The 230,686-nt window shown below is 39.2% G+C and carries 216 protein-coding genes and 1 tRNA gene (2 of these 217 cut by a window edge); 103 read left to right on the top strand and 114 right to left on the bottom strand.

Annotated elements, in window-relative coordinates:
- Positions 1-1,489, bottom strand: the 5' portion of a protein-coding gene (locus HQN86_RS05255; protein ID WP_172659950.1) for a sugar-binding domain-containing protein. 1,397 nt of this gene lie to the left of the window's left edge; the window shows 1,489 of its 2,886 coding nt (coding positions 1-1,489); it begins with the start codon at positions 1,487-1,489; the stop codon falls past the left edge of the window.
- Between the two features lie 2,019 nt (positions 1,490-3,508).
- Here HQN86_RS05255 and HQN86_RS05245 point away from each other — a divergent pair.
- Complete coding sequence (locus tag HQN86_RS05245) at positions 3,509-5,164, top strand: DUF4932 domain-containing protein (protein WP_172659949.1); 1,656 nt, start codon at positions 3,509-3,511, stop codon at positions 5,162-5,164.
- A 756-nt stretch (positions 5,165-5,920) separates the two neighbouring features.
- On the opposite strand, the gene HQN86_RS05235 is transcribed toward HQN86_RS05245, so the two are convergent.
- Positions 5,921-6,664, bottom strand: coding sequence for a DUF2625 domain-containing protein (locus HQN86_RS05235; protein ID WP_216854323.1), 744 nt, complete (start codon positions 6,662-6,664; stop codon positions 5,921-5,923).
- Between the two features lie 467 nt (positions 6,665-7,131).
- Here HQN86_RS05235 and HQN86_RS05230 point away from each other — a divergent pair, with 467 nt between their 5' ends.
- Positions 7,132-8,688, top strand: a complete 1,557-nt coding sequence (locus tag HQN86_RS05230) for a Fic family protein (RefSeq protein WP_172659947.1) — start codon at positions 7,132-7,134, stop codon at positions 8,686-8,688.
- A gap of 662 nt (positions 8,689-9,350) precedes the next feature.
- Here HQN86_RS05230 and HQN86_RS05220 read toward each other — a convergent pair.
- The 8 genes from HQN86_RS05220 to HQN86_RS27135 all read right to left on the bottom strand — a co-directional run bounded on the left by HQN86_RS05220 (position 9,351) and on the right by HQN86_RS27135 (position 18,107).
- The gene (locus HQN86_RS05220) at positions 9,351-9,665 is read right to left on the bottom strand and encodes a hypothetical protein (protein WP_172659946.1); all 315 of its coding nucleotides are present in this window, start codon (positions 9,663-9,665) and stop codon (positions 9,351-9,353) included.
- Between the two features lie 641 nt (positions 9,666-10,306).
- A complete protein-coding gene (locus tag HQN86_RS05215; RefSeq protein WP_172659945.1) occupies positions 10,307-12,859 on the bottom strand; it encodes a heavy metal translocating P-type ATPase in 2,553 nt (850 codons plus the stop codon).
- An 18-nt stretch (positions 12,860-12,877) separates the two neighbouring features.
- Positions 12,878-15,667 carry a multicopper oxidase domain-containing protein gene (locus HQN86_RS05210; RefSeq protein ID WP_172659944.1) on the bottom strand — a complete coding sequence of 930 codons (2,790 nt, stop codon included), beginning with the start codon at positions 15,665-15,667 and terminating at the stop codon, positions 12,878-12,880.
- A gap of 18 nt (positions 15,668-15,685) precedes the next feature.
- Entirely contained in the window at positions 15,686-16,156 is a 471-nt protein-coding gene (locus HQN86_RS05205; RefSeq protein WP_172659943.1) for a heme-binding domain-containing protein, read from the bottom strand.
- Positions 16,157-16,162: 6 nt separating this feature from the next.
- A complete protein-coding gene (locus tag HQN86_RS05200) occupies positions 16,163-16,735 on the bottom strand; it encodes a DUF3347 domain-containing protein (protein ID WP_172659942.1) in 573 nt (190 codons plus the stop codon).
- 158 nt (positions 16,736-16,893) lie between these two features.
- Positions 16,894-17,382: a DUF3347 domain-containing protein gene (locus HQN86_RS05195; protein WP_099437547.1), complete on the bottom strand. Its 489-nt coding sequence runs from the start codon at positions 17,380-17,382 to the stop codon at positions 16,894-16,896.
- 109 nt (positions 17,383-17,491) lie between these two features.
- Entirely contained in the window at positions 17,492-17,932 is a 441-nt protein-coding gene (locus tag HQN86_RS05190; protein WP_172659941.1) for a hypothetical protein, read from the bottom strand.
- A complete protein-coding gene (locus HQN86_RS27135) occupies positions 17,922-18,107 on the bottom strand; it encodes a YnfA family protein (protein WP_172659940.1) in 186 nt (61 codons plus the stop codon). Before HQN86_RS27135 ends, HQN86_RS05190 begins: the two co-directional genes overlap by 11 nt.
- Before the next feature lie 386 nt (positions 18,108-18,493).
- Between HQN86_RS27135 and HQN86_RS05180 the strand changes: the two genes are divergently transcribed.
- From HQN86_RS05180 to HQN86_RS05135, 9 genes are all read left to right on the top strand, one after another.
- Positions 18,494-19,135 carry a Crp/Fnr family transcriptional regulator gene (locus tag HQN86_RS05180; protein ID WP_172659939.1) on the top strand — a complete coding sequence of 214 codons (642 nt, stop codon included), beginning with the start codon at positions 18,494-18,496 and terminating at the stop codon, positions 19,133-19,135.
- A 68-nt stretch (positions 19,136-19,203) separates the two neighbouring features.
- Complete coding sequence (locus HQN86_RS05175; protein ID WP_172659938.1) at positions 19,204-19,998, top strand: sulfite exporter TauE/SafE family protein; 795 nt, start codon at positions 19,204-19,206, stop codon at positions 19,996-19,998.
- Positions 19,999-20,081: 83 nt separating this feature from the next.
- Positions 20,082-21,506, top strand: a complete 1,425-nt coding sequence (locus HQN86_RS05170) for an MBL fold metallo-hydrolase (protein ID WP_172659937.1) — start codon at positions 20,082-20,084, stop codon at positions 21,504-21,506.
- 6 nt (positions 21,507-21,512) lie between these two features.
- On the top strand, positions 21,513-22,070 hold the full coding sequence (locus HQN86_RS05165; RefSeq protein ID WP_172659936.1) for a YeeE/YedE family protein: 558 nt from the start codon (positions 21,513-21,515) through the stop codon (positions 22,068-22,070).
- Positions 22,071-22,074: 4 nt separating this feature from the next.
- A complete protein-coding gene (locus HQN86_RS05160; protein WP_172659935.1) occupies positions 22,075-22,488 on the top strand; it encodes a YeeE/YedE family protein in 414 nt (137 codons plus the stop codon).
- Positions 22,489-23,490: 1,002 nt separating this feature from the next.
- The gene (locus HQN86_RS05150) at positions 23,491-24,210 is read left to right on the top strand and encodes a YoaK family protein (RefSeq protein WP_172659933.1); all 720 of its coding nucleotides are present in this window, start codon (positions 23,491-23,493) and stop codon (positions 24,208-24,210) included.
- A 159-nt stretch (positions 24,211-24,369) separates the two neighbouring features.
- Complete coding sequence (locus HQN86_RS05145) at positions 24,370-25,665, top strand: NRAMP family divalent metal transporter (protein ID WP_172659932.1); 1,296 nt, start codon at positions 24,370-24,372, stop codon at positions 25,663-25,665.
- Positions 25,666-25,809: 144 nt separating this feature from the next.
- Positions 25,810-26,667, top strand: coding sequence for a universal stress protein (locus HQN86_RS05140; RefSeq protein ID WP_172659931.1), 858 nt, complete (start codon positions 25,810-25,812; stop codon positions 26,665-26,667).
- 18 nt (positions 26,668-26,685) lie between these two features.
- On the top strand, positions 26,686-27,756 hold the full coding sequence (locus HQN86_RS05135) for a class I fructose-bisphosphate aldolase (protein WP_172659930.1): 1,071 nt from the start codon (positions 26,686-26,688) through the stop codon (positions 27,754-27,756).
- Positions 27,757-27,829: 73 nt separating this feature from the next.
- Here HQN86_RS05135 and HQN86_RS05130 read toward each other — a convergent pair whose 3' ends face one another.
- Entirely contained in the window at positions 27,830-29,248 is a 1,419-nt protein-coding gene (locus HQN86_RS05130) for an MBL fold metallo-hydrolase RNA specificity domain-containing protein (protein WP_172659929.1), read from the bottom strand.
- A gap of 93 nt (positions 29,249-29,341) precedes the next feature.
- Here HQN86_RS05130 and HQN86_RS05125 point away from each other — a divergent pair, with 93 nt between their 5' ends.
- Both HQN86_RS05125 and HQN86_RS05120 read left to right on the top strand, forming a co-directional pair.
- A complete protein-coding gene (locus tag HQN86_RS05125; protein ID WP_172659928.1) occupies positions 29,342-29,938 on the top strand; it encodes an RNA polymerase sigma factor in 597 nt (198 codons plus the stop codon).
- Positions 29,931-30,887 (top strand): 1-phosphofructokinase family hexose kinase, encoded by a 957-nt coding sequence (locus tag HQN86_RS05120; protein WP_172659927.1) that lies wholly within the window; start codon positions 29,931-29,933, stop codon positions 30,885-30,887. Before HQN86_RS05125 ends, HQN86_RS05120 begins: the two co-directional genes overlap by 8 nt.
- Positions 30,888-30,987: 100 nt before the next feature.
- Here the strand turns inward: HQN86_RS05120 and ppsA are convergent, their stop codons facing one another.
- From ppsA to HQN86_RS05090, 6 genes are all read right to left on the bottom strand, one after another.
- Positions 30,988-33,384: a phosphoenolpyruvate synthase gene (ppsA, locus tag HQN86_RS05115; RefSeq protein ID WP_172659926.1), complete on the bottom strand. Its 2,397-nt coding sequence runs from the start codon at positions 33,382-33,384 to the stop codon at positions 30,988-30,990.
- Between the two features lie 152 nt (positions 33,385-33,536).
- Positions 33,537-33,956: a hypothetical protein gene (locus HQN86_RS05110; RefSeq protein ID WP_172659925.1), complete on the bottom strand. Its 420-nt coding sequence runs from the start codon at positions 33,954-33,956 to the stop codon at positions 33,537-33,539.
- 117 nt (positions 33,957-34,073) lie between these two features.
- Positions 34,074-34,937 carry a universal stress protein gene (locus tag HQN86_RS05105; protein WP_172659924.1) on the bottom strand — a complete coding sequence of 288 codons (864 nt, stop codon included), beginning with the start codon at positions 34,935-34,937 and terminating at the stop codon, positions 34,074-34,076.
- A 36-nt stretch (positions 34,938-34,973) separates the two neighbouring features.
- The gene (locus tag HQN86_RS05100; protein ID WP_172659923.1) at positions 34,974-35,858 is read right to left on the bottom strand and encodes a universal stress protein; all 885 of its coding nucleotides are present in this window, start codon (positions 35,856-35,858) and stop codon (positions 34,974-34,976) included.
- Positions 35,859-35,975: 117 nt separating this feature from the next.
- Complete coding sequence (locus HQN86_RS05095; RefSeq protein ID WP_172659922.1) at positions 35,976-36,695, bottom strand: LOG family protein; 720 nt, start codon at positions 36,693-36,695, stop codon at positions 35,976-35,978.
- Positions 36,696-36,750: 55 nt separating this feature from the next.
- Entirely contained in the window at positions 36,751-37,314 is a 564-nt protein-coding gene (locus tag HQN86_RS05090; RefSeq protein WP_172659921.1) for an HdeD family acid-resistance protein, read from the bottom strand.
- Positions 37,315-37,468: 154 nt separating this feature from the next.
- Between HQN86_RS05090 and HQN86_RS05085 the strand changes: the two genes are divergently transcribed.
- From HQN86_RS05085 to HQN86_RS05075, 3 genes are all read left to right on the top strand, one after another.
- A complete protein-coding gene (locus tag HQN86_RS05085; RefSeq protein WP_216854321.1) occupies positions 37,469-38,308 on the top strand; it encodes a universal stress protein in 840 nt (279 codons plus the stop codon).
- A 55-nt stretch (positions 38,309-38,363) separates the two neighbouring features.
- Positions 38,364-39,317: an NAD(P)-dependent oxidoreductase gene (locus tag HQN86_RS05080; RefSeq protein WP_172659919.1), complete on the top strand. Its 954-nt coding sequence runs from the start codon at positions 38,364-38,366 to the stop codon at positions 39,315-39,317.
- 339 nt (positions 39,318-39,656) lie between these two features.
- Entirely contained in the window at positions 39,657-40,706 is a 1,050-nt protein-coding gene (locus tag HQN86_RS05075) for a response regulator (RefSeq protein ID WP_172659918.1), read from the top strand.
- 181 nt (positions 40,707-40,887) lie between these two features.
- Here the strand turns inward: HQN86_RS05075 and HQN86_RS05070 are convergent, their stop codons facing one another.
- Together HQN86_RS05070 and HQN86_RS05065 are read right to left on the bottom strand one after the other, a co-directional pair.
- On the bottom strand, positions 40,888-41,262 hold the full coding sequence (locus HQN86_RS05070) for a helix-turn-helix domain-containing protein (protein WP_172659917.1): 375 nt from the start codon (positions 41,260-41,262) through the stop codon (positions 40,888-40,890).
- Position 41,263: 1 nt separating this feature from the next.
- A complete protein-coding gene (locus tag HQN86_RS05065; RefSeq protein ID WP_172659916.1) occupies positions 41,264-42,670 on the bottom strand; it encodes a L,D-transpeptidase scaffold domain-containing protein in 1,407 nt (468 codons plus the stop codon).
- 241 nt (positions 42,671-42,911) lie between these two features.
- On the opposite strand from HQN86_RS05065, the gene HQN86_RS05060 reads away from it, so the two are divergent.
- The 10 genes from HQN86_RS05060 (at position 42,912) to HQN86_RS05015 (ending at position 52,316) form a co-directional block, all read left to right on the top strand.
- Entirely contained in the window at positions 42,912-43,397 is a 486-nt protein-coding gene (locus tag HQN86_RS05060; protein WP_216854320.1) for a hypothetical protein, read from the top strand.
- Positions 43,398-43,476: 79 nt separating this feature from the next.
- Positions 43,477-44,154 (top strand): response regulator transcription factor, encoded by a 678-nt coding sequence (locus tag HQN86_RS05055; protein ID WP_172659914.1) that lies wholly within the window; start codon positions 43,477-43,479, stop codon positions 44,152-44,154.
- Entirely contained in the window at positions 44,151-45,425 is a 1,275-nt protein-coding gene (locus HQN86_RS05050) for a sensor histidine kinase (RefSeq protein ID WP_216854319.1), read from the top strand. The genes HQN86_RS05055 and HQN86_RS05050 overlap by 4 nt, the downstream gene beginning before the upstream one ends.
- 87 nt (positions 45,426-45,512) lie before the next feature.
- On the top strand, positions 45,513-45,947 hold the full coding sequence (locus tag HQN86_RS05045; protein WP_172659913.1) for a thioredoxin family protein: 435 nt from the start codon (positions 45,513-45,515) through the stop codon (positions 45,945-45,947).
- A gap of 6 nt (positions 45,948-45,953) precedes the next feature.
- Entirely contained in the window at positions 45,954-46,889 is a 936-nt protein-coding gene (locus HQN86_RS05040) for an FAD:protein FMN transferase (protein WP_172659912.1), read from the top strand.
- Between the two features lie 79 nt (positions 46,890-46,968).
- Positions 46,969-47,121 (top strand): DUF4266 domain-containing protein, encoded by a 153-nt coding sequence (locus HQN86_RS26965; RefSeq protein ID WP_288879068.1) that lies wholly within the window; start codon positions 46,969-46,971, stop codon positions 47,119-47,121.
- 8 nt (positions 47,122-47,129) lie between these two features.
- Entirely contained in the window at positions 47,130-48,350 is a 1,221-nt protein-coding gene (locus tag HQN86_RS05030; RefSeq protein WP_172659911.1) for a DUF3570 domain-containing protein, read from the top strand.
- A 16-nt stretch (positions 48,351-48,366) separates the two neighbouring features.
- Positions 48,367-49,050: a cytochrome b/b6 domain-containing protein gene (locus HQN86_RS05025; RefSeq protein ID WP_172659910.1), complete on the top strand. Its 684-nt coding sequence runs from the start codon at positions 48,367-48,369 to the stop codon at positions 49,048-49,050.
- Complete coding sequence (locus tag HQN86_RS05020; protein ID WP_099437513.1) at positions 49,040-49,729, top strand: VIT1/CCC1 transporter family protein; 690 nt, start codon at positions 49,040-49,042, stop codon at positions 49,727-49,729. Before HQN86_RS05025 ends, HQN86_RS05020 begins: the two co-directional genes overlap by 11 nt.
- A gap of 82 nt (positions 49,730-49,811) precedes the next feature.
- On the top strand, positions 49,812-52,316 hold the full coding sequence (locus HQN86_RS05015; protein WP_172659909.1) for a cation-translocating P-type ATPase: 2,505 nt from the start codon (positions 49,812-49,814) through the stop codon (positions 52,314-52,316).
- A 780-nt stretch (positions 52,317-53,096) separates the two neighbouring features.
- Here the strand turns inward: HQN86_RS05015 and HQN86_RS05010 are convergent.
- Together HQN86_RS05010 and HQN86_RS05005 are read right to left on the bottom strand one after the other, a co-directional pair.
- Positions 53,097-53,183: transfer RNA gene (locus HQN86_RS05010), tRNA-Ser, on the bottom strand.
- Positions 53,184-53,248: 65 nt separating this feature from the next.
- Complete coding sequence (locus HQN86_RS05005) at positions 53,249-55,327, bottom strand: HD family phosphohydrolase (protein ID WP_172659908.1); 2,079 nt, start codon at positions 55,325-55,327, stop codon at positions 53,249-53,251.
- Positions 55,328-55,520: 193 nt separating this feature from the next.
- Between HQN86_RS05005 and HQN86_RS05000 the strand changes: the two genes are divergently transcribed.
- From HQN86_RS05000 to HQN86_RS04970, 7 genes are all read left to right on the top strand, one after another.
- The gene (locus tag HQN86_RS05000; RefSeq protein ID WP_172659907.1) at positions 55,521-56,381 is read left to right on the top strand and encodes an SPFH domain-containing protein; all 861 of its coding nucleotides are present in this window, start codon (positions 55,521-55,523) and stop codon (positions 56,379-56,381) included.
- Between the two features lie 9 nt (positions 56,382-56,390).
- Positions 56,391-56,570 carry a hypothetical protein gene (locus HQN86_RS04995; protein ID WP_048906559.1) on the top strand — a complete coding sequence of 60 codons (180 nt, stop codon included), beginning with the start codon at positions 56,391-56,393 and terminating at the stop codon, positions 56,568-56,570.
- A 78-nt stretch (positions 56,571-56,648) separates the two neighbouring features.
- On the top strand, positions 56,649-57,827 hold the full coding sequence (locus HQN86_RS04990; protein WP_172659906.1) for an acetyl-CoA C-acyltransferase: 1,179 nt from the start codon (positions 56,649-56,651) through the stop codon (positions 57,825-57,827).
- A 33-nt stretch (positions 57,828-57,860) separates the two neighbouring features.
- Positions 57,861-58,754 carry a hypothetical protein gene (locus HQN86_RS04985; protein WP_246269434.1) on the top strand — a complete coding sequence of 298 codons (894 nt, stop codon included), beginning with the start codon at positions 57,861-57,863 and terminating at the stop codon, positions 58,752-58,754.
- Between the two features lie 234 nt (positions 58,755-58,988).
- The gene (locus HQN86_RS04980) at positions 58,989-60,815 is read left to right on the top strand and encodes a peptide MFS transporter (protein WP_172659904.1); all 1,827 of its coding nucleotides are present in this window, start codon (positions 58,989-58,991) and stop codon (positions 60,813-60,815) included.
- A 16-nt stretch (positions 60,816-60,831) separates the two neighbouring features.
- Positions 60,832-62,325: a peptide MFS transporter gene (locus HQN86_RS04975; RefSeq protein ID WP_172659903.1), complete on the top strand. Its 1,494-nt coding sequence runs from the start codon at positions 60,832-60,834 to the stop codon at positions 62,323-62,325.
- 96 nt (positions 62,326-62,421) lie between these two features.
- A complete protein-coding gene (locus tag HQN86_RS04970) occupies positions 62,422-63,153 on the top strand; it encodes a polyprenol monophosphomannose synthase (RefSeq protein ID WP_172659902.1) in 732 nt (243 codons plus the stop codon).
- 1 nt (position 63,154) lies between these two features.
- On the opposite strand, the gene HQN86_RS04965 is transcribed toward HQN86_RS04970, so the two are convergent.
- The 5 genes from HQN86_RS04965 to proS form a co-directional block, all read right to left on the bottom strand.
- A complete protein-coding gene (locus tag HQN86_RS04965; protein ID WP_172659901.1) occupies positions 63,155-63,670 on the bottom strand; it encodes a YdeI/OmpD-associated family protein in 516 nt (171 codons plus the stop codon).
- Positions 63,671-63,677: 7 nt separating this feature from the next.
- Complete coding sequence (locus HQN86_RS04960; RefSeq protein WP_172659900.1) at positions 63,678-64,538, bottom strand: TIGR02757 family protein; 861 nt, start codon at positions 64,536-64,538, stop codon at positions 63,678-63,680.
- Positions 64,539-64,700: 162 nt separating this feature from the next.
- Positions 64,701-65,840 carry a cystathionine gamma-synthase gene (locus tag HQN86_RS04955; RefSeq protein WP_172659899.1) on the bottom strand — a complete coding sequence of 380 codons (1,140 nt, stop codon included), beginning with the start codon at positions 65,838-65,840 and terminating at the stop codon, positions 64,701-64,703.
- The gene (locus HQN86_RS04950; RefSeq protein WP_172659898.1) at positions 65,837-66,532 is read right to left on the bottom strand and encodes a hypothetical protein; all 696 of its coding nucleotides are present in this window, start codon (positions 66,530-66,532) and stop codon (positions 65,837-65,839) included. The genes HQN86_RS04955 and HQN86_RS04950 overlap by 4 nt, the downstream gene beginning before the upstream one ends.
- An 11-nt stretch (positions 66,533-66,543) precedes the next feature.
- Positions 66,544-68,016: a proline--tRNA ligase gene (gene proS, locus HQN86_RS04945; RefSeq protein ID WP_172659897.1), complete on the bottom strand. Its 1,473-nt coding sequence runs from the start codon at positions 68,014-68,016 to the stop codon at positions 66,544-66,546.
- A 105-nt stretch (positions 68,017-68,121) separates the two neighbouring features.
- On the opposite strand from proS, the gene HQN86_RS04940 reads away from it, so the two are divergent.
- Positions 68,122-69,081, top strand: coding sequence for a hypothetical protein (locus HQN86_RS04940; protein WP_172659896.1), 960 nt, complete (start codon positions 68,122-68,124; stop codon positions 69,079-69,081).
- Positions 69,082-69,134: 53 nt separating this feature from the next.
- On the top strand, positions 69,135-70,619 hold the full coding sequence (locus tag HQN86_RS04935) for an OmpP1/FadL family transporter (RefSeq protein WP_172659895.1): 1,485 nt from the start codon (positions 69,135-69,137) through the stop codon (positions 70,617-70,619).
- Positions 70,620-70,843: 224 nt separating this feature from the next.
- Here HQN86_RS04935 and HQN86_RS04930 read toward each other — a convergent pair whose 3' ends face one another.
- Together HQN86_RS04930 and HQN86_RS04925 are read right to left on the bottom strand one after the other, a co-directional pair.
- A complete protein-coding gene (locus HQN86_RS04930; protein ID WP_172659894.1) occupies positions 70,844-72,679 on the bottom strand; it encodes a UbiD family decarboxylase in 1,836 nt (611 codons plus the stop codon).
- A gap of 184 nt (positions 72,680-72,863) precedes the next feature.
- The gene (locus HQN86_RS04925) at positions 72,864-73,343 is read right to left on the bottom strand and encodes a Dps family protein (protein WP_172659893.1); all 480 of its coding nucleotides are present in this window, start codon (positions 73,341-73,343) and stop codon (positions 72,864-72,866) included.
- Positions 73,344-73,525: 182 nt separating this feature from the next.
- Between HQN86_RS04925 and HQN86_RS04920 the strand changes: the two genes are divergently transcribed.
- The gene (locus HQN86_RS04920) at positions 73,526-74,758 is read left to right on the top strand and encodes a LysM peptidoglycan-binding domain-containing protein (protein ID WP_172659892.1); all 1,233 of its coding nucleotides are present in this window, start codon (positions 73,526-73,528) and stop codon (positions 74,756-74,758) included.
- Positions 74,748-75,401 carry a uridine kinase family protein gene (locus HQN86_RS04915; protein WP_172659891.1) on the top strand — a complete coding sequence of 218 codons (654 nt, stop codon included), beginning with the start codon at positions 74,748-74,750 and terminating at the stop codon, positions 75,399-75,401. The genes HQN86_RS04920 and HQN86_RS04915 overlap by 11 nt, the downstream gene beginning before the upstream one ends.
- Before the next feature lie 16 nt (positions 75,402-75,417).
- On the opposite strand, the gene HQN86_RS04910 is transcribed toward HQN86_RS04915, so the two are convergent.
- The 5 genes from HQN86_RS04910 to HQN86_RS04890 are packed head-to-tail and all read right to left on the bottom strand — an operon-like array spanning position 75,418 to position 80,981.
- Positions 75,418-76,077: a 3-oxoacid CoA-transferase subunit B gene (locus HQN86_RS04910; RefSeq protein WP_172659890.1), complete on the bottom strand. Its 660-nt coding sequence runs from the start codon at positions 76,075-76,077 to the stop codon at positions 75,418-75,420.
- Between the two features lie 17 nt (positions 76,078-76,094).
- On the bottom strand, positions 76,095-76,796 hold the full coding sequence (locus HQN86_RS04905; protein WP_068889605.1) for a CoA transferase subunit A: 702 nt from the start codon (positions 76,794-76,796) through the stop codon (positions 76,095-76,097).
- A 49-nt stretch (positions 76,797-76,845) separates the two neighbouring features.
- Positions 76,846-77,934, bottom strand: a complete 1,089-nt coding sequence (locus tag HQN86_RS04900) for a PQQ-dependent sugar dehydrogenase (protein WP_172659889.1) — start codon at positions 77,932-77,934, stop codon at positions 76,846-76,848.
- A 46-nt stretch (positions 77,935-77,980) separates the two neighbouring features.
- Positions 77,981-80,353: an endonuclease MutS2 gene (locus tag HQN86_RS04895; RefSeq protein WP_172659888.1), complete on the bottom strand. Its 2,373-nt coding sequence runs from the start codon at positions 80,351-80,353 to the stop codon at positions 77,981-77,983.
- Positions 80,354-80,366: 13 nt separating this feature from the next.
- Positions 80,367-80,981 (bottom strand): DUF4296 domain-containing protein, encoded by a 615-nt coding sequence (locus HQN86_RS04890; protein ID WP_172659887.1) that lies wholly within the window; start codon positions 80,979-80,981, stop codon positions 80,367-80,369.
- 72 nt (positions 80,982-81,053) lie between these two features.
- On the opposite strand from HQN86_RS04890, the gene HQN86_RS04885 reads away from it, so the two are divergent.
- From HQN86_RS04885 to HQN86_RS04860, 6 genes are all read left to right on the top strand, one after another.
- Positions 81,054-81,743 carry a YggS family pyridoxal phosphate-dependent enzyme gene (locus tag HQN86_RS04885; protein WP_172659886.1) on the top strand — a complete coding sequence of 230 codons (690 nt, stop codon included), beginning with the start codon at positions 81,054-81,056 and terminating at the stop codon, positions 81,741-81,743.
- Positions 81,740-82,204: a GNAT family N-acetyltransferase gene (locus HQN86_RS04880; RefSeq protein WP_172659885.1), complete on the top strand. Its 465-nt coding sequence runs from the start codon at positions 81,740-81,742 to the stop codon at positions 82,202-82,204. Before HQN86_RS04885 ends, HQN86_RS04880 begins: the two co-directional genes overlap by 4 nt.
- 1 nt (position 82,205) lies before the next feature.
- Positions 82,206-83,015, top strand: coding sequence for a DUF3298 and DUF4163 domain-containing protein (locus HQN86_RS04875; RefSeq protein WP_172659884.1), 810 nt, complete (start codon positions 82,206-82,208; stop codon positions 83,013-83,015).
- Positions 83,015-84,292: an aspartate kinase gene (locus HQN86_RS04870; RefSeq protein WP_172659883.1), complete on the top strand. Its 1,278-nt coding sequence runs from the start codon at positions 83,015-83,017 to the stop codon at positions 84,290-84,292. Before HQN86_RS04875 ends, HQN86_RS04870 begins: the two co-directional genes overlap by 1 nt.
- Positions 84,285-85,469, top strand: coding sequence for a class I SAM-dependent methyltransferase (locus tag HQN86_RS04865; RefSeq protein ID WP_172659882.1), 1,185 nt, complete (start codon positions 84,285-84,287; stop codon positions 85,467-85,469). The genes HQN86_RS04870 and HQN86_RS04865 overlap by 8 nt, the downstream gene beginning before the upstream one ends.
- A gap of 99 nt (positions 85,470-85,568) precedes the next feature.
- Complete coding sequence (locus HQN86_RS04860; RefSeq protein ID WP_172659881.1) at positions 85,569-86,597, top strand: tetratricopeptide repeat protein; 1,029 nt, start codon at positions 85,569-85,571, stop codon at positions 86,595-86,597.
- Between the two features lie 196 nt (positions 86,598-86,793).
- On the opposite strand, the gene HQN86_RS04855 is transcribed toward HQN86_RS04860, so the two are convergent.
- The gene (locus tag HQN86_RS04855) at positions 86,794-87,459 is read right to left on the bottom strand and encodes an NAD-dependent epimerase/dehydratase family protein (RefSeq protein WP_172659880.1); all 666 of its coding nucleotides are present in this window, start codon (positions 87,457-87,459) and stop codon (positions 86,794-86,796) included.
- Between the two features lie 189 nt (positions 87,460-87,648).
- Between HQN86_RS04855 and HQN86_RS04850 the strand changes: the two genes are divergently transcribed.
- The gene (locus HQN86_RS04850; RefSeq protein ID WP_172659879.1) at positions 87,649-90,642 is read left to right on the top strand and encodes a DUF2723 domain-containing protein; all 2,994 of its coding nucleotides are present in this window, start codon (positions 87,649-87,651) and stop codon (positions 90,640-90,642) included.
- Positions 90,643-90,747: 105 nt separating this feature from the next.
- On the opposite strand, the gene HQN86_RS04845 is transcribed toward HQN86_RS04850, so the two are convergent.
- The 4 genes from HQN86_RS04845 to HQN86_RS04830 all read right to left on the bottom strand — a co-directional run bounded on the left by HQN86_RS04845 (position 90,748) and on the right by HQN86_RS04830 (position 94,112).
- Positions 90,748-91,383, bottom strand: coding sequence for a peroxiredoxin (locus HQN86_RS04845; protein WP_172659878.1), 636 nt, complete (start codon positions 91,381-91,383; stop codon positions 90,748-90,750).
- A 71-nt stretch (positions 91,384-91,454) separates the two neighbouring features.
- Complete coding sequence (locus HQN86_RS04840; RefSeq protein ID WP_172659877.1) at positions 91,455-92,381, bottom strand: DUF72 domain-containing protein; 927 nt, start codon at positions 92,379-92,381, stop codon at positions 91,455-91,457.
- A 74-nt stretch (positions 92,382-92,455) separates the two neighbouring features.
- Positions 92,456-93,544 (bottom strand): S1C family serine protease, encoded by a 1,089-nt coding sequence (locus HQN86_RS04835; protein ID WP_172659876.1) that lies wholly within the window; start codon positions 93,542-93,544, stop codon positions 92,456-92,458.
- A 1-nt stretch (position 93,545) separates the two neighbouring features.
- Positions 93,546-94,112 carry an RNA polymerase sigma factor gene (locus HQN86_RS04830; RefSeq protein ID WP_172659875.1) on the bottom strand — a complete coding sequence of 189 codons (567 nt, stop codon included), beginning with the start codon at positions 94,110-94,112 and terminating at the stop codon, positions 93,546-93,548.
- Between the two features lie 210 nt (positions 94,113-94,322).
- Between HQN86_RS04830 and HQN86_RS04825 the strand changes: the two genes are divergently transcribed.
- The 3 genes from HQN86_RS04825 (at position 94,323) to HQN86_RS04815 (ending at position 96,640) form a co-directional block, all read left to right on the top strand.
- Positions 94,323-94,526: a hypothetical protein gene (locus HQN86_RS04825; RefSeq protein ID WP_048906591.1), complete on the top strand. Its 204-nt coding sequence runs from the start codon at positions 94,323-94,325 to the stop codon at positions 94,524-94,526.
- Positions 94,527-94,663: 137 nt separating this feature from the next.
- Positions 94,664-96,010 (top strand): adenylosuccinate lyase, encoded by a 1,347-nt coding sequence (gene purB, locus HQN86_RS04820; protein WP_172659874.1) that lies wholly within the window; start codon positions 94,664-94,666, stop codon positions 96,008-96,010.
- Between the two features lie 78 nt (positions 96,011-96,088).
- Positions 96,089-96,640 carry a NifU family protein gene (locus HQN86_RS04815; RefSeq protein WP_048906593.1) on the top strand — a complete coding sequence of 184 codons (552 nt, stop codon included), beginning with the start codon at positions 96,089-96,091 and terminating at the stop codon, positions 96,638-96,640.
- Positions 96,641-96,772: 132 nt separating this feature from the next.
- Here HQN86_RS04815 and HQN86_RS04810 read toward each other — a convergent pair whose 3' ends face one another.
- The 5 genes from HQN86_RS04810 to HQN86_RS04790 all read right to left on the bottom strand — a co-directional run bounded on the left by HQN86_RS04810 (position 96,773) and on the right by HQN86_RS04790 (position 103,122).
- Positions 96,773-97,567, bottom strand: a complete 795-nt coding sequence (locus HQN86_RS04810) for an inositol monophosphatase family protein (protein WP_172659873.1) — start codon at positions 97,565-97,567, stop codon at positions 96,773-96,775.
- Between the two features lie 14 nt (positions 97,568-97,581).
- Positions 97,582-98,736, bottom strand: a complete 1,155-nt coding sequence (locus tag HQN86_RS04805) for a prolipoprotein diacylglyceryl transferase (RefSeq protein ID WP_172659872.1) — start codon at positions 98,734-98,736, stop codon at positions 97,582-97,584.
- Between the two features lie 31 nt (positions 98,737-98,767).
- Positions 98,768-100,087 (bottom strand): tRNA (N(6)-L-threonylcarbamoyladenosine(37)-C(2))-methylthiotransferase MtaB, encoded by a 1,320-nt coding sequence (mtaB, locus tag HQN86_RS04800; protein WP_172659871.1) that lies wholly within the window; start codon positions 100,085-100,087, stop codon positions 98,768-98,770.
- A 166-nt stretch (positions 100,088-100,253) separates the two neighbouring features.
- Positions 100,254-100,820, bottom strand: coding sequence for a UbiX family flavin prenyltransferase (locus HQN86_RS04795; RefSeq protein ID WP_172659870.1), 567 nt, complete (start codon positions 100,818-100,820; stop codon positions 100,254-100,256).
- Between the two features lie 202 nt (positions 100,821-101,022).
- Complete coding sequence (locus tag HQN86_RS04790; protein WP_216854317.1) at positions 101,023-103,122, bottom strand: sulfatase-like hydrolase/transferase; 2,100 nt, start codon at positions 103,120-103,122, stop codon at positions 101,023-101,025.
- Between the two features lie 201 nt (positions 103,123-103,323).
- On the opposite strand from HQN86_RS04790, the gene HQN86_RS04785 reads away from it, so the two are divergent.
- On the top strand, positions 103,324-103,566 hold the full coding sequence (locus HQN86_RS04785) for a hypothetical protein (protein WP_172659869.1): 243 nt from the start codon (positions 103,324-103,326) through the stop codon (positions 103,564-103,566).
- Here HQN86_RS04785 and HQN86_RS04780 read toward each other — a convergent pair.
- Both HQN86_RS04780 and HQN86_RS04775 read right to left on the bottom strand, forming a co-directional pair.
- Positions 103,561-103,875, bottom strand: coding sequence for a recombinase family protein (locus HQN86_RS04780; RefSeq protein ID WP_172659868.1), 315 nt, complete (start codon positions 103,873-103,875; stop codon positions 103,561-103,563). The genes HQN86_RS04785 and HQN86_RS04780 overlap by 6 nt on opposite strands.
- 35 nt (positions 103,876-103,910) lie before the next feature.
- A complete protein-coding gene (locus tag HQN86_RS04775) occupies positions 103,911-104,369 on the bottom strand; it encodes a response regulator (RefSeq protein WP_172659867.1) in 459 nt (152 codons plus the stop codon).
- Positions 104,370-104,716: 347 nt separating this feature from the next.
- On the opposite strand from HQN86_RS04775, the gene HQN86_RS04770 reads away from it, so the two are divergent.
- Both HQN86_RS04770 and HQN86_RS04765 read left to right on the top strand, forming a co-directional pair.
- The gene (locus HQN86_RS04770) at positions 104,717-105,583 is read left to right on the top strand and encodes an AraC family transcriptional regulator (protein WP_172659866.1); all 867 of its coding nucleotides are present in this window, start codon (positions 104,717-104,719) and stop codon (positions 105,581-105,583) included.
- Positions 105,584-105,607: 24 nt separating this feature from the next.
- The gene (locus tag HQN86_RS04765; protein ID WP_172659865.1) at positions 105,608-107,458 is read left to right on the top strand and encodes an alpha-L-fucosidase; all 1,851 of its coding nucleotides are present in this window, start codon (positions 105,608-105,610) and stop codon (positions 107,456-107,458) included.
- A 70-nt stretch (positions 107,459-107,528) separates the two neighbouring features.
- On the opposite strand, the gene HQN86_RS04760 is transcribed toward HQN86_RS04765, so the two are convergent.
- Positions 107,529-108,956, bottom strand: a complete 1,428-nt coding sequence (locus tag HQN86_RS04760) for a Gfo/Idh/MocA family protein (protein ID WP_172659864.1) — start codon at positions 108,954-108,956, stop codon at positions 107,529-107,531.
- A gap of 150 nt (positions 108,957-109,106) precedes the next feature.
- Entirely contained in the window at positions 109,107-110,867 is a 1,761-nt protein-coding gene (locus HQN86_RS04755) for an SGNH/GDSL hydrolase family protein (RefSeq protein ID WP_172659863.1), read from the bottom strand.
- A gap of 97 nt (positions 110,868-110,964) precedes the next feature.
- Between HQN86_RS04755 and HQN86_RS04750 the strand changes: the two genes are divergently transcribed.
- Positions 110,965-112,968, top strand: coding sequence for a DUF3857 domain-containing protein (locus HQN86_RS04750; RefSeq protein ID WP_172659862.1), 2,004 nt, complete (start codon positions 110,965-110,967; stop codon positions 112,966-112,968).
- Positions 112,969-112,970: 2 nt separating this feature from the next.
- The gene (locus tag HQN86_RS04745) at positions 112,971-114,866 is read left to right on the top strand and encodes a DUF3857 domain-containing protein (protein ID WP_172659861.1); all 1,896 of its coding nucleotides are present in this window, start codon (positions 112,971-112,973) and stop codon (positions 114,864-114,866) included.
- 31 nt (positions 114,867-114,897) lie between these two features.
- Here HQN86_RS04745 and HQN86_RS04740 read toward each other — a convergent pair whose 3' ends face one another.
- The gene (locus HQN86_RS04740) at positions 114,898-116,172 is read right to left on the bottom strand and encodes a M16 family metallopeptidase (RefSeq protein WP_172659860.1); all 1,275 of its coding nucleotides are present in this window, start codon (positions 116,170-116,172) and stop codon (positions 114,898-114,900) included.
- On the bottom strand, positions 116,165-117,409 hold the full coding sequence (locus tag HQN86_RS04735) for a M16 family metallopeptidase (protein WP_172659859.1): 1,245 nt from the start codon (positions 117,407-117,409) through the stop codon (positions 116,165-116,167). Before HQN86_RS04735 ends, HQN86_RS04740 begins: the two co-directional genes overlap by 8 nt.
- A 113-nt stretch (positions 117,410-117,522) precedes the next feature.
- On the opposite strand from HQN86_RS04735, the gene mqnC reads away from it, so the two are divergent.
- Positions 117,523-118,647, top strand: coding sequence for a cyclic dehypoxanthinyl futalosine synthase (mqnC, locus tag HQN86_RS04730; protein WP_068889664.1), 1,125 nt, complete (start codon positions 117,523-117,525; stop codon positions 118,645-118,647).
- Positions 118,648-118,742: 95 nt separating this feature from the next.
- Here the strand turns inward: mqnC and HQN86_RS04725 are convergent, their stop codons facing one another.
- Positions 118,743-119,588 (bottom strand): ferritin-like domain-containing protein, encoded by an 846-nt coding sequence (locus HQN86_RS04725; protein WP_172659858.1) that lies wholly within the window; start codon positions 119,586-119,588, stop codon positions 118,743-118,745.
- An 18-nt stretch (positions 119,589-119,606) separates the two neighbouring features.
- Positions 119,607-120,317 carry a ferritin-like domain-containing protein gene (locus HQN86_RS04720; protein ID WP_172659857.1) on the bottom strand — a complete coding sequence of 237 codons (711 nt, stop codon included), beginning with the start codon at positions 120,315-120,317 and terminating at the stop codon, positions 119,607-119,609.
- A gap of 192 nt (positions 120,318-120,509) precedes the next feature.
- Between HQN86_RS04720 and HQN86_RS04715 the strand changes: the two genes are divergently transcribed.
- The 4 genes from HQN86_RS04715 (at position 120,510) to HQN86_RS04700 (ending at position 125,987) form a co-directional block, all read left to right on the top strand.
- Positions 120,510-121,289 carry a LytR/AlgR family response regulator transcription factor gene (locus HQN86_RS04715; RefSeq protein WP_172659856.1) on the top strand — a complete coding sequence of 260 codons (780 nt, stop codon included), beginning with the start codon at positions 120,510-120,512 and terminating at the stop codon, positions 121,287-121,289.
- Positions 121,279-124,227, top strand: coding sequence for a ligand-binding sensor domain-containing protein (locus HQN86_RS04710; protein ID WP_317171665.1), 2,949 nt, complete (start codon positions 121,279-121,281; stop codon positions 124,225-124,227). The genes HQN86_RS04715 and HQN86_RS04710 overlap by 11 nt, the downstream gene beginning before the upstream one ends.
- A 438-nt stretch (positions 124,228-124,665) precedes the next feature.
- The gene (locus tag HQN86_RS26960; RefSeq protein ID WP_255327457.1) at positions 124,666-124,797 is read left to right on the top strand and encodes a hypothetical protein; all 132 of its coding nucleotides are present in this window, start codon (positions 124,666-124,668) and stop codon (positions 124,795-124,797) included.
- 68 nt (positions 124,798-124,865) lie between these two features.
- Positions 124,866-125,987, top strand: coding sequence for a GNAT family N-acetyltransferase (locus HQN86_RS04700; protein WP_172659854.1), 1,122 nt, complete (start codon positions 124,866-124,868; stop codon positions 125,985-125,987).
- Positions 125,988-125,991: 4 nt separating this feature from the next.
- On the opposite strand, the gene HQN86_RS04695 is transcribed toward HQN86_RS04700, so the two are convergent.
- The 8 genes from HQN86_RS04695 to mce all read right to left on the bottom strand — a co-directional run bounded on the left by HQN86_RS04695 (position 125,992) and on the right by mce (position 131,597).
- Positions 125,992-126,321 carry a helix-turn-helix domain-containing protein gene (locus HQN86_RS04695; protein WP_048906616.1) on the bottom strand — a complete coding sequence of 110 codons (330 nt, stop codon included), beginning with the start codon at positions 126,319-126,321 and terminating at the stop codon, positions 125,992-125,994.
- 38 nt (positions 126,322-126,359) lie between these two features.
- Positions 126,360-127,718 carry a UDP-N-acetylmuramate--L-alanine ligase gene (locus HQN86_RS04690; protein WP_172659853.1) on the bottom strand — a complete coding sequence of 453 codons (1,359 nt, stop codon included), beginning with the start codon at positions 127,716-127,718 and terminating at the stop codon, positions 126,360-126,362.
- Between the two features lie 5 nt (positions 127,719-127,723).
- Positions 127,724-128,560 (bottom strand): 50S ribosomal protein L11 methyltransferase, encoded by an 837-nt coding sequence (gene prmA / locus HQN86_RS04685; protein WP_172659852.1) that lies wholly within the window; start codon positions 128,558-128,560, stop codon positions 127,724-127,726.
- Entirely contained in the window at positions 128,560-129,321 is a 762-nt protein-coding gene (tpiA, locus tag HQN86_RS04680; RefSeq protein ID WP_172659851.1) for a triose-phosphate isomerase, read from the bottom strand. The genes prmA and tpiA overlap by 1 nt, the downstream gene beginning before the upstream one ends.
- 9 nt (positions 129,322-129,330) lie before the next feature.
- Positions 129,331-130,503 carry a GlmU family protein gene (locus HQN86_RS04675; RefSeq protein WP_172659850.1) on the bottom strand — a complete coding sequence of 391 codons (1,173 nt, stop codon included), beginning with the start codon at positions 130,501-130,503 and terminating at the stop codon, positions 129,331-129,333.
- Between the two features lie 72 nt (positions 130,504-130,575).
- Positions 130,576-130,824: a type B 50S ribosomal protein L31 gene (locus HQN86_RS04670; protein ID WP_048906621.1), complete on the bottom strand. Its 249-nt coding sequence runs from the start codon at positions 130,822-130,824 to the stop codon at positions 130,576-130,578.
- 84 nt (positions 130,825-130,908) lie between these two features.
- Positions 130,909-131,214, bottom strand: a complete 306-nt coding sequence (locus HQN86_RS04665) for a hypothetical protein (RefSeq protein ID WP_246269429.1) — start codon at positions 131,212-131,214, stop codon at positions 130,909-130,911.
- Positions 131,196-131,597, bottom strand: a complete 402-nt coding sequence (mce, locus tag HQN86_RS04660) for a methylmalonyl-CoA epimerase (RefSeq protein ID WP_172659849.1) — start codon at positions 131,595-131,597, stop codon at positions 131,196-131,198. Before mce ends, HQN86_RS04665 begins: the two co-directional genes overlap by 19 nt.
- 125 nt (positions 131,598-131,722) lie before the next feature.
- Between mce and HQN86_RS04655 the strand changes: the two genes are divergently transcribed.
- From HQN86_RS04655 to HQN86_RS04630, 6 genes are all read left to right on the top strand, one after another.
- Complete coding sequence (locus HQN86_RS04655; protein ID WP_172659848.1) at positions 131,723-132,934, top strand: IscS subfamily cysteine desulfurase; 1,212 nt, start codon at positions 131,723-131,725, stop codon at positions 132,932-132,934.
- A gap of 65 nt (positions 132,935-132,999) precedes the next feature.
- Entirely contained in the window at positions 133,000-133,413 is a 414-nt protein-coding gene (gene iscU / locus HQN86_RS04650) for a Fe-S cluster assembly scaffold IscU (RefSeq protein WP_048906625.1), read from the top strand.
- Positions 133,414-133,517: 104 nt separating this feature from the next.
- Positions 133,518-133,844, top strand: coding sequence for a HesB/IscA family protein (locus tag HQN86_RS04645; RefSeq protein WP_068892349.1), 327 nt, complete (start codon positions 133,518-133,520; stop codon positions 133,842-133,844).
- Positions 133,845-133,924: 80 nt separating this feature from the next.
- Entirely contained in the window at positions 133,925-135,838 is a 1,914-nt protein-coding gene (locus HQN86_RS04640) for an AMP-dependent synthetase/ligase (RefSeq protein WP_172659847.1), read from the top strand.
- A 132-nt stretch (positions 135,839-135,970) separates the two neighbouring features.
- Positions 135,971-137,692 carry a lysine--tRNA ligase gene (lysS, locus tag HQN86_RS04635; RefSeq protein WP_172659846.1) on the top strand — a complete coding sequence of 574 codons (1,722 nt, stop codon included), beginning with the start codon at positions 135,971-135,973 and terminating at the stop codon, positions 137,690-137,692.
- Between the two features lie 87 nt (positions 137,693-137,779).
- On the top strand, positions 137,780-137,998 hold the full coding sequence (locus tag HQN86_RS04630; protein WP_172659845.1) for a hypothetical protein: 219 nt from the start codon (positions 137,780-137,782) through the stop codon (positions 137,996-137,998).
- A 35-nt stretch (positions 137,999-138,033) separates the two neighbouring features.
- On the opposite strand, the gene HQN86_RS04625 is transcribed toward HQN86_RS04630, so the two are convergent.
- A complete protein-coding gene (locus HQN86_RS04625; protein WP_172659844.1) occupies positions 138,034-138,573 on the bottom strand; it encodes a DUF2892 domain-containing protein in 540 nt (179 codons plus the stop codon).
- A gap of 146 nt (positions 138,574-138,719) precedes the next feature.
- Here HQN86_RS04625 and HQN86_RS04620 point away from each other — a divergent pair, with 146 nt between their 5' ends.
- Together HQN86_RS04620 and ung are read left to right on the top strand one after the other, a co-directional pair.
- Positions 138,720-139,193 (top strand): thioredoxin family protein, encoded by a 474-nt coding sequence (locus HQN86_RS04620; protein ID WP_172659843.1) that lies wholly within the window; start codon positions 138,720-138,722, stop codon positions 139,191-139,193.
- Positions 139,194-139,195: 2 nt separating this feature from the next.
- Complete coding sequence (gene ung / locus HQN86_RS04615) at positions 139,196-139,873, top strand: uracil-DNA glycosylase (protein ID WP_172659842.1); 678 nt, start codon at positions 139,196-139,198, stop codon at positions 139,871-139,873.
- A gap of 6 nt (positions 139,874-139,879) precedes the next feature.
- Here ung and HQN86_RS04610 read toward each other — a convergent pair whose 3' ends face one another.
- Positions 139,880-140,350 (bottom strand): Lrp/AsnC family transcriptional regulator, encoded by a 471-nt coding sequence (locus HQN86_RS04610; protein ID WP_048906633.1) that lies wholly within the window; start codon positions 140,348-140,350, stop codon positions 139,880-139,882.
- 139 nt (positions 140,351-140,489) lie between these two features.
- On the opposite strand from HQN86_RS04610, the gene HQN86_RS04605 reads away from it, so the two are divergent.
- From HQN86_RS04605 to smpB, 3 genes are read left to right on the top strand one after another with little or no spacing between them, the layout of a single operon-like run.
- On the top strand, positions 140,490-141,143 hold the full coding sequence (locus HQN86_RS04605; protein WP_172659841.1) for a metal-dependent transcriptional regulator: 654 nt from the start codon (positions 140,490-140,492) through the stop codon (positions 141,141-141,143).
- A 1-nt stretch (position 141,144) separates the two neighbouring features.
- On the top strand, positions 141,145-143,025 hold the full coding sequence (locus tag HQN86_RS04600) for an Nramp family divalent metal transporter (protein WP_172659840.1): 1,881 nt from the start codon (positions 141,145-141,147) through the stop codon (positions 143,023-143,025).
- A gap of 23 nt (positions 143,026-143,048) precedes the next feature.
- Positions 143,049-143,498: an SsrA-binding protein SmpB gene (smpB, locus tag HQN86_RS04595; RefSeq protein ID WP_172659839.1), complete on the top strand. Its 450-nt coding sequence runs from the start codon at positions 143,049-143,051 to the stop codon at positions 143,496-143,498.
- 16 nt (positions 143,499-143,514) lie between these two features.
- Here the strand turns inward: smpB and HQN86_RS04590 are convergent, their stop codons facing one another.
- From HQN86_RS04590 to HQN86_RS04580, 3 genes are all read right to left on the bottom strand, one after another.
- Positions 143,515-144,171: a protein-L-isoaspartate(D-aspartate) O-methyltransferase gene (locus HQN86_RS04590; protein ID WP_172659838.1), complete on the bottom strand. Its 657-nt coding sequence runs from the start codon at positions 144,169-144,171 to the stop codon at positions 143,515-143,517.
- A 99-nt stretch (positions 144,172-144,270) separates the two neighbouring features.
- Entirely contained in the window at positions 144,271-146,772 is a 2,502-nt protein-coding gene (gene priA / locus HQN86_RS04585; protein WP_172659837.1) for a replication restart helicase PriA, read from the bottom strand.
- The gene (locus tag HQN86_RS04580) at positions 146,772-147,167 is read right to left on the bottom strand and encodes a DUF423 domain-containing protein (RefSeq protein WP_172659836.1); all 396 of its coding nucleotides are present in this window, start codon (positions 147,165-147,167) and stop codon (positions 146,772-146,774) included. The genes priA and HQN86_RS04580 overlap by 1 nt, the downstream gene beginning before the upstream one ends.
- Positions 147,168-147,264: 97 nt before the next feature.
- Here HQN86_RS04580 and HQN86_RS04575 point away from each other — a divergent pair, with 97 nt between their 5' ends.
- Together HQN86_RS04575 and HQN86_RS04570 are read left to right on the top strand one after the other, a co-directional pair.
- Complete coding sequence (locus HQN86_RS04575; RefSeq protein ID WP_172659835.1) at positions 147,265-148,848, top strand: hypothetical protein; 1,584 nt, start codon at positions 147,265-147,267, stop codon at positions 148,846-148,848.
- Positions 148,845-150,293 carry a DUF5723 family protein gene (locus HQN86_RS04570; protein ID WP_172659834.1) on the top strand — a complete coding sequence of 483 codons (1,449 nt, stop codon included), beginning with the start codon at positions 148,845-148,847 and terminating at the stop codon, positions 150,291-150,293. Before HQN86_RS04575 ends, HQN86_RS04570 begins: the two co-directional genes overlap by 4 nt.
- A gap of 129 nt (positions 150,294-150,422) precedes the next feature.
- Here the strand turns inward: HQN86_RS04570 and tsaB are convergent, their stop codons facing one another.
- The 8 genes from tsaB to HQN86_RS04530 all read right to left on the bottom strand — a co-directional run bounded on the left by tsaB (position 150,423) and on the right by HQN86_RS04530 (position 154,995).
- Positions 150,423-151,106, bottom strand: coding sequence for a tRNA (adenosine(37)-N6)-threonylcarbamoyltransferase complex dimerization subunit type 1 TsaB (gene tsaB, locus HQN86_RS04565; protein ID WP_172659833.1), 684 nt, complete (start codon positions 151,104-151,106; stop codon positions 150,423-150,425).
- A 21-nt stretch (positions 151,107-151,127) separates the two neighbouring features.
- A complete protein-coding gene (gene yidD / locus HQN86_RS04560) occupies positions 151,128-151,358 on the bottom strand; it encodes a membrane protein insertion efficiency factor YidD (protein ID WP_172659832.1) in 231 nt (76 codons plus the stop codon).
- Entirely contained in the window at positions 151,345-151,758 is a 414-nt protein-coding gene (gene rnpA / locus HQN86_RS04555; protein WP_172659831.1) for a ribonuclease P protein component, read from the bottom strand. Before rnpA ends, yidD begins: the two co-directional genes overlap by 14 nt.
- 64 nt (positions 151,759-151,822) lie before the next feature.
- Positions 151,823-151,981, bottom strand: a complete 159-nt coding sequence (rpmH, locus tag HQN86_RS04550) for a 50S ribosomal protein L34 (RefSeq protein WP_055133745.1) — start codon at positions 151,979-151,981, stop codon at positions 151,823-151,825.
- An 88-nt stretch (positions 151,982-152,069) separates the two neighbouring features.
- Positions 152,070-152,810, bottom strand: coding sequence for a LytR/AlgR family response regulator transcription factor (locus tag HQN86_RS04545; protein ID WP_172659830.1), 741 nt, complete (start codon positions 152,808-152,810; stop codon positions 152,070-152,072).
- Positions 152,788-153,849 carry a sensor histidine kinase gene (locus HQN86_RS04540; protein ID WP_246269427.1) on the bottom strand — a complete coding sequence of 354 codons (1,062 nt, stop codon included), beginning with the start codon at positions 153,847-153,849 and terminating at the stop codon, positions 152,788-152,790. The genes HQN86_RS04545 and HQN86_RS04540 overlap by 23 nt, the downstream gene beginning before the upstream one ends.
- The gene (locus HQN86_RS04535) at positions 153,839-154,210 is read right to left on the bottom strand and encodes a DUF4288 domain-containing protein (protein ID WP_172659829.1); all 372 of its coding nucleotides are present in this window, start codon (positions 154,208-154,210) and stop codon (positions 153,839-153,841) included. Before HQN86_RS04535 ends, HQN86_RS04540 begins: the two co-directional genes overlap by 11 nt.
- Positions 154,211-154,221: 11 nt before the next feature.
- The gene (locus tag HQN86_RS04530; protein WP_172659828.1) at positions 154,222-154,995 is read right to left on the bottom strand and encodes a LiaF transmembrane domain-containing protein; all 774 of its coding nucleotides are present in this window, start codon (positions 154,993-154,995) and stop codon (positions 154,222-154,224) included.
- Positions 154,996-155,192: 197 nt separating this feature from the next.
- Here HQN86_RS04530 and HQN86_RS04525 point away from each other — a divergent pair, with 197 nt between their 5' ends.
- Positions 155,193-156,059, top strand: a complete 867-nt coding sequence (locus HQN86_RS04525; protein WP_172659827.1) for a ChaN family lipoprotein — start codon at positions 155,193-155,195, stop codon at positions 156,057-156,059.
- A 1-nt stretch (position 156,060) separates the two neighbouring features.
- On the opposite strand, the gene mscL is transcribed toward HQN86_RS04525, so the two are convergent.
- Positions 156,061-156,489: a large conductance mechanosensitive channel protein MscL gene (gene mscL / locus HQN86_RS04520; protein WP_172659826.1), complete on the bottom strand. Its 429-nt coding sequence runs from the start codon at positions 156,487-156,489 to the stop codon at positions 156,061-156,063.
- Between the two features lie 270 nt (positions 156,490-156,759).
- Between mscL and HQN86_RS27130 the strand changes: the two genes are divergently transcribed.
- Positions 156,760-157,059: an Lrp/AsnC family transcriptional regulator gene (locus HQN86_RS27130; RefSeq protein ID WP_353935603.1), complete on the top strand. Its 300-nt coding sequence runs from the start codon at positions 156,760-156,762 to the stop codon at positions 157,057-157,059.
- Positions 157,060-157,658: 599 nt separating this feature from the next.
- Complete coding sequence (rpoN, locus tag HQN86_RS04510) at positions 157,659-159,131, top strand: RNA polymerase factor sigma-54 (RefSeq protein WP_172660307.1); 1,473 nt, start codon at positions 157,659-157,661, stop codon at positions 159,129-159,131.
- An 8-nt stretch (positions 159,132-159,139) separates the two neighbouring features.
- Here the strand turns inward: rpoN and HQN86_RS04505 are convergent, their stop codons facing one another.
- The 4 genes from HQN86_RS04505 to HQN86_RS04490 form a co-directional block, all read right to left on the bottom strand.
- Positions 159,140-160,156 carry a PorP/SprF family type IX secretion system membrane protein gene (locus tag HQN86_RS04505; protein ID WP_172659824.1) on the bottom strand — a complete coding sequence of 339 codons (1,017 nt, stop codon included), beginning with the start codon at positions 160,154-160,156 and terminating at the stop codon, positions 159,140-159,142.
- Between the two features lies 1 nt (position 160,157).
- Positions 160,158-162,377, bottom strand: coding sequence for a T9SS type B sorting domain-containing protein (locus HQN86_RS04500; protein WP_172659823.1), 2,220 nt, complete (start codon positions 162,375-162,377; stop codon positions 160,158-160,160).
- A 19-nt stretch (positions 162,378-162,396) separates the two neighbouring features.
- The gene (locus tag HQN86_RS04495) at positions 162,397-162,867 is read right to left on the bottom strand and encodes a response regulator (protein WP_172659822.1); all 471 of its coding nucleotides are present in this window, start codon (positions 162,865-162,867) and stop codon (positions 162,397-162,399) included.
- A gap of 193 nt (positions 162,868-163,060) precedes the next feature.
- Complete coding sequence (locus tag HQN86_RS04490) at positions 163,061-163,525, bottom strand: response regulator (RefSeq protein WP_172659821.1); 465 nt, start codon at positions 163,523-163,525, stop codon at positions 163,061-163,063.
- Positions 163,526-163,650: 125 nt separating this feature from the next.
- Between HQN86_RS04490 and HQN86_RS04485 the strand changes: the two genes are divergently transcribed.
- The 5 genes from HQN86_RS04485 to HQN86_RS04465 are packed head-to-tail and all read left to right on the top strand — an operon-like array spanning position 163,651 to position 170,290.
- Positions 163,651-165,948 carry an Rv1355c family protein gene (locus HQN86_RS04485; protein ID WP_172659820.1) on the top strand — a complete coding sequence of 766 codons (2,298 nt, stop codon included), beginning with the start codon at positions 163,651-163,653 and terminating at the stop codon, positions 165,946-165,948.
- Between the two features lie 7 nt (positions 165,949-165,955).
- Positions 165,956-166,651 (top strand): hypothetical protein, encoded by a 696-nt coding sequence (locus HQN86_RS04480; protein ID WP_048906766.1) that lies wholly within the window; start codon positions 165,956-165,958, stop codon positions 166,649-166,651.
- Positions 166,644-168,797, top strand: a complete 2,154-nt coding sequence (locus tag HQN86_RS04475; RefSeq protein WP_172659819.1) for a sensor histidine kinase — start codon at positions 166,644-166,646, stop codon at positions 168,795-168,797. Before HQN86_RS04480 ends, HQN86_RS04475 begins: the two co-directional genes overlap by 8 nt.
- A gap of 16 nt (positions 168,798-168,813) precedes the next feature.
- A complete protein-coding gene (locus tag HQN86_RS04470; RefSeq protein WP_172659818.1) occupies positions 168,814-169,893 on the top strand; it encodes a hybrid sensor histidine kinase/response regulator in 1,080 nt (359 codons plus the stop codon).
- Positions 169,883-170,290, top strand: a complete 408-nt coding sequence (locus tag HQN86_RS04465; protein ID WP_172659817.1) for a response regulator — start codon at positions 169,883-169,885, stop codon at positions 170,288-170,290. The genes HQN86_RS04470 and HQN86_RS04465 overlap by 11 nt, the downstream gene beginning before the upstream one ends.
- 42 nt (positions 170,291-170,332) lie before the next feature.
- Here HQN86_RS04465 and HQN86_RS04460 read toward each other — a convergent pair whose 3' ends face one another.
- The 3 genes from HQN86_RS04460 to HQN86_RS04450 all read right to left on the bottom strand — a co-directional run bounded on the left by HQN86_RS04460 (position 170,333) and on the right by HQN86_RS04450 (position 175,428).
- Positions 170,333-172,342, bottom strand: coding sequence for a beta-L-arabinofuranosidase domain-containing protein (locus HQN86_RS04460; RefSeq protein WP_172659816.1), 2,010 nt, complete (start codon positions 172,340-172,342; stop codon positions 170,333-170,335).
- Between the two features lie 21 nt (positions 172,343-172,363).
- Positions 172,364-174,457 (bottom strand): CehA/McbA family metallohydrolase domain-containing protein, encoded by a 2,094-nt coding sequence (locus HQN86_RS04455; protein ID WP_172659815.1) that lies wholly within the window; start codon positions 174,455-174,457, stop codon positions 172,364-172,366.
- Between the two features lie 95 nt (positions 174,458-174,552).
- Positions 174,553-175,428: a LysR substrate-binding domain-containing protein gene (locus HQN86_RS04450; RefSeq protein WP_172659814.1), complete on the bottom strand. Its 876-nt coding sequence runs from the start codon at positions 175,426-175,428 to the stop codon at positions 174,553-174,555.
- A 99-nt stretch (positions 175,429-175,527) separates the two neighbouring features.
- Between HQN86_RS04450 and HQN86_RS04445 the strand changes: the two genes are divergently transcribed.
- The gene (locus tag HQN86_RS04445; RefSeq protein WP_172659813.1) at positions 175,528-176,766 is read left to right on the top strand and encodes an MFS transporter; all 1,239 of its coding nucleotides are present in this window, start codon (positions 175,528-175,530) and stop codon (positions 176,764-176,766) included.
- Positions 176,767-176,897: 131 nt separating this feature from the next.
- On the opposite strand, the gene HQN86_RS04440 is transcribed toward HQN86_RS04445, so the two are convergent.
- Both HQN86_RS04440 and HQN86_RS04435 read right to left on the bottom strand, forming a co-directional pair.
- A complete protein-coding gene (locus tag HQN86_RS04440) occupies positions 176,898-178,337 on the bottom strand; it encodes an amino acid permease (RefSeq protein WP_172659812.1) in 1,440 nt (479 codons plus the stop codon).
- Between the two features lie 214 nt (positions 178,338-178,551).
- A complete protein-coding gene (locus HQN86_RS04435; RefSeq protein ID WP_172659811.1) occupies positions 178,552-179,133 on the bottom strand; it encodes a YdeI/OmpD-associated family protein in 582 nt (193 codons plus the stop codon).
- A 125-nt stretch (positions 179,134-179,258) separates the two neighbouring features.
- On the opposite strand from HQN86_RS04435, the gene HQN86_RS04430 reads away from it, so the two are divergent.
- The 5 genes from HQN86_RS04430 to HQN86_RS04410 are packed head-to-tail and all read left to right on the top strand — an operon-like array spanning position 179,259 to position 181,620.
- Entirely contained in the window at positions 179,259-179,582 is a 324-nt protein-coding gene (locus HQN86_RS04430; protein ID WP_172659810.1) for an ArsR/SmtB family transcription factor, read from the top strand.
- A gap of 6 nt (positions 179,583-179,588) precedes the next feature.
- Positions 179,589-180,056, top strand: a complete 468-nt coding sequence (locus HQN86_RS04425) for an SRPBCC family protein (RefSeq protein ID WP_172659809.1) — start codon at positions 179,589-179,591, stop codon at positions 180,054-180,056.
- Between the two features lie 6 nt (positions 180,057-180,062).
- A complete protein-coding gene (locus tag HQN86_RS04420; RefSeq protein ID WP_172659808.1) occupies positions 180,063-180,446 on the top strand; it encodes a DoxX family protein in 384 nt (127 codons plus the stop codon).
- Positions 180,447-180,450: 4 nt separating this feature from the next.
- Positions 180,451-181,017 (top strand): DUF4256 domain-containing protein, encoded by a 567-nt coding sequence (locus HQN86_RS04415; protein ID WP_172659807.1) that lies wholly within the window; start codon positions 180,451-180,453, stop codon positions 181,015-181,017.
- Between the two features lie 24 nt (positions 181,018-181,041).
- On the top strand, positions 181,042-181,620 hold the full coding sequence (locus tag HQN86_RS04410) for a YdeI/OmpD-associated family protein (protein ID WP_172659806.1): 579 nt from the start codon (positions 181,042-181,044) through the stop codon (positions 181,618-181,620).
- On the opposite strand, the gene HQN86_RS04405 is transcribed toward HQN86_RS04410, so the two are convergent.
- Positions 181,617-182,411, bottom strand: a complete 795-nt coding sequence (locus HQN86_RS04405; protein ID WP_172659805.1) for a helix-turn-helix domain-containing protein — start codon at positions 182,409-182,411, stop codon at positions 181,617-181,619. The two genes, HQN86_RS04410 and HQN86_RS04405, sit on opposite strands and share 4 nt — an antisense overlap.
- A 20-nt stretch (positions 182,412-182,431) precedes the next feature.
- Entirely contained in the window at positions 182,432-183,322 is an 891-nt protein-coding gene (locus tag HQN86_RS04400) for an SDR family NAD(P)-dependent oxidoreductase (protein WP_172659804.1), read from the bottom strand.
- Between the two features lie 110 nt (positions 183,323-183,432).
- Here HQN86_RS04400 and HQN86_RS04395 point away from each other — a divergent pair, with 110 nt between their 5' ends.
- The gene (locus tag HQN86_RS04395; RefSeq protein WP_172659803.1) at positions 183,433-184,518 is read left to right on the top strand and encodes a metallophosphoesterase; all 1,086 of its coding nucleotides are present in this window, start codon (positions 183,433-183,435) and stop codon (positions 184,516-184,518) included.
- A 19-nt stretch (positions 184,519-184,537) separates the two neighbouring features.
- On the opposite strand, the gene HQN86_RS04390 is transcribed toward HQN86_RS04395, so the two are convergent.
- Entirely contained in the window at positions 184,538-185,413 is an 876-nt protein-coding gene (locus tag HQN86_RS04390; protein WP_172659802.1) for an alpha/beta fold hydrolase, read from the bottom strand.
- Between the two features lie 122 nt (positions 185,414-185,535).
- On the opposite strand from HQN86_RS04390, the gene HQN86_RS04385 reads away from it, so the two are divergent.
- Together HQN86_RS04385 and HQN86_RS04380 are read left to right on the top strand one after the other, a co-directional pair.
- Positions 185,536-185,958: a MerR family transcriptional regulator gene (locus HQN86_RS04385; protein ID WP_172659801.1), complete on the top strand. Its 423-nt coding sequence runs from the start codon at positions 185,536-185,538 to the stop codon at positions 185,956-185,958.
- A gap of 129 nt (positions 185,959-186,087) precedes the next feature.
- Positions 186,088-186,633, top strand: coding sequence for a GNAT family N-acetyltransferase (locus tag HQN86_RS04380; protein ID WP_172659800.1), 546 nt, complete (start codon positions 186,088-186,090; stop codon positions 186,631-186,633).
- Between the two features lie 4 nt (positions 186,634-186,637).
- On the opposite strand, the gene HQN86_RS04375 is transcribed toward HQN86_RS04380, so the two are convergent.
- Both HQN86_RS04375 and HQN86_RS04370 read right to left on the bottom strand, forming a co-directional pair.
- Positions 186,638-188,104, bottom strand: a complete 1,467-nt coding sequence (locus HQN86_RS04375; protein WP_172659799.1) for a WG repeat-containing protein — start codon at positions 188,102-188,104, stop codon at positions 186,638-186,640.
- Between the two features lie 35 nt (positions 188,105-188,139).
- The gene (locus tag HQN86_RS04370) at positions 188,140-188,583 is read right to left on the bottom strand and encodes a GNAT family N-acetyltransferase (RefSeq protein WP_172659798.1); all 444 of its coding nucleotides are present in this window, start codon (positions 188,581-188,583) and stop codon (positions 188,140-188,142) included.
- A gap of 92 nt (positions 188,584-188,675) precedes the next feature.
- Here HQN86_RS04370 and HQN86_RS04365 point away from each other — a divergent pair, with 92 nt between their 5' ends.
- Positions 188,676-190,085 carry an aminotransferase-like domain-containing protein gene (locus tag HQN86_RS04365; protein WP_172659797.1) on the top strand — a complete coding sequence of 470 codons (1,410 nt, stop codon included), beginning with the start codon at positions 188,676-188,678 and terminating at the stop codon, positions 190,083-190,085.
- Here HQN86_RS04365 and HQN86_RS04360 read toward each other — a convergent pair.
- The 6 genes from HQN86_RS04360 to HQN86_RS04335 are packed head-to-tail and all read right to left on the bottom strand — an operon-like array spanning position 190,080 to position 193,704.
- Positions 190,080-191,162 (bottom strand): NAD(P)H-dependent flavin oxidoreductase, encoded by a 1,083-nt coding sequence (locus HQN86_RS04360; protein ID WP_246269425.1) that lies wholly within the window; start codon positions 191,160-191,162, stop codon positions 190,080-190,082. The genes HQN86_RS04365 and HQN86_RS04360 overlap by 6 nt on opposite strands.
- Positions 191,163-191,173: 11 nt before the next feature.
- Entirely contained in the window at positions 191,174-191,752 is a 579-nt protein-coding gene (locus tag HQN86_RS04355) for a Crp/Fnr family transcriptional regulator (protein ID WP_172659796.1), read from the bottom strand.
- Between the two features lie 44 nt (positions 191,753-191,796).
- Entirely contained in the window at positions 191,797-192,177 is a 381-nt protein-coding gene (locus HQN86_RS04350) for a nuclear transport factor 2 family protein (RefSeq protein WP_172659795.1), read from the bottom strand.
- Positions 192,178-192,201: 24 nt separating this feature from the next.
- Positions 192,202-192,936 carry an SDR family NAD(P)-dependent oxidoreductase gene (locus HQN86_RS04345; RefSeq protein ID WP_172659794.1) on the bottom strand — a complete coding sequence of 245 codons (735 nt, stop codon included), beginning with the start codon at positions 192,934-192,936 and terminating at the stop codon, positions 192,202-192,204.
- Between the two features lie 4 nt (positions 192,937-192,940).
- Positions 192,941-193,159 carry a tautomerase family protein gene (locus HQN86_RS04340; RefSeq protein ID WP_172659793.1) on the bottom strand — a complete coding sequence of 73 codons (219 nt, stop codon included), beginning with the start codon at positions 193,157-193,159 and terminating at the stop codon, positions 192,941-192,943.
- Between the two features lie 11 nt (positions 193,160-193,170).
- Positions 193,171-193,704, bottom strand: a complete 534-nt coding sequence (locus HQN86_RS04335) for a YceI family protein (RefSeq protein WP_172659792.1) — start codon at positions 193,702-193,704, stop codon at positions 193,171-193,173.
- A gap of 322 nt (positions 193,705-194,026) precedes the next feature.
- On the opposite strand from HQN86_RS04335, the gene HQN86_RS04330 reads away from it, so the two are divergent.
- A complete protein-coding gene (locus tag HQN86_RS04330; protein WP_172659791.1) occupies positions 194,027-194,287 on the top strand; it encodes a hypothetical protein in 261 nt (86 codons plus the stop codon).
- Here HQN86_RS04330 and HQN86_RS04325 read toward each other — a convergent pair.
- The 3 genes from HQN86_RS04325 to HQN86_RS26955 all read right to left on the bottom strand — a co-directional run bounded on the left by HQN86_RS04325 (position 194,262) and on the right by HQN86_RS26955 (position 195,382).
- A complete protein-coding gene (locus tag HQN86_RS04325) occupies positions 194,262-194,684 on the bottom strand; it encodes a DUF1016 N-terminal domain-containing protein (protein WP_172659790.1) in 423 nt (140 codons plus the stop codon). The two genes, HQN86_RS04330 and HQN86_RS04325, sit on opposite strands and share 26 nt — an antisense overlap.
- 118 nt (positions 194,685-194,802) lie before the next feature.
- Positions 194,803-195,150 carry a hypothetical protein gene (locus tag HQN86_RS04320; RefSeq protein WP_172659789.1) on the bottom strand — a complete coding sequence of 116 codons (348 nt, stop codon included), beginning with the start codon at positions 195,148-195,150 and terminating at the stop codon, positions 194,803-194,805.
- A gap of 97 nt (positions 195,151-195,247) precedes the next feature.
- A complete protein-coding gene (locus tag HQN86_RS26955) occupies positions 195,248-195,382 on the bottom strand; it encodes a hypothetical protein (protein WP_262889283.1) in 135 nt (44 codons plus the stop codon).
- Between the two features lie 413 nt (positions 195,383-195,795).
- Here HQN86_RS26955 and HQN86_RS04310 point away from each other — a divergent pair, with 413 nt between their 5' ends.
- The 6 genes from HQN86_RS04310 to HQN86_RS04285 all read left to right on the top strand — a co-directional run bounded on the left by HQN86_RS04310 (position 195,796) and on the right by HQN86_RS04285 (position 200,403).
- Positions 195,796-195,999: a hypothetical protein gene (locus tag HQN86_RS04310; protein WP_216854316.1), complete on the top strand. Its 204-nt coding sequence runs from the start codon at positions 195,796-195,798 to the stop codon at positions 195,997-195,999.
- Positions 196,000-196,075: 76 nt separating this feature from the next.
- Positions 196,076-196,297, top strand: a complete 222-nt coding sequence (locus tag HQN86_RS27125) for a putative toxin-antitoxin system toxin component, PIN family (protein ID WP_394367887.1) — start codon at positions 196,076-196,078, stop codon at positions 196,295-196,297.
- 141 nt (positions 196,298-196,438) lie between these two features.
- On the top strand, positions 196,439-197,008 hold the full coding sequence (locus tag HQN86_RS04300; protein ID WP_172659787.1) for a Crp/Fnr family transcriptional regulator: 570 nt from the start codon (positions 196,439-196,441) through the stop codon (positions 197,006-197,008).
- Positions 197,009-197,087: 79 nt separating this feature from the next.
- Positions 197,088-198,059, top strand: a complete 972-nt coding sequence (locus HQN86_RS04295; RefSeq protein ID WP_172659786.1) for an aldo/keto reductase — start codon at positions 197,088-197,090, stop codon at positions 198,057-198,059.
- 321 nt (positions 198,060-198,380) lie between these two features.
- Positions 198,381-199,229: an alpha/beta fold hydrolase gene (locus HQN86_RS04290; RefSeq protein ID WP_172659785.1), complete on the top strand. Its 849-nt coding sequence runs from the start codon at positions 198,381-198,383 to the stop codon at positions 199,227-199,229.
- A gap of 97 nt (positions 199,230-199,326) precedes the next feature.
- A complete protein-coding gene (locus HQN86_RS04285) occupies positions 199,327-200,403 on the top strand; it encodes a serine hydrolase domain-containing protein (protein ID WP_172659784.1) in 1,077 nt (358 codons plus the stop codon).
- Between the two features lie 261 nt (positions 200,404-200,664).
- On the opposite strand, the gene HQN86_RS04280 is transcribed toward HQN86_RS04285, so the two are convergent.
- The gene (locus HQN86_RS04280) at positions 200,665-201,567 is read right to left on the bottom strand and encodes a DUF6268 family outer membrane beta-barrel protein (RefSeq protein WP_172659783.1); all 903 of its coding nucleotides are present in this window, start codon (positions 201,565-201,567) and stop codon (positions 200,665-200,667) included.
- A gap of 145 nt (positions 201,568-201,712) precedes the next feature.
- Between HQN86_RS04280 and HQN86_RS04275 the strand changes: the two genes are divergently transcribed.
- Together HQN86_RS04275 and HQN86_RS04270 are read left to right on the top strand one after the other, a co-directional pair.
- Positions 201,713-202,726 (top strand): sensor histidine kinase, encoded by a 1,014-nt coding sequence (locus HQN86_RS04275; RefSeq protein WP_172659782.1) that lies wholly within the window; start codon positions 201,713-201,715, stop codon positions 202,724-202,726.
- Between the two features lie 4 nt (positions 202,727-202,730).
- Positions 202,731-203,483 carry a LytR/AlgR family response regulator transcription factor gene (locus HQN86_RS04270; RefSeq protein WP_172659781.1) on the top strand — a complete coding sequence of 251 codons (753 nt, stop codon included), beginning with the start codon at positions 202,731-202,733 and terminating at the stop codon, positions 203,481-203,483.
- Positions 203,484-203,504: 21 nt separating this feature from the next.
- On the opposite strand, the gene HQN86_RS04265 is transcribed toward HQN86_RS04270, so the two are convergent.
- Positions 203,505-205,889, bottom strand: a complete 2,385-nt coding sequence (locus HQN86_RS04265; protein ID WP_172659780.1) for an ABC transporter permease — start codon at positions 205,887-205,889, stop codon at positions 203,505-203,507.
- 107 nt (positions 205,890-205,996) lie between these two features.
- On the opposite strand from HQN86_RS04265, the gene HQN86_RS04260 reads away from it, so the two are divergent.
- The 3 genes from HQN86_RS04260 to HQN86_RS04250 are packed head-to-tail and all read left to right on the top strand — an operon-like array spanning position 205,997 to position 208,212.
- A complete protein-coding gene (locus HQN86_RS04260) occupies positions 205,997-206,956 on the top strand; it encodes an SDR family oxidoreductase (protein ID WP_317171648.1) in 960 nt (319 codons plus the stop codon).
- Entirely contained in the window at positions 206,953-207,870 is a 918-nt protein-coding gene (locus HQN86_RS04255) for a helix-turn-helix domain-containing protein (RefSeq protein WP_172659779.1), read from the top strand. Before HQN86_RS04260 ends, HQN86_RS04255 begins: the two co-directional genes overlap by 4 nt.
- Before the next feature lie 9 nt (positions 207,871-207,879).
- Positions 207,880-208,212, top strand: coding sequence for a nuclear transport factor 2 family protein (locus HQN86_RS04250; protein ID WP_172659778.1), 333 nt, complete (start codon positions 207,880-207,882; stop codon positions 208,210-208,212).
- An 11-nt stretch (positions 208,213-208,223) separates the two neighbouring features.
- Here HQN86_RS04250 and HQN86_RS04245 read toward each other — a convergent pair whose 3' ends face one another.
- Positions 208,224-208,754, bottom strand: coding sequence for an NAD(P)H-dependent oxidoreductase (locus HQN86_RS04245; protein ID WP_172659777.1), 531 nt, complete (start codon positions 208,752-208,754; stop codon positions 208,224-208,226).
- A gap of 158 nt (positions 208,755-208,912) precedes the next feature.
- Here HQN86_RS04245 and HQN86_RS04240 point away from each other — a divergent pair, with 158 nt between their 5' ends.
- The gene (locus tag HQN86_RS04240; RefSeq protein WP_172659776.1) at positions 208,913-209,272 is read left to right on the top strand and encodes a winged helix-turn-helix transcriptional regulator; all 360 of its coding nucleotides are present in this window, start codon (positions 208,913-208,915) and stop codon (positions 209,270-209,272) included.
- A gap of 63 nt (positions 209,273-209,335) precedes the next feature.
- Here HQN86_RS04240 and HQN86_RS04235 read toward each other — a convergent pair whose 3' ends face one another.
- The 5 genes from HQN86_RS04235 to HQN86_RS04215 form a co-directional block, all read right to left on the bottom strand.
- Positions 209,336-210,538 carry an alpha/beta hydrolase-fold protein gene (locus tag HQN86_RS04235; RefSeq protein ID WP_172659775.1) on the bottom strand — a complete coding sequence of 401 codons (1,203 nt, stop codon included), beginning with the start codon at positions 210,536-210,538 and terminating at the stop codon, positions 209,336-209,338.
- Between the two features lie 198 nt (positions 210,539-210,736).
- A complete protein-coding gene (locus HQN86_RS04230) occupies positions 210,737-213,160 on the bottom strand; it encodes a TonB-dependent receptor domain-containing protein (protein ID WP_172659774.1) in 2,424 nt (807 codons plus the stop codon).
- The gene (locus HQN86_RS04225; protein ID WP_172659773.1) at positions 213,150-214,496 is read right to left on the bottom strand and encodes an HTTM domain-containing protein; all 1,347 of its coding nucleotides are present in this window, start codon (positions 214,494-214,496) and stop codon (positions 213,150-213,152) included. Before HQN86_RS04225 ends, HQN86_RS04230 begins: the two co-directional genes overlap by 11 nt.
- A complete protein-coding gene (locus HQN86_RS04220) occupies positions 214,486-215,574 on the bottom strand; it encodes an imelysin family protein (protein ID WP_172659772.1) in 1,089 nt (362 codons plus the stop codon). The genes HQN86_RS04225 and HQN86_RS04220 overlap by 11 nt, the downstream gene beginning before the upstream one ends.
- Positions 215,575-215,652: 78 nt before the next feature.
- Positions 215,653-216,753, bottom strand: coding sequence for a DUF4856 domain-containing protein (locus HQN86_RS04215; RefSeq protein WP_172659771.1), 1,101 nt, complete (start codon positions 216,751-216,753; stop codon positions 215,653-215,655).
- Positions 216,754-216,894: 141 nt separating this feature from the next.
- Here HQN86_RS04215 and HQN86_RS04210 point away from each other — a divergent pair, with 141 nt between their 5' ends.
- Both HQN86_RS04210 and HQN86_RS27055 read left to right on the top strand, forming a co-directional pair.
- On the top strand, positions 216,895-217,569 hold the full coding sequence (locus tag HQN86_RS04210; RefSeq protein ID WP_172659770.1) for a response regulator transcription factor: 675 nt from the start codon (positions 216,895-216,897) through the stop codon (positions 217,567-217,569).
- On the top strand, positions 217,569-218,807 hold the full coding sequence (locus HQN86_RS27055) for a sensor histidine kinase (RefSeq protein WP_172659769.1): 1,239 nt from the start codon (positions 217,569-217,571) through the stop codon (positions 218,805-218,807). The genes HQN86_RS04210 and HQN86_RS27055 overlap by 1 nt, the downstream gene beginning before the upstream one ends.
- Here the strand turns inward: HQN86_RS27055 and HQN86_RS26810 are convergent.
- From HQN86_RS26810 to HQN86_RS04155, 10 genes are all read right to left on the bottom strand, one after another.
- The gene (locus HQN86_RS26810; protein WP_246269423.1) at positions 218,804-219,187 is read right to left on the bottom strand and encodes a sigma-70 family RNA polymerase sigma factor; all 384 of its coding nucleotides are present in this window, start codon (positions 219,185-219,187) and stop codon (positions 218,804-218,806) included. The genes HQN86_RS27055 and HQN86_RS26810 overlap by 4 nt on opposite strands.
- A gap of 275 nt (positions 219,188-219,462) precedes the next feature.
- Positions 219,463-221,676 carry an outer membrane protein assembly factor BamB family protein gene (locus tag HQN86_RS04195; RefSeq protein ID WP_172659768.1) on the bottom strand — a complete coding sequence of 738 codons (2,214 nt, stop codon included), beginning with the start codon at positions 221,674-221,676 and terminating at the stop codon, positions 219,463-219,465.
- Positions 221,677-221,768: 92 nt separating this feature from the next.
- Positions 221,769-222,494, bottom strand: coding sequence for a hypothetical protein (locus tag HQN86_RS04190; protein ID WP_172659767.1), 726 nt, complete (start codon positions 222,492-222,494; stop codon positions 221,769-221,771).
- A gap of 2 nt (positions 222,495-222,496) precedes the next feature.
- A complete protein-coding gene (locus HQN86_RS04185; protein ID WP_172659766.1) occupies positions 222,497-222,874 on the bottom strand; it encodes a GntR family transcriptional regulator in 378 nt (125 codons plus the stop codon).
- 1 nt (position 222,875) lies between these two features.
- Positions 222,876-223,655, bottom strand: a complete 780-nt coding sequence (locus HQN86_RS04180) for a hypothetical protein (protein WP_172659765.1) — start codon at positions 223,653-223,655, stop codon at positions 222,876-222,878.
- 7 nt (positions 223,656-223,662) lie between these two features.
- Positions 223,663-224,493 carry an ABC transporter ATP-binding protein gene (locus HQN86_RS04175; protein WP_172659764.1) on the bottom strand — a complete coding sequence of 277 codons (831 nt, stop codon included), beginning with the start codon at positions 224,491-224,493 and terminating at the stop codon, positions 223,663-223,665.
- A gap of 139 nt (positions 224,494-224,632) precedes the next feature.
- The gene (locus HQN86_RS04170) at positions 224,633-225,874 is read right to left on the bottom strand and encodes an MFS transporter (protein WP_172659763.1); all 1,242 of its coding nucleotides are present in this window, start codon (positions 225,872-225,874) and stop codon (positions 224,633-224,635) included.
- A 4-nt stretch (positions 225,875-225,878) separates the two neighbouring features.
- The gene (locus HQN86_RS04165; protein ID WP_172659762.1) at positions 225,879-228,278 is read right to left on the bottom strand and encodes a hypothetical protein; all 2,400 of its coding nucleotides are present in this window, start codon (positions 228,276-228,278) and stop codon (positions 225,879-225,881) included.
- Between the two features lie 16 nt (positions 228,279-228,294).
- The gene (locus HQN86_RS04160) at positions 228,295-229,977 is read right to left on the bottom strand and encodes a RagB/SusD family nutrient uptake outer membrane protein (RefSeq protein ID WP_172659761.1); all 1,683 of its coding nucleotides are present in this window, start codon (positions 229,975-229,977) and stop codon (positions 228,295-228,297) included.
- 2 nt (positions 229,978-229,979) lie between these two features.
- Positions 229,980-230,686, bottom strand: partial view of a SusC/RagA family TonB-linked outer membrane protein gene (locus tag HQN86_RS04155; protein WP_172659760.1) — the 3' end only. Its footprint extends 2,344 nt past the window's final position; the window shows 707 of its 3,051 coding nt (coding positions 2,345-3,051); its start codon lies off the right edge, out of view; the stop codon is at positions 229,980-229,982.

The raw sequence follows: 230,686 nt of genomic DNA, 5'->3' as shown, positions 1-230,686 counted from the left end.
CAGTGGTGTATAGCCTCCTTGTGTCTTTGACTTTCCAGAAGTTGACAAACTTTGTAAGGTAAGTCACATGATTTTTACCGCTAGGCTCGTTGCCGTAAGTCATCATCACAAATGAAGGATGGTTCCCGTAAGTTTTTACCATTCTTTCACTTTCCTTGTAGATATATTCATCTAATGGCCTTCCATCACCTATTACTGCATCTGTGCTGGCCCAAGAGGAACATTCTATCTGCAGATATATTCCCAGTTGATCAGCTGCCGCAAAAGCTGCTTCCGGCGGGCACCAAGAATGAAACCTGACGTGATTTAAACCATAATGTTTAATGGCACTAAAACTTTTGAGCCATGAGGCCAAATCCGTAGGCGGATAACCAGTTCTTGGAAACGAAGCGCAGTCGAGGGTGCCTCGTAAAAATGTAAGCTGGTCATTCATGATAAACTGTGTGCCCCTGGCTTTAAACTCACGCATACCAAATAGGAGCTCCTGTTGATCCGGCAGATTGTTAAGGGTGGTTTTTAGATTGACGGCAAAACGATAGAGATCGGGATGAAATTCATTCCAAAGTAAAGGACGACTACCCATTGCGTATACTAGACTGAGATCAACGCTTTTTCCATTCAGCACCACGTCCTTAACTAAGGTCTTTAACCGTCGAGCGTTTGCCCTAGAAGAAATTGCCGATAAGTTCAGCTGTGCCATGCCTTTAGCTCCTGTCGGGTTGTTAACTTTGAGTTTCACTCTTACCAGTCCGGCGTGAATATCTGGGTATAATTGCAGGTCTGAAACATATATTTTCGGCCTGACCCTGAGCTGTAATGTTCCAACCATACCATTCCAGTTCGTTTGGGTATGATCAGTGATACTATGTGAGTTCATTCCCACGTTAAAGTCCTTTACCCGGTTATCTATCCTCACGGTGATCACGTGTTTACCAGGTGTTAGCAGGTCTTTCAACTGGAATACATGGGCTGTACCCAGACTATTCTCCATTCCTATTCTGACGTCATCTACCCAAACTATTGTTTCCCAGTGGCTTCTCTCAATAAAAAGCTCTGACCATTCGCCCTTCCAGGATGCAGGTATAGTAACGCTTTTCTGATACCAGGCTGCCCCCTTATAGTATTTCTCCGGCTGCAGCCAGAAAGGAATCTTTATGTTTCCCTGCCTCCTGTAATTTGCGTACTGAGGCTGCGAAAACCAGGATGAATCTACGATTTCGCCAGTCCAAGGTGTATGTACAGTGATGTCGTTGCCTTTACCATTGGTCGTCATTGATCCCGGAAGCTTTACTTTTTCCTTGAGTTTGGTACTGTACCATTTCTCAGCAATGCCCCGATCTAGGGAGTCAGTCTGAAACTGCCAGGTGCCTGCCAGATCTATTGCGGCACTCTTCTCAGCTTTTATCTGAGCAAAAGCATCGCATGCTGTAATGATGACCACTGACAGCGCTGCCAGAATATAATTTAAACGTTTTCTAATCTTGTCCATTTGTATTTGAAAGTGGGCTACGCGTATGCTATCAAGCCGGATTCTGGGTAATTAACTGATTACTCTTGATTTCATTCTGGGGTATACTATAATAAATTAGGGTAGTAATTTTCTTGTTCATAGGTTTGTTTTAAAATTTGGTTAGGACACGGGAATTACAGCCCAAAATTTTTATGAAGCTTATCCTGTTTGGGTATATGTTTTAAAATCTGTTCAGGATGAGTTCAGAGTCATATCATTGATATTTGGCGCTCTAAATTAGGGCACAAGATGTACAATATAAATGGACAAACAAACGGTTTTGATGGACAATATCACCATAATATAGCATTATAAACTAAACTAGATTTAAATTATGAGCCTCGAACAGAAATCAAAAAAGTTAAAACAGCTATTGTCCGGATATGACACCGAATGGTTTTTAGGAAACCTAACAGATTTAATGTGTGCAATTGGCGGGAATGGTGCTGACTGTATATTTCCTTCTATTTGAACTGTTGCCTTTTTTGCAACAGTTGCTTCTTGATCCAATTCTTCTTCCTTGTATATGTTACTAAGGTGCCTTGAAATTGTTGATTTATTTTTACCAAACAGTTCAGCCATCTGACTTAATGCTAGCCAGACAGTATTCTACTCAACTTTTACATCAATTGCAGTTTCACCGCTTGGTGTTTGATAAATAACAATTTGTTCAGGACCAACAGCACATTTTCCAGGCCAATAATATTGTAATTGTATTTCCAACAAACAGAAACAAGAAAGCAAAAATCTTCAATTTTGTACAAAAGTTGAATCGAAAAACTGGCGTTGAACTTTGCAGTTTCGCCCCACTATTGCAAAATCCTTGCTATGAGCAGCAATTGTCTTCAGCTAATTCCAATAAATACGTCTATGATTGGATTTCTAAATATATACAAAACTGAAATTACCGCCGCCGTTATTAGATATGATTTCGAATGCCTGATGTCACGCTTATTAAGATTATATATCATTGCTATTGCACAAGCCAATAAAATAATGATTAATGCACCCCAGTTTTCAATGAAAATATGTATGGGCATTTCATAGGTTCTATCAGATGATGCGCCTTCCCCAAATGTCGCCCAATATATTAGCGGAATACCAAGCATATATAGAAAAACACAAATAAATAGTATAAGAATGAAGACAATTGATAGGTGTCCCAAAGCAGTTTTTACGTTTAGGATTTCCTTCATATTGTGTTTTGGGTTAAACATTTTGTAGTTGCTTATAGCAGATTAATGTGGACTTTATTTTGTTTAATAAATCATTTGCTTGAGCTATTGTCAACCAATCTACTATTCTGTCTTGCCTGTTTACGTTTGTCATCACGACGATTGATTGGTTGGAGTTTGAGAATAAGTAATTTGGTCTAATAAGAAAACGTGTCCTCTCATACTTAAGTCAAGGATATAAACTTCTTGTATTTCTGATTTCAGATAAGTTTTAGTCTTGCTAAATAATTTGTTTTTCTGTCTTACGCACATTTTGTTCGGTGAGATTTCTAAAACAGTTTTTCCAAATGTATTCCATAGCCATACATAAAGTAAAAATGTAAAAAATGCAAAAGGTATAACAGCGGAAATCAAATAGGTAAATATTTATGTTAGTGGATCCTACGGCTTTAATCATCAGCAAGCCTTAATGAACACTTAATTCATTGATTTTACATTACTCGCCTCATTTTAAAAACCGCCAAAATTGTGGAAGAACCATTTTCAACGGAACATACACCCAGACGTCACCCCGGTTTTTAATCCAGCTTTTATCTACTCATCACATTTTATTGGGGTTTCGTCACATTTTTTCATAGCGCCTCCTGGATGATGCTACTTTCACTCCAGCAAGGGGACGGTGGAGCAAAAAAAATTAGAAATACCATAATCGTTTATAATCCTTATGAATTATTAATGAAAAAGGTGCAACATGGAAGGAGCTATCAGCGTCCTATCGCTTGAGCTCGGCCCTGAACAAACACGAACGCTAAATACATAACATATGAAAAAAATAACCTTTCCCCTCTTTGCTGTTATATTGCTTGCTGTTTTTACCACTGAAGCATTCAGCGGGACATCCGGAGCCAAATTCAGGAAAAACACGATCGTTTTAAATGAGGTGAATTTCTCGGTTGATCCGAGAATCGAACTGTTTCATACGATGGAGGTATTGGCTGGCGTTCCGGTAACCAATTTTATAGACCTGGATTATAAGCAAAAAATGGCAGCGGCATTTACGCTGTACAAAGACCATCAGCTCTTTGCCTATCTTTCAAAAAATCCATTGTACGGAAAACTCTTTACCACAATTGACGGGCCGATCTGGTTTATGCTGCACATGACACAGGAGCTGGATTGGCGCAAGGATATTGAAGTATCAGAAAAGAAAAATCCTGCACTGGATTCATTGCGTATCCTGATGAAGGATTTTTGCCGGAAATCAAATTACGCCGCTTTTTTTAACAGCAATTCGGATCTCTATCAGATATCGCTAGCTACCCTGGCGTATAACCTGCCTGATTTTGATGAAAAGAACAGACTGATGGACTATTGCGGGGCGAAGGATAAAAAGCAGGTTCAGTTTAACGTGATCCTGAACTTTTTAGGCTGGGGGAATTTTGGACCAAGAATATTCAAAAGGGACGGCGCGGAACTGTATGCGGTGATCTCCCCGGAAAAAACAGCGATCAGGGTGCCGACTTTTGACGTCCGAGGGCTCTATAAGTTGCTTTGGCATGAGTTCGCGCATTCCTTCGCTAATCCTGCTGTGGAGAAAATCCAGGATCAGTTTGAGCCCATGGGGCATTTACTAGAACCAATCCGCGAGTCCATGAAGGCGCAGGCTTATCACTCCTGGCCGGTAGTTTTCAAAGAACACCTCACAGAGGCAATTGCCTGCCGGATGGCGGCCCTGAAATTCGGAGAAGAGGCTGCAGATTTGAACTATTTCAGGTTCCAGAAAGGAATGCGCTGGATCTACTTAAATCCGTTGATTGCGGCTTTAAAGCACTATGAGTCCAACCGGTCGAAATATCCAACGCTCGACAATTTTATGCCGGAGATCGTGAAGGCTATGAAGTCTATTCAGCAGAGCGACATTGACCGGTGGATGGCGGAAACGGAGCAGATCAGAAAGCCTGACCTTGCTGCTATTCCGCAGATCGGGGACATCTATGATAAGAAAAACATCCTGTTTATTTATTCAACAGCCGAAACCGACCAGGTTGCAGACCGGAAGCTGAAAGACTTCATGAACGGTTTTAAAAACAGGATTGGCTCGCTCAAAGAAGCAAAAATGGTAGCCGATACCGCTGCGCTGAAAATGGATTTAACGGGCTACAACCTATCTGTCTGGGGAAGCGTCAAGGGGAATAAGTTTCTGGAAAAGTACATGCCGCAAATCCCGCTGCATGTCGGAGATGAAAAGGTAATCGCTGAAAATATTTATGCAGGAAAAGGCTACGGAATCTTGATCGGCTGGGTAAATCCGGTCAACCCGCAAAACATGATGGCGGTGTACACTGGTCAGAGCCCGGCGGATGTGGTAGACTTTAACCAGATCATAAATGGAAGTGGCAACTACCATATTTTCCAGAACTTTACTACACTCCGGCAGGGGAATTTCAGTAGGCAGGCACAGGTTTGGGTAGCAAAGTAGATGGGTTTCATCAGCTAAAGTCGTGATATATGCGTATTTCGGGGAAAGTGGTTCTTCGCCTATTTTCGTAATTCTTGAAATAAACTGGCATTTTATCGTTAGTAGGTCTTGAAGGCCAACAAAGCAATCTTCAATAAAACCAATCAATTTAAGGGTGTTTCAGTAGATAACGAAACAGACAGCTTCATCATCTATGTTTTTAAGCAAGAATATTCGTCTGCGCAAGGCCCACAGTAAAAGGCAGGCAAAAAAAGCAAGGTGACAGTGGCTTTCCTGATAGTTAGGTTCATCGTTTTATTGCATTTAGTTTCCTGTTAATATTGGCAATGCTGTCCAGCAACGCAATATTCTGCCGCTTCATACTGTCAATCTGTAATTGTATCGCCGCATCTCTTAAACGTGACCTGCCATCGGGTGAAGATTGTTGTCCGCAGGAAAATAGGCAGAACAACAACATAATGCACATAAATTTCATCATCATTTGATTGTTTACATTATAGGTTGCGAAAATTCGAAAATACTTACATCATCACCGAAATAATTCCTCTAAGTAAGCAGGATCAACAAGCGCTGCTAATGCATGAAAATGTGGTATCAGTTTTGTTGGCTTCCTAGCTAAACACGCATTCAAACCCATAGCTCAGCCGGAAAGCACCATTGTACCTGATGTCGGGTTGGCATCCATTAGTCCCTCCACAACTTAACACAAATTCAGCCTTTTTGAAATATATGCCTTTTTTAATGAAGCGGCTGTTTTTATTTATCAAGCCCAAGTTGTTTCCGCATATCAAGGTTTAAACTGTATTGCTCTTCAACCGAAACTGCTTTTCGTGTATTTTTATTTATGTCTTTACCCTCCTTTGTCCAAAGAAATGGATAAAAACTAAAAACTTTGTCGCCGTCTAACTTTGAAACTTCGTCTCTCCATTTTGTCCACCGGTTGCCTTTATAAAATTTGTCTAAGTCGTTGTTAAAACAAAATTGTAGAAATTCTGTATATGTAATGTCAAGCGATTCATACTCTAAATTGTCAGGCGAAAAATAATAGATTTTTCCAAAGTCCTTGCCAAGCCCACCGCCGTTCAAAAGGTAAAGTCCGCCAACAGCGTCGTCAGCGATAAGCAAAAATGATGGTATTTCTCCAAATTCTTTAAATGATTTTCCTTTGTTCCAATCTGGAAGTGTCCGACCAAGTTTTGCATTGCCCGAACCAAGAATTCTAATCCAACCATCATCAATTAAAAGCCCACCTGTCATATAAACAACTGCACCCATTGGCGAACGTGTTGTCACTTGGATTTTATACAAAGCGTCTTTTGCTTTTACTGTATCAACCGCCAAAATTTCAACTTTGTTTTTGGCAGATTTAATCCAATCTTTTACAAGTGTCCAACCTGAGTCGGTCTTATTTATTAGTTCGTCAACTGGTCGCATTTTGTTTTGTGCTGTCGTTGTCAAAGTTATTAGGGTCAGTATTGTTGCAATAAAATGTCGTGTCATAATAGGGGTCTGTAAAATAGCCGCTTACTCTTAAATATACGCAAGTCTTCTAGATGGTAAAATAATTAAAATATACGCTAAGCATTATTAATTTGCAATTTCTTATACGTTTTTTGGCTACTCTTTTCACAAAGTGTAAAGCTCAAATGCAGGACATATTTAACTAAACAGAACACAGACAGGCAATACAATTAGGACTATTAAAGGAGAGGTAAACAGATAATAATCATATATTTGCAATAAGCAATAGAACTAACACAACGACAAGCAATAGAAATAACGCAACAACAAACAATAGAAACAACACAACAATAAACAATAGAAATAACACAACTATAAAATATGAATAGATATTATTGAATCTATTAAGAAACGACGTAACAAAAAAGAACTCTAAGGAGGAAGTGTTAATTCAGCAGGAGTTAACAGACTGATAAGAAACACCAGCAGAACAAAATCAAAAGGCTATGGCAACACCAAAGGAAAAATTTGCAGAAGCATTAGTAACGCTAAAAGAACTTCAGGAAAAAGGATCTGCAGGAATCCATACAGATGAAATCCCAAGCCGTTCCCAACGGGAGATCCTTTTGAAGAATGGCTTTATAAAAGAAGTCTCTAAAGGCTGGTATATCTCATCTAACCCTTCTGAAGTCCCAGGAGATACAACATCCTGGTACAGCTGTTATTGGGATTTCTGCACCAAATTTATTCGGCACAAGTATGAAGGAAACTGGTGCCTTTCGGCAGACCAATCGCTCGTGCTACATGCGGGTAATTGGACAGTACCCACACAACTTCATCTGCGCTCACCAAAAGCAAATAACAGCCCCATTTCCTTCCCCCATAACACCTCTCTGTTCAATTATAGGGCTGAAATTCCTGCGAAGGAATTGATGACTACCATCAATAACCTCCAGGTGTACAACCTGCAAGCAGCACTGATATATAGCACCGAAGGGATCTATCGATCAAAACCACTGGATTGCCGCATCACCTTAGCCAGTATTAGCGATGCTTCAGAACTATTACCTATTTTGCTTGACAATGGTCACTCTACCATTAGCGGTAGGTTGAGCGGTGCGTTCCGGAACATTGGAAGGGATAGGATTGCTGACCAAATCATTGATACGATGAGACAAGCGGGATATGACATCAGAGAATATGACCCCTTTCAGGAAAAATTACAAATAGCGATCAGCCCACGTGAGCGATCCCCTTTTGTCAATCGCATACGGTTGATGTGGCAGCAAATGAGTGAAATCATTATAAAAGATTTCCCGAAAGCTCCTGGTGTACCGGCAGATCAGGAAGCTTATATTAAAATAGTAGATGAAGTGTATCTAACAGATGCTTACCACTCTCTTTCCATTGAACGTTACAAAGTTACCCCTGAGCTCATTGCTAAAGTGAGCAGCGGTGAATGGGACAAAGATAGCTCCCAACAAGACCGTAAACAGAAAGATGCTATGGCTGCAAGAGGTTATTTCCAAGCCTTTCAGGAAGTAAAAAAAACATTGGAAAAAATCCTACAGGGAGAGAACGCTGGATTGCAAGCAGATAAAGACCATCAGAAATGGTACCGGGAACTTTTTGATCCGAGTGTACAAGCTGGAATACTAAAAGCTTCAGATCTGGCTGGCTACCGGAGTCACCAAGTCTATATCAGTTCATCAAAGCACGTACCACTGAGTGTTGAAGCTATGCGTGATGCCATGCCTGAATTATTTGAACTCTTGCAAAAGGAACAGCATCCTGCAGTAAGGGCAGTCCTGGGCCACTATATTTTTGTCTTCATCCATCCTTACATGGATGGCAATGGTAGAATAGGCAGATTTTTAATGAATACAATGCTCGCCTCAGGGGGATATCCATGGACAGTGATACCAGTGGAGAAAAGGGATGAGTACATGAAATCACTGGAAACTGCCAGCGTCACTGGTGACATCAGTGTCTTCTCAAAATTTATTGCCTATCTGGTTGCTGAAAATATGAAAGGGAAACCAGTCGCTCACTTGCCAAGTTAACCGACAGCGTCATAAACCTCAACAGCAGATAAAGACATGGATCAGAAAGATGTACTTTACATATATACGGACCGTCAATCTTGAAATTACTTGTCGTTTATAAAGTTATAGACGGATAAGACCTACTGAAATGATCAGGTCCAAATTATAATGTTCCAGATCTCTGGATACTTTTCTTTCGCCTTCCTGCCGAACTATTCGCAAATACCGACCAGTTGAATCTTTATCTAATCCCTTAGACTCAAAATGTTTTTGATATGCTCGCTGATGTTAGCTTTGCTAGATTTAAATAAGTCGACAATCTGGTTTTGGTAAGTCAATTTGTTTCATACTCAATTTTAATGTCAATTCCAGTTTCACCGTCAGGTGTTTGATAAATATTTACTGGCTTTGAGTAAGGTTTACAGATTTATATGCTCTGGTCATATCATAACTATTAAGAATAGGATAAGGGGCAAATAATACCCCTTATCCTATTCTTAATTCGAATGGTCAAAAGTAAATAATTTGTTTCTAAACATCATTCAACAACTTTCACAGATTATGTTGTGCAGTTACAAGCTCTTTTATATCCTCACTCGTAGCAATAGCACAGGCAGGAAAGGTGGCTCGTATCATCTTAACTAATGCCTGTTCATTTACACCCTCATTTACACCTTCATTTACACCTTCACCTTCCCTCCTGCTTTGTCTTCAGCATTAACCTTACCATTTACACCTTCATATAATACTTCTACTTCAATTCTTGCCGGCAGTTTAGTCAGAAAACAGGTGCAATCCCGACCTGTATCATAGGTTGGCTCTGGCGATCCGTTGCTTACCATCGCATGATAAATTGTAGGGAAACCAGTACCCCCGGCCTTCGGATAGCCGAAGTTCCTTAAGAAAGCTAAATAAGCATCAAACATTCCTTTAGGCTCCCTGATATAATTGATATTATTTACAACAATTTCCTCTGTTAATACAGAATCTGTCATGGTTTGATTTTTAATAGTTAGCATATTCAACTAGGCGTACAACCTGATAATCTTCGGTTCGGGTTTGTCTTCTGGCTCACTGCTGGGCTCTGGCGAGGTGACCAAATCCGCTGGCTTGTCATTTTCCTGATCCCCCACATTAGCTTCCACATTAATCAGTCCCTTGTCACGCAATTTTTCATCCAGGCCGGCCATATCCGCTGCGACTTTAATGTCTAAGATTTTAGCATAATGTTGGGTGGTCTTGATATTTGTATATTTCGCAGATAGTGGTTCTTCCCCAATTTTGGTGGTTCTTCAAAATGAAGTGAGTAATGTAAAATCAATGAATTAAGTGTTCATTAAAGCTTGCTGGTGATTAAAGCCGTAGGGTTCTCTAACATATGAGAATCATGATCAATGTTAGTTCCCGCAAAAAATAATACAAAGGAACCACCGAGCTAATAATCTTGTATCAACTTGAAAAACAGTTATTTACAAAAAGGAATTGCTTGTCTGTTATATTTTTCACCACCAAAATTGGGGAAGAACCATTTTGGACCGTAATATGAGGCCACGTTCCGCGAAAGAGGTGGCCACATATGGAATAATCCCCACTTTATCTTCCATAATTAATGTGATTAAATGTATTTAATTAAAAATTAGTCAATTCTTGCACTCTTAAGGCGCAGTGAGTTCAGAATAACGGATACTGAACTGAAGCTCATGGCAAGCGCAGCTATCATCGGTGACAGTAAAATTCCAAAAAACGGATATAAAAGTCCCGCAGCCACGGGTATTCCCAATACATTATATCCAAGGGCAAAGAATAAGTTACCTTTAATATTGCCCATTACCTTGTGGCTTAACAAACGGGCTTTTGCAATACCATTCAAATCGCCCTTTACAAGGGTAATTGCTGCACTTTCAATAGCAACATCTGTCCCAGTACCCATCGCAATGCCAATATCAGCCTGTGATAATGCCGGGGCATCATTAATACCATCGCCTGCCATCGCCACTTTTTTTCCTTCGGCTTGCAATTTTTTCACTTCGTTCAATTTATCCTCCGGTAACATCCCGGCTTTGAAACCATCTAAATTTAAGGTTTGACTAACTGCCCTTGCTGTATCTTCATTGTCCCCTGTAAACATGATTACCTTTAAACCTTCTTCCTGAAGTTTTTTGATAGCGGCAGCACTTGAGGGCTTGATTTTATCAGAAATAACCACAAAGCCAACAGCTTTATGCCCAACAGCTAAATAAGAAACTGTCTTACCTTGTTTTTGTGCGGTCATAACCTGCTCTTCTAATTCAGGATCAATTTCAGCTTTAACGTGTTCCATTAATTTCTGGTTGCCTAAAGCAAGTTTTTCCTGTTTCAATGTACCCATTACACCTTTACCAGTTACAGCTTCAAAGTTTGTGATAGGCTGAATACTGATCTTTTTCTCTTCCCCGTAACGAAGCGTTGCCTGTGCTAAAGGATGCTCACTGCTGCTGTTCAATGCTACGATTCTTTCAAGGACTTTCTTTTCATCAAAATCTGGGTTTACACTAATGACCTTTTCAACCGATGGTTTCCCTTCGGTTACTGTTCCAGTTTTATCAATAATCACGACATCAATTGCATTCATTTTTTCCAACGATTCTGCATTCTTAATCAACACCCCAGACTGTGCGCCTTTTCCTACGCCCACCATTACAGACATCGGCGTCGCCAAACCAAGCGCACACGGACAGGCTATAATCAATACAGCGATAGCATTTACAAAAGCGTAAACATATGCAGGATCAGGCCCATACATTGCCCATGCTACGAAGGTAGCTATGGCAATCAACACCACTACAGGGACGAAATAACCTGAAATCTTATCGGCCATTTTTTGGATAGGTGCTTTTGAACGACTTGCAGAATTCACCATTTCAATGATTTGGGACAACAGTGTTTCCGAGCCTACTTTCTCCGCAAGCATGACAAAGGTTTTATTACCATTGATTGTTCCAGAGCTAACTTTGTCCCCAGGTTTCTTTTCCACCGGAACAGGTTCACCTGAAATCATAGATTCGTCAATCGTCACTTCTCCAACTTTAATACTGCCGTCAACAGGTATCTTCTCTCCCGGCTTCACCCGTAACATGTCCCCCTTCTGAATGTCATCTATGGAAACTGTGGTTTCTTTTTCGCCTACAATCCTGGTAGCGGTATTGGGTGCCAGTTTCAACAGTTCTTTAATAGCACTGTTTGTTTTCCCATGCGCTCTGGCCTCTAAAAGCTGACCAAGCAAGACTAAAGTCAGGATAACAGTTGCTGCTTCGAAATAAACATAGACCGTACCGTGATGGGTTTTAAACTGGTTTGGAAAAACATCAGGAAAAAGCAGGGCGACAAGACTAAATAGCCAAGCCACCCCCGCACCAATACCAATCAAAGTAAACATATTTAATTTCCATGTAATTATGGATTGCCATGCGCGCTGAAAGAACATCCATGTTGCATAAAACACCACAGGGATAGAAAATGCAAACTGAACCCAGTTCCAATATTTCAATTCCATCAATTTGAAAATCGGATTACCTGGTATCATCTCAGACATTGCAATCAAAAAGACAGGTATGGTAAAAACCGTTGCGACCTTAAACTTACGCAAAAGCGTTTCATAAGTTTTATCCTCCTCTTCCAAATTTACACCCAATGGAACCAAATCCATTCCACATATCGGACATGAACCAGGCTGATCTCTGATAATTTCGGGGTGCATAGGACAAGTAAATTGAGTGGCTTGCTTTAATACCGGCTGCTTCAGCAAGTCCATTCCACAAACCGGGCAATGACCTGGTTTACCATAAGTTTTATCTCCTTCACAATGCATCGGACAATAATATACCTCTCCGGTTTCTTCCTTGTTAACCTTAACCGGAGCAGCGCCATGACCCTGAGGGGCTGAAACATGATGTTGGTGACCAGAATGATCTGGACTGTGTTTATCTGCGGCAATCTTTTGAAAGCCGGACATTTCAATCCTGTAATTTCCAGCAGCAGAAAGCGTTTCCTGCAATTTTTCAGTAGTAATATGCTTATCCATCGTAATCGTTGCCTCAGCTGGTTCCAAGGTAACCTTAGCAGAAATCCCGTCAATACTATTCAAGGCATCTTCAACTTTACTACGACAGCCCTGACAGGTCATTCCGATTATTTTATAGGTATGCTTCATGATGTAAAGATTAATTGGTTAATAATTTAATGTTAGTCCGGCGCCATAACCCATATCACTGTCATAGTGGGTGGACAGGCCAAAATATTTGGTGACGATGTATCTAAACCCCGCCATATACTCTTTATCGGTATTGACCATAAATTGAAAGCGCAATCTTTTGGATATAGGTACATCTTCTCTCATCAATTGAAATCTCACGTTTCCTTTATGATCGACAGAAGCATCTGCAACAATTAACATTGGCAAAGTGTATTGTACCCCCAAATGAAATACCTGTCTAAAGTTTTTGGTATTGCCCTGTCCGAAAAGATTATCCCCGGGTGCTGTAGATTGCCCAAAAATATTCTTTTCCATCGGATCAACCGTTCGTTTACGGAAATCCCAACCAACATAGGGAAAGAGCCATTGATTTCTTCCAAGGTATCTCCCAAAATGACTTTCGTTTTCATAACCATGATGGGATTGAAAACCCACTCTCCATTCGGTAGTAAAACGGTATCGGGTATTGGCCAGCATGATTTCACCGTCACTTCCATTGCTTTCAATTCCAACTCTCGCCATGGGATGAAATTCCCTGTCATCACTAAACAACTTACGCTGCGCTAATTTAGGGTTAGGAATTTCTGGATTAGGCGGAGAGTTTTCATAACTGAACACTCTGCCCATTCCGCTCATCATGTGGTACAGAATATGGCAATGGAAAAACCAATCACCACCTGGTTCTGATGCTGCAAATTCAAGAGTATCCCTTTCCATGGGCATAATGTCGATGATGTTCTTCATGGGAGCATATTCGCCTTGTCCATTGACAACCCTGAAATCATGACCATGCAGGTGCATAGGGTGGCGCATCATACTGTTGTTAAACAAAATGATCCGAACGTTTTCTCCTTTCTTAATCAGGATTTTATCACTTTCTGAAACCGTTTCATTATCCAAAGTCCAGACATATCGGTTCATATTCCCTGTTAGATCAAACTTTAGCTCTTTCCACGGGCCACTAGGTAAAGTCGTTTTCTTTGGATCACGAAGCATATTATAGTTCAACGTAACGATGTCAGGACTTTCCGCTGTCATATCCATACCTGCCATGTTTTTTTCGTTAGACATTTGCATCCCCGGCATAGCTGCTTTTTTGTTTTCTTTTTTCGGGGTCTCTTCACCCGTTACTTCGGGATACATTACCGTGTTCATGTCCATAACCTGGTTCTGCATTTTCATGCCTTCCATTTCGATCATGTTGCCGTTCATATCCATCATGTCATTCATCATCTTCATTCCGGCAAAATATTTCAGCTTAGGCAGTTTTTGAGCAGGAACTTTTTCTCCCTTACCCAACCAAAGGGAAGCAGATTTGGTGCGGTCTTCGGGCGTAACCAAAAATTCGTAGCTTTTATTTTCGGGAATGGTGACCACCACATCATACGTTTCGGATACAGCTATAATTAGCCTGTCAACTTCTACAGGCTCGACATCATTTCCATCGGTAGCTACCACGGTTATTTTACCACCGGAATAAGTTAACCAGAAATAATCAGATGCCCCGCCATTGGCAATACGAAGTCTTACCTTATCTCCGGCTTTAAATTGTGGCTGCTCATTTTGGTTCTTACCATTGATCAGAAAAGTATCATAGTACACATCACTTACATCCATTGCATTCATACGCTTCCACTCATTGGCCACTTTGGTTTTAAAATGACCTGTTCTAATGGCTTCGGCATAACTTTGGGTCGTTCCTTTTTTAATGGCAAACCAATCGTTGGCATTTTTCAGGCTTCGGTGTACTTCTTCTGGTTTCATATCTGTCCATTCACTAAGTACCACCGGAACGGTTGGAATGTCCCATTCTTTTCTTTTGTTCATGATAAAAGCACCATACATACCAATCTGCTCTTGCAATTCGCTATGGCTATGGTACCAATGAGTGCCATGCTGAACAATTGGAAATTTATAGATGTAAGTAGAATGCGGCTTAATGGGCATTTGGGTTAGAAATGGCACACCATCCATTTTATTCGGCAAAAACAGGCCATGCCAATGCAGAGAGGTTTCTTCATCGAGTTTATTATGTACATATATCAATGCTGTATCGCCTTGGGTAAAAGTGAGTGTTGGCATTGGTATCTGTCCGTTTACAGCTATTGCCCTTTTTGTTTTTTTTCCAAAGGTTACTGTAGTATCGGCAATATAAAGATCATAGCGAACAGTACGGGGTGGTTGAGTAAAAGCAATGGTTTTGATGGGGCCCAAATTCGATTTGGCTTTTTTAATGTTTTCCATTGTAGCACTATTGTCTCCCATCTGCATACCTTCCATGTTCTCCATTCCATCCTTTGGAGCATCTTTCATAGGCATCTGCATTTCGTCATGTTTGGTGGGAGCTGCTTTAGCTTTTTCAGGTACCAATTTCATTCCACACTTAGGACAATTGCCTGGCTTGGGTGCATGAATTTCGGGATGCATTGGACAGGTGTAAGTTACCTTCTGCGCTGACTCATCGCTGTCTTGCTTTTTATCAGGCATTTTCATATTTTCCATGCCTTCTTTTTTTGATGGAGCCGTCTTTTTCTCTTTTGCCCCAGGTTTCGGTTTAGCAGCCTTTACCTTTTGAACAACGAGTTTCATGCCACATTTAGGACAATTACCAAGCTTGTTGGATTGTATTTCCGGGTGCATTGGGCAAGTGTAAATAACCCGCGACTGCTTCGTACTTTCATTGTCAGGCATTTTCATTTTCTTCATATCCTGGGCAGAAACCGCAGAATAGAAGATCAATAAGAAAACCGTTAGTATATTTTTCATTTCTTTGATGATTAATGGTTAGTTAAAATTCTTTTTGTTTAAACTATCCTTTGAATTTTGTACCCAGTTCATTAGCAACAATTTTTCCGTTTTAGTCAAAATGGCATTTCTATGGATCAGGGTATAGGAGTTCAGGGGCATACTGCCATCCTTTAAACTATTTTCTATTGAGCGCAGTTTACTTTGCTGTCTTCTTGAGGTATAAGAACCAAATTCGCTAAAATTTAATTCAGCTTTCCCGGATTGAATATGATTGTTCATAAACCAGTGCATGGGCTGCATATTAGCATACCAGGGATACTCAGTATTATTACTATGGCAGTCATAACAGGCTTTTTTTAGAATACCCTGTACATCTGAGGGTACAGAAACTATTTTAGAAATATCATTTGGCATAACCTGCCTGCTTTTATTGCGGGCAGGTTGTACAAATTGAATAAGTATAAAGATCACCAATAGTCCAAGAAGTATTTTCTTTATGCCTTTCATGGCCTATTATTTTAATTCTTCTTTAACAGTACCGCAAGTTGGCATGGCTTTTCCCAGATAAGGGTTTTTAATATCCTTTACTTCGCTCAACCAGATTGCTCCCTTATTGTTATTGTACATCGGGCAGTGATCCACATACAGCGATTGATTAGCGCCAAGTAGTTTAACGAGGTCGTACATATCCTTACTCAACATATCAAAATGTTCACGCTGGTGTGCAATATTTCCAACATTAGCTCCAATATGCTCGGCATGTTCTTTAGCATCATCGTATATATCGGTATAAGCTTTATCCTGTTCTGGAGTTAAAGATTTTTTGTCGAAACTGGCAAAGGCAGTTACCATTTCATTTCCTGCTGCTGCCGCGTCTTTATCATTGTCATTTGTAAAGGCATTTTTTAATTTGAGGTATGAGGCTAATACTGCGGCAGTAGAAGTACCTTTTTCTGAAGATCCAGATGCAACGGCCGTTGTTACTGTAGCATCTTCGGAAGTGGTTGATTTAGTTTTATTACTACCATTAGAGCAGGCTGCTAAAAATAATAAGGAAAAAACTGAACTATAAATTAATGTTTTCATCGTGTTTAAATTAAAATCGTTTTAAATGTTTGATTACCTGCTTAGCGGAACAAAGTGTATTTATGTGATCCTATGGCAGAATTGTTCAATAAAATCCACATGTCAATTGCATACCAGAACACCCAATAAAGGTGAAGCTGAGGAATTAACAAACAGAATTACTTTAGAGTTTCTTTAACTGCCCCGCAGGTTAGCATTTGTTTACCGAAGTAGGGATTTTTGATCGCCTCATTCTCAGAAAGCCAATAACTCTTTTTCATTGGGCAATAGTCATAATAAACCGGGTCTTTAGTAAGTTTTACTGCCTTAGCCAGTTTAAAAAGATTTGTTGAAAAATTAGCGAAATGCTCCCTTTGGTGGGCAATGTCTTTTGTTTCTGAGATATGTTTGGCATCAAATGCAAGTTTATCCTGAAACCCCATGAAGGCTGTCATTTCTGCTTTGGGCATAGACTTCATGTCAACACTTGCCAATGCTTTAGAAAATTCGCTTGCTTTTGATGCTGCCACTGCCGCATCAGAGTTTACTAAGGCATTTTTGATGTCATAGTAAGAAGTTAACAATGATTGTGTCTGAGTACTTTGAGCGAAACTCGGGTTGATCCATGCAGTTGCAATTACAGCAACTACTAAAAATATCTTTTTCATGATGTAATAATTTAATGTTTATACTAATTCTTGGCCATAGCAATAGCTATGCGAAGTGTATCATATGCCGATACCCTATTTTACCGGGTCCAACATCTCACATTAAATCTTATATCTGAAAACTTTGAATGTCTATGCGAATGTCCCTGTTAGGCGGTCTTTCTCTGTGATCTGCATAGGCGCCCCGACCAAGTTCAACATCGGTTACGGGAATTAATAAAGAGTAAGAATGATCAGTAAGCCACAATACAGGTAAAACTACCTGCACTTTGCTCATTTCAGGAACTAATTTGCTTTGAGTAGCCAAATCATTCACTAAAGTTTTACAGCAAGGATCTTCTTTTGTAAAATTCTGCCCAGATATTGGGGTAGTTTTGTGTTCATGTCCACCTGCATGATGGTGACCATGATCTTTGTGTCCATGATGAGTAGGTTTAGCATGGGAATGATTTTCATCATGATGATCCACCTCCATTGCTAAAGCACAGCCAAAACCCACAACGGTATTGAGCAAAAATATCACTAACAGAAAGATAGCTTTACTTTTCATGATTAAACAAACCTATATAATTATGCAAATATAAATTTACATAATTCCGCATTTTTTTTACATCTAAATAGCGCCTATACGCTAACAACCCACCGTATGCAGCATAGATTCTTCCAAAATTTGCTGTCTGCCAATGTAAAACGAAACCATAAGCATCTGGTACTGAATGCTCCAATTAAAAAATTTATGCATTTTTCCCTCGGAATATCTACCTTTTGCAATACTCTATTTTTAAACCTTCTATCGAAAATTTCGGCATAAATCTCTAAATAAGGAAGCTCCAACATAATTTAATAAAAAACCTGATAATCGTTCAACTAAAGATACATTGCGCTCAAGCATTCTGTTCTAGTTTTAGCATTGATCTAAATCAAATATAGTTCAGTATGAATGGCTCACAGTTAATTGAAACATTTCGCACAACTTTTTGTAATTTCATTAGATTCGTGTTACTAAAATCCAGCAAATAACGCATGGTGATGACCTTGGATTCTCAATTAGGCAGTTCATCTGCATATTTAGTGAATTAGTAATTTTGCAAACAATAACACTCCATGAAAAATGAAAACTGAAACCATACAAAGCTATATAGATTCCCATTTTTCTTTTTTTGAGCCTGACTTAAAAAAAGTTTTAATTGAAAACGGCACACTAAAAACATTTGTTGCAGACGAAATGCTCATGCAAACTGGGCAAAATATGCGGTCCACGACGCTAATTGTTGAGGGATTGGTGAAGCTGTATCGTGAGGGAGACGACGGCAATGAGTTTTTTATGTACTACCTGCAACCGGGCAATGCCTGTGCCTTGTCTATGATCTGTGCAACCAAGCAAGAAACCAGCGAGGTGATGGCTAAGGCTGTTGAGCCAACAATTGGCTTGATGATTCCAATATCGCTAATGGATACCTTAATGAAGGAATACAAGACCTGGTATTACTTTGTACTGGAAACCTACAGAAATCGTTTTGAAGAATTATTGACCGTTATCGACAACATTGCTTTTAAGAGTATGGATGAACGATTGGCATTTTATCTGGAAAAACAATTCAAGGATTTAAAAACCAGATCATTATCCGTCACGCACGGGGATATCGCCAACGACCTGAATTCTTCACGAGAGGTGATCTCCAGATTATTAAAAAAAATGGAGCAGCGTGGCGAAGTCGCCTTACACAGAAATTACATTCAATACCTCAAATAACTCATCGGTGACCTAAGTCACCTTTATTGTCCGTCCGAACTTCCAACTTTGTCTAAACTATTTAGAAAATGGAAGTTATTGCGTATTTAGCGTCGGCATTTATCGGCGTCTCATTGGGTCTGATTGGCGGAGGTGGCTCTATCCTAACCGTACCAGTATTGGTTTATCTTTTTGGGATCGCTCCTCTTCTGGCCACTTCTTACTCACTTTTTATAGTTGGCTCAACCAGTCTAATCGGGGCAGTCAATAACTATCGCAAAGGTCAGGTGAACCTGAAAGCAGCCCTCTTCTTTGGCGCAGCATCAATTGTCACTGTCTTTGCGACCAGAAAACTCATTATTCCTGCTATTCCAGAGAAATTATTCACTATAGCTGGTCATACCATTACCAGCGCGTTAGCCACCATGGTACTTTTCGGCGTACTGATGTTAACGGCCTCGATAAGCATGATTCGAAGTAAACATGATGATGCACAGGAACAGGATTGCAAAGACTGCATTAAATTCTTTAAACTTCTAGGCTACGGGATTGCTATTGGACTGGTAACCGGACTGTTAGGAGCAGGAGGAGGTTTCTTACTAATCCCTGCCCTGGTCTTGTTATTAAAATTACCCATGAAAAAAGCAGTCGGAACCTCTTTACTTATCATTGCACTGAATTCCCTGATCGGTTTTGCGGGAGACCTGGGGCATTTTCAAATCCACTGGAAATTCTTACTCAGCGTCAGCGCAATTGCCATAACCGGCCTGCTTGCTGGAAACCTCATCAGTAAAAGAATTCCCGGATCAGGACTCAAAAAAGCGTTCGGCTGGTTTGTCCTGTTCATGGGCATTTATATCATTTTAAAAGAATTTTTAAAATAACAAGAGTTGGGTGATTTTAGTCACCGTTTGGTGTTCACTTTCTGCCGAAATTTGATGTATACAAAAGAATTAAAAAAAAGAACATGATTATTGAACAGATTTATACCGGATGTTTGGCACAAGGCGCCTATTACATTCAATCAGGTAATGAGGCTGCCATTATCGATCCTTTAAGAGAAGTCGCTCCTTATATCGAAAAAGCCGCAGGTAATAATGCCACCATTAAATATGTATTTGAAACACATTTTCACGCTGATTTTGTTTCGGGCCATGTAGATCTGTCTAAACAAACCGGGGCACTGATTATTTATGGCCCGAATGCCAATCCGACTTTCGAGGCGCATATTGCAAAAGACGGCGAGCTTTTTAAGCTGGGAAAACTCACGATTAAAGTTTTGCATACTCCAGGCCATACCATGGAGTCCACCTCCTACCTGCTTATAGATGAACACGGAAAGGAAATCGCATTATTTTCAGGCGATACGCTATTTATAGGCGATGTCGGCCGTCCTGACCTTGCACAAAAAGCAGCACACATGACCCAGGAAGAGCTTGCAGGGATATTATTTGATTCACTGCGTCAAAAGGTAATGCCTTTGAACGATGATCTTATTGTTTATCCTGCCCATGGCGCCGGCTCTGCCTGTGGTAAAAATATGAGCAAAGAAACTACTGATACCTTAGGACACCAGAAATTGACAAATTATGCACTCAGGGCCGATATGACAAGGGAAGAATTCATTATAGAGGTAACAGAAGGGCTGACCCCACCCCCGGCTTACTTCCCATTGAATGTGAAAATGAACAGAGAAGGATACGACAGCTTTACTGCAGTACTGGAAAAAGGCACGCATGCATTAACACCCGATGCTTTCGAATTGATGGCAAATGAAACCGGCGCATTACTGCTGGATACCAGAGATGCCCAATTGTTCGCAAAAGCATTTATCCTCAATTCAATTAACATTGGTATCGATGGCAGTTTTGCCCCATGGGTGGGTGCATTGATACCGGATATACAGCAACCGATTCTGTTAATTGCGGATGAGGGACGAGAAGAAGAAGTGGTGACCAGGTTGTCAAGAGTGGGTTATGATCATGCCATCGGTTTCCTTAAAGGTGGAATTGATGCCTGGATTAAAAGTGGCAGAGAAACAGACGAAATCATCTCCATAACAGCAGAGCAATTGGCCGACCGAAGAGAAAAATCGGGGAATTTAAATATCCTGGATGTCCGCAAGGAATCGGAATACTTTTCTGAGCATTTACTGAATGCTATAAATGTACCATTAGACTACATCAATGAGCACATGCCAAAAATTGACAAGGATAGAATCTATTACGTGCATTGTGCCGGCGGATACCGATCAATGATTTTCAACTCCATTCTGCGTGCCCGTGGTTTTGAGAACCTTATCGATATCAAAGGTGGCTTTAAGGCCTTGAAAGAATCGGGCAAGCTTCAACTATCCGATTATGTTTGTCCAAGTAAAATGACCAATCCATAAACTGTTATGCTGGAACTATTAAGACAACCCTGGCCTTGGTATACCTCAGGGGCTGCCATTGCCTTTATTATGGTTTTGCTGCTTATTTTCGGAAAATCCTTCGGCTTTTCATCTAATTTAAGAACCCTGTGCACCCTTGCCGGTGCGGGCAAAAGACACCAGTTTTTTGACTTTGACTGGAAGACTCAAAAATGGAACCTGCTGTTTCTCCTTGGCGCTGTTCTTGGCGGTGTTATTGCAGCGACCTTACTCAAGAGCGAAATCCCCATGGCTTTATCACAATCCACAATTGATGATCTGGCAAAGCTGAACATTATTTTTGATGGACAATTGAATCCATCACAGCTGTTCGGATATCAGCTCATTAGTTCCTCTAAGGGAATAGTGATCTTGCTGGCCGGTGGAGCTTTAGTCGGCTTTGGGTCCCGCTATGCCGGCGGTTGTACCTCCGGACATGCGATCAGCGGTTTATCAAACTTACAACTTCCCTCCTTACTTGCCGTAATTGGCTTCTTTACCGGGGGCTTAGTGATGACACATTTTTTATTACCATTAATATTTTAGAAACATGAAAGGAGTAAAGTTTATACTGACAGGAATACTATTTGGTATCGTAATGGCAAAATCTGAGGCCATTTCCTGGTACAGAATTCAGGAGATGTTCCGTTTTCAGTCCTTCCATATGTACGGAATTATCGGAACGGCAGTAATTCTCGGTATGCTTGCCGTATACCTCATCAAAAAAACTAAACTCAGGAATATTCAGGGCCAACCGATCGTCTTGCATGACAAGGACAAAAGCTGGTCGCGTTACCTGATCGGAGGTTCAATTTTTGGGTTGGGCTGGGCGTTAACCGGTGCCTGCCCGGGACCAATGTTTGTAAATATCGGATATGGATACTGGGCTATGATCATTGTCGTATTGGGCGCCCTAAGTGGAACTTACCTTTACGGCATTATTAAAAATAAGTTACCTCACTAAGATAAAGATAAAATTCCTGAACCTGATTATATCAGAAGAGGAGACACACCTGATTCTGCAGCCTAAATTCGCCTTAACAAGAATGAACATCGTACTAATTCCGAAAAAACAATATTTCAACGAACTTTACTACAGCCATCTTTCCCTAAAAATATGAAAGCCCTCCCCAATGTATTAGATCAGAAAGGAAGTAATTACTTCTGCAGTTCTTTTAAGTGAAAAACCAGACAGTAAAATCACAGCCCAGCGATCTCCATGAGATTGCATTAATGTCCAATATTCTGCAAGATTATGCAACTATTATATCAATTACTTTTACGGGTCTCTGTAGAGAAAAACAAGCGGGAACTGGTAACCTAACATGGAAATGAAGTGAATATTCCCTCCAATTATCAGCTATTTAAGCAACTTCAGCAATTACCTTAAAATGAACATCAAAAAATGATTAGTTCCATTAATATGAAATTGACAATAAATGAAATGGTAGAGGCCTTGATTTACCAAATCTCGGGTATGCAAAATTATGCACAGATGGAGGCTTTGATACTGAATATTCCCAGGGCAGCAGCAGTACATGGTCTGCCTGTATCTGAATGCTTCAGCAAATTGGAAATCAGGATAGAGAAACTCTCCCCAATGGACTTGACAAGTACTCGATGGAGCTGTTTTCCCATTTTATGCTAACTTTGTAAGCATTATGTATTTGAATAATTTTTTCCTGCTAGAAAGATGATTATAGTTTTCAGGAAAAAATCGAAATCGGCCTTTTTTATGGAGAGCAAAATATAATCAATATATCCAGAAGAGATCTTGTGGGTTAGCAGGGATTGCCAAAGAAAACCTAATCAGGCTGTTGAAAGAATTTAAATCCTAGGGAATCATCAGCACTCAGGGTCGGAAAATCTGGATACAGGAGATTGAAAAACTCCTGAGATGCTCTAATAGGAAATAAGATGCTAAAAAGGTTATTAAGGCTATAAACGTTAATGAATTTCAAAAGAAATGCTGAGACATACAGGACAAAAGCGAAGTTTTAGACATAACCTCAGGCTTGCAGTATTGCTATGCATCAATGCAGGATTTATAAATGGTGCCGGCTTTCTTGCGTTCAATGTGTTAACAACAAATGTCACTGGGCATGCAGCATTATTTGCTGTTAATCTTGTGGAAACACATTTTAGACAGGCCGGGATTGTTGCCCTCTGGTTATTTTTATTTATAACAGGGGCATTTACATCCGGCATATGCATAGAAACTGTCGGAAAGGAAAAGCCATCGGCGTACTCACTCCCAATAGTCATCATTATACTGATATTAGCAACTGTTACCATCTCGGGGCATACTTATAATGGCTCAATGCACCAAAAAGAATATTTTGCCGGAAGTTTATTATTTGCTATGGGTATGCAGAACGCCCTGGTCTCGGTGATTTCGGGGTCAGTGGTCAGAACCACCCATCTCACCGGAATGTTCACAGATCTGGGAACAGACCTCGCAACGGCTGTAAGCCAGCGATTGAAACTAGCAATAAGATTAAAGCGGCGTATCTTCCTAAGAACAGTTATCATTACCGCTTTTCTCTTTGGCGGAATCATAGGCACCTTTTTATTCATGCGGCATCAATTTAATGCTTTTCTATTGCCTATTACACTCTTAACAATTAGCTTGTTTTATGACTATTTCCGATTTCATGTCATACGTATAATGCGCCGTTACAAATAAAAAACCACGGGATAAACAAATTAAAAGCATCATAAGTAAAATAAACACAGTTTTTTCCGGACAACATCATAAATAGAAATGATATTGGTCACGTTTCCCAAAACTAACAACAGGTATTTTTATCGCATAACTCGTGAGCAAGATTGTTACCAGAATGTAATGAGCGAATCGTATATGAATAAAAACAAATTAAAGAAAAGATGGAAATGGCTCAGCGTACTTGGTCCCGGGTTAACCACTGGTGCAGCGGATGACGACCCATCTGGCATTGCTACATATGCGCAGACAGGGGCGCAATTTGGTTACGGTCAGCTCTGGACAGCATTGTATATGCTGCCATTCATGACCGCTGTGCAGGAATCATGTGCCCGTATCGGACTGGTTACGGGTAAGGGAATAGCAGCTGTTGTCAGACAGCACTACAGCCGCCCGGTGCTTTATTTTATGGTGGGCCTGGTGGTGGTAGCCAATACCATTAACATCGGGGCGGATATCGGTGCAATGGCAGCCGCAGCACAACTGCTTATCCCCTTACCATTTGTCGTGCTCACCTTCACCTTTACAGGAACCATTCTACTACTTGAAATCTATACCAGTTACCATGTCTATTCCAGGATATTAAAATGGCTTGCGCTCACCCTGCTGGCCTACCCTGTTACCGTTTTTATCATTGATCAGCCATGGCAGACGGTACTCTGGGCCACAGTAATTCCACACTTTGAATTCAACTTTTCATTCCTGTTCATCATTACCGGCGTATTTGGTACAACAATTACCCCCTATATGTTCTTTTGGGAGGCTTCACAGGAAGTTGAGGAAGTGCATGAAAATGGAAGAATAAGAAATGAAAAACACAAAATAAGCTGGAACCTGATTCATGCGATGCGAAAGGACAATACCATAGGAATGATCATTTCTGAATTTACGACCTGGTGCATACTGCTGGTGGCTGCAACAGTTTTACACAACAGTGGTGTGAGAGACATTAAAAACGCCGCTGATGCTGCCAGGGCATTAGAACCACTGGTTGACTCCTTTCCAAATGCCGGTTATTTATCTAAATTAATATTTTCAGTGGGGATCATTGGCCTGGGATTATTGGCAGTTCCGGTGTTATCAGGTTCAGCTGCCTACGCAGTATCAGAAGCATTCAACTGGAAGGCCAGCCTGAATCTAAAAGTAAACAAGGCCCCCGGATTCTATGGCATTATCATCATCTCTACCCTGATCGGATTAACCATGAACTTCATCGGCATTGATCCTGTAAAAGCGCTTATTTACACTGCAGTTATAAACGGGATTGCAGCCGTTCCCCTGCTTTTTTTAATTATAAAAATTGCCGCCAGTGATGCAATCATGGGGGAATATAAAAGTGGCAGGTTGTCTAAAATCCTTTTATGGATGACCTTTATCATCATGGGAGCTGCGGCACTGGGGTTGATCATACTGATTTAAGCAAGTGATTACTGACAACATTAACAAAGAGCAAAAATATCATGTTTAATATCATCCTGCTTGATGACCATGATCACCTCCCGGGTGTTCCTTTTCCCTGAAATTTGCTTAACAGAATTGTCTTTGCTTATCAATATACCGATTATGAAAACATTATTATTGCTGACTGATTTTTCCGCTACGGCCAACCATGCGGTAGCATTTGGATATGACTTTGCAAAAATGCTGGAAGCTGAAGTGATCCTTTGCAATGTGGTTAACGTACCTGCCGAAATCCCTCAGTACGAATCTATACTACTTCCTATCGAACAATACAGCCGGATTGAAGAAGAAAGCATTGAGGGGCTCAAAAGATTAAAAAAGCAACTGGAGCACCAGGATCATAGTAAAGGATTTCATCCTCCTGTCAGTTACTTGTGTCAAACAGGTGTGCTTACCGAAGAGATTGACGATGTGATCTCGAAAAGACAGATAGACCTGATCATCATGGGAACCCATGCCAGCAGCGGCCTGAGGCACTTGTTGCTAGGCAATCACACCAGATACATGGTGGATGCTGGCTCAGTACCGCTGTTATTGGTATCACCCGAAGAAAATGTAGGTAAGATCAAATGGATCGCCTTTGCCACCGATTTAAATATTGCGGAAATTCCTGCACTTAACCGACTGGCAGAATTTGCGGCGAGTTTGCAGGCGGAAATCATTCTGATGAATGTTCGTAACGAAAGCCCATGTCTGGAAAAAGATCTTAAAAAGGAACAGTTCCGCACTGCACTTGTAAAAGAATGTCATTATCCCAAGATCTCCTTCCAATCGGTGGTCGACCATTCGATTGTAAAAGGTTTAGAAAAGCTTTGCAGGAAAAATGGCAAAAACGGACTGCTGAGTATTGTGCACCGGGACCGCAATTTCATTAATGAAATTCTAACCGGTAGTCAAACGCAAAAGTTAGCTAAAAAATTGGTTTTACCTTTAATGGTGCTGCCTTCAAAAATCAAATGAATCACAAACTATACCGCCATGAATTACCGTCAAATCACTGATCTGGTTGGAACCGATGAAAATCTTTTTACTTACCAGTGCCAAGCCGTTACTAAGCAAACCCTAAATCTTCCCGGGCCAGATTATATAGATCGGATTCTTCTCGCCTCGGCAAGGAGCAATCAGACACTACGAAGTCTTGAAACCATTTATAATTCAGGGAGGCTTTCCGGCACAGGGTACCTGTCCATATTACCGGTAGATCAGGGTATAGAGCACAGTGCTGGCGCCTCATTCAGTGCAAACCGGATGTATTTTGATCCGGAAAACATTGTCAGGCTGGCCATTGAAGGTGGCTGCAATGCAGTGGCAACTACCGTGGGTAACCTTGCCATTATAGGAAGGAAATACGCCCACAAAATCCCGATGATCGCAAAGATCAATCACAACGAATTGCTGAGCTGTCCCAATAAGCATGACCAGATCATGTATGCCTCCGTAAAAAACGCATGGAATACCGGGGCTGTTGGCATCGGAGCCACCATCTATTTTGGATCCAAAGAGTTTTCCCGGCAGCTTATCGCAGTGTCCAATGCTTTTGAGCAGGCTCATGAACTGGGTATGGCAACCATATTATGGTGTTACTTGCGAAACGAGAACTTCGTGGAGGATGAGGTGGATTACCATACTTCGGCTGATCTGACCGGACAGGCCAACTATCTTGGGGTCAGCCTGCAGGCTGATCTGATCAAACAGAAGCTGCCTGAAAACAACGGGGGCTATGAAGCCCTTAACCGTTATGGTAAGACTTTCGGTAAATATACCAAAGAAATGTACAGCCAGCTGTGTACAGCCCACCCAATTGATCTTTGCCGCTATCAGGTTTTGAATTGTTACTCAGGACGAATCGGATTGATCAACTCTGGAGGCCCCTCAAATGGCAAAGACGATTTCAAAGACGCACTTCGAACCGCAGTGATCAACAAGCGGGCAGGCGGAACCGGGGTTATTGCTGGCAGAAAAGCCTTTCAAAGACCATTCCCGGAAGGTGTTGAACTGCTGAATGCCATACAGGATGTCTACCTGGAAAAACAGATTGATATCGCCTGAGGAATTGCAAAAAACGACCCCAGTTAATTCCAATAAGATATCGGCAAATACTCCTTGAGCGATGCGTAAATCTTTAATTTTTGGAATCATGGGCAGCTGTAACCACAAAATGGTCACAGCTAAATAGCAATACATCTTCATTCGGGGTCATAACTTTCACCGGAATACTCAGTTCGGTCTGGATTTTAACCCTCAAGGCTTCCTGAGCACAAGGCTCCCCATGAACCAGCATAATCTGTGCAGGTGCTTTTTTGAATTTTCTGATCCAGGCCATCAGTTCGGATTGATCTGCGTGCGCGGATAATCCCTCCAGCTCCTGCACCCTGGCCTTAACAGGATAATACTTTCCATGAATTTTAACTTCATGCGTATGGTTCAACAAAGCACGCCCGCGTGTTCCTTCGGCCTGAAAACCAATGATCAGAATGGTATTTCTGTTGTCTTCAAGGTAATGTTCCAGATATTGCAGGACTCTTCCACCGGTTAACATGCCACTGGCAGCAATCACTATTTTACTGCTTTTATCCTTAATGAAGCCTACAGTATTGCTGTAATCCTGATTGATGGTGATGTGGTTGTTCATCTGTTGAAATTCTGCTCTGCCAATCTTCATGTAATCCTCTGCATAAGTTAATGAAATACCTGTGGCAGCTGCAGCCATCGGGCTATCCATGATTATGGGCAGGTTTAAAGGAATTTTTCCCTGTTTCTTTAAACTATTCAACAGGTAGATCAGTTCCTGTGCCCGGCCGACTGCAAAACTTGGGATCAGCACATTGCCTTTGCGGGCAATGGTATCGTTGATTATTGCCGCGAGCTCCTGGCAAGGGTCATTCGTTCCGTGAAGCCGGTCTCCGTATGTGGATTCCATAACAATATAGTCTGCCTCGGTAAAATAATCCGGTGGATTGAGGATCGCGCTTTGCGGGCGTCCGATATCACCCGAAAAGATGATTTTCTTTCCAAAGCAGTTCAATTCGACCGAACAGGCACCCAGAATATGACCGCAGGTTTTAAACTGAAAATGGATGTGGTCGCTTAAACGGACAAAAATATTGGGATCCCGAACCGTAAAAAATCTGAATGATGCTTTTGCATCTTCAACCGTATAAAGCGGTTTGGCCGGATGATGTTTTGTATAATGGTGCTTATTGGCATTTTCTGCATCCTCCTGCTGTATTTTGGCACTATCAAGGAGAATGAGCTGTGTCAGCTCGCTGGTAGGCGCTGTCATATAAATTTCTCCCTTAAAGCCCTGTCTTACCAGCAGTGGGATATATCCGCAATGATCAAGGTGCGCGTGGGTCAGAATGATCAGATCAATTTCCCAGGCTTCGATACCCAAGGCAGTCCAGTTTTGTTCACGTAATGATTTGACACCCTGGAACAGTCCGCAATCTACAAGTATTGTCAGCTCTGGAGTTTTCAGTAAATGTTTTGAGCCGGTGACTGTCTGGGCAGCCCCAAGCGATTGAAGGATTATTTCATTCATGACCATATCAATTAGACAAGGTAAAGATGGGTTGATTTTTTTTCAACACCCATGACTGCGGGCACCTGATCGGATGATTTAAATCACGATTTAATGTGCGTCAACTCATGGGATATAAAATTCCGGAACCTGAAATTTACATTCATTAAACCCAATCATACCATGCAGCCAATAGCCATTCAAAGCAGTTCAGCATTCAGCGGGCAACTGACTAAAGAAATTTCTTCACTACGGAAATTTGCCCGGCAGTTTACTTCAGACCACCAAACCATCAACGATCTGGTTCAGGATACTTTGATTAAAGCCCTGCGATATTATCAGCAATTTCAGAACGGGACCAGTCTGAAGGCATGGCTATTTGTAATCATGAGAAATACCTATCGTAACAACTACAAAAAAAACCTCCTGAAACAGGCAACATTCAATTTTATTGAAGAGATCAGCGCATCTGCTCTCCATCGGGCGTCCTCCCAAAATATGGGTGAGAGTAGATTCATCCAGCAGGACATTAGTCAGGCGATGAAAAAACTTTCGCAAAAACTCTATCTTCCAATTAAGCTCTTCAGCCTTGGCTACAAGTATTGTGAAATTGCCAGTCAGACAGGAGTTCCGATAGGAACCGTAAAAACAAGAATTCATCTGGGACGGATCCAGCTAAAGCAATTACTAAGCGATTACAATTATGCCTGATAATAAGATCATCACCCTGACCTTCTCTCCTGCCATTGATAAGAGCGCATCGGTAGCCACATTGATTCCGGAAAAGAAATTGAGCTGTTCTACTCCCGTTTATGAGCCAGGGGGAGGTGGAATAAATGTTGCCAGAGCAATCAAAAGACTTGGCGGAAATGCAACAGCCATCTATTTGGCAGGCGGTTATCCCGGGAGATTTTTCACCCAGATGCTGTGCAAGGAAAACATAACAACCGTTCCTATCCAAACGATCAGCCTGACGAGGGAAAATCTGGTGATCAAAGAAGAAAGCACCCAAAAGCAATACCGTTTTGGGATGCCCGGAGCCATGGTCAGCGCGGCCGAATGCAATCGTTGCCTGAAAGCAATTGAGCAATCAGCAGACTTCCAGTACCTGATTGTCAGTGGAAGCCTCCCTGCCGGCGTTCCGGCAACCATCTTCGGCAAACTCGCTGAAATCACCAGGGCAAAAAAAGCAAAACTTATTGTCGACACTTCCGGTCAGGCACTCAGGTATGCACTGCAGGCCGGTGTTTTTCTGATCAAGCCAAATCTGAAGGAACTGGCCTCATTGGTAAACGAAGAAACACTTAGTATAACGCAGGTGGAACAGGCATCTAAAACACTTATCGGCAAATATAAATGTGAAGTGATCATTACCTCCCTTGGCCCCGATGGCGCAATGCTGGTCACCGGTGATACCAAAGTTAGAATTTTTCCTCCGCAAGTTAAGGTGCAAAGCACCGTTGGTGCTGGTGACAGTATGCTGGCGGGAGTCATCATGGGACTTTATAAACAGAAAAACATGGTTGAATCCGCGCAATACGGTGTCGCCTGCGGGACGGCTGCTACATTAAACCCTGGAACTGAACTATGTCATTTGACAGACGTAGAACGTCTATATTGCATGATCAGGGATGCCGGCTGCAAGGCTGGCGTGTCTTAAATATGTTGAACCGGCACTTGCAAATCAGCTAGAAATCCTCGTCTGTCAGCCGGACTCAGCCGATCGGCAAATGAACATGCAGAACCCACCTACCTGGGCATCATGAAGGTGAAGGACTGAGCTGCGGGGAAAATACTCCATTTATATTGGCTATCCCGGCGATGAGTGCATCGGCATTAAACGAAATGCTGTCAATACCATGTCTGACCAGCAAACGCGCAAAAGACGCAGAATCACTGGGCGCCTGACCACAAATTCCTACTTTCCTGCCGCATATTTTACCCTGGTTAATCATCTGGGCAATTAGCAACTGAACTGCAGCATTTTGTTCATCGAACAGGTCAGCTACCAGAGCAGAATCCCTATCAATCCCTAAAGTCAATTGGGTTAAATCATTTGACCCAATGGAGAAACCATCAAATATTGCAGCAAATTCCTCGGCCATCAGCACATTGGCCGGTATCTCTGCCATTACAAAGACTTCAAGACCATGGTCTCCTTGTATCAGGCCAAATTCTTTCATCAGGTCGATCACTTTCCTCCCTTCTTCCACAGTACGGCAAAAAGGAATCATTAATTTCACATTGGTAAAACCCATTTCATTTCGTACCATCCGCATGGCTTCACATTCCAGTTGAAATCCTTCACGGTAACGCTCATGGTAATACCTGGAAGCACCGCGGAAGCCAATCATCGGATTCTCTTCAACCGGTTCAAAGTCCTGGCCGGCAATAAGACCTGCGTACTCATTGGACTTAAAGTCACTCATCCTCACAATGACTTCCTTCGGAAAAAAAGCAGCGGCAATTGTGGCCACTCCTTTGGAAAGCTTATCCACAAAAAATGCTTTTTTATCAGGGTGCTGCAGCGTAATCAGTTCCATATCTGCCCTATCCTTTTCATTGCTTATCTTTTCAGGATGCACAAGGGCCATCGGATGAATCTTTATCAGATTGCTGATGATAAACTCCATTCTAAGCAAACCCACACCATCATTGGGGTAAAAAGACAGCTCGAACGCCCGTTCCGGATCTGCGACAATCAACTGTACCTTTGGTGTTTGCGGAATTCGGATATCCTCAAGGTCAGTTACAGATTCGGTCCATTCTGCTTTACCCTGATAAACAAATCCTGTCTTGCCATCAGCACAATTCAGGGTAATAATCTCCCCGTCAGTAATCGTAGTAGTGGCATTTGTAGCGCCCACTATTGCAGCTGCTCCCAACTCCCTAGCAATAATTGCCGCATGACTGGTCCTTCCGCCCCTGTTGGTTACCATTCCTGCTACTTTCTTCAGGATCGGATCCCAGTCAGGACTAGTGGTATCTGTCACTAAAATATCTCCCGGATTAAGTTTTGCCGCCTGCAGGGGAGAACTCAGAATTCTCGCCGGGCCGGACACAATACGGCTACCAATTGCCTCTCCGGTGCACACAAGGATCCCCTTTTGAGCTAAATGGTAAGAGGTCAGCTGCAGTCTCTTTTTCTGTGAATGTACGGTCTCCGGGCGTGCCTGAATGATGTAAAGTTGCTGGCCGATACCATCTTTTGCCCATTCAAAATCCATAGCCTTCTGATAATGTCTTTCAATAATGATGGCCCATTTCGCTAACTTTTCGATTTCCTGATCCTCCAGGACAAACTTATTTTGCAGCTCCAGGGGAGTCAGCTTATTGATCGTTGCATTTACTTCATCCTCCTGATCCGCGTAAACCATCATCTGGTTCTTACTGCCCATGTTTTTTTGAATAATTGCCTTAAAACCCTGCTCAAGGGTAGGTTTAAAAACCAGGAACTCATCAGGTGTAACTGTTCCCTGAACGATATTTTCACCCAGACCCCAAACGCCTGCAATATGTACCACCTCTTTAAATCCGGATTCCGGCTCCAAAGTGAAACCAACACCTGAACACCCAATATCTGAGCGGATCATCTCCTGTATCCCAACAGAAAGAAATACTTTATGATGATCAAAGCCTTTATCCTCCCTGTATTTTATTGCCCTGTCGGTGTATAAAGATGCAAAACATTGCTTGACCGCATATAACAGGGCATAGCTTCCGCGAACGTTTAAATAGGACTCATGAAGACCTGCAAAGCTCGCCTCAGGTAAGTCTTCTGCCGTCGCGCTGCTGCGCACGGCAACCTCCTGTACACCATCATCAAACATCGCATCGTAAGCTCCGATTATCGACATTCCAAGGTCATTGGTCATTCTGCCGGACATCAACAGGTTCCTGGCCTGCTTTCCAATTTCTGCCAGGTTGGTATACCCCTGTCTGTCCAGTTCTTTCATCAGCGCAGCAAGTGGGAGTTCAAAACCATTGCAGCTGACAAAATATTTATAGGCAGCAGCAGTAACGGCAAACCCCTTAGGTATTAATATACCTTTTGGTGTTAAATGACTGAACATTTCTCCCAGAGAGGCGTTCTTTCCGCCAACCTCGGCAATATCATTAATGCCGATCTCACTAAATTTTTTGATGTAGTTCATCATGATAGAATTTAATTATGAATTTACTCACCGGTAGTTTTCCGGTAAACACTTAATAAGATATCTCTAAGGGCTAGGTGAAGGGAGAATACATGCTGATCAAAAAGCAATAATGTGCTCATGTGGCTATTATTTAATGTATGAAAGGTTAAGCATTACAATTCAAATAATTCATCATCTTTAACGACTTCTTCCACAAGCGCGAAAAGTACTCTTTTGGTATGGCGGAATTTATGGGTCAACTCGGTTATCAGCCGTCCCAGCCGGATGTGCATTGCTTCCAGGTCCTGAGGGTTTTCCAGGATCGCATCCTCTGAGATCAATTCTATCTGACTGAGGTGTTCACTAAGCAGTCTATCCAGTTCATAACGGTTATTTTCTATTTCCCCGAGTTCAGTTTCTAACGCACTGAGTTGTTGAGTAAATCGGGCTCCAGACAAGCGTACGAAATAGGCAGCCAGTAAACGGCGGAAGAAAACACCTTCAACCTTAAAAAACTCAAGGTCTTGAGCCCAGCTGTTAGCTGAAGAATGATAATTATTCAAGCGTGTAGCTAGTTTTACCGCGGTCTGCATAATTGAATGATTTGGTTATCAAATTTAAGCAGCTGAGACTGGAGCAAGTATGACGGTCGTCAGCTGATGCATTGATGCTGATCACAGATGAACTCAGTGGTAAGCCCCCCCTGTTAATTACTGTTTCTGTGAAAATACCAACAGTGGAATTTTAGTATGTCTGGAAAACTTCTGTGTATGGCTCCCCCTGAAGATTCGTTGAAGCAAGCTATGGCGGCGATGACATAGGGCGATCATATCCATATGCTCCTGTTCGGCAAGCCATTCCAGTCCATTGTCAATGTCTATGTTCCAGACATATTCAAACTTAATATGAGGATAATTTATAGTCAAGGCCGCACGATCCAGGAAGGCATCTATCTTATTTTGCAGTTTACCATCGGGAGTCACCTCCTTATCGGTAATATGAACAATGGTGATCTGCGCTTCAAATGCCTGTGCAAGTTCTGCGATAAATTGCAGTGAAACGATATCCTGTTCTCCGAAATCCGTCGCGAAAGCGATTTTGCGAAGCTTTTTAAAACTCGCCTCAAAAGGCACAAATAACACGGGGCTTTCCGCCTTTTCAATCATCTCCTTACTATTGCTCCCCAGCAGGAACTGGGTAAGCCCACCCGCACCAGCTATCCCCATCACCACCAGGTCTATTTTTCTGTGCTTAACCAGGGATGAGACCACTTCACAAACCGTTCCTGCACTTGCCTCATAGCTCAAGTCAGGGCAATGCTCCTCTTCAGGGGAGCAGGACAAATCGGTCAGCATTTTAACCATTTCATCCAGATCGCCGGTAACTTCCCTTTTTAAATCGGCATAGTCCATTAAAGGCCATGCGACCTGCGCGGCCATAGGTGCGTCCGCAGGTACTTTAATCGCATTGCAAAGCAATACATCTGCTTTGAGGCCTTTGGCAAGTTCCAGGCCGTAGCGCGCAGCGTTTTCGGCCGGAACCGAGAAATCTGTTGGAATTAAGATCTTTTTCATATTACAAAAAATAAATAGATACAGGATAGAAAACTGCTATAGCGGTTTGTTTCCGCAATCAGGGGGAAATACCATTAAGGGGATAGAGATTCTCTTTTTGAGTCTTTGGGTATAGCTGCCCCTGAACAGTTTATGAAGCACGTTGTGTTGACGATGGACCATGGCCAGCACCTGCATCTGGCCATATTCGGCCAGCCAGTCTAAACCATTGTCCACCTCCGAATCCAGCACGTGCTGATAATAAATCTTATGATAATTGACTTTGTTGGTCACCTCATTTAAGAATACATTTATTTTATTCGGCTGCTCAATACCCTCATCAGGAACTTTCTCGCTGATATGGACAATCAGAATTTCAGCATTAAACATCCGTGCAAAGCCGGCTAACGTGTGGATGATGCCGATATCGGTTTTACTCAGGTCTGTTGCAAAGGCAATCTTACGGATGCCCAAAAATCTGGCCTCATCGGGAATCAGCAGAAGAGGCGTTTTAGTGGCCTCAACCATCGCCCTGCTGCTGCTTCCTATTAGAAATTTCCCTATTCCTCCTGCCCCGGACATGCCCATGACCGTTAGACTTATTTCACGGTCGGCTGCAAAATTTGTTACCGCATCTGCCACGCTGCCTATGCCCACGGCATATTCAATCAAAGGGTGGAAGCTGTCGGGAGCTGTTTCCTGCTCATCTCTTTCCTTTAGTTTTTTGACATAACGTTTCAACTCCTGCTCAACTTCATACTCCAGACTCTCAAATGTGATTAACGGGGCTGAAACATGTGCTGCCAAGGGAACTTCCAGGGGAACCATGACCACGTTACACAATTTGACATTGGCTTTCATCTGTTTTGCAAGATGCATTGCATAATTGGCCGCATTTTTAGCTGAGCTGGAAAAATCAGTTGGGATTAAGATCTTTTTCATGGGATTACAATTTTGTGTTCAAATACCCGATTACGCTTCAAAGATGCTAAGTAACAGCAATTTAAATAGTGACAATCATCATCTTTAAGCATGATTATCGGCACTGGAGGAGGCCTGCTAGCTATGCTCAAAAAGCCATTGAAAAGGATGTGGTTTCTGTCTGGGTTTTAACCCATATTGTTTGATGCTTTTTTCCCGAATTAAATCAACAGCTTCCTCAATACTGTCGGTAACCAGAAACAGTTCTGTGTCTCCCCTTGTCACGGTTCCCTCCTTTTGCAAACGCAATATATAAGCGATCAGTTCCTGGTGAAATTCTTTGCCAAGGATGATGATCGGGAAATTACTGATCTTACGGGTCTGGATCAGGGTCAGCGCTTCAAAGAATTCATCCAGAGTGCCAAAGCCTCCCGGCATAACCACAAAAGCAAAGGAATATTTCACCAGCAAAACCTTCCTGATAAAAAAATGATTGATGTAAACCCATTTATCCAGATATTGATTTGGTTTCTGCTCGGAAGGAAGTTCGATATTGCAGCCCACTGAACGGCCGTTAACATCTTTGGCTCCTCTGTTTGCTGCCTCCATCAAACCCGGGCCGCCACCTGTAAGGATCGTAAAACCAAGTGACGCAAATGCTGCCCCAGCCTTTCTGGTCAGCTCATAATAAGGATGTCCTTCTTTGAAACGGGCAGATCCAAATACGGTAATACAGGGCCCCAGAAAATGAAGCTTCCTGAATCCGCGAATAAACTCCCTCATGGTTTTTAAGGTGAAGATAAACTCTTTCCACCTGGATTGCGGTCCGTCAAGAAAGACGATCTCGGATTTGCTCATGTCAGCTGTATTTTAATATTTACCGGTTGTCAATGATTCCTGGAGCAAGGAAGATTCAATAGAGATTTCTGGCCAGACTCCTGAGCTGCAGGGATAACAGTATTCTGAATATTCCCGACAATAAGAACGCGAAAGCGGTCCAAACGACAATGTTGATGGCGCCAAAAAGAGGATCTGCAATAATCAATACCGACAAAACGACAATCAGGATACCTGTCAGCAAAAGCCAGGCCCAGTCCAGTACTCCATAGGCACGAAGTTCAATAGAACTGCTTATGGCCATAAATCCCCTGAAGAGCATCCATAAGCCAATGATTACCGGCATGATCACCATGGTCAGTAACGGAAGATTTAAAAGATAGCCTCCAAGGAAAATGTCAATCAGCCCCCCACTCAAAGTCCAGCCCCAGCCATGAAGCCTTTTGTGGTTACTTACCGAAAAGGTCACTTCAAAAATCCCGGCAAAAATCATCCCGAAGGCAAACAACAGGCTTAGGGAAAGATAAGACGAGACTGGGGCGGCAAGCATCCAGATTCCCAGTCCTATAAATAATACTCCGGAACAAAACATCAGCCACCAGTATTGTGCAGCGTCATTATTGAGATAGGTAGTTTTCATGATATTTTATATTAAGATGAGGCTTATTTCCAGCTCAAAGTTTCATAATCCATAAAAAAAAATACATGACAAAGATCACCGGAACCGCTGATGGTGATCACCGGCTGATCCAGAAAATCAAGTTAGGTTTGAACTGCATACCACATAATTACAGATGATGAAAAAGATTCTTGTGACAACAGATTTCTCCACAAACTCAAAGGGGGCATTGCGTTTTGCCATGCAACTTGCCATGCAAAGTGACTGCCAGATCACATTTTTCCATTCCTACCTGGTCCCAAGACCAAGCAGATGGAGTGAGAGGGTTTTCAATTCCTTTGAAAACAGCGAATTTGCGAAAATCAACAAGAAACTGCGCAGGTTTATAGCCGGTGTATATAAATCGCTTAGGCTATCCTTCACAGAACCTTTGCATTGCGTTGCAAAACAGGGAGCAAATCCTGACCACAATATCATGACCTTCGCGAAGGAAAACAGTTTCGATTACATTTGCATCAGCAGGAATGGAAATGGCAAAACCAGTCGATTGCTTGGATCCAATACAGCCACCCTGATCAAAAAATCTGAAGTTCCAGTCATCGCTGTTCCTCCATTCTACAAAAGAACCGAAATCCTCAGTATCTGCTACGCATCAGATTTGTTTGATCTTGACGATGAGCTAAAGAAAGTAACAAGCTTCAGCACCTCGATCGATGCAAAAGTGACCCTGTTGCACCTTAAAACCCCACTGGATTACCTTGCCGACACCCGGACCTTCAACACTTTAACCCAAAAACTCAATAAACACCACATTAGTGCAGTTTTCGACACCCTCGATTATGAAAAAACATTGATCGCAAACATCAACAAAAATATAAAAAGCATCAAACCGTCAATATTAATTATGTTCAGCAATCAAAGGAGAACAATTTTTGAAAAAATCTTTTTATCCAGTATTTCTGCTGAATTTTCTTCCGTTTCCAAGCTTCCATTACTGGTTTTCAGGAAGAAATAGCGATACAATTCATTCACCTGAATTATCAAACTCAATACATTTAATTTTTCCAATCATGAAAGCAATTTTTTACAGCACAAAATCCGTTGAGAAATCCCTGATGCTACATGCCAATAACCAAAGGCATGACCTTGTTTTTACCACACGGACATTGAGTACGGAAACCACCTCATTTGCCGAGGGGGCAGATGCAGTGGTCGTCTTCACCAATGATAACGTCACCGCACCTGTTATTCACAAGCTGGCAGCTTTAGGGATAAGGTACATTGCCACCAGATCTGTTGGAATAGATCATATTGACAGGGTCACCGCAGAAAAATATGGAATAAAGATCGCAAACATACCGGCCTACTCACCCCAGGCGATTGCTGAACATGCTGCCGCCCTTGCCCTTGCATTAAGCCGTCATCTGGTGCAGGCAAGCCAACAATGTCAACATTTTAACTTTAGCCTGAATAACTTAATTGGCTTTAATTTCTACGGAAAAACAGTAGGCTTGATTGGCCTGGGACACATCGGCAAGGCGGCAATACCAATTTTCAAGGGACTTGGGTGCAAAATTATCGGATATGATATCCTCCCCGGGCAGAATTTACCCGACATTGAGATGGTTGACCTGGATGCTCTGTATAAAAATGCTGACGTCATTTCCCTCCATATCCCGTTAAATGAACAGACCAAACAAATTATTGACTGCACGAGCATTGAAAAAATGAAAACAGGAGTGATGATCATCAATACCGCACGCGGAGGTTTGATCAAAACAACAGACGCCCTGGATGCGCTGAAAAGAGGTAAAATCGGCTATTTAGGCCTTGACGTGTATGAAAATGAGCATGGCTTATTTTTTGAAGATCATGAAGCAGACCAGGTCAGGGATCCGCTATTGTCGGAACTGATGAGGATGCCTAATGTACTGATTACACCACATCAGGCATTTCTAACCACTGAAGCTTTGGAAGAAATAGCCCACGAAACGATAAATACCCTTAACAGCTGGGAAAATTGATTTTTATTAATGCCCCGGATTGATGAAGATAAAATGGGTGCGGTTTTAAGGTGTAATTTACAAGAGGCTTGCTCTTTTTTTTCTATTTGCGTCTCAACAGCAGGAAAAACCAGGAAATTTTTCGCACCTAAGATTCAATCAGAACATGACATAAATAACATAAGATATTGATAAACATTATTATAAACTCAAATAAATACTGTACTTACTTTATATCAATATATCCATTTAAGTGAAGTAGATTTCGGAACAAATTTTAATTTTTATCTGTGTTAATGGAAAATAATTGCCTAACTTACCATCTGTCACACTTTAAGTTTTTTACCTTCATCTGGAATCATGAAAACTGTATTGATCATCGAAGACGACAACGATATCAGGGAAGGCTGTGCGGAGATACTGGAACTATCCGGATACAAAGCACTTAAGGCTAATAACGGAAAAGCAGGAATCGAGCTTGCCAGCCAGCATAAGCCTGATATTATTTTGTGCGACATTATGATGCCCGAACTGGATGGATATGGAGTGTTGTATTTACTCGGCAAAAACAGTGCTACCTCTGAAATACCATTTATTTTCCTGACCGCCAAGACCGAACGGATTGATTTCAGAAAGGCCATGGAAATGGGTGCTGATGATTACCTGACCAAGCCTTTTGATGATATGGAATTAATCACTGCAATAGAAACCAGAATCAACAAATGGCAAAAACAGAAAGATGCCTACCGCAGTACATTAAATCACCTGGAGAGACTATCGCTGAACCCGGGAGATGGGATGAACGAGCTTAAAGCGCTTATTGCCGGCCGTAAAATCAAACGCATAAAAAAAAAACAGGTGCTGTTTTATGAAGGAGACAGCCCTCAGGGATTATACCTGCTTATGGAGGGCAGCATCAAAATGATCAAACGAGCCCTTGATGGTCGGCAATTGATCACCAGTTTATATAAACCAGACGACTACATCGGCCTGGACTCGCTATTGCTTGAAGAAGCGTACACTGAGACTGCTGAGGCAACGGAACATACTTCGGTTTGTTTATTGCCAAAGGAACTTATTGTAAACTTATTGAACAAATATCCGGAAGTAAGTCGTCAGTTTATCAAAATATTGTCCAAAGACATCCACCAAAAAGAAGAACAGCTATTAGAACTGGCCTACCTTTCGGTACGAAAACGCATCGCACAGGTGCTATTGCGTTTAAGTAAGACCTCAGCCTCTCCCATCCTGTTAAACATATCAAGAGACGAGCTAGCTGAACTGGCCGGAGTTGCCCTGGAAACAGTAAGCAGAACACTTTCAGATTTTAAGGAAGAGGGCCTGATAGAAAAGAATGGCAATCAGCTATGCCTGATCGACATTAGTCGCATCACCAAGTTGAAGAACTAATCTGCTGTAAAAGGGTCCTGCTGATGACAAGCGCATTTTCATCATTTCGCCAGGCAGTTCGTTTAATTGGCTGCATAAACTAATAATATAAAAACGAGAATTCTGATAAAATGAACCAACCCAGTTCAAAACTTCTAGCTGAACCACAGACTGGACTGAGGGATGAAGGATCGGTTTGACGCTAAAGTTCAATTTTATCGGTGAGCTGATTATATTCCTCGAGTAAAACAATGTACTTCCGCATCCAGTAATGCACATGCTCTTCTGGAAGAGAGGGGTCTGACAATTTAAGATGCGTTTTATCTACCTTACCAGGTTGATCATCACTGAAACTCAAATCCTCACCAAGCTCTTTGCTGAAATCATGGTTGATGATCCTTCCTATAGCTGATAAAAGACTTATATCTAATGTACGCTGTTCAAACCAGTTATACAAAGTCCTTCGAGAGACCTTCATTCTTCTGGATACCTCACTAATGCTTATTTCCTCACGCCGAACTGCACGTTCCAGGATTCCCAACACATACGCCCCATAATAATTCTTAACAAAATTCACTTCATAAATTATCGGCGAGGCTGGGCTCACTCATTCCATAAAGCTGGTTTTCCAGGGTTTCATCCAAATGATAAATATCCTTGTAAAAAACCGGCAGTCCTTCCTGGATCTCACAAGTGAGGTATGTGATCTTAACCGGAACCGGGTTCCTCAGTATGAAGTTCCTTTTCTGATAGGCATTTACCGACTTCTGCATCAAGGGAATTTTACTTTCTGAACCATCGTACTTTAGTAGCAATTCAGCCAGTCTCTCCGCCTGCTGAACCCGGATGCATCCATGACTTAGCGCCCTTAGATCTCGCTCAAAAAGTGCTTGATTGGGGCTGTCGTGTAAATAAATATTGAATTTATTTGAGAATTGAAATACCAGCGCGCCTAAAGAGTTGTCGCAAGCATTGGACTGCCGGGCAAAATAATGCGCCGGATTACTATTTATCTGTCTTATCCTGTAACTGTTTATTGCAATATGCTTTCCCTTGATATCGTATATCTCATAATGATTGTGCTCAAAAAAATCCGAGTTTTTAATAGCCTGTGGCAAGAGCGTTTGCGTAAAAACATGTTGTGGAACCTTGCGGTCCGGTCCGGTAGTAATTTGAGTTACACTACTGCTCAACACAGGCGTTTGTGTTTCAGCTTTGCCCACGATTGCCTTAAAATCATAAGTGGTATCTTTTTCGTGTAGCTTTACTGAATAGGACGGAATATTGATGTGGATATAATTAAATCCATTAATATTCGCCCATCTTAGTCTCTCCATATTAATGGCAATTTTTCTTGCCTCAGTTTCGGGCACTTCATAACAGTCGTCGACATACTGTCCCTTTATCAGTCTCATATAACTTTGTAGTTGCTCATATTCCTTAGTCTTTGGTTGTACGCTGAGCAGGGTCAACATGAAGTCCTTTCCTTTTAGCGCACCGATGAGCTCAGATTCGGCACTAAATCCCTTTAACCCTCCACCATCTATCTTTGCTGAGCTAACTTCAGGGTTGAGCTTTCCGTAATGCAAATGGTTCATAAAAGTAATCAGCGCATCAGTCAGCAACAGATCATACTGAGCTTTGGCTACCTCACTGACCTTTTCAGGCTCATTGATCATGGTTCTTAAGCTGTCATAGGACAGTTTTTCTGGATGGTAATCGTTATGATTAAGTCCAAATTGAAGCACACAGTCCAGCAAAAGCATCCCCGTCCAGGTTTGGCCCGCCTTGTCTTTAGGTTTGATCCATGCATAATTAAAGCCGTTTGCCTTATAAAACCTTTTGACAGAGTTTGGATAACACAATTCAATACCGAAGGTTGACTTTTTCATTTCAGCTAAGATTGCCTGCTGAGATTTGGCTTCCTGGCATTTTACTGCTGAAACAGCACCTAACAAAAATACCAAATTCACTAAAATCTTCATATCCATTAAATTAAACCCTAAATTTCCAGGTTATTACGCGACTATTTAATGATCCGCGTCACGGATTAACTTGATTTAACACAGCTTTTTAAACCAGGAAGATCTGTTAAAAGACTCCTTATCGATTAAATTCCATGAAAGCTGTTCAGTGGTCTTGTCATTAATAAATAAGCAAAACGATCTTTTCTGAAGACCCCAGTCTGAAACCAAGCCATTTTCCCCTCAAAACGTGATGAATATCATGTATAAAACTGAGCTCCATCAATTGAAAAACAGTGAATTAAGGGAACATTTACACATTATTAAACCTTATGTTATGACACCTGCAACAACAATTGAAAACAATGAACTCGAAACAGAGTTACAGGAACTATTCCTCATTGGCAAGCAATGGACCACTGACCTGTCGTTTATCGAATGCGAATTGACCACGCTTAATAAGCTCTTTAAAAAAGCTTCCTTTATGCTGATCAAAAGTGATTTTGACAGACTTTCAGGTCTAAACCGTATTTGCGCAGATTTGAAAAATAGACTACGCGAATATTTCGGGCAACTTAAACCACTGATTACAGATCCAAAACAAACTATTGACTTCAGTTTAATAGATCAATATACGTTGCTGGAACGGGAATTGGAAGAGGCTCTGCAGCGCCTGCAGATATTCAAAAACAAAATCTTTCAAACCAATAAGCATCAGCTAAAAAATCCCAGTTCGACTACATCGTAAATCTGCTGAAGCGGATTGCGATCGGGAAATATGGGGGCCAACTTCAAAGAGTCTTCAGATTTTAATATCATATTTACGTATGAAATTTCTAATTATTGAAGACGAAGAAGGCTTAAGGCAAAGTATTGACCAGTATTTGACGGCTGAAGGAAATATTTGTGACTGTGCTTCAAATTATGAACAGGGATATCAAAAATTGTCTATTTACGATTATGACTGCGTTTTATTGGATTTAACCCTTCCTGATGGAGAAGGGCTTCAGCTCTTAAAGTATCTTAAAAAGCTCAATAAGGCAGATGGCGTACTCATCATTTCAGCGCGCAATTCCCTGGATCAGAAAATTGAAGGATTAAGCCTCGGTGCTGACGACTACCTGATCAAACCTTTCCATTTATCCGAACTTTATGCCAGAACACTAGCGATTATAAGACGACGTAATTTCAATGGAAACAGCCTTTTGAGTTTCAATGAACTGGAAATTGACACCGCCTCAAAGGAAGTCAAAGTAAATGGCCAGCTTGTGTACCTAACCAGAAAAGAATTTGACCTTCTTTTATATTTCCTGGTCAACAAAAACAAGGTGATTTCCAAATCCGCGGCAGTGGTGCACATATGGGGTGATGAAGCGGACATGGCAGATAGTTTTGATTTCATTTATACACATATTAAAAATGTAAGGAAAAAACTGACAGATTCCGGCTGCAAAGACTATTTTCAATCGGTTTATGGAGTAGGTTATAAATTCACCGATGCATGAAATTATTTACCAGTTACAACAGCATTTTATCTGTCATTACCCTTACAGGCCTCTTGATTATAGGATTCTTATTTTATCAGACATTAGGTCAATACATCAACAGGCAGATCGAGGACCACTTATATGAGGAGCTCCTGGAAGTAAAAGACTTTGCTCATGTTAAAAATATTCTGCCATCCCCCGAAGGTTTCGATGATGTAATCGTGGAGTATAAAAAAATACATAAGCTGAGCAATAGCCGCAGATCGTTTGCTGACACAAATTTCTACAATCCTAAAAAAAAACATAAAGAGTCTGCAAGATACCTGAAAACACAATTGGTGCTGAACGGGCAACCTTACGAAATACTCATCATCGCCTCAAAATTTGAACGTCAGGAACAGATCAAAAGCATCATCCTGATCATTTTATTACCTGTCATAGCGTTGTTATTGATTTTGTGGCTGGTCAACAAAATCCTGATCAGAAGAATGTGGTCGCCATTCAGACAATTATTAACAAACATCAAGGCATTTAACATTAATCAGGAGAAGGTTTTTGAGCCAATCCAAACCAATATTGAAGAATTTAAAGAACTGAACAAAGCTGTTCTTGAAGTATCCTTAAAGGTAAAATCGGATTATAAAGAGATCAAGCTGTTTACTGAAAATGCAGCCCATGAAATGATGACGCCTCTTGCAGTGATCAACTCCAAACTTGACACCCTGCTGCAGTCCAATTCACTGGGGAAAGAAGAAAGTGAAATCCTGTCAGATCTGTATAAAGCCACCTCGAAACTAACAAAATTGAATCAGTCTCTTTTACTCCTGGTGAAAATTGACAACAATCAGCTCCAGGCAAGGGAAGAAATTAACCTTAAGACTTTAATTGAAGAGAAACTCGGTTACTTCCAGGAACTCATTCAAAAAAGGAATTTGAACATACAATCAGAACTCGCCGAATTTATCATTTATGCCAACCGCTCCTTAGTAGAGATTTTGGTGAATAATCTTTTCAGTAATGCCATAAGACATAATTACGACGGAGGGTCCATTCGGATTACATTGACCGAAGATAACCTTGATTTTTCCAACACCAGCACACAGATGGGCCTGGATCCTTTAAAAATCTTTGAACGATTTTATAAAGACAACGCCTCTGATGGTACGGGACTGGGACTGGCCATTTTGAAACAAGTATGTATAAGAAAGAATTATCAGTTGAGTTACTGCTATCAACGGGAACAACACCACTTTAAGATTGTCTTTAAGCATTCCGAAAATAAAAATTAGATGACAAAACCTTAACATATTTTAACACACAACTTCACAATGTCTTCAGAATTCCCATAGATATTAGATTCATCAAAAGGCATACTGATGAAAATATTACTAATTATACTATTATCATTTGTTCCAGCTTCCTTAATCTGGAATGGCAATTTCAATGAGGCACAGCAGCAGGCTAAAGCCGGTCATCAACAGATCTTAATCAATTTTTCAGGATCTGACTGGTGTGGTCCATGCATTCGTTTAAGAAAAGAGATCTTCGAATCCGAAACCTTTGAGAATTACGCCAAACCACATTTGGTACTGGTGCGCGCAGATTTCCCCCGTCAAAAAAAGAATCAGTTGTCTGCAGCACAAATTGAACAAAATGAGGCTCTGGCAGAAAAATATAACCCGGACGGTAAATTTCCTTATACCCTGCTGGTGAACGAAGATGGAAAAGTCTTAAAATCCTGGGATGGCTATCCAAATGAAAGTCCTGAAAAGTTTGTTCAGGAAATCAAAACCACAGTATCCGGTAATTAACAAGCAATGAGAATCAAAGAATCCTGTCAGCGTATATTGAAGCTAATGGGCAATCGGTTTGAGTTCACGGTGATTGCTGAGGATGAAGCTGCCGGCCGAAAGGCAATTGATGCAGCTATAGCAGAGGTGAGCCGGATTGAAGCGCTGTTCAGCACTTTCAGAGACAGCAGTCAGACTAGCCTGATCAATCAGCATGCGGGTATAAAACCCGTAAAGGTAGATAAAGAGGTGGTTTCCCTTATCCAGCGGGCCATAAAAATATCGGATATTACCCAGGGCGCTTTTGACATTACTTATGGTTCTATTGATAAAAGCCTGTGGAATTTTGACATCAACATGACCTCGCTTCCGGAGGTTGAAACTGCGCTTCAATCGGTAAGTCTGATCAACTATCAAAACGTAATAATAGACACAGAAAATTCGACAATAATGTTGAAAAACAAGGGTATGCGCATTGGATTTGGCGGTATTGGCAAAGGGTATGCCGCAGACCGGGCCAAGCTTGTTTTGCAAAATATCGGTATCAAAGCTGGAATTGTTAATGCCGCGGGTGACCTGGTGACCTGGGGCATGCAGTTAAACGATAGACCCTGGACCATAGGCATCGCTGACCCGAACCAAAGCAACCTTCCCTTCTCTTCATTAAACATCAGCAACATGGCCATTGCAACATCTGGCAATTATGAAAAATATGCTACCATTAATGGCAAAAAATATTCGCATACCATTGATCCTAAGACCGGTCTTCCGGTTAGCGGAATCAAAAGTGTAAGTATCCTTTGTCCGAGCGCTGAATTGGCTGATGCCCTGGCCACACCAGTAGTGGTAATGGGCGTTCAGGTAGGTCTTGATCTGATCAACCAGTTGCAACATGTCGCATGCATCATTATAGATGATTTTGACCGTTTGTATACTTCCAAAAATATTAATGTAAAACAATGATATGAAAACGTCAATTCCAATATCAGTACTTCTAGGTACGAGCCTTTTTGCCCTCAGTTTGCTGAGTGCGTGCGCAACAGTGAAACCCTATCAAAAAAACAAGCTCAACGACGCCGAAATGACCTTATCGTCGAGACCAGCTCAGAAATTTGAACAAAGTTTCCAGCTCTACCGGGAAGGCGGATCGGGTGCCAATGGCGGAAAAAGTGGTGGTGGTTGTGGTTGTAATTAGCGGAAATAATGAGAAAAATTTATCTGCATGTACTCATGCTGTTCCTCGGTGTATTAGGTGCCAACGGACAAATTAAAATTAAAGCCACTCCTTCCGACACGAGCAATTACCAAAGCAGAAAACTCAAAATTGATGAAATTAACCTGGTATCAGCATATTACCATCAGGATGGGAACAATTCGGCTGTAACGGGTGGTATAGGAACTGAAAAACTAACAGATTTTGCAAACACCTTCGATTTGCAGCTGTCTAAATTCAACAAAGCAGGGAATAAAAACACTTTTCTGTTTGAACTCGGTGTAGACCATTACACTTCTGCTTCATCGGATAAAATAGATCCAGGCACCATCTCTTCTGCCTCCAGGGCAGACACGCGTGTCTACCCTTCGCTAAACTGGACACACAGTAATGAAAAAACAGGGAATGCTATCGGCTTTATAGGATCCTTTTCAACAGAATATGACTACCAATCCTTAGGGGCAGGATTTAACCTTACTCGTTTATCAAAAGATAAAAATACGCAGTTTGAAATCAAACTGCAGGCATTTTTGGATACCTGGAAAGTCATCCTACCCGTTGAACTGAGATCTGAAACCAATCCAGGCAATGGCAGGGAATCAAAAAGTGAGGGATCAAGTCCAAGAAATTCATTCAGTGCCGCTTTCTCTCTTTCCCAGGTCATCAACCAAAAGCTGCAGGCACTGATCATGGTCGAGCCAGCTTACCAGAAAGGTTTACTGGCCACCAAATACCAGCGCGACTATTTTACGGATGGCTCTTTAAGAGCAGAAACCTTGCCCGACAAGCGTTATAAGCTACCTATTGCAGCCCGGTTAAATTACTTTGCGAGTGATCAGGTCATCATCCGAACTTATTACAGATATTTCATGGATAACTGGGGCATCAGGGCCCATACTGCCGAAATAGAAGTTCCTGTAAAACTAACCTCATTTATCTCTTTAAGTCCTTTTTATCGTTATAACAAGCAAACCGGATCACGCTATTTCGCTCCCTATGGCCAACATGATCCTTCCGCTGCCTATTTTACCAGTGATTATGACCTATCTACTCTGAACAGTGATTTCTATGGCGCAGGGATACGACTTGCCCCACCCCATGGTGTATTTGGCTGGCAACATCTTAACATGCTGGAACTGAGATACGGACATTACAGCAGATCTACAGGACTGGTTTCTAACATTATTACCTTAAATTTAAAAGTAAAATAAGATTAACACAATCGCCATGGCTATTATCGAACCGCTAAGAAAAGATATTGACAATCCATCTGATATCAAAAAACATAGTGCCTCTGTTAGGGTATGGCATTGGCTGAACCTGCTAATCATTAGCGGATCATTATTAACAGTCTTGTTAAATTCAACCTTGTTAGATGTAAAAGGCAATACAAGCTATGTACAACAACAATTGCAGAAATCCGGTGTTTCTGTAACCCCCGGGCAAGCTAAAAGCGTAGCCCATGGCCTTGAAGACAAGGTTTGGGGCATCCATATCTATTTTGGTTACGCCCTGGTCGCAATATTGTTGTTCAGGTTAATTGCTGAAATTTTTCAACCTCGTAAACAAAAATTTTTCAGCAGCTTGAACAGTGCATATCAGACTTATCGCAGGCACAGTAAAAAATCCAATCTGGCTTTGCACGATCTTACCGTTAAAGCACTATACCTTATTTTCTACCTGCTGTTAATTATTATGGGCGTTACAGGACTGTCTATGGCATTTGATCAGGAACTGGGTATCAGCAAGGGGACAAGCCACAGCATCAAAGAATTTCATGGTTTCTGTATGTATTTGATCCTGATCTTTATTGGAGTACACATTGCAGGGGTATTACTGGCTGAAAGAAAAGAAAACAAGGGCATCGTATCAGACATGATCAATGGAGGTAAAACATCGTATGGAAATTGAGGAACATTATACCAACAGAAGCGGCTGGTTAAGGGCTGCAGTTTTAGGGGCAAACGACGGCATCCTTTCTACTACAAGTCTGGCAATAGGGATTGCAGCAGCAAGTACCACACGGGAACCGATTGTTCTTGCTGCACTGGCAGGACTGGTAGCAGGAGCATTATCCATGGCTGCAGGGGAATATGTTTCAGTAAGCTCACAATCGGACATCGAGGTCGCTGACCTGACGAGAGAAAAAGGAGAGCTGGAGAATACACCGGATGCGGAACTACAGGAGCTGGCCAATATTTATCGCCAAAGAGGCCTGGATGAAAACCTGGCCAAGCAAGTGGCAGTCCAACTCACTGCCCATGATGCCCTGGGGGCGCATGCTAAGGATGAACTGGGTATTAACGAGATCACCCAGGCGAAACCGATGCAGGCAGCATTAGCCTCAGCAGCTTCCTTCATCATTGGTGGCTTGCTCCCGTTGCTGGTTTCGATATTTGCACCAATAAAACTGATGCTCATTTACCAATATGGCTTTTCTATAGTATTCCTGGGCTTGTCAGCATTGGTTGCGGCAAAAGCAGGTGGTTCTAGCCGGGGAAAGGCCGTCCTGAGAATTTGCTTTTGGGGAACGGCAGCCATGGTCATGACCGCATTGGTTGGCTATCTTTTTGGGGTAAAAACCACCTGAGCAGGAATCAAGCAAAACAATGATCTGAATCACTCCTATGCTCGGGAATATAACCGATTTTTAAAGTATCAATCTTAAACAGATGCCTGCAAACAACTTTAATATCCCCGGATTATCGAAGCAAGAAGTGATTGCCTCAAGATCAAAAAATGGTGATAACCGTTTAACCTCTAAAAAGGAGTATGCGCTTATAGATGCCATTAAAAACCTGGCAAAAGAACCAATGGTTATTTTACTGATGGCCGCCGCGGTTATTTACCTCATTAGCGATCAATCGTCAGATGCCATTTTTCTGGCATCAGCAGTTATTTTAGTAGCGGCTATTTCACTTTATCAGGACTCCAGAAGCAGAAATGCTTTGGATAAACTGAAAACCTACAGTCAGCCACATTGCAAGGTCATCAGGGATGGTCAGACCACCGAGATTAAAAGTGAAGAAATTGTAATCGGTGATTATCTGATCATTCAAGAAGGTACCTCTGTTACCGCCGATGGCAGTATTGTTCATTCTAATGACTTCTCTGTAAACGAGTCTATACTTACCGGGGAATCCTTTGCGGTATATAAAGACAAAGACAGTACCGATCACGAGGTTTTCCAGGGCACCACTGTAGCCAGCGGGCTGGCCATAGCAGTGGTTACAGCGATTGGAAATGGCACCAAATTGGGAAAAATTGGTAAAAGTCTGGAAGATATCAAAGAAGAAAAGACACCACTAGAAATTCAAATCAACAATTTTATCAAAAAAATGGTGGTTGCCGGAGCAGCCGTTTTTTGCATCGTATGGGGCATTAATTACTTTAATTCCCTCGATGTACTGGATAGCCTGTTAAAGGCACTTACCCTTGCCATGAGTATATTGCCAGAGGAAATACCGGTGGCCTTCGCTACTTTTATGGCACTGGGGGCATGGCGCATGATGCAAATGGGGGTCGTGGTCAAACAGATGAAAACCGTAGAAACACTGGGCAGTGCGACGGTAATCTGCACAGACAAAACCGGAACAATTACCGAAAACAAAATGAGTCTTGCCAGACTATATCTGTTGGCATCCGATAAAATAGCAGCTCCTGACCAGGGTCTTAATGATGCAGAAAAAGCCCTGATCCGAATGGGGATGTGGGCCAGTGAACCTATTCCATTCGATCCAATGGAAGTCGCCTTACACCATGGTTATGCTGAAACTACATTCTCCGATGAACGCCCGGACTATAAAATGGTTCACGAATATCCTTTAGGTGGAAAACCGCCCATGATGACCCACATATTTGAAAATAAAAGCGGGATACGGATCATCGCAGCTAAGGGCGCCCCTGAAGCCCTGATTGCGGTATCGGTACTTGAGGCTTTTGAAAAAGAAAAGATTACAATGGCTGTTAACTCACTTGCCTCACAGGGATACCGCGTCCTGGCAGTAGGCCAATCGGATTTTACGGGATCTCAGTTTCCGGATCAGCAGCAAAAATTTAAGTTTAAATTCATCGGTATGCTGGCCTTTTATGACCCGCCCAAACAACACATTGAGCAAGTATTAAAGGATTTCTACCAGGCTGGAATTGCCGTTAAAATCATCACCGGGGACAATGCGGCAACCACCACCGCTATCGCCAGACAAATCGGGTTCAAAGGGTACGAAAAAAGCATCAGCGGTGATGAGCTTATGAAAATGCCGGAAAAAGAACTTCAGCGCACTGTAATGCAAATGAACATATTTTCCAGGATGTTCCCGGATGCGAAGCTCAAGATCATTAACGCCTTAAAATCAAACAATGAAATCGTTGCCATGACCGGTGATGGAGTAAATGACGGTCCTGCCCTGAAAGCCGCACATATTGGGATTGCAATGGGAAAAAGAGGCACAGAAATCGCCAGGCAAGCCGCTTCATTGATCCTGCTGGAAGATGACCTGGCCAAAATGGTAACTGCTATAGCAATGGGCAGAAGAATCTACACCAACCTGAAAAAAGCAATTCAATACATCATCTCTATTCACATCCCCATCATATTAACCGTATTTATTCCCTTAGCCCTGGGTTGGATTTATCCCAATATTTTTTCTCCCATTCACATTATATTTTTAGAACTGGTGATGGGGCCAACCTGTTCCATTATTTATGAAAATGAACCGATAGAGCAAAACACCATGCTTCAGAAACCGCGCCCTTTTTCTAACACATTTTTCAGCGGGAAAGAATTGACCACAAGCATCCTGCAAGGATTAATGATTACCGCAGGAACTCTATTTATCTATCAATATGCCGTTCAACATGGTTATGGAGAACTCCTCACAAGATCCATGGTATTTACCTGTTTAATCGCGGCAAATGTATTGCTCACTCTGGTTAACAGATCTTTCTATTATTCTCTACTTACTACCATAAAGTACAAAAACAACCTGGTATTTCTCATAATTATGATCACTATACTTATTTCAGGTGCTATTCTCTACATCAAACCATTAACAGTATTCTTTGGATTTCAGTCACTGAGCTTAATCCAGCTGTCCCTCAGTATTGGCATCGGATTCTCATCCGTAATCTGGCATGAATTTGTTAAATGGAAAAAGAGGCTTCAGTCGGTAACATAATGTTGAGTCATCGTAAATGCCAATTTTCCTACTGAAGTTTATTAGGATTTTCCAAAAAAAATATTCATTCTAGAATTGCTTGTCAATCTATTATTAAGTTATTAAATAATATTGCATTGTGGGAACAACAATCAATTTTCATCCTTTTAGAAGGAATTGAGTAGCATACAAACTGTATATTTATATATCCGGGTAAGGCCATATGAACAGGCTACAAAAGGATACTCAAAACCAAAGAACTTATACAAAATGGAGAAATCGAAAATGAAGATTTCCTGATTATTAAGAAAGACTGTGAGCAGAGTATCATGAGTATCTACAAAGCAGTAGGAATACCATGTTTATCAAAGAAATGGTAGTTTTAGCATTAACAAGAGAAAGATATAAAACCCTAAAAAACAAAATGTTAAATCACAAGAAACACTAAGTTTTCTAGTAAACTTTGCTAAGTTGACTATAGAAAATACGAACTGTCGTTAATAGTACATACAAAAACCTTAGTATTTGGATCTATGAAGGTGTTCGAATCCCATGTCCCCTCTTACAATTTTCAGAATTTCAATGTTACGTCCTCATTCTTTCGTATCAGACAAAAACAAACAACATATTGAAATACAGTAAATTAACTTAAAAAATATTTTTAGACGCTTAAATGAGATTGCTGAGTAATTTTATCTCTTCTATTTTTAGAAACTCAAAAACAAACACAATTCATTCGTTTTCAAATAGATATAAAAAAGCCGGAAAAGTGTTCTAAAAACAGACACTTTTCCGGCTTTGCGGAGGAAGAGGGATTCGAACCCTCGGTACCGTTGCCAGTACGACAGTTTAGCAAACTGTTCCTTTCGGCCACTCAGGCATCCCTCCGTATCTCGAAATCTCCCTTTCGAGGTTGCAAATATAGCAATTCATTAATATTTGCAAAAGAAATTTTATAGAGTTTGTTGATAATCTATTCGAACATGATAGATACTCATAAGCATTGTCTTGAATATCAGCTTTATAGTTTCGAGATCTTTTAATGTAATATCGCAATTATCTAATTGATTTTGCTCCAGTTTATAGTCAATTATGCGTTCAACCAGGTCATTTATGCTCTGGGCGTCCGGATTTTTCAGACTTCTTGAGGCCGCTTCCACCGAATCTGCCAACATTAAAACACCAGTTTCTTTAGAAAAAGGTATAGGTCCCGGATAGCGGAAGATATTCTCATCAACAAACTTTTCAGGAGAATTCTTCAAAAACGACTGATAAAAATAATCTACACGGGTATTACCATGGTGAGTTCTTATAAAGTCTATCACACTTTCGGGTAATTGATGCTTACGTGTGATCTCTATGCCCTTGTGCACATGTTTAATGATGATCTGGGCACTTTGTTCATATGGCAGCTTATCATGCGGACTAAGTCCGGTATTTTGGTTTTCAATAAAATATTGAGGATTCTCTATTTTACCAATATCGTGGTACAATGCCCCCGCCCGAACAAGCAATGAGTTCCCTCCTATTTTGAATATTGCGGCCTCGGCCAGATTTGCTACCTGCAAAGAATGCTGAAACGTACCAGGAGCTTTAAAAGCCAGCTCCCTTAGCAGTTTATTATTAGTGTTAGTAAGCTCAATTAATGCAACATCAGAGGTGATTCCAAACAGCCTCTCAAAAGCATAAATCAAAGGATAAGCAAGCAAAGAAAGCAATACACTAACAATAAATGGAACAAAATTCATCCATTCTATCTGACCGATAGCCCCTTCCCTCAATAATGCAATGCCAATAAAAGAAATAAAATATGCCGACAATATAAATAAAGCCGACAATAGCAATTGCTCTCTTTTAACCAAATTCCGAATACTATAGATAGCCACCATACCGGCAGTTGTTTGATAAAATACAAACTCAAAGCTATTTGGCACAAAGAAACCGGCAATCAGGATCACCAATAAATGCAGATATAGTGCCAACCTGGTATCAAATAATATCCTTATAATAATGGGGACTATACAAAATGGAATGTAATATAAACTAGGGAGACTAAGCTTTATAGCCCAAGATAAGGCCAAAAGCATACTCGTCGTTACCAGTAATATCAAAGAAAGCTGACGGTTGTCGGCAAATATATCCTTGCGAAACAAGTGTAAAAACACCATTAGCAAACAAACATTAAAGCCTACAAGCAGGATCTGACCAAAATAAACCAGGCTGCTATCACCAATTGTTTTAGACTGCGCTTCATATATTTCCTTAAATGACTGCAGCTTTTGGTAAATCTCGTCGTCAATCACATTATTTTTAGCAATGATCAGCTCGCCTTTCTGAACCATTCCTCTGGTTGTAGAAAGACTATTTATTGCATTCTCTTGTACGATAGCCGTCAATTTCTCATTAAAAATAATGTTGGGCTGCAAATGATCTTCAACAAGATTAACAATTACCTCCTTAACTTTCAGATTTACAGACTGGAAATTATCTTTAAAATAATCAAGAGCAGTTTGTACGGTAAATACATCTTGAGTACTAACCGCTTTACTTATATTATTATCCAGCAAAGAGAAATCATAATTCTTACTTCCTTTTTGATGTTTGGCATTAATTGCAATAATCCCCTTATCGTAAATCGATTTTAAAAGTTTAAACGAGGCCTGTCTGTATTGTTCCTTTTCATTTTCTGGAAGGGCATTACTTCTCCACTTTACATCAAACTCATTTAAATAAGCCTCTTCAACATCATTAATCAGATACTTATTTATAGTATAAATAGGCAATACATTATTTAATGCATCCTTTTTATCTGTATCTACTTGTGGGTTTGTCTTTAATATTGCAAAATTAAATGGAGATATAAGGTCCTTATTTTTCCAGATCTCTCCCTTTTCAAATTCGTACCTGAAACGTGGCTGTTTTGGTAAAAAAGCAGTTATTATCAATACAGAAAGCACCATCATGATATACTTAATGTTTGATGTATACTTACGGTAAAGTACCCTGTGAGAATTCTTGTTGATTTTTGCCAAAGCGATTTATGTTGAATTTGATTCAAAAATAACATTAATTTTTCATTTGAATGTTTGTTTTATTGCCTTTAAAGCTATAATGGATTTTAACTATCGACTCTTCATATACAAAAAACAACCTGGATACCTGCTAATTAACTATTGTTTTAATGGAAAATTATTGCTTACTTTATGATATCAAATTAATATCATTATGTATCAGGAAAAAATTATTACTCCGCCTGCGGGCATTCGAATGATTGCTGTATTTATTGCGCTCATATTATTTTGCGGATTACTGGCAATGGCAGCTCAAAGTTTTGTAGTTGTAGAAGTTATTTTAGCCATTTGTGGTTTTTTAATACTGCCTGGCTTTATCATCAACAACCCAAATGAGGCTAAAGTACTCACCCTTTTTGGCGAGTATGTAGGCACAGTTAAAACCGATGGCTTCTTTTGGGTTAACCCTTTAACCATTAAAAGAAAGGTATCATTAAAAGCGAGAAACCTAAACGGGCATCAGATTAAAGTAAATGATAAGCTTGGAAATCCAATTGAAATTGCAGCTGTTGTAGTTTGGCAAATAAAGGAAACTGCAAAGGCAACATTTGCAGTTGAAGACTACCTGCAGTATGTAACAATACAAAGTGAAGCCGCCGTTAGGCATTTGGCCAATATTTTTCCATATGATAATTTTGAAGATGAAGAGGCCACAATTACCTTAAAAGACGGTGCAGAAAAAGTAAGCTCATTACTTGAAGCCGAATTAAGCGAAAGATTGTCGCGCGCAGGAATAGAGGTTGTTGAAGCCAGAATTTCTCACCTTGCCTATGCCCAGGAAATTGCAAGTGCGATGTTACAGCGCCAACAAGCTACAGCCGTAATTGCTGCAAGGAAACTTATTGTGGAAGGTGCAGTTGGAATGGTAGAAATGGCTTTGGATAGACTTTCTGAAAAAAATATCGTAGAATTGGATGAGGAACGCAAAGCGGCTATGGTTAGTAATCTTCTGGTAGTGCTATGCGGTGACCGTAATGTTCAACCCGTTGTTAATACCGGGACATTATATAATTAACAATTAGATATGTCTGAAAAAGATAAAAAAGCTTTTGTTCTCAGAATAAACCCTGAACTACTTAAAGAGATTGAGAAATGGGCCGGAGATGAGTTTAGGAGCACCAACGGACAGATAGAATTTTTGCTCAATCAGGCCGTAAAATCCAACAGGAGAAAACGGTTAAACAAAAATGATACAGATCAATAATGTTAAAAATGGTCAGTTATAACCACTGAATGACTGTAATTATATAACTTTGCTTTCAACTAACTTAAAACACAGTAAATGAGAGAAGTAGTAATTGTATCTGCTATCAGAACTCCAATTGGTAGCTTTGGAGGTGCATTATCAAGCTTTTCTGCTACCCAATTAGGCGCTTTGGCCATCAAAGCGGCAGTGGAAAAAGCAGGACTAAAGCCCTCAGATATTCAGGAAGTTTACATGGGCAACGTCTTATCAGCCAATATTGGTCAGGCGCCTGCAACACAGGCAGCTAAATTCGCTGGTCTGCCCGATCTTCCTGCCACCACAATTAATAAAGTGTGTGCATCCGGCACAAAAGCAATCATGCTTGCTGCTCAAAGTATTGCACTGGGAGAAATTGATATCATTGTTGCCGGAGGAATGGAAAGTATGAGCAATGTTCCTTACTATTTGGATAAAGCACGCACCGGTTACCGTTTAGGTCATGGTCAGATTACAGATGGTCTTCTTAAAGATGGCCTGTGGGATGTTTATAACGATTACCACATGGGTTCTGCCGCCGAATTATGTGCTTCAGAATGTGGAATCAGCAGAGAAGATCAGGATGCTTTTGCAATCACCTCTTATAAAAGAGCACAAACAGCACAAACTGAAGGAAAATTCGATTCAGAAATAATTCCGGTAGAAATAAAAGACCGCAAAGGCGAAATAACACTTGTTTCTAAAGATGAAGAACCCTTTGCTGTTAAATTTGATAAAATACCCGGTTTAAAACCGGTATTTAAAAAAGATGGAACCGTTACCGCGGCCAATGCTTCAACACTTAATGATGGCGCCGCAGCTCTTGTTTTAATGAGTGCTGATAAGGCAAAAGAACTTGGATTAAAGCCCTTGGCCAAAATCCTGGCTTATGCTGATGCACAACAGGCACCTGAATGGTTTACTACTGCTCCATCTAAAGCAATTCCATTAGCATTAAAAAGAGCTGGCAAAAGCATTGCCGATGTTGATTACTTCGAAATTAACGAAGCATTTTCTGTAGTTTCACTTGCAAACAATAAGGAACTTGGACTTAATGAAGAAAAAGTGAACATAAATGGCGGAGCAGTTTCCTTAGGTCACCCACTGGGGGCCTCGGGTGCACGAATTGTAGTTACACTACTTTCCGTTCTGGCACAAAACAATGGAAAAATAGGCGTAGCCGGAATATGTAATGGTGGCGGTGGTGCCAGTGCAATAGTTATAGAAAAGATTAAATAGATGCGAAAGAGGTTAAAACCTTTGATACTCATAATGATACTATGCTGCGCCACAGCAACGCTTAAGGCACAGCATAGTTTTGCTTTTAACAATGGTCCTGCAATGCATAAATTCCAGGATTCATTAAGCAAGCTTAGTGAAGAGACATTTAACGCGACCAGCAACTCTGAGCGGTATACTAAAAATGCGACTTTTATAAAAACATTGGTGAACTCCCTAAAAACTCAGGGATCTTTTCTTTATCCTTTCGATTCATTAAAAAAAATTACCATTCTTAAATCGCCTGATAACTCGTTCAGGATATTCTCATGGTATGTGCCTCTTGATGATGGTTCTTATCGTTTTTTTGGCACCATTCAAATGGCCACAAAAGATGGAAAATTAAAAATGTTTCCTCTTATTGATGATACTGCTAATATTAAGGATACCAATGGCATTAATGGCAATAAAAACTGGTATGGTGCCCGGTATTATGAAATCATACCGGTTATTATGAATGGTCAACAACCTTATTACGTATTAATAGGCTGGAAAGGAAATAGTTTAAAAACTTCTAAAAAGGTGATTGATGTGCTTTCTTTTAATAAGGAACAACAACCCATTTTTGGTAAGCCTGTATTTGAAGAAGCCAAAAGTAAAGCTACCAGGAACAGGATAGTTTTTGAATACAACAAACAAAATACAATGACGGTAACGCTCGATAAGAACGTTAATATGATTGTATTTGATCACCTGGCCCCTATTTCGGAAGAAATGACGGGAAATTTTGAATATTATGCATCCGATTTAAGTTTTGATGCGTATAAACTATTAAACGGACGATTAAAGCTAGTAGAAAACATAGAATTAAAGAATGAGCCGAACCAGATGGACGACCTTTTTTCAGATCCGAAAGACAAGAAAATTAAGGCTATAAAGAAGCTTTAAGTGTATTTAATACACCTTTGATGGAAATTAAAAATTTGGGAGTTTGCCATCATGTGCCTATCTTGCGCGATGCTTATTTTTACAAAAAGAGGGAAAAGCACAATCAACTAACATAAAAAACTCCGAAACAAAACATAAAATCCTGATATAAAACGCATGTCAGGTTGATATAGCATTAGATTAATATACTTGAACTAACTAAACTTACTATAAATAACACACAAGAAAACTAAAATGGATACAAAAAATTTGGATACGCCAAATAACTTTTTTGAAAGTAAAGTGCTGGGGCATCCCGCTGGACTGTTTGTTTTATTCTTCACAGAAATGTGGGAAAGATTTTCCTACTATGGTATGCGGGCCCTATTGGTCATGTTCTTTACAGCATCTGTTTTAGGAGATCATCCAGGCTGGGGCTGGCCACGGGAACATGCGATGTCGCTTTTCGGATCATATACCGCTCTGGTATATCTGTCCACTATGCTTGGCGGTTACTTTGCAGATAAATTAATTGGATTTAGATGGGCTGTAATTGTTGGGGCTTTATTGATGACTTTAGGTCACGGTTGCATGGCGGTAGAAACGCCATTTTTCATTTACCTTGGTCTTGGCCTATTGGTTTTTGGAACCGGTTTTTTCAAACCAAACATGACCTCAATAGTATCTTTAATGTACAAAGACCATCCTGAAAAGAAAGATGGTGCATACACCATTTTTTATATGGGTGTAAATGCAGGTGCATTTTTTGGAATATTATTATGTGGTTACCTGGGCGAAAAGGTTGGGTGGAGCATTGGTTTCGGATTGGCGGGAGTTTTCATGCTGTTCGGCTTATTACAGTTCTATTTCACTCAGAACATCTTTGGAGACATCGGCTTAAAACCACTTAAAACAAGAGATATTGTAATCGATAAAGATGATGTCGACAACAGGGTTCCATTTACATTATGGCAGGTTATCGTTGTTCTTCTTTGTTCCGCTTTAGGTTTAATCTGGGTTATTAACGATCCTATTTCCAAGATATCCCACGGAGCAAGCAACCTGCTAGACTTCAAAATAGCTGGAATGGAAGGAACCAATTTCACTATATTATTAGCACTGGGATTGTTTCTGTTCTTATTATTTTACAGGCTAACAAAATATTCAAAGGTAACTAAGGAAAAATTATACGCAGTTACCTTTTTTGCATTCTTAACCTTTTCATTTTTCGCTGTTTTTGAACAAGCACCGGGTACATTAACCATCTTTGCCAGAGATTATACCGACAGAATTTTGGTTGGTAATTCAAGTTTGATCTTCTTAATTGCCAACTCATTAATTGCTGTAGTTCCTTTAGGAATTATCACATGGGTTTTGTTTCTATTATTTAAGCAAACCTTCAAAAAATATGGCCTGGCTAATATTATCCTAAGCATCAGCTTTGTGATCATATGGATCATTACTATCTGGATGTTAGTGCGAGATTTTTATGGAGCAGGGTTTTTAAACCTCTCAGATTCTACTTTAGCTTCGCTTAAAATTGAGAAAGTAAAAGAAAGCCTTACCCAAATCCCGGCTTCATGGTTTAGTGTACTTAACTCATTGTTTATTATCACTCTTGCTCCATTGTTCTCTAAATGGTGGGAAAGCAGATTTAATCCTGGTGCAAACGTTAAGTTTGGTATAGGTATGATCCTATTAGGCCTGGGAATGGCATTTCTTGTTTTTGGTGCCAGAGACATTGTTCCTGGTGCAAAAACAGCCTCAGTAAGTATTTTTTGGCTGATCATGGTTTACCTTTTCCATACCATGGCTGAACTTTGCATCTCTCCTGTAGGTCTTTCTTACGTAAGTAAACTTGTTCCTGCCAGAATGATTGCCTTTATGTTTGGTGTATGGTACCTGGCTATTGCTATTGCCAATAAAGTTGCAGGTATACTTGGAGAAAACGCTGATAGAATTGCCTCAGAAAAAGGGATTAGCTATTTCTTCTTAATCATAACAGGTGTTGCCGTTGCTATTGGAGTAATGTCTATCCTGTTAACTCCAGTGATCAAAAAATTAATGCACGAAGTAAGATAAGCTAACTGAAATAACAATGCAACATAACATTACGCTGGAGGAGATCCAGGACTTTAAGGGGAAATACCCAAAACAGCTTTGGGCTTTGTTTTTAGTGGAAATGTGGGAACGCTTTTGCTTTTACGGTATGCGCGGTATGCTCACCATTTTCATGATCGACAAGATCGTAGGTCTTGCACTTACAGATAAAGATGCCAATCTGCAATACGCCGCTATTCAGGCATTCGTTTATGCATTCACATTCCTTGGTGGTATTTTTGCCGATAAAGTCTTAGGCTTTAGAAAATCACTTTTCTTTGGCGGAATGATCATGATCCTCGGCAATTTAATCATTGCGGTCTCCCCAAAAGAGTTCTTTTATATTGGTATTACCCTTTCTATTATCGGTACAGGTTTTTTCAAACCAAACGTATCGTCGATGGTAGGCGATTTATATAAAGAGGGTGATGCCCGCCGGGATGCAGGTTACGGAATGTTCTATGCAGGTATCAATATTGGTGGTCTACTTGGTGGCGCACTTTGTGTATACCTGGGTAAATATGTTTCATGGAATTATGCCTTCCTTGCTGCCGCAATTGTTATGGCTTTAGGATTGGTAACCTTCCTCTTTACACAGAGAACATTAGGCCCTATTGGCGATTCACCTTTAAAAAACATGACTGTCTCGAAGAAAAGAGCACGTGAAATTGGTGTTTACCTCTTTTCTCTGATCTCTGTTCCGTTGATTTTGATAATGGTTCAAAACACGCATTATACAGATTATTTCATGTATACCATTGCGCCATTATCAATTATTTATTTCCTGTATGAGACGTATAAAGTTAAAGACAGAAAATTTCAGATGAAATTGTTTGCCGCATTTATCTTTATCTTCTGCTACTTCTTGTTCAATGCCATTTACGAGCAAAGCGGTGGTTCACTGGCTCTTTTTGCAGAAAAAAACTTGTCGCACACCCTTTTATTCTTCAATATCGATCCTAACGTAGTAAACAACAGTTCTAATTCTTTATTCGTAATTATATTTAGTCCTTTAATTGGTTTACTGTGGTTATGGCTCGCTAAAAAGAAAATGGAACCAAACTCGATTATCAAATTTGGTGTAGGATTCTTGTTCCTGGCAGCATCCTTTTACATCTTCTTTTATACTCGTTTTTTTGCCGATGCAAATGGTGTAACTTCATTAAATCTTTTCACACTGGGCTATTTGGTAACCACCATTGGCGAACTTTGCTTAGGCCCGATCGGTATGTCGCTGGTTACGCAATTATCACCTAAAAAATTAACAGGTATGATGATGGGTATGTGGTTTTTAGCAAGTGCATTCGGACAGTTTGCCGCAGGAAAACTTGGAGCAGAAATGTCTGTAAGCGGAGACAATGTATCTTTGCTAACCAAACTGGAATCCTATACTTCAGGATATTATCAGCTGGCTGTTTATGCCGCTATTGCCGGAGTATTTTTAATCCTTTTCTCTCCTTTAATTAAGCGATTGATGCAAGGTGTAAGCTAAAATTTAGCTGTTTTAACATATTTTAACCCTTAGTATAATCTATATTAAGGGTTTTTTCATTTAGAATCCATAATTTCGCTACTTAATTTATTTTACGTGTCAGACAGTCTAGTAATAATACCTACCTACAACGAGAAAGAAAATATTGAGAGAATCATTAGAAAGGTTTTTTCGTTAAGCTATTTCTTCGAAATATTAGTTATTGATGATGGTTCCCCTGATGGCACAGCCGAAATAGTTAAGAACCTCCAGAAAGAATATCCGGCACTTCATTTAGAACAAAGAACAGGCAAACTAGGACTTGGAACGGCTTACATTCATGGTTTCAGATGGGCGCTGGCCAAACCTCAATATGAATATATATTTGAGATGGATGCAGATTTCTCGCACAATCCGGATGACCTGATACGTTTACGCGAAGCCTGTGTTAATGGTGCAGACGTTGCAGTGGGCTCCCGTTATGTTAGAGGAGTTAACGTAGTTAACTGGCCTATGAGCAGAGTGTTAATGTCTTATTTTGCCTCTATGTACGTGCGTTTAATTACACGGATCGACATACAGGATGCAACTGCCGGCTTTAAATGTTACCGCCGCAAAGTGCTTGCTACTATTCCGTTAGACAAAATTAAGTTTGTTGGCTATGCCTTCCAGATTGAAATGAAGTTTACAGCCATTAAATACGGATTTAAGGTAGAGGAAGTTCCCATTATATTTACAGATCGTACAGAGGGTACTTCAAAAATGAGTACACGGATTTTCAGGGAAGCTTTTATTGGAGTAATCCAAATGAAAGTATGGAGCTGGTTCAGGAAATACGACAGGATTTAATCTATTCCTCTTTTCTCGGCTTTCCATCACGCATCATCGTTCCAAAATCCCAATCCTTATCCATAGCTAAAACGATCTTCACAATTCTTTTGGTACGGGTAGCTTCTGTTTTAGCCGAGTTAAGCCAATTGATATACCAATTTTGATGTGATTTAGGTTGTTTTAAAAAGTTTTTAAGCAGATGAGGCTCATCAGAAAGGCAGACCTCCAGATCTTCTGGCACCTCTATTTTAAAAGTTGTATCCTCTTCTAAAGCCAGTTCTAAAACTCCACCCAGATCTTTCTTGAGCTGCTTGCGAATGCCCGCATTTAGCGCCATAATAAAGTTCCCCTCTCCCATGGGCACAAGTGCTATGCCTTCAATTTCAATGTGATCCAAACGACCCTTTACCCGATAACTCTTCCTGCAATCGGGCTTAATCATATTGGCAATAGCAAGTGGAATAAAAACATAAGTCCAGCCTGTTTTTTCCCCCATTTCGGCAAAACGCTCTATTTCTGCTTTAAAAGTAACCATAATAGCTTTAAAATTTCTCCTCTATACCTAAGCCAAACAATGCAAAATCATATTTAACCGGATCCATAGGATCAAATTTAAGCAGTTCATTTGTAAGTTCCACTGCAGTGCGCCAATCCGTCTGTTTTCTTTCAATTAAGCCAAGCTTACGCGCTACCCTATCCACATGCACATCACATGGACATATCAAATCTGAAGGCTTAATTGTGTTCCAGATCCCGAAATCAACACCCTTATTATCTTTCCTTACCATCCATCTTAAAAACATATTTAAACGCTTACAGGTTGATTTTTGCATTGGCGAAGAAACATGCTTTATCGTTCGTCTGGGATAGTCTGGAAGAGAAAAGAAATAAGACCTGAAATAATTAAGAGATCTTTCAGTTTTTGGCTCCTGCTGAGTTAACTCTGATAACATGCAGCTCGAAGAAGCATACTTTGTGTATCCATGTTGAAGCTCATCAGTTAAAAAATCAGTTCTAAAAACATCAGAAGGAGATAAAAATGCTGTCTCAAGGCTATCGAACTGTTGATAGTGCTGATTAAAAAATGCCACGAAATACAGAAGATCCGTATCGTTAAAAGTTCTGTGTTTAAAACCCAGCAATCGCTTTAAATCATCCTCGCCATGATGCAGCATAAAATTATGCGGATCATTATCCATCCGCTCAAACAGCTCAATACACTTGTTAATGATGGTCTTTCGTTGCCCCCAAGCTAAAATTGCCGCAAAAAAAGCAGCAATTTCAATATCTTGTTTCTTAGTATACTGGTGTGGAATACAGATTGGGTCATTTTGAATAAAGTTTGGTCGGTTATACTGATCAACCTTTACATCCAAAAATTCTTTAAGTTCTAAAAATTCCAAGGTGTAATGTTTAAGATAACTGTATTAATTAAATTATGTAATCTCGAGGTTTACAATACGTCATCTCGAAATGAGGAACGATTGAGAGATCTCTTGGTCAGGATATTCAAGGAGATCTCTCTCTTCTTTCGAGATGACGGAATGACGAGATGACTTGCTGAATTAACTTAATGCCTGTTCTAAATCGGCGAGCAAATCATCAATATCCTCCACACCAACACTTAAGCGCAACAGGTTATCTGTAACTCCTACTTTCTCACGTTCTGCTTTAGGGATAGAACCATGAGTCATTGTAGTTGGATGGTTAATTAAAGATTCTACTCCGCCAAGAGATTCTGCAAGTGTAAAAACCTTAAAAGAAGAAGCCACGCGGAATGTTTCCTGAAGATCAGCACCTTTTAATGTTATAGACACCATACCCCCAAAACCACGCATTTGTTTTTTTGCAATATCATGGTTAGGATGATCTTCGAAACCCGGCCAGTAGATCTTATCAATTTTTGGATGATTTTTAAGATAACGGGCCACTTTCTCTCCGTTCTCACAATGCGCTTTCATTCTTAAGTGAAGCGTTTTAATACCTCTCAGCACCAAAAATGAATCCTGAGGTCCTGGAGTTGCTCCGCAGGCATTGTAAATAAACCAAAGGTCCTTATAAAGCTGATCATCGTTTACAAGCAAAGCGCCCATTACCACATCAGAGTGACCACCAATGTATTTGGTTACAGAGTGCATCACAATATCAGCACCTAAGTCCATTGGATTCTGCAAATATGGAGATGCAAAAGTATTATCAACAGTAAGAATTAACTTATGCTGTTTAGTAATTTTAGCAACACCCTCAATGTCAATGATCCTCATTGTTGGATTGGTTGGCGTTTCTATCCAGACCAATTTAGTATTTTCATTGATGTGTGGTAGTATGTTTTCCGGTTTCGATAAATCCAGAAAATGAAACTTAATGCCATACTTTTCATAAACCTTGGTAAATATGCGATAAGAACCACCATAAAGATCGTTCCCCGTAATCACTTCATCGCCAGGCTTCAATAACCTTAATACAGTATCTGTAGCGCCCATTCCGCTCGAAAAAGCCATTCCATATTTAGCATTTTCTAATGCTGCCAAACAATCTTCAAGTGCTTTACGAGTTGGATTAGTACCTCTCGAATATTCAAACCCTTTGTGGTCACCCGGCGACTTCTGCCAGTAAGTAGAGGTTTGATAAATCGGGGTCATCACTGCTCCCGTTGTAGGATCAGGCTCTTGTCCGGCGTGGATCGCTTTAGTTGCAAATTTCATATATTATCGTTCTGCTCAATTTCTGATTTAAACTGGTAACCCAGGTTTTTACTGGTTGGATAACCGCTTGAAGCCAGCATTGATTGTTTTTGATTTAAAGTTACTTCTTTTATTTCTGCAAAAGGGGGTAATAAAAGATCAGAGTCCAGACAGTGAAGAATAGATCGCTCTATAATATCTGTTAGCTTTTCTTCCGTTACAACGTTTTCAGCCATGCTTTGGTATAAGAAATCAAGCGCACCCTCCCCCTCAACCATAAAATGCTTTTCCTTATTAACCAGTATACGTGCAATCAGCGATCCCTCATCTGCCAACCTGTTATATTTCACAGAATCAGCAAGGAAATTATGGATATAAATAGTTCCACAAAAACTTAGAGACTCATCTTCTTTGATGTACTTTGTTTGGTATATGGAATGTGTTTTATCAAAGGCAAACACATTGGTATGCATAGAAACCATCAACATATCACCTGAAAACTTAAGCTGACCTTCAAATTTACCGCTTTCCTTAAAATGCACTTCAACAGAGGGATCTTTGACCACATAATCTGTTTGCAGCTTAACCGCAATTTTAGAAAGCTGGGTCTTCAGCAAGCCAAAGACCTCAGTAGTGTTTCTAAATATCTTTTGTTTTAATGAAGCTTTACTCTCGAATTCGCTCAGTATTTTACTGTAGTTGTCAGTTTCCATTCCATTAAAATTTAGTAAGCGCGTGCAAATAATACCCTTTGGGTAGATGGCTTACCTGAGTAAATACAAACCCCTTCTTCCAGCTTATTATCTAACGGGATACACCTAATGGTAGCTTTAGTCTCTTCTTTAATTTTTTGCTCTGTTTCAGGTGTTCCATCCCAATGTGCAGCAATAAATCCGGCTTTACCATCAAGCAATTCTTTAAACTCATCATAAGAATTGGCATCAGTAGTATGCTCAGTTCTATAGTCGAAGGCTTTGTTATAGATATTTTGTTGAATCTCTTCTAAAAGCTGTGCAATATGAATTTCAAGGCCTTCCTGAATTACAGTTTGTTTTTCTCTGGTATCTCTTCTTGCAAGCTCAACGGTGCCGTTTTCCATATCTCTACCACCAATAGCCAGACGAATTGGCACCCCTTTAAGCTCATATTCAGCAAACTTAAAGCCCGGACGCTGCGTATCACGGTCGTCGTATTTTACAGAAATCCCTAAACGTTTCAGCTTTGGCATTAATTCGTCAACAAATGTTGAGATCTTACTTAACTCCTCATCGCCTTTGTAAATAGGAACAATAACAACTTGTATTGGAGCTAGTTTTGGAGGAAGTACCAGACCGGCATCATCGCTATGCGCCATAATCAATGCACCAATTAAACGTGTAGAAACACCCCACGAGCTTGCCCAAACGTGCTCTATCTTACCTTCTTTGTTCGTGAATTTTACATCAAATGCTTTAGCAAAGTTCTGTCCAAGGAAGTGAGAAGTTCCAGCTTGCAACGCCTTTCCATCCTGCATTAATGCTTCAATGCAATACGTATCTAAGGCTCCTGCAAAACGCTCATTTGGCGTTTTTACACCTTTTACCACTGGCAAACCCATCCAGTTTTCAGCAAAATCTGCGTAAACATCAAGCATCTTTCTTGTCTCTTCAATTGCCTCATCAGAAGTTGAGTGAGCGGTATGTCCTTCCTGCCATAAAAACTCAGTAGTACGCAAGAACAAACGGGTACGCATTTCCCAACGCACAACATTTGCCCATTGATTTATCAACAAAGGAAGATCCCTGTAGGATTGAATCCATCCTCTATAAGTATTCCAAATGATGGTTTCAGAGGTTGGTCTAACGATCAATTCTTCTTCCAATTTGGCTGTTTCATCAACAATAATGTTCCCATTTCCATCATTTTTAAGACGATAATGTGTCACAACGGCACATTCTGTTGCAAAACCTTCAACATGAGAAGCTTCCTTTGAAAAATATGACTTTGGAATGAATAACGGGAAATAAGCATTACTGTGTCCTGTATCTTTAAATTTTTGGTCTAAAATAGCCTGCATCTTCTCCCAAATGGAGTATCCATAAGGTTTTATCACCATGCATCCCTTAACGGATGAGTGTTCTGCCAGGTCAGCTTTTATAACAATGTCGTTATACCACTGGGAATAATCTTCGTTTTTACTTGTAATGCCTTTGCTCATAGCTGAATGGAACGTTTTTTGTGTTAAATGACTTGTAATGTAGGCTACAAATTTATAAATTTATACCTACAAAAAAATTGCAACACACAAACAACACATATAGTTATGAAACCTAACCATTTATTCACAGGAATGCTCGTCTTAGCAGCCATAGCTGTTACGTCTTGCTCTGCGCCAAGGCTTGCGCAGCAAAGTGCCAATACTGATGATGACGTTTATAGCAGTACGGTGAAGGCAAAGGTTTATACCCCCGCTCCTCAACAAGTACAGCAACCTCGATACGACGATCAGCAATATGCTGATGAACAATATGATGAGAGTGATTATTACGGAACAAGTGATTACTATTACGATCAGGATTACTCATCTCGTATAAACAGATTTTATTACTCAAGTCCTTTCAGAACTTACTACGATCCATATTATTATTCTGGGTGGTATTCTTCTGGTTCATTGGACTTTGGATATAGTCCATTCTACAACAGCTACTGGAATTCTCCTTATGGAGGCTGGGGATTTGCAAGTTCTCCTTTCTGGGGTTACAACAACTTTGGCTGGAATAACTACTACTACGGCGGTGGCTATTACGGAGGAGGCCTTTGGGGCGGTGGTTTATGGGGTGGCGGACTGTGGGGCGGTGGCTATTACACCGGCAGAACTACCAATGTACCTGATTACAGGGCCAGACCATCTGTGGGTAGAGAAAATGGAGTTGGCGTGAATCGCAGATATGCAAGACCGGCAACCAGAGTAGATGCTGATGGAAATATCATTCCTAACAGAGCCAGACCTTCAAGAACTAATGCTGATGGAACAGTTTCAACAAGACCGGGCAGAGTACCGTCTGATGGCCAATCTACCAGACCTTCTCGTGGCGAAGCAACAAGACCTACGCGTACTGAAACAGTAAGACCTACAAGAGAAAGTGCTCCGGCCCGTCAGCCAGAAAGCAGACCTAGCTACAGCCCTCCTGCAAGAGAAAGCAGTGGTGGTGGAAGAAGCAGCAGTGGTAGCAGCGGCGGCGGTGGTGGCGGTGGCAGATCATCAAGATCAGGAAGAGGATAACTTAAAGTGCCCTGCATCACGCAGGGTGCACTTAAAATCTATTATTAAGATACATGAAAAAACTGATACTATCTCTGGTGGCTACAGTAGCCATCTCAGGAACAACATACGCCCAGATTTACTCGCCTGATGCTTTAAAATTCTCTCAAACCAATTATGGTAGCACCTCCAGATTTAAAAGTATGGGTGGAGCGCAAATTGGAGTTGGCGGAGACATGAGTTCAATTGGCGGTAACCCGGCAGGACTAGGAATGTTCACTAAATCTGAATTCAGTGTAACTCCTGAATTCAATAATTTCTCTGGAAATGCAAACTTTCTGAACCAAAACACAAAATCCACAAAAGACAACGTAAACCTTAACCATATTGGTCTGGTACTTTTTAGCCCCGCTATTAGAATGAAAGGGCAAGACACCCAACGGGGGGTGGTAAGTACTGTGTTCGGAATTGCCTACAACAGAAACAATGATTTTACCGCTAATTTCAATTACGGTGGATCAAACCCAAGTAATTCAATCGTAGATTATTTTGGTGATCTGGCAAATTCAAACGGCTTAACAAATGGCTCTGTACAAAAAGACGCTTATGATGGGTACCTTTTAGATTACGATGGGGTAAAAGACGAATATTTTGCGTCTACAAATGTACCTAACACACAAAAGAAAAGTGAAGTAAGGTCTGGTTCTACATCTGAACTTACAGCATCTGGAGCTATTAACATTTCTAACCAGGTGTATATTGGAGCAAGTGTCTCATTGGTAAATGTTCGTTACATCAACGACAGTGAGTTTACTGAATCAGGAACAATGGTTGACAACTCAAAGTACAACCTATCTTACAGACAAAATCAGGAATCAAAAGGATCAGGATACAATGCCCGTTTAGGGATAATTGTTAGACCGGTTGAAAACTTTAGAATTGGAGCAACCTTACAATCTCCTTCATGGATGCTTATTGAAGACAATACCTCAATAGTTTTAGACTCCAAAATTGTTGGTGGTGCTAACGCAGGAAGCCTTAATGGCACTGTACAAAACTATCCATTCAATTACCGTGTTAGGACACCTTTAAAAGGATCTTTGGGCGCTAGTTATGTAATTGCAGGTAAAGCTTTGATCTCTGCCGATGTGGATTATGTTGATTACAGTACGATTCGTTTCTCAACTGATCAGGGGCTAGATCCGGCAACAATTGTAGACGAAAACAATTCAGTAAGAGACAATTATAAACAAGCCGTTAACTTTAGACTTGGAGCAGAATATAAAATAGACAATGCATTTAGCTTAAGGGGTGGTTACGGTGTTAATGGAAGCGCAATACAAGGTGATGATAATGGGCATTTCGCCACTCAGTTTTATTCTGGTGGACTTGGCTACCGAATTAACAACTATTATATTGATGTTGCTTACCAACGTACAGAAACAAACACAGAGCTGTCTCCTTATTTACTTGGAACAAACGACAACCCTTTAGAACCTGTTGCTGATATTAAAACGTCAAGAAACAATGTATTTTTAACCTTTGGATTGAGGTTTTAAAAGTTATTATGATAGTCATTCTTCTCGTCATCTCGACGATAGGAGAGATCTCTTGATCGAGAAGTAGCCGCAAATTCGCATAATCAAGAGGTCTCTCCTATCGTCGAGATGACGAAAATGCGCTATAAAATAAACGACTTTGCAACGATTCTGAACGACTATTCTCTATTAAAACTCAGTTTTTACCCTCTATACTATCGTATATCAATCTTTTTTTTATTAAACTAGATCACTCCAAATAACGAGGCCCCGTTCTCACCTAGTCTATTTACTTTTTCTTCTATTTCGGGTACTTTCAATAACTCAGGCGCGTGGTGCGGTTTTTTACGTGCATCAATTATCACAGGCCCATTACAGCCCCAGTGTTTATCATCAATAAACTCCGAAATACCATGAATATCAGTTGCCGGATTGCTACGCGTAAAGGTTACCCATACCAAATTGTTTATATTCTGAGCAGTAAATTCAGCATCATCACAAAGCACAATTAGCGGTATACCACTTAAATCTCTACCTTTTACAGCTTCCTCTAATAGAGCTACCTCATCTTTTGCCGCTCTGGCGCTAGTATAAGCCGGAAGCTGCAAAGCCATTACACCTGGAATAGCAAGCTTAACAGAACTGAAATCAGCAGGCATTACAAAACCTTCGGGAGGTTCGGTCGCAAGCACTCTCTTTTTCTCTCCTGCCGCAGCAAACACTACTTTAGAACCACTGTTTAACCCCTCTCCACTGTAATCTAAAGTATCAATAGTTGTTTTGGTATGAAAATGCAGATCCCTTGTAAGATCAATACGTTCCAATACATGTTGTATAAAACCAGAAAGATCATGAGTATCTAACTGTTCATTATCTTCTCTGGCAGCAATAAATAAGTACTTAGCTAAGCTTAACTGATTCTTACCAAGAATATGGTTTGCAATAGTTAAAATTTCCTGAGGCCTTCTTTCCTTAAGATATGGTGTATAACGCTCACTTCCAATGGCAAATAATAAAGGGTGTACCCCTGCTGCATCAACAGCATTTACTTCTTTTAATCCATGTATTTCTTTTGGCAAGGCCGATCCTGCAATCTCATGAATCAATGCACCAAAACTGGTATCTTCCTGAGGAGGCCTACCTACTACGGTAAACGACCATATTGCATCGTTCCGGTGATAAACATTATGCACCTTCATTAATGGAAAAGGATGGGTAAGGCTATAGTAACCCAAATGATCCCCAAACGGTCCTTCTGGCTTGTTCTCTTGCGGATAAACAGTACCTGTTATTACGAAATCAGCATCTGCAGAAATGCAGAATCCCTCATCATCATAAAAGTACCTGAACCTTCTGTTACCTAAGGCTCCTGCAAAAGTCATTTCCGAAAGGCCTTCGGGCAAAGGCATTACCGCAGCCAAAGGATGAGAAGGTGGACCACCAACAAAAATACTCACCTTTAAGGGCAGTCCTTTTGCATTGGCTTTAGATTGATGAACACCTATACCCCTATGTATTTGATAATGTAATCCTATTTCTTTGTTGGTTTCGTAATCATTGCCCGCCAACTGTATTCTATACATACCCAGATTTGCATTTAACACGCCCGGTTTATCGATATCTTCTGTATAAACCTGGGGCATGGTAATAAAAGGGCCTCCATCCATTGGCCAGTTCACAATCTGAGGTAATTCGCTGATGGTAGTTTTGCTAAAATTAGCTTTAAACAGGCTTTGCTTTAAGGGAAGTGCTGTTAATGCAGTAAAAGCGATACCTGGTAATTTAAAAGGATTTTTTAGTGCTTTAACAGGGTCAGATCTAAGGTTTACCAGTTGTTCAACTTTAGGCAGGCTATCGCGAAACATGAATTTGGAACGTTCTAATGTTCCAAACAAATTGGAAACAGCAGGAAATTTACTTCCCTTAACCTTCTCAAAGTACAATGCCGGTCCTTGCTGCTCATACACCCTTAGATGTATTGCAGCCATTTCAAGGTAAGGATCAACTTCTTCTTTTATCCTGATTAAATGCCCATGCTTTTCAAGATCGGCAACACAGTCTGCTAAACTTTTATATCCCATTACATGCCAAAGATATTAAAGAACTTGATATTTAAAGGCAACTTGATATCCAAAGATATAGTTATGCTATGATACAAATCGTCATCTCGACAACAGGAGAGATCTCTTGAAAACGCACAGTAGCTGTGAAGCAAACGGGCATAACCAAGGGATCTCTCCTGTTGTCGAGATGACGAGATGGGGATTATTTCTTGCCTGCAAATGAACGAAGCATCCAGGTATTTTTTTCTTTGAACTGCATAAACCTGTTTACCATATCGTTAGATCCGTCATCGCCGGCTTTATCGGTTGCTTCAAGGAGTTCGCGTTCTATTTCGATTAGTTTAGCCATATCGTCCAGAACGGCATCCACCATATCCAAATCCTTTAAGCCTATGGTATCAATTTCTTTTATCGCAGATTCTTTAATATAGTCAGCGAAACGACTATGAGGTGGTTTTCCAAGTGTCAAAACACGTTCAGCAATCTCATCAATTGTAAGTTGCGCATTGGTATATAACTCCTCAAATTTTATGTGCAGTGTAAAAAAATTCTGGCCCTTAATGTTCCAGTGGCATCCTCTTAATTTCTGATAATGAACGTGGTAGTTTGCTAAATAATCGTTAAGCATATCTACAACGGGTTTTACTTTCTTTTCATTTAAACTGATTTCTTTTGCGTCCATAGTATTTATTTTTTTATTTTGTCGCCCTTAACAGGAATTGAAAATATAACAATACCTAATTAAAATGGTTTGAAAAATGTTCTTAAACATACAATAGTAAATCATAAGCAACGTTTATAGTATCAATTCAGGGGTTATTTTTATTATTCGTATAATTGCGAAATTACTTTATCAGAAAATTAATGTATAAATATTATATAGTATCATTCTTTGCCGTACTTCTTAGTTTTTCAGCTGCTAAAGCAAACACCAGGGATTCAATTGGGGTTGAAAATTACAATGGTAAAAAATTGATCATCCATAAGATTGTCGCAAAAGACACCTATTACTCACTAGGAAGAAGATATAACGTTGTTCCTAAGTATATTATGACTTTTAATGACAACAAGTACCTTCAAATTGGTGTAATCATTAAAGTGCCAACCGACATTCCTTTTAACGGAAATCCTACTGCTACAGCAAACACTAAAGAGACCGCAACGCCAGCAGCTACTGACACGCCTACCGAGGGCAATCTTATAGAACATGCCGTTCAGAAAAAAGAAAACCTTAATATGCTTGCCGAAAAATACGGCACTACTGTAAACGAAATCAAAAGGGTTAATAATCTTCGTTCAATAAACTTACAAATTGGTCAGATACTAAAAATCCCTGCTACAAAATCTCCGGATGGAACACCATTGGCAACTGTAGATCCTGAAAAGATCAACACACCACCGGTTGAAAATACACAAAAGGATCCTGTGGCCGTTGTGGTAAAAAAAGACAGCATAAAGCCTCAACTGCCAATTCAAAAACCTGCAGCAGTTAAGCCAGATACTTCAAAGCCCGCCACTTCAAAACCAGATTCTACGAAGCCAGATTCGGCAAAACAAGATAACGGGCCGTTATTGATTCATACAGTTGCATCAAACGAAACGATGTATTCTATCGCAACACGGTACAAGTTAACAATGGATCAGTTAAAGGCTAAAAATAACCTGACAGACAATTCATTAACTGTTGGTCAGAAATTATGGATCAGGGGTCAATACCCTGTTACTCCGCCAGAGCCTGAACACCCTCTTGACACCCTAAATTCCATCAAAGATCCATCATTAAAATATGCGGCAAGCAGGTATGGCTTAAACCAGATCGACGAAAAAGGTACCGCCGTATGGATTTCTGATACTGATCTCGATCCTACTAAAATGTTGGTTTTACACCGCACAGCTCCAATTGGTACCGTAATGAAAATTACCAACCCAATGAGCAACAGATCAACCTTTGCAAAAGTTGTTGGTAAATTTTCTGAAAATGAGTCTACAAAAGATGTTATAATTGTAATGACTAAAGCAGTTGCTGATGCACTGGGAGCTTTAGACAAAAGATTTTATTGCAATTTAACATACGGCGGACAAGAGAATGAACAATAATAAGCCCTTTATTATCGGTATTGCGGGTGGTAGTGGATCCGGTAAAACCTTCTTTTTGAATTGTTTCCTACATCATTTTAAAAATGATGAGGTAACATTAGTTTCACAGGATGATTATTACATCCCGGCTGGTGAAATGACTCAGGAAGAGAATAAATTATACAACTTTGATCTGCCATCGACCATAGATGATCAGCAGTTTCTGCTTGATATCAAGAAGCTCTTAAAAGGAGAAGTTGTTTATAAGAAAGAATACAATTTCAATAATCCATTAGCAATAACCAAAATACTGGAAATTAATCCTGCTCCTATTATCATTGTTGAGGGGCTTTTTATCCTCCATTTTAAAGAAATTGCTGCCCTTCTGGATCACAGGATTTTTGTTGAGGCAGAAGAATCTGTCGCATTAGACCGCAGAATTAAACGCGATGGTATGGAACGCGGATACCCTGAAGAAGATGTGGTTTACAAATGGCACAATCATGTGGTTCCTGCTTACAAAGAGTTCTTATTGCCTTACAAAGGCGAATGTGATCAGGTTATTATAAACAATCATGACACACCTGATGACATCATCACAATAACCGAAGAGATCTCGGTAGATCTGAAGGTAAAATATTGCAAGCATAAACAGGCCGAATAAGCCTGTTTATGTTAAATTAATTCAATATCATTTCGGGCGCGTTCTCATCAGCGAACAGTTTACCAGCAGTGGCCTGTTTGATGTAATCAACACTCACTCCCGGAGCCCTTTCTACTAATCTAAATCCACCTTCAGGTAATATATCTAATACGGCCAATTCTGTTACCACTTTTCTTATGCAGTTTACTCCTGTAAGCGGTAAAGAACATTTTGGTAATAGCTTACTTTCACCGGCTTTATTTACGTGCTGCATGGCAACAATAATATTCTTTGCAGAAGCAACAAGATCCATTGCCCCTCCCATTCCTTTCACCATTTTACCTGGTATTTTCCAATTGGCTATATCACCATTTTCTGATACCTCCATGGCTCCTAATATCGTCAGGTCAATTTTCTGGCTTCTGATCATTCCAAAACTCATTGCCGAATCAAATATGGAAGATCCGGGTAAGGTAGTAATAGTTTGTTTACCGGCATTAATTAAATCGGCATCCTCTTCTCCTTCAAAGGGAAAAGGCCCCATACCCAACAAACCATTTTCAGATTGAAGCACCACATTAATTCCTTGGGGGATAAAATTAGCCACCAACGTAGGGATGCCAATTCCTAAATTCACATAGTAACCGTCTTTTATTTCTTTTGCGATACGTTTCGCAATACCATTCTTATCGAGCATATCAATATATTATAGAATTAATTTCTTGGTCTAACCGTACGTTGTTCTATTCTTTTCTCGTAGTTAGCCCCCTGAAAAATACGGTGTACATAAACGCCGGGAGTATGAATATGATCCGGATCGAGCACTCCGGGTTCCACAAGTTCTTCCACCTCAGCAATCGTAATTTTTCCGGCCATAGCCATTACGGGGTTAAAATTGCGACTGGTAGATCTAAAGATCAGGTTTCCTGCAGTATCACCTTTCCAGGCTTTTACTAAGGCAAAATCAGCATCAAAAGCATACTCCATCAGGTAATCTTTTCCGTTAAAATTTCTGGTCTCCTTACCTTCGGCAACCTCGGTACCTACACCTGCAGGAGTAAAAATGGCCGGCATGCCATATCCCGCTGCCATGCATCTTGTAGCCAAAGTGCCTTGAGGAATCAATTCTACTTCCAACTCACCACTTAACAACTGACGCTCAAATTCGGCGTTTTCCCCTACATACGACGAGATCATCTTTTTAACCTGATGCTGCTGCAACATCAAGCCAATACCAAAATCATCCACACCGGCATTGTTTGATATACAGGTTAATTCTTTAACCCCTTTTCTTACCAGAGCGGCAATACAATTTTCGGGTATTCCACACAAACCAAAGCCTCCAAGCATTAAAGTACTACCGTTTTTTATGTCACTGATGGCTTCATCAGCACCTGCTACGACTTTGTTTATCATACTAAAAGTTTTGTTACTAAATTATATTATAAATTGTGTTAGAACCAAACTATTTCGCTATTTCTATAATTTTATCATCATTGCCGTTGCTACTTCCAATATACACCTTACCATCCGGACTCATGCAAATGGCCCTTAGCCTCCCGTAATCATTTACAAGATAATCTTTACTGGTCTCAACCTTATCACCGGCTGCATCGAGTTTTAGCTGAGTTAATTTAGAGGCCTTTAAGCTAACCAGCAGTAAAGAGTTTTTCCACTCAGGGATAAGATCGCCACTGTAATAAGTTAAGCCGCTGGTGGCTATCGTAGGTGTCCATGCTTGAATTGGCTCTACCACATTATGGGCTGTGCAAAATGTTTTTTCAGCATCTTTGTTGCAATAACCCTCAACATTTGGCCAGCCATAATTTCGTCCTTTTTGAATGATGTTAACCTCGTCATCGTTATTAGGACCATGCTCTGATTCGTATAACTTTCCATTAGCCAGCCCCAAACCTTGCGGGTTTCTATGCCCCAAGCTCCATACGCGGCTACCCGCAACCGGGTTATCGGCAGGAATTGACCCGTCAAGATTTACCCTGAGTATTTTGCCCGACAAAGAATTCATGTTTTGTGCATTATCAGCCTCACTTGCATCACCGGTAGTAATCAGGAGTTTTTTATCTGCTGTAATGAGCAGCCTGGAGCCATTATGGATAGATGCTGCCGGAATCTGATCAAGAATAACCAGAGGCGAATTCAGGGTGCCGTTTGAGTAAGTAAACCGAACTACTTTCCCTTTATAATTTGAGCCGTAATCATAAACTACATATACCCATGGATTGGCTTCAAAGTCGGGATTTAGGGTCATACCCAGCAAACCACCTTCACCTTTTGATACCACCTCGGCAATAGTATGAAGCGCCGTTACAGCACCTGTTTCCGGATTTACTCTGCTAATTTTCCCTGAACGTTCGGTAATCCACAATTGCTTATCAGGCCCATAAACAACCTCCCATACATGTGAAAGTCCTGTGGCTAAAACTTTGGTTTTAATAGCAACATCACCAGGATTCTGCGAGTCTCCGGATTTGTTTTTCTTACAAGAAGAAACGCTCATAAAGAGCGCGAACAAACTTACGATTAATACCTTCATAGGATGTCTTTTTCTCATACAACATCCTAAATGTAAATAAGTTTATCTAATTGAAATAAACATAAGTGATGCCATCGCCACCTCTATCTGCATGCTCATCTTCTACCCTGTTTACCTGGCTATATTTCTTTAAATATTCACGAATCAGTTTCCTTAAAATACCATCACCTTTTCCGTGGATGATCTTTATAAAAGGAAAGCCAAGCATGATCGATTTATCAAGATATTTTTCCACTTCATGCAAGGCATTTTCGCCACGCATACCACGCAGGTCAAGCTCAGCAGTGAAACTCGATATCGCTTCAGAAATACTGCCTGTAAATGAGTTATTCTGAACTGCTTTTTTAGCCTGTTTGTTGCTGATTTTCTGAACACGGTTTTTCTTCAGTACAGAACGAAGGTCGCCCAATGCAACTACCAGGTTATCACGGTTTATCTCAAGAACCTGCCCCATAGTTTCGCTATTGTTTAGCTGTACCCAGTCGCCCACTTCAATAGGCGTATTACTAATCACTGGTACTTCAGGCTTTTTCTCTTCCTTTACATGATTCTGCACCAATACCTTTTGCAGGTTTTGTCTCAATTCTTTGGTTACTACCTTATCTGCCTTGCTTTCTTTAATCTCTGCTATGGTATTCTCAACGAGTTTATTGGCATTTCTAATAATCGCCTGAGCTTCGAGCTTAGCTTCTTTGATCAGTACTTTCTTGTTCTCATCCAGAAACAGTTTAAGCTTCTCGTTTTCTGCGACAAGGTTTTTCACCTTATTCTGTTGATTGGAAAGATTAACTTTTGTATCGTAGATCTGTTTCTTTTCACGTTCCAGATCGACAAGCAAACTATCTATCCTGTTTTGATTGGTACCGGTTTTAGCCCTGGCAAGTTCCAACACCTCTTTTTGCAAACCAATGTTTTGTGCAATCTCAAAAGCATAAGAACTTCCCGGTTTACCAATTTCCAGTACGTACATTGGTTTCATCTTGTCGTTATCAAACAACATGGAAGCATTTTCTAAGCCTGGGGTATTACCAGCAAAAAGCTTTAGGTTAGAGTAGTGGGTGGTAATTACCCCTCTCACTTTTTTATTGTTCAACACTTCCAAAACAGCCTCTGCCATAGGCCCGCCAAACTGAGGATCTGTGCCCGTTCCAAACTCATCAATTAAAACAAGCGATTTAGGCGTAGCATGGGCAACAAAATACCTCATTTTAGTAAGGTGAGCACTGTAAGTACTCAAATCACTTTCTATCGACTGGTCATCGCCGATATCGGCAAATATCTGATCAAATATACCTACCTCACTAGATTCATGAACTGGAATCAATAAGCCTGATTGTACCATTAACTGTAATAGACCTACAGTTTTCATACAAACAGATTTACCTCCGGCATTGGGCCCTGATACGAGCACAATCCTCATGTTCTCATTAATATGAAAATTTAAAGGAACAACGGTTTTCTTATCCTCTTTAAATGAAAGGTACAGTAAAGGGTGGCGTGCATTAACCAACTTAGTCTTGGCTTCCTTTATTAGAACCGGCATATCGGCCTCAACATCTATAGCGAACAGGGCTTTTGCACGGACAAAATCTAACTTAGTAAGGAAACCATGGTACGACAATAATAATGGTGTATATGGCCTCAGATCATTTGTGAGCGCTATTAAGATCTTTATAATCTCCCTGCGCTTGTCAAATTCCAGATCCCTAAGCTTATTGTTTAATGAAAATACCTCTTCTGGCTCTATGTATACCGTTTGTCCGCTAGCCGATTCATCATGAATAAAACCTTTCAGTTTCCTTTTATTTTCGGCAAGTACCGGTATACACATTCTGCCATCACGTATGGTTAAGCTACCATCGGCAACCCAATTATTACTAATTGCCTGCTTATAAATAGAGTCCATTCTCTTCCTTACGTCCTGCTCTGCTTTTGCGATCTCTCCAATTATATTTTGAAGTGCAACAGAAGCGTTTGGCTTTATCTTTCCTTTCGGATCCAGTACAGATTCTATGCGTTTAAGTATATTCTTTTCGACAGGCAGGTGCTCAAACAGCGCCTCCAGATTAGGGTATACTTCTTTTCTTTCATCAAAAAACCTCAGTACAGAAAATACAGTTTGTAAAGAGGCGTACATTTGGTGCAGTTCATCCTCTACAAGATAAGTGCCCTCCACTCTGATCTTATCGGCCAGAGATTTTATGTCGAAAAATGTACTGATTTGCAGCGGTTCCTGGTTCTCGAGGATACTTTTAAACTCATTTGTTTGTCTCAAAAACTTATTGATCTGATCAAACTTGGTCATCACCTGCATTTTGCCCACCATTTGCTGCCCCATAGGGCTCAGACAGTGTGCGTAAATAAGTTGTTTTACCTCATTAAACCCCAAACGCTCTAAACAATTCTCCGGATATAACATTCCTATTTCTATCTTATTTTTTATTAATAGTCTTCTTTAATAATTCTCTGGCCTTTATAGAGTCTGCCCTCTTTTTCCTGGCGGCCTTCCTTAAAACAGCTTTTGCTTTTTTGGTTGAATCCACTTTTTTAATAGAATCAGCCTTTTTAACTGCAATAACTTTCTTTAACGAGTCGGCCTTAAATTTAGCTCGTTGTGGTGCAGTAACTTTTTTCAAAGAATCTGCACGCTTCACAGAGTCGGCCTTAAACTTAGCTTTAACAATTTTAGCTGCCTTGGCTTGTACCAATGAATCTGCCTTTACCAAAACGTTCTTTTGCTTGGTTAATCCCTTGGTTACCTTATCATAGATGCCATCTAATACTTTCGGATGCTGACTATAGTAAGCCATACTTTTACCGTAAAGGGCCGAATCTATCTCGTATCTTTTATAAATGCCATTATAATAAGCCGCAGCCATAGTTCTTGACGTATCGATGTTAGGTATGGTAGTGATGTAAGCATCCACAATATGAATGTCGTGCAATACCAGGGCCATTTTATCAGGCTGAATAATATCGGAAGGAATACCTGGCTTACAGCCTGCAACGAATAAAAAAAGGAAGGCTGTGTATATAAAGTTCTTCATTATGGGCTAAAACATCATTATTTCTTAGACAAAGTTCGCTAAGGTTCTTATTTTTACCAAAAATACTGATAAATGAGTATAGCAGATAACTTATTAGAATATAAAAGCGAATTAGATAAGACACAGGTTGAGTTAATAGCCGTATCTAAATACCAGGAGCCCGCCGCAATTATGGAAGCCTACAATGCCGGGCAACGCGTTTTTGGCGAAAACATAGTTCAGGAACTGGTTGACAAACAAGCACAATTACCTACAGATATTGAGTGGCATCTTATTGGTCATCTGCAAACCAACAAGGTAAAATACATTGCCCCTTTTGTAAAACTGATCCACTCGGTTGATAGCCTGAAGCTATTAATTGAAATAAATAAACAAGCCGTAAAAAATAAGCGGGTAATAGACTGTTTACTTCAAATTTATATTGCCGATGAAGACACCAAATTTGGTCTTGGTTTTGATGAGGCTATTGAACTGCTTAGGTCTGAAGAATTTGCTACACTTAAAAACGTACGTATTGTAGGTTTAATGGGAATTGCAAGTAACAACGCCACAGAAAAACAGACTCTTGATGAGTTCATTGAGTTAAAAGTTCTTTTTGACGGTATTAAAGTTAGCTTTTTTAGAAAAGATGACTACTTTAAGGAAGTATCTATGGGTATGTCTGGCGATTACAAACTTGCAATTGAAGCAGGTAGCACAATGGTAAGAGTTGGCAGCAGTATTTTTGGTAAAAGGAAGATTAAACATTACAAAACAGAATGAGCATTACAATAAGAGTTGCTGAGCGAGAAGATTGTCCGAGATTATTGGAATTAATTAATGAACTGGCTCTTTATGAAAAAGCGCCGGAGGAAGTAACCGTAACCATAGAAGAATTTATGGATGCCGGTTTTGGCGAAAACAAAGTATGGAAAGCTTTTGTTGCTGAGGATAACAATAAAATTATTGGCTTTGCCTTATACTATACCCGCTACTCGACCTGGAAAGGCTGCCGCTTATACCTTGAAGATTTCATTGTAACTGAAGAATACAGGGGGAAAGGCGCAGGTAAGCTCCTTTTTGAAACGGTTATAAAGGAAGCAAAAGATAAAAACTACAATGGCATGGTTTGGCAGGTGCTGGACTGGAATGAGCCGGCAATTAATTTTTACAAAAAGTACGCTGCTGATATAGAAGCAGGATGGTTAAATGCATCCTTTTCGAAGGAACAAATCTCGAAGTAACATGAAGAAATTAGGATTATTTATTATCGCCATAGGTTTTATAGCTTGTCAGAGTGAGAATAAAACAAGCAATACTACCGACACTACAAGTGTTGTAAATACAGGAGACTCATTAACTTTTAAATACGATTCAGTAAAAGTTTACAGCAAAACCGCAGTATCTGTTGATAAAAATGTAACTGATACTTCTAAAGCAGTTATTTCGTATCCTTTATTTAATGATGAAAAAGTTAACCAGTTTGTTGAAACCAAAATAAAACTGACAGCAGATTCTGGCAAAAACTACAAAACATATAATGAATATGCTACCGATTTTATAAAAGGTTATGACGACTTTAGAAAATCTGAAAAGGATTACCCGCAAACCTGGTTCTTAGACATCAATGCTAAGGTTGTGAAACAAAAACCAGGCTACTTGTCGCTACTAAACACTTATGTAAATTATTCAGGCGGTGCACACCCTAACAGTGTATTTATCTACCTGAACTACAATCCGGCCACACATCAGGAAATCCTTTTAGATTCTTTAATTCAACCAGGTTCCCTGCCAAAACTTACTGCTGTGGCCGAAGAGATATTCAGAAAAAATGAAAAGCTTAGTCCTACTGCTAGCTTAAAAGATGGCTATTTCTTTGATAAGGATACGTTCAAACTGAATGACAACTTTACCATTACGGATCAAGGTTTAATGTTTCTTTATAATCCTTACGAAATCAAGGCTTATGCATATGGAAAAACAGAACTGGTTATTCCTTTCAGTGAGCTTAAAGAAATTGCTAAACCAAATTCATTACTTAGTCCCGCAAATTAATGGAGGTATACAAATTTGGAGGTGCATCAGTTAAAGATGCCGAAGGGGTAAAAAATCTGGCCAATATCATTAAAGAACGCAATCAAAAAAACAACCTGTTAATCGTTATTTCGGCAATGGGTAAGGTTACCAATAAGCTTGAGGATTTAACAAAAGCTTATTTAACGGGTCTTGAGGATACACATCAGATATTTGAAGAGGTAAAACAATTCCATTTCAACATCATTAGTGAGTTATTTCCAGACCACAGTAACCCGGTGTATAACGATGTGGCAAACTCATTCGTAGAGATAGATTGGTTAATAGAGGAAGAACCGGACGATGCTGCTGATTACATTTACGATCAAATCGTTTCAATCGGGGAAATCGTCTCGACCAAAATAGCTGCTGCTTACTTAAACGAAACAGGTTGTAATGTGCAATGGGTTGATGCCCGTAACTTTATCCATACAGATAACAATTACCGGGAGGCACAGGTAAACTGGGAAAAAACAGAGCAGGAAATACAGAAAAAACTGGCTCCTGTTTTAGAACAATATATTGCAGTAACCCAGGGATTTATTGGCAGCACAAGCGAAAACTTTACCACAACTCTTGGTAGAGATGGTTCTGACTATTCGGCCGCAATATTTGCTTCTTGCCTAAATGCAACTTCGTTAACCATCTGGAAAGATGTGCCCGGAGTTTTAAACGCCGATCCTAAATGGTTTGATGAAACGGAAAGAATTCCGCGTTTATCTTATCATGATGCAATTGAACTGGCCTATTATGGTGCAACTATTATTCACCCTAAAACAATAAAGCCGATTCAGAATAAGAACATCCCTTTATTTGTTCGTTCTTTTCTTGATCATAAAGCCGAAGGCACAGACATTACGGGAGAAAACAATCATCTTCCGGTTCCATCCTTTATATTTAAAGTAAACCAGGCGCTGATCTCTATTTTCCCTAAAGATTTCTCTTTCATCATAGAAGAAAACCTCAGTGATATTTTTAGTTTGTTCCATAAACACAAGGTAAAAATTACAACCATGCTGAATTCTGCAATCAGTTTTTCGGTAAGTTTTGATCATGATCCTAAAAAGCTGGAAGGATTGATAGCAGATCTTTCACAGCACTATAAAGTTAAGTATAACACAGGCCTGGAATTGGTTACCATAAGGTACTATAACCAGCAAACCATAGATAGGGTAACTGTTAACAAAAACATCCTACTGGAAGTTAAAAGCAGGTATACCTGTCAAATTGTAATGAGGGACAAGACAACAGTTGAATAAACATGTTTTAGATAGCGAAGTTCAGGAGTACATTAACAATCATTTAAATGATGATGTACACAAACTCGCTATGTCTAAAAGTCCGTTTAAGGATGTTGATTCTAAAGCGCTTGCTAACCAGATTGCGGCAAAAAACAAATCGGTAAAAAAACTGCCTACCTGGTATAAAACAGATTCTATTTATTACCCTGCCCTACTTTCTATTGAGCAATGTTCATCAGAAACCACAGCAACATACAAATCAGCGTTAGCTATTGGCGACAACTTAATAGATCTTACAGGTGGCTTTGGGGTAGATAGTTATTACTTTGCAAAAACCGTTAAAAGCTTAACACATTGCGAAATCAATGTGGATCTTTCTGAAATAGCTGCTCATAATGCATTAATGTTGGCACAACTAAATATTAAATGCCTGGCTGTGGATGGTATTGCGCTACTGGAAAAAACCGACGAAATATTTGATACGATTTACCTGGACCCTGCAAGAAGAAGTTCGGCAGGCAAAGTTTTTATGTTAAAAGACTGCACTCCGAATGTGGTTGAGCATCTGGAATTACTACTTTCCAAATCAAAACGCATCATTATTAAAACAGCACCGTTATTAGACATTACGGCTGGTTTAAAGGAGCTAAGCAATGTTTCTGAAGTTCATATTATAAGTGTAAAAAATGAGTGCAAAGAACTGTTATGGATTATTGACAGCGACAGATCTGCGCAACAACCAAAAATAACAGCAGTTACCCTAAATGAATCTCAAAAGGAATTCTCCTTTTTTAAAGGTGAAGAAGAAACAGAGGTTGAATTGCTAAACGAAACTCCTTCTGGCTATCTGTATGAACCAGATACAGCACTGCTTAAAAGCGGAGCCTTTAACCTGATAGCTGCAAGGTTTCGGTTAAAAAAGCTACATCATCAAACACAGTTGTATGTTTCAGATCATTTGGATTCCTCCTTTCCAGGAAGAATTTTTAAGATCAACAGTCTCTTATCTTCCAGTGATCTTAAAAAAGAAAAGTCGCCGATGGGAAATGTTATTGCCAGAAACTATCGGGATAAAGCGGAAAACCTGGTTAAGAAATACAAAATAAAGCCTGATCACAACAAGTTCTTTGTTTTTACACAAGGTGCTAATCATGATTATCTAATAATAGATGCCGAAATAATGCAGCACTATTAAATTTTAGGTTTAGTTATTTCAATAATTCGTTCTAAAAAAATGATCGATTTAATTTAGCTTTATGCTAACGAAATAATCATAACCAAATTTTTCCTGATCATGAACCAATTAACGCTCATTCTCTTATCTCTATTTATTTCAACTGCGGTTTTATCTCAGGATAAAAGCAAGATTAACGGCCTAATCTCTGAAGGGGTTAAACTCCATGACGCCGGTAAATTTGAAGAAGCTATCTTAAAATATAAAGAAGCATTACAATTAGATCCGGATAATTCTACCGCGAATTATGAAATTGCCTATACACTATTTAGCAATAAATCGGCTAAAGATGCCATCCCGTATCTGAATAAAATAATTGAAGAGAATCCGTCTAATTCAGGCAGTGCATACGACATGTTAGGAAGTATTTATGATACACAGGGGCAGAAAGATAAAGCCATTGAATATTATAAACGCGGCATAAAAGCGCAGCCAGAATATCAGGGCCTATATTATAATCTTGCCATAACCTATAGTAGCCTCGACAAAAATGAGGAGGCATTACAAAATGTAACCAAAGCTTTGCAGCTAAATCCAAAACACGCAAGTAGCCATCGCTTATACGCATTAATAAACATGGCCGAACCAAGTAAAAAAATTGCTGCACTTCTTAGCTACTGTAATTTCCTGATACTGGAAGCTACCACTCAACGCTCGACTAAAGCTTTTCAGGATGTTAAATCAATTCTCAATTCAGGGATTACCAAAACAACCGGAGTAAACAACATTACGATCAATCGTAATCCCAACGAAAAGGATCCCGACGTAGGTGCAGCAAGCCTGGCCATATCAATGGCTTCGCTGTCGCCAGGATTGGCTGGTTTGTCGGAAGCAGATCAACTAGAACTACAGCTTAAAACAATTTTTGGTATTACCGGGGAACTTTCTGAAAAGAAAAAAGAAAAGGATTTTTTCTGGTCTTTTTACGCTGATTATTTTTACAAACTATCTAAATCAGAATTTATGCCATTAATCGCGCGCATTATTAGCTTTACTTCCAATCAGGAAGAAAAGAGAAAATGGATAAAAGAACATGAACAGCTTTTAACGGATTATTCAGTTTGGGAATCTGCAACTCCGCGCAATTGATACCTTCAATAGCCTAATCAAAAAGAAAGCCCCGGAATACTTATATTCCGGGACCTCATCACCCTCACCCATCACCTTTAATTGTGGTAGATACTCCCTTAAAAAAGAATATTAACTATTCATTTTTAAGCATTTACGTAGTTAGGCGATAAATGGTTGCCGCCATGATGCGGAATTACTTTGAGATGACGAAAGCCTATTCAGCGGCTAATATTTTAATATCTTTTATCTCCAGTATTGATTTAGAATATCCTTTAAGAACACTATTAATCATAGCTTGTCCAACCTCTTTTAAAGTGCTTACCTGGCCTGGTATTAGCAAGCGGAGCAAAGGATATAATGATGCTATAACCTGATAAAGCCCTTTAACATTTACCTGACCTGGGGTAGGCTTCATGAAACCCGGACGAAAATTATATACATTTTTAAATGGCAACTTCATTAAAGCATTCTCAGTTTTACCTTTTACACGTGCCCACATCACTCTCCCTTTTTCGGAACTATCCGTATGACTACCGGATATATGGCTGAAAACCATCCCAGCATTAAGAAGAACAAGTTTATTTGCAAGGTGCATAGTAGTGTCATAAGTAATGTAACTATATTCCGCTTCCTTCATCCCATTTGAACTTATGCCTGCGCAATAAAAACATGCATCATAACCGGTTAACTGATCTTGTATGCCGTCAATATTGAAAAAATCTGGCACAATGCATTCTTTTAATTTGGGATGCTTCTGACCGCGATAAGGTTTACGTCCAATTGCAAGTACTTCTTTTACCTTCGGATGCGACAGGCATTCTAATAATACGCCTTCGCCTACCATACCGGTAGCTCCTGTAATGATCACTTTAATTTCCATTTATTCAGTTACTAATTTTAGTGCCCATACAAAGCTTAGGCCGGCTTGCATAAAATTACAATTCCAAACTAAAGCACAAGCATTCTTTGCGAACAATTTTAACATTCTTTAACATACTTTAACATTCCCAAATCCGCTAACTTTCAATGTTTTAGTTATTTTTACTATTAAGAAAATTACCCTCAAACTATGAACCACTATCAAAAAATTAACAATCTTGTAGGATTTCTGCTTTTTCTGATTGCAGGAGTGGTCTACTGGCTAACCATGGAACCAACCGTAAGCTTTTGGGATTGCGGAGAATTCATTTCCGCAGCCGATAAATTACAAGTAGGTCACCAGCCTGGCGCCCCTTTATTCCTGATGATAGGAAAGCTATTTTCTTTGTTAGCTGCAGGTGACGTAACAAAAATTGCTTACTGGATGAACTTCAGCTCAGTAATTTTTAGTGCCGCCACAGTTATGTTTCTTTATTGGACCATCACCCTGATTGCCAGTAAGCTATACAAACAGGAAAAAACTACCGCGGATGTGCTAACCGTTGTTGCTACAGGTGTAGTTGGTGCTTTGGCATTTACCTTTTCAGATACATTTTGGTTTTCGGCAGTTGAGGCCGAGGTATATTCACTTTCTATATTATTTACAGCCCTTGTATTTTGGGCAATTTTGAAATGGGAAAGTAAAACAGACGACCGCTGGCTGGTACTAATTGCATTTGTAATTGGATTATCTATTGGGGTCCATTTATTAAGTTTGTTGGCCATTCCAGCTGTAGTACTCGTTTATTATTTCAAAAAAACAACAAAGCCAACCACCTTTGGTATCATTAAAGCAATAGGTGTTGCAGGGCTTATATGGGTAATAGTTCAGTTCGTTATTATCCAATATTTTGTATTGCTTGCAGCAAGGTTCGATTTGTTCTTCGTAAACACACTGGGCTTTGGATTTGGATACGGCGCCATAACATTTATACTGCTTTTGGCGGCCAGTATTACCTACGCCATCTACTACTCAATTAAGCATAAAAAGTACAATCTTAACCTCAGCATGATCTGCCTAACATTTGTATTGTTTGGCTTTAGCTCTTACTTTTTAATCATTATAAGAGCAGATGCGAAGCCAAGCTTAAACCTTTCGAATCCTGATAATGCTTTTGCTTTATATGGTTATTTAGGACGTACAAATTACGGTCAAACGCCGCTTTTATACGGACAAACTTTTGATGCCAAACAAATTGACGGCAAAGAAACTTATACCAAATACAGAAAAGGAAAAGATAAATATGAGGTTTCAGGAAGAGGTATAGATGTGGAATATGACAAGAATTTATTGTTTCCAAGAACATATAGTGACAAACCAGATCACATAAACTTTTACAAGCAGTGGTTAAATCTTGCTGACGGAGAAACCCCTTCTTTTGCCCAGAATTTAAAGTTCTTTGCATCATACCAGGTAGGTTTTATGTACTGGCGCTACTTTTTCTGGAATTTTGTTGGTCGACAAAATGACAATCAGGGTCAGGGAGGCTATAGCGAAGGGAACTGGATAACCGGAATTAAATCGCTGGATGCTATACGATTGGGAAGCCAAACCAACCTGCCGCCAAGTATTGTTGACAATGAAGGATTTAACAGATTTTACGGTTTACCCTTAATATTAGGTATTGCGGGTTTATTCTTTTTATACCGTAGAAACAGAAATGACACCCTGGTAATTACAACACTTTTCTTATTTACTGGTCTGGCTATTATTGTTTATTTAAATCAAGATCCCAGACAAGTAAGAGAAAGGGATTATGCTTATGTAGGTTCCTTTTATGCCTTCGCTATCTTTATTGGCTTCGGGGTATTTGCTATCAGGGAGTGGTTATCGCGCTTTAATGCGCCTAAATTGAGCCTTATAGTGGCTTCGTTGGTTGGCTTATTGGCCGCACCTGCAATTATGGGTGTTCAGGGTTGGGGCGACCATAACCGTTCTGGCAAAGCAACTGCCTTAGAGTGGGCAAAAAACTATCTTAACTCTTGTGCTCCGAACGCCATATTGTTTGTGACCGCTGATAACGATACGTTCCCTTTGTGGTACGCACAGGAGGTTGAGGGTATTCGTACCGACATACGGGTTGTAAATATTCAATATCTTTCTGATGATGCATATATCAATCAAATGAAATTGAAGCTGAATAAATCCGCAGCTCTGCCTATTACTATGCCAACAGAGAAGTATGTAAATGGTGTTAGAGATTATATTCGTTATTATGATTACGATTTAAAAGACAGTGTGGAGCTAAAAGATCTTTTAGCAGTATTGACTTCAGATAATAAGGAGGATAAACTTCCACTATCGGATGGAAGTTACGTGAATTTCTTGCCTAGCCAGAACTTCAAATTAACGGTAGACTCAGATCAATTGGTAAAAACGCATACCATTTCACCTAAAGACAAAGACAAGGTTACACCTTTGATGGAGTGGAAATACAATAAAGATATCATGTACAAATATGATCTGGCTTTACTGGATATCATTGCAAACAACAATTGGGAAAGGCCAATATATTTTGAATCAAATGTATCTGAAGATACTTATGCAGGTTTAGGTAAATACCTATATCTTGAAGGATATGCGCTCCGTTTGTTGCCTTTCAAAACTGATCCTAAGGATACACGCGATAAAATGGAGAAAACCAATAGCGATCCGATGTACGATAACCTAATGCATAAATTTGATTTTAAAAGCTTTAAAACTGCAAAATACATTGATCCGGAAAGCAGAAGAGTTGCCCAAAGTTCATGGAGTGTTTCGAACTCGCTTACTACAAACCTTTTCATGGAAGGAAAAACAGATAAGGCACGCAACATTTTAGTTAAAAGCGTTAAAGAGATTCCTCTTAAAAATTATTCAGTTGACGATACCATAAACAGGTATCAGACCATCCAAAATATGTATGCCTTAAATGAAACTAAGGCCGCTAATGAATTGACAAATGAAACATTTGAATTTTTAAATAAAGAGCTGACTTATATTGCTTCTTTAGAACCGAAACGGTTTAACGCTTACGGAAGAGATATTCAGGTAGGCATGTATGTTTTAAGCAACCTGCACAGAATGGCTGTGGGTTACAAGCAAACTGAGCTTAGTGATAAGATCGCCAAAAAGTTTGAAGAACTGCAAGCTAAGTTTAGTTAGTTCGCTTCGTCATCTCGACAGAATGCGGAGAAATTGAATTCCAGGAAACAAAAAGCGGGGCATTTTTACAATGCCCCGCTTTTTGTTTATCCTTATACTACACTATTACTTATTAGGTTGAGGTGTAGTTCTTAAATAAGGTTTAATTACTTTATGCCCCTTAGGGAACCTTGCAGGAATGTCTTCTGTTTTAATACTGTTCATTACAACAACATCTTGTCCATCTTCCCAATCTGCAGGAGTCGCAACGCTATAATTAGCGGTAAGTTGTAATGAATCGATTACTCTTAATACTTCGTTAAAGTTACGCCCTGTAGACGCAGGGTAGGTTAGCATCAATTTAACCTTTTTATCAGGAGAGATGATGAACAACGAACGTACAGTTAAAGTTTCTGAAGCATTTGGATGGATCATATCATAGAGATCAGCAACTTTCTTATCCTCATCTGCAATGATAGGAAACTCTACATTTGTATTTTGAGTTTCATTGATGTCTTTAATCCAGCCTTTATGAGACTCTGCAGAATCAACGCTAAGCGCCAGTACTTTAACATTTCTTTTTTCAAATTCTCCTTTTAAAGATGCAGTACGGCCAAGTTCCGTGGTACATACCGGAGTATAATCTGCAGGGTGAGAAAACAAGACTCCCCAGCTATCTCCCAGAAAATCATAAAAATCGATATTACCTATAGAAGTTTCTGCCTTAAAATTGGGAGCTGCGTCCCCTATTCTTAAACTCATAATTATATATTTTAGTAGTAAATAACAATGTTTAAAAGTAAATATTAAAGTCTACAAGTTAAGTATACTATTTAAAATAATTCTCCTGTTTTTGTAATAAAATTAATTTCAGGAATCTTACTTCCCAAGTGCTTATTAAACTGTTTAATGGTATAATCGGCAAGAATGGGTGTATCCTTTTCATCATGTTGGTGCAGAAAGAAGTACACTTTTTCCAGTCCTTTATCCAACCACTGTTTAATTCTTACCACCCAATCGTCTATCCTTGCAAAGTCAGAATCCTGATGTGCCGATCCATTTCCGACAAAGCGAATAAATATTTCAGGTATGGTTAGTTCCATGTGCACACAGTCTCTCCTGCCGCTTGCATCAGTAATTACTGCACCCTTATTTAACTTTGCAAACATATCAAACACCTGGTTCCTATTCGCTTCTTCCAAAAACCATCCTTCGTGCCTTAATTCCACAAAAACAGCAAGGTCAGTAGGCAGGTATTTCAGGTATTCTTCCAGAACAGGCAGGCTCTTAGGTGTAAAGTTATCTCCAAGCTGCAAAAAGCATGGCCCCAAGAACTGACCAAATTCAGAAATACTTGCCAGAAAAAGATCTGTTGGTACCTCTGCATCTTTTAGCCTTTTAATATGGCTGATTGTTCTGGAAAATTTAGGACAGAAAATAAAACTATTATTGGAATTATCCTCAGCCTTGGCTTTCCATTTTTTAATCAGCTCTGCATTCGGGATGCTGTAAAAAACCGCATTCAGCTCAATAGAATTGAAATGTTTTACATATTGATCCAGAAAGTCGGCTTCTTTGGTTTTTGATGGATAAATCATATTTAACCATTCCTTTCGACCCCATTTAGCACAGCCAACGTAAAACTCAGGGTTTTTAACCGGCTTACCTTTCGACAATGTCTTTGAAGTCTGTATACCATCTTTTGGCAATGTAAAATCTACATCCTTTATCTGGCTATCTGTTACTTTTCCGAAATCCATATTTAAAGTTCTATATAAAGCAAAACCCCGAAACTAAATTAAAGTTTCGGGGTTTCAAATTTATGTGTTAGTTATTAGTTATAACCTTTTATCATAAACACGTAATCCTGAATTTTAGATACCTGTTTTGATGGCTCTAATTTCGATAATTTGCTCTTCCTAACAGAAGATATCCTACCCACTATAGAATCCTGAGGGATAGAGCTTAACGCTTCCTGAAGGAACTTTGCTTTTACCGCAAAGGTTGCTCCGTCTGTATAGCTTTCTTTAGCATTGATTATGCCTATTACGTTTCCGCTATTATCTAATAGCGGCCCGCCACTATTACCTGGATTAACATCAAGAGATAACTGATACGCTAAAGTATCACCATTAAAACCACTTTGTGAACTTAAATAGCCTATTCCTAACACTACTTCATCTTTAGGATAACCCAGTGTGTAAACAGATTCTCCGAGGCCAACTTTACCCTTTTTTAATGAGTAAGGTAACGAGCCTAATGAAAACTTTTTATCAATGATTTTTAGAATGGCAATGTCATTAATAGGATCTTTATAGGTAATATCAACTTTATAAAGATCACCTTTGTTGTTCTGAACGTACACCGTATCAGATTTTTCGACTACGTGATAGCTAGTTAAGATATATCCGTTAGAAGAAATTGCAAAACCGGTACCGCCAAATTTCACGGGCTTAACAGGCACCTTTGAATTCTGGCTTGATTTTACATCTCTGATCAGGTTATTGGTAGAACTTTTAAGCTTACTAAGCTCAGCACTCATTTGTTTATAGCTACCGGTTTGCTCTGTAGTTTGTTGTATAGAATAAATGGTAACAATTGTTAATAATATAAAAGAGGCGGCCACAGCAATTGCTGATTTATTTTTACGCCACATATTAACAATAAACGAAGGATGAGGTCCAAGCTTTCTGCTTAAAGCATCAACATCGATCTGATCATGTGCATGATCCATCTTGTTTTTCAAATCAAGATTTGAGGCATAATCCTTTAACGAATCCAGAAAAACCTTGTGCGCAACAACCTTATGATCAACAGTTGGATCATTTAAGCGTAGTTGCTCAAAAGCGTTAGCTTCTGCCTCAGTAAGTTTACCGTTAAGGTAATCTTCAATTATGCCCTCTAACTCTATTTCGTTCCTCATATCACGATTGAAAAAATAATTTCTTTAACCTTTGTAAGCACTTATATTTTTGTGTTTTTGCGTTATCGGTATTGGTATACCCAAACTTTTCACAAATTTCCTGCATGGAAAGGTTGTTAATATAAAAGTCCTGAATAATGGTCTTGCAGGGTTCGCCTAAATGGAGGAGTGCTTCTTGCATCTTATCAAATTGCTTATCCTTCTCTTCATGCTGCTCAACGTCCTCTTCTATCGCTATCACATCCTCAAAGTCAGAGATGTTATTGGTTTTCTTGCTTTGCTGTGCTAACTTCTTTAACCAAATACGTCTGCAGACTGAGTATATATAGGTCTTTAGTTTACTGCTTAACTCGAAATCTCCGCTTTTAATTTTATTATATAAAACAATTATGCCTTCCTGATACACATCTTTTGCATCATCTTCATCACCGTTATTATTTAATATAAACTGTAAAATCATCGGAAAATACCCCGTATACAATTTATTTAGCGCTTCTTCTGAGTTATTTAAGACCCCTAAAACTACCTCTCTATCTGTTGGAACTGAACTGCTTAACTTATTACTCACCAATTAATACATTTAAACGTGAATGGTAACCCAATGATAACAAAAAAAATTACTTTTTTTATTTCTTCCTTAATACGGCAATACTATAAAGAGTAACCCAGTAACCCACATTAAAATATTTTTTATTTTTTTTTTCAATTAGGTGGGTTACCTTTTAAACTTTCCTGTATTAATCTGTAAAATTAATTAATTATTTAAAATAGAATTAGAATGAAAAACGCATTTAAATTTGGCTTTTTAGCTTTAGCAATCTCTTTATCAGTAGCAGCTTGTAACTCTGAGAAAACAGGTGAATCTACAGATACTACTGTAACTGATTCATCTACTGTTGTTACTCAAGTTGATACTAACGTAACTGATTCAACTGTAAAAGATACTACTGTAACTACTACTGTTGACTCAACTAAACACTAGTCATTTTTAACAAAATAAAAAAGGCTTTGGAATCTCCAAGGCCTTTTTTGTTATCCAAAGTTTTGCTTTTCAGCAACCTTACTTCATTAAAAGGCTAATAAATGCTACATTTGCGCTTGTAAAAATAAGTCAAATTCATGAATTTATCTCCTCTTCAAGCTATTTCTCCAGTTGATGGACGTTATAGAAACACTACTCAAAGCCTTTCTAAATATTTTTCAGAGTCAGCATTAATAAAATACAGAGTATTTGTAGAAATTGAATACTTTATTGCACTTTGTGAAACAGGCTTACCTGGTTTAAAAGAATTCGATAAATCTATTTACGGTAAACTACGTTTAATTCATGAGCAGTTTGATGATAACCATGCTCAGGAAATTAAAGACACAGAAAAGATCACCAATCATGATGTTAAAGCGGTTGAATATTTTATAAAAAAGCAATTTGATCAATTGGGTCTCGAAGCTTATAAAGAGTTTATCCATTTCGGATTAACATCTCAGGATATCAACAACACAGCTATACCTTATACTATTAAACTAGCTTTAAATGAAGTTTACTATCCTCAAATAGCTGAGTTGATTGCTAAAATAAAAAGTCTGGCTACTGAATGGAAAGATGTGCCTTTACTTGCACATACGCATGGACAGCCTGCATCTCCTACTAAACTTGGTAAAGAGTTTATGGTATTTGCAGAACGTTTAGAGATTCAGTTAAATAACTTAAAAAACATCCCTAACAGCGCAAAATTTGGCGGTGCAACAGGTAACTTTAATGCACACCATATTGCTTATCCTGGTGTAAACTGGGTAGATTTCTCTAATAATTTTGTAAATGAGATATTAGGCCTTTCGCGCGCTCAGTATACTACTCAAATTGAGCATTATGATCAATTTGCTGCACAATGTGATGCTTTAAAAAGAATAAACAACATCATTATTGATCTTGATAGAGACATTTGGGCGTACATTTCTAAAAACTACTTTAAACAAAAGATTAAAGAAGGTGAAGTTGGTTCTTCTGCAATGCCTCATAAAGTAAACCCTATTGATTTTGAAAATGCAGAGGGTAATGCTGGTATAGCAAATGCGTTATTCGAATTTTTTGCGGCTAAATTACCAATTTCACGCTTACAAAGGGACCTTACAGATTCTACGGTACTTAGAAATGTAGGCGTGCCTCTTGCTCACACTACAATAGCTATTGCATCTACGTTAAAAGGTTTAAATAAATTATTGCTGAATAATGAAGCTATTAATGCCGACCTTGAAAACAACTGGGCTGTAGTTGCTGAAGCAATTCAGACTGTACTTAGAAGAGAGGCTTATCCTAACCCATACGAAGCACTTAAAGATCTTACCCGTACCAATCAGAAGATTACTGCTGATACCATGGCGAACTTTATTGATGGCTTAAATGTGAATGATCAGATTAAACAGGAATTAAAGAACATCACTCCTTTTAACTACACGGGCGTATTTTAGATATAATGACCTAAAACAGACATCGATACCTTAAATTGCACCAACGAATTATTTATTTTTGTAGAAAAAAAGAAGACAATGACTATCAACGTATATACTGAACAAACTCCAAACCCTGCTACAATGAAATTCATGGTCAATAAATTATTGATCAATGGCAGTGAAGATTTCGCAACTAAAGAAAGTGCTGAGCACTCTCCTTTTGCAAAGGAACTGTTTAAGTTCAACTTTGTTAATGGTGTTTTTTTTGCAAGTAACTTTGTTACGATTACAAAAACAGAGGGTGTTGAATGGCCAGATATCGAACCAATTCTTAAAGAATTTGTTAAAGGAGCTGTTGAATCTGAATATAAAATAAAAGAAGAAACATCTGATGAGACACCTACTTTTGAAGGAACAGATCTTGAGATTAAAATTCAGCAAATTCTACATGATTATGTTCGCCCGGCAGTTGAACAAGATGGTGGTGCAATTAGCTACAAATCATTTGATGAGGGTGTTGTAACTGTTGAGCTTAGAGGTTCATGCAGCGGTTGCCCTTCTTCTACCATTACCTTGAAATCAGGAATTCAGAATTTATTGCAACGCATGGTTCCTGAAGTGAAAGAAGTAGTGTCTGAAGCTTTGTAAGCCGATTTAAATATAAAGAAAGAGCCTGTTTCAATGTTGAAACAGGCTCTTTTGTTTTATGTTGTTCTTATAATCTTTGTCATCCTGAATTTACTTCAGGATGACATGGTGGCGATAACACGACTAATTCTATTAACTTTTAAAACTCCGTTTAATAGCTTCTAAGATTTCACCATCAATCAAGCCATTTGTTGCCAGAATTTCTCTGGTTTCTAGAAATTCATCGCCTCCGGCAAAGTTTAATATATTTCCACCTGCCTGTTGTACCAGAAAAGCACCGGCAGCAACATCCCAGGCATTCAGGTTATACTCAAAGAAAGCATCGAACCTGCCACATGCTACATAAGCTAAATCAACCGCAGCCGAACCTATGCGCCGTAAGCCATGCGTTTTCTGCATCATTTCTGAAAGTAGCTGCATGTATTGTGCCTGTTTCTCGAACTGATAATATGGAAATCCTGTAGCCAGTAAACAATCTGATAAACCTGGTCTGGAAGAAACCTTAATCACTTTGTTGTTTAAATAAGCATCGCCACCTTTATAAGAATAAAACATCTCTCCGCGGTTTATCTCGTAAACTACACCAACAACGGGTTTATCCTCTTCATAAAGCGCTATGCTTATAGAATAAGTGGGAACACCATGAATAAAGTTGGTAGTGCCATCTAATGGATCTATGATCCAATTGTAAACAGCACCTTTGCTATTTACGGTTTCTTCTTCAGTAGTAAAACCTGCTTCAGGAATTAGCTTGGCTAAATTTCTAACCAATAACTTTTCAGCATTCTTATCTACATAGGAAACCATATCGTTTAGGCCTTTGAACTCGACAGCACCTGCATCGAAGTTCATCGACTCTTTTCTTATAAAATTGCCTGTTAAGCGGGTAACAGCAATTACCTTAGAACATATTAATTCGTAATTCAACTCAGAAAAAAATTTTAATAGTTAGCCAACTTTTCTTTGTTCTTGTATGAATATAAAACAAGACCTAAGCCAGACAAAAACAGAATACTTGAAATTAGCTCTGCCTGCGTAAAATGTATACCGGCAACATTATATTTAGTATTTACTCTGATCAATTCAATAAAGAAGCGTTCCAGACCGTTTAGCATTAAGTATATACCAAACATCATTCCCGGAGATTTAATACGGTCACGGATCTTCCATAAGATCAGGAACAGTATAAAGCATACGATTACCTCATATATAGGTGTTGGGTATACCGGCTGAGGTAATTCGTTACAGAACCTGCCAACGCAACCCGCAATAGGATTTCCTTCGTTAGCAACGTTATTTGGATAGGTATAAGCCCATAACCAATCCGGAAGCCATGAAATTGGCTTAGCGTTTAGATTAGCGATTCCCCAGTCGCCATCACCAGACATATGGCAACCAATTCTGCCCACACTGTACGCAAGCATCATACCTGGTCCGCCAATATCAAGCATGTGCAATACTTTAATATTATTTTTCCTTGCGATATATAAAACAGCAGCACCGCCACAGATTAGTCCACCGTAAAACGTTAAACCACTAAATGACAATAAGCTGCCGATAGGATCTTTTACAAATGAGTCCCAATGTTCCAGGTTATCGAATATTTTTGCACCAAGAAAACCCCAGATAGCGGCCCAAACGATAAGAGTGCCCATTAATTCATATGGGTGCTGCGTTACTTCAACAGTTTTTGGTTTGGGTAATTTATGCGCATTTTTCTCTTTATAATCCCAGTAAGCAAACAAACCAGCAAAAAACAAGCCTCCAAGTATATTTCCTTTTAATGAAAGAAGTACTGTTTGGGCATCGCTTACAAACAGCTGATAGTTTAAGAGTGCATAAACTAATTTATATCCGATCAGGAACCCGAATACACCATTATAAGCCAGCTCAGTTGTAGTAGCAGGCTTACCAATAGTCATCGTTTTTTTGATTGGATGAAGAATACCAAGTGCTTCCTTACGTTTAAACTCCTGAGTAAAAGCCCAGTAACCAGCAATAAAAGCTAAAGCGACAAAAACACCAAATGTGTTAAACGGCAATGGGACTTGTATACCAAAAAGATATTCTAAAAAATGAGATACAGTAGGAAACATACGTATAAAAAAGTTTTATGCGAATATAGTATTAATGCGCTAAAACTTCTTCTGTTTCGGCAACTTCTACCTCACCATCGGCGGTAAGCTCAATAAGTTTTACGGTTTTGATTTCATTTACCATTACCGGGTCATATTTAGCTTTAACTTTTACATAGTTCTTGGTAAAACCATGCATAAAACCATTCTTTTGGTCGTCTTCAAAAAGCACTTCGCCAATTGAACCAATCTGAGATTGATAAAAGGCCCTTCTCTTTTTATCAGACAAAATATGAAGCATTTTGCTTCTATCCGCACGGGCACTTCCGGCAACAACGCCTTTCATTTCAGCCGCTGCTGTTTGCTCGCGTTCTGAATAGGTAAATACGTGCAGGTAAGAAATATCAAGCTCGTTTAAGAATTGATAAGTATCCAGAAAATCTTCATGAGTTTCACCAGGAAATCCAACGATTACATCAACTCCAATACAGCAATTAGGTATTAAAGCTTTAATTTTAGCAACTCGTTCGGTATAAAGTTCCCGTTGGTAACGTCTGCGCATTAAACCTAATATTTTATTAGATCCAGACTGCAGAGGGATATGAAAATGAGGTACAAATCTTTTGGAAGTAGCAACAAATTCAATGATTTCATTGCTTAACAAATTCGGTTCGATAGAAGAAATTCTTATCCTTTCTATACCCTCAACCTCATCCAGTGCTTTTACCAGGTCAAAGAATTTATCTTCTCTTTCTCCGTTTCTTATTCCGAAATCGCCAAGATTTACCCCCGTAAGTACAATTTCTTTAACGCCGCTTTCGGCTATTTGTTTAGCGCGGTTTACTACATTTTCGATGGTATCGCTTCTGCTGCCCCCACGCGCCAATGGTATCGTACAATAAGTACATGGATAATCACATCCATCTTGCACCTTTAAGAAAGTACGTGTTCTATCACCTATTGAATAGGCTGCAATAAAATTATGATTAACTTTTTCGATGTTTTGCTGATGAATAACGGCCTTAGGCTGTTTGGTAAGATCAGAGATGTATTCAACTATCCGGAATTTCTCTGCTGCACCAAGCACCATATCAACGCCTTCTATTTCGGCAATCTCAACAGGTTTTAACTGAGCATAACATCCTACTATGGTTACATACGCGTTGGGTGCGTACTTTAAAGCCTCTTTAACTACTTTACGGCACTTTTTATCAGCATGCTCTGTTACAGAACAGGTGTTTATTACATACACATCCGCTCCATCTGTAAAGTCTACAACAGCATATCCGGCATCGGTAAATAACCTGCCAATTGTTGAAGTTTCAGAGAAATTCAACTTACAACCAAGTGTATAAAATGCAACCTTCTTCATTCAGTGTTATCGCTATAATTATGCACGCGTCGTGCCGAATTTATTTCAGCATCCCGTTTAAGCATGTTTAGAATATCAAATTCGGGATGCTGAAATAAATTCAGCATGACGATTGTAAATTTTTAGATATCCCAATAAGCCTGCAAAGATAAGGTTTTAAATGAAATTATGATTCATTCCAGCGATAACTATCTTGCTCTAGTCCTGCAAGATCTATTACACGACTTACTACTGTTTGTGCAACCTCTTCAATAGTTTTGGGTAAGGAATAAAAAGATGGGCTGGCAGGGCATATAATCCCTCCTGCTTCCGTTACAGCTTTCATGTTATTAATATGAATAAGGCTAAAAGGCGTATCTCTTACTACGGCTATTAATTTCCTGCGTTCCTTCAATACAACATCTGCAGCCCTGGAAATTAAATCGTTAGAAATCCCATGTGCAATTCTGCCCAGAGTACCCATTGAGCATGGAATGATGATCATTGTATCAAACTTAGCCGATCCTGACGCAAATGGAGCATTAAAATCCATTTTTGGGTAAAAAGTAAAGGGGTAACGGTCGTAATCCTGATTCTGAAGTTCAAAACGCCAAACTTCTTTGGCATTGTCTGACATTACTACTCCTACTTTTTCAATCTGATCAGACAATTTCAACAAACTATCTAACAGTAATTTAGCATAAATTGATCCGCTGGCACCAGTAATTGCAACAATAATTTTCTTCTTCCTCATAGCGCAGATAAAGATACGGAACCTTAGATAACAAAAAAGGGCCGAAAATTAATTTTCGACCCTACATCTACCTATGAAAAACATACCCCCGAAAGGGTAAGCCCAAATGTAATTATCTTTTTGAATAAATGAAAGTTTAAACATACTTTTTTCTCATCTTAATTAGAATATTATTGCGAAGTCAGAAAATCCGGTTAACAAATTATCTAATAGCGTAAAAATCAGTTCCTTTTAGTGGTTTCCAATCACCATCTTTGTATCTCATTTTTAAAGAAAGTATACGCTCTTTACCTGCTTCTCTTAAATAATAAATCTTAACCGGATGATAGCCGGCTTTGAGATAAACACGCTCTGTTTCCTGGCTCACTGACTGATAACCAAAATCCGCGTCAATTAGTTCTGCTTCATGAATTCTCATATAAGCTTTCCCACTTGCCTGAAGTGAAAAGCTGTATTCTCCATCAGATTGCACCTTTATAAAACCTTCATATAGTGTCATTCCAGGTCTTGCTTTTGGCACTTCTTCTCCTAAATGTTTGCTAATACCATTTGAAACTTCAGTAAGACCCGTTTCTGAAACTACGTATGGAAAATTTCCTTTAAAGAATTTCCACGAAAGTCCGGGATATGTTTTATCTAAAATCTCAACAGCCGGAATTTCGGCCCTATCATACGGCCGTGGAGCTTCAAGATCTGCCTTTCGAGCCTGTAATGATTTGGCTTTCATTTGAACCTGTAATTCGTTGCAGGACGGTATTGAAGCAAGGTTAGTAGTTTCCTTAGGGTCGCTTACTATATCGTATATTTCAAAATCATCATCTGCAGATTTGATATCATAACGCACACCTACAAAATCCCCAAGACGGATCATTTGCATTTGCCCACGTTTCCGGCCCCTCCTGCTGGCCTCAAAAGCTTTAAAATCAGGCGTTTTACCCCCTTCAGAATATTCTGAATAAATTAAACTTTCGGCCTGGATACCTTTTCCTGTTAGAGATGGGACCAATGAAACTCCATTTGTTCTGGCCGGAGCACTTATACCTGCAACATCAGCAAAGGTAGGCATCCAGTCTGACAGCATACTTGGCGATACCACAACTTTACCAGCAGGAATATGCTGAGCCCAGGTTACCAGAGTTGGCATTCTTAATCCACCCTCCCATACATCTCTTTTTATTCCATCAAAAGGTCCGAACCCTCCAAAAAACTCCGGGTTATTAGGTGCGTAACCTGCAGGAAGATAAGATTCAATAGATGGTCCGTTATCAGATGTAAAAACGACAATCGTATTTTCCGAAATTTTTAAGTCATCTAAAAGCTGCAAAATGTCGCCTACTGCATCATCAATTCTTCTGGTGGCTGTAGCATATCGCTTAAAGGTATCAGGCCATGGCGCATTTTTTACCTTTCCATTATCATATGTAGAATTTTTATAATCCGGATGTACAAAAGAATCAACTTTACCAGATGCTGTATTTATCATGTTACCAGGATTGCCAAGCCACTGTATGCCGCCTTTTAGTCCTTTACCTTCGGGATAAGCTTGAGTAGGTAATTCCAACACAGCGTGTGGAGAATCATAGGCAAGAAACATGAAGAAAGGTTTTTCGGGTCCTTTGGCACTTTCATGATCTATGATCCATTTCTTGGCACGGGCAGTCCATAAGTCGGTAGTGTAACATTTGGCTAAATCCGCAGCTACGTTTTTATAATTGTCCCATACTTCCTTTTTACCTCTGTAAATTCCTTCAAAAGGATAATGCTCATGTCCATCGGCATGGCGCATATAGCCAAAAAAATCATCAAACCCCCTTTTTTGAGGATGTGCCGGCCAATTAGGTTCATCTTTAGTTTCGCCTTGCAAACCCCATTTTCCTATAACTGATGTAGCATAACCCGCTGTTTTCAGTACCGTAGCAATAGTATGGTTATTTTCAATCTGCTTATCAAATTGATTGTCTCTTACCTTTGCATTGCCTTGATTAAGCCCTGTTAAAAGAGATGCCCTGGAAGGGGCGCATACCGGTGCGTTGCAATACTGATTAGTTAATTGCGCTCCACCGGCAGCCATTTTGTCGAGGTTTGGAGTAAATTGATAAGGAAGTTTTTGATCTGCCTTCTCCTTTCTCTGATTTTGAAAAAACACACCTAAATCGCCGTACCCAAGGTCATCGGTTAAGATAAATATGATATTAGGCTTTGAAGCACTACTTTTTTTTGATTGTGCGTTAACAATTGAGGGCATCAAAACGATCAAAGCACAGCTTCCCAACAAAAACAATTTCGTGATTCCTTTTATCATTATCTAAAAATGAACATTAGTATTCACCAAATATAAACAACTTAAAAATTTCTTTACACATTCTTCGCACCAAACCCACAAGCAGGTGCCTTTTTGTGAATAATATGTGTGGAATGTGCGAACTAAGTGAGGAAGACTACAAAAACCAAACTTTAGTTCGTACTGGTTGTTATATAAATTACAAAACTAAATTACAAAATTATGGAAGCATCCGAAGACATAAAGTTCACTGTTATGCTTCATGACAACGAACAAAAAAAGATTAAGGTAGAAGTTAAGCAAACTGAGACCACCGATGGAATACCGTATTATGTATGCACTCTGAATGGTAAAGAGGCCCAGATTAGAAAAGATGAAAAATGGGAACAAATATGGGGCTCACTTACCCATAAACAGGTTGATGAGTTAGGTTCGGCAATTAACAAACATTTAGGTGATTTATAACACAGCCACCAGCGTTACTCCGTATTCCCGTTTAAAATGATCTTGAATCTGATCTATCATTTTATTGAATCGTGTTATTTTTGCCGGCAGTAAGAACAGCAAAAAATCAACTCCACTGCGGTTATATCTTACGTATTCTTCCAGGGCGAGCCAGCTTTCGCGCTCCATATCTTCATTGTACTCACCGGTATCTTTAAAAACGATTAATAGGTTTAATCCTTTCTGATCGCAAAAAGTCTTAATTGCAGTTTCCTGAGCTATTACAGACTCCAGATATGGTGATACCCTGATGTAACCAATTGCATTCATGACTGAAACTCTCTTGGCAACTTAACTAAGATTACCTATTCATTAACACCCGCTGATGCGGAAGTTTTTTTATCAAACTCTTTTTCAGTAAATATTTTTGAAGGATTTTCTAAACATTTATTAATTTGATTTAACAATGAGCTTAGCTCAAAAGGCTTAGAGATAAATGCGTTACAGCCGTAACTACCAAGTGATAGCAATACTTGCGAATACGCAGAAAATATAACTACAGGAATATGTTTGGTAGACGGATCTCTTTTCAATTGGGCACATAATTCCCCTCCGTTAATTCCAGGGAGTAAATAATCCACTAATACAATATCTGGTTTAAAATCCTCCATCAATGAAAAAATATCATTAGTATCTTTATAACAACGTACCTGATAGCCTTCGTAACTAAATAACTCTTCTAATAACTCTACTAAATCATCATCATTTTCAATGATTAGTATATTTTGTGATTTACGCTCTTTTTTCTCAGATAATTCAGTCATTCCCGTTTTAATTAGCTAGCCTATTATAACAAACGAAAAAACGTCCTGTTTTATTTTTCTTTATTAATATTTATGCAATTAAAAAAGCGGTGTATTGCTTAATAATTAACGCGGTTTAAAGCCATTATCAAACGTTTGCGTAGTTTTATTCAAAGGGTAAAATCATCAAATATTCAGCGATTTTTACAAATTAGCATCATTTAATCATCAATACATGTAATTTTAAAAGATTTTTATACATTTAGAAATTATTACCTAACCAAATCAAATGAACCGGATCTTGACCTTATTCTTTTAAGTATAAGTTAGGTTAAGTGACTTACATCTGACAACTAAATTAGACTAAGATGAAACCTCAACTGCTTAAAGTAGCTAACAACTCTGTAAATTCATTTAGCGCGAGAAGAGACAAGGTGCCTTACATTAACAACCGCTGGCACTATCATGCCGAAGTTGAACTGATCTATTTTAAAAAAGGCAACGGAACTCAATTTATTGGCGATAGTATTAAACGTTTCAGATCTGGTGATGTAGTACTTGTTGGCGCTCACCTACCTCACTACTGGAGATTTGACGATAATTACTTTAATGACGAAAAAAGCAATGCAGATGTAGTTGTAGTACACTTTTGTGAGAATTTTTGGGGTAATTCATTTTTAAATCTTCCTGAAAACAAATCCCTTAAATTGTTATTGGAACGTGCCCAGAGGGGTGTACAGGTTCAGGATAAAAGCAAAAGATTGATTGGAGAACTTATAGAGTCTATTTTATTATCTGAAGGGCCTAAACGAATTATTTTACTTGTAGAAGCCCTGCTGGCTATAGAAAACTACTCACAAAGCAGCTTATTGTCGTCTATCGGTTTCCGTCATGATTTTGAAGAGACTGAGAATGACAGGATTAATGCCATTTACAATTACTCTCTTGCTAATTTTAAAAGAAAGATTCAGATGGAGGAAATGGCTGCCGTGGCCAACATTAGCCCTAATTCATTTTGCAGATACTTTAAATCGAGAACAAGGAAAACTTATACTCAGTTTATAAGTGAGATAAGGGTTGGACATGCCTGCAAATTATTGATCGAGGACAGTATGAACGTTAAACAGATCTGTTACGAAAGTGGTTTCCATAATTTTGCCAGCTTCCATAAACATTTCAAAATTATAACAGGGAAAAGTCCGCTTTCTTATCAGAAATCATATTTACAAAAATAATTAATCATAAAAACAGTCCTTTTAATGAAAAAAAGAATAACCCCTTTGCTATTTGTAATAATGCTATGTGGCAAAGTAAATGCCCAGCAACCAGGTGCTAAGGATATTGACGACAAAAAACAAAAAATGGAGTGGTTTGCTAATGCAAAACTTGGAATTTTTATACACTGGGGTATTTATTCTGTAAATGGCATCTCCGAATCATGGTCGTTTTTTAACAACTACATCAATCATGATAACTATATGAAGCAGTTGGATGGTTTTACGGCAGCCAATTATCGTCCGGAAGAATGGGTTAAACTAATCAAGGAAAGTGGTGCAAAATATACTGTGATAACCACTAAACACCATGATGGTGTATCCCTTTGGAATACTAAAGCGATTGATGCGACAACCACCTTAAAGCAAAGTGCCGCTAAGAAAGATGTAATTACTCCCTTTATAAAAGCAGTTAAAAAGTCTGGCTTGAAAACAGGTATTTACTTTTCCTTACCAGACTGGAGCCATCCTGATTACGACGGTTTTACCAGAGACAGAAAAAGGTACAAACTTAGTGAAGAACCTAAGCGCTGGAATAAATTCCAAAAGTACTTACATACGCAAATGAATGAACTCTCTGTGAACTTTAAGCCTGATTTACTCTGGTTTGATGGTGATTGGGAGCACTCTGCTGAGGAATGGCAGGCCGGAAAGATTTCGGCAGACCTTAAAAAGTATAATCCAAATATTATAATCAATTCTCGTTTGAATCATCATGGCGACTATGAAACCCCTGAACAGGGTATCCCGGTTCTTAGGCCAAATAGCGAATATTGGGAACTGTGCTACACAATGAATGATTCGTGGGGTTATCAGCCTTATGATTTTAAATATAAATCACCAAATATGATTGTTCGCACGTTGGTTGATTGTATTAGCATGGGTGGTAATTTATTGCTTGACATTGGGCCAAAAGCCGATGGCACTATTGCAACAGAGCAGGGAAATATTTTGAAAGGCTTAGGCAGGTGGACCAAAAAGCATGCTGAAGCAATTTATGGGACTCATGCTGGCTTACCAGCAGGCCATTTTAATGGGAAAACCGCACTTTCTGCAGATAAAAAAACGCTTTATTTATATGCCGATTGGGTTCCGGACAATGGCGGATTGTTGTTAAGCGGAATCAGATCGGCTGTTCGCTCTGCTAAGATTGTAGGCTCTGATTTGAAGGCAACTTTTGTGACCAATGGTGAGAACATTTCGATCAAGATCCCTGCATCCGCAGCTGATCAGGATGTAACAGTAATCGCTTTAAAATTTGATAATCCTGTTGAAGTAAATGATCAATCTTTGATTTCGTTAAGTTTCAATGACCTTACCAATAAAAGAGCGGACTATAAAACGCAGATTAACAATATTGCGAGTTCATTGCATAATGGAGTAAACCCGTTTAAGGATACAGATTTGCCGACCGATGGTTTAGACTTCGAAGCAGGCAAAAAGGGGTTAAATCCTGAACTGTACAAATGGGTCACCAAAAACGCGGAGAGCTTATACAAGACAGGAAAAGGACTGCCTGATGGACATTACCAAGGGGCAAGTGCTTTATCTGCCGACAAGCAGACGGTGTATCTTTTTGTGGAAGGGAAACCTACGGGGCCAATTGCATTAAAAGGAATTAAAAATAAGGTGAGCCGGATTAGAATTGTTGGAGAGGGAACTATGATTGAACCAGAGATCTACAACAAACTCTATTGGAGTTCTGTACCTGGAATTGTTTACATCCCACTTCCAAAAGACCGACTTGATAAAGATCTTACAGTAGTAGCGGTATTGCTTGATGGCCCAATTGACCTTTACAGGGAAAAAGTTGGTGCTATTGAGAGTAATTTGTAAGATTTTGTTCTATAAAAAGGAGGGTGTATCATGATTTATGATACACCCTCCTTTTTATTTGAGACGGCTACTATTTAACACTTCTAACAGTAGTGTTACCACCACCATCTAGTGTTAGGTTTACAGGAGCATTGCTAGTCCATGCTCCTCTGGTAAAATCAGGCACATCAACACTTCCCGATTTTTTAGATACTGATTTTTTACTTAATGGTACTATGCAGCTCCATGATGCAGCATCGTAAACGTTTTGGTCAAGGGGTAATCCATTGCGCAGGCAATCAATTAAACGCCAGTCCATGATAAAGTCCATACCACCATGGCCACCAATCTTTTTACCGATTTCTCCAACATGTTTAATAATTGGAGGGCTGTAAGTATCATACAATTTCTTTAATCCATCTTCAGTTACCCATTCTTCGCCAAACGAGATACGTTCAGGTTCCGGCCATTTACTGGCAAATCCTTTAGTTCCGCTAAGCAGGTGAATTCTGGAATAGATTCTTGGTGAGGTTACATCATGTTGTAACATCATTGTTTTTCCCTTAGCTGTTCTGATGGTTGTAGTATTCATATTACCACGATAGTTTTTACCTACAAATTGTTTGTAAAAATCATCTTTTTTGGCTCTTTCTTCAGCCTCATGAGCCATATGGAAATCATTGGTCGACATGGACACCAAATAATCCATTTTATCACCCCTGTTAATATTTAAACATTGTGCAATTGGGCCTAAACCATGAGTTGGATAAATGTTACCGTTATAATTGATGTTTTCTTTTAACCTCCACATGTCTGCATAACCATTTTTATCGAAGTTTAACCCCAACAGGTTATGGATATATGCACCTTCAGCATGAATTAATTCACCAAACATACCATTGCGGGCCATGTTTAATGTTAGCATTTCGAAGAAATCATAACAGCAGTTCTCCAGCATCATACAATGCTTGCGCGTTTTCTCTGATGTTTCTACCAGTTTCCAGCAATCTTCAAGAGTGAGTGCTGCCGGAACCTCAGTTGCGGCGTGTTTTCCATGTTCCATAGCATACACAGCCATTGGAGTATGGTAATGCCAGGGTGTACAGATATAAACCAAATCAAGATCCTCTTTTTCAATCATTTCTTTCCAGCCATCTTCGCCAGAGTATTCTTTTGCTTTAGTAAGACCTTTATCAGTAAGGTATTTTTGTGCAGCTGAGGCTCTTGCAGGTAATTTGTCGCAAAGTGCTTTGATCTCTACTCCTTCTATATGTGACAATCTGGAAACCGCACCCGGCCCTCTCATTCCGAGACCTATAATTCCAACCCTTACTTTATCAATTTTTGGAGCGGCATATCCACTCATATTGAATCTCTGACTGCTATTACCCTGATTTAATGCTGCTGCCAGTTCATGATCGCTTGGCGCATTTTCATTGGCAAATGTAGGAAGGCCGATAGCTACTGCTCCGGAACCAATTGCCAGTTGTTGTAAAAATTTTCTACGGTTTGGTTTCATCTTGTGTTTTATATGGTTAAGAATGGTTGTTCGACCAGAAGTCAAATTAGTTTATACCACCAATATACACAGCTTATGGGCAGGCGTGAAAAGTTTTTTTCACACAAACGGTTGCGTAAATTTCATTTTACAGGCGTAATATTATTTCGCTTAATTATTGGTAATCTGTTTATTAATAAAAGCTCCCAGTTTTTCGTAGCCCTGTGCGTTAGGATGTAATCCATCGGTAAAAAGTGCTTCATTTACTTTTTTCTTTGTATTAAGCAAAAGACTTCCAGCATCAGCATATTGAACTTTTAAGTTCAGTGCTATTTTAGCGTACAACAGATTTAATTTAGCAACCCTGGCTTCCATTTCTCTGCGTGGAAGCAAACCGAGCACAAGAATTTTTGCCCCCGGTTGTCTCACTTTTATCGCTGTTATAAGAACCGTTAACCCTTCGGCTATCTCATCATCAGTATTAAACTGCAAATTGTTTGTACCAATCATCAATACAATTTGCTTAGCTGAAAATCCATCCAGTTCTCCGTGATAAACACGCCAAAGAACATTCTCTATCCTATCCCAGCCAAAGCCCATGTTTAGAGGGTTCCTATCTTTAAAATATTTATTCCATGATTCGGTCCCTCTTGCAACATGTGCCAAGGGTTCACCAGACCAGAAATGGGTGATGGAATTGCCTATAAAAATCAACTTGGGCGGATTGGTTTTATTATGATTTAGTACCTGATTATGTCTCTTTTCCCAATCATATCCAGGAAGCTCGCGATATTGTGTAGTCGGTTTGGTTGTACTGATATTTCCCTCTGGCTGGTTTAATATCTTTTTGATGATCTTCTCGTATGCATTTGCATAGTTCATCATTCCAATATCATTAGGATGAACGCCATCAACAGTACTCTCGATGTCGTGGCCTATCTCATTCTTTGAAAGCAGGTAGATGTTTTTTATTCCTTTTGTCTTTAATTGTTTAAATGCCTCGTTTAAGGTAATATTTGGATTATCATAATCAGTTTTCCTTTTAGGGCTTATCAGCTCATCTGTATAACCATCGTGCTCTGTTAACAGAATGGGAACTCCTGGTCTCTTTGCTTGCAATTGAAGTACAGAGGCTTCAATTCTTGATGTAAGATCTTCTTTCGATATAGAGATAAGATTAGGTAAACAATCTAACACATATAATTTAGCATCAATTTCTGTAAGTAAATCAACTACTTCTTTTTCTAAACGGCCATTGCCAGAAAAACCAAGGTTAATTACGGGCTGGTCTAACTTGCGTTGCAATATGGATGTCCATGCCAAACCAGGTCTGGTTGCACAAGCACCTTGCGCTATTGAAGTACCATAAACCACTATCGGTTTTTCCTGATGCAGGGGCACGGGCGTAAACGATTTTTCATTAGGCACATAGATTTCCAACCATTTCACAGCGTTGTACAGTGGTAGGTAAAGTGTGTATTCCCGATCTGGGTTATTAACCTGTTCTAAGTTATTAAAGCGATAAGTAATGGTATCGCCAAAAGAGAAAGCGCCAGCACTCCAAAGCCACCTGCCATCTCTGTCCTTTGCATATAGATCAACACCACTTACGCCTGTGGCCGGCATGTGCGAAAGCTGCAGATTGCCTTTGACAGCATACTTTACGATGATTTCATTCGAATTTGTGCGGAAACGCAGGTTTACACCAGCATTGTTCTTTGATAACTTCCATACCTCTGGGCGTACTATTCCTTCGGCTTTTGACGGTAAGCGATCATAATAATCTTTTAGATTTTTTGTCCAGCCCTGACCTTCCAAAACATTTATAGTATCATTTGAAGGATTCCAGACCTTATATTTTGCTTTATCCTGAGCGAAACTTAGCTGACTTAACAGTAGAAAAACAGATAGGTATATTAGCTTGTGGTTCATAATGTAAATATATTCTACAAAGAGATTAATTATGAAAAAAAATTATTCTCTTTGTTATTGGGATATACCTTATTATTGTTAAACAAATTACACTCTCATGAATGCGATAAAATCTGTTCTATTCGGATTGCTTTTAGTAGCAAACCTATGTGCTTACTCCCAGGAAAAAGAAGTAAAACCAAGAACCTTTAAGTATGGTAAAGTTGACCTTAATGAATTTGATACTAAGGTTAATGGCGCAGATTCGGCGGCCTCTGCGGTAGCATTATTTGATGTCGGAAGAGGTTGGTTTGAATTTAGTGCAAAAACGGGCAATTTCATTTATGTTTTTGAACGTCATACCCGATACAAGATCATTAACAAAACCGGTTACGATTATGCAAATCTTGAAATTCAATTGTATAAGCAAAATGGTAGCGAGCAAAATTTGGAGTACACGGATGGTGCTACCTATAACCTTGAAGCAGGTAAAATTGTTACCAGCAAATTAAGCAAAGAATCGAAGTTTTCTGAGAAGCAAGATAAGAACTATACCCTAAAAAAGTTTGCATTACCTAATGTTAAAGAAGGATCTATAGTGGAATTTAAATATAAGATTAAATCGGACTTTATATTTACCCTGAGATCATGGCGTTTCCAGAAGGAAATTCCAATGCTATATTCAGCATATGAGATCAAAATTCCAGAATATTTTAAATATAAAATTACTGCTGGAGGGTTTCTATTTATCAATCCAAAAGAGGAAAGGGTTAACGAATCCTTCATTTCAGCATCTGGCACTTTAAATACAACTTCATTAAAATTACATTATCAGGTTGAAAATGTTCCAGGTTTAAAAACAGAAAATTTCATTACAACAATGGAAGATTATGTTAGTAAAGTTGGATTTGAATTAAGTTCGGTAACTGTACCTGGTGAGGTTTACCGTGACGTTACTTCGACATGGCCAAAAATTGTGAAGGGGCTAAAAGAAGACGAAAACTTTGGCTTGTTTATAAATAAAAGGAGTTACAGCAAAACATTATTGAAAGATATAATTAAAATAAACACCAATCAGGATACTATAGTTCAACTAGTTTTTAACTATGTAAAAAATAACATCAAATTTAATCATGATGACGACTTCTCTACTTCAGAAACAAATCCTAAAACCGTATTTGAAAAGAAAAGTGGGAACTCTGCTGATGTAAACCTGTGTTTACTTACTTTATTATCAGAAGCAAAAGTTAATGCTTTTCCTATTTTATTGAGTACAAGATCTAATGGTGCCCATCCTGGTTTTCCAATGATCACAAAATTTAACAATGTAATTGTTGGAGTTCAAATTGGCGAAAAAACCATCCTTTTAGATGCTACTGATAAAAATCATATGCCAGATATGATTGCTTTTGATAATCTGTCCCATGAAGGATTAAAAGTAAATTTAGCTGATGAGACTGCTGAATGGATCTCGCTCGAGGACCCCACAATTAGCAGAAAGAATATTAATTACCTCTTAACTCTTGACGGAGAGAATAAGATTAGTGGTAAAATGTATTTATCCACTACAAATTATGAGGCCTTTAGTAGAAGAAACAGCTATCAATCTGCTTCAAATGAGGATGACTTTCTTAAAAGTTATAAAAATGGGAAACCCGGTTTAGGTATAAAAAACTATAAGATAGAGAACCTTACGAACCTTAATGAATCCCTTATTGAAAGTATGGACGTCAATATTGAAGACAATGTAGAAGAGGCTGGAAACTTAATTTATTTCACTCCGCTCCTTTACGAAAGGACTAAAGAGAATCCATTCAAGTTAGAGGAGAGAAATTTCCCGGTAGATTTTGGCCACCCGACTGAAGAAGTGGTTAGAATTACTATTGATTACCCTAAGGAATACCAGGTAGACAAAACACCAAAAAATGAAAAAATCATACTACCTGAAGAATCTGCATCATTTACTTTTCTGTTTGCCGGTGAACCTGGAAAAATGGTGATTAGCAGCAAAATAGTGCTTAAAAAATCACTTTATACCCCCGAAGAATACCATTACATTAAGGAACTGTTTAAAAATATTGTAAGAAAGCAGTCTGAACAAATTGTACTTAAAAAGAGCTAGAGATGAGAATAGTAATACTTTTTGTGATTGGCTTGTTTCTTATTAAAGAAACTAAGTCACAAGGTATATATGATGTAAATAAAATCCCCCCTGATTTACTTAAGGATGCTTCATTGGTGATTAGATACGAGAACCAAACTTATGATATAAAGAACCCAGGGAATGCCGTTTACGACTATAAAATTGCTGTAACCTTATTAAATAAGAGTGCAGAAGGCGCATCGAACATGTATGAATTCTACGATAAATTCTCTAATGTTTACAATTTAAAAGCCACACTATACGATAGTAAGGGTAGCAAAGTTAAGGAGTATAAGAGCAGCGATTTTAAGGACAGAAGTGCAGTCTCGAGCGGCTCTCTTTATGAAGACAGCAGAGTTAAATTTCTGGATTTCTTATATAACAACTATCCTTATACTATAGAATACAGTTATAGCACTGAGTATAGTGGAATACGTTTTTACCCGTCCTGGAAACCGGTGAGTTCCTGGGGGGCAGCAGTAGAAAAATCGGAATACACTTTCAGAATTCCTGAAACCATGACTTTCAAATACCTTAAAAGTACCGGACTTAAAACTGATTCTTTAAAGGTAAAAGACAAAATACAATACAAATGGAGCTGTGAGAATGTGAAAGCACTTGAGTATGAGCCGATGAGCGCTGGCATAGCTGATGTAAGCCCGTGGGTAACTTTGGCACCAAATCAGTTTGAATATGATAACTCTAAGGCGAACATTGAAAACTGGGATAACCTGGGGGCATGGCTTTCTGGCTTAAATAATGGAGCACAGGCATTGCCTGAATCTGTAAAATTAAAAGTTCAAAACCTAATTAAAGGCGCTGCAACGCCGAAAGACAAAATAAAACTATTATACAACTATTTGCAATCGAATACCAGATATGTTGGTGTGCAATTGGGTATTGGTGGCTACAAGCCTATTGCAGCTGAAAAGGTTGCGGCCGTAAACTATGGTGACTGTAAAGCTTTGTCTAACTACATGAAAGCTCTATTACAAGAAGCAGGTATAAAATCTAACCTCGTAGTTATCGGGAATGATATGCCGTCGCTGAATAAAAAATTTGCAAGTCTAAGCCAGGCAAATCACATGATACTTTGTGTACCTCTGGAAAAAGATACCACATGGCTGGAATGCACAAGCCAGTTTGTACCAATGGGTTATATAGGAAACGACAATTCAGACAGAACAGTTTTGCTGGTGACAGAAGCTGGAGGTAAATTAGCTCAAACACCTTATTATAGCCCGGCCAACAACTATCAGAAACGCATAACAAAGGTGAATTTTGATGAGGAGGGTTCTGCAAATATTAGCCTTGAAACCCAATATGGCTTTGCGCAGTATGAAGAAAATCTGAGAATGACATTGATTGAGCCGACTGAGCAAAGGAAAAGCTTAATGAACTCTCTTAGTATACCGAACATGCAGATCAGCTCATTTAGCTTTAATCAGCCAAATAAAGAGGCTGCTGTTCTGAATGAAAAAGTAGATCTAAAAGCCTCACAGATCTTAACTAAAGGAGGCGATAAGTTATTCCTTACTTTAAATATGACGAATCGGCAAGAGAGTGCGGTTACTCCTATTGAAAACCGGAAGACTTATTTCAATGTAAAATATGGCTACTCTGATGAAGATGAGATTATTTATAATATTCCTAAAGGTTACAAAGTAGAGTTTATGCCTAAAGATGTTGTGATTGAATCGGAGTTTGGCAAGTACACAGCCAAAGTGGTACAAAAAGATAACAGTCTTATTTATAGCCGGACAAAAACGATTAACAACAAAAAATATCCGCCAGAGAAATACAATGACTATGTAGCATTTTCTAAAAAAATCTATCAGGCAGATAAGCAAAAAGGTATTCTTGCCAAAATTGAATAAGGCTGTATCACACATTAATACAGCCCTATTTTTATTTCTTACCTACAATTACCTTGGTAAAGGTGTCTGTGTCTAAGTATTTACCAGCCAGATCTTTCAATTCTTGTGAGGTAATTGTTTTTACTGTTGTGATGTAGTTTTCGTAATAGTTATGATCAAGTCCTGAGAAATAAACATTCTTAAATTTATCTGCATGAGAAAATGCATTTTCTAAACTACCAAGCATAGAACCGAGCATATAATTACGTACAAGGTCTAACTCCTGATCAGCAATCAATTCGGTTTTTAACAAGTTAATTTCTTTTTCGATCTCAATAAGAGCATTGTTGCATACCTCAGCTCCTACTTCGGTTGCAATAAAGAAATATCCGGCATCTCTTAAAGAAACAACAGCCGAGCCTATTCCGTAAGTATAGCCTTTATCTTCGCGGATATTGGCCATTAGCCGTGATCCAAAATAACCTCCTAGCAAACAGTTTAGCACCTGAAATCCAGGAAAATCATGGTGATTTCTGCTAATACTTAAAGCTCCCATTCTAATGGCAGATTGGATGGCTTCTGGCCTTTCAATTAAAAGTTCGCCTTTAGGGCTTGCTTCAAATGTAAATTTATTGATTACAGAGAATTCAGTATTTTCCCACTGTTTTCCAAAAACGTTATTTAGTATCGCGAATTCCTTTTCTTCGAACTTTCCGGCAGCTATTACGGTACAATTCTCTGGTTTAAAAGCAGCTTTAAAATAGTTGATCAGGTCTTCCCTTTTTAGGGCATCGTAATCCTCAGCATCGATATTTGATCCATAAGGTGTATTGCCAAAAATTGAATTTGCAAATTGTCTTCTGGCTAGAAAATCATTTTTTTGAAGATTTACCTGTAGGGATTGTTTTTGATTCTGAACAAAAATAGCCAGTTCCTGCTCAGGGAAAATACTTTCATTTAAGATTGATCTTAAAATAGGCAGTACTGATTGCAGGTGTTTGTTAAGCGTATATAGTTTTACGCTAGACTGATCCGCTCCATATTCAGTTTGTAAAAATGCACCATAATAATCTACTTTATCAGCAATTTCCTTAGCGCTCAACTTAGCAGTACCATTGTTGATCAAATGACTAACTCCTACGGCTTGTAATGGCTTTGATGCATCCCAGTTTACATTTTCGAATATAAACTCTATCCTTACCAGCTCCTGTTTACCTGCATTAATGGTAAAAACAGGTATGCCATTGTCAAGATGTTGGGCTAAAGGCTCTAAAAATTTGATCTCATTAACCTGTAATGATTCCGGGGCTAGTGTACGATTAAGCATCTTTGGCGTTTAAATAATATAAAGTTGAACATTGCTCTTTTACAAAGGTATTTTTAGCGGCTTGAAGAATGCCCTGAGGGGTAACAGCTAAGTACTTATCTATTTCGGTATTGAGTCCATTGGCATCACCCAGCAATTCATAATAGGCAAGATTCATGGCTTTATCTAAAAGACTCATTTCAGCAAAGACCATAATAGATTCAGATTTATTCTTCACCTTGGTGATTTCTTCGTCTGTAACTTCATGCTGTGTTAGTTTTGTTAGTTCAGCCCATATCGAAGCCTCTGCAGCTTCAACGGTTACACCTTGAACAAGCTTTCCTTCAACTACAAATAGACCTTCATCTATACTGCTGGTAACATAAGCATGTATATCACTAAATAATTGTTGCTCTTTTAATAAACTATTGTACAATCTTGACGACTGTCCTTGTGAAAGAATATCAGACATCAGATCGAAACTTTGATACTCAGAATCTTGTCGGGCAGGCATTTTAAAAGCCATGTAAATGGCATTCAATGGAACATCAGCCTTAACTGTTTCCTTGCGTTCCTCGGTTTGTAATGGTTCCTGAGGAAGGTTTCTGTTATATTTATCTCCGGCAGGAATAGGTGCAAACCATTTCTCGGCAAGTGCCTTAACATCTTCAGTTTTAACATTACCACCAACAACCATTATGGCATTTTGGGGGTTATAGTGTTTTTTGAAAAATGCTTTAACATCTTCCATTTTTGCATCTTCAATCTGCTTTAGGTCCTGACCTATAGTTGCCCATTGGTAAGGGTGTTTTTTATAAGCCAGTGGTCTTAACTTTAACCAAACATCGCCATATGGCTGATTCAGATAACGTTGTTTAAACTCTTCGCAAACTACGTTACGCTGTGTTTCCAAACTTTTTTCTGAAAAGGCAAGGCTTAGCATCCTATCACTTTCTAACCAAAAGGCAGTTTCCAGATTTACAGCCGGAAGGGTAATGTAATAGTTAGTAATGTCGTTACTAGTAAAGGCATTATTCTCTCCGCCTACTCTTTGCAAAGGCTCATCATAACTGGGAATATTTACAGAACCACCAAACATCAGGTGTTCAAATAAGTGAGCAAACCCGGTCCTGTCTTGCTCCTCATCGCGAGCACCAACATCGTAAAGGATATTTAATACCGCCATTGGCGTTGTATCATCTTCGTGCACAAGCACTCGAAGTCCGTTGGGTAATGTGAAACGATTAAAGTCTACCATAGATTAAAAATAATTCCGGCAAACTTAGATAAAACTGCGTTAGCATTTGCACACTGATAAAAATATTGCACAGTATTGAAAATATAAGCATCAATTTTATCTAAGTTTGTACTATGAATACTGCCGAATTACTACAAAGGGCCTTACAGTTCGACTTTTTAACGAAAGAAGAGGGTGTTTTCTTATACAATAATGCAGCTACAGCTGAGCTGGCTTATGTTGCCAATGAATTGAGAAAGAAACAAGTACCAAGTGGCAAGGTTACCTGGCAGATAGACAGAAATGTGAATACTACTAATGTGTGTATTGCAAACTGCAAATTCTGTAATTTTTTTAGAAGACCTGGACACGATGAAAGCTATATAACGGATATAGAAACCTATAAAGTAAAGATTGAAGAAACCTTCAGGTTAGGTGGAGATCAGTTGTTATTGCAAGGTGGACATCATCCGGATTTGGGTTTAAAATTTTATGCAGATCTGTTTAAACAATTAAAGGAACTATATCCTGATCTAAAACTTCATGCTTTGGGTCCGCCGGAAATTGCACACGTTGCAAAATTGGAGGGCATTTCTCATACCGAAGTTTTAAAAGCACTTAAAGAAGCTGGCATGGATTCCTTACCTGGTGCTGGTGCAGAAATATTAAATGATCGTGTTAGAAGATTAATTTCAAAAGGGAAGTGCGGTGGACAAGAATGGCTGGATGTTATGCGTGCAGCTCATCAACTTGACATCACTACTTCTGCGACTATGATGTTTGGGCATGTGGAAACCATTGAAGAACGCTTTGAACATTTAGTCTGGATTAGAGAAGTACAAAGCGAGAAACCTGCAGATGCCAAAGGGTTTTTGGCATTTATTCCCTGGCCATTTCAAGATGATGGTACTTTATTAAAACGCTTAAGAGGTATTAGCAATAATGTTTCTGGTGATGAGTATATAAGAATGCTGGCACTAAGCAGAATTATGTTGCCTAATGTTAAAAACATACAGGCATCTTGGTTGACCGTTGGAAAAAGTGTTGCTGAACTATGTTTACATGCCGGCGCAAATGATTTTGGTTCGATTATGATTGAAGAAAACGTGGTTTCGGCAGCGGGAGCTCCACATCGTTTTACTGCAAAGGGAATACAAGATGCGATTAGAGAAGCTGGCTTTGAACCCCAATTACGCGGTCAGCAATATAATTACCGTGATTTGCCAGAACATTTGGAAGAGCAGGTGATTAACTACTAAGGCTCCTTATATAATTAAAAAAGGAAGAGAACTTTCGCCCCCTTCCCTATCTTAAACTTAAACAACTCTTGTATATAAAATAAGTGCGGTTTAAACTATTTAATAAACAAACTTGCGATTGTTAAAACATCGGCTTTAGCCAGAGGCTCATCAAATGACTCAACTGCAGCGGCTTTAGTAACTCCAGTGGCAATACCAGTAATGGTTACACCTGCTTGAGTTTCAAGATCTTCACCTTTATAAACAGGATCTACCTGAGGAACACCAGAATCATTTGCACCACCGCCTGCACCAAGACTGATCCATGGTTTAATGGGAACACCACCGCCAGCTGGAGCGGCACGCATCTGACGGATATGAGAAGCATGACGTGCTTCAACAGAATGGATTTGTAATGCTGTTGTTAGCACCGGCATTCCTTTTAAAACTGTGGCCTGTCCTTTATAAGCCCTTACTCCAGTATCTTCAAATGCCTGGGCAACTGCTAAAAATGTTTTATAATCTGAGTAAACTGTTGGAAAAGTACCCTTTGCTGTAAAATCAAAATCAGAATAAGCCAAGGCTGGTCTTGCAGCACTTCCCAACGCACCTTTAAGCAAATTTACGTGAGCCAATTCGTGATCACGGATAGTAGTGATGGCCCCATGTGCAGGCGTACCTGCCGTTAGCAATCCTGGTGCAGCCAAAAGCGAATGGTTATAAAAATGATACTCCAAGTATTCCAGTGTCAACGCAAAATTTAAAACATCAACAACCGCTGTTGGTGTACTTTGTCCGTAAGCTTTTGTAAACATAGATCCTAACGCCAAAGGCATTGCTGCCAAAGCCACTTTCTTACCCATGTTATAAAAATCCTTCATTGCAGATCTTCTCGGGTTTAATCTCTCATAGATCTCACCATCTACTTTTTCTATTTCTTCTAATATATTTACGATATTCATGTTTTCTAAAGTTTTAGGTTATAGGTTAGTTACAGTAATTTTAGTTTTGATGTACTTTCCTGCAGCTGCAAGAACTACATCGGGCGTTAAGGCTTTATCCAAACCGTTAGCATCTACTTGTGGACTAGAAGCAAAAGTTCCGTTTGAAATCAGATCACGAACATATGCTGCGTGACGTGCTTCAACAGAAACAATCTTTCCTGCGGCAACCAAATAAGCGTCTGTTGTTAAATGTACACCTGCACCATTATAAGCACCAACACCTAAATCTTCAAAAGCCATAGCTGCGCCTAAAACGCTGGTTCTATCTGTGAAATTTATGCTTGAAAAGTCAACTTCTAAACTTCCTATTGCTGCTGTGCCTAAAGCTTTCTTAAAAAACTCTCTGTGTGCAATTTCATGAAATTGAATATCTTGAAAATACTGCTTTTCAGCAGGAGAAAAACCTGATGGCGGATTTGATGCTACCTGAATATAAAAGGCTGCTTCCAGTTGTTCTAAAGCATAAGCGTAATTCAATACACCGAAATCATCTTTAAAATTTAATGTTACTCCACCAGGAACCATAGGATCATTCCTGTCTTTTTTACATCCTGCGGCTACTAATGCTATAGTTGCTGCACCAGCTCCTGCAAATTGCAGGAAGGAACGGCGTTGCAATGGCGCAGTAAAAACACTCCTTTCTGCTGGGAGCAATTCTTGCTTTTCTTGTTCTTGTAAATTTTTCATAGTTTTTTAAGTTTGAGTTTTCTATAATTTATTAGTTTATAAGGGCCAAAAGCCCTTAGTTGATTACGACTTTAGTTGCTGCTTATATGTGCACTTACGAAAGAAAAATGAATTCGGTTTTCGGTGTTTGAAAGAAATATTCTTCAATCGTTCATTTTTTTAATAAATTCACCATATATAAAATCTATTACTGTGCTGAATGCTATTATTGTAGACGATGAAGAGTTTGCCCGTTCCTCATTATATTTTTTATTGCAGGAAAACTGTGAGAATATCCATATATCTGGCATAGCAAAGTCTGTTTCGGAAGCCCGAAACTTACTGGCCCATAATGCCATTGATCTTATTTTTCTGGACATTGCCATGCCGGGAGAAAATGGATTCGATTTAATCCCTCAAATGCAATCCACTAAAACGCATGTTATTTTTACTACTGCTTACGATCAGTATGCATTAAAAGCGATTAAAGCAAATGCATTGGACTATCTACTTAAGCCTATAGATATTGATGAGCTAAAAGAGGCTGTGAATAAAGCATCGAAATATATTGCCTTGAGTAAAACGGAGCATAATCGTAATGAAGGGTTGCAAAATTTAGCTGTCAATCTATCAGAGAGAAACGAAATCCGTAAAATCAGCTTACCTAACGGGCAGGGATATAGCTTGGTAAGTATTGATGATATTGTTCATATTGAAGCAGATAGTAATTATTCTGTTTTCCATCTGGCCAACAAAGATAAAATCACGGTATCGAAAGTCTTAAAGGAGTACGAAGAGATCCTTCCTGCTCATCAGTTTATCAGGGTTCATAAATCGAGTATAGTGAACCTGAATTATTTAAGAGAGTACAATTCTAAAAATGGGTTGGAGCTGATATTAAAAAATGGCGATAAAATTGCTGTTTCCAGAAGACGCGCGAGTGATTTTATGGAAAAGGTTAAATCATATACCAATTTTGACAGTGATAAATAAGATAAAGAATTGGACCATAAGCAGTACAATACTAATTGTTTTATTAATTCTTAGCTTGAATGGCTATTCTCAAAGCACATACCTTCAACATTTTAGCACTAAAGATGGGCTTCCAAGTAATAGCTGCTTTTATACCCTACAGGATTCTAAGGGTTACATTTGGGTAGCCACTGATGCGGGGGTAAGTAGATTTGATGGAAAAGTATTCGAAACCTTCTCTGTTGATGACGGTCTTCCTGACAATCAAATTCTACAGATTAAAGAAGATAGAAGTGGAAAAATATGGTTTCTGGCATTAAATGGGCAGTTAAGCTATTTTTTTAATGGCAAGTTCTTTAATGAAACAAATAACAAACTACTGAAGCTATTAAGATTCAATGCTGTTATTGTTTCTTTTTTTGAAGATAGTAAGGGCAGAATTTGGTTTGGCACAAACAAGAATGTTTTGGTGACCTGGGATGGTAAATCCATCATGAAATATATCTCGGCCAATGGTAACCGGCAATTTATCAATAGTTTTGTGCACGAAGATAAATCAGGAAAGATTTGGATATTCAGCAATCGGTCTGTCAGAACGTTTAATGGTTCAGAATTCACCGTAATTCCTCACAAAACACTCCTGATCAATTATAAGTCTGGATTAAATATGCCAGATAAGACACTGGCTTTTCTCGATAAAAATGGACTTAACATTCAAAATGGAAATGTCCAACATTTTCAATTAAAAATTGATCCATCTTTATTAAACAATGATCCGGGCTTTTTCCATTTAGATGACAACAAAGATGTGTGGATTAGCAATGCCTCTGGAATATATTTTATTGGTCGTTCCGGAAAAATGATTACTTACCTGAGTAACATATCATCAAGTCAGGTAATAAAGGATTCTAAAGGTAATATGTGGTTTACCACTAACAACGGGATTTACATGCTCCCAAAAAGTGAGGAACGGCTTTATATAGTAGATCAAAGTAACGGATTAAGCAGCAACGTTGTAAAAAGCGTTATTAAGGACAACAAAAATCACTTTTGGTTAGGATTAGATGAGGCCGACATTAATATTCTTGATCCTGTTAATCTTGCAGTCAATAAAATTTCAATACCGGATAAAAAGAAATATAACATCATCAAGCAGCTTACTTTAGATACGGCAAATGAAACCATATACTTTGCTTCGGAATATGGACTAGGCCGAATAGCAAATATTTATGAGGGCAATAAAAAAATAGATTATTTAAGGGAAGCTACTAACTCAATGTTTGTAATTAAGAGTTTTAGTGTAGCAAAAGATAAAAGTCTGGCCCTGGCCCTATCGTCTGGTGTGGTTATTTTACCCTACACTGAAGGTAAATTTGAATTTAGCTCTTTATACTTTAAGCAGGGAACAGATTTCTTTAACAATAGAGCTTATTGCGTATTTTTTGATAAAAGCCAAAACCTGTGGTTCTCAAATATCAACGGATTATCAGAATTTTCTAGCGGTTCATTATACAGTTATTATGAAAAGAGCAGCCTTTTAACCCGAAGAATTAATGACATAAAGGAATTGAGCGATGGTACTATAGTACTTGCTACTGATGGATATGGAATTATTTTTATCAAAAACAGAAAAGTGATAAAGATAATTACCCAAAGAGATGGACTTGCAGATAATATTTGTAAAAAGCTATTCATAAAGGGTAATGATGTATGGATAATTACCAATAATGGCATTAACAAGGTTTCATTAAATAATCAAAAGACGCTTGTAGAAACTTTTGAATTTACCAATGCTTTGCTTAAAGATGATGTTAACTCATTGTATATTGATAACAGTTATGCATATTTCGCAACTAACAGCGGCCTAGTCTATTTTTCAATCAATAAGGTTAAAACCATAAATGAGCCCCCTAAAGTATTTATATCATCTATAATTAATAATAAGATGAAGCTTGGGCTAAATGAGACTAGTCATACGCTTGACCCATCTGACAATAACATTTCATTTTATTATAGCGCCATTGATTTTCAAAATAGAAATATTGTTTACCGCTATCGTTTAAAATCTGATGCCAACTGGACCGAGACAAAAAACAGGAGACTTGAGTTTTCTTCGTTAGAACCAGGTGATTACGTTTTTGAAATAAGTGCCAAAACCAATAATAGTGATTGGAGCAGTCCAACCAAGATCAACTTCGTTCTAAGAAGTCATTTTTGGCAAACGCCGTGGTTTCTTATAATCACATTCTTACTTGCAGGCTTTATATTTTATAAAGTAGCGGTTTTTGTAACTAAAAGACGAAAAAACAAAGAACAAGAGCAGCTATTGTTAAAGAATAAAATTTTGATGTTGGAGCAACGGGCTTTACAGGCAATGATGAACCCGCACTTTGTTTTTAATGTAATGAACTCAATACAACATTATATAAACACAAAAGATACCACCTCGGCAAACAAAATATTAACTGGTTTTGCCAGACTGATCAGGAAGAATCTGGAAATTTGTACAAAAAGCTATATAACGCTTGAAGAAGAAATTGAATACCTGGAGCTTTACCTCAGTTTAGAAAAGAAGCGATTTGGAGGCAAATTGAATTATACCATTACGCTAAATAAGGCAATAGATAAAGAAGAAACCTTAATCCCTTCTATGCTGCTTCAACCATATATAGAAAATGCCATATGGCATGGAATAATGCCTAAGGAAGAGGGTGGTAAAATTGACATACATATAGATTTAATAGGGACTGAACATTTGTTGATCCAAATTATTGATGATGGTATAGGTATAGACAATTCTTTGAGAGATAAAAAGGGACATCACGTAAGTAAAGGCATGGATTTAACACGGGAACGTATTAATCTTTTAAATAGGGTTGAAGTAAATCCTATACAAATGGAGATAAAACAAAATGGTAATTCGGGCACATTCGTGTCAATTGCCATTCCCTTAAAGTAGTAAAATACCGTTTACTCAATTTTTCATACCACTTACTAATTAAAAATTAATCATCTTAAAATTTGCATTAAACTTGTTATAGATATTAAAACAAACAGAGTTTGTAAAAAGCGTTCTTATAGAATTGATCAAAGATATTTTACCTAACCTAAAACTATATCTCAATTCAGGTTTCATTTGTGTGTTAAAAAATGGTAAAGTTCATAGCTTTACCATTTTTTTTTGCCTTAATTTTTTTTAAAAAAAATTCGTTGTGGAATTTCTATTTATCTTACTTTTGAGATACAGAAAAACTTTAAAAAACATCGTTCTTTTGATTTAAAAAGATTTTCTGTAAATTTAACTCATAAATAAAAACCTTAGGGAATTATATTTTTTGTAATGAAAACTCCAAAGAAACCAATTAAGAAAAGTCCATTAGTGGATCCAGAAGCTGAGATGGAAGATTCGCAAGACGAAATTACTACGAAGAAAAAGTATGACGATGATGATGACGATTTTGATATGCCATTAGATGATCTGGATACTTTTGATAGTTTTGGTTCGGACGACGACGATGACGACTACTAGTAACTAAAAATATAATAGTTTATGAGCATCCCATTGGGATGCTTTTTATTTTATCCCAATCATCAAGCATGACAATTGTACCTGTATCTGATAAACAAACCAGTAAAGATTTTTTAGAAGTTGCCCGTTTTATTTATCAAAATGATAAAAACTGGATTTGTCCGCTAGACCAGGATATAAATACAATATTTAACCCTGATAAGAATCCTTTCTTTAAACACGGGAAGTGCCAAAGATGGTTGTTAAAAGATAATAAAGGCCAAACAATAGGAAGAGTGGCTGCATTTATAAATGAGAAAAAAGCTTTTCAATACGATCAACCCACCGGGGGCATGGGTTTCTTTGAATGCATAAATGATCAAACCGCAGCTTTTAAACTATTTGACACAGCCAAATTGTGGCTCGAGGAAAATGACATGAAGGCTATGGATGGCCCAATAAACTTTGGTGAAAACGATTCATTCTGGGGATTACTGGTTGAGGGTTTTACTCCACCTTCTTTTGGCATGAATTATAACCACCCCTACTATCATGACTTCTTTAAGGAATACGGATTCACTACTGAATACGAGCAAATAACCAATCACCTTGCTGTAAGAAATCCATTTCCAGAGCGTTTCACAAAAATTGCTAATTGGGTTGCAAACAAACCCGGATATACATTTGAACATTTCTCTAAAAAGAATGCAGAAAAATATGTTCAGGATCTTATGGAGATCTATAATGACGGCTGGGAAGACTTCGAAAACTTTGTGCCAATAAAAAAGGAGACACTACAGGAAAGCTTCAAAATGATGGAAGCTATAATGGATGAAAAACTAATTTGGTTTGCCTACGTGAACGGAGAGCCTGCTTCTTTTGTAGTTATTATACCAGATGCCAACCAGATGATTAAAGGCTTTAATGGTAAGCTTGGAATAATTGAAAAGTTAAAGTTTGTTTATAAGCGCTGGCTAGGTGTAAACAGAATGCGGGCTATTGTAATGGGTACAAAAAAGTCCTATCAAAAACACGGGTTAGAGTCTGCACTTTTTATAAAACTAAAGGAATATGTTTTACCACTTAATCAGTATGATGAACTGGAATTGTCGTGGGTAGGTGATTTTAATGATAAGATGCTATCAATTCACCAAGCAACAGGTGCCACTTTTGGAAAGCGACACCTGACCATGCGTAAAATTTTCTTTTAGAGATTTATTTCTCGCGAATTTCTTCGTAAAGGTCAATAACCTTTTTTTGCAGCTTAATGATTTCTTCTTCTCTTTGAGAAAGTTTGTCTTTTAAGCTGTTGATTTCTTCAAAATTAAGCGATTGAGGATTTTCACCCTCTTTTGAAATAATATCCATAGTAGAAACCTCGAACAGATTCGCTATTTGCGCTAATCTCGATATGTTTATATCAGTGATACCAGTTTCGATTTTTGAAAATGCAGGGATGGAAATATTTAGACGCTTTGCTACTTCACCTTGACTCCAGCCATTTTTTTGGCGTAGCTGTCTAATGTTTTTACCAATGATATTCATGTTTAAAATTTAGGTGTACTATTTGTTGTTTGTTCTTTTTAGGATACTGTATTCAACTCACGTGCCAATTTCGTAAGATCTAGTCCACCAAAATTTCCAGAACTCATTAATAACAAGTTAGTACGGTAAAAATTTATGCTTCGCAAGTAACTTTCCAATAAAGTAAAGTCATTAAAAAACTGCAGTTTATCGTCGTTAAACGCCATTTGTACCTCTTCTTTTGTAAATGGTTGCATTTTCTTATGCACAAATGTTTTTTCATCAATGTAAACAATTGCAACATCTGCATTACACATAGTGTTTGCATATTGAGCAAGAAAATTTTTATTCAAACTGCTAAACGTATGCAACTCTATACAGGCAATTAATTTTCGTGTAGCAAACTGAGTTTTCACCGCTTCGATCGTTGCTTTTAACTTTGACGGCGAATGAGCAAAGTCTTTATATACATTTGTTTCATTCGAGCTATTTAAAAGTTCTAATCTCTTTGCTGCACCAGTAAAGGAAGCTATTGCCTTGTTAAACTCCTCCTCAGAGATACCCAATTGCTTGCATACTAATTTTGCCGCATTAAGATTCATTAAATTATGATCTCCAAATACTTTTAATGCAGTTTCGTCAGGCAGCAGATAAGTTATACCATCTTTTACTTCGTGATCTGGAATTCCATACCCAATCTTTTCAATCGGAGCATTTGAATTTTCGACTATGGTGTTAAGGTCATTGTCTTTATTACAGAAAATTAGTTTCCCATCAGGTTGAATTGTATCTATAAAAAGTTCAAACTGTCTGGTATAATCCTGATAAGTAGGAAATACATTAATATGATCCCACGCAATTCCGCTAATCACCGCAATATTTGCTTTATATAGATGAAACTTTGGCCGGCGATCAATTGGTGAGGCCAAATACTCGTCTCCCTCAATAACAATCAGAGGAGCTGAATCTGTGACCTTGACCATGGTATCAAATCCTGCCAATTGTGCTCCAACCAGATAGTCAAAATCCCTTTTGTAATGGTTCAGAACATGCAATATCATGGAGGTAATTGTTGTTTTACCATGACTTCCACCGATTACCACACGAAGTTTATCTTTTGTTTGCTCATAAATATACTCCGGATAAGAATATATCTTTAAGCCTAATTTCTGCGCTTTTAATAACTCAGGATTATCCACAAGCGCATGCATACCCAGAATAACTGCGTCCAGGTCTTCTGTAATATTATCTTCGCTCCAACCCATAGATTTAGGTAGAATCCCATGCTTTTCCAACCTGCTGCTTGAAGGTTCAAAGATGACATCATCAGAGCCGGTAACCTGATAGCCTTTTTTATGTAAAGCAATGGCAAGATTGTGCATAGCACTGCCACCTATGGCGATAAAATGTATACGCATTTGTTTTATTTTTTAAAGTGGGCAGCTACCCATTCACCAATCTTTTTATGACTAACATAATTGATACCAAACTCTTTGCAAGTTTCGGTTATCATTTCAAGATCGGGAGATTCGTAAAATCCGCTGAAGAAAATGCTTCCGCCTTCTTTTAGTATTTCATCATATCTTGAAATCTGATCAAGAAGGATATTCCTATTTATGTTTGCAAGAATAACATCAAATGAGGTGTTAGGAATCACTTCTTTCCCACCACACAGTGCTGTAATATTTGTGATGTTATTTAGGGCTGAGTTTTCCAGTGTACTTTCATAGCAAACATCATCGTTATCTATTGCAGTTAGCATTTTAGCTCCTCTTTTAGAAGCTAAAATGGCTAATATTCCAGTTCCACATCCCATGTCCAATATGATCTGATCTTCAACATCGGTAGATAAGATATATTGCATCATCATGGTTGTAGTTTGATGATGACCAGTACCAAAAGCCATTTTCGGATCAATCACTATCTCGTATTTATACTGAGGTTGTGGCTGATGAAAAGTAGCCCTGACATAACACTGATCATCAATAATTAATGGTTCAAAATTCTTTTCCCATTCTTCATTCCAGTTTTCTGCTGCGATCTCTGCTAATGTATAGGTATACTTAAGTTCACCTTCGAACTGAGCCATAACTTCTTTTAAAGCCTGCTCATTATAATGGTCAAGCCCTACAAAAGCATCGAACCCATCAGATGTATCCTCAAAAGTATTATAACCTATGTTTGCAAGTTCGTCAATCAATAAATCTTTTTGATATTCCTGAACCTCAGTGAAGCTGAAAGTAACCTGTATATATTGCATTAAGAATTGAAAGTTTTAACGATGTCTACAAAATCTCTTGATTTTAAAGAAGCACCACCAATTAAACCACCATCAATATCATTTTGAGCAAACAATTCTGCCGCATTTTTTGGATTACAGCTACCTCCATAAAGTATGCTGGTATTATCAGCAGTTGCCTGATCATATTTAGCAGCAATTTCTTTACGGATAAAAGCATGAACTTCCTGAGCCTGATCAGACGATGCAGTTAAGCCAGTTCCAATAGCCCATACAGGCTCATATGCGATCACAACTTTAGAGAAATCAGCAGCACTTAAGCCAAAGATTCCATTCTCTAATTGAGATTTTAAAACTTCAAAATAGCTTCCGTTATTTCTCTCTTCAAGCGTTTCACCAATACAGAAAATAGGAGTTAAATCATTTTGTAATACAGCGACTGTTTTTTGCGCTAACAATTGGTCACTTTCGCCAAAATACTGGCGTCTCTCCGAATGGCCAACGATTACATACCCACAGCCTACAGATTTTATCATTTTAGCTGAAATTTCGCCAGTATAGGCACCGCTTTCTTTTTCATGACAGTTTTCTGCACCGATACCTACCACGTCGCCACCAAGCTTGGCTAAGCTGTTTAAATGAATATATGGAGCACAGATAACAGCTAACTGGTCACCTTTTTTTTCATCTTTAACCATATTAACAATTTCTGAAAACAAGGATATGCCTTCAGCATAATCCAAATTCATTTTCCAATTTCCGGCTACTATTTTTTTTCTCATAATCTTTAATTAAAAATGTCTATAGGTCTTTGTATCTTCAAAAACCTGAGTTAAAATGTCTTGTTCTATTTTGTTAAATTCTAAATTCCTGCGCTCGTAAACCTTAGTGGCGGTTTCAAACATTTTGTTTAAGCTGTATACATCAAACCCCTGAGCTCCGCCCCATGCAAAATCTGGTATAAAATTCCTGGGAAAACCTGGGCCAAAAATATTAGCGCTTACACCAGCCACAGTACCTGTATTAAACATGGTATTGATACCGCATTTAGCATGGTCGGCCATAATTAAACCACAAAACTGTAATCCTGTTTCACGAAAGCTTTCTTTTTCATAATCCCATAACCTCACCTCTGCATAGTTATTTTTAAGGTTAGAGTTGTTACTGTCGGCACCAATATTACACCATTGCCCCATAACTGCGTTCCCTAAATATCCTTCATGGCCTTTTGATGAGTAACCCCAAATGACAGCATTATTAATTTCTCCGCCTACCCTGCTATAAGGTCCAATAGTGGTTTGCCCATAAATTTTTGCGCCCATCTTAATTTGAGAATCATTACATAAGGCAAAAGAACCTCTTATATGGCAACCTTCCCACACCTGGGCATTTTTTCCAAGATAAATAGGTCCGTTTAAACTATTGAAGGATGAACATTCCGCTTCGGCGCCCTCTTCTACAAAAATATTATCGCCAATAAATGTATTGGTTGAACTTAATTTTGCGGAAGTCCTCCCTTTGGTAAGTAATGCAAAATCTTTTCTTAGTTCAGTATCATTGTACTTAAAAATATCCTCTGGAACAGCAATCCTGATGAAATTATCAGAATAAGCTATAGTTTGCAGTTTATCCAGGGTATGAGTATCAAAATCGGCAGTATTAATTTTATATGCAATGACAACATCTTGTTTCTTTAAGCACTCGCCATGTTTCAGATTAGATATCGCATTTAACAAGCCTTCATCCGGACATATAGATCCATTGATAAATAATTCGGCACCAGATAATAAAGGATATTTTACTGCAAGGTAAGCTATTGTTAAAAATCCAGATTCGGCATTTAAGTACTTTTCCCATTTTTGGGCAATAGTTAAAATCCCGATACGGAGATCTGCAACTGGCCGTGTGAAAGATAGCGGTCGCAGAGACTTCCACGCACTATCATCAAATAAATTGATTATCATAAGCGACAAAAATAAAAAAAGTCCCGAAGCAACAGCACCGGGACTTTAAAATAATTTTTTATTTTGGTATAATTACTTCTTAGCGTAACGAGTTTTGAATTTATCGATACGACCAGCAGTATCAACCAATTTCATCTTACCAGTATAAAAAGGGTGAGAAGTATGAGAAATCTCCAATTTATATAGAGGATATTCATTACCATCTTCCCATTGAACAGTCTCTTTAGTATCTACACAAGATTTTGTTAAAAAAGAGTACTCGTTAGACATATCTTTAAATACTACAAATCTATAGTTTGATGGATGCAGATCTTTTTTCATATTGTTATATACTTATGTGTCGCTTATTTTTAAGGATGCAAATATCGTGATTTTATTTTTCAGAAACAAATAAGTGTGGAAAAATTATCTACTATACTTTTTACGGGTTTCGATTTTCTGCTTTTGTCTCGCAATATAAGCGTCAGCAATCACTTCTGCTGAGGGCAATTCAGAGTTACTAATCAATAAGGCCTTTAGTTTAACTTCATCAACATCAGTCCTATATAAAATATTCATCATTTTAGAGATATCATTATCCAACAAGTATGCAAATGCCTCAATCAGCCGTTCTCGCATTAAAGCTTCAGTGGCCAGGTTATCAATATCAAAATCCTTATTAATAATATTACTTAGGGAAGTTAACTCATCCATCATTTCACTTCCTGACATAATTCAACCAAAACCCCATTGATACCCTTTGGATGTACAAAACATACCAGTTTATTATCAGCTCCTGGCTTTGGTTGCTCGTTAAGCAATACAAAGCCTTCTAATTTTAATCTTTCCATCTCCAACACAATGTTATCTACTTCAAATGCAATATGATGTATCCCCTCTCCCTTCTTGTCAAGAAATCTGGCAATTGGGCTATTTTCAGAAGTAGCCGCAAGCAACTCAATCTTACTTTCTCCTGTTTTAAAAAAGGCTGTATTCACACTTTCGGAGGCTACTTCTTCCTTCTTATAACAAGAAGTTCCCAATAGCCTTTCGTACAAACCACAGGAAAAATCAAGATCTTTTACTACGATGCCAATATGCTCAATCTTCTTCATAAATGAATTAATACGTTAAACAAATGTAAAAATGCAAGTTTTAACTATACCGTCATAGGTATTAATTATAATTGTTGGTAATCTTTTTTCGTATCTTTGTCTATTAATAAGAATAAACAAAAACGATGGAACTTCCTATTTACTTAGATAATAATGCCACTACCCCTCTAGATCCTAGGGTTTTAGAAGCAATGCTACCTTATTTTACAAACAAGTTTGGTAACGCTGCCAGCCGTAATCACGCCTTTGGATGGGTTGCTGAAGAAGCTGTTGATTACTCTCGTGAACAAGTAGCCAAATTAATTGGCTGTACAGAAAAAGAAATCATTTTTACTTCGGGTGCTACAGAAGCAGACAATCTGGGTATAAAAGGTGTTTTCGAGATGTATCAGGATAAAGGTAATCATATCATTACTGCAACAACAGAACACAAAGCTGTTTTAGATACTTGTAAACATCTGGAAAAAGCAGGTGCAAGAGTTACTTATCTTAAAGTTAAAGAAGACGGTCTTATCGATCTTCAGGAACTTGAAGCAGCAATGACCGATCAAACTATTCTTGTAACCATTATGTATGGAAACAATGAGATAGGTGTTGTTCAACCAATCAAAGAAATATCGGCAATTGCTCATAAACACGGTGCTTTATTCATGACAGATGCTACACAGGCGGTTGGTAAAATCCCAGTTGATGTAAACGCAGATGGTATTGATTTAATGGCATTTTCTGCCCATAAAATGTACGGTCCTAAAGGTGTAGGTGTGCTTTATGTACGTCGCAAAAACCCAAGAGTTAAGGTAACAGCACAAATGGACGGTGGTGGTCACGAACGCGGTATGCGTTCTGGAACATTAAACGTACCTGGTATTGTTGGCTTAGGTAAAGCTTGTGAACTTTGCCGTTTAGAGATGGATAGTGAAGCAAAACGCTTGTCTGGTTTAAGAGATAAACTTGAAACTGCGCTTACTCAACTCGAAGAAAGCTATGTAAATGGAAATGTAAACCACCGTTTACCGCATGTTGCAAATATTTCATTTAAATATGTTGAAGGGGAAGGCTTAATGATGGCAATGAAAGATCTTGCTGTATCATCAGGTTCAGCATGTACTTCAGCTTCTTTAGAACCTTCATACGTTTTAAAGAGCCTTGGACTATCTGATGATCTTGCACACTCTTCTATCCGTTTCGGTTTAGGTCGTTTTACAACTGAAGAAGAAATTGATTACGCAATCGAAAACACTAAAAAAGCAGTTAATCACCTTAGAGACCTTTCTCCACTTTGGGAAATGTTCAAAGAAGGTATAGACTTAAGTAAAATTGAGTGGGCTGAACATTAATAATAGCCCCTTAATTAATAAAAATATAAATCATCTCTATTAACAGAGATTTAAAGTAAAATAAAATGGCATATTCAGAAAAAGTAATGGAACATTATACCAACCCTAGAAATGTTGGTACTTTAGATAAAGATAGTAAATCAGTTGGCACAGGCCTAGTTGGTGCACCTGAGTGCGGCGACGTAATGCGTTTGCAAATTGAGGTTGATGAAAACAACGTAATTACAGATGCTAAATTCAAAACATTTGGATGTGGGTCTGCAATTGCATCGTCTTCACTTGCAACCGAATGGTTAAAAGGAAAAACAGTTGATGAAGCATTAACTATTGACAATATGGATATTGTGGAAGAACTGGCTTTACCTCCGGTAAAAATTCACTGTTCAGTATTGGCAGAGGATGCTATTAAATCAGCAATTAACGATTATCGTGTTAAAAACGGTATGGCGCCATTTGAATTGGCTAAATCTCATCACTAGGTAAATATTACAGATGTAGCCATATAAGCTACAATGTTTAACTAAAATGAGTGTAATTTGGTATACATTTTGAATACCATTATTAGAATTAATACTATTAAGACATGATCACGATAACAGATAAAGCAAAGAGCAAAATTGATCACCTTATGCAAGATGCGCATATGGATAGCAGCTATTTCTTACGCGTTTCAGTTAAAGGTGGTGGCTGTTCAGGTTTATCCTATAACCTAGATTTTGATAACGAAGAACAAAAGGGAGATCAGTTTTTTGAAGACAGAGGAATTAAAATAGCTCTGGATATGAAATCTTTTTTATACCTGGCAGGCACTGAACTTGATTTTTCTGATGGTTTAAATGGAAAAGGCTTTAATTTCAACAACCCAAATGCCAGCCGTTCCTGCGGTTGTGGAGAGAGTTTTTCTGTTTAACATACATTTCACTATATTTGTAGAGGGCGCTTTTAGCGCCCTTTTTTATTATGCTATAACAAGCTAACCAATCATATAATATGGTATCATTCAACGAGTCGGCTACAGTTCCCAGTTTACTGCGAAATGTAGTTGAAAACATTCATAAACCAGAAGAGACCTTCCTTATAGATAAAAAGACTACGGAGTGGGAGGAAATATCTTTCAAAGAGACGCTCGATAATGCGGATGCGGTTTCAACATTCTTTTTAAACAAAGGGATAAAAAAAGGTGACAGAATGGGTCTAATGATAGAGAACTCTCCTGAGTATGTTTACTATGACCAGGGAATACAACAAATCGGAGCCATTAATACATCTATATATCCTACCCTATCCGAGCATGAGGTAGAGTATATCATTAATGATTCAGGTATCAAAGCTATCTTAATTGGGAATACCTTCTTATACAAGAAAATACTGAAAATTGCAGGCAACTGCCGGCAGTTAAAATATATCATACCCGCTTTTTCAGAATACACAAAAGTGACCGTACCAGAAGACCTGAATGTAGAAATTATAAGTTTTGAGGAAGTTCTTAATACTAAAAGCAATCTCACTACGGACAAATTAGCAGAAATAAAAGTTCTTAGGGATGCACTTACCCCTTCAGATATTTCGGCATTGATTTATACTTCTGGCACTACCGGTACTCCTAAGGGTGTAATGCTTTCTCATAGTAATTTCGTTGAAAACGTTAAGGTTTGTTTACAACAGATTCCTGTTATTGATGAGACTGAAACATTCTTATCATTTCTACCTTTATCACATGTTTTTGAGCGTACTGCGACCTATCATGTTTGTTGTGCACAGGGCTGTAAAATTGCCTTCGCCCAAAGTTTAGAGTTATTGGCAAAAAATATGGGTGAGATAAGGCCCACTGTAATGAATTGTGTTCCCAGACTATTAGAAAGGATTCATGACAAAGCTATAAAAAGTGGTACTGCTGGAGGTGGATTAAAATCTAAAATCTTTCTTTGGGCCCTGGAAACAGGCAAGAACTATCGTCAGGAAAAAGAAGCAGGCAGATCACCCGGCATCTTTCTCTCAACAAAGCGTTCAATAGCCGAGAAACTTGTTTTCAGTAAAATAAAGGAGAAAACAGGGGGCAGATTAAAATTTATGATCTCGGGCGGGGCTGCATTACCTAAAAACGTGGGCGAATTTTTTGGAAATCTTGATATCAAAATACTTGAAGGATTTGGACTGACAGAAACCTCGCCGGTTATGTCTGTTACAGAATATCACAGGCAGGTTTATGGCACAGTTGGACGCGTAATTCCTGGTATTGAAATCGGCATACAGGATGTAGAAACCAAGGAAATGATCAACATTCAAACACATGAATCTTTTGACCCCAATTTTGAGTGTGCAGAAGGAGAAATAATAGTTCGTGGTCACTGTGTTATGCAGGGTTACTTCAATAAACCAGCTGAAACCGCCGAAGCTATTGACAAACACAATTGGTTTCACACAGGTGATATCGGCAGATTTTACCGAGGTAATCTACAAATCACGGACAGGTTAAAAAACATGATTGTAAATGCTTATGGGAAGAATGTTTATCCTACTCCGGTAGAAAACATCTATCTTAAAAGTCTTAAAATAGATCAATTATTTTTAATTGGCGATAAAAGGGAATACCTGACAGCAATCATTATCCCAAATAAAGAGAACCTTCAGGAAACATTTAAACTTCCTGAGTCATTTTTTCAAAAGCCAGAGCTTTTTATAGCGGAAAAAGAAATTATAGACTGGATAGGTCAGGATATTAAAAAGTTTTCAGCGGAACTTGCAAAATTTGAAAGGATTAAGAATTTTAAAGTTAAACGTAATCCCTTTAGTATTGAGGAGGGCGAAATAACACCAACTTTAAAAGCCAAAAGGAAAGTTCTTGAAAAAAAATATGCAGAAACTATCAACGAAATGTATACGGAGTCTGTTGAGTCAGATTAATATATATTGTTGTTGGTACTGAATATTCCCATTTAATACAGACAAAAAATGTTGCAAATACCTATTTTTGCATAATTTTAAAAATACAATACAAATAAAACTATACGGCTTAATGCCGGATACAAGAGATATATGAGTACAGGACTATCAGAATTAGAATTATTGCGCCGTAATTCACTAAATCAATTGCGTGAATTAGGGATAAATCCCTACCCTGCCGAAGCATTTGAAATAAATGCAAATGCTGCAGATATTTTAGCAAACTACGAGCGGGATAAAACTGCATATAAGAACATCAGCATAGCCGGCAGGATAATGACCCGCCGTATTATGGGAAGTGCTTCATTTGTCGAAATACAAGACTCTACAGGAAGAATACAAGTTTATTTAAAAAGAGATGATCTTTGTCCGGATGAAGACAAGACGCTTTACAATACCGTTTTCAAAAAACTGCTTGATCTTGGAGATTTTATAGGTGTTAAAGGTTATGTTTTCACCACTCAAACCGGTGAGATTTCTATTCACGTTACTGAGTTTAAACTCCTTTCTAAAGCCTTAAAACCTTTACCCATAGTTAAACGCGATGAAGAAGGTAATATATATGATGGGTTTACTGATCCTGAATTACGCTACAGACAACGCTATGTTGATTTAACTGTAAATCCTGGTTTTAAACAGATCTTCATCAACCGCTCTAAGGTGATCAACACTATGAGAAGTTATTTTGATGATCAGGGCTGGATGGAAGTAGAGACCCCGATATTACAGCCTATCCATGGTGGTGCCGCTGCACGTCCTTTTACCACACATCATAATACGTTAGACATGCCGCTATACCTTCGTATAGCTAACGAGCTTTATCTAAAAAGGCTTATTGTAGCAGGATTTGATGGTGTATATGAATTCGGTAAAATGTTCAGAAATGAAGGTATGGACCGCACGCATAATCCTGAATTTACTTCTATGGAAATCTATGTAGCTTATAAAGACTATATATGGATGATGGCCATGGTTGAAGAATGTCTTGAAAAGATTGCGGTGACTATTCACGGATCTCCGATTGTAAAGGTTGGTGAACATGAGGTTAACTTTGAAGGCCCATATGAAAAACTGACCATGTATGAGTCTATACAAAAGTATACTGGTATAGATGTCTCTAACATGACTGAAGAGGAATTGAAGGAAACTTGCAAAAGCCTAAATATTGAGATAGACGATTCAATGGGTCGTGGGAAACTTATCGACGAATTATTTAGCGAGAAAGTTGAAGCAAACCTGATCCAACCAACCTATATAACCGACTATCCTTTGGAAATGACTCCACTTGCTAAAAAACACAGAAGCAAAGAAGGTCTGGTAGAAAGGTTTGAATTGTTTGTAATGGGTAAAGAGATTGCCAATGCTTATTCAGAACTTAATGATCCGATTGATCAAAGAGAACGTTTTGAGGATCAATTGAAACTAGCAGCGAGAGGTGATGATGAGGCAATGGCTATGGACGATGATTTTATCAGAGCCCTTGAATATGGAATGCCACCTACCTCAGGACTAGGAATAGGAATAGACAGATTAGTAATGTTGATGACTAACCAGTCAACAATTCAGGAAGTGCTGTTCTTCCCTCAAATGAGACCAGAGAAAAAAGCGAAAGTAACTACCGATGAAGATTTCGTAAATGCTGGCGTTCCGGCTGAATGGGTTCAGGTGATTAGAAAAATGGGAATCAATACAATTGAAGAGTTAAAAGGTGCTAACCCCAACAAGGTTTTTAATGATCTTGGAGGAATGCGTAAGAAACTTAAACTAGAATTAACCATGCCTTCAAAAGAAGACGTAACCGCCTGGTTTTCTTAACATAGAGATAACATAAACTTAAAGGCCTGCTACATAAAAACTTAGCAGGCCTTTTCTATTTTTAGGGCATATTAAAATTGATAAATTATGAACAGTTCAAGCCTTGAAATAACAGAAAAAGAATACTGCATAAAACTAAGTAAAGAAGCATTTGACTTGACGTTGATCCGTCAGTTGATCACAAGAATACAATCAGAGCAATTGTTCTTTAGCAGAAAGAAAGATTATCTTGAAGATGATATCATCAGCAGAAATTCAGAGCATTATGAACCTAATGAAAACTTTGACAGATTAAGCGAAAAATAAAAAGCCACATTTGCATGTGGCTTTAAGCTTTTTCTTTACCTGTATCTAACCTGTTGTTGTCTATCCATCATTCCAAGCTGATCCTTCATTTGTTTAATCTGATCAGCAAGCAGTTTATTCTTATCTGCCTTTTTTGCTTCTGTAAGGTACATTTGTGCTTCCCTTTTATTTCTTTTTGCCATTGATATGCCAGCTAAACTTAATTTGGCCAGGGCAATATTATGGTCCATATGCAAACCTAAAGAAAGTGCTTTCTTAAAATATTTTTCAGACTGCATTGGAGCCTTTCTTGATTCTATAAGACCAATCAAAAGGTTATAGTAACCTTGTTGAACTCTGATCAGTTGTTTTTCATAATTAGTGATTCTCTTTAGGAACACTTCGGCCTTAACCATATTGTCTTTTCTTAAAAACCACTGAGCAAGCAACATATTCTCATTATAAAAATATGTAACAAGAATCAGGATACTTATAAAAATACCCAAAATACCCCAGCCCCAAAAACTGAAGAACATAAGGGCAATGGAAGCTCCTAACACAACAAAACCTAAAATAAGACGAACTATATTTGGCATATCCTTTTATAATTTTTTTGCAAATATCGTGTTTAAATACCAAAAAACAGATTTAAAATTATAATTTAAGCAAAAAAGAAATGACGTTCCTTTCATATTTTACTTAAAGATTTTCAAAATATGAATAGATTTACAAATCTTTAATTATGGAAACCACAGCGCAGCATATTAATAAGCAAGTAGAAGATTCCTCAACTGGTGAAATCATTCTATTAAATACCTGTACCCGTGATGCTATAACAACATTTCCATCTATGAGGGAAATGTATGACAATGGGTACTCAAAATATATTCCTGAATCTGGTGCTTTAAACGAAATAGAGCTTTTATTAAAAGGCAAAACTATTACCATTGTTTTAGGAACATGGTGCGGTGATAGCCGTGAACAATTACCCCATTTTCTAAAAACGACAGATGCATCGTCACTTGATAAAAAAGACATAAATTTTATCTGTGTAGATAGAACAAAAAAAGCGGAAAATGGGTTATTAGAGAACTTAAATATAGATCGTGTACCAACCTTTATTATTTATGAGGATGAAAAAGAGCTCGGTCGGATTATTGAAAAACCAATTATAAGCATTGAAGAAGATTTGGCACTTATATTATCAAAAAACTAAATATGTCGATTACTTTAGAGAAGAGCTGGCTTAAAGAACTAGATGCCGAATTTGAAAAGAGCTATATGAAAGATCTAAAAACTTTCTTACAGCACGAAAAGCAAAAAGGCATCACAGTATACCCTAAGGGATCAGAGGTTTTTAATGCATTAGATCATACCCCATTTGATAAAGTTAAGGTAGTGATTTTAGGGCAAGACCCTTATCATGGACAAGGACAGGCTCATGGCTTATCTTTTTCAGTTCAAAAAGGTGTTACAGTTCCTCCTTCTTTAAAGAACATATATAAAGAACTTGTTACTGATATTGAGGGATTTTCGACTCCTTCCCATGGCAATTTAACCAAATGGGCTGATGAAGGAGTTTTGTTGCTTAATGCTACTTTAACGGTGAGAGCCCACGAAGCAGGGTCTCATCAGGGTAAGGGTTGGGAAATATTTACCGACAAAATAATAAGTCAGCTATCTGAACATAGAAAGGGCCTAGTTTTCCTTTTATGGGGTAGATATGCCCAAAATAAATCGACATTAATTGATCAGACCAAACACACTATTTTGACGGCAGCCCATCCATCTCCTTTCTCGGCCTATAATGGATTTTTTGGGTGCAGGCATTTTTCTAAGGCCAATGCCATTTTAGAAAAACAAGGTGTTAGTGCAATTGACTGGCAAATTGTCTAAAAGAAATTAGTATTCCAAAGGAACGATTGGTTCCTTTTTGGTAGTAGACATGATCATCATTGTCTGAAAAGTTTTAACTACAGATATTTTACTGATCTTATCCATAATTAAACGTTCATAAGCCTTAATGTCATTAACGTAAACCTTAAGTAAGAAATCGGCTTGTCCAGTAACATGGTGACATTCTGTAATTTCTTTAATCTGATTTACCTCATCCAAAAAGATCTGTATGGTATTATTTTTATGAAAATCAAGTTGAACCTGAATAAAAGTTTTAATGCCTAAACCTAACTTCTCTTCGTCAACAAGGGCATGGTAGCTTTTGATAAATCCTGACATCTCTAATTTACGTACCCTTTCCAATGTAGGAGCTGGAGAAAGTCCTATCTCCTGAGATAACAATAAATTAGTTATCCTTCCATTTTCCTGTAGTAATTTAAGAATTTTAAAATCAGTTTTATCTAGTTCTGCTGCCATTAGTTTTATTAATATTATGCAAAGGTAGAATAAGAATGCGTTACATGCCAAATTTTATTCTAAAAATGTTACAATTATTTACAGTTTATTTCTTAATATTTTTTTAGATTTGTCTAAACTTATAGTTAGGCAACCATAAATGCAATCATTCACAGAGGAGAACTATCTTAAAATCATTTATCACCTTTCGCTTAATACTGAAAGCGCGGCACAAACCAACGCTATAGCCGAAAGAATACAGACTAAAGCGGCTTCGGTTACCGACATGATAAAGAAATTAGCAGACAAAAAGCTAGTTGATTATAAAAAATATCAGGGTGTAAAACTCACAGAATCAGGTAAAAATGCAGCAATTAACATTGTAAGAAGACACCGGCTATGGGAGGTATTTCTTGTAGAGAAACTGAATTTTAAGTGGGATGAGGTTCATGATATAGCCGAAGAGTTAGAGCATATTAAATCACCCGAGCTTATTGAACGTTTAGATGAATTCCTCGCTTTCCCTAAAAATGACCCCCATGGCGATCCTATACCAGATAAAAACGGAAAGCTTGATAATACAGTATTTATAAAATTATCAAAACTCAAGACCGGAGACAAAGGCCTGATTATGGGAGTTAGTGAACATTCATCAGTCTTTTTACAGCATCTCGAGAAAGTAGGTCTCACACTAGGTAAGCAAATAAGAATTACAGAAATCACTGATTTTGATGGTTCTGTAGAGCTTAGTATAGAAAACAAACAGATTAATGTAAGCCGGGAAGTGGCAAAACACATCCTCATTAAAATATAATATGAACAAACCTGAAACCACCACAAAAAACTCCGGCTCATTAAGTGAAGTGCATCAAAGTGTTGACACCAGCAAAAGAACTGGCTGGCGACGCATCCTTTCTTTTATCGGCCCTGCGTACCTGGTAAGTGTTGGCTATATGGATCCAGGAAATTGGGCCACAGACATTGCCGGCGGTAGTAAATTTGGCTATCAGCTCATCTGGATTCTGCTAATGTCTAACCTCATTGCATTGCTTCTGCAATCGCTTAGCGCCCGTTTGGGTATTGTAAGAGGCCTTGATCTTGCGCAAGCCTCAAGAAACGGCTATCCAAAATGGGTAAACATTCCGCTTTTTGGCCTGGCACAAACTGCAATTATAGCTTGTGACCTTGCTGAGATTATAGGTATGGCAATTGGTTTAAACTTATTATTTGGCTTGCCCTTAATATGGGGAATTAGCTTAACCATTTTTGATACTGTACTCCTACTTTTCTTGTTGAACAAAGGAATGCGCAAAATGGAGGCCTTTATTGTTTCAATGGTTTTCATAGTAGGCGTTTCATTTTTAGTAGAAATGTTTATAGTAGAACCATCCCTAAAGGAAATTGCAAGAGGTTTTGAGCCAACTATGCTATCAGGAGAGGCATTATATATCGCAATTGGTATTATTGGTGCAACTGTGATGCCACACAACCTCTATCTGCACTCATCGCTGGTTCAAACCAGAAAATTTGAAAGAGACAATAAAGGAATCAAAGAAGCCATCAAGTTTAATTTCATTGATACAGCCGTAGCTTTAAACCTTGCATTCTTTGTAAATGCAGCCATTTTAATCCTTGCAGCCGCTGCATTCTATAAAAATGGGTTACATGAGGTTGCGGAAATTCAAGACGCTCACAAACTGCTTCAAAACATCTTCGGCAATGTTGCTCCAGCTCTTTTTGCTATTGCACTAATCGCTGCAGGGCAAAGTTCTACCGTAACCGGTACCTTAGCCGGGCAAATTGTAATGGAAGGCCACTTAAAGCTTCGTATAGAGCCATGGTTACGCCGATTAATTACCCGATTGCTGGCAATTATACCAGCTTTTTTTACTATATTATGGTTTGGCAATGATGCTTTAGGTGGTTTATTAATTTTAAGTCAGGTCGTATTAAGTCTTCAACTCGGCTTTGCCGTAATCCCACTAATCCATTTCACATCAGACAAGCGTACGATGAAAGGATTCGCCATCAAAACGTGGGTAAAAATTCTAGCTTGGGGAAGCTCCATCGTTATTGTTTCCTTAAATGTTAAACTCGTTGTAGAAGAAATTAAAACCTGGGGTGCTGATGGCGGTTGGTATGTTTATGCTATAATAGTTCCATTAGCTATACTTATTGGATTGCTTTTGTTATACGTTTTCATATACCCTTTGATCAGCAAAATTAAGCGTGAGCAAAATGTAACTCCGCATGGCAGTGCACTTAATATTGATGAGGTTGAAAAAATACACTACAAAAGAATCGGTATTACTGTTGATTTTTCCAAGAACGATAGAAACACAATAAGACATGCTTTAATCCAAGGTGGCAAACAGGCCAACTATCATTTAATTCACGTAGTTGAAACAGCTGTAGCCCGCTACCATGGCGAATCGGCACTTGATTATGAAACACAAAGTGACACAGAAAATCTGGAAAAGTACCGTATTAATCTGGCGGAACTTGGATACAAAGCCACCGTCCATATTGGCTACGGAGGAACAGTAAAAGCAATCGTAGATATTACTAATGAAAGCAACCTTGAACTGCTTGTTATGGGTGCCCATGGACATAAAGGCTTAAAGGATCTGATACTTGGAACTACAGTGAATTCTGTACGTCATAAAGTGACTATTCCAGTGCTTATTGTGAGATAAAATTGAGATATTAGCGGATTCTTATGAAGAACGATATCCAGATTAAAAATAAAAGAGCCTATTTTGATTACCACATTATTGAAAAATATAATGCAGGAATTGCTTTATTAGGCACAGAAATAAAAGCCATCAGACAGGGTAAGGCCAATATGTCTGATGCATTTTGCATGTTTATAGGCAATACACTATACGTAAGAAACCTACACATTTCAGAATACAGTCATAGTTCATTTCATCACCACGATATTAAACGCGACAGGGCACTGCTTTTACAAAAAAAAGAAATCAAAAAGCTTAAAGTAAAAGGAGAAGAAAAAGGCTACACTATTGTCCCACTGCGTATTTTCACCAATGAAAGAGGTTTTGCTAAGATAGAGATCGCATTGGCCCAGGGTAAAAAAGAATTCGACAAGAGAGACAGTATTAAAGACAGGGAATCGAAAAGAGAAATGGACAGGGCTATGAAATTCTAACAGCCCTGCAAAAAAATTACCAGGCCTGATCTCCAACCAGGGGTACAAACCTAAAGGTATCCAATTCTATCCTTTCATAATCGGTTTCACTAACTCGAATTACAGTTACCATTTTTTGGGAGTGCTCATCACCTACCGGAATTACTAAAATACCACCTACTTTAAGTTGTTTAAGTAATATCTCTGGCACGAAGGGTGCCCCCGCTGTTACAATGATTTTATGATAGGGTGCATGATCAGCAATCCCTTTTGATCCATCTCCAAAAAAGAAATGAGCATTGTATCCCATACCGGGTAAAACCCTTATGGTATGCCTGTATATGCTTTCCTGACGCTCAATAGTATACACATTTGCTCCGAGTTCCATTAAAATACACGTCTGATAGCCGGATCCGGTACCAATCTCAAGAACCTTGTCGCCCTTTTTTATGTGCAATAATTCGCTTTGATACGCAACGGTGTAAGGTTGCGAAATAGTTTGTCCATCTCCTATTGGAAAAGCGATGTCTTTATATGCCTGATTCCAGAAAGTTTCATCAAAAAAGAAATGACGAGGCACCTTACCTATAGCTCTCAATACCCTCTTATCAGTAATACCTCTTGCTTCAAGGTGCTCTACTAATTTCTTTCTCGCTCCCTTTTCTCTGTAATTGTCAACAAACTTATACGCCATAGCACCCCAAAATTAGCCTTTTCAAATCTAATAAATTGAATTATTTAGCTCTAAAAAGTTAAAAAAAGGCTAATGCGCACAAAATCAATCCCAATAAAACTAGTATGGATCAACATCCACCTGAATGTTTACTGCGCGATACTCCTTTTCTGATTGAAATTGAATAATGGTATCTTTCAATATCGACTTCACCTTTTGTATCGAAGTATTTTTATCGCTCTTAATGATTACTTGTTTGATGTAGTAATTCCTCACGCGTGACACTAATGGTTGTTCCGGGCCCAACACTCTCCCACCTAACTGACCTTTAAGAATGTTTGCAAACTTCTGCGAAGCCACATTTAAAAGATCAGCATCTTTGTGCTTTATATTAATAAAGATGAGCCTTGTAAACGGTGGGTAGTTAAACTGCTTCCGTTCTGCAAGTTCCTCATTATACATTTCCAGGTATTTATTATCAATAACCTGATTAATGATTCTATGATTATCATCATAAGCCTGTATAATAACTTTGCCCTGCTTATCCCTTCTGCCTGCTCTACCCGCAACCTGAGCCAACAACTGGTAACTTCTTTCAAAAGCCCTGAAATCAGGATAATTCAAAAGTGTATCTGCATTAATTACTCCAATTAAAGTCACATTATCAAAATCCAATCCTTTAGCAACCATTTGTGTACCGATCAAGATATCTGTCTTTTTCTCTTGAAAATCAGAAATGATCTGTTGCAGTCCATTTTTAGTACGTGTGCTATCTACATCCAATCTTGAGATTTTAGCTTCAGGAAAAATCAAACTCAGTTCTTCTTCCACCCTTTCAGTGCCAAATCCTTTCTGTTCAATGTGAACAGACCCGCAAGCCGGACAAATGTTAATGCTACTTTGGTGATAACCGCAATAATGACAATGCAATTTCCCACTTGTTTTGTGATAAGTTAAACTCACATCACAATTCACACACTTAGGTGCATAGCCGCAAGTACCACAAATTAAAATAGTGGCGTACCCCCGTCTATTTTGAAATAGGATTACCTGTTCCTTATTTTCCAACGTAAAAGCAATTTCATCAATCAGCTTAGTTGAAAAATAAGAAACCATTTTCTTACGTTTGGTCTCTTCAGAGATACTGATCACTTCCTGCAAAGGCAGATCAACACCACCAAATCTTTCGGTAATTGTTACAAGACCATACTTTCCGCTAACTGCATTGTAATAGCTTTCAATAGATGGCGTAGCAGACCCAAGCACAATTTTGGCCTGATGAAGATGTGCCAGGTAAACCGCAGCATCCCTAGCCTGATATCTTGGCGATGGATCATGCTGCTTATAAGAAGACTCATGTTCTTCATCAACCACAATTAATCTCAGTTCTTTAAAAGGCAGAAATACCGCGGAACGAGCGCCCAGAACCACCCGATATTTGCCATTTAATACCTTATTCCAAATTTCTACCCGCTCGTTGTTATTGAATTTAGAATGGTAAACACCAATAGCATCTCCAAAATAGCGCTGTATGCGTTCTACTATTTGAGTAGTTAAAGCAATTTCAGGTAATAAGAACAATACCTGCCCTCCTTTTTCGATTGCTTTTTCAATCAGTTTTATATATATCTGTGTTTTTCCTGATGCAGTTACACCATGCAGCAACATAACATCCTTAGTGAGAAAACCATCTTCTATTTGTTGCAGGGCTTTATTTTGAGCTTCGCTAAGTTCAAAATTTAGCACAAAGTCATCGGCATTTTCCAGTAATCTACTAACCGGCCGCTTGTATATTGCAAAAACCTCTTTATCTACAAGCGTTTTAAGGGCCGCTGTGCCACAAGCACTCTCTTCAAGTAATTGCTGCTTTGAAATCGTAGTCTGCTGCTTAGAAAGCTTTAAATAAGCCAAAAGCGCATTCAATTGTTTAGGTGCCCTTTCTAAAATCGAAAACAGATGCTTTAAGTTTTCCTCTTCATTGTAAAATGGCTGCAGAGAAACGAAAGATTTTAACAGTGGTTTATATTTCTCTACCACTTCTTCAGCGATATAAACCATCCCTTTGCTCAGCAGGGAATTAATGATCGGATAAACCGTTTTTTGTCCCAATAATGCCGATACATCATCTATAGTTAATCTTGGTCTGCTTCTTAAGGCATTTAAAATAATCTGCTCTTTATCTGTAAAAACGATCTCCTGAATAACCCCGTCATCATCAGAAAGCGGACTTTCCTCCTTCAATACGATGATTGTTTCACTTGCCAGTTTCAGGCCGGTTGGTAATGCTGCCGATAGCACATCGCCTTCATTACATAAGTAATAAGAAGTCATCCAATCCCATAAATTCAACTGCTCAGGGGTAATGATAGGATAAGTATCAACAACATCAATAATATATTTAGCCTCATAAACTTCGGGCGCTTCTTTACTGATACTTTTGACTAAGGCTGTATAGATTTTATTCTTCCCGAACTGAACTACTACACGTTTACCGACTGCTATCTGATCATTTAACTCAAAAGGAACACGATAGATATAATTTTTGGACAGAGAAAGGGGTAAAATGACCTCAATAAAGAGTGTCTCTCTTTCAACAAATTCCGGATCAAGAAAATCCAACATTATTTACTTTTTAAAGCCGCTAAAAGCAGCGACAACCAGCCAAGAATCAACAATAACCCTCCAATAGGAGTTACCGGACCAATGTAATTTACAAAGCCAATGTTTGTAACACTTCGTGTTGCGAGCAAATACAACGACCCGGAAAAAAGCAATATGCCAAATGTAAAAAAAACATACGCCAGGTTTACGAACTTGCCTTGCGCGGCTTCCCGACCTTTAAATTGAGCAAGAAAAAGTAATGCGAAGGTATGATAAAACTGATACTCCACTCCTTTTGTCCAGATCTCAATAGAGCCGGCATCCAATACATTCTTTAAGCCATGTGCACCAAAAGCTCCAAGCATTACTGCAATAGCTCCAAATAATGATGCAGTTACCAATATACGTCTATCCATTATATTCTAAACCCACAATTTGAGAAAACAAACTTAACAAACTTGAAGCATTTATTATTAATCCCAACTATTAAAATTAAATTTGTAGTAACCGCAAATGAAAAAAATTCTTGTCATAATAATAGCTCTGTTTACCGCCATCTTAACCCTGGCCTACATGTATTTTTCTGGTCTAAATACAGATCGGGAAAGCAATGACAGTAGTTTATATGCAGCTACAGCAAACTCATCACTCATCTTTTCATTTCAAAACGACAAAAGCATATTTGACATCTTAAAAGGTCAGGATATTTTGCAGGAGATTATTGGAGAGGACAATTTCGCTCAACTGCAATCTATAAAGGACCATATACTGTCAGCTCCAGAGATTAACCGTATTATTGGCAAACAAAATATATACATTAGTCTCATTCCGGGAAAAGACAAACATATAGATTTGTTATATAGCACTCAGATAAATCCTGGATCCAACAGAAATCAATTATTGATTTCATTGGCATCTGCTAAGTTACAATTAGATACCTCACAAAAGATAACCACTATAACCCTACCAGATAGCATGATATTCTATCTGGGCACTAAAGACAACCTTTTACTATTATCAAGCTCTGCTCAATCCATTTCAAATGCGTTATCTAGCCCTAACAGTAACAATAAATTTGTCCAATACATCAAATCGACAACGAGACTCACAAAAAACAGTCTCGCCGAAGTTTACATCAATTTCGAAACCTTTCCTCAACTGTTAAAATCAACCATGCCTGGCAAACTTAGCGGAGAGCTTTCTGTACTTGATAATAACCTTGCATTTGCATCGCTTGTATACAATTTCAGTAAAGAAAAAGTACTACTTACAGGTGTAACACAAAATAATGATCCAAAAAACTACTATGAATTATTCATTAGCTCCAATGCCCAAAAAACTACCATAACCAATATTCTACCGGAAAATACTGCCAACTACACTGTTTTTACTATAGAAAGTTACAGTAATTGGAAAGAAAAGCTACAAAATTGGTTCGTCAGTAAAAAAGAAGAAAATAAAGTAACTAACGTACAAAAAAACATTAGTCTTAAATATCATATAGATCCAAATCAGATATTCCCAAAATATTTCAAAGATCAGCTTATTACCTTCCAGCTAAGCACTGCAGAAAAAATTGGCGCGATCAATTTGAGTAACGGCGAAAAAGTTGATCAGTTACTACTAGATCTTAGTGGAGATTATGGGGATGGCATTAAACTATTTAAAGAGGACGATCTCTTGTATGTTTATTTTGGAGAGCCATTTAAGAAATTTAAAAGGCCTTACTATATCATTATAGATAATTACATGGTTTTTGCTAATAATGCCAGCACAATACAATCTTTCCTGAGCAACTATAAAAACAACCACCTTCTTATAAATAAAGAGAGTTATGCCAACAGCATCAATCAATTGCCAAATACTTCCAGCATTAGTTTCTTCATTGATCTCAATAATTCCTCAGATATATTTCTAAAAAATATATACCTGCCTTACTACAAACACATCACATCTGAAAAGGGATTAAAAAATTATCAATCATTTATATACCAACTTAGCGGAGATAATGGTAAATTTCAAACAAATGTTTTGATGAGCAGGAAACAACAACCTTTAGCTCAAGATTCTTTAATATTAGAAAATGACTCACTATGAGAAAATATCTGATCCTATTCTCATTTCTATTTCTTTTTAATCAGCTAAAAGCTCAACAGTATGGTCTTTTCAATACAAAAACCTTATTTGATGGATTTGAGAACCCAGCGCAAAAAACATTCGTTCTAGATTCCTCGCGAAAATATGCTTCAAATTTCTTCTTACCCTATTTCGGAGTAAATGCCATCAATAAAGGCAATGAGGATATAATGCATAAATTAATTAGCAGTGGAAAACTTTCAGTAAAAGACATTCCAATCGGAACGAATAAGCTAAACCGCGTCTATCAAAATTCCAACATATATTTATTCAATTTTAAGATATTTAAATCCTATAAGTATCATAAGGAGATTGGTTTTTCGTGGCAATTGCGAACAGACCTTCATGCAAAATACACTAATGAATCGCTTGCCGTAATAGATGATTACACCAGGTTCATTAACAATTCCAATTTAACTAAAAATCCGTTTAACAATAGCGGATATGGTCAATCTTATCATCAATTCAGTCTAACCTACAGAGAAAACTATACTAAAAAGCTTGCTTTCGGTGTTAAGATTAGTTTATTAAGTGGAATTTCCTTTAACAGTTTAAAGACTGACCATTCGGCCATCCAGCCCGGACCAACAACGGATAAAATAGCTTTATCATTAAAAGGTACATATAAAGCAAGTTTTCTGGAGGCCAAAGATTTAGAAACTAACGACCTGATTCCTACATTTAAAAACCCGGGACTTGCGCTAAGCTTTGGCACAACATATACCTCAAAAAGCGGGGTGTTTATTATGGCTAATATAAAAGACCTTGGCGTAATACGATGGAGCAACAGTTCCTATGTTAGCAATTTTGACAACATGCTTAATCCTACCATAATCCCGGAGGATAATGGCCCAAACACCCCGCCCCGCAGTCCGAGGGATAAAGATCAAAGGATAAGAAACCAGATTACAGATATTGTAAAAAATGATGCTGTAAATAAAAGCTTTTATACCCTCACAAATGCCAAAGCTGATTTCCTGATTTCTAAAACATACAGTTTCTATACACCTAGTTTTATGGTGTCAAAAAATCTGTTTTATAATGGCGGTGATGCAGCCCTTGTAAATAAATTCCGCTATTCTGATTTTTCTATAAGTGCAATTCCAATCTACAACTTCAATAACCTGTTTCTTTTTGGAATGCAGGGAATGTATCAAACCCCAAACTTTGAGTTCTTCTTAGGTTCAGATAATCTCCTTAAGACAACTCGAACCGCTTATGCAGCAATCAAAACCGATACATCGCCAAAGTCAGGATATAATGGTGCATCTTTTTACATGGGATTAGGTATTAAGTTCGGCTATACAGTAGAACACCCCCAAAACAGCAGCTATATACCAGGCTTGGATGATCAGGAAACAGGTTTCTTCAAACGCATTTTCAGTGTATTCTCTAAAAAGAGATGAAGTAAAAATTCACAATGATGGTTTAATTTCTAGATCGGTCGTCATCTCTCACGATGTTCGAGATGACACGGAAGGATAATGACCTGGAAGAATCAATTGTTCTAATACCAAAATATCAGAACAACTGTCTTACTTTTTTTTAGGTGTAGTTAAGACAAAATCCTTTAAGTAAAAGGGCTCGAAATAAGCAACATCTTCAAATCTGGAACACGCATAGGCATCATGAGCAAGTTTACTCATGTAAGATGCTGAGTTAAAATTCAGTTCCGAAAATTTTGCATTTTCCTGCTTCAGCACACCAACGCACTTAGCGGCACCGTTGCCAATAAAAGTTATTACATTATCATTTAGATCCTCGGCAAAGCTCTGATCATCTATTATCTTGGCCACAACCGGAGTCACGGTTCTAAGATTATTATCATAAACAGAAGTAAATACCTCCATCCTTCTGGCATCAATCATTGCGCAAATCAGTCCATCGTAATCAGGATTTTGAAGCATAAATCCTTGTGCCATCATTTGAAGAGTAGGAATTGCAATTAATGGCTTATCAAGAGCAAAGCACAGTCCTTTTGCTGTAGAAACGCCAATACGCAATCCTGTATAAGAACCTGGCCCCATACTTACTGCTACAGCATCAAGATCCTCAAATTGCAATCCTGTAGAATCCATAGCCTCCTTTATAAACAAAGTTAAGCTACCGGCATGAATATTATTTGCCATTAGCTCTTTTAAAGCTATGGTCTTACCATCATGTGCTATTGCAGCAGAACAGACTTGTGTAGCGGTTTCAATTTGAAGTATAGTAGCCATCAGTTTAAATTAAAAATATCATTACGGAACAGGATCATGGCCATGACCACCCCAAGGATGGCACCGGCCAATACGTTTCAAAGTTAACCAGCCTCCTTTAAACGGACCATGCTTTTTAATAGCCTCAATACCATATTGAGAACAAGTAGGCGTATATCTGCAACTTGCTCCAAGCAATGGAGACAATAACCATTGGTAAAGCTTTATCAAGCCTAAAAAAAACCAGCCAATTAGCTTTTTAATTATCCCCATCAGCTTTTTTCATTTCATTGGTCCCAACGGCTGCAACTAATTTTTTAAAAACTCCGGACATTTTTTTCTCAAAAAATGAATAATCGTAAATCTGCTTGCCAATAAACTGCACAGAAAGCAACAATAGCTCATTAGAACCGACAAGAGATGTGTAAAGCTGTGATTGTTTCCCAAGGCGATAAACCTCACGGGTGCGGCGTTTAATCAAGTTTCTATCTACTGCCCTTTTAAAGCGTTTTTTAGAAACATTAATTACAACCTGCACAGGATATTTGTGCGCTGTATCTACGTATAAATAAGATACGCGAAAGGGGTATAATAAAAAAGAAGAACCGTTCTTAAATAGCAAGTCAATTAACTTCCTGCTACATAACCGTTCTTCTTTGTTAAATGTGTTCATGTTTTTGATCGCAACTTTGCAGATGTCCTGATCTGCTAACACCTAAACGTGCTGCAATCAAAAATTATGCTTTATGACGACGTTCGTCAGAAACTGATAATCTTTTTCTTCCTTTTGCACGACGTGAAGCTAATACTCTTCTACCGTTTGCTGTAGCCATTCTTTCGCGGAAGCCATGCTTGTTTCTTCTCTTTCTTTGCGAAGGTTGGAATGTTCTTTTCATAACTGTATTATATCTTAGACTATTTTTTTAATTAAGAGGTGCAAATATAGTGCGATTTTTTTCTAATTGCAAATAGAATTAGAATTTTCTATAAGCCTAGTGCAGCTTTCAACTTCACATACCCTGTTTTACTCACTGGCAGCCATATATCCGATTTTAAAAGAACAATATAACTATCCTTTTCTTTCAGCTCGATCTTAGTAACCTGCGCCAAATTTATAATATATGAACGATGTATCCTAATGAATTGAGCGGAGTCCAAAGTTTGTTCAAAAAAGCTCATTGTTTTATTCTTATGAAATATCCCCTCAACGGTACTCATTTTCACATAATCATCATCTGCCTCCAGGTAGTGAATATCAGAAACGGCAATAATTTTAATTACCCCATTCTTTTTAACTACAACCCTATTATTTTGTGTTGGACTAAGCGCTGCAGAATCTAATAATTCTCTGGTTGATTCATCACTATTGTTATTCAACCTTGATGGTAGTTTCTGCATAGCAAGATCAAACCTGCTCTTTTCAATAGGTTTTAATAGATAATCGACCGCATTAACTTCAAACGCCTTAATTGCATACTCATCAAATGCCGTGGTAAATATTACCGCAGGCGGTTTCTCTACTAATTCCAACATCTCAAAACCATTAATTTTTGGCATTTGTATGTCCAGAAAAATAAAATCAGGCTGGTGCTGAGTGATCGCTTTAATACCTTCAAACCCATCATTGCATTCTGCCACCACCTCAATATTTGGAAAGTCGCTCAGATAATGTTTCACAATATCCCTGGCTAAGGGTTCATCATCAATTAGTATTGTTCTTATCATTTGCCTGAGGTATTTTAAGCGTTGTTATAAATAAATTATCTTCTGTAGCCTTTGTTTTCAGCAATTTTTCATCAGCGAACAACAAATATAGCCTTCTTTTAATAGCAGACAAACCAAAACCAGTTCCGCCAGCCGCCTTCATTTCAGGATCATAAGGATTTTGTACCATAATCACCAGTACATTATTTTCAACCTTTACTTGCATTGAGATTGTAATTGCAGCCGAGGTATTGTAAAGGCCGAATTTTATTGCATTTTCTACTATCGGCTGTAACAATGTACCTGGCAAATACAGATTCAACGTATCCTCGTCGATATTAATATCAATATTCAATCTGTGGCTAAATCTTACTTTTTCAATATCAAGATAAAGCTGGATATATTCCATCTCTTCTCCTACGCTAACCCAAACCTCATCATCACGTTTTAATGTACCTCTTAAAAAGGCGGCAAGCTTAGTGATCATGGTGCCTGCCTCTTTAGGATTTACTATAGTAAGGGCATATACAGAGTTCAAGCTGTTAAACAAAAAATGTGGCTGCAGCTGATGCCTTAGCTTATTTAATTCTGCTTCCTTTGATAAGTTCTGAGCCGTGAGCAATCTTTGCTGGGTGGCAGACTGTTCTTCCAGTCTGTACCATAATATATTTGCTAAAGCACACCAGGCTAAAAATATAAATACAATAATAAAGCGAACCAATAAAGACAAGTTTAAAAAACTTTGGTAAGTAAGGTTATCTACAAACAAAAAGTTTAGTGCAAACTTACTTGCAAAAGTGATGATCAGAGCCAGCATTAGAGTTAACACCAGTATAAACAATATCGTTTCATTTTTAGGTTGGTAATAACCTAATAAATTACTCAGAATAATACATGCTATAGCCAATAGCCCATTTGTTATTAAACTGTCAGCAACAGAAACAGGCAGCGTAAAATTCAGTGTATAATAAAACAGGAACACAAAAATTGCTACCCAGGCTAAAAATATAACAAGGGCAAACTTCTGGATCTGTGGAACTGATAGAGGTCTAGTTGTCAAAACAATCTAATTCTGTAGTTGTAAGTTGTATATGTTCTTTTAAAAAGGCCTGTCTCTTTTCTATCTGATCTAAAAAAGCAGAGACATCAATTGGTTCATGCATTATTGATGCTATTTCAGCACCATCATCAGGTGTTTGAATTTCATGCAGATCAGCAATGCAAATAAATCTCCAGGTTACCAGTTCGCCACTACAGTTATTAAATGGCGGATGAAAACTATTGGCTGTTTCTTCTGCTTTTAAAAGTGCTTCTGCACTATTTAATGCTAGCATTAATCTTAATTGTTCATCAAACTGCGGTTTGTAACTACCCTCACCGCAAACTATTTCATAAATATACCTTACTAAAAACCATTTCATAACATAGGGTTTTAAAAGTTTCTAATATCCACCCCGCCAAATAATGCCACCCCCTTAATAATTATTATTTTTCTTGGCCCGTCTATCACCTGACCCATTGCTCTCTTATCATCCATACCACCAAAAATGGCGGTAACTTCAGATTTCACTTCCCAACTTGGTGGAATCACGATCTTTAATCCTCCAAATATTGCAACCACCTCCAGAATTATTGTGCCTTCAAAATCAGCTTGCGTTAAGTTGATATCCGAGCCACCAAAAATCGCGATCACATCCCCTCCTTTAAAATTCTTTGAGAATACATTTTGATGGCTGCCTCCAAACACATTCACGGAATCAAGAATATCATCTTTATCTATATCGCTATATTCTTTCGTTTCATCTGTATTCACAGCTTCATCAAAGTTTCTGAAACGTGGATGTCTTTTATTCCATCTTTTTCTCCACCTCTCTTTATCCCATTCAGTTCTTTTGGGTTTAAAAATCATGTACAAACCAAGAATAATAAATGCAATAGCAAAATAGTATTTGGACAAGTCAAATTCTCCAATGTCTTCAAGTGTAAAAAACCCTCCTACCAACACCATTATCATCCATCCACCACCGTTAAAGTTCCTCTTATAACCAACCAGCAAGCCGATTACAATCAACAAGGTATGCCAGCTGATAACCCAATGAGGAATATCGATGCCAAAATTCCTTAAAAAGAACACCAGACCTACACCTAATATTATCAACCCACTCCATAATCTGCTAGAACTGTTGTTGTTCGTAAATTTTTCCATTTCTGTATATTTTATATAATTCAATAAAGTCTATTAAAATCTTTATGAATTTTATGCTCTATTTAACTTTTAATATAATGTACTAGATCAAATGTATATAGAACCATCCCATTAGCCAACATTAATGATTTATATCTACGCCAAAGATCGGTAAACGTGCATTTTTAATCGGTGAAAATATCCCTTACTTTTGACACATGAAACATCTCCTTACTATTATTTGCATATGCCTGCCCTTATTTATTTTAGCGCAAACTTCGCGGCAGTATAAAATTTATGATGTTAAAAATCGAAAAGTTATCTCTGTAAATGAATTGATCCAAAATCTAAACAAAACAGATGTTTTATTTTTTGGTGAAGAGCACAATGATTCTGTAGGTCACACATTGGAGCTTGAAATTCTTAAACAGATCCATCTTGCATATCCCAAAACTGCTCTTTCTATGGAAATGTTTCATACCGATGTACAGCCCGTGATAAATGAATATCTAGGAGGTTATATCTCTGAAAAAAATTTCACGAAAGAAGCTAGGGCATGGAACAACTATAAGGACTACAGCCCCCTTATTGAATATGCAAAAGCCAACAAAATAGATGTAATTGGAGCTAATGGAGCTGCAAGATATAGCAATATGGTTAGTAAATCAGGGCTCAATGTTTTAAATACCCTTCCTAAAGAGTCGAAAGCTTATTTACCCCCACTACCTATAGACACAGCAACCGGAAGCTATTACAATAAATTTATAAAAGAACTTGGCGGCCATAATATGGGTAGCATGAAAATATACCAGACTCAGAATTTTTGGGATGCTACAATGGCTTGGTCTATTGTCAGATATATAAAGAAACATAAGGGTACAAAGATATTACAGCTCAATGGCCGCTTTCATAGTGACGAAAGATTGGGTACGCTTGCAAAATTAAAAAGTACTTCGAAGAAACTTACCATTTCGAATTTGTCGTGTTTCCCTTCGGCAGATTTTAACAACCCGGAATGGGAAAAACACAAACACCTGGGTGATTATATTATTATAACCGACCCAGGTGTCAAAAAGAGCTTTTAATTTACTTTTTCAGTAAATCTCTGATTTCAGTAAGTAGAACTTCTTCTTTAGTAGGACCTGCAGGTGCGGCTGCAACTGCCTCTTGTTTGCGTTTCATTGAATTAATCCCTTTTACAAGCATAAATACCGCTAATGCAAGTAATATGAAGTTAATAGCTACTGTAATGAAATTACCGTAAGCAAAAACAACAGCTCCAGGAACTTTTCTTGCATCAACAAGTGCCATTCCTTCGGAAACAGTTCCTTTTAGTACTACATACATATTACTAAAATCAACCGAGCCGACTATTGTTGAAATTAACGGCATGATAAGGTCATTAACAACACTGTCTATGATCTTACCAAAAGCACCACCGATAATTACACCGACTGCGAGATCCATCACGCTGCCTTTGATGGCAAACTCTTTAAATTCTTTTACAAACCCCATAATAGTTTAGTTTTGTTTTATCTAAAATTAGAAAATTAAACATAGATATCAAAGAATTGTTTTTGAAGAAATTCAAAAAAAAACGGCCGCCCATCCAGGCCAAGCCATTTTCTAGCCTAAATTTAACCTGTTATTGGCACCCCTATGACAGACATCCACCATGGCTCCGCCAATAAAGCAAATAGCTCATAAAATTCATAAATCGGAATCAGCGACACATGAAAGAATCAAACTATTAAAAAGGGAGGTTTTGTAAAAGCATCTGTACTATTGCTCGATTACACAAAACTCCATAAGATTGAATTGGCGTATATACTTGTTAGACTCAATGACCATTCATCACTGGCAGCTTACAATTTCTTTCAGCAAATAAACACTTTCGAAGAGGTAATGGAATGTTCTCAGATCGCCGGACAATATGATTTTCATCTTAAAGTTGCGACCACCTGCTCTAAGAGTTTTTATGTTTTTTTTGAAACAAAACTTAAAGCAATGGCTATGGTGGGAAAAACTTTCACTTATTATGTATTAGCGGAACATAAGCGTGAAGCGGCGCTCAAACTTTCGTGATTTGTTTTAAGTACAAATTTTGAGATAGTAAGTATTATAAATAAGAATACAATGTTGCATTATATTCTTATTTATAATATATTTAATCGTATGAAATCAATTGATCGTAAATCCATACAATTGATTACCAAAAATTGGATGAATTTTGGTTTAGTTTCAGATTTGGAAAGGGCGCTGACTGGGGCCTGTAATATAGTCGGTTTTTGCAGCACTTTAATAGGTACCTTGTTCGGACCTCGTTCGACCAGAGCCGAACAAAAACAGAACCGGAGTGGTACGAGGGCTGAATGACCTGGACCACCCAATTTTTATTCACGCATAACCCTTTTTTCTAGCTATTTCAAAACCTTTTCAACGTATATTTGCGCCAAATTATCATTAAAATTAATTACATTAATCATAAAAAAACATTTATATAAAATCATCGTCAAAGGGGAATAGATATTTGTAATGTCGATGAAATATTTCGCTAAAAACGGTTGATATATTTCGCTCTGTTTATCAGGTATTTTCTATAATATAATTGTGGCAATTGCTATTATATAAACGAAATGCGTATTTTTGAAACAGGTATATTAAATTACCGGGCCACTTACTCTATGCTTAAACAACATTTACAACAAAAACTCCTTCAAAAATTATCGCCTCAGCAAATTCAGTTTATAAAATTGCTGCAGGTACCAACCGTTGCTTTAGATACACGTATTAAAGAAGAATTGGAAGAAAATCCTGCATTGGAAGATCCAAGTCTAATGATTGCAGAAGAACCTAAAAGTGAGTATGATGATTTAAATGATGCACCGGATGATTTTGATGCCGGAGCAAAGGAAGAAAGTGTTGATGAATTTAATGTAGATGACTATTTGCAGGACGATAGTGTAAATGATTACAGTACATCGTACAATAACAATGATGACGATGAAGAGAAAAAGGAAACTCCAATTGCGATTGAAAGTACCTTTTTTGAAAGCCTTCAGGAACAACTGGATCTTGTTCCTTTATCAGATCAGGACTTTATTATTGGTAAACAAATTATAGGAAGCCTGGATGACGACGGTTATTTACGCCGCCCAATTACTTCAATGATTGATGACCTTGCATTCTCTCAAAATGTAATGGTTGAAGAAGAAGATGTTTTTGAAATGCTTAAGGTTATTCAGGCATTTGATCCTCCGGGTATTGCGGCCAGAGATTTGCAGGAGTGCTTAACCCTTCAGTTGAAACGGAAAGACCCTAGTAACCCAATTATTTTAAAGGCTATTGAAATTGTTGAAAATTATCTTGACGAGTTTACCAAAAAGCATTACGATAAACTTGAAAAATCTTTAGGTTTAAGCAGTGAAGATCTTAAGGAGATTATTGCCGAAATATTACGGCTCAACCCTAAGCCTGGCGATTCTAATCAGGTAACAACAAAACAATTACAGGTAATTCCCGATTTTCATGTATCAAATAATGATGGTATCTTAATTCTTACGCTCAATTCAAAGAATGCACCGGAATTAAGGGTTAGCCGCTCCTATATTGACATGTTTGATCATTACGATAAAGCAGCCCAGAAAGATAAAAAGATGAAGGAAGCGGTTCAATTTGTAAAACAAAAACTGGACTCGGCAAAATGGTTCATCGATGCCATTAAGCAAAGGCAGCAGACTTTGCTTAAAACCATGAATGCTATTATGCAATATCAATACGAATACCTTCTTACCGGAGATGAGCGTAAAATGCGCCCAATGATCTTAAAAGATATTGCAGATAAAATAGATATGGATATCTCTACGGTTTCGAGGGTTGCTAATTCTAAATATGTTCAAACCGAATTTGGTACTTTTCTATTGAAATCGTTCTTTTCTGAAGCCATACAAACAGAAAGTGGTGAAGAGGTTTCTAATAAAGAAGTTAAGAAAATCCTTGAAGACTGCATCGGCAATGAGGATAAACGCAAACCACTTGCAGATGAAAAGCTCACAGAGATACTAAAAGACAGAGGGTACAATATTGCCCGCAGAACTGTAGCTAAATATAGGGAACAAATGAATATTCCTGTGGCCCGCCTTAGAAAAGAGCTTTAATATTTGATTTACCACATTTTTGTGGTGCTAAACACTTCGTACACATTATTGAGTTGGAATCCTAAAACAATTTCGTGGCTTCCATTCGTAACACGATTCAGATCCGAAGTAACAAAATCGTAAGAATAGGTAAGGTTAATCAGTTTGCTAATATTCACCCCGGCCAATGCGGCAAATGAGTCGTCTTTACGATAACTCCCCCCTATCCAAAATCGGTCTTTAAAGGACAGTTTCATATTTACATCTATTGATACCGGTGTAGGGCTTACTTTTTTGAACATCACAGAAGGAGTTGCAGATATCTCTTCTGAGACAAAAAATCTATATCCGGTGGTAACAAAAAAGTGCGGAACTTCCTTTCCAAGATTGAATCCAGGATCATTCACAAATTTTAACTTCTGAGATAAGATTTGCTGCGCCGATGCACCTGCAAAAAATCTGGCTCCATATAACCAAATTCCAAGTCCCAAATCTGGCTTAACCTGACTTTCAATGGCATTCCTGGTTGCTGGTTCTATTTCTCCATCATGAAACTGCAATGAGCCCGAATCGAACCCTATCCTTGTTAATCCGGCAGCAACACCCACCGAAAGATTTAACTGATTGGCCATTTGCAGGTGATAGGCATATGTAATATTGGCATCTAATCTCGATATTGGCCCAACTTCATCCAATACGGCGATTATTCCCATCCCGTGGTGTGAAGGTGAAGCAGTATAATTTTGCATATAATTCCTGCTCATCGGGTTGTCTCCCTTATCAGGCAAGGATAGCGGATTTCTCCATAAATAATCATCGCCAAGCTTCCAGTTCACTGAAACAAATGAAGTTTGAGGTGCATCATTTATACCAACCCACTGTTTTCTATAACCAACTTTTATGTCGGTATAGTTTTCAATACCACTAATGGCCGGATTCAACAGGTAATTGTTAAAAATATACTGGGTATACTGAGGCCTTTGTTGCGCTAATGCCACAACATTTAGTGATACAAGTGCCAGAATAAGGTATATATTTTTTCTCACGTTATTTCAATAATGTTAAAGCTCCTGTTACTCTTTTTGTGCCATTGTTTGGATCGATAATATAATAATAAGTTCCCACAGGCAAGGCTTCACCTTTAAATTTTCCATCGAAAGGTACACTATACCCGCTGCTAAAAAAAACTCGCGCTCCGTAACGAGTAAAAACCTCTACTGTAACATCAGGGTAAGTTTCAATAGCATCAATAATCCAGGTATCATTTATTTTATCATCATTAGGACTAAAAGCATTTGGAGGACATATATCCGTTGAATCATAATTTATTTTAGTCCGGATACGTATAACTTTTGTAATCACTTCAGACATGCATCCGTCATCTCTTCCTGTAAAAAACCTAACGGTAAAATCACCAGGTTTTCGATAGATATGAGTTGGATTCTGTGCTGTTGATACCTGATCATCGCCGAAGTCCCACAACCACTTATTCAGGGGTTTATCTGTTAAGTTAGAATTGCTTAGATCTGTAAAACTAATCAAGGAATCTACAAACCCCTCTGGATCCAGACTTATAATGGGCGTAGGAACGGGATTTATATCAAAGTCAAAATCATATTCGATTTCAGCACTTAAACAATTATTTTCATTTGGTCTTACAGCCGTGATCTGCATTTTCAATTTCCCTAACTCATCAAAGATGAAATCCCTGTTGTATAAGTATGCATAGGAAGGACCATCTGGAGTAGGTATTATTTGAGGTTCTGGTGTGTAATCTATTGGAGAATACCCCTCTAAATCCCACGTTATGCTTAGCGCCTTATAGGGTAACACAATTTTAAAATTTGATTTTTGACCAACACAAGCATTTTTTGAATCCGTATTGGTTAACTGATTATGAATCAAAAGATAATTGTCGGCCGCTAGGTTTGTTCCAGCAGAATACGAATAAGATTCTTTTTCGCCAAAGCCGTAAGCAATAGCATTAAATCCATCGTTGGCGGTCAATGTTGAACTTACATTACTAATTCTTATCTGTATGCATGAATACTCAGGATTGGATGGTATTACTGACCATGTGCCATTTTCCGGAGCGGCTCCATCAATTTTAAAAGTTGATGTTACTGAGGTTTTCATACTCACGTTAATATAGCGCTCAGAGATGCGCTCTTTTGTAGATGAGAATAGTGTGATAGCCTTAACATTAAATTCTATCGGATTAAGCAATACCATATCAGGATCGCTCAACATTTCAAGATTTGTTGCAGATGACCAGATTTGACTTAAAGAATATTGTGCTACACTTATCTTCTTATTCGCCTTAATGAACAATGATTCCATTAGCAACGAAGGGCTCTCGTAAAATTGTCCTTTATTCAATATAAATGTACCACCATTAAAGTCTACCCGGGTGTTATCTTCTTGCGCTAATATTCTTAACAAGAATTTTCTATCTTTAAATGGAACTACACTATAGTTTTTACCCCAGCTTGTTGGCGGATATAACTGCTGATATAGCGGGTCTCTGGAATCTTCATCTGGACTACCCTTACCAATAGAAACTGAAGTATTTCCAGAAAAAACAGCAAATCGTTTATTACAGTTGTCAGGAGAAAGTGGATCTATTTCAACAATTGTACCGGTTAAATCTCGCTGGTCAGGCGGCATATATTCATAAACCTCTCCTGCATTATTAAAGGAAACTGATCTTTTCCCCTCTCTTGTATGTATTATTATTTTTGTATTTGGCTCAGTTGCAACAATTGCCAAGTAATTTCTGCCTGCTCCATCGTTTATATTGCCATTTTGAGTATAATTCATTGAAAAATACTGTTGTCCAAGCGCGTCTGTTGGAAGGATCAGAGATGCTGAAGAACGCCTGCCCGCATAGATATGTGAATACACGGCTACTTTGGGCATGCCGGCTGTGACCGTTATATGTATTCCCTTTTGAACTTTAACGGTATTTATGTCTTTTAAATCGACGTATGCATCGGCTCTCGGAATAAGAAATGGTTCAACAACGTTGGCCATAATTTTCTTAGTTTGACTCCAAGCCCCACAGGTAACTGTTACTTCTGAATTATTTTTTGAAGACACATAAATGGTATTGTTGGCGAGCTTTGGGAGCCCCAGGTAAAATGCGGGATCATGTGTAGGAAATACTGACCAAAAATCAGTGCCTTCATTGGATATATTTTGTGCCTGAATACTTAAGAAAAAGGAGAGATGAATTAATGTTAGTAAAGTTATTCTCCAGATTCTCATAATTGATCGGCTCTTACATTTAAGGCAGCAAATTATTTTGCCTTAGCAAAAATTCTAGTTGCTTATTTGCTAATATCAGTTGCTGGGTAAGTTCCCTGTTCTCTTTTCTTAAAGAATATATTTCAAAGGCTTTTTCTATATTGATCCTCAAATCTTCATCCATCCAGGGTTTTTGAATATATTTATAAACCTGTCCTCTATTTATTGCGTCAATAACGGCATTTATATCTGCGTACCCTGTCAGAAGAATCCTTATCGGATCAGGAAAATCAGGTATAATAGATTCCAAAAATTCGATGCCAGTCATAACTGGCATTCTTTGATCTGTAATAATAACATGAATATTCTCTGCCTCAAGAATTTTTCTTCCTTCTAACGCAGACTCAGCAGTGAAAATATTAAATAACCTCCTAAACCCGGCTTTAAAAGAGTTCAGGTTATGAAGTTCATCATCTACATACAAAACGTTTATTGAGGCACCGCTGCTCATATTCTCTGAAATGTTTTTTGTTAAATATATCGATTTAATAAGTTTTAATGAAGTTATTTAGCTTAAAAGTTATTTTCTAGTACAAGTTTTAATTATTTTAAATAATTGTTTGACTTAAACTCCAAGTGCCTGATTTTTCAGACAAATCAAACTGAACTATTCGGATCTTATTTGAGGGCTCAAAAGCTATAACTTAAGACAATAACTTCTGTCTCAACATAAACTCTAATTGTTCGTTAACAAGTAAAAGTTCCTCATTTAATTCTTTATTTCTCTCCCTTAAAGAATATACTTCAAAAGCTTTTTCCAGAGCTGATCGGAGTTCCTCTTCTTGCCATGGCTTAGCAATATATAGATAAACCTGCCCTTTATTGATTGCATCAATAACTGCATTTATATCAGCATATCCAGTAAGAAGTATTCTAATTGGATCAGGATATTCATCAATGATTGATTCTAAGAATTCTATACCTGTGGTAACAGGCATGCGCTGATCGGTAAGTATGATATTAATATGTTCTTGCTTCAATATTTGCACTGCTTCAGCAGCAGACTCTGCTGTATGCACATTGAAAACCCTTCTAAAAGAAGCTTTAAAGGCGTTTAGATTATGTATTTCATCATCAACATACAATACACTTATTATTTGCCTATCCATAAAACTAAAAAACCATGCAAAATTGTTTAAACTCCTACTTAAGATAGTTAAATATTTAGCAAATATACTATTTTTGTATTTATTGAAATAAATAATTGGGGGTATATTTTTTATCTATTATTGCGATGCTATTATTTGAGAACAACTCAGTGGAAAACACTATGGCTACAGAGCCTTTATTTTTTCGAATTTATTTGGAAAATGACAAAAACAGGCTAGAGGAATTGCTTAAAAAGAAGCAACACATCTCCATACATGATCAAATTGACACTCAGTTGGATGATCTAATAAAGTCTAAATTACCCAAAAAGAAACCAAGTGCAGAAGAATTAAAGCACTTAAAAAAACTTCATATCGGTGATCTGTCTATGCAGGAATATGGGGTATGGGTATATTACCCATGGTCTGAACGTTTAGTGCATTTGCTTGATGAAGAAGAATTTATCGAAATGCGGACCAGCCGCAACATTTACAAGATCACAAGAGAAGAAAGGGATATTTTAGGCAGGCAAAAAGTTGGTGTTGTTGGTCTTTCTGTAGGCCAATCAGTATCCATAACTATGGCTATGGAACGTGGTTTTGGAGAGATCAGACTTGCGGATTTTGATTTACTGGAACTAACAAACCTAAACAGGATCCGAACTGGTGTACACAACCTGGGCTTGCCGAAAGTAGTGATTGTAGCCAGAGAAATTAAAGAAATAGATCCTTTTTTGAAAGTTACACTTTTTGAGGATGGGATGACGGAAGAGAATATGGATCGCTTCTTTTTGGAAGGCGGAAAACTTGATGTGATTGTAGATGAGTGTGATGGACTGGATATTAAAATTTTACTAAGACATAAGGCAAAAGCGCTTCGTGTTCCCGTTGTAATGGATGCCAGCGATAAAGGCACGCTGGATGTGGAAAGGTTTGACCTTGAGCCAGACAGAGCTATATTACATGGACTAATAGACCACCTGGATCACACAAAAATTAAATATTTAAAGACCAATGAAGAGAAGATCCCCTATCTCCTTCCTATGGTGGGCTTAGAGACGTCGTCAGATCGATTAAAAGCTTCTATGGTTGAAGTTGGGCAGTCTATCACTACCTGGCCGCAATTGGCCTCGGCGGTGGCTTTAGGTGGTGCTTTAGGTGCTGATGTTTGCAGAAGGATTGCATTAGGACAATACAATGATTCAGGAAGGTATTTTGTAGACCTTGAAGAAATCATCAGCGACAAAGTAAAACCTGAAGACGATTTCTATAAGGTGATAGATTATTCCGCTCCCGAGTTGAAATTAGATGAGATGCAAAAAGCAGCAGATATAGTAGCTACTGAAATTCATTCAAAACTGACACTCACACATGAGCAGGTAAAAGAATTAGCTGCAGCTGCAGGACTCGCCCCATCCGGAGGCAATAGCCAGCCTTGGAAGTTTTTATATCATAAAGAACAATTGTTCTTGTTCCATGATGAAAACCAATCGATTTCATGGATGGACTTTCAGAATACAGCTTCTTATATTTCACTTGGAGCCGCTATTGAGAATTTAAAAATAAAAGCTGCCAGCCTTGGTTTGGAAACAACAATCAATTTGTTTCCGGCAGGAAGTGACAGTAGATTAATCGCAGCATTTGGATTTAGCAAAGCAGAGGGACAAACCTATCGCAATGAGTTGATTGCTGGGGTAGGATTAAGGTTAACTAATAGAAAGAAAGGTGATCAGCAACCTATTGACGCTGCCGTTACTGCAAAAATAAGTAAGAATGTAACCATTGATGAACCAAATGCCCATCTGGATCTTGTAGAAGATAGAGACTCGATTAATGAAATAGCAAACATTGTAGCATCAGTAGAAAGATTGAGATTCTTGCATCCTCAAGGCCACCATGACCTCTTTACGAAAGAGATCAAATGGCCTTCTGCAGACGGATCACCGATAATTGAAGGAATCGACATTGCCACACTGGAATTATCTGAGAGTGACAGGACCGGAATGATGGTTGCTGCTAAACCTGAAGTAATTACTTTATTAAACAAATGGGGAGGCGGAAGCGCTTTTGAAAAAATATCTAAAGGAGGGGTTGCTTCTTCGTCGGCCATCGGATTGATCAGCATGCCGGAGTATAGTCCGGAAAGTTTTGTGAAAGGTGGCGAAGCTCTTCAAAGAGCATGGATCACTGCTAATTTGAACGGTCTCTCGTTTCAACCTATCAGCGGCACGCTGTTTGTATTTGATAGGTTTAATCAGACTAATGGTGCTGGTATGACGGCTAATATGGCCCAAGAACTTGAATCCCTACAATACGACTTGCGGAAAATATTTCCTGCTTTGGGAAATAATTGTGGAATTTTTATGTTCAGGTTGTCTTACGCTGACGAAGCATCTTCTAGATCATTAAAAAGACCACTGGAAGATATTTTAAAGTTTTCCTAGACACAATATGAGAAAATTTACATTTCGATCTTTTACAGCAATTAAAGATCTTGACACTTGCGAGAGGTATCTAGATGGGCATGTTCAGGTATTGAGAGATTATGGTATCACTAACATTACAACCAATAACAGGCTGTGGATGGATTTGCCAAGTGTACATGGTATAGTTGCCGAGGATGAAGAGGGAAACGTTGTTGGAGGAGTAAGAGTTCATATTGCAGATGGGATTCATCCCTTGCCGGTCGAAAAGGCAGTAGGATACATGGATCCAAAAGTAGCACACGTGATCAACGAATACTTTGACGATGGAACGGGTGAACTCTGCGGTTTGTGGAATGCAAAAAGCGTTGCAGGCATAGGTATCAGCCTTTTGCTTGTAAGAGCCGGTATTGCAATTGTAAATCAAATCAGACTTGGATCACTATTTACCATCTGTGGAGACTACACCATGCCCATGGTAAGAAGGGTTGGTTTCATAGTTGAAAATGGAATTGGTAATAATGGTGAGTTTTTTTATCCAAAAGACGACTATATTGCAAGAGTATTGAGAAAGATGAATGCCGAAACTTTGGAAACGGCAGATGAGTATGATAGAGATCGTATATTTGATTTGAGAAATAATCCAATACAACATACAATTGAGCAGGGGCCAAAGGGTGAGATAGATATAGATTATCAGTTATTAATACCTGTCTATGATTAGATCTTTTTTATTAAGGTTATTCTTTGCCTTGCTACTTACGTGCTCGATAGCATTACCTGCCATAAGTCAGGAAGCCATTAAACTACATAATGATGAGACGTTAAGCAATTTTGGCAAACAAATGTTATTGCTTACCGATACAAGCAACAAACTTAACCTTAAGGCAGTAATAAGCAGCGAAGAGTTTAAAGCTGTTGATTCTGACGTGCCTAATTTGGGCATAAGTAATTTCAGTTACTGGCTAAAGTTCAAAGTACAAAATAATACAAATGACCCTCACCTCATCCTTCAAATTCCTTTACCCACAATAGATTATGTTGATTTTTATCAGCTAGATGACCAAAATAATGTTGTCTACAAAGAATTTATAGGAGACAGGCGTCCTTATTACAAGAGAACATTTGACAATCCTTTCAGCACTTTCAAGTTTAGCTTAGACCCCGGAAAAACCACTACCATTTATCTTAAAATAAGTGGATATGAACAGCTTCAGGTTCCCACCACACTGTGCGAAAGCAATATCATTACTGCCAAGAATGCAGATTCGTTTTTGATATTTGGAATTTTTGCCGGGGTATTGGTGGTTATGTTTACCTATAATTTATTCCTATATATTTCAACAAAGGACAATACATACCTGTATTACATCATCAACATTTTATTTATAGGTTTACTTCAGGCAAATTTCCAAGGCTTCCCTTTTAAGTATCTATGGCCGAACAATGTATGGATCTCGTTCCATGCGGTGTACATATTGACACCACTGGCGGCTTTAACAGGATTGGAGTTTATGAAAAAATTCCTCCATACCAAGGAATTCCTACCAAAACTGCATAAATTCTCAAGGGTTTTCTATCTGCTATACTTCATCGCATTTATACTGATGTTTTTGGGAAACATGAACGTATCTTATCAGCTGCTTCAAATGGCGGCCATGTCGGTAGCCTTGTTTATGCTTTTAAATGCAGTTTTAGTTTACGGAAAAGGTTATCGCCCAGCAAAATTCTTTCTAATTGCGTGGAGCATGTTCTTGTTTGGTCTTTGTATTTTTGTGCTTAAAGACTATAATATTTTACCTTACAATACGATCACTTACAACATGATGCCTTTTGGCTCTGCCCTTGAAGTGATCTTGCTATCCTTTGCGCTTGCAGACAAAATCAACATCTTTAAAAAGGAGAAAGAAGATTCACAGGCCGAAGCACTTCGTATATCACTTGAAAATGAGCAATTGATATTGCAACAAAATATTGAATTAGAGAAAAAGGTGAATGAACGGACGCTTGAATTACAGGAGTCTTACCAAACCCTTGAAGTTACTTTAAGCGACTTAAAAGAAGCGCAAAGCCAGCTGGTAGATTCAGAAAAAATGGCTGGATTAGGTCAGCTAACGGCTGGTATAGCACATGAGATCAACAATCCTATTAATTTCGTTACCTCAAACATCAAACCGCTGGAATTGGATATTCTTGACATGGACAGTGTAATCATGATGTACGAGAAACTGGACTTCAATGAAGATCTTAATCCTCAGCTTGCTAAAATTGATTCATTTAAAAAACAAATTGATATAGATTTTGTAAGGGATGAGATCAAGTCCCTATTGTCAGGAATTTCTGAAGGAGCTAAAAGGACTGCTGAAATTATTAAAAGCCTGAAAAACTTTAGCAGACTTGATGAAAATGACACAAAGCCTGTCGACCTGAATGAAGGCCTTGCTTCTACCCTTGTTCTCGTTAAAAATACATTCCCTGATCATCTTGAAGTAATAAAAGATTTTGGAGATATCCCTAAAGTAGAATGTTTACCTGGAAAAATTAACCAGGTCTTCATGAATCTAATCTCTAATGCGATACATGCCATTAAAATGAAAGGCGCCAAAGATGAACCCGGCATTCTGACAATAAGATCATGGCAAGACGGTAACCAAGTGAAAATCAGCATAAAGGATACTGGAACGGGTATGCCAGAGGAAGTAAGGCAAAAAATATTTGAGCCATTCTTTACTACTAAAGATGTTGGCGAGGGAACAGGATTAGGTCTATCTATAGTTTTTAGAATTATAGAAAATCATCATGGAAATATTGATGTTGTAACAAAAGTGAATCAAGGTACCGAATTTATTATTACCTTGCCTATAAACTGAAATTAACACTTTATTTATGAATGCGCCAACAGTACGGGTTCTTTATATTGATGACGAAGAGAACAATTTACACGCTTTTAAAGCAGGCTTTAGAAGACAATATGAGATCTATACTGCTCTTTCAGCTGCCGAGGGTTTAACCATATTGGAAAATGTTTCTGTTCATGTAATTATAGCGGATCAAAAAATGCCGCAAACTACAGGAGTGGAATTTTTCAAAAGCATTATTGAAATCTATCCAGACCCTATAAGAATTTTACTTACTGGTTATACTGACATAGAAGCATTGGCAGATGCCATTAATCATGGCGACATTTACAGATACATCACTAAGCCATGGAATGACTTGGAACTTCATAATTCCATAAAGAACGCTTACGATGCTTACAAAGCCAAAATAGACTTAAGGAATAAAATTGTTGAGTTAGAGAAAACCAATGATGAACTAAATAGGTTTATTTATAGTATTTCTCATGAATTAAGAGCTCCTCTGGTTTCGGCAATGGGTATAGTGAACCTTGTAAAAATGGAGGGTCTTTTTAATTCCAGCGGCGAATACTGGGGCTTAATAGAAACCTGTTCTAATAAACTGGATTACTATATTCAAAAAACATTACAATATTATAAAAACAATAAAACCGTTGCCAAACATACACCTGTAAATTTCTCAACCCTTATAAATGAACTGATTGAGCTTTATTCTTATAGTGATAGAGACACACATTTCCATGTAAACATTAAACAGGATATTCCTTTTCATGGAGACGTTTTCAGAATAGAAGTGATATTAGGGAATCTGATATCTAATGCTATTAAATATCAAAAAGAAGATGAGAAGAATAAAAAAGTAGATATCAATGTTAATGTCAGCCCAACAGCAGTAGAAATTACCATTGCTGATAATGGAATGGGCATATTAAATGAACATCTGGAAAAGATTTTCACACAGTTCTTTAAAAGCAAGACCAATCATGGTAGTGGGTTAGGTTTATTTATTGTTAAAGAAGCGCTCAACAAGATTAATGGAAAGATATCTGTAAGTTCAAATACTGCAGAAGGAACAACTTTTAAAATTACAATCCCTAATGTTAAGTAAGTACAAAAAAGTAATGCTGGTGGATGATAACGAGGTGGATCTTAAAATAAACTCAAAGATCATCTCAATCTCTAAATTGTTTGATGAGACGATTCTATGTCACTCTGGTGAAGAAGGGCTGTCTTATCTAAACAAACATATTGACGATGTAGCAAATCTACCCGATTTTATTTTGCTGGACATACAAATGCCCGAAATGGACGGATTCGAATTCTTAGAAATCTACAAGAAATTCCCCGCAGTTGTAAAAGATAAATGCTTAATCGCAATACTTTCATCTACTCTGGATTTTGGTGATATTAAAAAGGCTGAGGCCAATCCATATGTAATTAAGCTTCTAAAGAAACCCCTCTTTCCTCAGGAATTGGAAAAGCTGTTACAAAAGTATCTTGCTTAAGAAAGACACTCCTGTAACAGCTCAATTGTTTACTTACAACCTTTACTTCCGCTGAACCAGTGGAAACTGTGAAATTCTCAAGCTGGTACAGCCATAAGGCACGAGCGTAATTTCTTCTTCTAAAGAGGTTTCTATACCATATACAAAACTATACGGAATTGGTCCTGTCATTTCATTATACAATTGCCACGAAGGAATTCTTTTGCCTTTTGTTTTAATCGCAATTGGCGAATTCTTAAGGTTCCATGGATAATTGGAAACTATCCCTGTTTTCTCTACCTTATATTGCTCATCAAATTTGTTATCTGGCGTCTCAATCAGCCCATAGTTCCATGGCGAAGATGACCTTATCTCATCATAATAATTCCCATATTCTATTGGATCCTTATCATTCTTAACCCTTGTCACTTCTTCATTCATTTTTAAAGCATACGTAATTGGTCCACGTTCTACAGACACTGAATTTTCATACCAGCTGTTTTTATAAACATGCATTGGCAATTCCAATTCAACCACATCGCCCGACTTCCATTCGCGTTCTATTTTAACGATCTGGTTGCCCGCAGCTTCTTTAAACACCTGTCCATTAATTTTTACCGATCCTTTTTTACACCATTCAGGTATACGAAGGTGAAAAGGGAAAGAAGCCGATTTTACCTTTTTGGCCATGCTAAGTGTAAACTTGATCTGCTCTTCGAAAGGATAATTTGTTTCCTCTTTAAAGGTCACTTCTACTCCGTTGCCTACTGTGGTTTTAACCTCACTTGGAGAATATACTAAAGCAGCTATCCCTTTATCTGCTGTCTGATACCAAAGGTTTTGTGCAAATTTAGGCCATCCCTGATGCATATTAGAAGTGCAGCATGGGTACCCTGTAAGTAAACCATAGCACAGATCTGTTCCACTATGGTCCTGATTAAAATTACGGGTATGTCTGGTAACCATAACCTGGTTGGCCTGCTGATAGTACTGACGGTCCATAAAATCATCCGACACCTGTGCAGGCAAAGCATTAAACGCAATCTTTTCAAGATGATCCGCATAATTAATTTTACCTGTAATTTCCAGCATACTTTCTAAACTAAACATCATCTCTACCGCGCTGCAAAGTTCCGATCCTTGTGTTGGATTGTTTCCGTGCAAGTCTTCATCTCCGCCATATAGCCCATGAGCCACGCCATTTTGTATACGTATGTCTTTAAGACCTTTATCCGTGGCTTCCAGATACTTATTATCGCGATGCTGCTGATAATAAATAATAGGCTCTTTTAATCCCTGGGCCAGATTAACACAATGGATGCTTCCAAAAGTGGATAACATGTCTGTATTTAAAAAAGCATTGGTATAATCAAAAGTCTGCTTATGCACCAATTCTCCAAGATCCAGAAGGTACTTATCTCCGGTAATGTCATACAGCCAGTAAATCACCTGAAGGTTGTCGCCCCCACGGTAACGCGCCCAAAAAGACCAATGATCAAGCGGTTTTGATGGCAATTCTTTTAACTGATATTTAAAGTAATTGGTCATCAATGTAATCACTCTTTTATCGCCTGTCGCAGAATAGTACTGTTTAAGTACCTTCAACATTACCATTTTTGGCCACCAGTCTTTACTGTTATCGCGCTGCATACCACGCTCATAGCTATAGTCTTTAGTTGGTCCGAAATAACCATCGGGTTGCTGACTTTTAATCGCCCATTCTACCCAGGGCTTTGTTTTGGCGATAAGTGCTTTATCATCCAAAAGATAAGCGAGCGGCAAAAGTCCATCTATCCAATATGGTCCCCGCTCCCACTGATCGCCATCTCCGCCAAGCCATCCGTTTCTCTCGTTCATCACAACCGGATAAAGCTTATCCAGATTGCCTGTAGCTCCATCCTTCTGTCTGATCAACATCTCCCTTAACCAACCTTGTGGTTTAATTGCTCCTAAAGGCAATTCTTTATAAGGGTTTTGATTGGCACTAACCTGTGCATTTGTATGAAGGGTAAAACCAGTTAACATGGTTATCCCACCTATACATAGTGTATAAAACAAATTATTAAATCGCATGTGTGTGTATTGTAGTTTGGTTTAATGTTTAATATAAAAAGTCTGACTAAAAGCTCCATTTGCTGCTATATCCCATGCCTCTACCCTTACCCATGTTCTGTTGCTCAGTTTAGTTTTAAACTGCAACAGCTCAGACCCAAACGCCTTTGTTTTAATAAGATCTACCTTTTCCCTGTACACCTTATTGCCATCACCAGATATGATCTCTACAAAATTCATTGGAAAGGTCCAGTTCAGTTTAAGCTTAACATTTGCAAAGCCCGACTTATCCAACGCTATTGTTTCACCCGAACGTTTCCCGCTTATAGTTAATTCAGGGATTAACACCTCCCCTGTACTCGCAAAAAACTTACCCTGCTGCATCGCATCCAATACCGGTTGCCAGCCTTTGTTAAACTCAGGCAAAGCATCCATCATCAGGTAGTTTACATTTAAGTGTGCGTACATCTCATTTTCCGGTGTTATCGTAAAAAGATCTGCTTCAGTAATCACGGTCTTTTTCAAATTCCAGTTGTTCATGTCGTCCATCAAATCCAATACCCGGTTCCCGAGTCTTGGTTGCGACAAATCCGCAGGCATTGCCTTCCAGGCTGCACCCATAAAATGATCTGATTTAAAAAACGCCTCATCTTTGTACACATCTGGTGCATTAACAGATCCCTTTGTGCGGGCATGTGCCGTCCAGGCCAATCCCTTCTCATCCTCAAGCAGTTTCAGCATGTCATCTTTATCGCCAATATGATATATCTTACCATATTTAGGGTGATTTTCAGTAAAAGGAGCTTCCTTCTTACGCGACATGATCCAATAAACAGGCTTAGGGAAAAGTGCTAGCCAGTGGCCTCCAAAAAACTCATTGGGTTCTTCACCGGGCAGCAAAAGAAGTTTATTGTCCGACAGTCTTTTACACTGTTCAAAAAGCGCTTCCAACTCTTTCAACCTAGTTTCATCCGGTCCTTTAGGGTGAGCCGTATAATGAAACTCTGCCAAATGCACAATGTCAATCCCCGTATTCTTAAACACCTTCACAAAATCAGGAACTTCTGGAATTGGCTTGTTTGCCAACACTACTTTCATGATAAACTCATTATGAAAATGGCTCGACATGGTTTTATAACCCGGTAGCTTAACATAAGTATCGTTATTTGTAAATTTCTTTACCTCAGTAAACGCAGCGCTTTCATCTGCTGCACTAAGCAGGCAAAAGAAATTTAAGCGTTGTTTAGTATCAGGCGGTGCATTAAACCAAGGCACAAACCTCCTGTCGCCCTCTAAATCCTGACGGATCCCAATACCATATCCATCAGTCATTTTCCTGTAGTTGTTGCCATACCAGGTAAACTTCAGGTTAAAGGCCTCATCTAAAGGATAAAAGTATTGATGCGGCGCTGGGAATATTGCCAAAACGCCTTCCTTTCCCTTTGCAGCTATGGTGCGGTATTTTACAGCTATATTTTTTGAACTATCAGTACTAACCGCATTTGCAGTTTGCAAACTATCTCCCGTATTTATCCATGCTATGTTTTTCCAGCTTGCCGATCTGTTAATTAAACCTGCATCATATACAATAGCCGTTGAATCTATTTTAGTAGCCATCACTGCCGCTATGTTAAACATGGGGCTCCCGTTATAAAAAGTAATCTCCAGATCACCCGAAAAACGGTCAGCTTTTAATGAAGAAATGGTCACCACCGTCCTGCTGCCTACAGTTTTTACAGTCGCAGCCGATTTTTCCAGTTCTACATTATAGGTCTTATATTTTTTTTGAGGAACCTTATCAAAAAATATGTTCCATCCATTTTGTGAGATCAAATCCCTCTTTCCAATGGTGAGCAAAAAGCTTGGATCAAGATCTGTTGAAACCAGTTTAGCCTTTTTAGCTTCGCCAATTAATAGGCGACTAAACAACGGTTTCCCTTTTTCCATGTTAAGGTCAACCTGCCCGTAATTATTACTTCCGGCAGGCCAGGTAATTTTCAAAATACTTTGACTGTATGTTGCAGTCACCCCCGATTTACGGTCAAACTTCTGAGTGTTTACTTGAGAAACCTGAGCTAAACCCAAACTTATATTGCACAAATAAAAGAGTACAACTATTATTAATTGTTTACGCATCTTCTTAATTTATATATGGTTATAAAACAAAGTAAGGCAATATGAAACTGATTAAGTAATCAATCCGTCTCAATATTTCGCCAATGCGTATCAATTTACCACAGTATCTTGCTCAGCTCCTCAATAAATAAATTAGCGGCCTTCTTTTGATAAATTCCTTTTTGCCTCAATATAAATGCTCTTTTATAGCGTTCCTTTCCAGCAATAGGAATAGCAATCAGCGTATCCCAGCTAATGATGGCCTTTTCATTTAAAATCGTAACCCACGAGGTACTTTCTACCAGCGTCAGCAATGAGTTTACCTCATTCATTTCAATCTTAATCTTCGGTACGATCTTGCGTTTACCAAAAAGCTCATTTACATAATCTCTCGAACTAAAGCCCTTGCCCGGTAAAATAAGTTCCAGTGCACCAAGCTCTGCCACCGTTATCTTCTTTAAAGATGCCAATGGATGCTTACGCGAAACCACCATCACTATTTTAGAAGAAAACAAAGGCTGCATTTCCAGTCCCTGGTTATCAGACTCTTCATGGAAGCTAAGAATGATATCCAGTTCCGCTGCCTTCAGCTTAATCTCCAGTGATTCCGGCGTACCATATTCAATAAATATCTTAATCCCCGGATACTTTGACGAAAAAGGAGCCAATGCCGGTAACACCATGGAACTAAACGCATAAGTAACTCCAATCTTCAAATCGCCCACCGCCAGATTATTCAATTCTGATATCGCGGCTTTAGATTTTTGTACATCAAGCAATATCTGTTTTGCATGAATTAGAAAAACACCACCCGCTTCCGTCAGCCTAACATGTTTGCCTATCCTGTCAAACAACAACATGCCCAATTCCTCTTCCAATTGCTTTATCTGTTGCGATAAGGTCGATTGCGTTACAAACGATTCAGCTGCAGCCTCAGTAAAATGAAGATGTTCAGCTGCTTTTACAAAATAGTTGAGTTGTCTAAGTTCCATAATCAATCGTTAAAACTAATCAATATCATTAAAACAATCAATTTTACAACTCAATAACTTATTCCGAAATTTGTAACGTCTTCAAGACATCTACTACACATGAATATATTTAGATCATTAAAATACCGCAACTTTAAGCTTTTCTTTTATGGCCAAAGTATCTCTTTAATAGGAACTTGGATGCAAAAAACTGCTGTCAGCTGGTTGGTATACCGACTAACAGGCTCAGCACTTTTACTTGGCCTGGTGGCTTTTGCCAGTCTTATCCCTTCGCTCATACTTTCACCTTATGCAGGCAGTTTAATCGACAGGCACAACCGTTACAAAATCCTTGTCATTACCCAGGTAATATCAATGATGCAGGCCGGAGCACTTGCCGCAATCATCTTTTTCAAATTTTACAACATACCTGCCATCATCTTTTTAAGTCTGGTGCAGGGCATCATAAATGCTTTTGATGTAACCTGCCGACAATCCTTAATGGTCGAAATGGTCGATCATAAAGAAGACCTTCCCAATGCAATTGCACTAAACTCTACCATGGCAAATCTTGCACGCATCGTGGGGCCTGCCATTGCCGGGGTAATCCTCAGCACCTTTGGTGAAGACTTTTGTTTCATCGGAAACTTTTTAAGTTATATCCCCGTTCTCGTGTGTTTATTCTTAATGAAACTGAACCTCGGCGTTGTCGAACGATCAGAGAAAAGCATCTGGATCGAACTCGAAGAAGGCTTCAAATATGTTTCAGGCGACAGAGAACTGAGCAGCATGATCCTCATGATAGGCATCAGCAGTCTGTTCGTCATACCATTTAACACCCTCATGCCTATCTTCGCTAAAGATCTTTTTCATGGCGATGCAGGAACATTTAGCTGGTTCGAGAGCGCTGCCGGCTTAGGTTCTGTCATTAGCGCCATGTATTTAGCCAATTTAAGATCTGCTAAACCACTAAAAAGAATCGTAGTGCTGGCAAGTACCATATTCGGGGTTAGCTTAATCTTACTGGCTTACTCAGGCATATTATCGTTAGCACTTGTATTCATGGCCTTCGGCGGAATTGGTATGATGGCGCAAACATCAGCCATAAACACCTACATACAAACGCATACCATTCCCGAAATGAGGGCCCGTGCCATCAGCTATTACATCATGGCTTACCAGGGAATGATCCCGATTGGCAGCTTACTTATCGGGTGGACAGCACAAGCCTTTGGTCCGCGACTAGCAGTTTGTCTGGCAGGGGTAATCGGTCTTTGCGCTACCGCGATGTTCGTTGTTTATCAAAACAAACGCTCCGGCCGACAAATTTCCTTCCAAACCTTACTGCATTTAAGGTAAAGTGAGAAATCAACTTCTCACAATATCATATTACTGTCATACCTCCAAAAAAACACAGAAACGTTTAAACCTTTTGCTCTTTTCTTCGTTTATATTTATGAGAGCGTTAATTTAGATGGCGGGGTTAAATCTTAGGATTTATCTCCGCTTTTCTTTTTTCTAACCAGCAGGTAGCAAACATACAATAGTAAAATCCATCCCGGAATCAACTCAACCGACATCTTCAATCCCGTTATCCACATAATCACCAATATACCTACCAAAAACACCAGGCATATATAGTTCGATATCGGATAAATAAAGGAAGGAAACTTGGTTTTAACCCGATCCTCTTCTTTACTCCTTCTAAATTTCAAATGTGTAATACTGATCATCAACCAATTGATAATCAACGATGACACCACCAGCGACATCAAAATCTCCAATGCCTTCTCCGGCATTAGCTTATTAATGATAATACATATCGCGGCAAACAAGCTCGATATCAAAATCGCATTTATAGGTACCGAATTCCTATTCAGCTTCGATAAAAAAGAAGGCGCATTTCCTTGCTCCGCCAACCCAAATAGCATCCTGCTGTTACTATAAACACAACTATTATAAACAGACAAGGCAGCTGTCAGCACAATAACATTAAGCACATTGGCAATCACACTCGTAAAGTAAATGGTCTTTCCTAAAAGCGTAAACTGAAAGCCCTTTAAACTTTCAAAAACCATCACAAAAGGGCTGCTATCTGTAGTAATGTTTTTCCATGGGGATAATGAAAACAAGATCACAAGCGCACCCACATAAAAAATCAGGATCCTGTAAATCACCTGATTGGTAGCCTTTGGAATTGTTTTTTCCGGTTGCTCAGCCTCTGCCGCCGTTATCCCAATCAATTCCAGTCCACCAAAAGAAAACATGATCAATGCAATAGCAGCAAACAACCCCTGAAAGCCCCCTTTCCCATCTCCGCTAAACCAGCCCTTTGCAAAAAAGCCACCATCATTCCATAAGTTCTGAACACTTGCCTGCTCACCTCCGCTCCCGCTAACAAGCAGGTAAACACCAAAAATGATCATGGCAATAATCGCTACCACTTTTATTATCGAAAACCAGAATTCCACCTCACCATATACCTTCACAGAAGTGAGGTTTAAGGCATTAATAACGATAAAAAAGAAAAGGCTCGACGACCACAATGGAATTTCAGGCCACCAGAAATGCACGTAAATGCCAATGGCAGTTAATTCCGACATGCTTACCAGGATATACAACACCCAATAGTTCCAGCCAGAAGCAAAGCCCGCAAAGGATCCCCAGTACTTATAAGCAAAATGGCTAAAACTTCCCGAAACAGGTTCTTCCACCACCATTTCGCCCAACTGACGCATAATAAAAAAGGCAATAATACCGGCCAGTGCATAACCTAAAATTACAGACGGCCCAGCCAATACAGCTGCCGGACCAATGCCTAAAAATAACCCTGTTCCTATGGCTCCACCAAGGGCAATCAACTGAATATGCCTGTTTTGCAACCCTCTTTTCAGTTTTTGCTCCTCAGGCTTTTCGCTAGCTTGTTTCAATATTTATGGTATTTATTCAATTACAATATGAGTATCCCTCAAAATTTCAACAAAGGTGGGAACTTATATTCATTTGAACGATTAAAAGCGTAAATAGTTTCCTTGTTATCATGATGCAAAAATACCACCCTCAACAGGAAACCAGAAGCCATTTTTGGCTAATCGAAACGCTAATTTTGAGGCTAAAAAACGCTAAAAACACGCACTTTTAAGCCTACCTAAACTGCTTGGGTCTCAGTTTCTGGGCAGCCAGTTCTGCCACTTCATTAATTCTTTTCTCTCTGGTTTCAGGCCTTTTGGCAAGCGTAACCCATTGCAATATCATTTTTTTAACAGACTTACTCAAACCATTAAAATAGTCTGCAGAACCTGGCTTCAGCAGAAATGCTTCCTCCAGATCTTTCGGAACAATCAATTCCTCAACCGCATCCAGTATAGACCACGAACCATTTTTCTTTGCCACCTCAATACATTTTAAACCCGCTTCCGCCATCAATCCTTCTGCAATTAAGCGCTCAACCTTTGCTTTATTGATCTTCGACCAGTTGCTGTTCGGTTTGCGCTTAGTAAAAAACTGTATAAAACTCTCCTCATCAATCGTTTTCCTGGTACTGTCAATCCAGCCAAAACAAAGCGCTTCATCCACCGAATCGCTCCAGGGTATACTCGGCTTGGTCGATTTTTGTTTGTACTGAATAAGCCAAACAGACTGGCTTGAGCTATGATTTTCTTTTAACCACTGCCTCCACTCCTCTCGGCTTGCCGGGCAAAAAGTTTCTATTTCCTTTTTCTGCATACCCCCAAAATACATAATTCCCTCCACACCAATTATATGCAAAAACACCATTCTAAAAAAAATATCAAAAAAAAATTTGCGTAGTTAAATAGCTACATATATATTTGTAGTCAAATAGCTACACGATGAATTTAAGAAGAGATGTATTTCAAGCCATAGCCGACCCAACCAGAAGGGCTATACTGCTATTGGTGGCCACACAATCAATGACCGCAGGCTCAATAGCCTCAAACTTTGATACCGCAAGACCCACTGTTTCAAAGCACCTGCAAATATTAACCGAGTGCGAATTGCTTGAACAAAAACAAAACGGCAGAGAAATTTACTATTACATAAACGCAAAAAAAATGAAAGACGTAGCCGACTTCATCGAACCATTCCGCCAAATGTGGGACGACCGATTCAACAAATTGGAAACCATAATGAAAAACTACCAATCAAAAAAATAGAACCCTATGGAACAAAAAACTAAAATCGATGCCCAAAACGGCAAACAGGAATTAACAATCACAAGGGAATTTGATTTGCCATTAGAACTGCTCTTCAAAGCCTACATAGAACCCGAAATCGTTGAGCAATGGATGGGCACAAAAGTGCTTAAAATGGAAAACAAAAAGCATGGCAGTTACCATTTCCAAACCAGCGACCCTAAGGGAAACATCGTATTCCACGCCAACGGAGTCATTCACGAATTTATCCCAAACCAAAAAATCACGCGGACATTTGAAATGGACAATGCACCTTTCGATGCCCAGCTAGAGTTCCTGCAATTCGAAGAAATTAACGGCGATACCAGCAAACTCACCATCCATATCATATACAAATCAGCCGCCATCAGAGATCAGGTATTGCAACTACCATTTGCGCAGGGCATCAATATGGCACATAATAAACTACAAAACATCGTAAGTAAACTAAAATAACACACCATGACAAAGCGAAATAAAATCATCTATTGGATCGCTACAATCTGGCTCTCATTAGGAATGTTATCAACCGGAATAGTGCAATTAATCAAAATGGAAAACGAAGTAACCATGATGAAAAACTTAGGCTACCCCATCTATATCCTAACCATCCTTGGCGTCTGGAAAATACTGGGCGTCATAGCAGTACTTGTTCCAAAATTCCCCATAATAAAAGAATGGGCATATGCAGGCTTTTTCTTCGCCATGTCGGGCGCAGTATTTTCTCACTTAGCCAATGGCGATGGAGGCAAAGATTTTTTTGGACCGATATTATTACTAGTCCTCACTTTTGTATCTTGGTATTTCAGACCTGCAGATAGAAAAACCACCACAACTAATCTATAAAAGTATGAAAAACAATAAAAAAGAGTTGTCATCAGAACAACGCGAAGAACTACTCAAAACGCTCAAAAACCGATTCGAGAAAAACATGAACCGCCATAAAGATATAGAATGGGCCAAAGTACAGGCAAAGCTCGAAGCCAATCCTCAAAAACTATGGTCGCTTGATGACATGGAAGTAACCGGCGGCGAACCCGATGTAGTTGGTTACGATAAAAGCAAAAACGAATATATCTTTTACGATTGTGCAGCCGAAACCCCTAAAGGACGCAGAAGCCTTTGTTACGACCGCGCAGCACTCGATGCAAGGAAAGAGCATAAGCCACAAAACAGCGCAATGGATGTAGCTGCCGATATGGGCATAGAAATATTAACGGAAGAACAATACCGCGAACTGCAGCAATTCGGAAAGTTCGACACCAAAACGTCTAGCTGGCTAAAAACACCTGCCGACATCAGGAAACTCGGAGGAGCACTTTTTGGCGATTACCGCTACGGAACCGTTTTCCTGTACCACAACGGCGCAGAATCTTACTATGCTGCCAGAGGTTTCCGTGGCGCACTAAGGGTCTAATTTTTCACCAAACTAACGAACAGTATGAATCCTAAAGTTGATTTTTATTTTAGTAAAGAAAAAAAATGGCAGGAAGAAATAGAGCGGCTAAGAGTAATCGTGCTCAGTAGCGGCCTTACCGAAGAATTAAAATGGGGCTGCCCTTGTTACACGTACCAGAACAGCAACATCGTGTTAATCCACGTATTTAAAGAATACTGTGCGCTGCTGTTTTTCAAAGGCACCCTGTTAAACGATCCTAATGGCATCCTGGTTCAGCAAACAAAGAATGTGCAGTCGGCACGCCAAATCCGCTTCACCAACGCACTCCAGATAGTTGAACAGGAAGCCGCACTAAAATCCTACATCCACCAGGCCATTGAAGTAGAAAAAGCCGGTTTAAAAGTCGATTTCAAGGAACATACAGAACTCGTATTCCCTGCCGAATTTCAGCAAAAACTAGATCACATCCCTGCCTTAAAAACCGCTTTTGAAGCATTAACTCCGGGCCGACAAAGAGGCTACCATCTCTATTTCACTTCAGCCAAACAATCCAAAACCAGAGAAGCAAGGGTCGAAAAATGCATGCCCCTAATTCTCAACGGAAAAGGACTGGATGATTAGTAAATTCTTGATGGCGGCAGCCCGTACATCTTTTTAAATGCAAACGAGAAATGCGAAAGGTCCTCAAATCCAATTTCCAGATATACATCTGATGGTGCCCGGCCTTTCTCTTTAATCAGGTAATGCGCCTCCTGCAGCCTCCTTTGCAGCAGCCACCTGCTTGGCGTGGCATTAAAAACCTGCGAAAAATCCCGTTTAAACGTAGCCAAACTACGCCCCGTAAGGTAGGCAAAGCGCTTTAACTGCACATTAAAATGGAAGTTTTTATTCATAAAGGCTTCCAGATCTATTTTACCCGGCTCACTAAAATCAAACAATACATCCTTTAATTCAGGGTTTGTCTGCAGCAAAATCATAATCGCCTCGCGCTGTTTCAATTTCTGAAGATCAGCATTAATCAACTGATCAGCCGCAACATACGGCAACAGCGAATTCATAAAACTCTGATAAAGCCCAAAACCTTCTAATGGCTTTACTTTTTCAACCGGCCTGCCTCTATTACCCTCCGGCTTATAGCCATAGTCCATGCTAAAGTCGCTTAAAGCCGCCTGATCCAGATAAATGGAAACAGATTTAAAAACCCCTCCCGGAGGAGGTTGTTTCACAAACTTAAGCAACTGGTTTCGTCTGATGAACCGAAAATCACCCTCGTTAAAAACATGCTCAGTAATACCGTCGCTTATTGTAAGCGTGCCAGATATCTGGTAGCTGAACACATGCTCGGGAACAAATTGCTCCCCCTGCCTGTTGCGGGTAAAATAGCAAGAGTAAGCAATGGGCGAATTAGTCATAGGTCATAAAATTAAGCATTTTACTGTTTTCTTTTAACATCGCTGATGTACCACTTGCCATCAGCACTAGCAAGAAAGTTCTCAGAATCATCATGATCTGTAGATAAACTCATATCCAGCCATTCTTCCATTTCCACTTGCCTCACCTCATTGGCATTGTTCAGCATACCTATCGCCTCACTGCCTAGTACCAAATGCACCGGTGGCGCAGGGTGCGAAGCCAGTTCAACCATCACTTTTGCCGCTTTTTCAGGATCTCCCACAGGGACAAACTTCCCGCCTTTAAATAGTGCTGTCCGCTGATTAACCATTTCATAACCTTCAATCTCACGTGCATAAGTCATAGACGCACCTGCCCAATCAGTTCTAAAACCGCCCGGTTCTACACTGGTCACATATATACCCAATGGTGCTACTTCCTTAGCCAAAGCCTCAGTAAAGCCGCCTAAACCAAATTTTGCTGCCTGGTACATGGTTAAACCCGCATTACCCACTCTTCCGCCTATTGAGCTTATCTGCAATATACGTCCCTCACCCTGGTTGCGCATGTAAGGTAAAACCGCGCGGGTAATTTCAATTGGTGCATACAAGTTTGTTTCCAGCTGACTGCGCATCTGCTCATCTGTATAAGCTTCGGCAGCGCCGATGATACCAAATCCCGCATTGTTCACCAACACATCAATACGTCCAAAATGTTTCGCTGCCTCAGCAACAGACGCATACACCTGCTCATAATCAGTTACATCCAGCGCTATAGGAAGTATCTGATCAGTAAACCTTGTTACCAGGTCATTCAATTGCGTAATATCGCGTGCGGTTGCAGCAACTTTATCGCCGCTGTTCAACACTGCTTCTGTCAGGCTCCTTCCCAATCCCCTGGAACTGCCTGTAATAAACCATACTTTTTCCATTGTCTTAATTTTTAAATACAATTCAAAGGTACAGCCCAATTCAGCGCAGCGTTTTGTTCAAAAGCTCAAACTGCTTTGTTAAAAAGCTCAGTAAACCTTATCTTTAGTATATGCGCAAATTATTACAGAAGCTATTTTCTCCGCTGATCATCAGGCTTGCCAATAAATACGCATCAAGGCCAGATAGTACAAGAGTACACAAAGCACTATCGGCACTATACCAGGACATCATACAGCGCCCCGGCAAACGTGGCCAACTCATCGATCTGGGCACAAAACACCGCATCATTCTGTTCTCAGACCAGCACAAAGGAAACCGCAGCCATCAGGACGACTTCACGCTTTGCGAAGACAATTACCTGGCAGCACTACGCTATTACAACGAGCACGATTTTCTATACTGCAACATGGGCGACAGCGAAGAGCTTTGGAAAAACATGCTCCTGGATGTCATCAAACACAACAAAGCAAACTTCGAAGCAGAAAAACGCTTTCTCGAACGCAATGCCTACATCAAACTTTTTGGCAACCACGATCTCTACTGGGACAACGACCCCCTCGCAGGTTTTATGCTCAAAAATATCTTTGGAACAAAGGTCCGAATCTATGAGGGCATCATTTTCACCCTCGCTGTTAAAGACCAGCAACTCAACATATTTATCACCCACGGCCATCAGGGCGACATGCAAAGCGATGGAAACTGGTTCAGCAAATGGTTCGTCTCCAATATCTGGGGGCCAGTTCAATCTTTCCTCCGCATCAACCCAAATACACCTGCCTTTGATAACCAGCTCAAGTCCGAACACAACCAGATTATGTACGACTGGACCGCCAAACAAACCAACCTGGCCTTAATTACCGGCCACACTCATCAGCCAGTATTCAATTCACTTACCCATCTGGAACGTACTTACATCAGGCTCAATGAGGCTAAGAAAAAAGGCGACAAGGCAACCATTCAGAAACTGGAAGCCGAACTCCTTGCAGGAAAAATCAGCGGTAATACCTCTCCCAGGCTCGAAAATTCCAAAAACACTTATTTCAATGCTGGTTGCTGCTGTTTTAACGACGGGGATATCACCGGTATAGAAATAGAAGACGGCAAAATCAGACTTATAGAATGGAAAAAAGACATCAATGGTGTACCGCAACATCTGGTACTTGAAGAAACAACGCTAGATAACCTGCTTGGCTAATTACCTCCCGATCTCAAATCTACCCCAAAAATCCTTTTATAAGATTAGCTGTCTCTTCAGGTTTTTCTGCAAGCAAGAAATGGCCACTATCCTCAACTTTTACAAACTGTAAATCTGTTGCGTAGTTAGGCAGGGAATATTGCAACATTTCATATCCGGCAGCACCAATTCCAATTACAGGCATCATGAGTTTACCATAAGTTTTACTATCCTCTATATCCTGCGGAAAAGCCTGATACCAGGCATTTGACGCACGTATTCCATCATTACTATCATAAGCAAAAGCATAAGCAGCTTTATCGAACTCATCAATACTATTTTGATCTTTCAATAGGTTCCTAAAAATCCATTCTATTACAATAGACATCCTACCTGCCAGCAGCTGTTCAGGAAGTTCTTTTGTCTGATTGAAGGCTAACCACCATGGATAAGTATAGTTTGCGCTTAATATTGGAAGCATAGGGAGTTGATACATTCCGGGATCCGGATGCGGGGTATCTAGAATAACAAGCTTGGAAGTCATCTCTGGAAAATTCGCGGCAAAACTAAAGGCAACATGAGCACCAATGTCATGACCCGAAATATTAATTTTTTCGTAACCCAACTTTTTCACAAGCTCATAAACGTCCTTCGCCATGTTCTTTTTATCGTAACCTTCCAATGGTTTCTGCGAACTACCCATACCCCTTATTTCTATTACAATAACACGATAATTTGTCGCCAGTAATGGCATTACTTTATGATAAGCCCACCAGGTTTCTGGCCATCCGGGAATCAAAATTAAAGGCTGTCCTTCACCACCCTCTACATAATGCAGCACCGTCCCATTCACTTCTGCATAATTGTTTTTAAAACCAGGTAGCGATTTTATTAGTTCTTCGTCTGAATACTGCATTTTGATAATTCTAATTAGTGATCAATTTTCAATTGTAAAAGCAAAACTAAACACTAATTTTGCAACCAACAAGTATGAAGTATACTGCATAGTTCACTTTTATTTTTACACTTCAAAGAAATATGAAATTAATTAATCAGCTTTCAAAAGAAACAGGAATACCTATCGGCACCATAAGATTTTATGAAAAAACAGGTCTATTCACCGGCGAAAAGAAAGAGGAAGTAAAAACCAATAACTATGTATACTATGGAGATGACGTTGTCGAGAAATTAAGATTTATACAAATGGCAAAAGCGGTAGGTTTTACGCTGGCCGAAATCAAAGAAGTTGTAGATGCCTGGTACAAAAAGCAAATCAGCAAAAAAGCAAAGATTCAAGTTCTTGATAAGAAATTACTGCAAATAGAAGAGAAAATCAAAGAATTAAAATCAGTCAAAAAACAAATTGCTATCTGCAAGTTTAATATTGAAAATGAAAATATTGAAAACGCTGATGAAACTATCATTAGTGGAGGCAGACCTTTCGATCTACCCCCGTATTAACGCTCTCACCGACAAAGATAAAAAAACAACTTGTATATACAAGACCTTCTTAAATTCTTACCACATTTTCAAAAATAGAACCCACCCAATTCATAGAATTTGAATTAGTTTTTTATTTTTGGCCAGCCTATGTTCAAGCCCATTACCTTTCAAAATGAAAACTACCTGATCCACCCTTTCCGGCCAGAAGACCTGGAACGTTTTGGTCAAATCTCAAAAGAAGTATTTTGCATCCTATCCGATGATCATACCCTAAAATTCGTCCCCAATAAACGATTAAGTACATTTCAGGAAGCAGAACTATTCCTGCAAACCATGCTCATGAATGCCCATGCCGGGCGAAACTACCTCCATTTCATTACAGATAAAAAACTCAGCAAAGTCGTAGGCATTATCGATCTCATTTCCCCTCAAGTAGCACAGGAACATTACCAGATAGATCACTACCCTTTCTTCATCGAATTTTACCTCAGCAGTTTTGCCAGCGGATGTTATCTCATGACAGACATCCTTCCGACCATTGTAGACCAGATCCTGTCGCAAGGCATTTCCAACATAGGTGCCGTAGTCAACCGCGATAACATTGCTGCCAAGAAAGTCCTAAAGAAAGCACAGTTCCGCTACAAAAACCCTTTCGATCAGGTTCAGGATTTTTATGAGATCACACAGAACTAAGCACTTACAAAGAGTTATCCGTAGCCTCAAAATCAAATATTTCGTTATACTTGGGTTTCACAACCACCGTACCTTTTAAATCCATCAGGCCAAGTTTTATGGCACTCACTTCACTGTAATCACCATCCAGGTCACCAAAACGGAGTAAGCCATGCTGGTACGAAATAAATCTTGTCTTTTTATTTTTACTCAGATCAATCAATGGTTTTTTGTCCAAACCAATAAAAGCAGTTGGCTCATAGTCCACATTCTTCACAAAAAATAAACCATTGCCCAAACTGGCAAATCCGTTATCACCAAGTGCAAGTATCTGCTTCCCTTTCGTATCAATTATTACTTTCTCGTACGGATTCTTAATAGAGCTTGCCAAAAGATGCTTGCTATCCAGAATATCTAAACTACTCCAGTTAAAGTCAAGTAAATGCTCCCCTTTGGTATTAATCAGGGCATATTCCGATTGCCCATCATCCTTGCTGTCAAATCTTGCAACCGGCGCCATACCATAACTAAAGTCTACTCCTTTGGCAAGAGTAGGTTTTACCACCTCTTTTCCTTTCGCATCTATATAGCCGTAATGCGGCACATACTCATTATAAAACTCATGTATCTTATAAACCATCACCAAGGCCAGGCCATTACTAAACGCCGAAATCTCCTTATAAGTTGGTGGAGCTACCACCTGCCCCGTTGTCGTAATAAGTCCATATGTAAAGCTATCTTCAGCATTTGCTTCAGCAAATGAAAAACTCGCCAACCCATTCGTAAAATTCGACTCAATATCATACTTAGCATCTGTAACTATTTTTCCCTGAAGGTTAATAAGCCTGCCAATACTTTTTTTGTCACCATTTTTCGAATCATATTTCTCAAACACCTTTGCTAACCCTTTTTCAAAAGCCTCAGCACCTAAATATTGAAGCTTTATTACCTCTTCGCCCTTTAAATTCACGTAGCCATAGCTTCCATTCTTTGCAACTACAGCAAGTCCTTGCGAAAAATAGCCGACAGTATCATACACCGCCTCAACCACCATTTTTCCACTCGTATTAATAAAGCCCCATTTGTCATTTACCTCCACACCTGCCATTCCCTCGTTAAAGAAACTCACATTTGTAAATTGAACAGGAATTACCAATTTGCCCGCTGCATTGCAAAAGCCCCATTTGCCTGCCTTTTCAGAGTTGTCTACAACCTCAACGTTTACATTTTTACTTTGTGCAGTAGACATTTCCACTACCGGATATGATTTAGGGATGTATTTTCCAATGTTTACCGGTACAAGGTTGTTGTTCCACAAACCCGCATCGTCATAAACCAGCGGAACCACTTCATTGCCCGAAACATCAATAAACCCACATTTGCCATTCAGGCGAACCTGGGCCATATATTTTTTCTCTTTTTGCGCATAGGCGAAGGAAAAGCATGCCGTTAACAACAGCAGGAGCAGAAATTTAGCGTAATTAGATAGCATTCAATGTTTTTTAGGATGATGTAGATGCAATAAAGTTAAGCATCTTCTCCTTTATATTGCAAATGAGCCTCCGGATTATAAACTTCCAGTATAAAGCCAGGATTAGCCAGGTCTTTAAATTCAAATTGGCGATATAAACCATGCGCGTCACTGGTATTCAACATTTTTCTCCTCAACCTTTTCGACCACGGTTGCTCAAAAATATGAGCCAGCATCAGCTTCGATATCCCATTTCCACGAAATTCAGGCAACACCATAAAATCTGCGAACCACCCAAAAGTATAATAATCCGTAATCACCCTGCCAAATCCAACCTGCACCCCCTCTACAAAAGCACCAACACAAAAAGAATTCGCTAACGATCGGTCTACCAGTTCATACGAAATACCTTTAGCCCAATAAGAATCCTCACTTAAGAATCGGTGTACCGTCTTTACATCCATATTCTCTTTACCTGTTTTAACAATAAATTCTAACATAATATCTGATTTTTACACAAAAGTAGCTGGCAGCACTAAATGAACACAGTTACAGTTTTTGATATTTAAACAGACACAGTTATCTTTACCTCATGAAGCGCAACTTCCTGTACACCGAATTATCAAACAACATTGCCACGCTCATTAAAAATGGAGTTTTAAAAGAGGGCGACCGCCTCCCATCTGTCAGAATGCTATGCACAGAACATGGTATCAGCATGAACACAGCAAAAAGAGTATTCCTCGAACTGGAAGCACAATCGCTCATCGAATCAAAACCCCAGTCCGGCTATTTTGTAAGTCGCCTTCCCTACAAAAAACTTCCGCTTGCGCAGGTCAGCAGCCCTTCATTAATCAACGGCAATCAGGAACCGGAAGAATTGATTCGTAAAATTTACGCCAACATGGGCAATACAGACCTTACATTTTTTTCCATTGGAGCGCCCGCAGATCAGCTCCTGCCCTTAGCTAAGCTAAATAAAGAAATCATCCTCGCCACACGCTCACTTAGCCACAGTGGCACCGCATATGAACCCTTACAAGGCAACGAGAAGTTACGCCGAATGATTGCAACACGTTCCTTAACCTGGGGAGGGAATTTTGATGAAAACGACCTGGTCACCACAGCCGGCGGAATGAATGCACTATCCTTTTGCATGATGGCCTTATCAAAGCCTGGCGATACCATCGCAATGGAAAGCCCCTGTTATTCCGGCATCCTGCAGTTGGCCCGCAGTTTAGGGCTCAAAGTAATCGAACTGCCTACCCATCCTATTACAGGAATCGAAATCGATGCCTTAAAAAAAGTAGTCTCCAAAATCAACCTGTGCCTGCTGGTTCCAAACTTCAACACACCCTTAGGCAGCTGCATGCCCGATGAACATAAAAAAGAAGTCGTTGCACTTTTGGCCAAACACGGCGTTCCACTTATAGAAGACGACGTCTATGGCGATCTGTATTTTGGTGCCCAGCGCCCTAAATGCTGCAAGTCCTTTGATACCGGGGGAACAGTACTCTGGTGCAGTTCTATTTCCAAAACCCTGGCCCCGGGCTATCGCGTGGGCTGGATCGCAGCTGGCAAATACAAAGAGCAGATCCTTAAGCTCAAACTGGTTCACGCCATATCCTCAACTACCATTACACAAGAAGCAGTAGCCAACTTTCTAAAAACCGGCAGATATGAAAATCACCTACGCAAACTGCGTCAAACCTTGCAGTACAACTACCAGCAATATATAGATACCATAGCCGAATATTTCCCGGAGGGAACCAAAACCAGCCGACCGCAGGGCGGGCTTGCCTTATGGGTAGAATTTAGTAAAGAAATCAATACTACAATCCTGTTCGAAAGGGCGCTGAAACAGAACATCAGCATTTCTCCCGGCAGGATGTTTACCCTACAAAATCAGTTTGAAAACTGCATGAGGCTTTCCTTAGGCCTACCCTGGTCCGAAACCCTCAAACAAAAATTAAAATTACTTGGCAGGCTGGCAGGATCATAACTGATCAAAATACGCCGTAGTCTCCTCCAGTATAGACTGCATTAGCACCCCTGCTTTCCGGTGTTTCAATATGGGCGCTATCTGCCCGCCCCAGAACAAAATCAAATCCCATTTCTCTTGCTCTATCGCACCTTTTCTTAAGTGCGACATGAACTGCGTCTGTAGCGGAAACGGCAAAAATCCATGTTCTTTATGGATCATATCCTTTGCAAGCCTGCTGGTTATTCCCCTGCCAAGCCTTCCGGTATAAGCCCTTGATAAAGTAGTATACTTAGCATTATCCGAAAACAACATTTCTCGATGAACGGCAGTAGCATTCGACTCCTCTGTGGCCAGAAAAGCAGTGCCAATCTGGGCCGCATCAGCACCAAGCCCCAGCGCCGCAGCAACACCCCTTCCATTAGCAATACCACCCGCAGCAATAACCGGAGTTTTCACCTTTTCTTTAATCAATTGAAGCAACACAAACGTTCCAGTCACAGACGATTCAGCCGAAGCCAAAAAAGAAGGACGATGCCCGCCCGCCTCAAAACCAGAGGCAATGATCAGGTCAACCCCAGTTGCCTCCAAAGCTATAGCCTCATCCAAAATAGTAGCAGCCCCGACCGTAACAATCCCAAGCCTTCTGCACTGCTCCAAAACATCCTCGTCCAGCAAACCAAACATAAAACTAAATACAGGCGGCTTCTGATGCAAAATCACTTCCAACTGGTTTTCAAAACGCGATTTAAATGGCGCAGGCTTCTCGGGCAAAGCAATGCCTACTTCATCAAAATAAGGCTTAAACAAAGTCTGAGCCTGTTTAAACTGCTCATCAGACACAGTACCGTCCACGGCGTCTGTATCAGAAACCCATAAATTAATATTGTAAGGCTTATTCGTTGCAGCCTTAATTTGCTGGTCTACCTCAATAATTTCCTGCGGACTCAATGTATAAGCCCCATAGCCTCCTAGTCCACCAGCGTTAGACACAGTTGACACCAACGCTACAGAAGAAAGATTCCCTCCAAATGGCCCTTGTAAAATGGGATAATCAATCCCCAGTATTTTCGATGCTCTTGTTTCGTACCACATCATCTTAAAATTTATTAATCATTATACAACCGGCTCAGTGTCTCTCTCGAAACACCCAAATAAGCGGCTATCAGCTTCTTAGGGACCATATTATAAAGCTCCGGATACAGCTTTAAAAGCTCCTCATACCTATATCTTACATCATTATTCATAAAAGACAACAACCTTTTCTGAACCGCCACATAGCCCCTGTTAGTCCGCCACCTAAAAAAATGCTCTACCTTATGAATCTCATTACACAGCTTTTCCCGGTCACTGTTACTCAGGCAAAGCACTTCCGCATCGCTAATACAGTCCACATTCACGGTGGCCTTGGTATGGTTGTATAATGCGTTATAATCAGAAGCCCACCAGGTAGGCATGGCAAATTGCAGGATAAACATTTTCAAGTCATCATTGATAAAGAAAGCTTTTAAACAACCCGAAATCACGAAGTATTCACAATCTACCACATCGCCCTCCATAATAATGGCTTGTCCTTTTTTAAAACTCAGTATTTTAAAATGAGAGAAGAAATAATCAAACTGTTCATCACTAAGAACAACCGATTTATCGATATGGGCTTTTAAGATTTCTTTAGCTTCTGATGGCATATCAGCTATGTTTCATTGTACCCTTTAAAGTTAAAGATTTAAATCTATTCGCTTACGTCTGTAAACATTTTGTTAACCAGCATCCAGCGGTTATCAATCTTATGAAACGATAGTAGCTCATCGTAATTGAACTCGTACATTTTAACATGCACCTTGGCCACAGCAATCGTATTGATCACCTCTACCGATATCACCGTTCCTTTAAAAGGCTTACCAGAGTCTTTCGGACTTTGCCTGTTGGCCACCCCATCAAGGTACTCCTCAAGCTTTTTAAAATAAGGCTGCCCTTTTATATCGGCAAATAATAAAGTACCCGGATTTAAAACCTTCCGCAGCTTATCAGTATCACCTTCATAAATACCTTTAAAATAATAATCTTCCAGTGCCTGGGTTATTGCCAGTGAATCTTCTTTAGTAGTTTTCATTTTCTTTAGTTTTTAAAGGTTCTATTAATTCAGGTGATGCCCCGCAGCCATACCACCATCCACATTGATGATCGCGCCAGTTATAAAATTGCTTCTGGCAACTAAATATACCATTTGTGCAATGTCATCCACCTCACCAACACGGTTAAGCAAATGCAATCCCGCACTTTGATCAGCATCATCACCATGCATAGGTGTACGGATCACGCCCGGGGCAACGGTATTCACCCTGATGTTATGTTTACCAAATTCAGCGGCAAGCTGCAGGGTAAGCGCATGTATTCCCCCTTTAGAAGCCATTGGTGCGGTTGATGGGCCGCCACCAAGCGCATGGTTTACCAGCGGGGTACCAATATTGATCACTACACCGCCCTGCTGTTTCAACATTTGTGGAATAATCGCCTGCGTAGTAAAAAAAGTACCCTTCAGATTGGTATTTAAAAAACGGTCCAGATAAGCCTCATCCACTTCCAGAAATGGTTTGGTCTCATAAATACCGGCATTGTTTACCAGCACATCTACAGCACCAAATTTCTCAAGCGCTATTGCCAAAAGCTGATCTCCGGTACTTTTATCTTTTACATTACCAGCTACCATGGCCAGGTTATCACCACCGCCAAGCTCCTGATAAACCAGCTCCAGTTTTTCTGGGGTCGATGAATTGATCACTACACTATCGCCATTTTCTAAAAAGTGACGGGCTATTTCCTTACCGATTCCAGATGAGGCACCGGTAACTATTATAGTTTGCTTTTTCATTTCCTTATTTCTTATCGGCTGTAATACCTTTTTCCCTTAATACAGATACCTGTTCACCTGCAAAACCCCAATCATCAAGTTCTATTTCCTGAATCACCACATGAGTCAGCTGAGGGTCTTTATTCAATACGTCAGTCATCAGATTTGTAACCCCTTTAATCAGGGCTTGTTTTTGTTCGCGACTAACCCCTTCGCGGGTTAGTTCAATTTTAATGTATGGCATGGCTGTATAATTTAAGCTAACACTGGTTGTACAGCTTTAGCGGTTACATCAATGGACAATTCAAAATCATTGTAGATCAGGGTATCTCCCAAATTCTGAAAGAAATTACCAGAGCGGAACTTCATTTCGTATTTGGTACGGTCAACTAACAGCTTGGTGGTAGCGCTTAAATTGTCGCCATTTACCGCTATCGCTGCATCAAAATTAATCGGGTGCGTAATACCTTTAATGGTCAGGTCAGCTTCAACATCGTTACCCGAAACTGAAGTAATTTCCAATGTTGCTTCAGGATATTTTTCAATTGCAAAGAAATCATCAGAAGCCAGGTGCCCGGCAAATTGTGCATTCGTTCCGGGGTCAGTAACATCCAGTATTTTGATAGATGCGGTATCGATAATGAATTTACCACCCTCCAGTTTACCATTGTTCAGAATAATTTCACCTTCTTTAATACCAATGGTACCATTGTGTGCGCCGGTTACTTTTTTGCCTACCCAATCAATATTACTTTGGGCAGCTAAGATTTCAAATTTTTGAGTTTTCATAACTTTTGTTTTTAATTGTACATCAAAGTTGTGAAGGATTTGCCCAGAAGTTGTGTGACCTACATCACCATTAAAATGAAGCTTGTTTTATGTGATCCAGATCACTCTCAAAGTGACTCTGGGTTTCACCCAAATTTGTTACAATAAAACAATACAGAAAAGGTTGGCGCTTATACTATTTTTGCTAATTTAGAATGTTGCCAAATAAAAACGGGAGAATAAAATAATGACATTTTCCTGCACAATTATTACAGGCAGCTAACGTTTAGACTGATAATAATTAATGGGGAAACCCTTTTTAATAACCCAAAATCAGAATTCAATGAAAAAACTGAGGTCAAAAGTAGTAAAAGCGCTCAAAAGAGAATTTACCTTCGAATGCACAATTTCAGCAAGAATGAATCAGGTTATTTTAGATGTTAAAAACATTGATTTTGAACAGCACCTCGGACAATTAATTCAGCAAACTCAGCAAATCATTGACAAATATTTCCCTCAGAGAGAAGAACACCTTTGCCTTGTCATCAGGCAAATAGACGGGAACCATCAGAACACATTTAAGATCTGGAAGTCGGTTTATTAGGTAAAATCACTTTTACTCTTTCCTGAGCTGTTCCTGTATCCTGATAATCTGGCAACTGCTTAAAGGGAATATCGTTTTCCTTTAAGCATGTCCCCCGAATTGCTTCTTTCGAAAAAATATCCCCTAAACTAGCATAGATTTGATAAAATGATCTGAATCGTCGTAGCTCTCGTTCATTAATATTCAAAAGCTTCTTTTGGTTTAGATTGGCAGACAAGCGATGAAGCAACTTAGCTCCATATTCCAATCGATTTTCTCCCTTTTGTTCAAATTCAACGATGTAAAACCCAATAAGCCAGTTGCGTAGCGTCAAATGAATATTTACAGCTTTAACTGCAGCTTGGTTTAAGAGTGTGTGTGTACTTTCAATCTGTTGAACATGAAAATCAAAATTCATATGTAAGTGTAAAAAGTGTATAGTCAAAGCTATACTTTTTTACTCCTCAAAAGCAAATGTAATCCCGCCATTAAAACTTACTCCCATTCTATGCAGCTTAAAATACTTTTCTTTTCTGCTATTTTTTCTGCTTAGACCTTTCGTAATCTATAATCTTCTTTGTCAATATAGCCTTTCTGGCAAGTATACTCTCAACCTGTGTATCCGCAGCTTCCAACCCCTCCATCGGATCACGCACTTCAATCTTTGCAATCCATTTCGGATCCAGGTTGTCATACCGCTCATACATTTCCATGAACTCCTCAGGACTGAACCATCTTTTCACCGATGGCTCAAACACCCATAGCCTTTGCTTAAGCGCATTATTAAATATTTTTCTGATCAAATCTATTGTTCTAACCGTTTGCTCATATTTAGCTGAATATTCAAATAACGGTTTATGTTCTCGTTGAGGTCTGTTGCCCATATCAGTAAAATTGAATAGACAAATTTACTAATATTTTTAGTAATACTTCAAAATTAAATTACCAAAAAAACATTTTTTTAGCATCCACTAACCTGTACTACAGCCCATCAGCGTACTTGGCAATCGTTCTTTTATGCCTTAATTGCCTGTAAACACCATCACCCTCTCTGCTGCCCTCTACATTTGTATTCCCCTCAATGGTCTGTACAAAATCTCCTTGTAAGCGTTCCACAAAACCACAATGAGCTACTCTTTTTAAGGAACGCAGAGAGAGATCTCTTGAACTCGCATAATTCTCTACTCCCCGTCATCTCGAACAACTCCCAGTCGCTCGTCATCCTGACCTCGAAGAAGCTGCGAAGCAAATTTATTTCAGGATCTCATTTGAGCAGGTTTTGAATAGCATATGCGGGATGCTGAAATAAATTCAGCATAACGAATTAGGCCATTAAACGATGTAAAAGTAGGCCACTAAAAGATGTTATTCGTAATAAACACCTCATAGTCCGTTATCTCGGCGACCGTATCAGTTTTACCCCAATTGGCCAGACAGTGTCTGGCCAATTGGGCGTCACCATATTTAGTGGTAGATTAAATTGGTTTGGCTTTTGTGTAAAGAATGTTTGTTTTTGAACTATGAGTACCATGACAATTGATATACTAAATCCGAAGGCAGCAAAATTAATTAAAGACCTTGCTGACCTAAATCTTATTTCTGTTCAAAGTCCGTCGAAAAGTGGTTTTGCTCATATTCTGAAAAAGCTGCGTTCCAAAGCTAAATCGGCACCTTCACTTGACGAAATTACCAAAGAGGTCGAGTTGGTGAGAGCAAAGCGATATGAAAAGTAAACCACAACGGGTTATCTTAGATACTAATCTTTGGATTAGTTTTTTAATTTCTAAAAACTAATCAAAACTCGACGATATTCTTTTTTCAAAGAAATGTGTTTTGATTTTTAGTGCTGAATTATTGGAAGAATTTCTTGAAGTAACTCGCAGACCTAAATTTCGCCGTTTCTTTCCTGCTTCTGATGTTGAGGAACTCTTAGAGACCATCCAGGAATATGCCGACTTTGTTGAGGTGACCGCAAAAGTGGAAGTATGCAGAGATACAAAAGACAATTTTTTTATTATCTCTTGCTCATGATGGTAAAGCAGACATATTATTAACCGGAGATGATGATTTATTGGTTCTAGAAAAGTATAATAAAACTACAACCCTGACGATAAGCGATTTCGTAAAAAGCTAATCATCTCCCCTAGGTTAATAAAAACTTATCTTTACCCTATGAAAAGCTTTATACCATACGTTTTACAATTCGGCAATTTGACCACTCAACAAATTGACGTTATTTCAAGCAAAGCGTATGAAGTAACACTTCATAAAGACGAACATTTCTGGGAAGCAGGAAAAGTGGTAACAAAGATTGGCTTTATTACGCACGGCATTCTTCGGGTTTTCTATTATAACAATGAAGGCGAAGAACATACTCGCTACTTTATCGAAGAAAACCATTTGATTCTGGACGGCCATGACGGGGAAACAAGCTATACCCCTTCCGAATATTTACAAGCCGTTACCGACACCAAACTCGTTGTATTTTCAAAAAAGGACTGGAAAGAAATTTCCGAAACCATTGCTGGTTGGGATAGCATCATTCAAAAAATAACGGCAACATATCTGAGAAAAAAATTAGAAAGAAGAAGTCAGTTGGTCTCGCAGGATGCCGCCACACGCTACCTTGAATTTCTCGAAAAATTCCCAACCTTGGTAAATCGTATACCACTATCATATGTGGCTTCTTATCTGGGCATCACCCAATCTTCATTGAGCAGAATAAGAAAAAACATTCGCTAAATCACTTTTTGCCAAATGGCAAATGATTCCATTTTTTATTGAACCAACTTTGCTACAGTAGTTTCAAAAGCAATAAAAAATGAAAACAAGAAAATTAGGAAATAGCGGATTAGAAGTATCTGCATTAGGTTTTGGCTGTATGGGATTAAGCTTTCCCGATGCACCTGGAAAAGGCGAAGTCGTTAAATTATTACGTTCCGCATTTGAAGAAGGCATTACTTTTTTTGATACAGCCCAAGCTTATGGCGACAATGAAGAATTACTGGGTCAGGCCCTTTCTTCGTTTCGCAAGCAAGTAGTCATTGCAACAAAATTTGGCTTCAGGGAAGGTAAAACAATGTTGGGAATGGACAGTCGCCCTGAAAACATTAGAGCCGTTGCCGAAGCCTCTTTGCAGCGGTTCAAAACCGATTATATTGATCTGTTCTACCAACACAGAGTTGATCCCAATGTACCTATTGAAGAGGTTGCAGGCACAGTAAAAGACTTAATCCAGGAAGGTAAAGTAAAGCACTTCGGTTTATCCGAGGCAAATGCAGAAACAATCCGTAAAGCACACGCAGTTCAGCCTGTTACAGCATTGCAAAGCGAATATTCCATGTTTTACCGCGACCCCGAAAAAGAAATAATACCAACTTTAGAAGAATTGGGTATTGGCTTTGTACCGTTCAGTCCATTGGGCAAAGGATTTCTTACCGGCACAATAAACCCCGACACAGAATTTGATAAAACCGACGGCAGAAGCATGGCACCTCGCTTCAGCAAAGAAAACAGAGAAGCCAATCAGGCATTAGTCGATTTACTTATTTCTATTGCAAAAGACAACAACGCTACATCTGCACAAATAGCATTAGCCTGGCTCTTGGCTCAAAAACCCTGGATCGTTCCCATACCCGGCACAACAAAATTAACCCGCCTTATAGAAAATATTGGTAGCGCAAACCTTTTGCTAACTGATGACGCTCACTCCAGAATAACCGCCGCATTAGCAACAATCAAAATCTCCGGCGCCCGCTACCCCGCACAGCTACAATCAATACTAGGCAAATAATAAAACATCACCCGCCCTGGTCTGTCGTCATCCTAACCACTACACCCGTCATCTCGAACGCAGAGAGAGATCTCTTGAAGTAGCATAACCATGATATCTCTCCTGGCGTCGAGATGACGACAACTAGACTCAGCACATCGCTACCACCCCATCATCCTGAACTTGTTTTGCTTCGCAGCTCTGACGGGTCAGGATCTCTTCTGAGCAAGCTCCCCGGTAATCCCCTTTTACAAAACCAGACCTTTTTTTAAAAACATTTGCGCAACCATTTGGTTGTTCTTATATTTGCAATCAAATGGTTGCATTATCAAAATTTACAAAATGAAAAGAACAATCGCACATCTTGTTTTAACAGCTCTGATACTATCATCCTGTAACAATACAAACCGCCCGGAACAAACCAAAACTCACGGCTACTCAGAAGTCAACGGGATTAAAATGTACTACGAAATTTATGGAGACGGCAAACCCCTTGTTTTACTTCACGGTGGCGGCTCTACCATTCAAACAACATTTGGAAGAGTTATTCCGATGCTTGCTAAACACAGAAAGATTATTGCTGTTGAACTGCAGGCTCACGGAAGAACCAGTGACAGAGGTAAAGATGCAACCTTTGAACAAGACGCAGACGACGTTGCAACCCTTTTAAAGAATTTGAAAATTGACAAGGCCGACTTCTTTGGTTTCAGTAACGGAGGCACAACCACTATACAAATAGCCATTCGCCACCCTCAAATTGTAGATAAAATCGTTCTCGGCTCTGCACTTTCTAAACGAAATGGAATGCCTCCACAATTTTGGGATTTCATGAAAAAAGCGAACTTAACAAATATGCCCCAGGAGCTAAAAGATGCTTATCTGGCTGTAACACCTGATCCAAAAGGCCTTCAAATAATGCACGACAGAGACGCAAAGCGCATGGTAAATTTTAAAGACATACCAGACGAACAGATCAAATCCATTAAAGCCAAAACGCTAATCATAATAGGCGATAAAGATGTTATAAAACCCGAGCACGCTATAGAAATGAGCAGACAGATTGCCGACTCAAAACTAGCCATAATACCAGGCGTACATGGTGAGTACATCGGTGAAATAACAACCCTAAAATCCAATTCCAAAGAAGAAGACTATGTTATTCCAATGATGGAAAGCTTTCTCGATAAATAAGAAATCTTTAGGTATTTTGGAGCGCTTGGGATGTGATCAATCCTCTTATGCAACCATTCTCTCTCTCATTAGGTCCTATTATACAAATACTTACACCATGAGAGGACCATTCACCATCTTATTGCTCTTCACAGTCGCAATCGCTTTCGCACAACCCGACAAGACTGCGGCTTTTATCGATGCCTATGTTAAAAAGAGCAACTTCAACGGAACAATTCTGATTGCCAAAAAATCGCATCCCGTATATAAAAAAAGTTTTGGTCTGGCCGACTTTTCCTTAAACATTCTGAATAAACCTGAAACCAGATATAAAGTCGCTTCAATCACAAAGGCTTTCACCTCCGTACTCATTTTGCAACTGGTAGAGCAGGGAAACATAGACCTAGAAAAGCCGATCATCACATATCTACCTGAATACAAAGGCGCCGGCGGAAACAAAGTAACCATAAGGCAACTACTCAACATGACATCGGGCATGCGTAATATGGATGAAAACGGGTCATCGCTCGAGGGAGTACTAAAGAACGGGCTCCCTCAATATCAGTTACCAAATACCTCCGACCAGATGCTCGAGAAATTTTGCAGTATGGAACTGGTAAAAGAACCGGGCAAAGAATTTGACTACAACAATGCTGATTTTATTATCCTGGGAAAAATCATCGAGAAGTTGAGTGGCAAAAGTTTTGAGAAAGTTTTACGGGAAAAAATACTGGTTCCACTAAGCTTAACCAATTCCGGAATGCTGACTCAGAACACAATTATAAACGGTCTGGCAAATACTTATTTCTATAGGAATGACATCAAAAAACTGGTACCAGACCTTCCCGCGTATATCGAAAACTGGTATGCTTCCGGAGCAATGTACTCCACAGTGGATGATATCCTTAAGTTTTCAAATGCTTTGTTCGGTGGAAAGCTCCTGAAACCTGAAACATTGAAACAGATGTTCAGCTCCGGCCTGGGCGAGTATGGCCTGGGTGTATGGGTCTATCTTGATTATAAGATCAACAATAAGATGTATACCATTATTAAAAGACCGGGCAGCATTATGGGTGCTCAGGCAATGCTTTTTCATATCCTGGAAGATGACTCAACAATCATCATTCTAAGCAATACCGGAACAGTCAATATGGATGATTTTGCAGCAAAACTTGCAGATAAAATTATGGAATAGCCACGTCATCATCACTACCCGATCGCTCGTCATCCTGAACTTGTTTCAGGATCCCGTTTGAGCAAGTTGCCCTTAGTAAAAAATAAAAATCCCTGCAATCAAATTATCGCAAGGATTTGCCTGGTGCCAGCAACCCTAACCCGTCATCCCGGGGAACCGAGGGATCTCTTGCTCATGCAAATCACTTGCTACCGCTTCATAACCAAGAGATTTAGCTGCGCTGAAGAGCTCGGTTCTCCCATCGTCGAGATGACGACGGCCCTAAAACCCAATCTGCAACCCTGCTGAAGCATACGCCGATGCCTTAAAAGAATACCCTTTATCCTGAAAAATCGTCTTTAAACTTCTATTCGTTATTTGTGCCGTCCGTGTAGCATTTAATCCAAAAGTGAGCGGTATAGAAACACGTTTCCCTACCTTTATTTCCGGACGCAATCCCAGAACAACATACTGGTGGGTAAATATCTTATCCTTTCCTTCCTGTTCCAATAAAGCCATCTGTCCGTTAATCTCCGTTACAAAACTTAGCCTTAAGTTTTTATTGACATTGTAGCCTGCCGACATTTCAAGACCGTCCTTCAGCGAAATATGAACACTATAACGTCCGGATGTGGTCCAGTTGAGGTAAAAAGCAGGAAATAGCATCGGAAATCCGAAAGAGTTATTGATAGCAAGACCACCTCCCAAATCCAGATTCGGCCTCAAATGACGAATGAAAACAACACTGGCACTAGCCAATGTATTTTTATACCTGATTTGCGACAATTTAGTACTTGGCATAAAAATTCCGCCACCTATCCCCGCTTTCAGTGACCACCTATCATTTAATGGCCGCTGATAATTAAGACTTAAACCCAGATTCAAAATCTCATCAATAACCAATGGTTCAGTAAAATTCCTATTATTAAGCTTAACATATGCCCCGCCTCCGCTAATAGACCACATCGTAGGGCGGTTTTTCTCATTCAACTTCATCGAGAGAGGAATGTTTATACCTCCCTGATAAACCATTGCTGAACCCTTACTATTCCCTATCGTCTGACTAGAGTCGCCTTCTGTTACCTGATACTTTGACGTCCCAAAATATTCAGTCTTGAAAAAAACCTGTGCACTGATGTTTGTACAAGTCACGCTTATAAAAACACAAATCAATAATAATCTCATAATTTTAATATATAGAAGACGTTTTTTACGTCTGTTGAGACAAATATCAAAGGGATTCCGGCGCGTCGAAAATAGTTTTGACCGATGGGCGTTTCGCTTTGACGCCTGGTAATTGTCTATAGATTAATACCCTTAACTTTGTGGCATGACACTTTTGAAAAACTACGATCGGTTTGTTATCCTCATATGGATATTCCTAACCATTGTCTTTGGCTTTCGATACATACCCGACTCATCTATTGTGGAAGGTGGCTTGTTGGCATTATGCGTCATGTCCTGCGTATACCCATTTACCACATACTTAAGCAAAAACCTGTTACAAAAAGCAATGAGACAAAAAAAGATGCTTTTGTTCGTCGGGCAGTTTTTTCTTGTGTCAGCCATATCTGCCATTTTTATACCTGCAATTCTTTATGGTTTTCTTTATTTAGAAGAAAGCGGCATTTTTCCTCCATCCGAGTTATTATTGGGGAGGAGTGTATTTGGCATAATGTACATAAATGCTTTACTGGTGGCCTTATTCGTTAATTTTGGATTTTGCGGATTGAGGTTCTATGAGGAAAACATGAAACTGCATGAAGCCTTGGTTCAGTCCCAATTACAAATACTTCATCAGCAAATCAATCCTCATTTCATGTTTAATGTACTAAATCACATCAACATACTAATGCTGGAAGATGTAGATCTGGCCTCTTCATTATTAATAAAATATTCTAAAATACTTCGTCATCAACTCAACAGCGAGAAAAACAGAAAAGTAAGCATAGAGCAGGAAGTTCAATTCTTAAAGGACTTTATTGATATAGAAAAAGTACGCTGGGGAAACGAGCTGACCATAAATTGTTCCTGGAAGGTCGAAGATAACGACAGGGAATTCCCCCCTTTGTTGTTGATTACATTTATAGAAAATGCCTTTAAACATGTTTCTCGTGGCATATCAGAGGCTTATGTAAAGATAAATTTTGAGCAGGCAGCAAAGTCGGTTTGCCTGGAAATCGAAAACTCCAAATCGAATATTCAACAAGAAAAAGACAGCGTTTCGGGATTAGGACTAGACAACATTAGAAAACGTTTAGATATTCTTTATGCCAACGATTATAGCTTGACAATCAAGGATTCTGAAACAACTTATTATACAAAACTGGTGATCAAAATATAGAATTATGGCAGAGATACTACCGAAACAAACAAATAGTCAGCCACTAAGATGTTTAGTTGTGGATGATGAGCCCGTCGCAATTAAAGGGGTGGTCAACTTCATTAACCAGTTGGATTTTCTTGAGGTCGTAGATACCTGCACCTCTGCAATGAAGGCAACAGAGATATTGAAAGTAAAGGAGATTGACCTGATGTTTCTGGATATTAACATGCCCATGCTGTCCGGGCTTGAGTTTTTAGAATCCCTGGACAAATCCCCACTCACCATATTAACCACAGCTTATTCAGCGCATGCACTGGAAGGCTTCAGGTTGAATGTTGTAGATTATCTGTTGAAGCCCTTAGAGTTTCAACGATTCTTTCAGGCAGCAAACAAGGCATTGGATCTGTTTCAATCTCGTATCGTATTACAAAATACTAAGGAAGGCTCCGACTCAGATATGTACATCAGACAAGGTGATACTTTCCGGCGAATAATTTGGGAAGATATCCTATTTGTGGAAGGAATGCAGAATTACCTGAAACTGCACTTCAAAGATAAGACCTTTGTTATTCATCAGACAATGACCTCATTAGAGGAAATGCTCCCTAAGGATTCGTTCTTCAGAATACATGTATCCTACCTGATTAACATCCGTAAAATCGACGCCATTTCCGGAGGCCGGGTTTTTATTGACGGAAAACAACTCCCTATATCACGCCACAGAAAAGAAGACCTGCTTAAAACGGTAGTATATATTAAGTTAATAAGCAAGTAAGTGTTGCTGCTATCCAAAAAGCTACTGCGACCTCAAACTTGTCGCCGGATTCATCATCGCAGCCTTCACAGACCTGTACCCCACAGTCAAAACCGCCACAGTCATATTTACCAGAATTGCCAGTACAAAAATCCCTGCCCCAATACTGATCCTGTAAGGAAAATTCTCGAGCCAGTTATTCATCACCCACCAACCAAGAGGCGCAGCAACTACAAAAGCAATTAGCAGCAAACGGGTAAACTCCTTACCAAAAAGCCATACAATGCTCTGCACACTGGCGCCCAATACTTTGCGCACACCTACTTCCCTGGTTTTTTGAGCAGCCATAAATGAGATCAGTCCGTACAAGCCCAAACAACCGATCAGTATCGCAATACCGGCAAAAACCTGTATCAGATTCAATATAATCCGGTCGCGATCATAAAACTTAGCAATCCTATCATCCAGAAAATCATACTTATACACATTATTCGGGTACACCTTAGCCCATACGTCTTTCATAGCACCAAGCGTAGCATTCATATTTGCCATATTCACTTTTACCGCACAAGCACCGTAATTATCACGCAAAGTGGTAATATAAAGCGCATCAATACCCTGATGGAAAGACTTATTGTGGAAATCCTTAACCACACCTACCACTGTACCCTTATAACCATTCATCACCGCAGTTTGCCCAATAGCATCCTGATTTTTGGCCAACCCCAGCTTCCTTACTGTGGTTTCATTAACCAGAAACTCACGCACGGTATCCGAAGGCATCAAATTACGCCCGGCTAGGATTTGCAAATTGAACATAGAAGCATAATTGGCATCCCCCGCTTTTGTTGATATGCCAAAATCTTCGGCCTTTGGGCGGGAACCAAACTGAATACTAGTGCTCGGAGCGAATTCAGAAGCAGGCGCATCACCACAAAACGTCAGATTTTCCACCCCGGTTATTCCCGAAAGTCCGGCTTTAAGCGCGCTGAGTTTAGTAATTTCATTATTCGGAACCGGAAGCATTACCACAGCATCCCTGCGGAAACCCATATCTGCCTGCCTAGAATAGCGCACCTGACCAGCCACCACAAGCGTACCGATAATCAGTAGCTGACAAATAGCAAACTGCATAACCACCAAGCCCCTCCTCATAGAAATACCACCGGCATCTTTTTGCGACAATTTCCCCTTCAAAGCCAGCACAGGCTGAAGACCAGCGAGGATCAAAGCCGGATAAGAACCCGACAGCATGATCATAACAAGGAACAATGCGGGCAAAAACAGCAACATATATACATCGCTGAAAAGATGAAGTTTCACCTGCACATCAAACAACTGGTTCACATAAGGTAAGCTCAACTCAGCCATAATCAAAGCCACCACCATAGCCAGCATCGTAATCGCCGCAGTCTCTACTATAAACTGCCAGAACAGCTGCCAGCGCTGCACCCCCAGCACTTTCTTGATACCAATTTCAATAGAACGCTTCAACGCCTGCGCAGTGGCCAGGTTAATAAAATTCACACAAGCGGTGATGATCAGGAAAACGCCGATTAACGACAAAGCCCATAGATTTCTCTTTTCAACCGGACCATGCAAATTAGGATTAAAATGGATATCAGAAAGCGGTTGCGCCCTGAATTGAAAATACTTGGCATCTTTCGCATTGTAATGACTATTGGACATGGCAATAAGGGCCTCTTTTATTCTGGCAGGCGTTACACCCGGTTTAACCAGGATAAAACACTGCAGACTTCTGCTCACACTAAACCACCAATCCTTTTCAACCATCCATGGACTATGTTGTTTCAAATGCTCAAAAGGCACGTAAATTTCCTCAGGCCGATCGGTATTAACAGGCAGATCTTTTAGAATCCCTGCAACTGTCACACTAAATATATTATCTACACGAAAGGTCTTCCCAATAGGATCTGCCCCGCCAAAATATTTCCTGGCAATGCGTTCTGTAATCAACGCCGTATTGGGCACACGCAATGCCGATTGCTTGTTTCCGCGGATCAATGGTAAGTCCAGGATATCAAGAAACTCTGGCTCAGCAAAAGCCAGACTTTCCTCAAACTTTGCTTCTGTGCCATTGGCCGAAGGAATAGCAATAACCCTGTCGGGAATAGCCGCCACACTTGCAACCTTTTCCGCAAGCGGATAATCACTTCTGAAGGTTTCCGCAAGCGGCGAAGTTACCCCAGTGCTATAAGTAGTCTCTTCACCATGAAATTCCGTAGTGATCCGGTAAACCCTATCGGCTTTAGAATGGTAGCCATCAAAACTCAGGTGGTATTTCACCAATGCAAATATCAGGACAGCAGAGGCAATCCCCAGTGCCAGGCCAAGCACATTTGTAAGTGCATATGATTTATTGCGCTTCAAATTCCGGAACGCGATCTTGAAGTAATTTTTCAGCATAGCTATATTTTTTAATCAAAATCAGCATTACAACAACATAGCCATAAGGTAAAAAATCCTTTTTTAAGCCACAAACGCCAATTTCACGGCAAATCACTTGTGCGAATATGAACACCACTGTCCGAAATCAAACAACCTCCTCCTCTCCACCATACCTCCGTCATTTTGGCTACTACATTCCTCAATATGGCCACATCCAGCACCCAACTTCTGTTGACTTTTGCATATCACATTTAAACAATGACAAAATGAAAAAAACAATTTTTATTACAGGAGCATCTTCAGGCTTAGGAAAAGCCGCTGCCAAACTGTTTCAAAGTAACGGCTGGAACGTTATCGCCACAATGCGCAATCCCGACAAAGAAACAGAATTGAATACACTGGAAAATGTAACCTTACTACCATTAGACGTTACCAATGTAGAACAAATTCAAAACACAGTAAAAGAAGCAATAGCAAAACACGATATCGATGTGGTATTAAACAACGCAGGCTACGGATTGATAGGTGCGCTGGAAGCGATTTCAGATGAGCAGCTCGTGAAACAAATTGACACCAACCTGTTGGGGGTGATCCGCGTTACCCAGGCTTTTGTAGCGTATTTCAGAGAAAAGAAAAGCGGATTATTCCTGACCACTACTTCTATTGGCGGCCTCGTAACTTTCCCTCTGGACTGTATTTATCACGCTACAAAATGGGCTTTGGAAGGTTGGAGCGAAAGCATGTCATTTGAATTAGGCCTTCACAACATTGGCATCAAAACCATCGCACCAGGCGGAATTAAAACCAATTTTGCAGGAGAATCTTTAGCTGTTGCTCACCACCCTGCCTACGAAGAAGGATTAGAAAAATTATTCGGTTTAATGAATCCCGACAATTTTGAGCCGGTAGAATTAATCGCCAAAGTGGTGTACGAAGCCGCTACCGATGGTAAAGATCAACTTAGATATGTGGCTGGAGAATTTGCCAATCAACTATATGCAAGACGTCTCGAGATTGGTGCTGAAGCAGCAGTAAAAGAGATGAACAAAATGGTGTTCGGAGAATTAGTAAAATTAGCACAATGAGGAAAGAAGCAGACAATCTTTTGAGGATAAATTCTATTTCAGAACTGCACCGGATGCTGGGCTTACCTAAACCCCTGCATCCGTTGATCAGCCTTGTAGATAATTCCACAATGGTAATGAATGAAGCCTATATCAAAAGTTCTTTTGTGTTCAATTTCTACAAAATATCTTTCAAAAAGACATTGAAAGGAGTATTCGGCTATGGTCAGGGATACTATGATTTTGACGAGGGTGGTATGATATTTACCGCTCCCAATCAACTGATCTCAATTATTGGAGATGATAAAGAGTACGAAGGTTTTTCACTGCTTGTCCACCCCGATTTTATCCGGAATTACCCCTTATGCAAGAACATAAAGTCGTACGGATTTTTCTCTTACGAAGCCAATGAGGCATTGCACCTGTCTGATAAGGAAAAGACAACTATTTTGGGCGTTCTGGATAACATTCAGCAAGAATTAAATGGCACTATCGACGATTTCAGTCAGGACCTCATGATTTCTTATATTGAAGTATTGCTGAATTACAGTAATCGCTTTTATAAACGGCAATTCATTACCCGTAAAGCGGTAAACAATGATTTACTCGTGAAAATGGAAGATGTGCTGAGCAGTTATTTTGACAAAGAGGAACCACTGGACAACGGATTGCTTACCGTGGATTATCTCGCACAGCATTTAAATGTTTCGCCAAGGTATCTTAGTGATATGCTCCGTTCCCTTACCGGACAAAATGCTCAGCAGCATATACACGAAAAACTGATTGAAAAAGCTAAGGAATTTCTGTCAACATCCCATTTAACAGTAGCAGAAATAGCTTATCAGCTTGGTTTCGAGCACCCCCAATCGTTCAGTAAAATCTTTAAAAAGAAAACCAATGTCACGCCGCTGGAATTCAGGGCCTCATTCAATTAAAAAACCGCAATGGACATCAAATCATTTATATCAGACTGGATTAATCTGAGCAATGCCCTCGATACCGATAAATACCTCCAGAAATATAACACAGATGCTATTTTAGACGATCCTTCTGTTGGCAGAAAATTTATTGGATACGCTGGCATCAAAGATTATTTTACAAGCTATTTTATCGGATACAATACACATACCCGATTGATAAAACTGGATATCAATAATAACGAAGCACATCTGGAGGTAGAGTTTACCGGCGAATTTCCAGAGGGAAAAATCGGCGGCATATTTGACATGACATTTAAAGATGGAAAGATAGCAACCGTAAAAGCAGATTTAATTTAAAAAACAGTTTTTCACATCCCTCCCAGAAAAGAAATATAATCCTTCGCACTCTCTTCAATTCTTGCTTCAGTTGCATCATGCTCCGCCCCATAAAAAGCAAAAAGTGGTTTATAATCTGCTTTGATATAATCAAATGTCACTTCAAACGGAGCAGTCAGTTCTTTGAGCGTATATTTATATCTTCCTTCCGAATGGTAATCCTCTTCATTTATACCCGCAGCAATACCCAAAGCTATTTTCTTACCAGCGAGTTTATACCCACTGCCTTTACCATATGCCCAGCCGTGCGTCAACACCAGATCCAACCATCTTTTTAAAAACGGCGGACAATTAAACCAGTAAAATGGAAACTGAAATATGATTTTATCATGTGCTGCGACCAGTTCTTGCTCATGTGCAACATCAATTTGTTCATCCGGATAAAGGGCGTGCAGATCATGTATGGTATACTTTTCAGGGTATTTATTTAATTCTTCAATCCATCGCTTGTTGATTACCGAATTTTCGAGATCCGGATGTATCACAATCACCAAAGTCTTCATGCTATAATTATTAAAAGTTATGCGTTTAAATTTGCACTGCAAAGATCAGGCTTATAACGCTCCGCTGAAATACGGGGGTAATTAATCCCTTAGTGATAAATTAATCCCTATGGACTTAAACCATCAGTTTAGTACTTTTGAATTTTATAGAAAGCCATATGTATCAGCGAAAAATTCCCATCGATTATAATTGCGGCCTTATTGTAGCCATGGAAGTGGTAGGCTCTAAATGGAAATTTTGCATACTTGATGAAATTTCAAAAGGAGAAACCCGTCCCAGAGACATCCTAAATGCAATAACCGGCATAACCAGACGCGTATTACAGCAACAATTGAAGGAATTAGAGTTTCATGGAATGATTGGAAAAACAAGCTATGCTGAAGTCCCTTTGCGTGTAGAATACCACCTTACCGAAACCGGAAAATCCCTTCTCCCGCTAATCTCTGCCGTTGATAAATGGGGATTAGAGTTCGCTCCCCAGTTAAAAACCATTCTGGAAACTACCCCAACATCCTAGCACACTCGTCATTTTTCCTCGTCATCTCCTTTGGTTAATCAAGGAGATGAAGACCCCTTTAGATTAGCCCTTCCCTTTCATTACCCCTGCCTTTTTATAAAAACCATCTGACAACTCCCTCTTCCCCAACTCCTTATAATAATCACCCATTGCCTCATAAGATTTATAACTATTCGGATAATTTTTCAAATTCAAATCAAGATACTTCTTTGCTCTGTCAAATTGCTTAGACCCCATCAGTTCATGAGCCACCGCATTTATCAACTCTCCCGGAGGGGCAACTTTATACCCTAATCTCTTACTAACCATCTCGTAATGCGCTGCCAGTTTTCCATCCTCACTGTAATCTGGAGCAAAGAACCCTGGGAAAGGAAAACTGATCCCATAAAAATTATAAATAAAACCCATGGCATCAATAATGCCTGGCAAAGCAACACCTCCATGATCGTAATCAGGGTAGTATTTCGATTGGTAGATCAATGGATGCGCACCTATTATCGATTTAATGTACTGATCAAAATTCAACTCTGAACGCATAGGTAAAGTTCTGAGATTCGTATCCGTTTTTAGCGCCTCAATCGACAAACTTTTGTCAACCGAATGTGCGATAGCAAGAAAAACACTAGTATTAGAATAATCAGCAAGGGTAAGTTTGTTTTTTACAGAATTGATCCAGTTTTCCTTTTCCCACCAGGTGGTCGGGTCGAGCACAACATGGTTCTGGAACAATCCCTTATGATTCAGTAGAGCATTGATAGCAGCCAAACCCCCAAGCGAATGACCTATTATGGTGCGATGCGGAGCTGCAGGACAAATGGAATCTATATGTGGAATAAGTTCTTTTTCTATAAATCCAAGAAACTTTTCACCATCACCAGAACTGGCTGCCATGCCGGCAGGAACAAGAGGAGGATTCGGCCAGTGTGTAGGACTCAAATCTCTCATCCGGTCGGTATTGACTATACCTACAACGATGACCTTTGGACTTGAAAAGTTCCCACTGCCTCCGCCTTTGCTTTCGGAAATTGCGGCTATCGTTTGAAAGTATGAGCCAGCGTCAAGAACATAAATAACAGGATACTTCTGATCCGGTGCAAATTCGTCTGCTGGAGTATCCGGAAGATGGACAAGAATCTCTCGCTTTTCGCCCAGTATCTTAGAATAGATACTGTCCCGAAAGCCTAAAATCATTAACTTCTTAGTTTGGGCGACTAAGAAGAATGTTGAACTTACAAATAGTCCGATGGTTAAAATTAGCGTTTTCATAACGCAATGATAGCACTTGATACTACATGCCTTAAACAAATGTGACGGAACCCCGAAAATATGTGACCAATTGAAGAATGAAGCTACAGAACGCTATTTTCCTATAAAAATATAACACTTCTTCTTGCTAACCCACTTCGTCATTCTTCCCGTCATCTCCTTTGATTAACCAAAGGAGATGACGGTGGCCTCCCCTCTTTACAACTTAACCTGCAGCGTCAAATAAAACGTCCTGTTATCAGACGGCAAAATACCCGGCCCGGGATAACCATCTGCCCTACGGGTAAAATACTTCTCATCCAGCAGGTTATTGATACTTCCAGATAAGGTAAACAACTTCCATCTGTAGGTTGCGCTAAGATCCATTACCTGATACGCAGGTACTACCCCATCAATTGCCCTATCTGATCTTTCAGCATTGGTCGCATCAGAATACTGTTTACCAACATGAGAAAACTGGTAAGCAACATCAAAAAGCTTATTCCCAAAAGAAACACCTGTACGAAATAAAATAGGCGGAACAAATTCAACCAGATTATCCTTTCGAACAGATGGGTCCAAACTGGTGATATATCTCGCATCTATCAACGCAAAATTGGTATAAACGCTGAGTTTATATTTACTGGTTCCTTTACTAATAGCCTTCAATAAATCACCTTCTATTAAGCTCTCAAACCCAATATTACGACTATCCCCTATGTTTTTCCTTAGGCGGTAGTTTTCCAGATTATCAGCGCTTTTTGTGTTTACTGAACCAATGCGTTTATTGTATTTCAGATAAAACAAGCTCAGGTCGTACCGCATCCAGGAGTTCACATGACCTCTTATACCGCCATCAATTGTATACCCCTTTTCATCTGACAGAGTAGAATCGACGCGGGCATTCGGATTGACAACCCTGATATCGTTGAAATTTACACTGCGATAGTTTTGTGATACATTGGCATACAGTTCAATGCCCTTCATAGGTTTATATGAAGTACCTAAACCAAAAAAGACGAAGGCCCGGTTATTTGTTTTCTTCTCAAAATTCTGGATGTAGTAAAAATCATCATAAGGACTTGATTTGGTGGCATAATACCCGTCTGCTTTAGTAGAAATAAACTCGAACCTCGCACCCGGAGTAACGCTCCATTTTTCAGTCAGCTGGAAAATATTCTCGGTAAAAACCGCCACATTAGTCCCTGGAAATTCATAACCGGAGCCACTCGGAAAGCTACCTGTGTATTTAAAAGTCGGGCCGCTGCCATCATCTGCATTCCCCTGATTGCGCAGGGTTAAACCCTTGTAAACCCTCACGCCCCCCAAAAAGGTACTAGGCTGATTGTTTACTAATTTATACTGATGAAGCAAACGTATCTCTGACCCAAAATTCTTAAAAGTATCGTCCAGTAAATCACGCTGACCTCCAGGGTCCGGTCTGTTGATATAACTTAGTATGCCTAGTGCCTGTCTGCTACCATGTAGATAATAGCTACGCCAGTTAATTTTCGTATGGTCATTAAACTCATAATCAAGGGTAACGCTAGCCAAATTCCAATCTACCTTAAACCAGTTTCGGGCGCGGTTAGACTGACTTGGATCAGCTTCAAATTCCTCATCAGTTAAGCCGCCCGGTAGCTGCGCCAGGTAATGCATGTAAGTATATTCACCCGTTACTTTGAGCTTTGGTGTAAACTGGTAATCGAGGTGCAGATAAGCCCCATTCTGGTCAAAATGACTGTTTGGACGCCAACCATCACCACGTTTATATTGGTAGTAAGCATAATAATTCAGCTTTTTTACCTTGCCACCAATACTATTAAAAGAATTAAAAAATCCATAGGAACCTGCAGTTTGGCGACTGGTAACCTCCACCGGTTTATCTGCGGGGCCTTTTTTTAGCTGGAAATTTATCAGACCACCAAATTGTGTCCCATACTGCAAACTGGCAGCACCGCGGATAATCTCTATCCTGTCCAATGCTTCGGCAGGTGGTGTATAGTAACTTTCCGGGTAACCTAAAGCATCCGCGCTAATATCATAACCGTTTTGACGAGTGTTAAAGTTCGATACCCGACTTGGGTTTAATCCCCTGCCTCCAATGCCAAGCTGAAGTCCGCCACCATCATATTCAATAATGTTGATTCCCGCAACACGACTGTATATCTGCCGGGTATTGTTAGTGGCCAGGTTTGCATTCAAATTTCCTACATTAATCACCTCAGTTTTTTTCCCCGCATAAATGGCAGTTCCTTCTACCTGCCTTAAATTGCCCGATGCCATTCGCTGACTGCTATCCTGTACATTGACTTCGTTTAATTGTCTGGTATCAGCATCTTCTAAAGCGATGTTAAGGACAATATTGCCGTTAACGTTGATTTTTTTACGGAAGTTTTTTGCGCCTACCAGGCGAACAAGCAGCTCATATTCTCCGCCAGCAATTTCCTTAAACTCAAAATTACCATGTTCATCACACGCGGTCTTCAAGCCTCCGGGAGCCAGGCTCACAGTTGCACCACCGGCAGCCTGATCGTTGACTTGCACTTTACCATTAATGGTATAGTTTTGTGCAAACGCGTTTAAAAAACAGATATTAAACAGTACAAAAAGAAATATTTTACCAAAGGTGTTATTTTTCATCTTTAACAAGGGGTAGTATCCAGGTATAATGACGCCAGCTAAAAGGCTGTCTGGATAGATCAATAGTGGGGTTAGTAAATGGGCGCGAACGTTCTCCGTTCAGCGCCACGTAACATTCTGCATAAACAGCCGGATCTTTTAGCCCGCGCTGTTTGTATACCGATGCCAGATAATGCGCATAGCGCAAGATCAGATCGGGTTGGGTACTCATCATTTTATCCTGTAAAGGAGTAAGAAACTCATTGTTATTAACTTCATAAATTTTTCCGGTAGAAGGTTCTTTAACATAAAAAAAAGTATTGCCCGATTTTTCCATCAGCATTACACGCCACGAAAAACGGTAACCCTCTTCATACCAGAACAACTGACCGGGATAAGCTAAAAACCGTAAGGGAACAATTAATTGAACACAAAAATAGAAACCTAAAGCAACCATAAACATGCTGTTTACGCGCGCAGGCAACTGATAAACACTATGATCGGAAGTAGTTTGTCCCGGGCTTTTAATTCGGTTCAGTAATTTTTGCTGAGCGGAAGAGCTGAAGAAAATAAAGCTACAGATGATCATCACATAAGGGAACATCCCTATGCCGGGAAAAAACAAAGCTGTAGCCAGATGGAAGCCGATCACAAAAACATAGGCGATGGGACGGGTCTTCCGGTTAACTAAAAAGAAAGTGATAAAAAGATCATATAGTGCACCAAACCAACTGAAAAAATAAGCCACCCAGCTTTTGTACATCAAACCGCCGATCAGTGGCAGATGGCTTTTGGCAGGCAGCCAGATTTTCATGGGCGTAGCGTCCAGTAGCCAGTCAGGACTGAGTTTGGCAAGTCCGGCAAAAAAGTAAACCACTGCAATTTGCAAACGGATAATACCAACGGTCCATAATGGGACCATATCACGCCTTAAATCAGGCCATATTTTTACATCAATGGAAAAATACCGGTTTGCAGGAAGCCAGATCATTAAAAACCCAACCAGACTGATAAAATAATAGTGATTGAGATAGTTGGTCGCATCAATCATTTCAATATAGGTGAAGGACAGGAAAAAGACCACTGCTGTAATGCGGTACAGAAGTCCCGCAGCCATTCCCAGAGCGGAAACGCCAGCCAGCAAAAAAAGGAGGTGCATCCCGGTACCACCAAGTGGATGCACCCACTCAAACCCCCAGTAGTTAAAGTAAAACCGGGGCGTCACATATAAATCTGTTATCCATCCATTGAGCCAGAAACGCATAATTCCGGCAAACATCATTAACCCAAAAAGCACCCTGAAAATAACCAGCGGTGCAATAGATACAGGCTTCTGAAAACAATGATTAATCACCATCAGTATCCTGATAGGTAATACGCACGCCTGTTGCCGAAGCTACATCGGTCTTAATCAATGTCAATAGTATTTGTATCTCACGGTAAGCAGCCTCAATTTCTGTTTTCTTATTGGCCAAAGCAGTTGAGAACGGATCAGGTATCGCATTCAGTTTAACAATAGCTAAATCAAACTGTTTAATTACGTCATCACTTAATGGTTTCTTATTTAAAGCCACCAGGTAATCAGACATCCCCTTACCGCTATTGTTTCCGGTAAACATCTTTTTAAGGTTAGTCAGGTTTGCTACCGCTAGTGAAACAGATATCCCTGCGTGATAACCCTCTGTTTTATCCGGATATTGAACTCCTCCCGATTGTTTGCCAAATGGCCAGCCAATACGAGGTCCTTTCATCTGGTCCATTTCATAGGCGAACTGGTTGATCAGAAAAGCAATAGGGCTACCTGCATCAGAACGTGTATTTTGTATAAATTCTGCTTTGTAGGTATTTTTCCAGGTAGTAACTACACCACCGGTAAGCGTTTTCATTCGTGCAAGCAGATCCTGTACATATTTTTTACGGTTAGCAGCACTGCTACCACTGAATTTAGCCAATGCATCGGGAGCAAACAACACATAATCAAGCGAAGGAAAACCCTGCTGATCTATGGCGGAATTTTGCGTCAGGTCGTAAGTTCCACGGGTAATGTTTCCGTCAATTACTGCGTTATCTGCCGGAAACGTATTTAGAAAATTATTAAGTAAAACCCGCTCTGAAGGTCCGAACTGATTTACCGATACCTGCTCATATTGCAGATATGCAGTCTTAAATGCAACTTTTAAAGTTTGTTGGTTATCCGCATTCGGGGTGGCAAGAAACGTATTTGCAGTGGTTTCCAACTGGGTGATTTGGTCCTGTAGCCCCATATATGCAGGAATAATCAAATTGTCAGCATAGTTCGTTAGCATACCGGCTTTATCAAAGCCATCTGCTTTCGGACCATTATCTGTGCCCGATTTTTTAGAGCAGGCAACGATGAAAACTGTAATTGCCAGTATGGTGACTCCCATGCCGTATTTGATTCGATTGATATTCATATTCTTTAACTTAATGTATTAACAATGAAAGCTCCTGGCGCAAAAGTGCCAGGAGCCTTACTAAAACAAAACTGCTATTTAGTTTAAACCGTAGGTTGTTTTTAATATATTTTGTGCCTCAACCAATTTAGTAAAATTAGCCTCGTTGATTAATGTATAGAAATTAGTACCGATTGTTGCTTTAAGTTTCTGGTAGTTTGCGTCCGTTAATTTACTGTTTGCAGGGCGATATTTGAAGCATGAAATAAATCCATAACCTTCAGATAAAGCATGGAACTGCGTAGGCAGGTCACCAACACTTACTGAATTAGTAGGTATTGTAGTGTAAGCAAGTGCCGCGGCAGCAACCAATTGCTCCCATTTAGCCTGAATAATAGTGATCTGCTCTTTTACAACTAGGTAATCTTTAGCCCCAATTGCCGCACGGCCTTTTAAGAAAGCGTTGAAAATTATTTTACCTGCTTCAATTCCTTTACCGCGTTCAGCAAGATAACCACCCCATAATAATGGTCTAACCGCATCTGTGTTAGCATAGGTTTTGTCCGGATTGTAATCAACAGGTACACCTAAATAACCAAAAGCTTCATCCCAGCTGCGTTGCATAGCTGTTGTACCATTAGTAACAGTAACATTATTAGCATCAGGCACACTGTTTAGGATATTAATAGCTTCTTTAAAGAATAAAGCGCCCATCATACCTTTAGCTACTGCCTGGTTGTACTCTAAACCTGTTGCGCTTACCAGTCTTTTTGAAGTGCCTTTAATAACATAACCAGCACTACCGTTTGTAGCTTCAATGGCATTTTTAGTACTGTTTGCAGCTTGCTCCACAAAGTATCCTGTGAAAGTTTCGGCATCAGCAGTTTTGTCAGCCAGTTTCACACCAGATGCGTTTAGAGTTGCATCAGTTGTAAATGGATTATTAGTATTGTTAAAATAATCATTTGCTTTTGTTGAAGTAATGGTAGCATTTAATGCAGTTCCAAGGTAAGAGTTCAACTCTAAAGCCATTTTTACCCTTTGCGTCGAAGCAGTGTAGTTTGCTCCGGCGAAGTTGTAGGTTGTTGGCACTTCATAAGGAGGAATAACATCATCCTGAACTTTATCTTTCTTACACGAAGCAAGACCCGCAACAGCAAGTGCAATAAATACTGAACTCTTAAAGTATTGAATTTTCATTTTTCTATTTGATTATATAATTTATCACTATATTGTTTGTATTAAGTCTAAATAAGTGCTAATCTTGCTGCAAATATTAAAGCCAATTCTAAAGAATTTCTAAAGAGTCTAAAAAAATCGTATTTAATTTGAATAATAATTATGAAGGTGTTGTTTGTAGAAGATGAACCGGTACTATTGGAAGAAATGGAAACCTATTTCAGCTCACTCGATTGCATATGCGAACAGGCTATAACTTTTGGTCAGGCAGAGCAGAAACTAAGGGACTACATGTATGATGTTGTAGTGCTCGACATTACCCTGCCCGATGGAAGCGGGATAGACCTCATAGAAGACATCAGAAAAAGCCATCTGGAAACCGGAATTCTTATTCTCTCGGCAAAAGATTCGCTTCAGGACAAACTGAATGGATTAAATCTTGGCGCCGACGACTACCTCACAAAACCTTTTTACCTGGAAGAATTGAACGCCCGGGTCAACGCCATATACCGCAGAAAAACATTAAAAGGTGCCGAACAGATCACATTCGACGATTTCACCATGCACCCTTCTTCCAAATCATTCTTTTTCAAAGACAGCGAGGTAAGCCTAACCAGAAAGGAATACGACATGCTCATTTATTTCGTCATCAATAAGAACCGTGTGGTGAGCAAAGCATCAATAGTTGAGCACCTTTGGGGAGATCATTTCGACCAGAGTGATAACTTCGATACGGTATATGTACACATGAAGAACCTGAGGAAAAAACTGTGCAACATTTCCGGCAAAGAATACATCAAAACAGTATATGGAATGGGTTATAAGTTTACGTACTAGTGAGGCTCTTATCAAAAATTAGTTATTATCATTTTGGACTAAGTGCATTGGTTTTAGGCATTACCGGCTGTATGTTGTTCCTTTTTCTGAGACATGAAATATCTAAAGAAATAGAGGAGCAGCTGGAATTACAGACCGATATGGTTGCCGAAGAAATCCATATGGGGCGAACGGTAGCTTTCCCATTGGTAACCATCACCAAGAGCGATGAAAGCCTGATGAAGCTGCCTAAAGTTTTTAAAGACACCCTCATTTATGATCGGCTCCAAAAAGTAACTGAAGGGTACTACTACTTCTCAGAGAGCAAAAAGATCAATGGTCAGCCCTACCGCATTAGGGTTATGACTACATATATTGGCTGGGACAATTATTCTAAAACCATTCTCTACATTTTCCTGTCCATAGCAGTCCTGTTAATTGTACTTGGCACTTTGGTCAACTATTTCATTAGCAGCAGGATCTGGAAACCATTTTTAATAAACCTGAAGCGGATGAAGGGGTACTCTGTAAGTTCAAAAGAAGAATTACAGCTAACGCGTACTGATGTGACTGAGTTTAAGGAAATGAACAGCGTACTTATCGATTTGGCGGCCAGGGGCAAAAGGGAATATACGGCTTTAAAGGAATTTACTGAAAATGCCTCACATGAAATTCAAACCCCTCTGAGTATCCTGAAAACGAGATTGGAAAGTATTAGTCAGCAACCATTAACGGGAGACATTGCGCGTTTACTTAACGATGCAAAAGAAGCAACAATACGCCTTAGTAAAGTAAACAAGGGATTGCTGCTGCTGGCCAAACTGGAGAATAATGCATTTACCGACGTACAATGGGTATCCTTAGAGAATACGCTGAAACGCAATTATGATTTAATGGAAGACCTGTTTCAGCATAAAGACTTACAGGTTGAACAGCATATTGAGTCCAAGGTAGTATATGCCAGCTCATTCCTGATGGAAGTTTTGATTTCTAATTTGCTAACAAATGCCCTTTCTTATACCGATGCCGGTTCCAAAATAGTTTTTAGCCTGAATGAACATTCGCTGGCGATCAGTAATGAAGGAGAACCGCTTTCTTTCCCTGAATCTAAGTTGTTCACCAGATTTGGCAAAGGAACTGCCGGGTACAAAGGCAATGGTCTTGGATTATCAATTGTAAAGCAGATTTGCAACATTAATAAGTGGCAGGTTACTTATCATTATGAAAACAACATGCACAGATTTAGCATTGCTTTTTAACCCACCCCGCAACCAATCCCTACGCTAATCAATATAAAATACGCCACATCCGACTGGTTAAAATGCGTTCTCAAAGTCTTCAATGCCGCGATAAGATGGTTCTTCACCGTGTTCCTAGATAAATGCAACTGCTCTGCAATTTCATCATAGCTAAGCCCCTGGTACCGGCTCATTCGAAAAATCAGCTGTTGCTGTGGCGGCAGCTGCACCAAAGCACTTTCTGTAAACTGCCTTAGGTCGCTTAACAACAAAGACTCTTCAGTTTCATTGATTACCTTTTCCATATCCGTCCAAAGCGCATCAATAGCCCTTTGCAACGTGGCCAGATCTCTTAGTGCATTTAGCGCCAGCGTTCTGGTAATGGTATACAGATAAGGCAAAACTCCTCATTTAACCTGTCGCGGTTAACTCAAACATTTAACAAAGCATCGTGAACAATTTCTTCAGCCCGTCCCCTGTCTTAAGAACCTAAAACAGAAAACATATAGCTTATTGAAATGCAAGTCAAAAACCTGCCTGAATGCACGTTCATCCGCCTGTTTCAATGAAACAGTCAGTTCCAGATCGGAAAAGTTACAGTAAGCGTTCATAAATATCTTTAATCCCTTCCAGTAAAGTTATATAAAATATTTAACAGTAGGTTAACATTTACTTACTAAAGTGTAAACGCCACGTACGCATCGCTAGATTTGCCTCCCCATTTTGAGCCTCCGCAGGCAATCACCACATATTGCTTACCATCAGCTTCATACACTGCCGGCGTGGCTACACCCGGTGCAGGTAAATCTGTTTCGAAAAGTATTTTCCCTGTTTTTTTATCTATCGCCCTGAATTTACCATCCGCTGTTGCACCAATAAAGATAAGTCCGCCTGCAGTAACCACCGGGCCTCCGTAATTCTCGCGCCCTGTAGTGGGCACTCCTTTCTTTTTCAGTTCTTCAAATTCACCAAAAGGAACTTTCCACACATATTTCCCGGTATTCAGGTTGATGGCATTTAAAGTTCCCCATGGCGGACTGATCGCAGGATAACCTTCCTTAGTCAGGAACTTGTTATAACCCGTAGATCCATAAGAAGGCTTTGCTGCCTTTGCGGTTTTGGCCTCTGATTTTCCGGTATAAGGCTTTGCCTGTTCAGCTTTAAGATCAAGAATAAATGATCCTATTGCGTTTTTTTCTTCTTTACTCAGGTGATTAAATCCCGGCATCATCCGCCTGCCTGTAGACAACAGCTCGGTAAACTGCGTTAGGTTATATTTCTTCTCAACACCCACTATCGACGGATAATCCCCTGCACCCAATCGTTCCGGACCATGGCAAACCATGCAATGCTTATTATACAAGGCCGCGCCTGCTTCCAGATTCGTTTGCGCCGTAGTTACAGGCGGCTCATTCTCCACAAGGTTCAGCACCCAGGCCATTTCATTGGCATTTACGTACAGGATATTTGATTCAGGATCAAAAGCCGGGCCTCCCCACTCGCCTCCACCGTCATACCCCGGAAAAATAATGGTTCCTTCTTTGGTCGGCGGAGTATATATTCCCTGCGAACGATAAGTTTTAAAGCGCTTTTTAATATCCTGTTGAGATGAATCACTAACCAAAGTATTCAGGTCGTTCTCTGTTAAGATCTGTCTGGCAAAAGGCTTAGGCAAAACAGGGAAAGGCTGGGTTGGCCAGAGTTTCTCACCAATAATTGGCGTATTTGTAATCATCTTCTTTTCCACAATAGGGAAAAGCGGCTTACCAGTAGCCCTTTCGAAAACGAAAATAAGCCCGGTTTTAGTAGTTTGCGCTACCGCATCTATCTTTTTACCCTGACGGGTTATCGTAGTCAATATTGGTGGACTGGAAATATCCATATCCCATACATCATGGTGTACAGTTTGAAAATGCCATTTCAATTTCCCGGTAAGGACATCTAAAGCCAGTACACAGTTGGCATAAAGTCCTTTGCCCAGTCGGTCGCCACCATAAAAATCATTGCTTGGGTTACCCGTTCCGGCAAACAACATTCCTCTCTTTTCATCCAGACTAAAGCCCGACCAGCTATTTGTGGAGCCCATGCGTTTATAGGCCGTTTTGTCTTCCCAGGTTTCATATCCGGGCTCTCCCGGCATAGGAATGGTATGGAACACCCATTTCTGTTTTCCCGTTTTCACATCAAATGCGCGGATGTATCCCGGCGTTTCCTCACCTACATAACCGCTCAAAAAGAACAGGTTTTTATAAACCATAACGGGAGAAGTAGGCGCTACAAAAACCTTGCTTTCTTCTCTTCCAAGCCCCTTCCTAAGGTCTATCCCACCGTCTTTACCAAAACTGGAGATCAGTTTACCGCTAACCGCATTTATTGCAAAGGCAATTGGTCCTACGGTATAAATGATTCGCTTATCGGCTCCTTCCTGCCAATAAGCCACACCCCTGTTCATGTTTACACTATTGCGGTGCCATGTTTTATTTATGGTAGAATCGGCCGGATCAAAATTCCATTTTTCTTTTCCGGTAGCCGCATCTATCGCAAAGAGCTTTAGCTTTGGAGATACTCCATAGAGTACGTTATTAACGATGATGGGATTACACTGAATGGAACCAAATTTAGTATTGTCGTTTTGCTCCGAATGATATACCCATGCAACCTTTAGCCGGCTTACATTACTGGTATTGATCTGTTTAAGCTTCGAATATTTTATATTTTCACCATTACCTCCGGTAACTTTCCAGTCTCTGTATTTACCAATGGTATCAGCATACCTGGCTGTTGAAGCAAAATCAAATGTGCTATTTGATCCAATTTTATCACTTTTATAAGCCAGAAGTAATCCGGAAACAGTCAGCAATCCCAAAAGATGCTTTTTACTAATAGTCATACAGGAAATATTTTCCGTTAATTTATTAAATTATCTGAAAATATAATGGCTACCGTTTCCGGATTATGGTAATATTATTATGGCATCAACACTTATTCTGTTTTAATGGCCTGTAAGGCTTTGCCGTTTAAAGAAACCGTTGCCTTATCGGAAATGGTATAATGCGTTTTGGTAATGTTAGGATCCATCAGGTCAAGACTTCCCTCACCAGGAATATCAAAAGCCGCCGTATCGATCTGGTTTGCCGAAGAAATAACCAGGCTGGCATTCCCATTGTCCTTATTACCTATTACCGCATTTAACTTGCCCACTTTCAATTTGTCTAAAAATGCACTGGTGTATTTACCCAGATCCAACTGCATCGCATCTTGCTCGAAACCGGAAATATTAATGTTGCCGGAAATATGGGCCCTTTTTTCTTCCTCTTTGTCTCTGTGATATGCACGACTGGTTAGCTTAACAGTACTTGGCATGATCAGGATCAATTCATTGTCCCAAATCTGAAAACCGCCGTCTTTAGCTGCTTTTGTCAGATCTATTTTTATCGAATTTCCATTTTTTGTCCATACCAGGTTTCCCTTAAGTCTGTCTCTTAACCACAGGCCCGGGGTTTTACCCTTCTCAATGCGGATGGTAATTCTGTTTGCCGACTGCAATTCGACTTCGTTTACATCTTTAACAGAACTAAATGTTAAACCATAAAACCGATTTTTATAGTCTCCTTTTAAAAAGGATGCCTTAAGGCTAAAATTATAGGCGGTAAGGCCAATAAATGTGGCAACCACTGCTGCTAGTATAAACATTGTGCTGGTTTTCATAACTATTTTGTTTGGTAGTTTTGTGCTTTAAAAATCTCAAATCGCTCAGCAATATCTTCTACGCTAATGCCAAGCAGATACATGCTTTTGAATAACTCCGGTAGCTCCTGCCCCAGAAAACGCTCCTTGCTGTAATTCTTTACTTTCTGTACTGCATCTGCAGCAATAAAGAAACCGATGCCCCTTTTGTTGGCAATTACCTCTTTACCTTGCAGAAATTCATACGCCCTTACAACAGTTAGCGGATTCACCTGCAGATCGGATGCCAGCTCACGTACCGAAGGCAATTTTTCCTCAGGCAACCATTTTTCCAACATGATATTTTCAGTTACATAACCTGCAATCTGCATGTATATCGCTTCATTCTCTCTAAATTCCATCTTACACTTGTTTTTCTTTTAGCCTGAAATAAGTACTTATCCAAAGGATTACCGAAATCAAAATGGCTACTGTTGCCGCAATAATATAACTTGTTTGTGTTGGCTCAATATATATATTCTCTTTTTTGATGATAAGGCCGACCATGTTAAAGGGAATCCCATTTTCAATCTCCTCCTGAAATATAGTATGAAGTAAAACCGGGTTTAACAGGCACAACACCGCAATAAAAATGAAAAAACTGAATACCGTTTTTATAAAATGGAGCTTCTCAAAAAATACCGCACCAAAAAAACAGATAGAATGTAATATAGCGAACACTAAAAATGACACCCACACCTTCCTATCAGGAGAAAATACGTTTACAACCTCTATTTTATCAGGTGAGTTTGCATTCCCGATACTGATCACCAGGTAATCAATAGCATAAAAGCAGCCCAGAAAAACAAGTTGAAATATCACAAATGAGTATAGCCAGGCAACCAGGTATTTTTCGAAATGAGAAGCAGGTAGCGATAACGCCGGAATTGATTTTTTTCTGTCGCCCAGATCGGTAAAGATCAGGCTGGTAAAAATAGTTCCCGAAAAAAACAGGAAATTTACAAACATTGCTGCTTGTATAACAGGGCCCATATGACCCCTGGTACTATAACTTATAAAACCCAGGACTAAGATTAACACTCCAATTAATACGCCTGTGGACATTAAGTACGTTTTGTATTGCTCGGCGGTGTGTTTCTTAAACAGATTAAGAAAGCGGGTAAAGTTGAAAGTTTCGTTCATGATAGCGTTATTTTAAAGATTCAATTACAGCAGTGTGATCATCAATTATCGCATTAAAGAGCAGCTCCATATCAACCTTGTTGTTGTGCTGTTGGTTATTGATGCTAATGGTATTATTGCCGATAGCGTTAGACGCGGTATATAATACTCCCTCTTTATTGGCATTACCCGACGTGGTAAAAAGTAAGCGGTCGCCAATATCATCCAGGCTCTTGTTCAGCACAATTTCCTTTTTGTGAAGGACAAGTAAGGTATCAATCAGACTGTCCAGATCTCTTACCTGGTGGGTAGATATGATCATACAGCGGTCTTCTGTGATTGAAGAGGCCATGATTCTTCTGAACTGAACTTTTGAAGGAATATCAAGCCCGTTAGTCGGCTCGTCCATAATCAGCAATGAGGTATTGGTGGCCAGACCAAAAGTGATCATTACTTTTTTCTGCTGACCAAAAGACAACTGCTTTAAATTGTCATCGGGATTCACATTGAATTCAGCAAGTACTTTATAGAATTGTGCGTGATCAAATTTTGGATAAAAATGAGCCGTACGGCGAACATATTCATTCCCTGAAAGCGACGGCAGTTCCATCTCTTCCGGAATAAAAAACAATTCCTGTAAAAAAGAAGGAAGTCGCTTGGCTGCACTAAGGCCATTAACCTTGCAGGTACCCTCGGTTGGGAATACCAGTCCTGCAATGTTTTTAAGTAAAGTTGATTTACCTGCCCCATTTTTTCCCAACAAGCCATAAATATGGCCGGTCTCCAGGTTAAGGTTCAGATTCCAAAACAGAAGTTCTTTTTTCCTGTATCCGAAACTAAGGTTTGTTAATTCGATCATAGCGTTGTGAATAAAGTAGCACTGTAATACTTATGTAGTACAGTACAAATGTAGATATAGTATTTACATTTCCAAATTAATTCACAAAATATTTTTAATGATTGAATTACAAGCCCTTAGAAGGCATGTAGACCGGATTTTACTCCGGTTCTACAAAATCTAGATCTCTGTCGTGCGTCTCCGGAATAGTAATAATGGAGTAAAACCCGATTGCAAAACAGATGAAACCAACAATAGCCGCAGCATGTAGCTCTAATACAGTTGGTTTCAAAAAGCCGTACAAGGTGGTCATCCCTACCACTGTTCCTCTTACCATATTGGGGATGGTAGTAGCAGCAGTTGCCCTTATATTGGTGCCGAATTGCTCTGCACCAATGGTTACAAACATGGCCCAGTAACCAATACCAAATCCAAGCCACAAGAGCATCATATATATACCTGTGGCGGTGGTTATGCCGGCATATAGATAAATAATACTTCCGATTAAAGTAAACAACATGAATAACCCCACCGCTTTGCGCCTCGATTCCAGATAATAACTGATTACACCGCTCAGCAAGTCGCCTGATGCCAGCCCTACATAACACCACATCACTGCCAAACCGGGCTTAACATTTTCTGCAATGTGCAATGCCTTACCAAATTCGTTGCTAAAGGTGGCCAGAATACCGATCACATACCAGGTGGGCAATCCAATACCTATGCATTTCAGATAAAGCTTAAGCCTGCTCTTATCTGTAAAAAAGGAAAGCAGTGACCCTCTTTTAAGTTCATCAAAGTCCTGCATAGATTTAAACATGCCCGATTCAAAAACACCAATTCGAAGAAACAAAAGCAATATGCCTAATCCACCACCGGTGAAATAGGCATATCGCCAGCTAAAAAGTTCCACGGTAAAATAAGCGGCAACAGCACCAAGAAGCCCCACTCCTGCTACTACTGAAGCACCAATGGCCCTCAGCCTTTTAGGTAAACTTTCTGAAACAAGCGTAATACCCGCGCCAAGTTCTCCTGCCAAACCTACCCCGGCTACAAAACGGAATAGCTTATAAATGCTCACATCGTGTACAAACCCGCAGGCAAAATTGGCGATAGAGTAAGTAATTATGGATCCGAATAAAACCGACAAACGCCCTTTCTTATCACCAAGAACACCCCAAAGTATTCCCCCGATCAGCAAACCACTCATCTGCCAGTTTAAAATACTGGCACCCTGGACAGAGCGTTCCGCTTCATTTAGCCCAAGCTCCGTTAAGCTGGGTATGCGTACAATGCCAAAAAGCAGTAAGTCATAAATATCTACAAAGTACCCAAGTGCAGCCACAATTACGGGCGCACTCAGGAGATACTGGGTTGCCGTTCTTTCTTTAGTTACTTCCATTTTGTTATTGATAGGTAAACTCAACTGTGGCAGTACAGGCTTTATCTGAAATTGCCCTTATCCAATGTGCGCTGAACCCTTGTGGGAACTCATAGTTGATCGTTTTACCGGCAGGAACAGTAAAGGTTTTATAGGTGTGAAAGCCGGAAAGGTCAAAATCAACTTCTAAGGTGATCTTTACATCCTTATCAGCACTTAAGGAAACCTTCTTCTTATCATACCCCGTCATAAGATATGGCAGCGATGGTGTGCCCGACTTAACCGCAGCTCTTTCCCAAACGCCTCCATGGCCTGTAGGTTTGCCCATTTTCCATAGGTCATCAATTCCCCCGAACCAAAGTCCATCAGTATTTTTTTCATTGGCAAAGTAGTGGCCATCAGCTTTTGCCCCCTGTTTGGTTCCGCTTAGTACCAGTAACCCTCTCCACGTACAAAAATCTACGATCTTTTTATGGTGTGTGGTAATCGGACGAAGGGCTATGAAACCAGCCTCGCGACCAACCTCATAAAAGGTTCCTTGTATGTTCAGCATAAAGCGCTCCGACTCAACTTCGCGACGATCGCGATAAGGAAAAGTTTCGTAAGCATCCGATGTTTTTGGTAAACGGAAAGTTCCCGTTTTATCTTTGATAATCACAGAAGCCTCATCTACAGAATAGGTTCTACTTAACGACAGCAAACGCTTCATTTGAGAAGTACTGTCTACCGCTCCGTTAGAAAAGGTCAGTTTTTCATCAACTTCTACATACTGACTTTTGCCATTACTGGTCGACAATACCTGCAGGTTTTTGTTGAAGTTTGCAGGGCGAATGACCGTAGAACTAATCTCATCTTTGTCGGTAATATCGCTTAAAGTATTGAACACAGGATCTTGCTTTTCGTGCATTGTTCCGGTAAAATGGAAGAAAGCAGAAGCCCTACAATCCTTATCTGTTTTAAACCTTATCCAGGTAGCTTTAAAATCGGCCGGGAAAATAAAATTCACATAACCATTTTTTGGCACCTTAATTACCTTATAATCTACCCATTTATTATTCCCTGTTTTATCAACCTGTATGGTAAAACTCACTGCCTGTTCTGATGTTTGGGTTAAATGCAGCACTTTTTTGTTGAAATTATTGATCAAAAAGGCATCCGAAGTTGTGTTTGCTTTTACAGCATCGTTATCCCATGGGCCGCCCCAACCGGTTGCACCGCCCCATGTTTTTAAATCGCTCCATTGGCCAAACCAAAGGTTCGATTGAGAGCGACCGGCCATTGGATTTTGCAGTACAGTAGTCTCATCTGTAGCAATTACAATCTGATTGTTCCAGCTGCAAAAATCTGGAATATAGCGCAAGTGGCTGCTTAAAGGCGAAATACCTGCGCTGTTGTTTCTCGAAAAAGTTTTTGGAAAGTCGTACATCATGCCATGCATATCCATCAGCATTTTTCCATTGCCAACTTCCCTGATGCGTGGCCATTCGGTATACCATCCGCCTCTATGGTCGTAGGTACGTGCCGCTTTTGGCAAACGATAAGTATACCATTGTCCGCCATCAAGCAACTTCAAAATTACCGATCGCCTATCCCAGCCTATTGCCCATAGCGGACTTTTATCGTCTGGTGAACCATAAATACCACCGGGTCCTGTGATATCAGTAAATTGTTTTCGCTCTATGATTTTCCAGGTCTTACCATCCCAGCTTGCCAAAACACCCATTTCTTCTGGCCCCTTAGGCAAATCTCCTGCTTTTAGCATATCCTTCGTCAATTTGAAAACAGCATCCTCGCCGTTGTTCGCAACAACAAAGAGGTTTTGACCGGTATAGGCGCCTTTTCCATGCCAGCCGGGTACAGGTTTTTCAAATAGTTTCTTAACAGCAAGGCTATTTACATCAACCTCATACACCTTACCCTCCATATCATAGAAGTATACTTTGTTGGACGGATCAGTCAGGTGCCTTGCGGTTGCGGTCATCCTGCCTGGCATTACGGAAAAGGGAATTGCCCTTACTTTTCCATTTTTATCAATAAAATAGCTACTGGTGATCAGTTGATTCGATTCTTTATGGATCATCCTGTTAGCAGGAGTGCCGCCAATACTTTCCGGATGTATGGTTACATTCAGATCTGCATCTACGCTATAAAGCTTATCTGCACTTCCATTAGGGGTATGAGGAGAATAGGTAACCATCCATAGCTTATTTGCCCATGGGGTTATCGCTCCGATGCCATTTTCAAACCCCTCACCAAATCCTACAGTGCTTTTTTCTGTTTTTGGCCAGCCCTCATTAAACGTAGCTAAATGTGGATATACACCACTTACCTGCAGTGGTTTCGTTGTCTTCTGTCCGAATGTGTTCAAAGATAAAAGTAGTGCCGCCAGGGCAGCACAACTTTTTAAATTAGGGCTAATATTCATTTGTGTGTGTTATAGGTTAATAATTTAAGTTCTGAGTGATGTTGGGGTTTACCCTTCTTTCTACAGCCGGTATAGGCCACAGGTATTGCTTGTTTTTATCAAATTTCCTTTCAATAAGTGCCTTAACATCAGATCCAAAACCCGAGTAATCGGCTATGCCATCATCGTCGAGCGGAGTAATGCCCGGGAAAGGCCATTTTGAGCGGTTTTGATTTGCCGGATCAGGTAAACCAATGACTGGTTTTGTCAGTGCCTTTTCGGCCAGGTGCCAGCGGATCAAATCCATGTAGCGAAGCCCCTCTTTTGCAAATTCTACCCTTCTTTCTCTCCGTACAACTTTTCTAAGTTCTGTTAGATCTGTTGTCGTTACAGCAGGATATAAGGTGGTTTGTGCAGCAGTAACACCATAGGCTCTTGCCCTCACCTGGTTAATGGCATCTAAAACAGTAGCATTCGCTTCTCCCAGTTCTACCTTTGCCTCTGCATAAGTCAGCAGCATCTCGGCATACCTGATAATGATGGCATCGTTGTCTTCGGCAAGTCGGTCGGCCCAGGTTTGGTCAATACCCTTTTTCCAAAGGAAACCGGTATAGCTTGCAAATGCGGCAACCGCACGTGAATCTTTATTGGATACACTTTTGTTCTGTTTTGAACTATAAACCGTTAAAGAATCCGGATGCGGGGTATAATTGTACCCCAGCCATTGGGTGTTGAACTCCACAACAGTTGCCGTGAGACGGGGATCGCGGTTTTTGAAGGGCTGTTTAGGGTCGTACAAAGGCGACTCATCAATGGGTTTACCATCAGTACACTCATAAGCATCCACAATATCCCGTGTTGGCAATTGGGCGCCAAAGCCACCGGCATTTCTGGAAATATTGTCCTGCACATAACCTGCTCCGTTAAAAACCTGTTGGGCCTGATCTCTTGGAATACTGATAATTAGCTCTTTGCTGGTTTCACCTGCTTTTAAAAACAATTGAGAATAGCTGGCATTAAGGCTATAAACATTGGCCGCACCTAAATCCATTACTGCTTTTGCAGCATCGCGTGCCACGTCATATTTCCCTACATACAAAGCAGTTCGTGCTTTTACAGCTAAGGCTGCACCCTTGGTTAACCTTTTCACTTCGGCCTGCGCATAGGTCTCAGGCAAATTGGCGATAGCAAAATCAAGCTCTTTAAAAATAAAATCAAGTACCTGATCTTTACCGGTTCTGGTGATCCCGTATGATTCTTCGAGGGTTAAAGTGGTTGTTAATAAGGGAACGTCGCCAAAATGGGTAACCAGTTTAGCATATTGGTTTGCCCTGATCAAACGCATCTCTGCTTCCAGTCTCAACATCACTGCTGCTGGCGTATTGGCCGCAGCTTTATCTTTATTGGCTAGAAACGAGTTCGCTCTTGCAATGGCTTTGTAACAGTTTAACCAATAAGTTTGCACCGCAGCATCGTCGGCATTCATCGTGCCGCCGATCACTGCATTTGTTAACTGGCCGCGGTGCCACTCATTGTCGCCAAACAATTCGTTATCATTCCCCCAGAAAACCAGTCGGTAAAGGTCATTAACAGCCAGTTCCAATTCGGTTTGGTTGGAATAAAAATTCCCGGTCGAGGCCTCAGAAAGTGGATTGAGGTCGAGTTTATTGCAGGCCGAAAGACCTACAGATATGATGATAATTAAATAGAACTTTTTCATGATTAAAATTTTAAGGTTGCACCGGCCAATATTGTGGTTACAATTGGGTAAGCATAGTTTCCGGCTTCAGGATCCAGATATTTTGGAAACTTACTGGACGAAAACAGGTCGTTAGCTGAGACATAGAAACGGAACGACTGAATGCCTGCCTTTTTTATCCAGCTTTCCTTTAAAGTATAGCCCAGCGTAAGGTTTTTTACACGAAAGTAAGAGCCGTCGATTAACCAAAAGTCAGACAAAGTATAGTTGTTCGACGTAGAGGTACGCGATAACCTTGGATAAGTGGCCTGAAGGTTTTGCTCGGCAGTATTATTCGGGCTCCAGAATTTCCCAACCATTTCAATTGGTACGTTTCCAAAAGCTTCGGCAAATGGTTGGGTAACTTCGTCGTTTAACCGGCTTAACTTTTTCCCAACTCCCTGAAATACTGCACCAAAATCAAAGCCCATATAATCAAGTCTTATATTTCCTCCATACTGATAGCGGGGTAAAGCTCCGCCAAGCAACACCTTATCGTCGGTAGTGATCTTTCCATCATTATTCAGATCCTGGTAGCGGATATCTCCTGCTTTAGTGTTTGCATTTAGCACTGGTGCTCCCGCAACTTCTGCCGCTGTCTGAAATATCCCATTGGCTTTATAACCAAACCATTCATTGTATTCGCTGCCATTACGGATAATCTGATCACCTCTAAATTCTGTCCCTTTTA

The organism is Pedobacter panaciterrae (assembly GCF_013204795.1).
In the GTDB taxonomy this organism is placed as follows: Bacteria; Bacteroidota; Bacteroidia; order Sphingobacteriales; family Sphingobacteriaceae; genus Pedobacter; species Pedobacter panaciterrae.
The sequence above is the reverse complement of the archived record's forward strand: the minus strand, read 5'-3'. Positions and strand labels throughout refer to the sequence as shown.

What these genes read in the sequence shown, in the direction of transcription:
- HQN86_RS04230 (WP_172659774.1), bottom strand. Translation starts at nt 213,160, where the DNA reads ATGAAAAATAACACCTTTGGTAAAATATTTCTTTTTGTACTGTTTAAT.
- HQN86_RS05060 (WP_216854320.1), top strand. Translation starts at nt 42,912, where the DNA reads ATGTATAAAACTGAGCTCCATCAATTGAAAAACAGTGAATTAAGGGAA.
- HQN86_RS04600 (WP_172659840.1), top strand. Translation starts at nt 141,145, where the DNA reads ATGAACAAACCTGAAACCACCACAAAAAACTCCGGCTCATTAAGTGAA.
- HQN86_RS05105 (WP_172659924.1), bottom strand. Translation starts at nt 34,937, where the DNA reads ATGAAAAAGATCTTAATTCCAACAGATTTCTCGGTTCCGGCCGAAAAC.
- HQN86_RS05145 (WP_172659932.1), top strand. Translation starts at nt 24,370, where the DNA reads ATGAGCGAATCGTATATGAATAAAAACAAATTAAAGAAAAGATGGAAA.
- HQN86_RS04665 (WP_246269429.1), bottom strand. Translation starts at nt 131,214, where the DNA reads ATGTCAGGAAGTGAAATGATGGATGAGTTAACTTCCCTAAGTAATATT.
- HQN86_RS04925 (WP_172659893.1), bottom strand. Translation starts at nt 73,343, where the DNA reads ATGGACGCAAAAGAAATCAGTTTAAATGAAAAGAAAGTAAAACCCGTT.
- HQN86_RS04880 (WP_172659885.1), top strand. Translation starts at nt 81,740, where the DNA reads ATGAGCATTACAATAAGAGTTGCTGAGCGAGAAGATTGTCCGAGATTA.
- HQN86_RS04375 (WP_172659799.1), bottom strand. Translation starts at nt 188,104, where the DNA reads ATGCTATCTAATTACGCTAAATTTCTGCTCCTGCTGTTGTTAACGGCA.
- HQN86_RS05090 (WP_172659921.1), bottom strand. Translation starts at nt 37,314, where the DNA reads ATGAAAACTACCTATCTCAATAATGACGCTGCACAATACTGGTGGCTG.
- HQN86_RS05150 (WP_172659933.1), top strand. Translation starts at nt 23,491, where the DNA reads ATGCTGAGACATACAGGACAAAAGCGAAGTTTTAGACATAACCTCAGG.
- HQN86_RS04395 (WP_172659803.1), top strand. Translation starts at nt 183,433, where the DNA reads ATGCGCAAATTATTACAGAAGCTATTTTCTCCGCTGATCATCAGGCTT.
- HQN86_RS04895 (WP_172659888.1), bottom strand. Translation starts at nt 80,353, where the DNA reads ATGTTATATCCGGAGAATTGTTTAGAGCGTTTGGGGTTTAATGAGGTA.
- iscU (WP_048906625.1), top strand. Translation starts at nt 133,000, where the DNA reads ATGGCATATTCAGAAAAAGTAATGGAACATTATACCAACCCTAGAAAT.
- lysS (WP_172659846.1), top strand. Translation starts at nt 135,971, where the DNA reads ATGAGTACAGGACTATCAGAATTAGAATTATTGCGCCGTAATTCACTA.
- HQN86_RS04235 (WP_172659775.1), bottom strand. Translation starts at nt 210,538, where the DNA reads ATGAAAACGCTAATTTTAACCATCGGACTATTTGTAAGTTCAACATTC.
- HQN86_RS04345 (WP_172659794.1), bottom strand. Translation starts at nt 192,936, where the DNA reads ATGAAAAAGCAAACTATAATAGTTACCGGTGCCTCATCTGGAATCGGT.
- HQN86_RS04735 (WP_172659859.1), bottom strand. Translation starts at nt 117,409, where the DNA reads ATGGTAGACTTTAATCGTTTCACATTACCCAACGGACTTCGAGTGCTT.
- HQN86_RS05180 (WP_172659939.1), top strand. Translation starts at nt 18,494, where the DNA reads ATGAAAACTGAAACCATACAAAGCTATATAGATTCCCATTTTTCTTTT.
- HQN86_RS05215 (WP_172659945.1), bottom strand. Translation starts at nt 12,859, where the DNA reads ATGAAGCATACCTATAAAATAATCGGAATGACCTGTCAGGGCTGTCGT.
- HQN86_RS04765 (WP_172659865.1), top strand. Translation starts at nt 105,608, where the DNA reads ATGAAAAAAAGAATAACCCCTTTGCTATTTGTAATAATGCTATGTGGC.
- rpoN (WP_172660307.1), top strand. Translation starts at nt 157,659, where the DNA reads ATGCTTAAACAACATTTACAACAAAAACTCCTTCAAAAATTATCGCCT.
- priA (WP_172659837.1), bottom strand. Translation starts at nt 146,772, where the DNA reads ATGTTGGATTTTCTTGATCCGGAATTTGTTGAAAGAGAGACACTCTTT.
- HQN86_RS04425 (WP_172659809.1), top strand. Translation starts at nt 179,589, where the DNA reads ATGGAACAAAAAACTAAAATCGATGCCCAAAACGGCAAACAGGAATTA.
- HQN86_RS04285 (WP_172659784.1), top strand. Translation starts at nt 199,327, where the DNA reads ATGAGAGGACCATTCACCATCTTATTGCTCTTCACAGTCGCAATCGCT.
- HQN86_RS04270 (WP_172659781.1), top strand. Translation starts at nt 202,731, where the DNA reads ATGGCAGAGATACTACCGAAACAAACAAATAGTCAGCCACTAAGATGT.
- HQN86_RS04445 (WP_172659813.1), top strand. Translation starts at nt 175,528, where the DNA reads ATGAATATATTTAGATCATTAAAATACCGCAACTTTAAGCTTTTCTTT.
- HQN86_RS04795 (WP_172659870.1), bottom strand. Translation starts at nt 100,820, where the DNA reads ATGAGGAAGAAGAAAATTATTGTTGCAATTACTGGTGCCAGCGGATCA.
- HQN86_RS04915 (WP_172659891.1), top strand. Translation starts at nt 74,748, where the DNA reads ATGAACAATAATAAGCCCTTTATTATCGGTATTGCGGGTGGTAGTGGA.
- HQN86_RS04175 (WP_172659764.1), bottom strand. Translation starts at nt 224,493, where the DNA reads ATGATCGAATTAACAAACCTTAGTTTCGGATACAGGAAAAAAGAACTT.
- HQN86_RS04670 (WP_048906621.1), bottom strand. Translation starts at nt 130,824, where the DNA reads ATGAAAAAAGATCTGCATCCATCAAACTATAGATTTGTAGTATTTAAA.
- HQN86_RS05030 (WP_172659911.1), top strand. Translation starts at nt 47,130, where the DNA reads ATGAGAAAAATTTATCTGCATGTACTCATGCTGTTCCTCGGTGTATTA.
- HQN86_RS04675 (WP_172659850.1), bottom strand. Translation starts at nt 130,503, where the DNA reads ATGATAATCAATTTATTTGATGATAGTGCGTGGAAGTCTCTGCGACCG.
- HQN86_RS04905 (WP_068889605.1), bottom strand. Translation starts at nt 76,796, where the DNA reads ATGATAAACAAAGTCGTAGCAGGTGCTGATGAAGCCATCAGTGACATA.
- HQN86_RS04310 (WP_216854316.1), top strand. Translation starts at nt 195,796, where the DNA reads ATGACAATTGATATACTAAATCCGAAGGCAGCAAAATTAATTAAAGAC.
- HQN86_RS05075 (WP_172659918.1), top strand. Translation starts at nt 39,657, where the DNA reads ATGAAAACTGTATTGATCATCGAAGACGACAACGATATCAGGGAAGGC.
- HQN86_RS04775 (WP_172659867.1), bottom strand. Translation starts at nt 104,369, where the DNA reads ATGACTGAATTATCTGAGAAAAAAGAGCGTAAATCACAAAATATACTA.
- HQN86_RS04770 (WP_172659866.1), top strand. Translation starts at nt 104,717, where the DNA reads ATGAAACCTCAACTGCTTAAAGTAGCTAACAACTCTGTAAATTCATTT.
- HQN86_RS04870 (WP_172659883.1), top strand. Translation starts at nt 83,015, where the DNA reads ATGGAGGTATACAAATTTGGAGGTGCATCAGTTAAAGATGCCGAAGGG.
- HQN86_RS04160 (WP_172659761.1), bottom strand. Translation starts at nt 229,977, where the DNA reads ATGAAAAAGTTCTATTTAATTATCATCATATCTGTAGGTCTTTCGGCC.
- HQN86_RS04260 (WP_317171648.1), top strand. Translation starts at nt 205,997, where the DNA reads ATGAACACCACTGTCCGAAATCAAACAACCTCCTCCTCTCCACCATAC.
- HQN86_RS04935 (WP_172659895.1), top strand. Translation starts at nt 69,135, where the DNA reads ATGAAAAAACTGATACTATCTCTGGTGGCTACAGTAGCCATCTCAGGA.
- HQN86_RS04500 (WP_172659823.1), bottom strand. Translation starts at nt 162,377, where the DNA reads ATGAGAATCTGGAGAATAACTTTACTAACATTAATTCATCTCTCCTTT.
- HQN86_RS05235 (WP_216854323.1), bottom strand. Translation starts at nt 6,664, where the DNA reads ATGACACGACATTTTATTGCAACAATACTGACCCTAATAACTTTGACA.
- HQN86_RS04400 (WP_172659804.1), bottom strand. Translation starts at nt 183,322, where the DNA reads ATGGAAAAAGTATGGTTTATTACAGGCAGTTCCAGGGGATTGGGAAGG.
- HQN86_RS04250 (WP_172659778.1), top strand. Translation starts at nt 207,880, where the DNA reads ATGGACATCAAATCATTTATATCAGACTGGATTAATCTGAGCAATGCC.
- HQN86_RS04690 (WP_172659853.1), bottom strand. Translation starts at nt 127,718, where the DNA reads ATGCGTATACATTTTATCGCCATAGGTGGCAGTGCTATGCACAATCTT.
- HQN86_RS05140 (WP_172659931.1), top strand. Translation starts at nt 25,810, where the DNA reads ATGAAAACATTATTATTGCTGACTGATTTTTCCGCTACGGCCAACCAT.
- rnpA (WP_172659831.1), bottom strand. Translation starts at nt 151,758, where the DNA reads ATGAACACATTTAACAAAGAAGAACGGTTATGTAGCAGGAAGTTAATT.
- tsaB (WP_172659833.1), bottom strand. Translation starts at nt 151,106, where the DNA reads ATGGCTACTATACTTCAAATTGAAACCGCTACACAAGTCTGTTCTGCT.
- HQN86_RS04755 (WP_172659863.1), bottom strand. Translation starts at nt 110,867, where the DNA reads ATGAACCACAAGCTAATATACCTATCTGTTTTTCTACTGTTAAGTCAG.
- HQN86_RS04525 (WP_172659827.1), top strand. Translation starts at nt 155,193, where the DNA reads ATGAAACATCTCCTTACTATTATTTGCATATGCCTGCCCTTATTTATT.
- HQN86_RS04930 (WP_172659894.1), bottom strand. Translation starts at nt 72,679, where the DNA reads ATGGGATATAAAAGTTTAGCAGACTGTGTTGCCGATCTTGAAAAGCAT.
- smpB (WP_172659839.1), top strand. Translation starts at nt 143,049, where the DNA reads ATGAAGAACGATATCCAGATTAAAAATAAAAGAGCCTATTTTGATTAC.
- HQN86_RS05190 (WP_172659941.1), bottom strand. Translation starts at nt 17,932, where the DNA reads ATGAAAAGTAAAGCTATCTTTCTGTTAGTGATATTTTTGCTCAATACC.
- HQN86_RS04845 (WP_172659878.1), bottom strand. Translation starts at nt 91,383, where the DNA reads ATGAGTTTAAGAATAGGGGACGCAGCTCCCAATTTTAAGGCAGAAACT.
- HQN86_RS05020 (WP_099437513.1), top strand. Translation starts at nt 49,040, where the DNA reads ATGGAAATTGAGGAACATTATACCAACAGAAGCGGCTGGTTAAGGGCT.
- HQN86_RS04900 (WP_172659889.1), bottom strand. Translation starts at nt 77,934, where the DNA reads ATGAAGGTATTAATCGTAAGTTTGTTCGCGCTCTTTATGAGCGTTTCT.
- HQN86_RS04875 (WP_172659884.1), top strand. Translation starts at nt 82,206, where the DNA reads ATGAAGAAATTAGGATTATTTATTATCGCCATAGGTTTTATAGCTTGT.
- HQN86_RS04630 (WP_172659845.1), top strand. Translation starts at nt 137,780, where the DNA reads ATGAACAGTTCAAGCCTTGAAATAACAGAAAAAGAATACTGCATAAAA.
- HQN86_RS04215 (WP_172659771.1), bottom strand. Translation starts at nt 216,753, where the DNA reads ATGAAAATTCAATACTTTAAGAGTTCAGTATTTATTGCACTTGCTGTT.
- ung (WP_172659842.1), top strand. Translation starts at nt 139,196, where the DNA reads ATGTCGATTACTTTAGAGAAGAGCTGGCTTAAAGAACTAGATGCCGAA.
- ppsA (WP_172659926.1), bottom strand. Translation starts at nt 33,384, where the DNA reads ATGATGAACTACATCAAAAAATTTAGTGAGATCGGCATTAATGATATT.
- HQN86_RS04990 (WP_172659906.1), top strand. Translation starts at nt 56,649, where the DNA reads ATGAGAGAAGTAGTAATTGTATCTGCTATCAGAACTCCAATTGGTAGC.
- HQN86_RS04410 (WP_172659806.1), top strand. Translation starts at nt 181,042, where the DNA reads ATGAATCCTAAAGTTGATTTTTATTTTAGTAAAGAAAAAAAATGGCAG.
- HQN86_RS04570 (WP_172659834.1), top strand. Translation starts at nt 148,845, where the DNA reads ATGAGAAAATATCTGATCCTATTCTCATTTCTATTTCTTTTTAATCAG.
- HQN86_RS04835 (WP_172659876.1), bottom strand. Translation starts at nt 93,544, where the DNA reads ATGAGGAACGAAATAGAGTTAGAGGGCATAATTGAAGATTACCTTAAC.
- HQN86_RS04165 (WP_172659762.1), bottom strand. Translation starts at nt 228,278, where the DNA reads ATGAATATTAGCCCTAATTTAAAAAGTTGTGCTGCCCTGGCGGCACTA.
- HQN86_RS04940 (WP_172659896.1), top strand. Translation starts at nt 68,122, where the DNA reads ATGAAACCTAACCATTTATTCACAGGAATGCTCGTCTTAGCAGCCATA.
- HQN86_RS04535 (WP_172659829.1), bottom strand. Translation starts at nt 154,210, where the DNA reads ATGAAATGGTTTTTAGTAAGGTATATTTATGAAATAGTTTGCGGTGAG.
- HQN86_RS05055 (WP_172659914.1), top strand. Translation starts at nt 43,477, where the DNA reads ATGAAATTTCTAATTATTGAAGACGAAGAAGGCTTAAGGCAAAGTATT.
- HQN86_RS04370 (WP_172659798.1), bottom strand. Translation starts at nt 188,583, where the DNA reads ATGTTAGAATTTATTGTTAAAACAGGTAAAGAGAATATGGATGTAAAG.
- HQN86_RS04620 (WP_172659843.1), top strand. Translation starts at nt 138,720, where the DNA reads ATGGAAACCACAGCGCAGCATATTAATAAGCAAGTAGAAGATTCCTCA.
- HQN86_RS04390 (WP_172659802.1), bottom strand. Translation starts at nt 185,413, where the DNA reads ATGCAGTATTCAGACGAAGAACTAATAAAATCGCTACCTGGTTTTAAA.
- proS (WP_172659897.1), bottom strand. Translation starts at nt 68,016, where the DNA reads ATGAGCAAAGGCATTACAAGTAAAAACGAAGATTATTCCCAGTGGTAT.
- HQN86_RS04340 (WP_172659793.1), bottom strand. Translation starts at nt 193,159, where the DNA reads ATGCCATACATTAAAATTGAACTAACCCGCGAAGGGGTTAGTCGCGAA.
- HQN86_RS04910 (WP_172659890.1), bottom strand. Translation starts at nt 76,077, where the DNA reads ATGCTCGATAAGAATGGTATTGCGAAACGTATCGCAAAAGAAATAAAA.
- HQN86_RS05160 (WP_172659935.1), top strand. Translation starts at nt 22,075, where the DNA reads ATGAAAGGAGTAAAGTTTATACTGACAGGAATACTATTTGGTATCGTA.
- HQN86_RS05135 (WP_172659930.1), top strand. Translation starts at nt 26,686, where the DNA reads ATGAATTACCGTCAAATCACTGATCTGGTTGGAACCGATGAAAATCTT.
- HQN86_RS04815 (WP_048906593.1), top strand. Translation starts at nt 96,089, where the DNA reads ATGACTATCAACGTATATACTGAACAAACTCCAAACCCTGCTACAATG.
- HQN86_RS04605 (WP_172659841.1), top strand. Translation starts at nt 140,490, where the DNA reads ATGCAATCATTCACAGAGGAGAACTATCTTAAAATCATTTATCACCTT.
- mqnC (WP_068889664.1), top strand. Translation starts at nt 117,523, where the DNA reads ATGAATACTGCCGAATTACTACAAAGGGCCTTACAGTTCGACTTTTTA.
- HQN86_RS04335 (WP_172659792.1), bottom strand. Translation starts at nt 193,704, where the DNA reads ATGAAAACTCAAAAATTTGAAATCTTAGCTGCCCAAAGTAATATTGAT.
- HQN86_RS04580 (WP_172659836.1), bottom strand. Translation starts at nt 147,167, where the DNA reads ATGGATAGACGTATATTGGTAACTGCATCATTATTTGGAGCTATTGCA.
- HQN86_RS04360 (WP_246269425.1), bottom strand. Translation starts at nt 191,162, where the DNA reads ATGATGTGGTACGAAACAAGAGCATCGAAAATACTGGGGATTGATTAT.
- HQN86_RS04275 (WP_172659782.1), top strand. Translation starts at nt 201,713, where the DNA reads ATGACACTTTTGAAAAACTACGATCGGTTTGTTATCCTCATATGGATA.
- HQN86_RS04655 (WP_172659848.1), top strand. Translation starts at nt 131,723, where the DNA reads ATGGAACTTCCTATTTACTTAGATAATAATGCCACTACCCCTCTAGAT.
- HQN86_RS04475 (WP_172659819.1), top strand. Translation starts at nt 166,644, where the DNA reads ATGATTAGATCTTTTTTATTAAGGTTATTCTTTGCCTTGCTACTTACG.
- HQN86_RS26960 (WP_255327457.1), top strand. Translation starts at nt 124,666, where the DNA reads ATGGAAGATTCGCAAGACGAAATTACTACGAAGAAAAAGTATGACGAT.
- HQN86_RS05000 (WP_172659907.1), top strand. Translation starts at nt 55,521, where the DNA reads ATGTATCAGGAAAAAATTATTACTCCGCCTGCGGGCATTCGAATGATT.
- HQN86_RS04530 (WP_172659828.1), bottom strand. Translation starts at nt 154,995, where the DNA reads ATGGAAAAATTTACGAACAACAACAGTTCTAGCAGATTATGGAGTGGG.
- HQN86_RS04855 (WP_172659880.1), bottom strand. Translation starts at nt 87,459, where the DNA reads ATGGAAATTAAAGTGATCATTACAGGAGCTACCGGTATGGTAGGCGAA.
- HQN86_RS04885 (WP_172659886.1), top strand. Translation starts at nt 81,054, where the DNA reads ATGAGTATAGCAGATAACTTATTAGAATATAAAAGCGAATTAGATAAG.
- HQN86_RS04920 (WP_172659892.1), top strand. Translation starts at nt 73,526, where the DNA reads ATGTATAAATATTATATAGTATCATTCTTTGCCGTACTTCTTAGTTTT.
- HQN86_RS05125 (WP_172659928.1), top strand. Translation starts at nt 29,342, where the DNA reads ATGTGCGTCAACTCATGGGATATAAAATTCCGGAACCTGAAATTTACA.
- HQN86_RS04385 (WP_172659801.1), top strand. Translation starts at nt 185,536, where the DNA reads ATGAAATTAATTAATCAGCTTTCAAAAGAAACAGGAATACCTATCGGC.
- HQN86_RS04255 (WP_172659779.1), top strand. Translation starts at nt 206,953, where the DNA reads ATGAGGAAAGAAGCAGACAATCTTTTGAGGATAAATTCTATTTCAGAA.
- HQN86_RS04280 (WP_172659783.1), bottom strand. Translation starts at nt 201,567, where the DNA reads ATGAGATTATTATTGATTTGTGTTTTTATAAGCGTGACTTGTACAAAC.
- HQN86_RS04210 (WP_172659770.1), top strand. Translation starts at nt 216,895, where the DNA reads ATGAAGGTGTTGTTTGTAGAAGATGAACCGGTACTATTGGAAGAAATG.
- HQN86_RS05100 (WP_172659923.1), bottom strand. Translation starts at nt 35,858, where the DNA reads ATGAAAAAGATCTTAATCCCAACTGATTTTTCCAGCTCAGCTAAAAAT.
- HQN86_RS04745 (WP_172659861.1), top strand. Translation starts at nt 112,971, where the DNA reads ATGAGAATAGTAATACTTTTTGTGATTGGCTTGTTTCTTATTAAAGAA.
- HQN86_RS04320 (WP_172659789.1), bottom strand. Translation starts at nt 195,150, where the DNA reads ATGGGCAACAGACCTCAACGAGAACATAAACCGTTATTTGAATATTCA.
- HQN86_RS05120 (WP_172659927.1), top strand. Translation starts at nt 29,931, where the DNA reads ATGCCTGATAATAAGATCATCACCCTGACCTTCTCTCCTGCCATTGAT.
- HQN86_RS04545 (WP_172659830.1), bottom strand. Translation starts at nt 152,810, where the DNA reads ATGATAAGAACAATACTAATTGATGATGAACCCTTAGCCAGGGATATT.
- HQN86_RS04720 (WP_172659857.1), bottom strand. Translation starts at nt 120,317, where the DNA reads ATGAAAAATTTACAAGAACAAGAAAAGCAAGAATTGCTCCCAGCAGAA.
- yidD (WP_172659832.1), bottom strand. Translation starts at nt 151,358, where the DNA reads ATGGGGATAATTAAAAAGCTAATTGGCTGGTTTTTTTTAGGCTTGATA.
- HQN86_RS04975 (WP_172659903.1), top strand. Translation starts at nt 60,832, where the DNA reads ATGCAACATAACATTACGCTGGAGGAGATCCAGGACTTTAAGGGGAAA.
- HQN86_RS04180 (WP_172659765.1), bottom strand. Translation starts at nt 223,655, where the DNA reads ATGAACGAAACTTTCAACTTTACCCGCTTTCTTAATCTGTTTAAGAAA.
- HQN86_RS04980 (WP_172659904.1), top strand. Translation starts at nt 58,989, where the DNA reads ATGGATACAAAAAATTTGGATACGCCAAATAACTTTTTTGAAAGTAAA.
- HQN86_RS04430 (WP_172659810.1), top strand. Translation starts at nt 179,259, where the DNA reads ATGAATTTAAGAAGAGATGTATTTCAAGCCATAGCCGACCCAACCAGA.
- HQN86_RS04575 (WP_172659835.1), top strand. Translation starts at nt 147,265, where the DNA reads ATGAAAAAAATTCTTGTCATAATAATAGCTCTGTTTACCGCCATCTTA.
- prmA (WP_172659852.1), bottom strand. Translation starts at nt 128,560, where the DNA reads ATGCAATATATACAGGTTACTTTCAGCTTCACTGAGGTTCAGGAATAT.
- HQN86_RS05200 (WP_172659942.1), bottom strand. Translation starts at nt 16,735, where the DNA reads ATGAAAACATTAATTTATAGTTCAGTTTTTTCCTTATTATTTTTAGCA.
- HQN86_RS04330 (WP_172659791.1), top strand. Translation starts at nt 194,027, where the DNA reads ATGAAAAAACTGAGGTCAAAAGTAGTAAAAGCGCTCAAAAGAGAATTT.
- HQN86_RS04380 (WP_172659800.1), top strand. Translation starts at nt 186,088, where the DNA reads ATGTTCAAGCCCATTACCTTTCAAAATGAAAACTACCTGATCCACCCT.
- HQN86_RS04610 (WP_048906633.1), bottom strand. Translation starts at nt 140,350, where the DNA reads ATGGCAGCAGAACTAGATAAAACTGATTTTAAAATTCTTAAATTACTA.
- tpiA (WP_172659851.1), bottom strand. Translation starts at nt 129,321, where the DNA reads ATGAGAAAAAAAATAGTAGCCGGAAATTGGAAAATGAATTTGGATTAT.
- HQN86_RS05095 (WP_172659922.1), bottom strand. Translation starts at nt 36,695, where the DNA reads ATGAGCAAATCCGAGATCGTCTTTCTTGACGGACCGCAATCCAGGTGG.
- HQN86_RS04300 (WP_172659787.1), top strand. Translation starts at nt 196,439, where the DNA reads ATGAAAAGCTTTATACCATACGTTTTACAATTCGGCAATTTGACCACT.
- HQN86_RS05110 (WP_172659925.1), bottom strand. Translation starts at nt 33,956, where the DNA reads ATGCAGACCGCGGTAAAACTAGCTACACGCTTGAATAATTATCATTCT.
- HQN86_RS04195 (WP_172659768.1), bottom strand. Translation starts at nt 221,676, where the DNA reads ATGACTATTAGTAAAAAGCATCTTTTGGGATTGCTGACTGTTTCCGGA.
- HQN86_RS04890 (WP_172659887.1), bottom strand. Translation starts at nt 80,981, where the DNA reads ATGAAGAACTTTATATACACAGCCTTCCTTTTTTTATTCGTTGCAGGC.
- HQN86_RS04295 (WP_172659786.1), top strand. Translation starts at nt 197,088, where the DNA reads ATGAAAACAAGAAAATTAGGAAATAGCGGATTAGAAGTATCTGCATTA.
- HQN86_RS04470 (WP_172659818.1), top strand. Translation starts at nt 168,814, where the DNA reads ATGAATGCGCCAACAGTACGGGTTCTTTATATTGATGACGAAGAGAAC.
- HQN86_RS04420 (WP_172659808.1), top strand. Translation starts at nt 180,063, where the DNA reads ATGACAAAGCGAAATAAAATCATCTATTGGATCGCTACAATCTGGCTC.
- HQN86_RS05040 (WP_172659912.1), top strand. Translation starts at nt 45,954, where the DNA reads ATGAGAATCAAAGAATCCTGTCAGCGTATATTGAAGCTAATGGGCAAT.
- HQN86_RS04625 (WP_172659844.1), bottom strand. Translation starts at nt 138,573, where the DNA reads ATGCCAAATATAGTTCGTCTTATTTTAGGTTTTGTTGTGTTAGGAGCT.
- purB (WP_172659874.1), top strand. Translation starts at nt 94,664, where the DNA reads ATGAATTTATCTCCTCTTCAAGCTATTTCTCCAGTTGATGGACGTTAT.
- HQN86_RS04825 (WP_048906591.1), top strand. Translation starts at nt 94,323, where the DNA reads ATGAAAAACGCATTTAAATTTGGCTTTTTAGCTTTAGCAATCTCTTTA.
- HQN86_RS05130 (WP_172659929.1), bottom strand. Translation starts at nt 29,248, where the DNA reads ATGAATGAAATAATCCTTCAATCGCTTGGGGCTGCCCAGACAGTCACC.
- HQN86_RS05085 (WP_216854321.1), top strand. Translation starts at nt 37,469, where the DNA reads ATGATGAAAAAGATTCTTGTGACAACAGATTTCTCCACAAACTCAAAG.
- HQN86_RS04760 (WP_172659864.1), bottom strand. Translation starts at nt 108,956, where the DNA reads ATGAAACCAAACCGTAGAAAATTTTTACAACAACTGGCAATTGGTTCC.
- rpmH (WP_055133745.1), bottom strand. Translation starts at nt 151,981, where the DNA reads ATGAAAAGAACATTCCAACCTTCGCAAAGAAAGAGAAGAAACAAGCAT.
- HQN86_RS04435 (WP_172659811.1), bottom strand. Translation starts at nt 179,133, where the DNA reads ATGCAGAAAAAGGAAATAGAAACTTTTTGCCCGGCAAGCCGAGAGGAG.
- HQN86_RS04965 (WP_172659901.1), bottom strand. Translation starts at nt 63,670, where the DNA reads ATGGTTACTTTTAAAGCAGAAATAGAGCGTTTTGCCGAAATGGGGGAA.
- HQN86_RS04840 (WP_172659877.1), bottom strand. Translation starts at nt 92,381, where the DNA reads ATGGATTTCGGAAAAGTAACAGATAGCCAGATAAAGGATGTAGATTTT.
- mtaB (WP_172659871.1), bottom strand. Translation starts at nt 100,087, where the DNA reads ATGAAGAAGGTTGCATTTTATACACTTGGTTGTAAGTTGAATTTCTCT.
- HQN86_RS05195 (WP_099437547.1), bottom strand. Translation starts at nt 17,382, where the DNA reads ATGAAAAAGATATTTTTAGTAGTTGCTGTAATTGCAACTGCATGGATC.
- HQN86_RS04985 (WP_246269434.1), top strand. Translation starts at nt 57,861, where the DNA reads ATGATACTATGCTGCGCCACAGCAACGCTTAAGGCACAGCATAGTTTT.
- HQN86_RS04645 (WP_068892349.1), top strand. Translation starts at nt 133,518, where the DNA reads ATGATCACGATAACAGATAAAGCAAAGAGCAAAATTGATCACCTTATG.
- HQN86_RS05205 (WP_172659943.1), bottom strand. Translation starts at nt 16,156, where the DNA reads ATGAAAGGCATAAAGAAAATACTTCTTGGACTATTGGTGATCTTTATA.
- HQN86_RS04245 (WP_172659777.1), bottom strand. Translation starts at nt 208,754, where the DNA reads ATGAAGACTTTGGTGATTGTGATACATCCGGATCTCGAAAATTCGGTA.
- HQN86_RS04785 (WP_172659869.1), top strand. Translation starts at nt 103,324, where the DNA reads ATGGAAGCATCCGAAGACATAAAGTTCACTGTTATGCTTCATGACAAC.
- HQN86_RS05045 (WP_172659913.1), top strand. Translation starts at nt 45,513, where the DNA reads ATGAAAATATTACTAATTATACTATTATCATTTGTTCCAGCTTCCTTA.
- HQN86_RS05050 (WP_216854319.1), top strand. Translation starts at nt 44,151, where the DNA reads ATGAAATTATTTACCAGTTACAACAGCATTTTATCTGTCATTACCCTT.
- HQN86_RS05065 (WP_172659916.1), bottom strand. Translation starts at nt 42,670, where the DNA reads ATGAAGATTTTAGTGAATTTGGTATTTTTGTTAGGTGCTGTTTCAGCA.
- HQN86_RS05170 (WP_172659937.1), top strand. Translation starts at nt 20,082, where the DNA reads ATGATTATTGAACAGATTTATACCGGATGTTTGGCACAAGGCGCCTAT.
- HQN86_RS04185 (WP_172659766.1), bottom strand. Translation starts at nt 222,874, where the DNA reads ATGGAATTTAGAGAGAATGAAGCGATATACATGCAGATTGCAGGTTAT.
- HQN86_RS04220 (WP_172659772.1), bottom strand. Translation starts at nt 215,574, where the DNA reads ATGAATATCAATCGAATCAAATACGGCATGGGAGTCACCATACTGGCA.
- HQN86_RS04485 (WP_172659820.1), top strand. Translation starts at nt 163,651, where the DNA reads ATGCTATTATTTGAGAACAACTCAGTGGAAAACACTATGGCTACAGAG.
- HQN86_RS04995 (WP_048906559.1), top strand. Translation starts at nt 56,391, where the DNA reads ATGTCTGAAAAAGATAAAAAAGCTTTTGTTCTCAGAATAAACCCTGAA.
- HQN86_RS04350 (WP_172659795.1), bottom strand. Translation starts at nt 192,177, where the DNA reads ATGAAAACTACTAAAGAAGATTCACTGGCAATAACCCAGGCACTGGAA.
- HQN86_RS04465 (WP_172659817.1), top strand. Translation starts at nt 169,883, where the DNA reads ATGTTAAGTAAGTACAAAAAAGTAATGCTGGTGGATGATAACGAGGTG.
- HQN86_RS04725 (WP_172659858.1), bottom strand. Translation starts at nt 119,588, where the DNA reads ATGAATATCGTAAATATATTAGAAGAAATAGAAAAAGTAGATGGTGAG.
- HQN86_RS05245 (WP_172659949.1), top strand. Translation starts at nt 3,509, where the DNA reads ATGAAAAAAATAACCTTTCCCCTCTTTGCTGTTATATTGCTTGCTGTT.
- HQN86_RS05220 (WP_172659946.1), bottom strand. Translation starts at nt 9,665, where the DNA reads ATGACAGATTCTGTATTAACAGAGGAAATTGTTGTAAATAATATCAAT.
- HQN86_RS04640 (WP_172659847.1), top strand. Translation starts at nt 133,925, where the DNA reads ATGGTATCATTCAACGAGTCGGCTACAGTTCCCAGTTTACTGCGAAAT.
- HQN86_RS04325 (WP_172659790.1), bottom strand. Translation starts at nt 194,684, where the DNA reads ATGAATTTTGATTTTCATGTTCAACAGATTGAAAGTACACACACACTC.
- HQN86_RS04860 (WP_172659881.1), top strand. Translation starts at nt 85,569, where the DNA reads ATGAACCAATTAACGCTCATTCTCTTATCTCTATTTATTTCAACTGCG.
- HQN86_RS04405 (WP_172659805.1), bottom strand. Translation starts at nt 182,411, where the DNA reads ATGACTAATTCGCCCATTGCTTACTCTTGCTATTTTACCCGCAACAGG.
- HQN86_RS05175 (WP_172659938.1), top strand. Translation starts at nt 19,204, where the DNA reads ATGGAAGTTATTGCGTATTTAGCGTCGGCATTTATCGGCGTCTCATTG.
- HQN86_RS04590 (WP_172659838.1), bottom strand. Translation starts at nt 144,171, where the DNA reads ATGGCGTATAAGTTTGTTGACAATTACAGAGAAAAGGGAGCGAGAAAG.
- HQN86_RS04450 (WP_172659814.1), bottom strand. Translation starts at nt 175,428, where the DNA reads ATGGAACTTAGACAACTCAACTATTTTGTAAAAGCAGCTGAACATCTT.
- HQN86_RS04490 (WP_172659821.1), bottom strand. Translation starts at nt 163,525, where the DNA reads ATGGATAGGCAAATAATAAGTGTATTGTATGTTGATGATGAAATACAT.
- HQN86_RS05025 (WP_172659910.1), top strand. Translation starts at nt 48,367, where the DNA reads ATGGCTATTATCGAACCGCTAAGAAAAGATATTGACAATCCATCTGAT.
- mce (WP_172659849.1), bottom strand. Translation starts at nt 131,597, where the DNA reads ATGAAGAAGATTGAGCATATTGGCATCGTAGTAAAAGATCTTGATTTT.
- HQN86_RS04790 (WP_216854317.1), bottom strand. Translation starts at nt 103,122, where the DNA reads ATGATAAAAGGAATCACGAAATTGTTTTTGTTGGGAAGCTGTGCTTTG.
- HQN86_RS04480 (WP_048906766.1), top strand. Translation starts at nt 165,956, where the DNA reads ATGAGAAAATTTACATTTCGATCTTTTACAGCAATTAAAGATCTTGAC.
- HQN86_RS04240 (WP_172659776.1), top strand. Translation starts at nt 208,913, where the DNA reads ATGTATCAGCGAAAAATTCCCATCGATTATAATTGCGGCCTTATTGTA.
- HQN86_RS04700 (WP_172659854.1), top strand. Translation starts at nt 124,866, where the DNA reads ATGACAATTGTACCTGTATCTGATAAACAAACCAGTAAAGATTTTTTA.
- HQN86_RS04955 (WP_172659899.1), bottom strand. Translation starts at nt 65,840, where the DNA reads ATGAAATTTGCAACTAAAGCGATCCACGCCGGACAAGAGCCTGATCCT.
- HQN86_RS05230 (WP_172659947.1), top strand. Translation starts at nt 7,132, where the DNA reads ATGGCAACACCAAAGGAAAAATTTGCAGAAGCATTAGTAACGCTAAAA.
- HQN86_RS04495 (WP_172659822.1), bottom strand. Translation starts at nt 162,867, where the DNA reads ATGAGCAGCGGTGCCTCAATAAACGTTTTGTATGTAGATGATGAACTT.
- HQN86_RS04750 (WP_172659862.1), top strand. Translation starts at nt 110,965, where the DNA reads ATGAATGCGATAAAATCTGTTCTATTCGGATTGCTTTTAGTAGCAAAC.
- HQN86_RS04415 (WP_172659807.1), top strand. Translation starts at nt 180,451, where the DNA reads ATGAAAAACAATAAAAAAGAGTTGTCATCAGAACAACGCGAAGAACTA.
- HQN86_RS04290 (WP_172659785.1), top strand. Translation starts at nt 198,381, where the DNA reads ATGAAAAGAACAATCGCACATCTTGTTTTAACAGCTCTGATACTATCA.
- HQN86_RS04225 (WP_172659773.1), bottom strand. Translation starts at nt 214,496, where the DNA reads ATGGTGATTAATCATTGTTTTCAGAAGCCTGTATCTATTGCACCGCTG.
- HQN86_RS05210 (WP_172659944.1), bottom strand. Translation starts at nt 15,667, where the DNA reads ATGAAAAATATACTAACGGTTTTCTTATTGATCTTCTATTCTGCGGTT.
- HQN86_RS04950 (WP_172659898.1), bottom strand. Translation starts at nt 66,532, where the DNA reads ATGGAAACTGACAACTACAGTAAAATACTGAGCGAATTCGAGAGTAAA.
- HQN86_RS04265 (WP_172659780.1), bottom strand. Translation starts at nt 205,889, where the DNA reads ATGCTGAAAAATTACTTCAAGATCGCGTTCCGGAATTTGAAGCGCAAT.
- HQN86_RS04365 (WP_172659797.1), top strand. Translation starts at nt 188,676, where the DNA reads ATGAAGCGCAACTTCCTGTACACCGAATTATCAAACAACATTGCCACG.
- HQN86_RS04805 (WP_172659872.1), bottom strand. Translation starts at nt 98,736, where the DNA reads ATGTTTCCTACTGTATCTCATTTTTTAGAATATCTTTTTGGTATACAA.
- HQN86_RS04170 (WP_172659763.1), bottom strand. Translation starts at nt 225,874, where the DNA reads ATGGAAGTAACTAAAGAAAGAACGGCAACCCAGTATCTCCTGAGTGCG.
- HQN86_RS04740 (WP_172659860.1), bottom strand. Translation starts at nt 116,172, where the DNA reads ATGCTTAATCGTACACTAGCCCCGGAATCATTACAGGTTAATGAGATC.
- HQN86_RS04780 (WP_172659868.1), bottom strand. Translation starts at nt 103,875, where the DNA reads ATGAATGCAATTGGTTACATCAGGGTATCACCATATCTGGAGTCTGTA.
- HQN86_RS04190 (WP_172659767.1), bottom strand. Translation starts at nt 222,494, where the DNA reads ATGAAAACCAGCACAATGTTTATACTAGCAGCAGTGGTTGCCACATTT.
- HQN86_RS05015 (WP_172659909.1), top strand. Translation starts at nt 49,812, where the DNA reads ATGCCTGCAAACAACTTTAATATCCCCGGATTATCGAAGCAAGAAGTG.
- HQN86_RS04460 (WP_172659816.1), bottom strand. Translation starts at nt 172,342, where the DNA reads ATGCGATTTAATAATTTGTTTTATACACTATGTATAGGTGGGATAACC.
- mscL (WP_172659826.1), bottom strand. Translation starts at nt 156,489, where the DNA reads ATGGGGTTTGTAAAAGAATTTAAAGAGTTTGCCATCAAAGGCAGCGTG.
- HQN86_RS05080 (WP_172659919.1), top strand. Translation starts at nt 38,364, where the DNA reads ATGAAAGCAATTTTTTACAGCACAAAATCCGTTGAGAAATCCCTGATG.
- HQN86_RS04695 (WP_048906616.1), bottom strand. Translation starts at nt 126,321, where the DNA reads ATGAATATCATTGGTAAAAACATTAGACAGCTACGCCAAAAAAATGGC.
- HQN86_RS04455 (WP_172659815.1), bottom strand. Translation starts at nt 174,457, where the DNA reads ATGCGTAAACAATTAATAATAGTTGTACTCTTTTATTTGTGCAATATA.
- HQN86_RS04850 (WP_172659879.1), top strand. Translation starts at nt 87,649, where the DNA reads ATGAACCACTATCAAAAAATTAACAATCTTGTAGGATTTCTGCTTTTT.
- HQN86_RS05165 (WP_172659936.1), top strand. Translation starts at nt 21,513, where the DNA reads ATGCTGGAACTATTAAGACAACCCTGGCCTTGGTATACCTCAGGGGCT.
- HQN86_RS04355 (WP_172659796.1), bottom strand. Translation starts at nt 191,752, where the DNA reads ATGCCATCAGAAGCTAAAGAAATCTTAAAAGCCCATATCGATAAATCG.